The sequence below is a fragment of the Shewanella sp. JNE2 genome (genome assembly GCF_023159115.1).
Lineage (GTDB): Bacteria > Pseudomonadota > Gammaproteobacteria > Enterobacterales > Shewanellaceae > Shewanella > Shewanella putrefaciens.
This window is the reverse complement of the sequence record NZ_CP096169.1, coordinates 4,383,028-4,588,751: the sequence shown is the minus strand read 5'-3', so window position 1 is coordinate 4,588,751 and position 205,724 is coordinate 4,383,028. Positions and strand designations below refer to the sequence as shown.

Annotated in this window: 181 protein-coding genes, 1 tRNA gene, 3 rRNA genes, 1 pseudogene, 1 riboswitch and 1 other annotated feature (1 of these 188 running past the window's edge); of the genes and pseudogenes, 110 read left to right on the top strand and 76 right to left on the bottom strand. The window is 44.7% G+C overall.

The window, feature by feature from the left end; all coding sequences use genetic code 11:
- The first annotated feature begins 443 nt into the window (after window positions 1-443).
- The 5 genes from rpmH to mnmE all read left to right on the top strand — a co-directional run bounded on the left by rpmH (window position 444) and on the right by mnmE (window position 4,272).
- Entirely contained in the window at window positions 444-581 is a 138-nt protein-coding gene (gene rpmH / locus MZ182_RS20345) for a 50S ribosomal protein L34 (protein WP_006083827.1), read from the top strand.
- Window positions 582-596: 15 nt separating this feature from the next.
- Complete coding sequence (gene rnpA, locus MZ182_RS20340) at window positions 597-953, top strand: ribonuclease P protein component (protein ID WP_011791314.1); 357 nt, start codon at window positions 597-599, stop codon at window positions 951-953.
- The gene (yidD, locus tag MZ182_RS20335; protein ID WP_011070421.1) at window positions 920-1,174 is read left to right on the top strand and encodes a membrane protein insertion efficiency factor YidD; all 255 of its coding nucleotides are present in this window, start codon (window positions 920-922) and stop codon (window positions 1,172-1,174) included. Before rnpA ends, yidD begins: the two co-directional genes overlap by 34 nt.
- A gap of 3 nt (window positions 1,175-1,177) precedes the next feature.
- A complete protein-coding gene (yidC, locus tag MZ182_RS20330) occupies window positions 1,178-2,803 on the top strand; it encodes a membrane protein insertase YidC (protein WP_011791313.1) in 1,626 nt (541 codons plus the stop codon).
- 107 nt (window positions 2,804-2,910) lie between these two features.
- A complete protein-coding gene (gene mnmE / locus MZ182_RS20325) occupies window positions 2,911-4,272 on the top strand; it encodes a tRNA uridine-5-carboxymethylaminomethyl(34) synthesis GTPase MnmE (RefSeq protein WP_011791312.1) in 1,362 nt (453 codons plus the stop codon).
- Window positions 4,273-4,659: 387 nt separating this feature from the next.
- Here the strand turns inward: mnmE and MZ182_RS20320 are convergent, their stop codons facing one another.
- From MZ182_RS20320 to MZ182_RS20310, 3 genes are all read right to left on the bottom strand, one after another.
- Window positions 4,660-4,881, bottom strand: a complete 222-nt coding sequence (locus tag MZ182_RS20320; RefSeq protein ID WP_041412276.1) for a hypothetical protein — start codon at window positions 4,879-4,881, stop codon at window positions 4,660-4,662.
- A gap of 342 nt (window positions 4,882-5,223) precedes the next feature.
- On the bottom strand, window positions 5,224-6,318 hold the full coding sequence (locus MZ182_RS20315) for an ATP-binding protein (RefSeq protein WP_248068357.1): 1,095 nt from the start codon (window positions 6,316-6,318) through the stop codon (window positions 5,224-5,226).
- A complete protein-coding gene (locus MZ182_RS20310) occupies window positions 6,315-7,043 on the bottom strand; it encodes a response regulator (RefSeq protein WP_025008546.1) in 729 nt (242 codons plus the stop codon). Before MZ182_RS20310 ends, MZ182_RS20315 begins: the two co-directional genes overlap by 4 nt.
- A 165-nt stretch (window positions 7,044-7,208) precedes the next feature.
- Between MZ182_RS20310 and MZ182_RS20305 the strand changes: the two genes are divergently transcribed.
- The gene (locus tag MZ182_RS20305) at window positions 7,209-8,366 is read left to right on the top strand and encodes an efflux RND transporter periplasmic adaptor subunit (protein WP_248068354.1); all 1,158 of its coding nucleotides are present in this window, start codon (window positions 7,209-7,211) and stop codon (window positions 8,364-8,366) included.
- A 16-nt stretch (window positions 8,367-8,382) separates the two neighbouring features.
- Window positions 8,383-11,514, top strand: a complete 3,132-nt coding sequence (locus tag MZ182_RS20300) for a multidrug efflux RND transporter permease subunit (RefSeq protein WP_248068351.1) — start codon at window positions 8,383-8,385, stop codon at window positions 11,512-11,514.
- Window positions 11,515-11,672: 158 nt separating this feature from the next.
- Here MZ182_RS20300 and MZ182_RS20295 read toward each other — a convergent pair whose 3' ends face one another.
- Window positions 11,673-13,226: a POT family MFS transporter gene (locus MZ182_RS20295; protein WP_011791289.1), complete on the bottom strand. Its 1,554-nt coding sequence runs from the start codon at window positions 13,224-13,226 to the stop codon at window positions 11,673-11,675.
- Window positions 13,227-13,407: 181 nt separating this feature from the next.
- Between MZ182_RS20295 and mioC the strand changes: the two genes are divergently transcribed.
- From mioC to MZ182_RS20180, 23 genes are all read left to right on the top strand, one after another.
- Window positions 13,408-13,848, top strand: coding sequence for an FMN-binding protein MioC (mioC, locus tag MZ182_RS20290; RefSeq protein WP_248068348.1), 441 nt, complete (start codon window positions 13,408-13,410; stop codon window positions 13,846-13,848).
- Window positions 13,849-14,287: 439 nt separating this feature from the next.
- Window positions 14,288-16,177, top strand: a complete 1,890-nt coding sequence (mnmG, locus tag MZ182_RS20285; RefSeq protein WP_014611876.1) for a tRNA uridine-5-carboxymethylaminomethyl(34) synthesis enzyme MnmG — start codon at window positions 14,288-14,290, stop codon at window positions 16,175-16,177.
- A gap of 117 nt (window positions 16,178-16,294) precedes the next feature.
- A complete protein-coding gene (gene rsmG, locus MZ182_RS20280; RefSeq protein ID WP_011791286.1) occupies window positions 16,295-16,915 on the top strand; it encodes a 16S rRNA (guanine(527)-N(7))-methyltransferase RsmG in 621 nt (206 codons plus the stop codon).
- Between the two features lie 74 nt (window positions 16,916-16,989).
- Window positions 16,990-17,778: a ParA family protein gene (locus tag MZ182_RS20275; RefSeq protein ID WP_011791285.1), complete on the top strand. Its 789-nt coding sequence runs from the start codon at window positions 16,990-16,992 to the stop codon at window positions 17,776-17,778.
- Between the two features lie 9 nt (window positions 17,779-17,787).
- Complete coding sequence (locus MZ182_RS20270) at window positions 17,788-18,666, top strand: ParB/RepB/Spo0J family partition protein (protein WP_011791284.1); 879 nt, start codon at window positions 17,788-17,790, stop codon at window positions 18,664-18,666.
- Between the two features lie 225 nt (window positions 18,667-18,891).
- Complete coding sequence (locus MZ182_RS20265; RefSeq protein ID WP_014611875.1) at window positions 18,892-19,275, top strand: ATP synthase subunit I; 384 nt, start codon at window positions 18,892-18,894, stop codon at window positions 19,273-19,275.
- Window positions 19,276-19,287: 12 nt separating this feature from the next.
- Complete coding sequence (atpB, locus tag MZ182_RS20260; protein ID WP_011791282.1) at window positions 19,288-20,109, top strand: F0F1 ATP synthase subunit A; 822 nt, start codon at window positions 19,288-19,290, stop codon at window positions 20,107-20,109.
- 35 nt (window positions 20,110-20,144) lie between these two features.
- The gene (atpE, locus tag MZ182_RS20255) at window positions 20,145-20,399 is read left to right on the top strand and encodes a F0F1 ATP synthase subunit C (RefSeq protein WP_011791281.1); all 255 of its coding nucleotides are present in this window, start codon (window positions 20,145-20,147) and stop codon (window positions 20,397-20,399) included.
- Between the two features lie 27 nt (window positions 20,400-20,426).
- Window positions 20,427-20,897 (top strand): F0F1 ATP synthase subunit B, encoded by a 471-nt coding sequence (atpF, locus tag MZ182_RS20250; protein WP_011791280.1) that lies wholly within the window; start codon window positions 20,427-20,429, stop codon window positions 20,895-20,897.
- Between the two features lie 15 nt (window positions 20,898-20,912).
- A complete protein-coding gene (gene atpH / locus MZ182_RS20245) occupies window positions 20,913-21,446 on the top strand; it encodes a F0F1 ATP synthase subunit delta (RefSeq protein WP_011791279.1) in 534 nt (177 codons plus the stop codon).
- 14 nt (window positions 21,447-21,460) lie between these two features.
- Window positions 21,461-23,002 (top strand): F0F1 ATP synthase subunit alpha, encoded by a 1,542-nt coding sequence (gene atpA / locus MZ182_RS20240; RefSeq protein WP_248068346.1) that lies wholly within the window; start codon window positions 21,461-21,463, stop codon window positions 23,000-23,002.
- 50 nt (window positions 23,003-23,052) lie between these two features.
- A complete protein-coding gene (gene atpG, locus MZ182_RS20235; RefSeq protein WP_011791277.1) occupies window positions 23,053-23,913 on the top strand; it encodes a F0F1 ATP synthase subunit gamma in 861 nt (286 codons plus the stop codon).
- 35 nt (window positions 23,914-23,948) lie between these two features.
- Window positions 23,949-25,340: a F0F1 ATP synthase subunit beta gene (gene atpD, locus MZ182_RS20230; RefSeq protein WP_011791276.1), complete on the top strand. Its 1,392-nt coding sequence runs from the start codon at window positions 23,949-23,951 to the stop codon at window positions 25,338-25,340.
- A 34-nt stretch (window positions 25,341-25,374) separates the two neighbouring features.
- The gene (locus MZ182_RS20225) at window positions 25,375-25,803 is read left to right on the top strand and encodes a F0F1 ATP synthase subunit epsilon (protein WP_011791275.1); all 429 of its coding nucleotides are present in this window, start codon (window positions 25,375-25,377) and stop codon (window positions 25,801-25,803) included.
- A gap of 197 nt (window positions 25,804-26,000) precedes the next feature.
- Window positions 26,001-27,365, top strand: coding sequence for a bifunctional UDP-N-acetylglucosamine diphosphorylase/glucosamine-1-phosphate N-acetyltransferase GlmU (gene glmU / locus MZ182_RS20220; protein WP_248068343.1), 1,365 nt, complete (start codon window positions 26,001-26,003; stop codon window positions 27,363-27,365).
- 276 nt (window positions 27,366-27,641) lie between these two features.
- A complete protein-coding gene (locus tag MZ182_RS20215) occupies window positions 27,642-29,747 on the top strand; it encodes a TonB-dependent receptor (RefSeq protein WP_011791273.1) in 2,106 nt (701 codons plus the stop codon).
- A gap of 202 nt (window positions 29,748-29,949) precedes the next feature.
- Window positions 29,950-30,720, top strand: a complete 771-nt coding sequence (locus MZ182_RS20210) for a DeoR/GlpR family DNA-binding transcription regulator (protein WP_011791272.1) — start codon at window positions 29,950-29,952, stop codon at window positions 30,718-30,720.
- A gap of 44 nt (window positions 30,721-30,764) precedes the next feature.
- A complete protein-coding gene (gene glmS / locus MZ182_RS20205; protein WP_248068340.1) occupies window positions 30,765-32,594 on the top strand; it encodes a glutamine--fructose-6-phosphate transaminase (isomerizing) in 1,830 nt (609 codons plus the stop codon).
- A 371-nt stretch (window positions 32,595-32,965) separates the two neighbouring features.
- Window positions 32,966-33,835, top strand: a complete 870-nt coding sequence (locus MZ182_RS20200) for a hypothetical protein (RefSeq protein WP_248068337.1) — start codon at window positions 32,966-32,968, stop codon at window positions 33,833-33,835.
- A gap of 475 nt (window positions 33,836-34,310) precedes the next feature.
- Window positions 34,311-36,062, top strand: a complete 1,752-nt coding sequence (locus MZ182_RS20195) for a hypothetical protein (protein ID WP_248068334.1) — start codon at window positions 34,311-34,313, stop codon at window positions 36,060-36,062.
- Between the two features lie 275 nt (window positions 36,063-36,337).
- Window positions 36,338-37,165, top strand: coding sequence for a TnsA endonuclease N-terminal domain-containing protein (locus MZ182_RS20190; RefSeq protein WP_248068331.1), 828 nt, complete (start codon window positions 36,338-36,340; stop codon window positions 37,163-37,165).
- Entirely contained in the window at window positions 37,149-39,239 is a 2,091-nt protein-coding gene (locus tag MZ182_RS20185) for a Mu transposase C-terminal domain-containing protein (RefSeq protein WP_248068329.1), read from the top strand. The genes MZ182_RS20190 and MZ182_RS20185 overlap by 17 nt, the downstream gene beginning before the upstream one ends.
- A complete protein-coding gene (locus tag MZ182_RS20180) occupies window positions 39,236-39,802 on the top strand; it encodes an AAA family ATPase (protein ID WP_248068326.1) in 567 nt (188 codons plus the stop codon). Before MZ182_RS20185 ends, MZ182_RS20180 begins: the two co-directional genes overlap by 4 nt.
- A 23-nt stretch (window positions 39,803-39,825) precedes the next feature.
- Here the strand turns inward: MZ182_RS20180 and MZ182_RS20175 are convergent.
- Window positions 39,826-41,042, bottom strand: a protein-coding gene (locus MZ182_RS20175) for an IS3 family transposase (RefSeq protein ID WP_165564867.1) whose coding sequence is annotated in 2 segments (ribosomal slippage) — window positions 39,826-40,760 and window positions 40,760-41,042 — 1,218 coding nt in all. Because the reading frame shifts where the segments join, the coding sequence is not laid out codon by codon here.
- Window positions 40,648-40,764 (bottom strand) — a sequence feature (AL1L pseudoknot). Its footprint overlaps the gene before it by 117 nt.
- Before the next feature lie 64 nt (window positions 41,043-41,106).
- On the opposite strand from MZ182_RS20175, the gene MZ182_RS20170 reads away from it, so the two are divergent.
- Both MZ182_RS20170 and MZ182_RS20165 read left to right on the top strand, forming a co-directional pair.
- Window positions 41,107-41,643 carry a TnsD family Tn7-like transposition protein gene (locus MZ182_RS20170; RefSeq protein WP_262917397.1) on the top strand — a complete coding sequence of 179 codons (537 nt, stop codon included), beginning with the start codon at window positions 41,107-41,109 and terminating at the stop codon, window positions 41,641-41,643.
- Window positions 41,601-43,199: a Tn7-like element transposition protein TnsE gene (locus MZ182_RS20165; protein WP_248069858.1), complete on the top strand. Its 1,599-nt coding sequence runs from the start codon at window positions 41,601-41,603 to the stop codon at window positions 43,197-43,199. The genes MZ182_RS20170 and MZ182_RS20165 overlap by 43 nt, the downstream gene beginning before the upstream one ends.
- Window positions 43,200-43,505: 306 nt before the next feature.
- On the opposite strand, the gene MZ182_RS20160 is transcribed toward MZ182_RS20165, so the two are convergent.
- From MZ182_RS20160 to MZ182_RS20150, 3 genes are all read right to left on the bottom strand, one after another.
- Window positions 43,506-43,709 carry a DUF2061 domain-containing protein gene (locus MZ182_RS20160; protein WP_011791270.1) on the bottom strand — a complete coding sequence of 68 codons (204 nt, stop codon included), beginning with the start codon at window positions 43,707-43,709 and terminating at the stop codon, window positions 43,506-43,508.
- A gap of 183 nt (window positions 43,710-43,892) precedes the next feature.
- Entirely contained in the window at window positions 43,893-44,795 is a 903-nt protein-coding gene (locus tag MZ182_RS20155; RefSeq protein ID WP_248069860.1) for a 1,4-dihydroxy-2-naphthoyl-CoA synthase, read from the bottom strand.
- Window positions 44,796-44,912: 117 nt separating this feature from the next.
- Entirely contained in the window at window positions 44,913-45,263 is a 351-nt protein-coding gene (locus MZ182_RS20150; protein ID WP_011791268.1) for a hypothetical protein, read from the bottom strand.
- Between the two features lie 91 nt (window positions 45,264-45,354).
- Between MZ182_RS20150 and ccoG the strand changes: the two genes are divergently transcribed.
- From ccoG to MZ182_RS20115, 7 genes are all read left to right on the top strand, one after another.
- Window positions 45,355-46,782 carry a cytochrome c oxidase accessory protein CcoG gene (ccoG, locus tag MZ182_RS20145; RefSeq protein ID WP_011791267.1) on the top strand — a complete coding sequence of 476 codons (1,428 nt, stop codon included), beginning with the start codon at window positions 45,355-45,357 and terminating at the stop codon, window positions 46,780-46,782.
- 608 nt (window positions 46,783-47,390) lie between these two features.
- Window positions 47,391-48,933 (top strand): 16S ribosomal RNA (locus tag MZ182_RS20140).
- A 326-nt stretch (window positions 48,934-49,259) separates the two neighbouring features.
- Window positions 49,260-52,152 (top strand): 23S ribosomal RNA (locus MZ182_RS20135).
- 181 nt (window positions 52,153-52,333) lie between these two features.
- A 5S ribosomal RNA gene (gene rrf, locus MZ182_RS20130) occupies window positions 52,334-52,449 on the top strand.
- Together the 16S, 23S and 5S rRNA genes with 1 tRNA gene alongside form the textbook arrangement of a ribosomal RNA operon.
- Window positions 52,450-52,485: 36 nt before the next feature.
- Window positions 52,486-52,562 (top strand) — tRNA-Asp (locus tag MZ182_RS20125).
- Window positions 52,563-52,791: 229 nt separating this feature from the next.
- The gene (locus MZ182_RS20120) at window positions 52,792-53,046 is read left to right on the top strand and encodes a YkgJ family cysteine cluster protein (protein WP_011791266.1); all 255 of its coding nucleotides are present in this window, start codon (window positions 52,792-52,794) and stop codon (window positions 53,044-53,046) included.
- A gap of 22 nt (window positions 53,047-53,068) precedes the next feature.
- Window positions 53,069-53,524, top strand: coding sequence for an Rrf2 family transcriptional regulator (locus MZ182_RS20115; RefSeq protein ID WP_011791265.1), 456 nt, complete (start codon window positions 53,069-53,071; stop codon window positions 53,522-53,524).
- Here the strand turns inward: MZ182_RS20115 and MZ182_RS20110 are convergent.
- From MZ182_RS20110 to gpmM, 4 genes are read right to left on the bottom strand one after another with little or no spacing between them, the layout of a single operon-like run.
- Window positions 53,510-54,253 (bottom strand): divergent polysaccharide deacetylase family protein, encoded by a 744-nt coding sequence (locus tag MZ182_RS20110; RefSeq protein WP_248066846.1) that lies wholly within the window; start codon window positions 54,251-54,253, stop codon window positions 53,510-53,512. The two genes, MZ182_RS20115 and MZ182_RS20110, sit on opposite strands and share 15 nt — an antisense overlap.
- Window positions 54,254-54,262: 9 nt before the next feature.
- On the bottom strand, window positions 54,263-55,471 hold the full coding sequence (locus MZ182_RS20105) for a S41 family peptidase (protein WP_011791263.1): 1,209 nt from the start codon (window positions 55,469-55,471) through the stop codon (window positions 54,263-54,265).
- Between the two features lie 29 nt (window positions 55,472-55,500).
- The gene (locus MZ182_RS20100) at window positions 55,501-56,634 is read right to left on the bottom strand and encodes a murein hydrolase activator EnvC family protein (RefSeq protein ID WP_011791262.1); all 1,134 of its coding nucleotides are present in this window, start codon (window positions 56,632-56,634) and stop codon (window positions 55,501-55,503) included.
- Window positions 56,635-56,644: 10 nt separating this feature from the next.
- Entirely contained in the window at window positions 56,645-58,189 is a 1,545-nt protein-coding gene (gene gpmM / locus MZ182_RS20095; protein WP_248066844.1) for a 2,3-bisphosphoglycerate-independent phosphoglycerate mutase, read from the bottom strand.
- A gap of 266 nt (window positions 58,190-58,455) precedes the next feature.
- On the opposite strand from gpmM, the gene MZ182_RS20090 reads away from it, so the two are divergent.
- The 4 genes from MZ182_RS20090 to MZ182_RS20075 all read left to right on the top strand — a co-directional run bounded on the left by MZ182_RS20090 (window position 58,456) and on the right by MZ182_RS20075 (window position 62,260).
- Window positions 58,456-58,890, top strand: a complete 435-nt coding sequence (locus tag MZ182_RS20090; protein WP_011791260.1) for a rhodanese-like domain-containing protein — start codon at window positions 58,456-58,458, stop codon at window positions 58,888-58,890.
- Window positions 58,891-59,148: 258 nt separating this feature from the next.
- Window positions 59,149-59,634: a protein-export chaperone SecB gene (secB, locus tag MZ182_RS20085; RefSeq protein ID WP_011791259.1), complete on the top strand. Its 486-nt coding sequence runs from the start codon at window positions 59,149-59,151 to the stop codon at window positions 59,632-59,634.
- A 4-nt stretch (window positions 59,635-59,638) separates the two neighbouring features.
- The gene (gene gpsA / locus MZ182_RS20080; RefSeq protein WP_011791258.1) at window positions 59,639-60,655 is read left to right on the top strand and encodes an NAD(P)H-dependent glycerol-3-phosphate dehydrogenase; all 1,017 of its coding nucleotides are present in this window, start codon (window positions 59,639-59,641) and stop codon (window positions 60,653-60,655) included.
- Between the two features lie 420 nt (window positions 60,656-61,075).
- Window positions 61,076-62,260, top strand: coding sequence for an NAD(P)/FAD-dependent oxidoreductase (locus tag MZ182_RS20075; RefSeq protein WP_248066841.1), 1,185 nt, complete (start codon window positions 61,076-61,078; stop codon window positions 62,258-62,260).
- A gap of 414 nt (window positions 62,261-62,674) precedes the next feature.
- Here MZ182_RS20075 and MZ182_RS20070 read toward each other — a convergent pair whose 3' ends face one another.
- The 6 genes from MZ182_RS20070 to MZ182_RS20045 all read right to left on the bottom strand — a co-directional run bounded on the left by MZ182_RS20070 (window position 62,675) and on the right by MZ182_RS20045 (window position 69,719).
- Window positions 62,675-63,511: a hypothetical protein gene (locus MZ182_RS20070; RefSeq protein ID WP_248114734.1), complete on the bottom strand. Its 837-nt coding sequence runs from the start codon at window positions 63,509-63,511 to the stop codon at window positions 62,675-62,677.
- A 1,193-nt stretch (window positions 63,512-64,704) separates the two neighbouring features.
- Complete coding sequence (locus MZ182_RS20065) at window positions 64,705-66,069, bottom strand: TrkH family potassium uptake protein (protein WP_248066836.1); 1,365 nt, start codon at window positions 66,067-66,069, stop codon at window positions 64,705-64,707.
- Window position 66,070: 1 nt separating this feature from the next.
- A complete protein-coding gene (locus tag MZ182_RS20060; RefSeq protein ID WP_011791254.1) occupies window positions 66,071-66,769 on the bottom strand; it encodes a potassium channel family protein in 699 nt (232 codons plus the stop codon).
- A 42-nt stretch (window positions 66,770-66,811) separates the two neighbouring features.
- Window positions 66,812-67,501, bottom strand: a complete 690-nt coding sequence (locus MZ182_RS20055; protein WP_248066833.1) for a response regulator transcription factor — start codon at window positions 67,499-67,501, stop codon at window positions 66,812-66,814.
- Complete coding sequence (locus MZ182_RS20050; protein WP_025007934.1) at window positions 67,502-68,548, bottom strand: ATP-binding protein; 1,047 nt, start codon at window positions 68,546-68,548, stop codon at window positions 67,502-67,504.
- Window positions 68,549-68,795: 247 nt separating this feature from the next.
- Window positions 68,796-69,719: a pirin family protein gene (locus tag MZ182_RS20045; RefSeq protein ID WP_115016705.1), complete on the bottom strand. Its 924-nt coding sequence runs from the start codon at window positions 69,717-69,719 to the stop codon at window positions 68,796-68,798.
- 287 nt (window positions 69,720-70,006) lie between these two features.
- On the opposite strand from MZ182_RS20045, the gene MZ182_RS20040 reads away from it, so the two are divergent.
- From MZ182_RS20040 to mog, 3 genes are all read left to right on the top strand, one after another.
- A complete protein-coding gene (locus tag MZ182_RS20040; RefSeq protein ID WP_248066830.1) occupies window positions 70,007-71,197 on the top strand; it encodes a conjugal transfer protein TraF in 1,191 nt (396 codons plus the stop codon).
- 186 nt (window positions 71,198-71,383) lie between these two features.
- Window positions 71,384-71,848 (top strand): NlpC/P60 family protein, encoded by a 465-nt coding sequence (locus tag MZ182_RS20035; RefSeq protein WP_011791249.1) that lies wholly within the window; start codon window positions 71,384-71,386, stop codon window positions 71,846-71,848.
- A gap of 290 nt (window positions 71,849-72,138) precedes the next feature.
- The gene (mog, locus tag MZ182_RS20030) at window positions 72,139-72,672 is read left to right on the top strand and encodes a molybdopterin adenylyltransferase (protein ID WP_006083754.1); all 534 of its coding nucleotides are present in this window, start codon (window positions 72,139-72,141) and stop codon (window positions 72,670-72,672) included.
- A gap of 72 nt (window positions 72,673-72,744) precedes the next feature.
- Here mog and MZ182_RS20025 read toward each other — a convergent pair whose 3' ends face one another.
- The 4 genes from MZ182_RS20025 to MZ182_RS20010 form a co-directional block, all read right to left on the bottom strand.
- The gene (locus tag MZ182_RS20025) at window positions 72,745-72,993 is read right to left on the bottom strand and encodes a hypothetical protein (protein WP_014611830.1); all 249 of its coding nucleotides are present in this window, start codon (window positions 72,991-72,993) and stop codon (window positions 72,745-72,747) included.
- Between the two features lie 79 nt (window positions 72,994-73,072).
- Window positions 73,073-74,212, bottom strand: a complete 1,140-nt coding sequence (locus tag MZ182_RS20020; RefSeq protein ID WP_011918278.1) for an ABC transporter permease — start codon at window positions 74,210-74,212, stop codon at window positions 73,073-73,075.
- Between the two features lie 82 nt (window positions 74,213-74,294).
- Window positions 74,295-75,029 (bottom strand): ATP-binding cassette domain-containing protein, encoded by a 735-nt coding sequence (locus tag MZ182_RS20015; RefSeq protein ID WP_011791246.1) that lies wholly within the window; start codon window positions 75,027-75,029, stop codon window positions 74,295-74,297.
- Window positions 75,030-75,032: 3 nt separating this feature from the next.
- The gene (locus MZ182_RS20010; protein WP_248066827.1) at window positions 75,033-76,673 is read right to left on the bottom strand and encodes an alpha/beta hydrolase; all 1,641 of its coding nucleotides are present in this window, start codon (window positions 76,671-76,673) and stop codon (window positions 75,033-75,035) included.
- Between the two features lie 93 nt (window positions 76,674-76,766).
- On the opposite strand from MZ182_RS20010, the gene MZ182_RS20005 reads away from it, so the two are divergent.
- From MZ182_RS20005 to MZ182_RS19975, 7 genes and pseudogenes are all read left to right on the top strand, one after another.
- Window positions 76,767-77,138, top strand: coding sequence for a GntR family transcriptional regulator (locus MZ182_RS20005; RefSeq protein ID WP_011791244.1), 372 nt, complete (start codon window positions 76,767-76,769; stop codon window positions 77,136-77,138).
- A 42-nt stretch (window positions 77,139-77,180) separates the two neighbouring features.
- The gene (locus MZ182_RS20000) at window positions 77,181-78,044 is read left to right on the top strand and encodes an ABC transporter ATP-binding protein (protein WP_011791243.1); all 864 of its coding nucleotides are present in this window, start codon (window positions 77,181-77,183) and stop codon (window positions 78,042-78,044) included.
- Entirely contained in the window at window positions 78,041-79,357 is a 1,317-nt protein-coding gene (locus MZ182_RS19995; RefSeq protein ID WP_248066824.1) for an ABC transporter permease, read from the top strand. The genes MZ182_RS20000 and MZ182_RS19995 overlap by 4 nt, the downstream gene beginning before the upstream one ends.
- A 192-nt stretch (window positions 79,358-79,549) precedes the next feature.
- Window positions 79,550-81,346, top strand: coding sequence for an AMP-dependent synthetase/ligase (locus tag MZ182_RS19990; RefSeq protein WP_248066821.1), 1,797 nt, complete (start codon window positions 79,550-79,552; stop codon window positions 81,344-81,346).
- Window positions 81,347-81,489: 143 nt separating this feature from the next.
- Window positions 81,490-83,946: a toxin-antitoxin system YwqK family antitoxin gene (locus tag MZ182_RS19985; protein WP_248066818.1), complete on the top strand. Its 2,457-nt coding sequence runs from the start codon at window positions 81,490-81,492 to the stop codon at window positions 83,944-83,946.
- Window positions 83,947-84,073: 127 nt separating this feature from the next.
- A complete protein-coding gene (locus MZ182_RS19980; RefSeq protein ID WP_014611825.1) occupies window positions 84,074-84,484 on the top strand; it encodes an acyl-CoA thioesterase in 411 nt (136 codons plus the stop codon).
- Window positions 84,485-84,607: 123 nt separating this feature from the next.
- Window positions 84,608-85,145: pseudogene (locus tag MZ182_RS19975) on the top strand (HPP family protein).
- Here the strand turns inward: MZ182_RS19975 and MZ182_RS19970 are convergent.
- Both MZ182_RS19970 and MZ182_RS19965 read right to left on the bottom strand, forming a co-directional pair.
- Window positions 85,142-85,408, bottom strand: a complete 267-nt coding sequence (locus MZ182_RS19970; RefSeq protein ID WP_014611824.1) for a GNAT family N-acetyltransferase — start codon at window positions 85,406-85,408, stop codon at window positions 85,142-85,144. The pseudogene MZ182_RS19975 and the gene MZ182_RS19970 overlap by 4 nt on opposite strands.
- A gap of 69 nt (window positions 85,409-85,477) precedes the next feature.
- Window positions 85,478-85,906 carry an acyl-CoA thioesterase gene (locus tag MZ182_RS19965; protein WP_014611823.1) on the bottom strand — a complete coding sequence of 143 codons (429 nt, stop codon included), beginning with the start codon at window positions 85,904-85,906 and terminating at the stop codon, window positions 85,478-85,480.
- 133 nt (window positions 85,907-86,039) lie between these two features.
- Between MZ182_RS19965 and MZ182_RS19960 the strand changes: the two genes are divergently transcribed.
- Window positions 86,040-86,435, top strand: coding sequence for a GFA family protein (locus MZ182_RS19960; protein ID WP_011918286.1), 396 nt, complete (start codon window positions 86,040-86,042; stop codon window positions 86,433-86,435).
- A 353-nt stretch (window positions 86,436-86,788) separates the two neighbouring features.
- Entirely contained in the window at window positions 86,789-87,895 is a 1,107-nt protein-coding gene (locus MZ182_RS19955; protein WP_317246811.1) for a hypothetical protein, read from the top strand.
- 84 nt (window positions 87,896-87,979) lie between these two features.
- Here the strand turns inward: MZ182_RS19955 and mtnC are convergent, their stop codons facing one another.
- On the bottom strand, window positions 87,980-88,660 hold the full coding sequence (mtnC, locus tag MZ182_RS19950) for an acireductone synthase (protein ID WP_011791234.1): 681 nt from the start codon (window positions 88,658-88,660) through the stop codon (window positions 87,980-87,982).
- Between the two features lie 380 nt (window positions 88,661-89,040).
- Between mtnC and MZ182_RS19945 the strand changes: the two genes are divergently transcribed.
- On the top strand, window positions 89,041-89,469 hold the full coding sequence (locus MZ182_RS19945) for a hypothetical protein (RefSeq protein WP_011791233.1): 429 nt from the start codon (window positions 89,041-89,043) through the stop codon (window positions 89,467-89,469).
- A 1-nt stretch (window position 89,470) separates the two neighbouring features.
- Here the strand turns inward: MZ182_RS19945 and MZ182_RS19940 are convergent, their stop codons facing one another.
- Together MZ182_RS19940 and MZ182_RS19935 are read right to left on the bottom strand one after the other, a co-directional pair.
- Window positions 89,471-90,445, bottom strand: coding sequence for a glycerophosphodiester phosphodiesterase (locus MZ182_RS19940; protein WP_248066813.1), 975 nt, complete (start codon window positions 90,443-90,445; stop codon window positions 89,471-89,473).
- Window positions 90,364-91,293: a glycerophosphoryl diester phosphodiesterase membrane domain-containing protein gene (locus MZ182_RS19935; RefSeq protein WP_248066810.1), complete on the bottom strand. Its 930-nt coding sequence runs from the start codon at window positions 91,291-91,293 to the stop codon at window positions 90,364-90,366. Before MZ182_RS19935 ends, MZ182_RS19940 begins: the two co-directional genes overlap by 82 nt.
- Window positions 91,294-91,518: 225 nt before the next feature.
- On the opposite strand from MZ182_RS19935, the gene MZ182_RS19930 reads away from it, so the two are divergent.
- From MZ182_RS19930 to MZ182_RS19910, 5 genes are all read left to right on the top strand, one after another.
- A complete protein-coding gene (locus MZ182_RS19930; RefSeq protein ID WP_248066808.1) occupies window positions 91,519-91,797 on the top strand; it encodes a hypothetical protein in 279 nt (92 codons plus the stop codon).
- Between the two features lie 230 nt (window positions 91,798-92,027).
- Window positions 92,028-92,564 carry a protein tyrosine phosphatase family protein gene (locus MZ182_RS19925; RefSeq protein ID WP_248066804.1) on the top strand — a complete coding sequence of 179 codons (537 nt, stop codon included), beginning with the start codon at window positions 92,028-92,030 and terminating at the stop codon, window positions 92,562-92,564.
- A gap of 114 nt (window positions 92,565-92,678) precedes the next feature.
- Window positions 92,679-93,035, top strand: a complete 357-nt coding sequence (locus MZ182_RS19920; RefSeq protein WP_011918292.1) for a hypothetical protein — start codon at window positions 92,679-92,681, stop codon at window positions 93,033-93,035.
- A 166-nt stretch (window positions 93,036-93,201) separates the two neighbouring features.
- Window positions 93,202-93,633: a MarR family winged helix-turn-helix transcriptional regulator gene (locus tag MZ182_RS19915; RefSeq protein ID WP_248066802.1), complete on the top strand. Its 432-nt coding sequence runs from the start codon at window positions 93,202-93,204 to the stop codon at window positions 93,631-93,633.
- 95 nt (window positions 93,634-93,728) lie between these two features.
- A complete protein-coding gene (locus MZ182_RS19910) occupies window positions 93,729-94,481 on the top strand; it encodes a siderophore-interacting protein (protein ID WP_248066858.1) in 753 nt (250 codons plus the stop codon).
- Window positions 94,482-94,578: 97 nt separating this feature from the next.
- Here MZ182_RS19910 and hutI read toward each other — a convergent pair whose 3' ends face one another.
- The gene (gene hutI, locus MZ182_RS19905; RefSeq protein ID WP_248066799.1) at window positions 94,579-95,805 is read right to left on the bottom strand and encodes an imidazolonepropionase; all 1,227 of its coding nucleotides are present in this window, start codon (window positions 95,803-95,805) and stop codon (window positions 94,579-94,581) included.
- A gap of 234 nt (window positions 95,806-96,039) precedes the next feature.
- Between hutI and hutC the strand changes: the two genes are divergently transcribed.
- From hutC to hutH, 3 genes are all read left to right on the top strand, one after another.
- Window positions 96,040-96,747 (top strand): histidine utilization repressor, encoded by a 708-nt coding sequence (hutC, locus tag MZ182_RS19900; RefSeq protein WP_011791225.1) that lies wholly within the window; start codon window positions 96,040-96,042, stop codon window positions 96,745-96,747.
- A 155-nt stretch (window positions 96,748-96,902) separates the two neighbouring features.
- Window positions 96,903-98,570 (top strand): urocanate hydratase, encoded by a 1,668-nt coding sequence (gene hutU, locus MZ182_RS19895; RefSeq protein ID WP_061783322.1) that lies wholly within the window; start codon window positions 96,903-96,905, stop codon window positions 98,568-98,570.
- 52 nt (window positions 98,571-98,622) lie between these two features.
- Complete coding sequence (gene hutH, locus MZ182_RS19890; RefSeq protein ID WP_248066797.1) at window positions 98,623-100,164, top strand: histidine ammonia-lyase; 1,542 nt, start codon at window positions 98,623-98,625, stop codon at window positions 100,162-100,164.
- Window positions 100,165-100,297: 133 nt separating this feature from the next.
- On the opposite strand, the gene MZ182_RS19885 is transcribed toward hutH, so the two are convergent.
- The 7 genes from MZ182_RS19885 to MZ182_RS19855 form a co-directional block, all read right to left on the bottom strand.
- Window positions 100,298-101,545, bottom strand: coding sequence for a glutamate-5-semialdehyde dehydrogenase (locus MZ182_RS19885; RefSeq protein ID WP_248066795.1), 1,248 nt, complete (start codon window positions 101,543-101,545; stop codon window positions 100,298-100,300).
- A gap of 32 nt (window positions 101,546-101,577) precedes the next feature.
- Window positions 101,578-102,678 (bottom strand): glutamate 5-kinase, encoded by a 1,101-nt coding sequence (gene proB, locus MZ182_RS19880; RefSeq protein ID WP_025007952.1) that lies wholly within the window; start codon window positions 102,676-102,678, stop codon window positions 101,578-101,580.
- Window positions 102,679-102,686: 8 nt separating this feature from the next.
- Window positions 102,687-104,183, bottom strand: a complete 1,497-nt coding sequence (gene putP / locus MZ182_RS19875; RefSeq protein WP_248066794.1) for a sodium/proline symporter PutP — start codon at window positions 104,181-104,183, stop codon at window positions 102,687-102,689.
- A 3-nt stretch (window positions 104,184-104,186) separates the two neighbouring features.
- Entirely contained in the window at window positions 104,187-104,363 is a 177-nt protein-coding gene (locus MZ182_RS19870) for a hypothetical protein (RefSeq protein WP_164838003.1), read from the bottom strand.
- A gap of 406 nt (window positions 104,364-104,769) precedes the next feature.
- Window positions 104,770-106,125: a glutathione-disulfide reductase gene (gene gorA, locus MZ182_RS19865; protein ID WP_248066792.1), complete on the bottom strand. Its 1,356-nt coding sequence runs from the start codon at window positions 106,123-106,125 to the stop codon at window positions 104,770-104,772.
- Window positions 106,126-106,255: 130 nt separating this feature from the next.
- Window positions 106,256-106,810: a hypothetical protein gene (locus tag MZ182_RS19860; RefSeq protein ID WP_011918301.1), complete on the bottom strand. Its 555-nt coding sequence runs from the start codon at window positions 106,808-106,810 to the stop codon at window positions 106,256-106,258.
- A gap of 126 nt (window positions 106,811-106,936) precedes the next feature.
- Window positions 106,937-107,725, bottom strand: coding sequence for a hypothetical protein (locus MZ182_RS19855; RefSeq protein ID WP_248066790.1), 789 nt, complete (start codon window positions 107,723-107,725; stop codon window positions 106,937-106,939).
- A gap of 309 nt (window positions 107,726-108,034) precedes the next feature.
- Between MZ182_RS19855 and prlC the strand changes: the two genes are divergently transcribed.
- Together prlC and MZ182_RS19845 are read left to right on the top strand one after the other, a co-directional pair.
- Window positions 108,035-110,074, top strand: a complete 2,040-nt coding sequence (gene prlC, locus MZ182_RS19850; protein WP_011791204.1) for an oligopeptidase A — start codon at window positions 108,035-108,037, stop codon at window positions 110,072-110,074.
- Window positions 110,075-110,249: 175 nt separating this feature from the next.
- Window positions 110,250-110,780 carry a thioesterase family protein gene (locus MZ182_RS19845; protein WP_011791203.1) on the top strand — a complete coding sequence of 177 codons (531 nt, stop codon included), beginning with the start codon at window positions 110,250-110,252 and terminating at the stop codon, window positions 110,778-110,780.
- Between the two features lie 25 nt (window positions 110,781-110,805).
- On the opposite strand, the gene MZ182_RS19840 is transcribed toward MZ182_RS19845, so the two are convergent.
- Window positions 110,806-111,453 (bottom strand): glutathione S-transferase family protein, encoded by a 648-nt coding sequence (locus tag MZ182_RS19840; RefSeq protein WP_248066788.1) that lies wholly within the window; start codon window positions 111,451-111,453, stop codon window positions 110,806-110,808.
- A 770-nt stretch (window positions 111,454-112,223) separates the two neighbouring features.
- Here MZ182_RS19840 and MZ182_RS19835 point away from each other — a divergent pair.
- The 4 genes from MZ182_RS19835 (at window position 112,224) to MZ182_RS19820 (ending at window position 117,283) form a co-directional block, all read left to right on the top strand.
- Window positions 112,224-113,369 (top strand): efflux RND transporter periplasmic adaptor subunit, encoded by a 1,146-nt coding sequence (locus tag MZ182_RS19835; protein ID WP_011791201.1) that lies wholly within the window; start codon window positions 112,224-112,226, stop codon window positions 113,367-113,369.
- A 9-nt stretch (window positions 113,370-113,378) separates the two neighbouring features.
- Window positions 113,379-116,513, top strand: coding sequence for an efflux RND transporter permease subunit (locus tag MZ182_RS19830; protein WP_011791200.1), 3,135 nt, complete (start codon window positions 113,379-113,381; stop codon window positions 116,511-116,513).
- Window positions 116,514-116,645: 132 nt separating this feature from the next.
- A complete protein-coding gene (locus tag MZ182_RS19825; RefSeq protein ID WP_014611798.1) occupies window positions 116,646-116,930 on the top strand; it encodes a hypothetical protein in 285 nt (94 codons plus the stop codon).
- 32 nt (window positions 116,931-116,962) lie between these two features.
- Window positions 116,963-117,283: a hypothetical protein gene (locus MZ182_RS19820; RefSeq protein ID WP_011791198.1), complete on the top strand. Its 321-nt coding sequence runs from the start codon at window positions 116,963-116,965 to the stop codon at window positions 117,281-117,283.
- Between the two features lie 80 nt (window positions 117,284-117,363).
- On the opposite strand, the gene MZ182_RS19815 is transcribed toward MZ182_RS19820, so the two are convergent.
- Window positions 117,364-118,920 carry an AbgT family transporter gene (locus MZ182_RS19815; RefSeq protein WP_248066855.1) on the bottom strand — a complete coding sequence of 519 codons (1,557 nt, stop codon included), beginning with the start codon at window positions 118,918-118,920 and terminating at the stop codon, window positions 117,364-117,366.
- A 542-nt stretch (window positions 118,921-119,462) separates the two neighbouring features.
- Here MZ182_RS19815 and MZ182_RS19810 point away from each other — a divergent pair.
- Both MZ182_RS19810 and MZ182_RS19805 read left to right on the top strand, forming a co-directional pair.
- On the top strand, window positions 119,463-120,026 hold the full coding sequence (locus MZ182_RS19810; RefSeq protein ID WP_248066785.1) for a LemA family protein: 564 nt from the start codon (window positions 119,463-119,465) through the stop codon (window positions 120,024-120,026).
- A gap of 106 nt (window positions 120,027-120,132) precedes the next feature.
- Entirely contained in the window at window positions 120,133-120,882 is a 750-nt protein-coding gene (locus MZ182_RS19805; RefSeq protein ID WP_248066783.1) for a lytic transglycosylase domain-containing protein, read from the top strand.
- 325 nt (window positions 120,883-121,207) lie between these two features.
- Here the strand turns inward: MZ182_RS19805 and MZ182_RS19800 are convergent, their stop codons facing one another.
- Together MZ182_RS19800 and MZ182_RS19795 are read right to left on the bottom strand one after the other, a co-directional pair.
- Window positions 121,208-122,053 carry a 23S rRNA (adenine(2030)-N(6))-methyltransferase RlmJ gene (locus tag MZ182_RS19800; RefSeq protein WP_014611793.1) on the bottom strand — a complete coding sequence of 282 codons (846 nt, stop codon included), beginning with the start codon at window positions 122,051-122,053 and terminating at the stop codon, window positions 121,208-121,210.
- 137 nt (window positions 122,054-122,190) lie between these two features.
- Window positions 122,191-124,455 carry a bifunctional diguanylate cyclase/phosphodiesterase gene (locus MZ182_RS19795; RefSeq protein WP_248066780.1) on the bottom strand — a complete coding sequence of 755 codons (2,265 nt, stop codon included), beginning with the start codon at window positions 124,453-124,455 and terminating at the stop codon, window positions 122,191-122,193.
- 220 nt (window positions 124,456-124,675) lie between these two features.
- Here MZ182_RS19795 and MZ182_RS19790 point away from each other — a divergent pair, with 220 nt between their 5' ends.
- From MZ182_RS19790 to MZ182_RS19775, 4 genes are all read left to right on the top strand, one after another.
- Entirely contained in the window at window positions 124,676-125,455 is a 780-nt protein-coding gene (locus tag MZ182_RS19790; RefSeq protein WP_011791192.1) for a class I SAM-dependent methyltransferase, read from the top strand.
- Window positions 125,456-126,052: 597 nt separating this feature from the next.
- Window positions 126,053-126,478 (top strand): N-acetyltransferase, encoded by a 426-nt coding sequence (locus MZ182_RS19785; RefSeq protein WP_014611792.1) that lies wholly within the window; start codon window positions 126,053-126,055, stop codon window positions 126,476-126,478.
- A 218-nt stretch (window positions 126,479-126,696) separates the two neighbouring features.
- A complete protein-coding gene (locus MZ182_RS19780; protein WP_248066777.1) occupies window positions 126,697-127,122 on the top strand; it encodes a hypothetical protein in 426 nt (141 codons plus the stop codon).
- 130 nt (window positions 127,123-127,252) lie between these two features.
- Complete coding sequence (locus tag MZ182_RS19775) at window positions 127,253-127,543, top strand: hypothetical protein (RefSeq protein WP_011918312.1); 291 nt, start codon at window positions 127,253-127,255, stop codon at window positions 127,541-127,543.
- A gap of 265 nt (window positions 127,544-127,808) precedes the next feature.
- On the opposite strand, the gene MZ182_RS19770 is transcribed toward MZ182_RS19775, so the two are convergent.
- Window positions 127,809-129,131, bottom strand: coding sequence for a M48 family metallopeptidase (locus MZ182_RS19770; RefSeq protein WP_248066776.1), 1,323 nt, complete (start codon window positions 129,129-129,131; stop codon window positions 127,809-127,811).
- 336 nt (window positions 129,132-129,467) lie between these two features.
- Between MZ182_RS19770 and MZ182_RS19765 the strand changes: the two genes are divergently transcribed.
- Together MZ182_RS19765 and MZ182_RS19760 are read left to right on the top strand one after the other, a co-directional pair.
- Window positions 129,468-130,106 (top strand): MliC family protein, encoded by a 639-nt coding sequence (locus MZ182_RS19765; protein WP_248066773.1) that lies wholly within the window; start codon window positions 129,468-129,470, stop codon window positions 130,104-130,106.
- Window positions 130,107-130,124: 18 nt separating this feature from the next.
- On the top strand, window positions 130,125-130,556 hold the full coding sequence (locus MZ182_RS19760; protein ID WP_011918318.1) for a VOC family protein: 432 nt from the start codon (window positions 130,125-130,127) through the stop codon (window positions 130,554-130,556).
- Here MZ182_RS19760 and MZ182_RS19755 read toward each other — a convergent pair.
- Window positions 130,553-131,179: a DUF3157 family protein gene (locus MZ182_RS19755; RefSeq protein WP_025007966.1), complete on the bottom strand. Its 627-nt coding sequence runs from the start codon at window positions 131,177-131,179 to the stop codon at window positions 130,553-130,555. The genes MZ182_RS19760 and MZ182_RS19755 overlap by 4 nt on opposite strands.
- A gap of 358 nt (window positions 131,180-131,537) precedes the next feature.
- Complete coding sequence (locus MZ182_RS21495; RefSeq protein WP_248066771.1) at window positions 131,538-131,780, bottom strand: hypothetical protein; 243 nt, start codon at window positions 131,778-131,780, stop codon at window positions 131,538-131,540.
- 283 nt (window positions 131,781-132,063) lie between these two features.
- Between MZ182_RS21495 and MZ182_RS19745 the strand changes: the two genes are divergently transcribed.
- From MZ182_RS19745 to MZ182_RS19725, 5 genes are all read left to right on the top strand, one after another.
- Window positions 132,064-134,175, top strand: a complete 2,112-nt coding sequence (locus tag MZ182_RS19745; RefSeq protein ID WP_248066769.1) for a protein-disulfide reductase DsbD family protein — start codon at window positions 132,064-132,066, stop codon at window positions 134,173-134,175.
- A gap of 121 nt (window positions 134,176-134,296) precedes the next feature.
- Window positions 134,297-135,181 (top strand): DsbA family protein, encoded by an 885-nt coding sequence (locus MZ182_RS19740; RefSeq protein ID WP_248066766.1) that lies wholly within the window; start codon window positions 134,297-134,299, stop codon window positions 135,179-135,181.
- A 25-nt stretch (window positions 135,182-135,206) separates the two neighbouring features.
- The gene (locus MZ182_RS19735; protein ID WP_011791182.1) at window positions 135,207-135,731 is read left to right on the top strand and encodes a protein disulfide oxidoreductase; all 525 of its coding nucleotides are present in this window, start codon (window positions 135,207-135,209) and stop codon (window positions 135,729-135,731) included.
- Between the two features lie 44 nt (window positions 135,732-135,775).
- The gene (locus tag MZ182_RS19730) at window positions 135,776-136,168 is read left to right on the top strand and encodes a DUF1090 domain-containing protein (protein WP_011791181.1); all 393 of its coding nucleotides are present in this window, start codon (window positions 135,776-135,778) and stop codon (window positions 136,166-136,168) included.
- A gap of 148 nt (window positions 136,169-136,316) precedes the next feature.
- Window positions 136,317-137,585: a mechanosensitive ion channel family protein gene (locus MZ182_RS19725; protein ID WP_011791180.1), complete on the top strand. Its 1,269-nt coding sequence runs from the start codon at window positions 136,317-136,319 to the stop codon at window positions 137,583-137,585.
- Here the strand turns inward: MZ182_RS19725 and MZ182_RS19720 are convergent.
- Entirely contained in the window at window positions 137,582-138,205 is a 624-nt protein-coding gene (locus MZ182_RS19720) for a LysE family translocator (RefSeq protein ID WP_011918325.1), read from the bottom strand. The two genes, MZ182_RS19725 and MZ182_RS19720, sit on opposite strands and share 4 nt — an antisense overlap.
- A gap of 20 nt (window positions 138,206-138,225) precedes the next feature.
- Complete coding sequence (locus MZ182_RS19715) at window positions 138,226-138,789, bottom strand: lysophospholipid acyltransferase family protein (protein WP_248066764.1); 564 nt, start codon at window positions 138,787-138,789, stop codon at window positions 138,226-138,228.
- Between the two features lie 122 nt (window positions 138,790-138,911).
- On the opposite strand from MZ182_RS19715, the gene MZ182_RS19710 reads away from it, so the two are divergent.
- Window positions 138,912-139,364 carry a YybH family protein gene (locus MZ182_RS19710; protein ID WP_248066761.1) on the top strand — a complete coding sequence of 151 codons (453 nt, stop codon included), beginning with the start codon at window positions 138,912-138,914 and terminating at the stop codon, window positions 139,362-139,364.
- An 8-nt stretch (window positions 139,365-139,372) separates the two neighbouring features.
- Here MZ182_RS19710 and MZ182_RS19705 read toward each other — a convergent pair whose 3' ends face one another.
- Window positions 139,373-140,155 (bottom strand): NRDE family protein, encoded by a 783-nt coding sequence (locus tag MZ182_RS19705; RefSeq protein ID WP_011791176.1) that lies wholly within the window; start codon window positions 140,153-140,155, stop codon window positions 139,373-139,375.
- A gap of 62 nt (window positions 140,156-140,217) precedes the next feature.
- Window positions 140,218-141,831 (bottom strand): hypothetical protein, encoded by a 1,614-nt coding sequence (locus MZ182_RS19700; RefSeq protein ID WP_014611782.1) that lies wholly within the window; start codon window positions 141,829-141,831, stop codon window positions 140,218-140,220.
- Between the two features lie 405 nt (window positions 141,832-142,236).
- Between MZ182_RS19700 and MZ182_RS19695 the strand changes: the two genes are divergently transcribed.
- Together MZ182_RS19695 and MZ182_RS19690 are read left to right on the top strand one after the other, a co-directional pair.
- Entirely contained in the window at window positions 142,237-142,830 is a 594-nt protein-coding gene (locus MZ182_RS19695) for a YhgN family NAAT transporter (protein WP_011791174.1), read from the top strand.
- 306 nt (window positions 142,831-143,136) lie between these two features.
- The gene (locus MZ182_RS19690) at window positions 143,137-145,728 is read left to right on the top strand and encodes an immune inhibitor A domain-containing protein (protein WP_248066853.1); all 2,592 of its coding nucleotides are present in this window, start codon (window positions 143,137-143,139) and stop codon (window positions 145,726-145,728) included.
- 76 nt (window positions 145,729-145,804) lie between these two features.
- On the opposite strand, the gene MZ182_RS19685 is transcribed toward MZ182_RS19690, so the two are convergent.
- Window positions 145,805-146,365 carry a chorismate--pyruvate lyase family protein gene (locus tag MZ182_RS19685; RefSeq protein ID WP_011791172.1) on the bottom strand — a complete coding sequence of 187 codons (561 nt, stop codon included), beginning with the start codon at window positions 146,363-146,365 and terminating at the stop codon, window positions 145,805-145,807.
- A 114-nt stretch (window positions 146,366-146,479) separates the two neighbouring features.
- On the opposite strand from MZ182_RS19685, the gene MZ182_RS19680 reads away from it, so the two are divergent.
- Both MZ182_RS19680 and rlmF read left to right on the top strand, forming a co-directional pair.
- Complete coding sequence (locus tag MZ182_RS19680; protein WP_011791171.1) at window positions 146,480-146,902, top strand: flagellar basal body-associated protein FliL; 423 nt, start codon at window positions 146,480-146,482, stop codon at window positions 146,900-146,902.
- 56 nt (window positions 146,903-146,958) lie between these two features.
- The gene (gene rlmF / locus MZ182_RS19675) at window positions 146,959-148,032 is read left to right on the top strand and encodes a 23S rRNA (adenine(1618)-N(6))-methyltransferase RlmF (RefSeq protein WP_248066757.1); all 1,074 of its coding nucleotides are present in this window, start codon (window positions 146,959-146,961) and stop codon (window positions 148,030-148,032) included.
- 121 nt (window positions 148,033-148,153) lie between these two features.
- On the opposite strand, the gene MZ182_RS19670 is transcribed toward rlmF, so the two are convergent.
- The 3 genes from MZ182_RS19670 to moeA all read right to left on the bottom strand — a co-directional run bounded on the left by MZ182_RS19670 (window position 148,154) and on the right by moeA (window position 150,908).
- Entirely contained in the window at window positions 148,154-148,816 is a 663-nt protein-coding gene (locus MZ182_RS19670) for a Bax inhibitor-1 family protein (protein ID WP_011791169.1), read from the bottom strand.
- A 67-nt stretch (window positions 148,817-148,883) separates the two neighbouring features.
- Entirely contained in the window at window positions 148,884-149,642 is a 759-nt protein-coding gene (gene moeB / locus MZ182_RS19665; RefSeq protein WP_011791168.1) for a molybdopterin-synthase adenylyltransferase MoeB, read from the bottom strand.
- Between the two features lie 12 nt (window positions 149,643-149,654).
- Window positions 149,655-150,908, bottom strand: a complete 1,254-nt coding sequence (gene moeA / locus MZ182_RS19660; RefSeq protein WP_248066754.1) for a molybdopterin molybdotransferase MoeA — start codon at window positions 150,906-150,908, stop codon at window positions 149,655-149,657.
- A gap of 341 nt (window positions 150,909-151,249) precedes the next feature.
- Between moeA and ftnA the strand changes: the two genes are divergently transcribed.
- Window positions 151,250-151,786, top strand: a complete 537-nt coding sequence (ftnA, locus tag MZ182_RS19655; RefSeq protein ID WP_011791166.1) for a non-heme ferritin — start codon at window positions 151,250-151,252, stop codon at window positions 151,784-151,786.
- A gap of 62 nt (window positions 151,787-151,848) precedes the next feature.
- On the opposite strand, the gene MZ182_RS19650 is transcribed toward ftnA, so the two are convergent.
- Both MZ182_RS19650 and ribB read right to left on the bottom strand, forming a co-directional pair.
- Window positions 151,849-155,082, bottom strand: coding sequence for an EAL domain-containing protein (locus tag MZ182_RS19650; protein ID WP_248066750.1), 3,234 nt, complete (start codon window positions 155,080-155,082; stop codon window positions 151,849-151,851).
- Between the two features lie 490 nt (window positions 155,083-155,572).
- Window positions 155,573-156,226 (bottom strand): 3,4-dihydroxy-2-butanone-4-phosphate synthase, encoded by a 654-nt coding sequence (gene ribB, locus MZ182_RS19645; RefSeq protein ID WP_011791164.1) that lies wholly within the window; start codon window positions 156,224-156,226, stop codon window positions 155,573-155,575.
- A gap of 192 nt (window positions 156,227-156,418) precedes the next feature.
- A riboswitch (FMN riboswitch) is annotated at window positions 156,419-156,646 on the bottom strand.
- 167 nt (window positions 156,647-156,813) lie between these two features.
- Between ribB and MZ182_RS19640 the strand changes: the two genes are divergently transcribed.
- The 5 genes from MZ182_RS19640 (at window position 156,814) to MZ182_RS19620 (ending at window position 161,443) form a co-directional block, all read left to right on the top strand.
- Window positions 156,814-158,949: a S9 family peptidase gene (locus tag MZ182_RS19640; protein ID WP_248066748.1), complete on the top strand. Its 2,136-nt coding sequence runs from the start codon at window positions 156,814-156,816 to the stop codon at window positions 158,947-158,949.
- Window positions 158,950-158,959: 10 nt separating this feature from the next.
- Entirely contained in the window at window positions 158,960-159,343 is a 384-nt protein-coding gene (locus tag MZ182_RS19635) for a GIY-YIG nuclease family protein (RefSeq protein ID WP_248066747.1), read from the top strand.
- 534 nt (window positions 159,344-159,877) lie between these two features.
- On the top strand, window positions 159,878-160,444 hold the full coding sequence (locus MZ182_RS19630) for an SEC-C metal-binding domain-containing protein (protein ID WP_181811409.1): 567 nt from the start codon (window positions 159,878-159,880) through the stop codon (window positions 160,442-160,444).
- A gap of 202 nt (window positions 160,445-160,646) precedes the next feature.
- Complete coding sequence (locus MZ182_RS19625; RefSeq protein WP_011791159.1) at window positions 160,647-160,916, top strand: DUF1778 domain-containing protein; 270 nt, start codon at window positions 160,647-160,649, stop codon at window positions 160,914-160,916.
- Window positions 160,913-161,443 carry a GNAT family N-acetyltransferase gene (locus MZ182_RS19620; RefSeq protein WP_115016818.1) on the top strand — a complete coding sequence of 177 codons (531 nt, stop codon included), beginning with the start codon at window positions 160,913-160,915 and terminating at the stop codon, window positions 161,441-161,443. The genes MZ182_RS19625 and MZ182_RS19620 overlap by 4 nt, the downstream gene beginning before the upstream one ends.
- Window positions 161,444-161,743: 300 nt before the next feature.
- Here the strand turns inward: MZ182_RS19620 and MZ182_RS19615 are convergent, their stop codons facing one another.
- The 3 genes from MZ182_RS19615 to MZ182_RS19605 form a co-directional block, all read right to left on the bottom strand.
- Window positions 161,744-162,436: a hypothetical protein gene (locus tag MZ182_RS19615; RefSeq protein ID WP_248066744.1), complete on the bottom strand. Its 693-nt coding sequence runs from the start codon at window positions 162,434-162,436 to the stop codon at window positions 161,744-161,746.
- Between the two features lie 119 nt (window positions 162,437-162,555).
- Window positions 162,556-163,026: a hypothetical protein gene (locus tag MZ182_RS19610; RefSeq protein WP_248066743.1), complete on the bottom strand. Its 471-nt coding sequence runs from the start codon at window positions 163,024-163,026 to the stop codon at window positions 162,556-162,558.
- Between the two features lie 274 nt (window positions 163,027-163,300).
- The gene (locus MZ182_RS19605) at window positions 163,301-164,074 is read right to left on the bottom strand and encodes a hypothetical protein (protein ID WP_011918337.1); all 774 of its coding nucleotides are present in this window, start codon (window positions 164,072-164,074) and stop codon (window positions 163,301-163,303) included.
- Between the two features lie 274 nt (window positions 164,075-164,348).
- Between MZ182_RS19605 and MZ182_RS19600 the strand changes: the two genes are divergently transcribed.
- Complete coding sequence (locus MZ182_RS19600) at window positions 164,349-165,116, top strand: class I SAM-dependent methyltransferase (RefSeq protein ID WP_011918338.1); 768 nt, start codon at window positions 164,349-164,351, stop codon at window positions 165,114-165,116.
- Window positions 165,117-165,141: 25 nt separating this feature from the next.
- On the opposite strand, the gene MZ182_RS19595 is transcribed toward MZ182_RS19600, so the two are convergent.
- From MZ182_RS19595 to MZ182_RS19575, 5 genes are all read right to left on the bottom strand, one after another.
- The gene (locus MZ182_RS19595) at window positions 165,142-167,121 is read right to left on the bottom strand and encodes a M14 family metallopeptidase (RefSeq protein ID WP_248066741.1); all 1,980 of its coding nucleotides are present in this window, start codon (window positions 167,119-167,121) and stop codon (window positions 165,142-165,144) included.
- 171 nt (window positions 167,122-167,292) lie between these two features.
- On the bottom strand, window positions 167,293-168,408 hold the full coding sequence (locus MZ182_RS19590) for an FUSC family protein (RefSeq protein ID WP_011918340.1): 1,116 nt from the start codon (window positions 168,406-168,408) through the stop codon (window positions 167,293-167,295).
- 252 nt (window positions 168,409-168,660) lie between these two features.
- Window positions 168,661-169,911, bottom strand: a complete 1,251-nt coding sequence (locus MZ182_RS19585) for a dicarboxylate/amino acid:cation symporter (RefSeq protein ID WP_011791151.1) — start codon at window positions 169,909-169,911, stop codon at window positions 168,661-168,663.
- A gap of 454 nt (window positions 169,912-170,365) precedes the next feature.
- Window positions 170,366-170,851 (bottom strand): competence protein ComJ, encoded by a 486-nt coding sequence (gene comJ / locus MZ182_RS19580; RefSeq protein WP_011791150.1) that lies wholly within the window; start codon window positions 170,849-170,851, stop codon window positions 170,366-170,368.
- Window positions 170,852-170,864: 13 nt separating this feature from the next.
- A complete protein-coding gene (locus MZ182_RS19575; protein WP_248066739.1) occupies window positions 170,865-172,424 on the bottom strand; it encodes an AbgT family transporter in 1,560 nt (519 codons plus the stop codon).
- Window positions 172,425-172,746: 322 nt separating this feature from the next.
- Here MZ182_RS19575 and MZ182_RS19570 point away from each other — a divergent pair, with 322 nt between their 5' ends.
- Complete coding sequence (locus MZ182_RS19570; protein ID WP_248066738.1) at window positions 172,747-174,318, top strand: hypothetical protein; 1,572 nt, start codon at window positions 172,747-172,749, stop codon at window positions 174,316-174,318.
- Window positions 174,319-174,412: 94 nt separating this feature from the next.
- Here the strand turns inward: MZ182_RS19570 and MZ182_RS19565 are convergent, their stop codons facing one another.
- From MZ182_RS19565 to MZ182_RS19550, 4 genes are all read right to left on the bottom strand, one after another.
- A complete protein-coding gene (locus MZ182_RS19565) occupies window positions 174,413-177,562 on the bottom strand; it encodes an efflux RND transporter permease subunit (protein WP_248066736.1) in 3,150 nt (1,049 codons plus the stop codon).
- Window positions 177,563-177,571: 9 nt separating this feature from the next.
- A complete protein-coding gene (locus MZ182_RS19560; RefSeq protein WP_248066734.1) occupies window positions 177,572-179,110 on the bottom strand; it encodes an efflux RND transporter periplasmic adaptor subunit in 1,539 nt (512 codons plus the stop codon).
- Between the two features lie 21 nt (window positions 179,111-179,131).
- Window positions 179,132-179,392, bottom strand: a complete 261-nt coding sequence (locus MZ182_RS19555; protein WP_011791145.1) for a heavy metal-binding domain-containing protein — start codon at window positions 179,390-179,392, stop codon at window positions 179,132-179,134.
- A gap of 251 nt (window positions 179,393-179,643) precedes the next feature.
- Window positions 179,644-180,084 (bottom strand): hypothetical protein, encoded by a 441-nt coding sequence (locus MZ182_RS19550; protein ID WP_011791144.1) that lies wholly within the window; start codon window positions 180,082-180,084, stop codon window positions 179,644-179,646.
- A gap of 487 nt (window positions 180,085-180,571) precedes the next feature.
- On the opposite strand from MZ182_RS19550, the gene cymA reads away from it, so the two are divergent.
- Window positions 180,572-181,135 (top strand): NapC/NirT family cytochrome c CymA, encoded by a 564-nt coding sequence (cymA, locus tag MZ182_RS19545; protein ID WP_011791143.1) that lies wholly within the window; start codon window positions 180,572-180,574, stop codon window positions 181,133-181,135.
- Between the two features lie 74 nt (window positions 181,136-181,209).
- On the opposite strand, the gene MZ182_RS19540 is transcribed toward cymA, so the two are convergent.
- Window positions 181,210-181,485 (bottom strand): DUF1145 domain-containing protein, encoded by a 276-nt coding sequence (locus MZ182_RS19540; protein ID WP_248066731.1) that lies wholly within the window; start codon window positions 181,483-181,485, stop codon window positions 181,210-181,212.
- On the bottom strand, window positions 181,469-182,134 hold the full coding sequence (rsmD, locus tag MZ182_RS19535; RefSeq protein WP_248066728.1) for a 16S rRNA (guanine(966)-N(2))-methyltransferase RsmD: 666 nt from the start codon (window positions 182,132-182,134) through the stop codon (window positions 181,469-181,471). The genes MZ182_RS19540 and rsmD overlap by 17 nt, the downstream gene beginning before the upstream one ends.
- A gap of 213 nt (window positions 182,135-182,347) precedes the next feature.
- Here rsmD and ftsY point away from each other — a divergent pair, with 213 nt between their 5' ends.
- From ftsY to rpoH, 4 genes are all read left to right on the top strand, one after another.
- A complete protein-coding gene (gene ftsY, locus MZ182_RS19530) occupies window positions 182,348-183,796 on the top strand; it encodes a signal recognition particle-docking protein FtsY (RefSeq protein WP_248066725.1) in 1,449 nt (482 codons plus the stop codon).
- A 3-nt stretch (window positions 183,797-183,799) separates the two neighbouring features.
- Window positions 183,800-184,516: a cell division ATP-binding protein FtsE gene (gene ftsE, locus MZ182_RS19525; protein ID WP_011791139.1), complete on the top strand. Its 717-nt coding sequence runs from the start codon at window positions 183,800-183,802 to the stop codon at window positions 184,514-184,516.
- The gene (gene ftsX / locus MZ182_RS19520) at window positions 184,513-185,478 is read left to right on the top strand and encodes a permease-like cell division protein FtsX (protein WP_011791138.1); all 966 of its coding nucleotides are present in this window, start codon (window positions 184,513-184,515) and stop codon (window positions 185,476-185,478) included. The genes ftsE and ftsX overlap by 4 nt, the downstream gene beginning before the upstream one ends.
- Window positions 185,479-185,725: 247 nt before the next feature.
- Window positions 185,726-186,583, top strand: coding sequence for an RNA polymerase sigma factor RpoH (gene rpoH, locus MZ182_RS19515; protein WP_248066721.1), 858 nt, complete (start codon window positions 185,726-185,728; stop codon window positions 186,581-186,583).
- 82 nt (window positions 186,584-186,665) lie between these two features.
- Here rpoH and menE read toward each other — a convergent pair whose 3' ends face one another.
- From menE to MZ182_RS19490, 5 genes are all read right to left on the bottom strand, one after another.
- Complete coding sequence (gene menE / locus MZ182_RS19510) at window positions 186,666-188,096, bottom strand: o-succinylbenzoate--CoA ligase (RefSeq protein WP_411028076.1); 1,431 nt, start codon at window positions 188,094-188,096, stop codon at window positions 186,666-186,668.
- Entirely contained in the window at window positions 188,068-189,162 is a 1,095-nt protein-coding gene (gene menC, locus MZ182_RS19505; RefSeq protein ID WP_248066716.1) for an o-succinylbenzoate synthase, read from the bottom strand. Before menC ends, menE begins: the two co-directional genes overlap by 29 nt.
- A 27-nt stretch (window positions 189,163-189,189) precedes the next feature.
- A complete protein-coding gene (gene menH / locus MZ182_RS19500; protein WP_011791126.1) occupies window positions 189,190-189,978 on the bottom strand; it encodes a 2-succinyl-6-hydroxy-2,4-cyclohexadiene-1-carboxylate synthase in 789 nt (262 codons plus the stop codon).
- A complete protein-coding gene (gene menD, locus MZ182_RS19495) occupies window positions 189,978-191,699 on the bottom strand; it encodes a 2-succinyl-5-enolpyruvyl-6-hydroxy-3-cyclohexene-1-carboxylic-acid synthase (protein ID WP_115016844.1) in 1,722 nt (573 codons plus the stop codon). Before menD ends, menH begins: the two co-directional genes overlap by 1 nt.
- 181 nt (window positions 191,700-191,880) lie before the next feature.
- Window positions 191,881-192,849: a LysR family transcriptional regulator gene (locus MZ182_RS19490; RefSeq protein ID WP_011791124.1), complete on the bottom strand. Its 969-nt coding sequence runs from the start codon at window positions 192,847-192,849 to the stop codon at window positions 191,881-191,883.
- Between the two features lie 411 nt (window positions 192,850-193,260).
- Between MZ182_RS19490 and MZ182_RS19485 the strand changes: the two genes are divergently transcribed.
- The 4 genes from MZ182_RS19485 to nrfD all read left to right on the top strand — a co-directional run bounded on the left by MZ182_RS19485 (window position 193,261) and on the right by nrfD (window position 195,908).
- On the top strand, window positions 193,261-193,737 hold the full coding sequence (locus MZ182_RS19485) for a hypothetical protein (RefSeq protein ID WP_011791123.1): 477 nt from the start codon (window positions 193,261-193,263) through the stop codon (window positions 193,735-193,737).
- Between the two features lie 77 nt (window positions 193,738-193,814).
- Window positions 193,815-194,279, top strand: coding sequence for a nitrite reductase (locus MZ182_RS19480; protein ID WP_011791122.1), 465 nt, complete (start codon window positions 193,815-193,817; stop codon window positions 194,277-194,279).
- A 4-nt stretch (window positions 194,280-194,283) separates the two neighbouring features.
- A complete protein-coding gene (locus tag MZ182_RS19475; protein WP_011791121.1) occupies window positions 194,284-194,970 on the top strand; it encodes a 4Fe-4S dicluster domain-containing protein in 687 nt (228 codons plus the stop codon).
- Window positions 194,967-195,908 (top strand): cytochrome c nitrite reductase subunit NrfD, encoded by a 942-nt coding sequence (gene nrfD, locus MZ182_RS19470; protein WP_011791120.1) that lies wholly within the window; start codon window positions 194,967-194,969, stop codon window positions 195,906-195,908. Before MZ182_RS19475 ends, nrfD begins: the two co-directional genes overlap by 4 nt.
- A gap of 278 nt (window positions 195,909-196,186) precedes the next feature.
- On the opposite strand, the gene MZ182_RS19465 is transcribed toward nrfD, so the two are convergent.
- Entirely contained in the window at window positions 196,187-196,618 is a 432-nt protein-coding gene (locus MZ182_RS19465) for an Lrp/AsnC family transcriptional regulator (protein WP_014611747.1), read from the bottom strand.
- 249 nt (window positions 196,619-196,867) lie between these two features.
- Between MZ182_RS19465 and yjeH the strand changes: the two genes are divergently transcribed.
- Window positions 196,868-198,130 carry an L-methionine/branched-chain amino acid transporter gene (yjeH, locus tag MZ182_RS19460; protein WP_011918453.1) on the top strand — a complete coding sequence of 421 codons (1,263 nt, stop codon included), beginning with the start codon at window positions 196,868-196,870 and terminating at the stop codon, window positions 198,128-198,130.
- On the opposite strand, the gene MZ182_RS19455 is transcribed toward yjeH, so the two are convergent.
- Together MZ182_RS19455 and MZ182_RS19450 are read right to left on the bottom strand one after the other, a co-directional pair.
- Window positions 198,113-198,571, bottom strand: coding sequence for a TerB family tellurite resistance protein (locus MZ182_RS19455; protein ID WP_248066713.1), 459 nt, complete (start codon window positions 198,569-198,571; stop codon window positions 198,113-198,115). The two genes, yjeH and MZ182_RS19455, sit on opposite strands and share 18 nt — an antisense overlap.
- Before the next feature lie 97 nt (window positions 198,572-198,668).
- A complete protein-coding gene (locus tag MZ182_RS19450; RefSeq protein ID WP_011791116.1) occupies window positions 198,669-199,199 on the bottom strand; it encodes a DUF2780 domain-containing protein in 531 nt (176 codons plus the stop codon).
- A 189-nt stretch (window positions 199,200-199,388) separates the two neighbouring features.
- Here MZ182_RS19450 and MZ182_RS19445 point away from each other — a divergent pair, with 189 nt between their 5' ends.
- Together MZ182_RS19445 and MZ182_RS19440 are read left to right on the top strand one after the other, a co-directional pair.
- A complete protein-coding gene (locus MZ182_RS19445) occupies window positions 199,389-200,096 on the top strand; it encodes a hypothetical protein (protein WP_011791115.1) in 708 nt (235 codons plus the stop codon).
- Between the two features lie 34 nt (window positions 200,097-200,130).
- Window positions 200,131-201,585 (top strand): DUF4145 domain-containing protein, encoded by a 1,455-nt coding sequence (locus MZ182_RS19440; protein ID WP_011791114.1) that lies wholly within the window; start codon window positions 200,131-200,133, stop codon window positions 201,583-201,585.
- Between the two features lie 9 nt (window positions 201,586-201,594).
- Here the strand turns inward: MZ182_RS19440 and MZ182_RS19435 are convergent, their stop codons facing one another.
- A complete protein-coding gene (locus MZ182_RS19435; protein WP_011791113.1) occupies window positions 201,595-201,924 on the bottom strand; it encodes a hypothetical protein in 330 nt (109 codons plus the stop codon).
- 362 nt (window positions 201,925-202,286) lie between these two features.
- On the opposite strand from MZ182_RS19435, the gene MZ182_RS19430 reads away from it, so the two are divergent.
- Complete coding sequence (locus MZ182_RS19430) at window positions 202,287-204,158, top strand: methyl-accepting chemotaxis protein (protein ID WP_014611743.1); 1,872 nt, start codon at window positions 202,287-202,289, stop codon at window positions 204,156-204,158.
- A gap of 102 nt (window positions 204,159-204,260) precedes the next feature.
- Here MZ182_RS19430 and MZ182_RS19425 read toward each other — a convergent pair whose 3' ends face one another.
- Window positions 204,261-205,232 carry a LysR family transcriptional regulator gene (locus tag MZ182_RS19425; protein WP_011791111.1) on the bottom strand — a complete coding sequence of 324 codons (972 nt, stop codon included), beginning with the start codon at window positions 205,230-205,232 and terminating at the stop codon, window positions 204,261-204,263.
- A gap of 113 nt (window positions 205,233-205,345) precedes the next feature.
- On the opposite strand from MZ182_RS19425, the gene MZ182_RS19420 reads away from it, so the two are divergent.
- On the top strand, window positions 205,346-205,724 hold the beginning of the coding sequence (locus tag MZ182_RS19420; RefSeq protein ID WP_061783363.1) for a multidrug effflux MFS transporter. The gene runs 830 nt beyond the window's last position; only the first 379 of its 1,209 coding nucleotides appear in the window; the start codon lies at window positions 205,346-205,348; the stop codon falls past the right edge of the window.

The window sequence follows — 205,724 nt, the reverse complement described above, 5'->3', positions numbered from 1 at the left end:
TTAGTTATCCCCAAAAGATCATCAAAAAGAGGTGTATTCTATAGCGAGATCTCAAGGATCGCTATCCTTAAAAAATATTTATCCCCAGCAAGATCATTCTATGTGGATATCCTCGATCACCTAAGATCAAAAACGATCCTTTTATTCAACATTTCACGCAAATCCTGCTTTATTAAGCGATCCACATTGATCTATAATGGCGCCCCTTTGATCTCGTTGAAGATCCCCTACACTACTATATGTAGTGTCCATACACAGAGTTATCCACATCTTATGGTGTATAGTGGGGATGGATCTAAAGCTACACTGGCAGAAATAACCCACTTACCGACTTTCGTTGTTGACGGGACCAAGTAAAGTGATTACAATTCGGCCTCTTTTTTGCCCTTACCTCTATACCAGAGATAAGGAATGTTCACTAATAACAAAGACGGATTGCCATCATGAGTAAACGTACTTTTCAACCTAGCAACCTGAAGCGCAAGCGTTCTCACGGCTTCCGCGCTCGTATGGCTACTGTAGGCGGCCGTAAGGTGCTTGCACGTCGTCGTGCGAAAGGTCGCGCTCGTTTATCTGCTTAATAAGTGGATAACTAGTTGACTAGCTATACCTTTACGCGGGAGTTGCGTTTGCTAACTCCCGCGCAATTTAAATCTGTATTCTCCAACCCCATCAAAGCATCTTCTGCTGAAATTACCTTGCTCGCTATTCCTAATTCGGAGCAACATCCGCGTCTGGGCCTTACTGTGGCTAAACGCTACGTAAAGCGTGCTAATCAACGTAATCGCATTAAGCGTATCATCAGAGATAGTTTTCGTTTAAATCAGCACGATATTCCTCATCTTGATATTGTCGTGCTTGTCAGAAATGGCGTGATGGAAATGGAAAACGCAGAGATCAACAAATTGATAGAAAAGCTATGGCGCAAACTCAGTCGCCGCTACAATGGCTAGCGACCACGTTAATTCGTGGCTATCAAATCTTCATTAGCCCTATACTGGGCCCTCGTTGTCGTTTCAATCCCACTTGCTCTCATTACGCCATTGAAGCAATAAAAGTGCACGGAACCGCGAAAGGTTGTTGGTTTGCATTGAAACGCATATTAAAATGTCACCCTTTACATCCCGGCGGTAGCGATCCCGTCCCCCCTAAAAATGACAGGTGTAATAAATAGGCTATGGAATCTCAACGCAATATATTGCTCATAGGACTACTGTTTGTCAGCTTTTTGCTGTGGCAACAGTGGCAAGCAGACAAAGCTCCTAAACCCGTTGCAACAGAATCGTCCTTAGTGGCGAATGTGGCTAGCACTCACAGTGCCGATGTTCCAGAAGCTGATACAGGTGTACCAGCAGCAGTAGCTGCGAGTAAAAATCTTATCACAGTAAAAACTGATCAGCTTGATGTACAAATCAACCCTGTAGGTGGCGACATCGTCTTTGCTGCACTAGTTTCACACAAAATGGAGCAAGGTAAAGAGCAACCTTTTGTATTGCTTGAGCAGACAAAAGATTACACTTATATCGCCCAAAGCGGTTTGATCGGTCGTGATGGTATCGATAGCAGCGCCAACGGTCGTGCAGCATTCACAACCTCTGCAACTGAATTCACATTAGCCGAAGGCCAAGACACCTTAGAAGTGCCATTAACCTACGTGGCCGATAATGGCGTAACTTACACTAAAGTGTTTGTTTTCCATCGTGGTAAGTTCAACGTAGATGTTGACTATAAAATCAACAACACTTCAGCAGCACCGCTGCAAGTTCAGATGTACGGTCAGATTAAACAAACAATCAAGCCATCTGAAAGCAGTATGATGATGCCTACCTACCGTGGTGGTGCGTTCTCAACAAATGATGTGCGCTACGAGAAATACAACTTTGATGACATGGCCAAAAGCAACCTGAACCAAGCCACTTTAGGCGGTTGGGCTGCCATGTTACAGCACTATTTCGTTTCAGCTTGGGTGCCACCCGCAACTGACAGTAACACTATTTTTTCAAGTGTCAGTGCTGGCGGTTTAGCGAATATTGGTTTCCGCGGTGCGGTATACGATATCGCACCTGGTGCTAGCCAAGAAATTAGCTCACAGTTCTATGTTGGTCCTAAAGATCAAGCGGCACTATCCGCCATTTCAGAAACCTTGAACCTTGTCGTTGATTACGGTTTCCTATGGTGGTTAGCGGTACCAATCCACTGGTTATTGATGTTCTATCAATCATTTGTGGGTAACTGGGGTGTAGCAATTATCCTGATCACCTTAACCGTTCGTGGTTTACTGTTCCCGCTAACAAAAGCGCAGTACACCTCAATGGCTAAGATGCGCAATCTGCAACCTAAACTTGCCGACTTAAAAGAACGTTTTGGTGATGACCGTCAGAAGATGGGTCAAGCTATGATGGAACTGTATAAGAAAGAAAAAGTTAACCCCATGGGTGGCTGTTTACCTATTATTTTACAGATGCCAATCTTCATTGCCTTGTACTGGGTATTGCTAGAAAGTTTCGAACTACGTCACGCTCCCTTTATGTTATGGATCCACGATTTATCGGTACAAGATCCTTACTACATACTGCCGTTGCTGATGGGCGTATCTATGTTCATCATGCAGAAAATGCAACCTATCGCACCGACGATGGATCCAATGCAAGTGAAGATGATGCAATGGATGCCAGTAATCTTTACCGTATTCTTCCTGTGGTTCCCATCAGGTCTAGTACTATACTGGTTAGTAGGTAACATTGTTGCCATCATCCAGCAGAAGATTATTTATGCAGGTCTTGAGAAAAAAGGCTTAAAATAAGCCCTACCTTTAGCAAAACATAAAGTGAAAATGACACTAAAGGCGGCTTAATTAGCCGCCTTTTCCTTTACAGGGTATTGGTAAATATTAGTTTGGTGGGTATTTCCGTGACAACTGACACTATCGTGGCTCAAGCCACCGCACCCGGACGTGGCGGCGTTGGCATCATTCGAATTTCAGGTGACAAGGCAACTGATGTTGCCATGGCAGTTTTAGGTCATTTACCTAAAACCCGATATGCCGATTATTGTGATTTTAAAAATGCAACAGGCCAAGTAATAGACCAAGGCATAGCGCTATTTTTTAAGGGGCCAAACTCCTTTACCGGTGAAGACGTATTGGAATTGCAAGGCCACGGTGGCCAAATAGTCCTCGACATGCTGATCAAACGCGTATTGGAAGTTGAAGGTATTCGTATAGCCAAACCCGGTGAATTTAGCGAACAAGCTTTTATGAATGATAAGCTCGACTTAACCCAAGCCGAAGCGATTGCCGATCTTATCGATGCCACCAGCGAGCAGGCCGCCAAAAGCGCGCTACAATCGCTGCAGGGTGAGTTTTCTAAGGAAGTCCACGAGTTGGTGGATCAAGTCACGAACCTGCGTTTATACGTTGAAGCCGCAATTGATTTCCCCGATGAAGAAGTCGACTTTTTAAGTGATGGCAAAATTGCCAATGCACTCTATAAAATCATCGACAAACTCAGCACCGTACAAGCTAGTGCTAAACAAGGTTCTATCATTCGTGAAGGCATGAAAGTGGTGATTGCCGGCCGCCCTAATGCCGGAAAATCCAGTTTATTAAATGCGTTAGCAGGTAAAGAATCGGCTATTGTCACCGAAATAGCCGGTACTACTCGCGATGTACTACGTGAACATATCCATTTAGATGGTATGCCATTGCATATTATCGATACAGCAGGCCTGCGTGATACCACTGATACCGTTGAACAAATTGGTATCGAGCGCGCTTGGAATGAAATCAACAGCGCCGATCGCGTGTTATTTATGGTCGATGGCACCACCACGGATGCTGTCGATCCCCATGATATTTGGCCAGATTTTATCAATCGACTACCCGCTAATTTAGGGGTAACCGTAATCCGCAATAAAGCCGATCTTACCGGTGAAAACCTCGATATGACGGAAGAAAAAGGTTATAGCGTTTACCGGATCTCAGCCAAAACAGGGCTCGGTGTTGATGAGTTAAAACTGCACTTAAAGTCACTTATGGGCTACCAAAGTAACTTAGAAGGTGGATTTATCGCACGCCGCCGTCATCTTGAGGCCTTAGATGTAGCCGCAAGCCACCTTCAATTAGGTAAAGAGCAATTAGAGGTTTACCTCGCAGGAGAGCTATTAGCGGAAGAGCTCAGAATGGCACAAATCGCCCTATCTGAAATCACAGGCCGTTTTACCTCAGACGATCTATTGGGCAAAATTTTTAGCTCATTCTGTATCGGGAAGTAAAAGAGTAAAACGCATCAAACCAAATCAAATCAACATTATGATGTTAAAATAATTTTATTTGGTGGGAAGTGATTTGAAGGGTTTTGTCGATTCTTGCGCCACGTGTGCTCCGAAGATAAATTCTGGAGCACATATGGCGCACAAGATGAGAAAAACCAATGAAAATCAGCATACATAAACGAGATTCAGATAAGAATGGCCTGCGCCCCATCAGGCTGTGTACTATTACGGCTCAAGAGCTCAGAAATGCTCATATGAGACGTTAACCTGTTCCTCTCTAACAAGCCAAAAAACGCAGTTGCGCGCGAACACAACAAAACCACATTACAAAAAGCAAAAGCCATTCGTGCCAAGCGTCTGCTGGAAATGGAATCAACCAAAAATGGTTTAGACGACCGTCAAAATCTTATTAGTCGATACTGGATTAAAGTTCATATTTAACAGGTTATCAGCCACTGCATCTGAGTGTTTTCGCTGTGTCGTCACCTTGTAAGCGCGTCGCTGATAACCTTGCTCTAGCACCATCAAGACGGCTTCATCTTTAAATGCCTGCGGATAACTCTTATGTGATTTTTCAGACTCATATAGACCTCTTAATTTATTGACCATACTGTCTCAAAATTAAGTGTCCGATGGGATTAATGATTACCTCCTGCTTTATAAAGATTCGCATGGAGGCCGTAAAACGCAAGAGGTTTAGTAAATTTATTATTTTAAAATCAATATCTTGCACTAAAAAACAAACTTCAAAATAGTTAATGAACGGAAAAAGAAACTATTTACCCCACTGACTTAATAGATAATGGCCTGTAATATCTGAATTTTCTAGATTCAACAAAGCACATTATCAACTTGAAGGACAGAGCTAGCCTTAAAGAAAGATTATTTAACACAGTTACACAATGTAGCCCTTGCTAACGTGAATCATACGTATAGAAATAACTAAGCACGCTACCTTATTGTAGATTTAATGGCTTTTAAACTTGCCTTAACAGGCCAAGAAAGAACGAATATTGTTCCTCCATGGCCCGATGGCTGGCAAACCACGTGGCCGCCGTGAGCTTCAGCAATTGTCTTAACCACTGCGAGACCGAGTCCACTGCCACCACTTTTTCGAGAGCGAGACGGATCGACTCGGCGAAATGCTTCGAATACGTAGCTTGCAGCTTCATCAGGGATACCGGGGCCTTCATCTTCTACGCTGAGGTAACAGCTTGCCCCCGAGCGGTAGAATCGTACAGTCAAAGTGCCAGGATCAGCATGCTGGCGCGCATTTTCCAGCAGCGCCATCAGCGCCTGACGTATTCGTATAGCATCACAGTAAACTTTAAGTCTTGTATCGAGTTCCTGCTGCAGTATGAGTCCCTTAGCGTCTAACACCGCAGCGAAAGTCTCAATCACCGCACTAAGTTCCTCTGCTAAACAGACCTCATCCCGCTGTAACTCTAGATGACCACTGTCATTAAGGCTCAGCACTCGTAAATCTTCGATCAGGTGATTAAGGCCTTCTACCTGCCGTAACAGTCCCTCGAAGAGCTCACTGCTGGGGCTAAAAACACCTTCCGCTAATCCCTGCAACCGACCACGCAGAATGGTGACAGGGGTACGAAGTTCGTGAGCGATTGCCGCGTTCCAAAACTCCCGCTCGCTAGTCATATACTCTAGGCGCTCGGCCATAGCATTAAAGTCACTCACCAGTTGCGCCGTCTCCCCCATCGCATGTTGGTCCATTCGCGCACGCGCGTTGAGCTTGCCTTGGGCGACTTCGCGTAGGCTATATGCCACAGAGTTCAGTGGTGTAAGAATGCGCCGTGACAGGCGAATGGCAACAAATAACGCTATCCCCAACGCGGCTATGATAGTGCAAACTATCCATAGCATCTCCATCTGAGAAGGCATCCAGGTTTCAGATATACTGCCTGGCAGGTAGGCCACCGCAATGGCATAGAATACATAGGAGCCAAACACTGACAGGAAAATGATGCCTAACGTCATTACCGCTAGGGACTGGATAATTTGCCTGCGCAAACCCGGTGTTTGCCTCATACTTCGCCACCAAAGCGATAGCCAACCCCCCAGACACTGAGCGGCACTCCTTGGATATCGAGGGCTTCAAGCTTTTTACGTAGCTTACTGATATGACTGTCTACCGTTCGTTCCTGAGTATCGCCCTCAGGCAAGCAATTAATTAACAGCTCCTCACGGCTAAAAGCACGTTTCGGTGTACGCATCAAGCAAGCGAGCAGTTTGAACTCGGTCAAGGTCAGATCCAGTGCTTGCTGCTGACCGTTACAGATTACGCTAGCCTCGTGGCTGTCTAAGTCGATTTGGAACTGGCCGACGCGCAACATTTGGGTATTTATAGGTGTGTTAGTGCGGGCGCGTCGCAGTACCGCCTGCACCCTAGCCACCACCTCGGCGGGATTGAATGGTTTAACCACGTAGTCGTCAGCACCGAGGCGTAACCCCATTAATTTATCGATATCTTGATCAAGCGCGGTGAGCATGATCACCGGCGTGTCACCACGGGAGCGAATTTCATTCAGTACATTCCAGCCATCGAGATTCGGCATCTGTACATCGAGCAATAATAGATCGGGCTTAAATGTTTGGTGCATAGCTAGCGCTTGGTGACCATCGATAGCATGTTGAGTTCGCAGCCCACTGCGCTGCAAATAAGCAATAAGGATATCGGCAATCTCTGCTTCATCCTCTGCAATTAATACCAGTGCCGAAGTCATAGAACTTACGGATGCATTGAGATTAGACATGGATTGCCCCAACATTAAAATGGTTGAACTTTATCACCCCCTCCATACATTCTCCACAATGTCTCGAATTATTCGCAATAGTGACTCGTCATAATTCAGCATTAGTTCTCTAGCGTTTGATAAAACGCCATTAATGAGATCGCTGTACATTGAGGAGAGTAGATTATGTACATCAAACAGCGACACTTAAGTTTTGTGTTAGTAGTAGCAATTGCCGTGTTGGGATTGGTTGGTTGTGATTCAGCGGTACAGGATGAAGAGACAACTGCTCCGGTTCAAGTGTCAGTAATGACATTAAAAAATGAAGAACTATTGGTGACTAAAGATCTGCCCGGTCGTGTCGCTGCGGTTCGCAGCGCTGAGATCCGCGCGCAAATTAGCGGCATAGTGCAAGGTCGTCTCTTCGAACAGGGCGCCGAGATAACATCTGGCACTGTGCTGTTCCAAATAAATCCAGCACCATTTAAAGCGGATGTCGATATTGCTGCGGCAGCGTTACTGCGTGCCGAAGCGGTATGGGTTCGGGCTCGTCAAGAAGCCGATCGCTTGGCCTCTTTGATACAAACCGAGGCCGTCAGCCAACAAATGTATGACGATGCTATTTCCCAGCGCGATCAGGCTGCCGCGGATGTAGCCCAAACCAAAGCGACGCTGGCACGGCGTCAGTTAGATCTACAGTTTGCCAGCGTCGAGGCACCAATCTCCGGACGTATAGATGAAGCATTAGTGAGTGAAGGTGCATTGGTCTCACCCACCGATACCACACCCATGGCGAGGATCCAACAAATCGACCAAGTGTACGTTGATGTACGTTTGCCAGCATCAATGTTGAAGGCGATGCGTCAGCAGGCCAACTCTGGAGCCACGGAGTTGGCTGTTGAGATCCTTAGCAGTAGTGGCGAGCCTCTTGGCATGCAGGGGCATATCTTATTTTCCGGCATTCAAGTAGATGCAGGTACTGGCGATGTACTGCTGCGCGTACTGGTAGATAACCCGCAGCATCGTCTGTTACCCGGTCTTTACGTAAAAGCTCGCATTCCACAAACTTACTATCCTACGGCTCTGAACGTGCCTCAGCAGGCTGTGACTCGCAAAGCTGGCCAACCCCAAGTGTGGGTGCTTGATGAGCAGGCTAAGGTGCAGCCTGTGGCAATAAAGGTCGATGAATTGGTGGCAGGTCACTATCACGTAGTATCCGGCCTAAGCACTGGTCAGCAGATAGTTGTTGAAGGCATCGAACGCCTAAGCCCTGCAGCACAAGTGATTGCTCGACCTTGGCAACCCTCTGTCGTTCCTCAGCAACTTAGCGCCATCGTGCGCTAAATTTGGAGAAGTCGCCATGCCCCAGTTTTTCATCAATCGCCCAGTATTTGCTTGGGTGATAGCCTTATTTATCGTACTGATTGGCGTCATAGCCATTCCACAATTACCCATATCCCGCTACCCATCAGTGGCACCCGTGTCGGTGAGCATTTATGCCGCTTATCCAGGAGCCACGCCACAGACACTTAATGACTCTGTAGTAAGCCTAGTCGAGCGCGAATTGTCGGGAGTGAAGAATTTACTGTACTTCGAATCATCAGTTGACAGCTCGGGCAGTGCACAGATCACCGCAACCTTTAAACCGGGCACGAATGCTGAAATGGCCCAAGTGGACGTGCAAAACCGCATTAAGGCTGTCGAACCACGCCTACCTCAAGTTGTACGGCAGAGCGGTCTGCAGGTTGAGTCGGCCGCTTCAAGCTTTTTGATGATGATTGGTATGACCTCACCTAACGGCCAATTCGACGAAATCGCGCTAAACGACTATTTGGCGCGCAATATTGTCGAGGAGCTGCGTCGAATAGACGGTGTTGGTCGCGTGCAATTATTCGGTGCCGAGCAGGCTATGCGCGTCTGGGTCGACCCGAATAAACTCACCGCCTATAGCCTGACAATGAACGACCTTGCTACAGCTATCGAGCAGCAGAACGCACAAATAGCCCCAGGGCGACTCGGTGATGAACCTGTCTTACAGGGACAACGACTGACGGTCCCCCTAACAGTGCAAGGACAACTCAGCATACCCGAGGAGTTCGCTGCTATCGTCCTACGTGCCGGTGCCGATGGCGCAAAATTGGTTCTCTCTGATGTGGCTCGGGTCGAGCTTGGCGCTCAGTCCTATGGATTTTCTAACCGTGAGAATGGTTTGGCGGCAACCAGTGCTGCTATCCAGCTCTCGCCAGGAGCCAACGCTGTACGCACAGCTTCTGCGGTACGTGAACGTCTAGCCGAACTGGCGCCGATGATGCCAGCTGGCATGAACTACTCAGTGCCATTCGATACAGCTCCCTTCGTCAAAGTGTCTATCGAAAAAGTAATCTATACCCTGTTTGAAGCTATGGCGCTGGTATTTATGGTGATGTTCCTGTTCCTGCAGAACCTGCGCTACACACTTATACCAGCTATCGTCGCGCCCATAGCACTACTCGGTACCTTCGCGGTGATGTTACTGGCTGGCTTCTCAATCAACTCGCTGACCATGTTCGGCATGGTGCTGGCCATTGGCATTATTGTTGACGATGCTATTGTGGTGGTGGAAAACGTTGAGCGACTGATGGCTACCCAAGGACTGTCGCCGCGAGAGGCAACCTCACAGGCGATGAAGGAAATTACCGGCGCGGTGATCGGTATCACGCTAGTGCTGACCGCAGTATTCATCCCCATGGCATTCGGCAGCGGCTCGGTGGGAGTGATCTACCAACAATTCACATTGTCGATGGCGGTGTCTATTCTGTTTTCGGCCTTCCTCGCCCTGACCCTAACGCCAGCACTATGCGCCACACTACAGCACCCAGTTAGTGCTAATCACCATCAAAAAGGCGGTTTCTTCGGTGCCTTCAACCGGAGCTTCGAGCGCCTCACCGCAGGTTACAGTGAACGCGTAGCACGATTGGTTGGACGCAGTGGACGTATGATGGCAGCATTTGCCGTACTCTGCGCAGTGCTGATCCTCGCTGCTGGGCAATTGCCGTCGTCCTTTCTACCAGAAGAGGATCAAGGCTATTTCATGACCTCCATCCAATTACCCACAGGCGCTACTAGCGAGCGCACGCTGGATGTGGTCAAAGCCTATGAGGCGCACGTCGCCTCACGCCCTGCGCTGGATGCCAACATGGTAGTCCAGGGCTTTAGCTTTGCAGGCTCCGGCCCCAATGCAGCCATGGCCTTCACTATGCTCAAAGATTGGGATCAACGAAATGGTGCTACGGCTGCCGAAGAAGCGGCACTGGCGCAGCAAGCTATGGCTGATAACGTTGAAGGCACAGTGATGAGCCTGATGCCGCCAGCCATCGACGAGCTGGGCACATCCTCCGGTTTCACTCTGTTCCTGCAGGATAGAGCTAACCGGGGCGAGGCTGCATTGATAGCTGCACAGACACAATTGCTGGCACTGGCTGCGCAGAGCGAGGTGGTCAGCGATGTCTACCCAGATGGCCTACCGCCCGGTGAGAGCATTAGCCTGAATATCAATCGGTCAAAAGCCGAGGCTATGGGTCTGTCTTTCGCCGCGGTCAGCAGCACACTTTCGGCGGCCATGGGATCACTGTATGTCAATGATTTCCCAAATAATGGACGTATGCAGCAGGTCATACTGCAGGCCGACGCTACGGCACGAATGCAATTGGACGACGTGCTCAGCCTGCGCGTGCGTAATTCAAGTGGTGGCATGATGCCTCTACGGGAAGTAGTGACGGCTGAATGGAAAGAGTCACCACAGCAAATGATGCGCTTTCAGGGCTTCCCGGCTATGCGTATTTCCGGCGGCGCGGCAGCAGGCGTTTCCAGCGGCGCAGCGATGGCAGAGATGGAACGCTTAGTGGCGCAGTTGCCACAAGGGTTCGCGATAGCTTGGACGGGGGCATCATTGCAAGAGCGCCAATCGACGGCGCAGGCACCGTTGCTAATGTTGCTGTCCGCTCTAGTTGTATTTCTGGTACTCGCTGCGTTGTACGAAAGCTGGTCGATCCCACTTTCGGTGATGTTGGTCGTGCCGCTGGGTCTGCTGGGCGCGGTAACGGCAGTAATATTGCGTGATATGCCTAACGATGTTTTCTTCAAGGTGGGAATGATCACCATCATCGGTCTATCGGCAAAAAATGCTATCCTCATCGTCGAGTTCGCCCGCCAATTGCATGCCGAGGGCCATACGCTGATAGATGCTGCAGTGACCGCTGCACGCTTGCGTCTGCGTCCAATTTTGATGACGTCACTGGCATTTACTCTCGGAGTGGTACCCTTAATGCTTGCGAGCGGCGCCAGCGCCGAAACTCAGCATGCTATCGGTACTGGCGTATTCGGTGGCATGCTCAGTGGCACTTTGCTGGCAATATTCTTCGTACCGGCGTTTTTTGTCTTTATCATCGGCACACAAGAGCGCTTGAGTGCCTGGCTAGGAAGACGTAATCATTCCAAAATGGCCAAAGGATAAACACCTATACACGTTGAGTGTAGACTCCTACGATCTCCACTGAACAGTAGTAAGCTAGCCCTAACAACGGCTGGCTTACTACTATCATGTAGTGGCGCAACCAAACAATAATAAATATTTTTATATCTAGAACTGAATATTGCCACTTATTAGCTAAATTAAGATTCAACTTGGCGATAGTGATCTTGCATCTGGTAGGATCTGGCATAAAGCGCAAATATCAATGCCGCCAAGATGGCAAAACCTGCGAAGAAAAACATCTGAAAAGCAGTAATGCTGATCCCTGTTTGAGCTATTTGTTCAGTGACCGCCGGACTTTTTACACTAACATTAGCAAGTAATACCCATAAGTTACCGACAGTAACCGACAAAGTCCAAAAACTCATAATAGTACCTTTCATAGCCTTTGGGGCTTGGCTATAGGCAAATTCTAATCCAGTAGCAGAAACTAATACCTCGCCAAATGTTAGAAGAGCATAAGGTAAAATTTGCCAAAAAATAGAGAGCACCGATCCTCCATCCATGACTAATTGAATGCTCCCTACCACAATCCAACTTAAACCAGTGATCGCAATACCCGCCCCCATTTTACGCAGTGCAGTTAACTTTATCCCCATGCGCTCAATAGCTGGATATAGCACAAAATTATTAAATGGGATCAGTAACATGACTAATAATGGATTCAATGCTTGCATCATCGCAGGTTCAAACCATTGAGGTTTAGACATATCATTGGCCTGCAAAATCCAAGTTGAAGCCTTTTGATCAAACAAAGACCAAAATGGCGTAACTAAAGCAAATAGCACTAAAATACGTAACACTGAGCGCACACCATCAACCGCAATATCAGGATGTATCCCTCTGGCACGCTCAAGTTGCAACGAAGCACCAACACCCGTGAATCCCATCAGTAGTACAAGCGCACTACATAAACCTGCAACAATCCCCAGTGTTGGAATATTCACTAAAGCATAGGCAGCAGAAATACACCCAATTAACGCTAAAACTAGCCCAACATTCGCTTGGCCAGCCACTTTAGTCAGTAATGCAGTGCGAATAACAGGTAAGAAACCATGGGGATTTTTAGGTTCGGGTGGCATATGCACATAACGCTTGCGACCTAACCAGAAGAACACTGTAGCGATGAACATCAATATTCCTGGGATCCCAAATGCAACAGCAGCCCCATAGTTTTTTAATAGAAGCGGCATAGATAATGAGGCAAAAAAGGATCCAAAATTAATCGTAAAATAAAACATATCAAATGCTTTTTGCGCTAATGATTTGTTCGTTTGATCAAACTGATCACCCATAAAGGAAGAAACTAAGGGTTTAATACCACCCGACCCTAATGCGATCAAAAATAATCCCGTATAAAACCCTTGAATACTGTGTTCAAAGATGGCCAAAAAAGCATGACCAACACAATAAAGTAAACTCAACCACAGAATCGTGTTGTACTTACCGAAAAAACGATCCGCAATCCAGCCTCCTAGTAGCGGAAAAAAATAGACCCCTATAACAAATGAATGGAATACATCCTTAGCGACTGCCCCACGAAGATCTTCAGGGATAGACAGCAACAGCGCCGTCATCAGGAATGGTGTTAGAATATTTCTCATACCGTAAAAGCTAAAACGCTCGCAAGCTTCACTGGCAATAATGTAAGGGATTTGACGTGGCCACTGTGGCGCATGAACAGGAGTTGTCATCGATTGTCCTATTATAATTGTTATAAAAACTGTCAGGTTATGAATTTAAAGCGAGAATATGCAGCAAAGAATACTAACAGACCAGATGTTAGCTGTGCCAAATTTATCCAAAAAACGGAAAAAATCCTAAGCAAGTACAGTATCAAATACTAGATATTTAATGATCAAGAGAGTTGTAATAATGACAAACATAGCAATATTAGTAGGAACAACATTAGGTGGCAGTGAATATATTGCCGATGAAATGATGTCTCAATTAGAAGCATTAGGGCATCAAGTTAGCCTTTATCTCTCCCCTAATTTGAGTGAATTAGATTCTAAACATCTTTGGATCATCGTTTGTTCGACCCATGGAGCAGGCGATCTACCTGACAATATTCAACCATTTTGCTCTGAAATAATGCTCCACACCCCTGATCTTAGCCATATACAATTTGCTTTATGTGCTATTGGTGACTCAAGTTATGACACATTCTGCCAAGGCCCAGAAAAACTGATCTACGCTATAGAAAGCTTTGGTGGAAAAGCATTTGTGGATAAGATCCAGATCGATGTTCAGCAAGATCCCGTTCCAGAAGACCCAGCCCTCGCATGGTTAAGCCAATGGCAAGATATAATTTAAGATCAAATTTTGATTATATTCAGAATAACACACAGTTTAGATCATATTTATCCACATATTAATCATTTAATGTATAAATATGTGGATAAGCTATTATTTAGATCTGATCAACCTCTGTGCTATTCACAAAGGGATCAGCTTAAAGATCCTCCTTGTGGATAAGTAGTCGATCTATCCCCATGTTATATGAGGTTAGATCGCTAGCAGATCACAGGATCGCGATCTCGTTATATTATGATTTATATAGCTAATTAGGCTTATGCACAGAAAACTGCGATCCTAATAGTAAACATAATAAGAAGATCTATATAAAGATCTTAAGATCTATTAGTCCGGATCAATTCGATCTTTCAACGTAAAATGATCATTCACCTAGCTCAAAGCAAATGCTAAAATACTCGGCTCGTGTTTAGTCTCTTAAGTTATTAAAGGTTGTGTCATGCATTTTCATGAACGGTTTGATGTTATTGTTGTTGGTGGTGGTCATGCCGGAACTGAAGCCGCATTAGCAGCTGCAAGAATGGGCTCAAAAACATTATTGCTAACGCATAATATTGATACGTTAGGACAAATGTCATGTAACCCAGCAATTGGTGGTATCGGTAAAGGTCATTTAGTAAAAGAAATTGATGCTTTAGGCGGTGCAATGGCGATCGCAACCGACTATGCTGGGATCCAATTTCGTACCTTAAACTCAAGCAAAGGCCCCGCCGTTAGAGCGACACGAGCTCAAGCTGACCGTGCTTTATATCGTCAAAAAATCCAAAATATACTGCAAAATCAAGCTAATTTACGGATATTTCAACAAGCTGTAGATGATTTGATTGTAGAAAACGATCGTGTTGTTGGTGTTGTTACTCAAATGGGTTTAGCCTTTGAATCACCAGCAATAGTGTTGACAACTGGTACCTTTTTAAGCGGAAAAATCCACATAGGTCTAGAAAACTACAGTGGAGGTCGTGCTGGCGATCCACCTGCGATAGCCTTAGCAAATCGTTTACGTGAATTACCTATTCGTGTTGGTCGTTTAAAAACCGGCACTCCACCACGTATTGATGCAAATACTATTGATTTTTCGCAAATGGCAGAACAAAAAGGTGATTCTCCATTACCCGTAATGTCATTTATGGGGGATGTAAGCCATCACCCTAAACAAATTTCTTGCTGGATCACCCATACCAATGAAAAAACTCATGAAATTATTCGTGGTGGTTTAGACAGAAGTCCTATGTATTCAGGTGTTATTGAAGGTATTGGCCCACGTTATTGCCCTTCAATTGAAGATAAAATTCATCGTTTTTCAGATAAATCTTCACATCAGATCTTTATCGAACCAGAAGGGCTAAATACGACAGAAATCTACCCTAACGGGATTTCGACCAGCCTCCCCTTTGATGTACAGTTGAATTTAGTTCGCTCAATCAAAGGGATGGAAAATGCAGAAATTGTCCGTCCAGGATATGCAATAGAATATGATTATTTTGATCCACGAGATCTTAAAAACTCATTAGAAACAAAAACGATCAATGGTTTATTTTTCGCTGGTCAAATTAATGGCACAACGGGATATGAAGAAGCCGCTGCTCAAGGCCTATTAGCAGGGATGAACGCTTCATTGCAGGTTCAGGGCAAAGATGCTTGGTGCCCACGCCGTGACGAAGCGTATCTTGGGGTGCTAGTTGATGATCTATCGACTCTAGGGACCAAAGAACCGTACCGCATGTTTACTAGCCGTGCGGAATACCGTTTGTTACTCCGTGAAGATAACGCTGATATTCGCTTAACGGCAAAAGGTCGTGAATTAGGTTTAGTGGATGACACTCGCTGGGCGGCATTTAGTGAAAAATTAGAGTCGATTGAACTTGAGTTACAACGTTTACGTGCTCAATGGGTGCATCCAAATTCACCTTTGATCCATGCATTAAACCCACACTTGAATACGCCGATCTCTCGCGAAGCGTCATTTGAAGAATTACTGCGTCGTCCAGAAATGGATTACAGCAAGTTGATGCAGATCGAAGGTTTTGGTCCAGGACTTGAAGATCCACTGGCCGCTGAACAAGTACAAATCCAAGTAAAATACTCTGGTTATATTCAGCGTCAGCAAGAAGAGATCAATAAAGCCGTACGTAATGAAAACACAGGTTTACCATTACACCTTGATTATAAAGAAGTTCCTGGTTTATCAAATGAAGTTATCGCTAAATTGAATAGCCATAAACCTGAAACGATAGGTCAAGCATCAAGGATCTCTGGAGTCACTCCAGCAGCAATTTCAATTTTACTTGTGCATCTTAAAAAGCGTGGCTTATTACGTAAGAGTGCGTAAAAGCTAGCTTAATCGATAGTTTGGTCGCAGAAGGGAAGCATTCAGGCTTCCCTTCGACGTTTCAGGGCTTCATAATAGCCTTCGAATTTATAATCGTATTTTTGTTGAGGTTGCTTAGTGTTATCAGCCCAGTTAGAGGCTTATTTAGCCGAAATTAATCTGTCCGCTACAGCGGAGCAGAAAAAACAACTAATTGATTTTGTTGGCATGCTCAACAAGTGGAATAAAGCCTACAATCTGACATCTGTGAGAGATCCTGAGGCTATGCTTGTCCGTCATATTATGGATAGCTTAGTCGTATCAAAGCATTTACAGGGGGAACGCTTTATCGATGTTGGTACTGGCCCTGGTTTACCTGGTATTCCTTTAGCGATTATGAATCCAAATAAAACCTTTGTGTTGCTCGATAGCTTAGGAAAACGTATTCGTTTTCAAAAACAAGTGGCCTTTGAATTAGGGATCCGCAATATCAGTTCAGTTGAAAGCCGTGTCGAAGCCTATCAAGCTGAACAACAATTTGATGGTGTACTGAGCCGCGCTTTTGCATCCATTCAAGATATGCTGAGTTGGTGTCATCATTTACCTGCTGAGAATGGGCTGTTTTATGCGTTAAAAGGCCAATTGAACGACGAAGAATTGCAACAAATGCCCAGCGGATTTGTTATTAAAGAAATCATCGAACTTAAAGTACCAAAACTCGATGAACAGCGTCATTTATTAAAGATTATCAAAGAATAACAGGCTTAAAGTTCCTCCTATTGTGTGGATTTTTAAGTAGGCAATAAACCAGAATTTACATACAGGGTGATATTGTGGGTAAAGTAATTGCCGTGGCTAACCAGAAAGGTGGCGTAGGAAAAACAACTACTTGCGTTAACTTGGCTGCTTCATTAGCTGCAACAAAACGCAAAGTGCTACTGATAGATCTCGATCCACAAGGTAATGCCACAATGGGCAGTGGTGTCGATAAGTACGATGTCGAAAATACAGCTTATGAACTCTTGGTTGAAGATAAGCCATTTGATGAGATCGTAGTCAAAAATACCGCGGGTAAATATGATCTTATTGCCAGTAATGGCGATGTGACGGCTGCTGAAATTAAACTAATGGAGTTTTTTGCCCGTGAGATCCGTTTACGTAATGCTTTGGCACCGATAAAAGATCAATATGATTATATCTTCATCGATTGTCCCCCTTCATTGAATATGCTGACTGTTAATGCGATGTCTGCCGCAGATTCAGTGCTAGTACCAATGCAGTGTGAATATTTTGCGCTCGAAGGCTTAACTGCACTTATCGATACCATAACCAAATTAGCCGCTTTTGTTAATCCTGGTTTGGGTATAGAAGGGATTTTGCGCACTATGTACGATCCCCGTAATCGATTATCTAATGATGTGTCAGATCAGCTAAAACAACATTTTGGGGATAAAGTATATCGCACAGTGATCCCTCGTAATGTGAGGCTGGCAGAAGCACCAAGTTTTGGCGCGCCAGCGATGTATTACGATAAATCCAGCGCAGGTGCTAAGGCATATCTTGCACTCGCAGGTGAGATGATCCGCCGCTCAGAACAGAAAAATCAGGCTAAGCAAGCGTAAAGGATAACCATGACGTTAAAGAAAAGAGGGTTAGGTAAAGGGTTAGATGCCCTGCTGAGTAACAGTCATGCTGCCAGTAAAAAGCACACAGATGAAATGGCTGTTATTGATAAAAATGAAGAACTTATACATCTTGATCTCGACCTGTTGCAGCCTGGGAAGTATCAGCCGCGTAAGGATATGTCCCCTGAGGCATTAGAAGAGTTAGCTCATTCCATACGTAATCAAGGTATTATCCAGCCTATTGTTGTACGTCAAGTGAATGATACCCAATATGAGATCATTGCAGGTGAACGCCGCTGGCGCGCATCACAACTTGCTGGTATTGATAAAATTCCTTGTATTGTTAAGCAAGTGCCTGATGAAGCTGCAATTGCTATCGCTCTTATTGAAAATATTCAACGAGAAGATCTTAATGCCATGGAAGAAGCCATTGCATTACAACGTTTAATGCAAGAATTTGAACTGACTCACCAACAGGTTGCCGATGTTGTGGGAAAATCCAGAGCGAGTGTATCTAATTTGTTGCGTTTAAATGGCTTAAATGAGCCAGTAAAGCGTTTACTCGAGTATGGCGATATCGATATGGGTCATGCTCGCGCCTTGTTAGCAATTGAGGGCGAAGAACAAACAAATTTAGCAAGATTAGTTGCAGCTAAGGAATTAACCGTTCGCGAAACTGAACGATTGATTAACCAAACCTTAAATCCGCCTAAACAAGCCGAAACTACGACTAAAGATCAAGATGTTTGTCGTTTAGAGCAGCAGTTAATTGAAAGATTAGGTGCCAAAGTTTCTATTGCTCACAGCAGTAAGGGCAAAGGTAAAATTGTAATTAACTATCAGAATCTGGCTGAATTAGACGGAATTCTTAGCAAAATTCATTAAGGTCTGTAGATTAACAGTTTTTAATGTAAATTTGTGACAAATGTTAATTTTACATTTTGGCTGTTTAGACGCTATATCACGTTAAAAGTGTTGTTTTTCCTTATCTCAAAGTTGCAATGAAGGCGTGAAAAGGTATACTTTCGCAAGCTTTTTGTGCATCGACAAAAATACGGATATTTGTCATCCGGTCATCGAAACAAAAAGTATAAATGCGGAGAGGATGAATTGAGTAAGGTTTTAGCGCGTCGTGGCCAGTGGTCAGCCTATAAATTGGTGTTGATGCAGGCGGCGGTCGCTGGGGGTGCTTCAATTCTCTTTTTCGCTGTGTGGGGAGTTCAGTTTGGCTATTCTGCATTAGCAGGTGGTTCAATCGCTGTACTCCCTAATTTTGTATTCGCAACCTTTGCTTTCTCTCATATGGGGGCAAGTTCATCGGGAAAAGTTGTTAAATCATTTTTCCTGGGGGAAGCGGTAAAGTTGCTGTTAACTATAGTATTGTTTGGACTTGTATTCAGTACGTTAGATGTAGATTTTACATCTTTGTTTGTCTGTTATGCATTAAGCCTCATAGTACCTTTTACAGCCTCTTTATATTTCAAGCAAAATTAAGTGAGATTAATCATGGCGACAACTGGTGAAGCCTTAAATGCTTCTGAGTACATCCAGCATCACCTGACTAATGCGAAAATGTGCTCTACTGATGGTGGAGTTGCTTTTAATCATGCATGTCAAGATGCTGGATTTTGGACTTGGCACATTGACTCACTTTTATTTTCAGTAGGCCTTGGGGTTCTGTTTTTATGGTTGTTTTATAAAACAGGACAAAAAGCAACGGCTGGTGTTCCAGGTAAACTTCAATGTTTTGTTGAAATGTGCGTGGAAGGTGTTGATAAGATAGCAAAAGAATCATTTCATGGTAAAAATGTTGTCATCGCACCATTAGCTCTTACGATTTTCATTTGGGTTTTCCTGATGAATTTCATGGATCTAATACCTGTTGATTTTATTCCCGAAGCTGCAAACAGATTTTTAGGTGTTCCTTATCTAAAAGTTGTGCCAACAACTGACCTCAATGTCACTCTCGGTTTATCTTTGAGTGTATTTGTGTTGATTGTTTTCTACAGCATTAAAGCTAAGGGAATTGGTGGCTTCACTAAGGAGCTAACCTTGCAACCTTTCAATCATTGGTCATTGATTCCTGTAAACTTTATTTTGGAATCAGTAACCTTGATTGCGAAGCCTATTTCTTTAGCGCTTCGTCTGTTTGGTAACCTGTATGCGGGTGAGTTGATCTTTATTCTGATAGCACTAATGCCTTGGTGGGCTCAGTTCGCACTTTCTGTGCCTTGGGCAATTTTCCACATTTTGATCATTGTGTTACAGGCCTTTATTTTCATGATGCTTACGATTGTTTACCTAAGCATGGCGCATGAAGAACATTAATTTTATTAAAAAATTTGATATAAATTGGAGATAACATGGAAACGGTAATTAGTTTTACGGCAATCGCTGTTGCTATCATGATTGGTTTAGCTGCACTAGGTACTGCTATTGGTTTTGCTATCTTAGGTGGTAAATTCTTAGAAGCTTCAGCTCGTCAACCTGAATTGGCTCCAGCTTTACAAATTAAAATGTTTATCGTTGCTGGTCTGCTCGATGCGATTTCTATGATCGCAGTGGGTGTTGCACTATTCTTCGTATTTGCTAACCCATTCTTAGCTCAACTTGGCTAATTTTGCACCCTGTAAGGAGTTGTCGTTATGAGTATTAACGCTACCCTGCTAGGCCAGGCAATTTCTTTTGCGCTGTTCGTGTGGTTCTGCATTAAATTTGTGTGGCCACCGTTGATGAATGCAATCGAAGAGCGCCAGAAGAAAATTGCTGATGGTCTAGCTGATGCTGGTCGTGCAGCAAAAGATCTTGAATTGGCACAAGCGAAAGCAACCGAGCAACTAAAAGAAGCCAAGGTAACTGCTAACGAAATTATTGAGCAAGCGAATAAACGCAAAGCTCAAATAGTCGAAGAAGCAAAAGCTGAAGCCGATGCTGAGCGTGCAAAAATTATCGCTCAGGGTAAAGCTGAAATTGAGAATGAACGTAGTCGCGTAAAAGATGACTTGCGTAAGCAAGTAGCTGCTCTGGCTGTTTTAGGTGCAGAAAGAATTCTTGAGCGTTCGATTGATCAAGCCGCCCACAGTGACATAGTTGATAAACTAGTCGCTGAAATTTGATAAGGGAGTAGAGTCATGGCTGAATTAACTACCATCGCTCGCCCTTACGCAAAAGCAGCTTTTGACTTTGCTATTGAACACAATGCAGTGGATAACTGGGCTGAAATGCTCACGTTTGCCGCGCTGGTAAGTGAAAACGAAACCATGCAGCCCCTGCTTAATGGCGCTTTAGCCAATACAAAACTTGCTGCACTTTTTATTAATGTGTGTGGTGAGCAAATCAATAAGCAAGGTCAAAACTTGATAAAGGTAATGGCTGAAAACGGTCGCTTGAGTGTTCTACCTACGGTATCGAAATTATTTTCAGATTTCCGTAATGAGTGGGCAAAAGAAGTTGAAGCTAATGTGGTTTCGGCAACTGAGCTTAGCTTAGAACAACAGCAGCATATTAGTGTTTCTCTAGAGAAACGTCTCGCACGCAAAGTTAAGCTGAATTGCAGCACGGACACCGCGCTTATCGCCGGTGCAATTATTCAGGTGGGTGATCTGGTCATTGATGGCTCGGTCCGCGGTAAATTATCGCGCCTGTCTGATACGCTGCAGTCGTAATTGGGAGTTTGAGCATGCAACTGAATTCCACTGAAATCAGCGATCTGATTAAGCAGCGGATCGAGCAGTTCGAAGTCGTTAGCGAATCTCGTAACGAAGGTACTATCGTTGCGGTAAGTGACGGCATCATCCGCATCCACGGCCTAGCCGATGTGATGCAAGGTGAAATGATCGAACTGCCTGGTAACCGTTTTGCAATCGCGTTGAACCTTGAACGTGATTCTGTCGGTGCCGTAGTAATGGGTCCTTATGCTGATTTAGCAGAAGGCGTAAAAGTTAAAACGACTGGCCGTATTCTGGAAGTTCCAGTAGGCCGTGGTTTGCTAGGCCGTGTCGTTAACACTCTGGGTGAGCCAATTGACGGTAAAGGACCTATCGATAACGATGGTTTCTCTCCTGTTGAAGTGATTGCACCTGGTGTTATTGAGCGCCAATCAGTATCACAACCTGTTCAAACGGGTTATAAAGCCGTTGACGCTATGATCCCTATCGGTCGTGGTCAACGTGAATTGATCATCGGTGACCGTCAAACTGGTAAAACAGCGATGGCGATCGATGCAATTATCAACCAAAAAGATTCTGGCATTAAGTGTGTGTACGTTGCGATTGGCCAAAAAGCCTCTACTATCGCCAACGTAGTGCGCAAGCTAGAAGAACATGGTGCGTTAGCTAATACTATTGTTGTGGTTGCAACGGCTTCTGAAGCTGCAGCGCTGCAATTCTTAGCACCATATTCTGGTTGTTCTATGGGTGAATACTTCCGTGATCGCGGTGAAGATGCTTTGATCGTATACGATGACCTGTCTAAGCAAGCTGTTGCTTACCGTCAGATCTCGTTACTACTGAAGCGCCCACCTGGTCGTGAAGCTTACCCTGGTGACGTATTCTATCTACACTCTCGTTTACTTGAACGTGCTTCACGTGTAAACGAAATCTATGTAGAAAAGTTCACTAAAGGTGCAATAACGGGCAAAACCGGTTCTTTAACCGCGTTGCCAATTATTGAAACTCAAGCGGGTGACGTATCTGCATTCGTACCGACCAACGTAATTTCTATTACAGACGGTCAGATCTTCCTTGAGACTGATCTGTTTAACTCAGGCCTACGTCCTGCAGTTAACCCAGGTATTTCTGTTTCTCGTGTTGGTGGTGCGGCTCAGACTAAGATCATCAAGAAACTGTCTGGTGGTATTCGTACCGCACTAGCACAGTATCGTGAACTTGCTGCGTTCTCACAGTTTGCATCTGATCTTGACGATGCAACTCGTGCTCAGCTAGAGCATGGTGTGCGTGTTACCGAACTGATGAAGCAAAAGCAATATGCTCCGATGAGCGTAGCCGCTCAGTCTGTGTCTATTTTCGCAGCTGAAAAAGGTTATCTGAAGAGTGTTGAGCTGAAGAAGGTCGGTGATTTCGAAGCCGCTCTGCTCTCGTTCATGAACAGCGAGCATGCTGCTTTAATGAAGCTTATTAACGAAACTGGCGATTATAACGCTGAGATCGAAGCTGAATTAAAAGCTGGCCTCGACAAGTTCGTAGCAACCCAAACCTGGTAACAATGATAGAGGTGTCTTAAGACACCTCAGGTCCAGATTGGAGAGTAGAGATGGCCGGCGCTAAAGAGATTAAAACCAAGATCGCGAGTGTTAAAAACACTCAAAAGATCACGTCCGCCATGGAAATGGTGGCAGCCAGCAAAATGCGCAGAGCGCAGGAACGTATGGCTGCGAGCCGTCCATATGCGGAAAGCATGCGTAAGGTGATCGGTCACGTTGCGCAAGGTTCTCTCGAATACAAACACCCCTATTTAGAGGTGCGAGAGGCTAAGCGGGTTGGTTACATTGTTGTCGCAACCGACCGTGGCCTTTGTGGTGGTCTAAACGTTAACCTATTTAAAAAGGTTCTTTTAGATCTGAAAAACTGGAAAGAGCAAGGTGCAGAAGTTGAATTTTGCCCAATTGGCGCTCGTAGTGTGCAGTTTTTCAAAAGCTTCGGTGGCACTATGCCTGCTCATGCATCAGGTTTAGGTGATGCTCCTAGCATCGCTGATCTGATCGGAACAGTGCGTGTGATGCTTAAAGCTTACAACGAAGGCAAACTGGATCGTCTGTTTATTGTGTTTAATAAATTTGTTAACACTATGACTCAGGCTCCTGTGATCGAGCAGCTGCTACCTTTGCCTAAATCAGAAGAAGTGGCTAATAAACATCCTTGGGATTACATCTACGAACCTGATCCAAAAGTACTTTTGGATACGCTGTTGGTTCGCTATATAGAATCACAAGTATATCAAGGTGTTGTTGAAAACATTGCCTCTGAACAAGCTGCCCGTATGGTGGCGATGAAAGCGGCAACGGACAACGCTGGTGAGCTGATCAACGACTTGCAATTGGTATATAACAAGGCTCGTCAGGCTGCTATTACGCAGGAACTGTCGGAAATTGTTTCAGGTGCCTCTGCGGTTTAGGTTAGGTAACGAATACAAGTTTTAGAGGATTTATCATGAGCACAGGTACTGTTGTCCAAGTAATTGGCGCGGTTGTGGACGTAGAGTTTCCGCAAGATGCCGTACCTCAGGTATATGACGCTCTGAAGATCACAGGTGAAGGCGCCTGTAATGGTTTGGTGCTGGAAGTTCAGCAACAGCTAGGCGGTGGTGTAGTTCGTACTATCGCTATGGGTTCTTCTGATGGTCTGCGTCGTGGTCTTGAGGTTGTTAACTCAGGTTCACCTATTTCTGTTCCTGTTGGTACCGCCACGCTTGGCCGTATCATGAACGTATTAGGTGAGCCTATTGATGAAGCGGGTCCAATCGGTGAAGAAGAGCGTTATGTTATTCACCGTGCAGCACCTTCATATGAAGATCAATCGAACACTACTGAACTGTTAGAGACAGGTATCAAGGTTATTGACCTTGTTTGTCCATTCGCTAAGGGTGGTAAAGTAGGTCTGTTCGGTGGTGCGGGTGTTGGTAAAACAGTTAACATGATGGAACTGATTAACAACATCGCTAAAGCTCACTCGGGTCTTTCGGTGTTCGCCGGTGTGGGTGAACGTACTCGTGAAGGTAACGACTTCTACTACGAGATGAAAGATTCTGGCGTTCTCGACAAAGTGGCCATGGTTTATGGTCAGATGAACGAGCCACCAGGAAACCGTTTACGCGTAGCACTGTCAGGTCTGACAATGGCTGAGAAGTTCCGTGACGAAGGTCGTGACGTATTGTTGTTCGTTGACAACATCTACCGTTATACCTTAGCCGGTACTGAAGTATCTGCACTGTTAGGCCGTATGCCTTCTGCGGTAGGTTATCAACCAACATTGGCTGAAGAAATGGGCGTTCTGCAAGAGCGTATTACTTCAACTAAGACGGGTTCTATTACCTCTGTACAAGCGGTATACGTACCAGCGGATGACTTGACTGACCCATCACCAGCAACAACCTTCGCTCACTTAGATGCGACTGTTGTACTGTCTCGTCAAATTGCTTCTCTGGGTATTTACCCAGCGGTTGACCCATTGGATTCGACTTCACGTCAATTAGATCCATTGGTTGTTGGCCAAGAGCATTATGATGTTGCTAACGGTGTACAAACGGTATTGCAACGTTACAAAGAGCTGAAAGACATTATTGCGATTTTGGGTATGGATGAATTGTCAGATGATGACAAGACCACTGTATTCCGTGCTCGTAAGATTGAGCGTTTCTTGTCTCAGCCTTTCTTCGTAGCAGAAGTCTTTACAGGTTCTCCTGGTAAGTACGTTTCTCTTAAAGACACTATCCGTGGCTTTAAGGGTATTCTGAATGGTGAGTTTGATCATCTGCCAGAACAAGCGTTCTATATGGTTGGTTCTATCGATGAAGTCATCGAAAAAGCCAACAAAAAGAAATAACTAAGTTTTTACTTAGTTTTTTAAGGAGAACCGGATGGCAGCCATGACAGTACATCTTGATATTGTAAGTGCAGAAAACAGCATTTTTAAAGGTCGAGTAGCATGTCTACAAGTGACTGGTGTTGAAGGGGAATTAGGTATTTTACCTGGTCACGCCCCTCTGCTGACCACTATCAAACCTGGCATGGCGCGCATCATCAAGCAAGATGGCAGTGAAGAGGTTATTTATCTTTCAGGCGGTTTTCTGGAAGTGCAACCCAATTCTATTGCCGTTCTCGCGGATGTCGTAATGCGTGCCGATGAAATTGATGAGCAGGCAGCATTAGAAGCAAAACGCCGTGCAGAAGCCCATATGGCCGATGCAGGTGCTGATTTTGATTATGATGCAGCTATGGTTGAGTTAGCGAAAGCAATGGCTCAATTACGTGTTGTTGAAACCATCAAGAAAAACATTGCCAGATAAGGTTATTGTTTATGAAAAAAGGCGACCATAGGGTCGCCTTTTTGTTTCTAAAATCGGGATAGATTGGCATTTTTGTATGTCTTTGATTGATTAGCATCGCTATCCGCTTCGCTTTTCGATGGGCTTTCCGCTAAAATTGCGCCACAAAATCGACGGTAATTTTTTCACCCTCTTGGAATTTGTTCAAGGATATGGCAATGGCATTAAATGTAGTGATCTTAGCGGCAGGTAAAGGAACTCGGATGCGCTCAGATCTTCCTAAAGTATTACATCCTATCGCCCATAAAAGCATGGTACAGCATGTGATTGATACAGCACATAGCATTGGCAGTGATGCGATTCAATTGGTGTACGGCTACGGTGCCGACAAACTACAAGCCAGCTTAGGTGAACAACAACTTAATTGGGTATTACAAGCTGAGCAATTGGGTACAGGTCATGCGGTTGCACAGGCTAGTCCATATATCGCCGACAACGATACTGTACTGATTCTTTACGGTGATGTGCCGTTGATCCAAGCATCGACTCTTGAAGCATTACTCGCCGCTCGTCCTGAAAATGGTGTTGCTATTTTGACAGTTAACCTTGCTAATCCAACAGGTTATGGTCGTATTGTTCGTGAGCAAGGAAAAGTAGTAGGTATTATTGAGCAAAAAGATGCTAACCCAGAGCAGTTGCTGATCAACGAAATAAATACTGGCATCATGGCAGTTCCAGGTAAACAACTTAAAACTTGGTTGAGCCGTTTATCGAACAATAATGCTCAAGGTGAATACTATCTAACGGATATTATTGCTATGGCGCACGCAGATGGCGTTGCTATTGATACTGCTCAGCCACAATCGGCCATTGAAGTGGAAGGCGCCAATAATCGCGTGCAATTAGCGCAACTTGAACGTGCTTACCAAGCTCGTGAAGCCGAAAAACTGATGTTGGCGGGGGCGAACCTTCGCGATCCACATCGCATTGATATCCGCGGTGAAGTCACCGTCGGTATGGATGTGATGATCGATATTAACGTGATATTCGAAGGCAAAGTTATTCTTGGTAATAACGTCACTATTGGCGCTGGTGCAATATTGATTGATTGTGAGATTGCCGATGGCGCCGAGATTAAGCCTTACTCTATTATCGAAGGGGCTAAACTGGGTGTTGCTGCCAGCGCTGGCCCATTTGCCCGTTTACGCCCGGGAGCAGAACTTAAGCAAGATGCCCATATCGGCAACTTTGTTGAAGTCAAAAAAGCGATTATTGGTGTAGGTTCTAAAGCTGGGCACTTAGCCTATTTAGGTGATGCTATTATTGGTGATGGCGTTAATATTGGCGCTGGTACTATTACCTGTAACTATGATGGCGTTAATAAGCATTTAACCGTTATCGAAGATAATGTCTTTGTTGGCAGTGATACTCAGTTGGTGGCACCTGTGACTATCGGTAAAGGTGCTACTTTAGGGGCCGGTTCAACGATTACCCGTGATGTGGGTGAGAATGAGTTAGTGATCACTCGTGTAAAACAAAAGCATCTCTTGGATTGGAAGCGCCCCGTTAAAATAAAAAAGTGAATCTAACTTCGTAACATTAAAAACTAAAAGCGGCTCTGTGCCGCTTTTGTCTTTACATATATTCAAGATTAAGCATTAAAAACCTTTTTATTAAGAAACGCTTAATAATTAAGGTTTAATTAACATTTATATGCTATGTGCAAATTGTTGGTTTTTAAGCTAATTTGATCGGTATCACACTCAATTGTAAATTCACGTAAAGAAGATAAAATAAAAACACTTCTCATTTATATTGCCAGCAATTCTAAGACTAAAGGTTTATTCGAGGTGTTGGCAATGGTATTTAAATATTCAATCGTAGGTCTTGCTGTTGGCGCAGCATTAATGGCTATGCCTGTTTTAGCTGATGATGCAACAGATGCCAATATTGAACGTATTAAAGTCACTGGCCGTACTTTTAACGACTATAAAGTGGGTTCTGCATCGGGTGCTATGCGTGGTGATATCAACTTAATGGATACTCCACAGTCCGTTAATGTTATCCCCGATTTTGTTACAGATGAACAGTTAGCCACTAACCTCGCTGAAGTCTTAGTCAACGACTCAAGCGTAACTGCGGGTACAACGCGTTGGAACCGCCAAGTCTTTAGTATCCGTGGTTTCGAGATTGATTCCGGTAATGGTTATCTTATCAATGGCCATCAGCAGTGGTCTCACTATGTACAACCTATTGAAACCCTACAGCAAGTTGAGGTGTTAAAAGGCCCTTCTAGCATGCTTTATGGTCAGTCTGGTCCTGGTGGTTTAGTGAATATGGTCACTAAAAAGCCTACCTATGACTCCATGTTGGATCTTGGTTTTGATACCGATGGCTACGGCTCAACCCGCGCACAATTAGACGCTGGTGGCAGCTTAAATGATGCTCAAAGTATTCGTTACCGTGGTGTGTTAGTGAAACAAGACACTAAATACTGGCGTGAGTATTCGACCACTGAAGAAAACCAAGAGCGTGACCGTTGGTTAGGTTACCTAAACCTAGAGTTTGATGTCAGCGACGATGTTACTCTGTCGGTTAAATACGATCATACCCAAGATAAAGCGGGTATTGATGCTGGTGGTTGGCTAGATGCTCAAGGTAATGTGATAGGTGGACGTAAAACCGTTTGGGATGCGCCATGGGCCTTTACTGATAATACGATTTCAAATTTAGGTGCCGATATTACTTGGCAAATGACTGACGATTGGAAAGTTAAAGTAGGTTATAACGATCAACAATTTGACCGTCAACGTTTCGATTCTGCGCCTGTTTATACGGCGGATCCTTTCACAAATGGTTATCGGATCAGCCCATTTGATCGTTACGATGATTGGCAACATAAAACGGCTTTTGTGGACTTTACAGGTGAGTTTTCTTTAGCAGGTATGGAGCATCAATTCCTTATTGGTGCTAACTACTTAGACTATTTCTACCAACAGCAAATTAAGCGTGGTACAGCACAAACCGTTATTCCTGGGCAAGTGGTGATTAAGCCAGAGCTTGATTACCATCAAGGAAACTTGAGTATTCCAAGTGAATACAAATATTACGGTTTCTATCTGCAGGATTTAATGACCTTAAATGAACAATGGAAATTGCTTGCTGGTGTGCGTTATGACGAGCAGAAGAAAGATGGTGTAGGCGGCAACAGTTATGCCGTATCGCCTAAGTTTGGGGTGATTTACTCACCAATGAGCAATGGTAGTATTTACGTTAACTATTCAAAAAGCTTCGCACCAAAAGGTTCTGTCACCAGTTCTGAAGATGTTAATGAAGGCGATAACCTTAAGCCTGAGTATGGAACTCAATATGAATTAGGGACTAAGTGGGAGTTATTTAATGATAGCTTACTATTAACTGCTGCTGTGTTTGATATTACGGTTTCAAACGTTGTCATTGAACTTGACAGCCCTATACCGAGTAAAAAAACAATGACAACCCAAGGTGGTGAGCAACATCACCGTGGCTTTGAAATTGGTGCCCAAGGTCAGTTAGGTGATAGCTGGTTTGTGACTTCATCTATGATGTATTTAGATGCGGAATATAATACTGGTGCAGGCAAAATCGGTGGCAAGAGCTTAGATGGTAAAACCCCTATTGATGCTCCTGAGTGGTCAGCCAATATTTGGACTCGCTATGAAGTGACAGACAACTTTGCGATGAACTTTGGTGCTATCTATGTCGGAGAGCGTTTTGCTGATGATGTAAATACTATCACCAAAGATGGCTATGTACGTTTTGATATCGGTGCGGCCTACACTATGGATATCATGGGTAAAGATGTGAGCCTTCGCGCCAACGTCAGAAACCTCTTTGATACTGAGTACCTAGACGGTGGCAGTGATAGAATGGTCACTATCGGCCAAGACCGTAACTTCAGTGTTGCTGTTGAAGCTAAGTTCTAATACTTATTAGGATTTTTAATCTATTTAAAGCAGTTTATCCCTAAAGGATAAACTGCTTTTTTATTGGTTGGTTTTTAAGTTCACAATTTTAAATTAATTAAAATGACTCGTGATCATGCGAAAGAGTGCTTCGTATGACTAGCAAAAAAGTTTCGTTTCACTATAATGCACCTTTCGAATCGAAACTTAACTGAAAGGTTTTATGAATAAACGAAACACACAGCAGCGTCGCCACAGCATAATCACCATATTGAACGAACAGGGTGAAGTGAGCGTTGATGAACTGTCGTTACGTTTTGAAACCTCAGAAGTGACGATTCGTAAGGATCTCGCCGCGCTTGAGAAAACGGGTTTATTATTGCGCCGTTACGGTGGCGCCGTGGCGATTCCAGACGAAGTCACTCAACAGTTCTCTGCCAAGATCGCGCCTAATAAACTTTCTATTGCGAAAACTGCCGCGCAGCTGATTAAAGATCACAATCGCATCATTATCGATAGTGGCACTACGACGTCAGGTTTGATTGAACAGCTGAACGATAAGCGTGGGCTGGTGGTGATGACGAATGCGCTGCACCTTGCCAATGCCATCCATGAACTCGAAAACGAGCCAACTTTATTGATGACCGGTGGGACTTGGGACCCGCATTCTGAATCCTTTCAAGGCCAAGTCGCCGAGCAAGTGCTGCGCTCATATAACTTCGACCAACTGTTTATCGGTGCCGATGGTATCGATCTTGAACGCGGGACCACCACCTTTAACGAGTTAACAGGCCTAAGTAAAGTGATGGCCGAAGTTTCCCGCGAAGTGATCGTTATGGTCGATTCTGACAAAATCGGCAAGCGGATCCCTAACTTAGAGTTACCGTGGGCCAAGGTCAGTGTGTTGGTCACCGACTCACGTATCGACGAGAGTGCGTTAAAACAAATTTCAGATCAGGGCGTGCGAGTTATGTTAGCGCCCTACGCTCAATAGACAAAATAGCTTAACAACTTCATTTTAATTTATAGGTAAAGACTATGTGTGGAATCGTAGGCGCCGTGGCGCAAAGGGATGTGGCTGAAATTCTGGTAGAAGGCTTACGCCGTTTAGAATATCGCGGATATGACTCTGCAGGCGTTGCCGTTATTCACAATGGTGAGCTCAATAGCACCCGTCGTGTTGGCAAAGTACAAGAGCTATCGACTGCGCTTGAAACTAACCCATTAGCGGGCGGAACCGGTATTGCGCACACACGCTGGGCGACCCACGGTGAGCCGAGTGAGCGTAATGCTCATCCGCATTTATCGGAAGGTGATATTGCCGTGGTGCACAACGGCATTATTGAAAACCACAATAAACTGCGCGAAATGCTTAAAGGTTTAGGTTACAGCTTTAGTTCAGATACCGATACCGAAGTGATTTGTCACTTAGTGCACCATGAGCTGAAAACCCATAACACTCTGCTTGGTGCTGTACAAGCCACAGTTAAACAACTCGAAGGCGCCTATGGCACAGTCGTTATTGACCGTCGTGATAGTGAACGTATGGTTGTTGCTCGCTCTGGTAGTCCATTGGTGATTGGTTTTGGTCTAGGTGAAAACTTTGTCGCTTCAGATCAACTCGCCTTATTACCCGTGACTCGCTCATTTGCTTTCCTAGAAGAAGGTGATGTGGCCGAAGTGACCCGTCGCAGCGTGAGTATTTTCGACTTAAACGGTAATGCCGTTGAGCGTGAAGTCAAAGAATCTGAAATTACCCACGATGCTGGTGACAAAGGCGAATATCGCCACTACATGCTTAAAGAAATTTACGAGCAGCCATTGGCACTGACGCGCACAATTGAAGGTCGTATTGCTAATAAGCAAGTGCTAGACACGGCTTTTGGTGACAACGCTGCTGAGTTTTTAAAAGATATCAAACATGTGCAAATCATCGCCTGTGGTACTAGTTACCATGCGGGCATGGCGGCACGTTACTGGTTAGAAGATTGGGCTGGCGTGTCTTGTAACGTCGAAATTGCCTCTGAATTCCGTTATCGCAAGTCGCACTTATTCCCAAATAGCCTGTTGGTGACGATTTCACAATCGGGTGAAACTGCCGATACTTTAGCGGCCATGCGTTTAGCGAAAGAAATGGGTTACAAAGCCACGTTGACGATTTGTAATGCGCCAGGTTCATCACTGGTTCGCGAATCTGACATGGCTTACATGATGAAAGCAGGCGCAGAGATTGGCGTGGCATCGACTAAAGCTTTCACAGTACAGCTTGCTGGCTTGTTAATGTTGACTGCGGTGATCGGTCGTCACAATGGCATGTCTGATCAAATGCAGGCCCAAATTACTCAAAGCCTACAATCTATGCCAGCAAAAGTGGAACAAGCTTTAGGTTTAGATGCTGCGATTGCTGAACTGGCTGAAGATTTTGCCGATAAACACCATGCATTATTCCTTGGCCGTGGCGATCAATATCCGATTGCGATGGAAGGCGCGTTAAAGCTGAAAGAGATTTCTTATATTCATGCTGAAGCTTATGCCTCTGGCGAATTAAAACACGGCCCACTAGCGCTTATCGATGCCGATATGCCAGTGATTGTCGTTGCGCCAAACAATGAATTGCTCGAAAAACTGAAATCGAATGTTGAAGAAGTGCGTGCCCGTGGCGGCTTAATGTATGTGTTTGCCGATGTAGATGCCGAGTTCGAGTCGGATGACACGATGAAAGTGATCCCTGTACCACACTGTGACATCTTTATGGCGCCACTGATCTACACTATTCCTTTACAGCTATTGTCGTACCATGTTGCATTAATCAAAGGTACCGACGTGGATCAACCACGTAACTTGGCAAAATCTGTAACAGTAGAATAAATAGAGATATTTAAATGAAAACCGCTGTGAGAGAGTAATAAAGTCTCATACCAAGTAATAAAGATTCATACTAAGTATTAAAGTATCATACTAAAATGGCAGCGATCGCAATCGATACGCTGCCATTCCTAAATCGAAAATGCCCCATTGTGAGTTTCGAACCTAGCTTAGCATCAGCAGACATTTGTCCATTTGACCAAATTTTAGTAATCCTAAAAACGACTAATCTAAATATGGCGATTCAGACCTCAAGTATTTTAAATTGTGTTAAATCACTCAATTAGAATCTGATAAATATCACAACATAGTAACAGTGAATATTTTATTATATTGTTTTTTGTATATTTTTTTAATTAAGATAGGGATTTTAAATGTCAAAATTTAAATCTATGGGTGTGTTGTCTGTGGGTTTACTTGTGTCCTTTGTGTCAGGATGTGCATCTGTTCCAAAACAAGATAGTGCTATTAAAAATGGAGTTTTTTATGGGAACGCAAAGCTAAGCTTTGGGGGGAATTTAGAATTACTGGCAGGTAATTCAGAAGTAGAGAGTAAAAATGTTGATACACAGATCACTAAGGCTGATGTCCATTTTATCGAATTAGGAGGGGATACAGTTTCTACCCAAATAGGGCAAAATTTAGGCATAAGCAAGGCGTTAGATTTTCTTGCAACATCAAAGCTGTCCTCCTCTGGATTTGCAATAGCAAATGTTCTTAGTAATCCAGCAGACTACCCTGATATTGGCCACATCGTTATTCTTAAGCTTGAAAAAGGTCAAGACCCCTCTTCACAGCAAATGCTTCGCAGAGCATTTAAAGAATTAACAAATTCTGATTCATCACTTGTTAAAGATGCAAAATGTGAAATGAAGGAGAAGGCGTTACATTGCATCAATGCACCTAACGATAGTGATATTGGAGTTATGAGATTCTCAACATTAGTCGATTACAGCTACGTAAAGAAACTAATGCCACACGCCGATTCTGGCGATTATGCTGCTTATGGCTTTGATGACGCTGTGTGGACAACATCACAATTGAGGGCTAAAGACTTTCATCTAGGAAGTCCAAATGTCATACATTTCTTTGCTGGTAAATATTGGTATACCTTAGGGGTCGACGGAACGTTGAAAAATCAATACACCTATCGTGTGACACAGATTGAATCACCAAATTTGATGAGTGTCATCTATATTTATGATGCTGATTATAAAGAGAAAAAAATAGCAACTCTCAGATGATACATGGATAATCCGCGAATAAACATCCTTTGGATGTGATGAATAATTGGTAAGCCGTTCAAAATGTTTATTCGCGCGTACCGTTGTAATTCATGTGCCCCATTGTGAATTGGCATCATAACTTTAGAATTAGTGTGACGCCCACCGATTGACCAACTTTTAATAATGCTACAAAGTTAATACGCAACAACGTAATTAGCGCTGACTAATAATGTCGTTTTCAGTCACTCTTGAAGCATCGGTAGTGTAGGTTGGGCGAGCTTGAACACCCCGCTTCAAGTGAGGAACAAAACGTCCGAATATCGGCTGAATACGGAGAGTTCAGATACAAGGAAGTCAAATAGCCCATCATCATGTGCACTTCTTATGTAATCGATTACTCACAAAACAAGCCACATTAACGGACACCGAAAACCTCGCCGTTACGTTATGAACATCATGCCTAAAAAAAACCACACCAAAGGAGCGTATTGCGATGAGCCGATATCAGGAAATCCAGAACGAGTTAAATGCGGTAAGTCCCACGCCTCTTGACCTGCCTAAGTTGTATTTTCTTGGTGATACTGGAGCTGGGAAGACCACAATAATTAGAAAGCTTCTTGGCACAGAAGAAGACAAATTCCCAACAACTCGTCAAAAACGTACGACGGTTGCACCAACAGAATATGTTATACGCAATGGGGGCATATTAGATATTACAGTTGTACTGAAACCCCTTTCTGAGATTGAAGGTTATATAGATGAAATTCTCAAAGATGCGATTGGCAAGTTTTACAAAGATCGAGATAAAGAAAAAATCGTAAAGAATATCCGGCAAACCAGCGATCAAAGATTTCGTCTCTACTACATTCTCTCATCTGAATTTTCTACAGCAATAGCTTCACGAATAGAGAATTTGCTTCCGGGGTTGGAAGATGGTGTTCGGGCCTATCAACAAGATTTCCCCGAAGACATAAACGAGACCGGAATTTTCGTTGAGTTTGTAATTTCTGAGCTTGGTACTTCTTATTCTGATATTCGCGACGCTGTAGTTTGCGAAATTCAGCGGCTTATTGCCGAATCATGCGATGGGGTAACTTTGGAAAAAGAATGGCGGCTCTATAAATTCGAAACCGAATCGAGGGGGCTTTTTATAAAAAAATGCAAGGATCTACTATCAAGCGAGATCGGCTCTATATCACCTGTTATTGAATACGCTCGGATTCGTGGGAACCTTAAGGCTACTTGGCTACGAGAAAATGTGGAGGCGGTCGTTATTGATGGCGAGGGGATCGGTCATGATACCAAGGAAGCAGGGCAATTAGATTCTAGGCACTACGACTATTTCTATGATTCTGATGCAATTCTATTGATTGAAGAAAGCAAGAAGCCTTTTGTCGCCGGGGGAAAGAGTGCCCTCAAAAGCATTTTTCAGCGTGGCTATGGGGATAAACTGTTTTTGCTTTTTAGCAAGTTAGATGAAGTGGAACCATACGACTCAGAAGATCCCACTGATAAGGATCGTATTGAGGATGTTAGAGATGGTTTATCAAACGTGCTGGCTTCGCTGCGGGATGATGGCCTCGATATTGAACCAGACGAAAATAAAACTTTGTTTCTTGGAAGTCTTCAAAATGAAGGAATGGATGAAGCAGGAGCGCGGCAGATAAATTTTGTCTTCGAGCAAGCGCACAATATGTCGCACTTCCAGCAATCCTTTGTGGCCCCAGTCTACGACTTTGAAATGCTTTCTGCTTTCCTCATAGAGTCAACACGAAAATTCAATGACTTGTATAGCGATATGCTATCTGACCAGCACTGGAAAACGGTTGAAGCTTTCAATCGACGCATGGACATGGGAATTGATGGCTTTAGAATGTTTACCCCGATAACAGATTTTGAAGAGAAATTGAATGAGGAGATGGACAGCTTCATATCAAAGCCAATCAACTGGAAACGAGAGGTCAGTGATACTCTGAAGAAAGAAAGTTTAAATAGTATTCGCAGACAGTTTAATAAGTTGATGATTGATTTCGCTCGTCAAGAAATAATTAAGGTTCCTCACGAAAGTTGGAATACAGCGTATTGCTACAGTGGACCGGGATCGACATCTTTACGACGTGCGGATATTGAGGCAATTTTAAAACGCTCGGTACCTCCGTTTTCAGCATCCGAACGGGTCAAGGATTTCAAGGATAATGTGAAGAGGCTACTTGAGACTGCTATTTCAAACTGTGAGAGGGCATAACAATGCTATTAACTCAGCCCCAAAAAGCTGCGGTGGTTGTACTTCGCCGCAGCTTTTGGATATCAGTTATAGCTGGTGTTACCCCATAGAAATTTTTATCCGAAATTCACCTGATAAAGTCGACGTACTAACACGCTTTTGTCCAAAAGTGCTTGCAATAAGCAACTATATTAATGTCTTGAACTCCAAGCTATTAGTGTCAAAATAAGTAATAAAGTTGCATACTACTGCTGTTGCAATTATGCTTTTGTGACCGTCAGTTTTGAAATCTGATTATGGCAAAAAGCAAATATGCACCCTCTGAAGCCAAGTATAGTCGTTGGATTAAAGAGGGCCGAGGTCAAGGTGAAGGAGCCAATTACCTGCCTTGGCTTACCGTTAGAGATGTGCCTTCTGATGGCCGTTCTCATCGAGTCTTTGGCCATAAATGCCAACGTACTCATCAGTTACTTTCTGATGTTGAGTTAGCTGTTTTCTTGTCTCTTGAGTGGAAGGCGGATGTTGTCGATATTCGGGAGCAGTTTCCGCTTGAACGAGAGGATACACTGATAATTGCCTCTGAGAATGGTATTCGTCATCCATCAGATAGCGGCGTACAGCTATATATGTCGTCAGATTTTTTGGTTGATTCTCTTGACCCTCAATGTCCTAGATATGTCATTCAAGCTAAGCGCTCGGAAGCTTTAAAAGATCCTCGTATTTTCGAAAAGTTAGAAATTGAACGGCGATTCTGGAAAATGAAACAAATACCTTGGTTTCTGGTGACTGAGCATGATGTTTCTCCTACCCTTGTGCAGAATATTAGCTGGATCTATCCCTTAGAACAAGATGACATAGAAGATGAGTTTTTAGTCGATAAAACCGCGTATTACAGTGAAGTGTTTTATCGTAATGAGAGGAAATTCGTAACCGATATTTGTAAGGATATTGACCGTACATATAACCTGCCAGATGGTACTTCTATCTATGAAATTAGGCAGTTACTCGCAAATCGTTGCTTTTATTTTGATATGTCTCAGCCGTTTCACCAACTCAGAGGTAAAGATCTGGTGGCCGAAAATATGGGGAACTTAATCGGAGCTCGTCATGTTTCGAATCAATGATGTACTGGAGCTTGATCAGGAACGTTTTCGAATTTTACGTCGATTGGGTGATGTGTTTGTTTGGATATCAATAGATAGTCCTAGTCATTTTCCTGCGCTAATTGATTTAGATACGTTAACTGAAGCAATTCATAATGGGGCTTTGCGCAGGGTTGATGATCCATATACGGATTTAATACTGTCATCGCCACTTGACGGCAGCGTAGCCCAAGTGAAAAGGGATCAAAATTACGAGCTGATTGGCCCAATCATAGAGAGCGATGATTTTTTCCTTCCTAAGGTCAGAGCCAAAGCCATCGAAGATGTGATGTCTAACAATAAGACAACTAAGCAAACGTTGTATCGGCTTATTCGACAGTATTGGAAAAGAGGCCAGATCCCTAACGCATTACTCCCCGACTATAAAAACTCTGGCGCGAAGGGCAAAAAGAGAATTCCAGGAGAGAAAAAGCTCGGTCGTCCTCGGAAGTATGGACCAGGGGCAGGCGTCAATATTGATGAACTCATCGAGAAGTTGTTCAGGATAGCCATTCAAAAATATCTTCTGACCGATAAGGGATACTCATTTCCTTATGCCCATAGGCGCTTTAAGGATATGTATGAGGCTTACTTTCCTGATATTCCAGAAGAGGAAATTCCGACGAACTGGCAGATGAAGCATTTCTATCAGCGTGAATATTCTCAAGTTGAAAAAATTAAAAGTCGGGTCAATCGAAACAAGTACAACAAAGACATTCGTCCGTTAACAGGCACTGCAAATTTGCATGCTTTAGGTCCCGGCTCTCGTTTTGAAATTGATGCGACCATTGCTGATATTTATGTGGTCTCTGATGCAAACCGAAGCTGGATTGTTGGACGACCAGTTGTATACGTTGTCGTTGATGTTTTCAGCCGACTTATCGTAGGGTTCTACATCGGCTTTGAAAACCCATCTTACGTAGCTGCAATCCAGGCCCTAAAGTCGGCTATGACGGATAAAGTGGAGCTATGTCATCAGTTTGGATTGGACATTGAAGCAGAAGATTGGCCAGCAAGAGGTTTACCGGATTGTATTCTGGCTGATCGGGGAGAACTGCTCGGGTACCAGATAGAAAATCTTGAAAAAAGCTTCTCTATTCGAATTGAAAATACGCCGCCATTTCGTGGTGATGCTAAAGGCATTGTTGAGCAGAACTTTAAAGTCTTACAAGCTGACTTTACCCCCTTTGCCCCAGGCGTTGTGACAGGAAACACCGTAAGAAAACATGGGGGTAAGGACTATCGTCTTGATGCCAAGCTGTCTATATCTGATTTTAAAGAAATCATAATTTCTTCAATTGTTTATCATAATAAATATCATGTGTTGAAAAAATATGATCGGTCTGCTGATATGCCAGTGGATCTTCCCAATGTTCCATTAGAATTATGGAACTGGGGAGTGAAAAATCGTACTGGTCGTTTGCGTTCTGCTTCAGAAGCGTCAATCAGGTTGAGTTTACTCCCGAGAGAAAACGCTACTGTCTCAACCTTAGGAATTTGTGTTTTCGGTGTTTATTACACTTGTCAGGAGATGATTGCAGAAGGTTGGATGCACAGAGCAAAGGAAGTTACTCGACCTGAAAAAGTGGTTGTTGCCTATGATCCTGATTCTGCGTATGAAATTTATTTATTTCCTTATGCCAATAGTGCTGAGTACTGGGTTTGTAAACTTTCAGAGCGTTCTAGAGAGTTTGTAAATTGTTCCTTTTGGGAAGTGTGGCAGCGTCAAGAGCAGTTGAAGGTTACTGCGGCTAACAGTCGCGTTAGAGCTAGCAAGCATAAAAGAGAGCATGAACGTCGAGTCATAGACAAAATTCAACAGGCAGAAAAATTGAGTCCTGATGTATCGGCTCAGACCAAGGCTGAACGAATAGCTGCAATCAGGCCCAATCGCAAAGCAGCACTTCAAGATGAGCGGGAAGCGCGAAAACCTCGTGTTCCTGATAACCCTGAAGAAACGGCAGAGGTCATCCATTTGCCTAATGTTGTTCAGGAAAACTATGATTACCCTAGCTATGTTGATGAGTTATTTGATGACGCGGATGGTAACGAATGAGCCTGCCAAGTGAGTACGTTACTGCAGTCTATCAGGGTACTGGCAACGGCTCCTATAAAGGCAACCCGTTTATCGAGGCTCTTCCTCCAATAATGGAGATCAAACAGCTAAAAGATGGCTTGGAAGGCAAAGTCGATTTTTCATTGGAGTATTTACGGGAAAAACCACGCCAGCGTGCGCATATGGTTGCTTCGTTGCTGGATGATTTTTTTCAGCCACTATCCCAGCACGTTCTATTGGAAGAGCGCATATCCATCATGATCCGCCGAGGATATGTGAGCAGAAATCTTCAGGATGGTTCTCTCAACCAACATCTTCAAAATGGCTATGAGCGTGTGATGTCTGGCTCATTACAGAGCTATAAATTCAGAAATGTGCTAACGACTGCAACCTGCTTATCACTGATTGGTTGTTCGGGGAGTGGCAAAAGCTCTACTCTCGATCGTATTTTGGCCACTTACCCCCAAGTTATTTATCACGAGAAACACAACTTTTTCCAACTGAGTTATCTGAAAATTGAGTGCCCGAATAACGGATCTCAGCAAAGTGAATCGAACCGGTAAATTCGGAGGCGGATTTGTTTGAGTCATGCTGCCGTATCTTGCCTTAATTGTCGATAATAGTTTTCCTCATATTCAGCTGGCGGGATATCGCCAATCGAGCCCAGTAATCTTCTGTTGTTAAACCAGTCAACCCAATCCAGCGTTGCAAGCTCGACCTGCTCCAACCCTCGCCAAGGGCCGTCTTTATAAATGACCTCGGCTTTGTACAGGCCATTTATCGTCTCGGCTAATGCATTGTCATACGAGTCACCAACGCTGCCGACAGACGCGGTAAAGCCTGCTTCTGATAATCGTTCTGAGTATCGTATCGAGACATACTGGCTTCCTCTGTCGCTGTGATGAATAACGCCTTTAGGCTTGCCCCTGGCCCATAAAGCCTGTTCCAGTGCATCCAGAATTAACTGCGTCTGCATCGACTTCATTACCCTCCAGCCCACAACTTTACGGGAGAACACGTCGGTGACGAAGGCGACGTAAACGAAGCCTGACCAAGTGGCCACATAGGTAATATCTGCCACCCAAAGCTGGTTTGGCCGACTTGCCGTAAACTCCCGGTTAACCAGATCCAGCGGCTTAGCAGCACTCTCATCAGGGATCGTTGTGACACAACGACGTCCTCGTCGCACGCCCTGGATCCCAAGAGTGCTCATCAGTCTGGCAACAGTACAGCGGGCTACTGTAAAGTCTTCTCGCTTCAGTTGCTTCCAGACCTTCCTGATGCCATAGCATTGCCGATTGTCCTGCCATACGCGCAGAATCTCTGGCTTTAACGCCTCATCCTGATGATAACGCTGACAGCGCAGCTGTGGCTGGGCTGCAAGTGACTTGCACCGGAAATACGTTGATGGCGCGATTTGCAGCACACGACAAATCGGCTCGACACCATGCAACGCTCGGTGCGAATCAATGAACTGGACTATTTCTTCGGTTTGCGGTCGAGCTCCGCTTGGGCAAAAAACGCAGCAGCTTTTTTCAGGATCTCGTTGGCCTGCTTAAGCTCTTTGTTCTCTCGCTCAAGTTGTTTGATCTTGGCTGCGGCATCGGTGGTAACTCCAGGCCTTTTGCCTGAATCCACCTCAATTCGATTAACCCAAGCCCTTAATGTCTCAGGTGTACAGCCAATTTTTGATGAAATAGACACCAGCGCTGCCCACCTGGAAGGGTGATCATGCTCTGAGGTTAAAACCATACGAACTGCGCGTTCGCGGACTTCTGCGGAATAAGTTGTTCTCTTGTTCATAGACTAATTCTCTCAAGAAAATTAGCCTCCGACAAACCCGGTATGATTCAGGTGGTTTGGACTACTGAAAGAGTTAGGTACTAAACAAGCAAGATTGCATGGTTCTCAGGACTTATATATGTGGTTATATCGGCATGACTATGAATGGTTGATGAAGATCAATAAACGCTATCAAAGAGCAATCACTTATGAAGACAAACGTGTAAATTGGCAGAAAAGGGATCGGACCCTCGTCAGAGAATTATTTCGGCTGCTCCACGGGTTCGATGAGGTGCTTGATGCTCCTCGGCTATCGAGTACCTATCTACTATCCCAATTAGGGCTTGGGACTTTGTCAACGAAGCAATACAGAAAATTGCCTTTAACGGCGGCGTTTTTATCAAAGTACTCAGAATCGATTTATCAGTATCAGATTCGCAGATTGACCCGCCAGTACATAGATTTGTTTCAGCGGCATATCAAAATTGAAAGATGGAAATTACTTCGATGTGCTGGACTTAGTGAAGAGCGTTTACAGCCTTTAACCCAGAGTTTTTTGTCAGGAATATTGGAAGGTAAATGGACGAATACAGATTTAAGCACATCCCCCAAGATGCCTTAGTCTTGGGCATCGGCTCACTTTTTAAGAAGAATAGTAACCAATATTGGGGGGTTAACCTCAGCTTATCAAAGAAGGTCGACCGTCCATCAATCCCATTGTCCGGAGCACCACTAATTAGGCGATTTAAAACCTTAAGCTCTAACCAATCCAACTCTACAAAGGGAAAATTACTTACTTTTGTCGTCGACAACGCACAACTATGGAACAAAAAGCGGTTAAAGGAGTATCCCGCGATCAGCTCAATCGGTCGAGTTCAAAACACAGAACAGTGGTGCTTTGAAATCACAAATTCAGACGGAAAAGTCATCTACTTGCCACAGTTTGAGTTGGCTCGCGTTTTATTCCTTCATGACAACTACATGTCTCGTATCTGTTTAGAACACGATAAATTATCGAGTGATTTTAATATCAGTTATATGGACGATAGCGGTTGGCTCATTGAGGCAATGCCTTCCTCCAGCTACCCGTTAGAGTCGTACAATGACGAGAAATGCAGACGATTTTTGAGTTGGATCTTAATGGACCCTCAGGCTCGTGCTTCTTTTGAAAGCATGCATCAAGTGATGATGAAAGAACACCAAAGTCGTGGGCAATATCGGATGTGGGATTTTTCTTTTTTACCGCCGAGTTTGGAAGGCGTTAAGCTGGAAGTTGCAGGATGGCATGATTGGAATTCTGATAGTTTTTTTGTCTGGGAAATCCGTCGTATTGAAGATTTGCCAGCGGACATGCCCGACGACATTGATTTTTTCCATCCAGATTTCGAGCATTCGATTACCGGAAAAGGCGGTGGATCTTACGCAGTTAAACCTGAACGGTTGGAAGCTCATGAAATTGATCCTGATGAAGATGCTGATCCAAATAAAAAAAGGATTGTGCTAGATACTGACTCGGTAAGCCTGACATTCAAAAAACCTTTCAAAACCAATAGGAAGACTAGTAAGTCTAGAAGGACGCCTCGTGGTGCTCCTGATGACAGTGAGCCTGGTGAATTATCTCCGCAAGTTTCGCCAAACGATGATGCTCCTACTGGATCAATTCCTGGGGCTGACTTCGATGTGTCTAATGATGAAAGTGATGATGCCCATCTATACGCAAACAAGTTTAGTTGTTTCTTTAAGATGATTGAGTGCCTAGAAAAAAATCATGGCTGTCAGGTTCATCGATACCCATTAAGAAAGCTTCCTAAGATTGCAGGTTGTAAGAAGCACATGTTAGCTGACAATGCCAATCCAAGGTGTTTAGCACTGATTGAACTTACTTATCAGGAAAAGCGGTGTTATATCGTAGAGGTTGACACGTCCGACGCAAAAGCTGCTATTTCTACAATGATTTTAAAGTTTAAAAACAGTGGGCATTTGCTTGCTCATCTAGATGAACTGGAACAGCAGTTAGTCAAAAAGTCGATTACTTGGCCTCGAGACTACTTGCAACAAATTTGTGGAGAGGGAAACTTTACCGGAGTGTCGCATCCTTCTTGCAAACATAAGGGATTGATAGACCCTGCTGACATTGATAAGTGGGCTGAGAGATTGATTGTGTGGTTAGAAGAGTAATTGTAGGAAAGAGTGATGCTGCACTCATTGATGCTACAACTATGAGTTGATTGTTAGTATTTCATTATTCAGGATGATACTTTATTACTCCGTGTTTGGATTTTTTTAGCATGATAAAACTATTCAGTATGAAACTATATTTTTACAGTGCTAAATTTTACGACCAAGAAATGGGCTGTAGAGCGCTTCCTAGTATGAAACTTTATTCCTCTCCAACAACCGCCTTTATTGGCGGTTTTTTTATATAGAGTTCACGACAAAATGACGATAACTTACAGTAATAGCAAATGCTGGTGACTTAGCTTGCTATGCTGGAATGGTTTCTAGCTCGTGCTGCTTTTTTGCCTCAATGCGTTTCCACACTTTGTCATGGAAGTAAAATACAACAGTGTTAACCGCGGGTTCTACTAAGGCCACTGCGCCACCGACGAGCACACTGCCAGTTAATAAATAGGTTACGGTAAAAGCGACGCTAAAATGCAGTACGGCAAACGTGAGTGTCTTAGTCATGATCTTGTCCTCTAAATAGGCTCCCAGCGGGAATATTTAGATGATAACAATTCTCATTAAAAATAAAAGCTGTGTTTTCAGATTAGTTTAAACGGTTTTATCTATTTATCCGTTGTAAAAAACATAAAGCCCTCACGATGGAGGGCTTTGAGCATTTAAACGTAAATTAATACGATTCTAAAATTAGTAGTGCCAAGGGAAGGCTGAAAAATCTTGATCGCGTTTTTCGAGGAAGGCATCACGCCCTTCCTGTGCTTCGGCGCTCGCATAGGCTAAACGCGTTGCTTCACCGGCAAATAATTGCTGACCAACCATACCATCATCGGTCATGTTAAAGCCGTATTTAAGCATACGCATAGCCGTAGGTGATTTAGAATTAATCTCTTTCGCCCACATCAATGCTTCGGTTTCTAGCTCGGCATGGGGGACGGACTTATTAACCATCCCCATGGCAAAGGCTTCATCGGCGCTGTAGTTAAAACCGCAGAAGAAGATTTCTCTGGCGCGTTTTTGGCCGATCATCTTGGCGAGATAAGCACTGCCATAACCTGAGTCGAAGCTCGCAACATCGGGATCGGTTTGTTTAAATATTGCGTGTTCTTTCGAGGCTAAGGTTAAGTCGCACACTACGTGTAAACTATGGCCGCCACCGACCGCCCAACCTGGCACAACGGCGATGACCACTTTAGGCATAAAGCGGATAAGGCGTTGCACTTCTAATATATGTAAGCGGCCCATTCTGGCTTGATCGGTTTTACCTTCTTCGGCGCCTTCATATTTATAGCCATCTTTGCCGCGAATACGTTGATCGCCACCGGAAGAAAAGGAATATTGACCTTTAGCTGAGGGACCATTGCCTGTGAGTAATACACAACCTACATCAGACCATTGACGTGCATGGTCGAGTGCAATGTAAAGCTCATCGACGGTTTTGGGCCTAAAGGCATTAAGGCATTCGGGACGATTGATAGCAATACGCACTGTGCCGTGTGCTTTGGCTCTGTGATAGGTAATGTCGTCAAAATGAAATCCACTGACTTCATCCCATAAAGTGGGATCAAAAATGTCTGATACTTGTTGGGTCATGGTACTTGGCCTATGTCTGTCGGGCCTCAAAGGCTAGTGGAATCATATAAGGTCAATCAACTAAGCATAAAGCTTAGTGTTATATGGCAAAATTCCCTTTTAACCCGAGGAAAGTGATTAGAGATGATCGCAAATATAAAGCAGATTGTCTCGGCTGAAAACAGGATGTTCTGGTGCTTTTGTACCACAGTAGGTTTTCTTAAAGTCTGCTATGGCGTCTGGGGTGAAGGGTATTTTGTTAAACTCTTCAAGTTCAGGCGCCGATAAGCGCTCTACGATTTCCTTTCTCGCTTTTGCTAATTGTTGATCGATTTTAATGATTTGTGTCCCAGAGATGGATTGCGCTTTATTCTTCACGTCTTTAATTATCGTTTGTACCTCTGCAATTGGTGCATCTAATTTGTCTGTTTCTGTGTAGAGGTAATATAATGCGCCTGCAAGTAATGCGAGTATGATCCAACCTTTCATCTTTTAGTCCAACATAAGTGAATAACCATTAATTATATGGGTATAATAAGCCCGTTTTCGTCCAATATTAAAGCAGTAAAAGGCTGTCAAGATGAGCACAGAATCTAATAACAAGGACTATTCGAAAACCAATCGAATTAAGATTCACCAGCCAGATGCGAGTAAAGCTGATCGCTTTAACCCTCGCAACCGGATTTATGTCCGAGCCATCGACGGATTGTGGACTTCTTTGCGCCGCCGTATGGGGTGGGTTGCAATGTTATTCTTCCTGATACTCCCGTGGATCCCGTGGGGAAATCGCCAAGCCGTATGGTTTAACTTAGGTGAGCAAAAGTTCCACGTATTCGGCTTAACCATTTGGCCTCAGGATCTTACCTTACTCGCTGCCCTCTTTATGATAGCTGCTTTTGCTCTTTTCTTTGTGACAACTTACCTTGGCCGAGTTTGGTGTGGTTATACATGCCCCCAGACAGTATGGACTTTTATGTTCATTTGGTTTGAGGAAAAACTCGAGGGTGCGCGTAATAAGCGTATAAAGCTCGATCAAATGCCATGGAGTTTCGATAAAATTTGGCGAAAAGTGGCTAAACATACAGCTTGGATACTGCTTTCTTTCGTCACTGCGATGACCTTTGTGTCTTATTTTGTACCGAGCCGGGAGGTTTATCTCGACGTATTTACCCTTAACGCTTCTGGTGGCATCTATTTCTGGGTCGTTTTTTTTACACTTGCCACCTACGGGAATGCTGGCTGGATGCGTGAAATCATGTGTATTCACATGTGTCCATATGCTCGTTTCCAAGCCGCTATGTTTGATAAGAATACATTTATTGTTGGTTACGATACTAAACGTGGTGAAACTCGTGGCCCGCGTTCACGTAAAGCCGATCCGAAAGAAATAGGCTTAGGAGACTGTATTGATTGCGATCTCTGTGTGCAGGTGTGCCCAACAGGAATCGATATTCGTAATGGTTTACAGTATGAATGTATTAACTGTGGTGCTTGTATCGATGCTTGTGATCAAACGATGGAGCGTATGGGTTATCCATTAGGGCTTATTAGTTACACCACGGAAAACAAGCTTGAAGGTATAAAAGAGAAAGTACTAAGGCCCAAGTTAATCGGATACGGTGTTGTGCTGGTGGTTATGATACTGGTATTCATCTATGCCAGTGCAACTATTGCGCCTGTGCGTATGGATATTATCCGTGATCGTAATCAGTTATATAGAGAAAATAACCAAGGGCTGATTGAAAATACATTCACCCTTAAGATCCTCAACAAAACGGAAGAAGCACACGAATACACTATGAGTGTCGAAGGCTTAAACAACTATAAATGGTATGGCCCAAACTCAGTTACCATTGCGGCGGGCGAGGTATTTACATTACCTATTAGCGTTGGAGTCGACCCAGTAGAGTTAGCTCGTTCAGTGACGAATATTGAAATTAAAGTGAAAACGCATATTAACGGTGAAGAAGTAGAAGTTAAGCAAGAATCTCGTTTCTTCAGCCCTTAGTATCCATTGTTCATTCTTGATGTATTAGATAGTTGAGTTTCGTTACATCAGGAAATAAACCTTAAAAAGGGACTTTATAGTCCCTTTTTTATTCGCTTCGTTCGATAAATAGCCGTCTAAACGCCTTGTTGCCATTTTATTTTAAAAAGCACTTGCAGAAAAAGTTTCGCTGCCTATAATGCGCATCCACTGACACGGCAGACAGTGTTAAGCAGCCTGATGTGACAGTTCATTGATGAGTTTACTGATTGATGAGCGAAAAGAAAGTTTGCAAAAACTCCTTGACGCGAAACGGGAAATGCGTAGAATACGCAGCCCTAGCCAACTGGAAGCGTTCGACGCTCAGTGTGGTACTCACCTTCTCTTACGAGGTTGAGTTGCTCTTTAACAAGATAAAACAAGAAATCTGTGTGGACACTCACAGGTGTTGAGTTAATCGAAACTGCTTAACCTTCGGGTTGGCAGTCAAAGAATTAAATCAATGTAACAATGAGTGTTCATAGCAATATGTACAGTTTGTTTCAGTGCTTCTTTTATAAGGAGTGCGAGAAACAAAAAATCAGAATTCATTGAGCCGCTGAAGTCGAAAGACGGAAGCACCAAAACTTTAATTGAAGAGTTTGATCATGGCTCAGATTGAACGCTGGCGGCAGGCCTAACACATGCAAGTCGAGCGGCAGCACAAGGGAGTTTACTCCTGAGGTGGCGAGCGGCGGACGGGTGAGTAATGCCTAGGGATCTGCCCAGTCGAGGGGGATAACAGTTGGAAACGACTGCTAATACCGCATACGCCCTACGGGGGAAAGGAGGGGACCTTCGGGCCTTCCGCGATTGGATGAACCTAGGTGGGATTAGCTAGTTGGTGAGGTAATGGCTCACCAAGGCGACGATCCCTAGCTGTTCTGAGAGGATGATCAGCCACACTGGGACTGAGACACGGCCCAGACTCCTACGGGAGGCAGCAGTGGGGAATATTGCACAATGGGGGAAACCCTGATGCAGCCATGCCGCGTGTGTGAAGAAGGCCTTCGGGTTGTAAAGCACTTTCAGTAGGGAGGAAAGGGTGAGTCTTAATACGGCTCATCTGTGACGTTACCTACAGAAGAAGGACCGGCTAACTCCGTGCCAGCAGCCGCGGTAATACGGAGGGTCCGAGCGTTAATCGGAATTACTGGGCGTAAAGCGTGCGCAGGCGGTTTGTTAAGCGAGATGTGAAAGCCCTGGGCTCAACCTAGGAATAGCATTTCGAACTGGCGAACTAGAGTCTTGTAGAGGGGGGTAGAATTCCAGGTGTAGCGGTGAAATGCGTAGAGATCTGGAGGAATACCGGTGGCGAAGGCGGCCCCCTGGACAAAGACTGACGCTCATGCACGAAAGCGTGGGGAGCAAACAGGATTAGATACCCTGGTAGTCCACGCCGTAAACGATGTCTACTCGGAGTTTGGTGTCTTGAACACTGGGCTCTCAAGCTAACGCATTAAGTAGACCGCCTGGGGAGTACGGCCGCAAGGTTAAAACTCAAATGAATTGACGGGGGCCCGCACAAGCGGTGGAGCATGTGGTTTAATTCGATGCAACGCGAAGAACCTTACCTACTCTTGACATCCACGGAATTGGCTAGAGATAGCTTAGTGCCTTCGGGAACCGTGAGACAGGTGCTGCATGGCTGTCGTCAGCTCGTGTTGTGAAATGTTGGGTTAAGTCCCGCAACGAGCGCAACCCCTATCCTTATTTGCCAGCACGTAATGGTGGGAACTCTAGGGAGACTGCCGGTGATAAACCGGAGGAAGGTGGGGACGACGTCAAGTCATCATGGCCCTTACGAGTAGGGCTACACACGTGCTACAATGGCGAGTACAGAGGGTTGCAAAGCCGCGAGGTGGAGCTAATCTCACAAAGCTCGTCGTAGTCCGGATTGGAGTCTGCAACTCGACTCCATGAAGTCGGAATCGCTAGTAATCGTGGATCAGAATGCCACGGTGAATACGTTCCCGGGCCTTGTACACACCGCCCGTCACACCATGGGAGTGGGCTGCAAAAGAAGTGGGTAGCTTAACCTTCGGGGGAGCGCTCACCACTTTGTGGTTCATGACTGGGGTGAAGTCGTAACAAGGTAGCCCTAGGGGAACCTGGGGCTGGATCACCTCCTTACCTATACGACTAACTTGATGCTTTTGAGTGTTCACACAGATTGCTTGTTTATCCTGTCTTAGGACGGGTAGAGCGAAACATCCCTCTAGCAGGTCGATGTAGTTCTTTAACAATTTGGAAAGCTGATAGTATTAAACACAATGATGTCTGTCGTTGTGTTGATACGAAAAAAGTTTAATGCGAAAGCATTGAACATTGAGTTCTCAAACACTTTATTAAGTGTCTTGAATATTCAAGTCTAAGGCGCGTCCACTTCTTTGGTCAGAAGTGAGACAAGTAAAACCAGCTGGTCGCAACAATTCAAGTGAAACTCATTTGGGTTGTATGGTTAAGCGACTAAGCGTATACGGTGGATGCCTTGGCAGTCAGAGGCGATGAAGGACGTAGTAACTTGCGAAAAGCGTTGGCGAGCTAGTAACAAGCATTTGAGCTAACGATGTCCGAATGGGGGAACCCGGCCGCATAAGCGGTCATCATGTAGTGAATACATAGCTACATGAGGCGAACGAGGGGAACTGAAACATCTAAGTACCCTTAGGAAAAGAAATCAACCGAGATTCCCCTAGTAGCGGCGAGCGAACGGGGATTAGCCCTTAAGTCTATGGGGTGTTAGTGGAATGGTCTGGAAAGTCCAGCGGCACAGGGTGATAGCCCCGTACACGAAAACTAACCGTAGATGAAAACGAGTAAGGCGGGACACGTGACATCCTGTTTGAATATGGGGGGACCATCCTCCAAGGCTAAATACTCCTGACTGACCGATAGTGAACCAGTACCGTGAGGGAAAGGCGAAAAGAACCCCTGTGAGGGGAGTGAAATAGAACCTGAAACCGTATACGTACAAGCAGTGGGAGCGGTCCTTGAGACCGTGACTGCGTACCTTTTGTATAATGGGTCAGCGACTTACATTTTGTAGCGAGGTTAAGCGAATAGCGGAGCCGTAGGGAAACCGAGTGTTAACTGCGCGTTTAGTTGCAAGGTGTAGACCCGAAACCCGGTGATCTAGCCATGGGCAGGTTGAAGGTTGAGTAACATCAACTGGAGGACCGAACCGACTAATGTTGAAAAATTAGCGGATGACTTGTGGCTGGGGGTGAAAGGCCAATCAAACCGGGAGATATCTGGTTCTCCTCGAAAGCTATTTAGGTAGCGCCTCGAGCGAATACCATTGGGGGTAGAGCACTGTTAAGGCTAGGGGGTCATCCCGACTTACCAACCCTTTGCAAACTCCGAATACCAATGAGTACTACTCGGGAGACAGACGGCGGGTGCTAACGTCCGTCGTCAAAAGGGAAACAACCCAGACCGTCAGCTAAGGTCCCAAAGTGTATGTTAAGTGGGAAACGATGTGGGAAGGCTTAGACAGCTAGGATGTTGGCTTAGAAGCAGCCATCATTTAAAGAAAGCGTAATAGCTCACTAGTCGAGTCGGCCTGCGCGGAAGATGTAACGGGGCTAAACATACCACCGAAGCTACGGGTGCAGCCCATTAGGGTTGCGCGGTAGAGGAGCGTTCTGTAAGCCGTTGAAGGTGAAGGGGTAACCCACGCTGGAGGTATCAGAAGTGCGAATGCTGACATGAGTAACGATAAAGGGGGTGAAAAACCCCCTCGCCGAAAGACCAAGGGTTCCTGTCCAACGTTAATCGGGGCAGGGTGAGTCGACCCCTAAGGTGAGGCCGAAAGGCGTAATCGATGGGAAACAGATTAATATTTCTGTACTTCCGCTAACTGCGATGGAGAGACGGAGAAGGCTAGGCTAGCGCGGCGTTGGTAGTCCGCGTTTAAGGTGGTAGGTGGGTGACTTAGGCAAATCCGGGTTGCTATACACTGAGAGCTGATGACGAGGTCCTAAGGGACTGAAGTAGTTGATGCCATGCTTCCAGGAAAATCTTCTAAGCTTCAGGTTAGCGGGAATCGTACCCCAAACCGACACAGGTGGTCGGGTAGAGAATACCAAGGCGCTTGAGAGAACTCGGCTGAAGGAACTAGGCAAAATGGTACCGTAACTTCGGGAGAAGGTACGCTCCTGTTGGTGATGAGACTTGCTCTCTAAGCTGACGGGAGTCGCAGATACCAGGTGGCTGCAACTGTTTATCAAAAACACAGCACTGTGCAAACTCGCAAGAGGAAGTATACGGTGTGACGCCTGCCCGGTGCCGGAAGGTTAATTGATTGGGTTATCGCAAGAGAAGCTCATGATCGAAGCCCCGGTAAACGGCGGCCGTAACTATAACGGTCCTAAGGTAGCGAAATTCCTTGTCGGGTAAGTTCCGACCTGCACGAATGGCGTAATGATGGCCACGCTGTCTCCAGCCGAGACTCAGTGAAGTTGAAATTGCGGTGAAGATGCCGTATACCCGCGGCTAGACGGAAAGACCCCGTGAACCTTTACTATAGCTTGGCACTGAACATTGAACCTACATGTGTAGGATAGGTGGGAGACTATGAAGTTGGGACGCTAGTCCTGATGGAGTCGTCCTTGAAATACCACCCTTGTAGTTTTGATGTTCTAACCTAGACCCCTAATCGGGGTTAGGGACAGTGCCTGGTGGGTAGTTTGACTGGGGCGGTCTCCTCCCAAAGAGTAACGGAGGAGCACGAAGGTTGGCTAAGTACGGTCGGACATCGTACGGTTAGTGCAATGGCATAAGCCAGCTTAACTGCGAGACATACACGTCGAGCAGGTACGAAAGTAGGTCATAGTGATCCGGTGGTTCTGAATGGAAGGGCCATCGCTCAACGGATAAAAGGTACTCCGGGGATAACAGGCTGATACCGCCCAAGAGTTCATATCGACGGCGGTGTTTGGCACCTCGATGTCGGCTCATCACATCCTGGGGCTGAAGTCGGTCCCAAGGGTATGGCTGTTCGCCATTTAAAGTGGTACGCGAGCTGGGTTCAGAACGTCGTGAGACAGTTCGGTCCCTATCTGCCGTGGGCGTTGGATGATTGAGGGGAGTTGCTCCTAGTACGAGAGGACCGGAGTGAACGAACCGCTGGTGTTCGGGTTGTCATGCCAATGGCATTGCCCGGTAGCTACGTTCGGAATCGATAACCGCTGAAAGCATCTAAGCGGGAAGCGAGCCCCAAGATGAGTCATCCCTTGGACTATAAGTCCACTAAAGAGCCGTTCGAGACTAGGACGTTGATAGGCATGGTGTGTAAGCGTTGTGAGGCGTTGAGCTAACATGTACTAATGACTCGAGAGGCTTAACCATACAACCCAGATGGGTTTTACAAAGAAGCCTTAGACAGAATATAAACACTTAATAAAGTGTGGACTCAAAAAGCAATCAGTTTTCCGAATTATTAAATAAGATAAGAGCAGATTTTAGTTCCTAGAACCTAGAATCTAGCAGCACGCAGTGCGCTCTCGAGTCTTGTTTAAAACCGAATATGCTTGGTGACAATAGCATTGTGGAACCACCTGATCCCATCCCGAACTCAGAAGTGAAACGCAATCGCGCCGATGGTAGTGTGGGGTCTCCCCATGTGAGAGTAGGTCATCGCCAAGCGCCTAATTTAGGTTAACGTGCAAACGTTAGACTAAAGGAGCGGTAGTTCAGTTGGTTAGAATACCGGCCTGTCACGCCGGGGGTCGCGGGTTCGAGTCCCGTCCGCTCCGCCAACATTAAGAGATAAGCCTCATCGAAAGATGAGGCTTTTTTCGTTTTGCTAATATGACTCTACAATCTTTTTATCTAGGATTGTCTAGTCAGCCATTTGAGCCAATTATTAACATGGTTTCTTTCACTAATAGAATGGCTCTTGTGCGCGACTTGGCAGTATTGAGTTGTAACACTTATCTCGGACAAATTAAGCGGTATAATCCCTTATGTCTTTCATGAGTAACTAAAATGAATTGTCGTCTTGGTTGTGGTGCTTGCTGTATTGCACCTTCAATTAGCAGTGTTATTCCGGGTATGCCTAATGGCAAAGCTGCAGGAGAGCGCTGTGTTCAACTCAGTGATGATAATTTATGTTTGATTTTCGGCTCGCCAGCTCGTCCCGCCGTTTGTAGTGATTTTGATGCATCTCTGGATGCATGTGGTAATACAAATGAAGAGGCGTTTTGGTTGATCACTAACCTTGAATCTCAGACTTCTCATTAGGTTTATCGCTGACAGGTGAATTATGCAGTTAACACGCTATACCGATTTTGGCGTTCGTACACTTATGTATTTGGCTGTTCAGCCCGATAGGACGACGCTGTTTAGAATTGCTGAAATTACCCAGGTATTTGATTTATCACCTAATCATGTTTCTAAAATTGTGCATCATCTCGGTAAGCTAGGCTATTTAGAAACCATTCGAGGAAAAATGGGTGGCTTTCGTCTCGGCAAGCCAGCTTGCGAGATCAACTTAGGCCAATTAGTGCGAGTTCTTGAAAATTCGTTAGCACCAATTGACTGTAGTAAACCTTACTGCCGGTTTACACCAGCCTGTAAGCTTAAAGGTGTCTTGGCGCATGCGGTTGATGCTTATTTAAATGTGCTCGATCAATATAGTTTGCAAGATATAGTCAGTAATCGTGATGAGCTGTTAGTTTTGCTGCCGGATTTGTCTATTTCTGTTTTACAGTTGGATTAGTCTATTTTCCTGAGCTATATCAATAGGCAATAAATCTGATACGGGTACCAGATCTATTCCTTCTGCTTCAAGTAGTGGTAAATTCGCTTGTAAGAAGCGAATGGTTTCAGGATACGGATGAGCTATTACCACTAGGCTTCCTTGCATGTGTGCATTGCTAATCATGAGATTAAATTGCTTTTCAAGGGCTTTTTTACTGACGTTGTTATCGAGAAAGAGTTGGCGTTTCAAACTTGGGATACCTAATTGATCTGCTTTCTCTCCCGCTTTAGAAAATGGTGTAGTCATACTATCCACAAAATACAGTTGATTCTGCTTTAGGCATTCCATAACCCAAAGCATGTGTGAATCGAGTTGTGTTAATAAACTCCCCATATGGTTATTTGCACCCTTAGCAAAAGGGATATTCGCAATCGCACTCGATACGTTAGCGCGGATCTCTGCTTCATCCATACCCTTGGTTAAGCCTCCGGGACCTAATGCTTTACCGTTAATAGCTTGCATTGGTAAATGCAGCATTATTTCATGCCCTTTACTGTGACCCACTTTTGCGAGATTTTCACCTAGAGGCGTATGAGGTAACACTGAAAGAGTTACTGTGTGAGGCAGTGACAATACTGCTTCATCTGTTTGACGATAGCCTATGTCATCGATGATCAGTGCAATTTTAGTCGCGTAAGATGGCGCAACATATAAGATGAAGACAATAAAGATATAAAATAAACGCACTGTTCCTGCTTATTCGTCATGGTGTTGTATCCAAGCTATAGCAGAGTTGACTATATAGTCATGGGCAACATCGCTTGGAGTTGAGTTGGCGTCGATTATAGCCATATTCTCTTTGTTTGAGCTAGTTTCGGGGTTGACTTTCACATCTGGTACTATGCCAATCTCGTGGATATTTCCACCTTTTGGCGTGTTGTATTGGGCTATTGTCAGTTTTACAGCATTGCCATCGTTTAGTATTGGGATCAAACTTTGGACGGTTCCTTTACCAAAACTGGTTTCACCTAATAGCTTAGCGCGACCATTTTCTTGCAATGCGGCTGCAAGCACTTCGGCTGCAGAGGCTGAACCTTTGTTGATCAACACTAATATTGGCACTTTGTTGAACATTGTTTGAGGTGAAGCGTAGTAGTCTGAATTCGCATCAAAAAATCGCCCAGAAGTTGAGACGATACGGCCCTTAGCGAGGAAGATATCCGCAATTTTTATTGCTTGGTCGAGTAGCCCTCCGGGATTATTACGCAAATCGAGAATAAGCCCTGTCAACTCTGTGCTTTGCCATTGGCTTAGTGAATGCAACACATCTTTGGTGGAGTTTTCTTGAAAGCTACTGAGTCTAATGTAGCCAATATTGCCTTTTAGCAGTGTGCTACTCACAGATTGCATAGTGATCATGCTAGGTCTGAGTGAAACCTTAAACTCTGTACTATCGTTTAGATGTTTTAGTGTTAAATCAATCGGTTGATTACGTAGGCTGTGCTGTTTTATTTCTGCAAGAATATCGGAGAGATTCGCTTCAGTTGATAGAGTATTATTGAGTTTGATAATAGTGTCCCCAGCTCTTATCCCCGCTTTTTCTGCGGGGGAATTAGCGAAGGGCGCTATGATACTGATCTGATTTTTATTGCTGGCGACTTCAAACCCAAAACCAAAGTACTCACCTCGGTTGGCGTCTTTTAAATCGAGGAACTCTTGATGATTTAAAAAGCTAGAGTAAGGATCTAAATGTTCAAAAATTCCCTTGATGGCCGCTTGGACCAATTCTTCCTTTGAAACGGTTTTAACATAATAAGTTTCAACTGTTTCAATAACATCCTGTAGCAATGGATAGTCAAAATTATTTAAAGAAGATTTTGTATTCTCTTTACTGGATAGGCTAATAGACAGGCCTAGTACTAGGCCTAATCCAACACAACCAATGTCGCGGAACACATGTTTCATAGCCGCCCCCTATTGTTAGGGCTGCCATGTTAGCGACAGTATTTCGCTGGATCGACGGCTTGCCCTTTATGCCTAATTTCAAAGTATAGGCCAGGCTCGGTTTGTCCACCCGAACGTCCGACTAAAGCAATTGCGTCGCCACTTTTTACCATGTCACCAGGGCTTTTTAGTAGTGTTTGTGCATGGCCGTAAAGACTCATATAGCCCTTACCGTGGTCGATGACCATCACCATACCAAACCCCTTTAACCAATCGGCATAGATGACTTTTCCTCCTGAAATTGCATGTATATTTTGTCCTTCAGGTGCCGATAGCATAGTGCCTTTCCACACTACTTGCCCTGAACGTGGGCTGCCAAAGCTGGCACTGACTCGGCCTTTGGTCGGCCATTTCAGCTTACCTCCCTGTTTGCCAAAACCTTCCATTGATGGACTGTCTTTCATGGCACGTAGTGCTTGTTCTACCACGCGTTTTAAGCTGGCTTCCTCAATTTGTAGTTGTTCAAGTTCAGCGCCCTTAGTGTTGAGGGTACGTTGCAATTCATTGAGGGTGAGTTGGCGCTGACTTTGTTCCTGGCTTAAGCGCTTAGACTGAACTTGTTGCTCTGCTATCAACTTAGTGAGCTGCTGCTGTTTACTGATCTGTGAAGCCTTGATGTCATCAAGCTCGGTAAGAGTCTGTTTTAATTCGTTTATCGACTTCATTCGAGCTTTGTTCAGGTATTGATAATAAGCCAGCATTCGCTCAATAGTGGCAGGACTTTGTTGATTTAGCATCATCTTGGTGTAATCGTGATTGCCAGCTAAATAGGCGCTAGAAAGCTGTTTTGAAAGTGTTTTTTGCTGGCTAATTTTCAGTGTTTCTAACTCATCTTGGCGTTGTTTTAGCTCTGCGAGTTTATTGTCTATTTGTTTTAAACTATTTTTTGTGTTGTTTACTTTTTTTGCCGCGGCAGCAATGGCTTCTTCATCACTTCGCAGTAATGAAAGTAATTTTTCTCGTTGTTTACTGGTGCTTTTTAGTGCGCTTTGTTGTTGGTTTATTTGCGCTTGGATTGATTTCAACTCGGACTGACGCTTCTGTAAGTCAGAAGCGTTGGCCGAGAAAGATAACATCATAAAGCCAGCAATAATGCTGGCTTTCACAAGGAGTCGAGTACTCACTAGGTAACAATTACTCTTTAATGTGGATTAAGGGTTTGCCCGTCATCTCTGCAGAAATAGTTTCACCAATTAACTGCAAGATGGTCGGTGCGACATCGCTGAGTTTACCACCTTTATCTATAGTCGCATCGCGTCCAACAAAGATAAAAGGCACCAGTTCACTGGTGTGGGCAGTATGGGCTTGACCTGTGGTTTCGTCAGTCATTTGCTCTGCGTTACCGTGGTCGGCGGTAATAATACATTCACCACCCACTTTAGCCAGTGCTTCGACAACGCGGCCAATACAAGTATCAACCGCTTCACAGGCTTTGACTGCGGCATCGAAGTTACCCGTGTGGCCAACCATATCGCCATTGGGGTAGTTACAGATGATCACATCGTATTTTGTTGATTCAATTGCTGCAACTAACTTATCGGTCAGCTCGGTTGAACTCATCTCTGGTTGTAGATCGTAAGTTGCCACTTTAGGTGAATTGATTAGGATGCGATCTTCGCCCTCAAATGGTTCTTCTTTACCGCCGTTGAAGAAGAAAGTGACATGGGCATACTTTTCTGTTTCAGAGATCCGTAGCTGAGTACGACCACGATTTTGCAGTACTTCACCTAAAGTATTCACTAAGTTTTCGGATGGATAAGCGATAGGTGCCGTTATGTCGCCAGCGTACTCAGTGAGGGTGACAAAGTGCATTTTAGGCACAACTGCGCGTTCGAAACCATCGAAGTCTGGGTGAATAAAGCTACGGGTGATTTGGCGGGCGCGGTCAGCGCGGAAGTTCATAAATATTAGTGCGTCGCCATCCTGTAGTGTTGCTACTTTACCATCGACATCGGTAATGGCCGATGAAGACACAAACTCGTCGTTTTCATCACGGGCATATGCGGCTTCTAACGCCGTCACAGCGTTATCGTATTGGAATTTAGCCTTACCTTGGGTGATTAACTCATAGGCTTGGGATACACGATCCCAACGGTTATCACGGTCCATTGCAAAGTAACGGCCTATGATTGATGCGACACGGCCATGGCCTAATGTAGTAAACAGATCATCAAAATGACTCAAGCTAGCTTTAGCGCTACGGGGTGGTGTGTCACGGCCATCTAAGAACGCGTGTAAATAGACCTTGGTTGCACCGCGTGCAACGGCCATGCGGCACATGGCTTCGATATGCTCTTCATGGCTATGTACACCACCGGGAGAAAGTAAGCCCATAATGTGTACTGCGCCGCCAGCATTAATTGCCGAATCAACGGCATCGCACAGGGCTGGGTTTGTCTCAAACTCATGGTCGCTAATCGCTTTACTGATGCGAGTAAGCTCTTGATAGACAATGCGGCCAGAGCCTAAATTGATATGGCCTACTTCAGAGTTGCCCATTTGACCATCGGGCAAACCTACATCTAAGCCTGAGCCAGAAATCAAACCGTGGGGATATTGAGCGTTGAGTCGGTCGAGCACTGGTGTTTTGGCGTGAAAAATCGCGTTCATGTGCGTGTTTTCACGGTAGCCCCAGCCATCGAGGATCAACAGCGCGATCGGACGTTTAGTTGTCGTCATGGTGATACCTTTAAGTTTTGAAGAAGCGGTAGAAATCTGAAATTGGTTAAATATTACTACGTAAGCAGGGTACGAAAAAGCGCTTTACCTAGATTAAGGTCATCGAATCGTTAATTAGGCAGAATATTGGCGAATGGTCGGATAATCGCTTTGCTACAAGGTTCAAACTGTGTTCTCTAACTGTGACTAAACTGCTGCAATCTGCCAAGGCAATGGGTATACTCTGTGCCCTTATTGAATTTTCGCCATTTATACGGGCTGTAATCATGCAAGAATATATCGAATTTTTTAAAGCTCACTCTATGTTAAGTCTTGCTTGGGTGGGATTATTTGTTGTACTCGTGATAAGTGTCATCAAATCGAGCTTTTCGAAAATCAAAAATATTAGTCATCAAGAGTTAACCATTATGGTGAACAGACAGGATGCCAAAGTGGTTGATGTGCGTTCAAGCGATGAGTTCCGTAAGGGCCATATTGTTGATGCACTTAACGTTACGCTCGCGGATATCAAAAATAATCAGACTTCGGCACTTGAAAAGTTTAAAGCCAGTCCCATTATACTTGTATGCAATGCTGGCATGACCTCGTCTCAAGCGGCTCAGCTTTTAAGTAAACAGGGTTTTGAAAATCTGTATAACTTAAAAGGTGGTATGGGTGAATGGCAGGCAGCTAATATGCCTGTTTCAAAAAGCAAAAGATAAGTTGTCGGCGGCAGTTATGATTTGTGCTACAAAGGCCATCTTGCCATGGTAGCAATAGGAGTCATCATTGTTTGGCATACTGATCCTGTGGTCGCTAAGGGCTTAAATTAAGTTTTGAAAGATGCACTTTAGGGTTAAATATTGGGATGGCACTGGGATCTAAGATTGGCCTTAAGTCGCAAAGCCCGAGCTAAATAGACATATAAGCCAGCCTTCAACGAAAAGCTGGCATAACATTGATAGGATAGGTAGGAAATTATGGCTGAAGTAGCAAACAACGAACAACAAGCCCCACAATTCAACATCCAACGTGTTTACACTAAAGATGTGTCTTTTGAAACACCTAACAGCCCTGCGGTATTCCAAAAAGAATGGAATCCAGAAGTGAAGTTAGATTTAGATACACGCAGTGCTAAATTAGCTGATGATGTGTATGAAGTAGTTCTGTCTTTGACTGTAACTGCACAAAATGGCGGCGAAACCGCATTCCTGTGTGAAGTACAACAGGCGGGTATCTTCTCTATTTCTGGTTTAACTGAGCCACAATTGGCGCACTCCTTAGGTGCATACTGCCCTAACATTCTATTCCCATATGCTCGCGAAGCGGTAGGCAGCTTAGTAGGTCGTGGTACTTTCCCACAACTGAACCTTGCACCTGTAAACTTTGATGCTTTGTTCGCGCAATATGTGCAACAACGTCAAGCCGCTGCGACTGCCCCTGCAGCCGAAGAAGCAAACGCTTAATTACATGAAAAACTCTGCCGATATCACGGTATTAGGGGCGGGCTCATATGGCACCGCCCTTGCCATTTCTTTAGCCAGCAATGGTCATAAGACCTTGTTGTGGGGACACGATCCTGTCCACATGCAAACGCTCGCACAAGACAAGTGCAACCAAGCTTTTTTGCCTGATATTGCGTTTCCAGACTGTTTACAGATCGAAGCCGATTTAGCCAAAGCCTTAGCCGCCAGTAACAATGTGTTAGTGGTCGTGCCAAGCCATGTGTTTGGTACTGTGCTTGAGCAAGCGAAACCGTTATTGCGTAGCGATGCGCGTATCGTGTGGGCAACTAAAGGACTTGAGCCTGAAACGGGACGTTTACTGCAAGATGTAGCCCGTGATGTATTGGGCGAACAATATCCGCTAGCGGTATTATCTGGGCCAACCTTTGCTAAAGAACTTGCTATGGGTTTACCTACGGCGATTTCGGTTGCAGGAACCTGTCCACAGTTTACTGAAGATTTAGTGGAATTGCTGCACAGCCCAAAACGCTTGCGGGTTTACGCCAATGATGACTTTACGGGGTTGCAACTTGGCGGCGCGGTAAAGAACGTGATTGCCATTGGTGCAGGTATGTCTGACGGCATTGGTTTTGGTGCTAATGCTAGAACGGCCTTAATCACCCGTGGTCTAGTCGAACTAACGCGCTTAGGCGAAGCCCTAGGCGCCAGCACAGCTACTTTTATGGGCATGGCTGGGTTAGGCGACTTAGTGTTGACCTGTACCGACAACCAATCCCGTAACCGCCGCTTTGGTTTAGCCTTAGGTAAAGGCTGTGATGTGATGACTGCACAGGCTGAGATCGGCCAAGTGGTTGAAGGTTATCGCAATACTAAAGAAGTGTTTACTCTGGCGAAACGCCTTGGTGTTGAAATGCCGATCACTGAGCAGATTTACCAAGTTTTGTATCAAGGTAAATCACCGGTTGATGCCGCAAAAGAACTGCTCGGCAGAGAGAAAAAATCAGAAACGCCAACCCAGTAAGTGTATTTATTACGAGGTAATAGCGGTTCGTCGAAAGGGTGCTAAAATAGCGCCCTTTTTTATGCTCGGACTTCTGGTGTGCAAGATGTATCCCCGGTCGCCAGGGTCCTTGATGTTCCCGACATCAGACGGGCAATTCCTCCATCCTTGGAGGTCAGATGGTGAAAGAGGGGATTTGTACACGGACTTCTGGTGTGCAAGATGTATCCCCGGTCACCAGGGTCCTTGATGTTCCCGACATCAGACGGGCATTTCCTCCATCCTTGGAGGTCAGATGGTGAAAGAGGGGATTTGTGTCTAACGTTTGAGCTTATCTTTGCTCCGTTTAGCTGTTGCATGACTTGCTTGCTAAAGGTTCGCGAGTCATCAAATTGCCCGTTGGCAGCCAATACCAATCAATTTTCTGTGTGGAGTAAGAGCGTGAAACATCATGATGTGATTATTATCGGAGCCGGCGCCGCAGGATTAATGTGTGCTGCAACAGCGGGTTACCGAGGCCGTGATGTACTCGTACTCGATAACGCCAAGCAAGCGGGGCGTAAAATCCTCATTAGCGGTGGCGGCCGTTGTAACTTCACTAACCTTAAAGTTGAGCCCGCTAACTTTATCTGTAGCAATCCGCACTTTGTAAAATCGGCACTTGCGCGTTATCCCTCACAGCAGTTTATCGAACTGGTTGAGCGCCACGGCATTGAATACCACGAGCGCGATCATGGCCAGCTATTCTGTAATGACTCGGCCAAAGAAATTGTCACTATGCTGCTGACTGAATGCGAATGGGCTGGTGTGAGTATAAAGCTGCGCACCGATATTCTGGCCGTTAAAAAGACCGAAGTTGGGCGCTTTGAGCTTAACACTTCTAATGGCGAGTTAAGTTGCGATTCATTGGTGGTTGCTACTGGCGGCTTATCTATGCCCAAACTCGGCGCCACGCCTTATGGTTATCAACTGGCCGAGCAATTTGGCCTCAAAGTATTACCAACCCACGCAGGGCTAGTACCTTTTACCTGGCACAGTGAAGATAAAATTCGTTTCGAGCCCTTATCGGGCATAGCCGTACCTAGCCGCATTACCGCCAAAGACGGCACTAGCTTTAGTGAAGCTCTGCTATTCACCCATCGCGGCTTATCTGGCCCCGCGATTTTGCAGATTTCCAACTATTGGAAAGCGGGCGAAACCATAGAAATCAATCTATTACCCAATATGGATTTGGCGCAGACGCTAGAGCAACAATTGGCTGCACATCCAAAGCAGAGTCTGCGTAATACCTTAAGCCAGTGGTTACCTAAGCGGCTGGTGGAAGTATTATTCGATGAGGCGTTATTAAACAAAGCGTTAAATCAGCTTGTGCATGCAGAGCGCGCTAAGCTGGGCGACGATCTGCACCGCTGGACAGTATTAATGAATGGCACCGAAGGCTACCGCACCGCCGAAGTGACGTTAGGCGGTGTGGATACCCATGAACTCTCCTCCAAAACCATGGAAGCTAGCAAAGTGCCTGGACTCTACTTTATCGGTGAAGTGATGGATGTAAGTGGTTGGTTAGGTGGGTTTAATTTCCAATGGTCTTGGGCATCGGGCGTCGCCGCTGGAAGGGCTGTGTAGCGTCTAGCTTGCATAAGAATAATGAAACTTAGACTGCAGACTACCTGGTTTAATTAAGTAGTTAATAAATACAGTTCAGTAAGTTAGTGTACGATTGGTTATTCAGAATCTAACTAAGGTATTAGGTAAAAGTTTCTCTAGAAAAGAGCAATTTAATCAATATATTAGAATGTTGAATACTTTTAAATAACTTCTGCAACACCAGTTAATTTGAAGCTGAGTGGAAGATTGTTCCGATTATTTGCACTTGTTTGGCATTAATACTTAAGACCTTAACACTTGTTTGCTTTTGGGGCTTTAATTTTTCTCAATATTAAGTTTTTATATTGTATATTTTTACGGGATGCTAAATTATTTATTTTTCTGTTTGTTTTTCAACTGCTCAAGTCTGAGCTAGACCAACTGTTTCTTGTTTTATTTTAGTGGCTTGTTATATGTTTGTACTTCCATCTTAGGCACCGAGTCAACTACTGATTCTTTAGAAAACTCAATAACCTTTGTATAAATTAAAACTGCAATCAGCCCCAGGAAAAATAAAGTCATAACTATTGAAAACATATTCGTAATAATTGAGTTAACCTTTTCTGCATAGTCGCCACATGTTTTACTTACGACCCATTTAGATATTTTACCAATAGAACCAAGTAGTAAAAATCCTACAAGAATTACTCCTCCCCACATTAAAACTTTTGCTACGCTAGCCAGAAGGTTATCTTTAGCTAAATTATCAATATTTTGTATAGCTTCCACACCTTCAATTACACCATCAACATTTGCAATGCTTGATTCAAGTGATGCATAAACGACTTGGATTTTCATCCCATCATTATTTTCTAAAATAGAGAAGCTTGTAGTAACAACATTTTCGCCAGGTTTAAAAGATATTTTTCCTTTAACAATGTCAGGTCTTTTAACTTCAGATATAAAAGCATCAATAATTTCTATTTCGCCATTAAATGTTAAAGTGATTGGTTTTAGTACATTTTCTTTTTTTATAGATTCCTTGCCATTATTCCAAATAGCTACCTCTTGTATATAAAGGTTTTTTAATAGCTCAGTGCCATCACTTGATTTTACAATTTTAAAGTATTTTGAAGATAATCCTTTGGGAGAAGAAAAAAGAGATACATTTTTTGTAATGACAAATGCTGGCTCACGTATCTTTATTGAAATAGTGTAGAAGTAATATGATAAAAGCATTCCTGCTAGACCTAGTCCTAAACTCAAAATGCTTATCCAATTTTTTTTCATATAATCGAACAATTAGACCAACTCCATAGTTAAGGGAAATATAAAAATTTTTTACCCAGATTTACCGTTAAACTCCAGGAAATACACGTGAGTTTGAGGAGTAAATTACTTAATGTATAGTAAGTTATCACCGTTACCGCATTACGTTCAATACATTCTTACGTAAAGAAACGGAGAAGATATTCACCGGGTCAATTTTTGGTGTGGTAAATTATAGAGGCAATAAATAAAACAAGCACTTCCAATTGCGAAAATTGTTCAATAAAAGCAAATCTAGCACTTGCTCATTCTTTTTAGAACGCTTTCACTGAATATCATTTTTACCATAATACTTGCATAAATACAGTAGGTTAGTTGCATTGGAGGTTGTACTTTTTATTGTATAAGTTTGACCGTGGCGATCGAGGATATGTTCAAGAAATCTAAGACTACTCAAACTAAAATTTGATAAAGCTATACAACCAAGTCGCACGCTTAGGGGGCGCTTACCTTTGAGTAAAACTAACTGCTAAAGATTTAGTTCAGATTGTATTGTTGAATCAGTGACTTTCGATGGCATGAAGCCATGGAATAGCCAATCTGGATACTTCTTTTAAAAGCAACGGACGATGTGTTGTAGTGGTGAGTATGCTCATCAAAAGGCGGCACTGACTATTTTGCAGTGCCTGCCGTCTAATAATCTATTTAACCAATCGCTAGTTTGGTTTCTGCGTAGCGTAGTTTTTTCATCCTTGGATTGACTAGGGAATAGGCGAGCATCAGTGGGCCGAGGCTACCCATGAACACATGGATTAAGAAGGTATAGCGATTAAATGGCGATAACAATGCGCAAAGCGACTGATTTTTAAGAATGAGTCAGTGGTTAACAAACTTATCAATGAGTTGAACTACATAGATGTCATGTATAGAAAACTTGAAAAAGATACGTGTTTTCTTCGTCATGTATAATTTTTGAGGAAAATTATACATATTAATCTCTTAAGTATAAAAAGAGCGAAATTTATCTATATAAACTCGTTTGTTTTGCTTACTACTGGCGCCACTAAATATTTAGAGCAACTGGTCGAGTGCGGATTTTTAACGAAACAAAAAGTGGGCACGCTAACTATTACATTAACGCCCCCTTGTGCCAGTTGCTGATCGCCCATAGCTAAACTGATTGTAACTATGGTGTTTTTTGCAGTGCCTGCCGTCTAACCAATCGCCAGTTTGGTTTCTGCGTAGCGCAGTTTCTTGGTCCTTGGGCTGGCGAGGAAGTAGGCGAGTACGAGTGGGCCTAGGCGACCCATGAACATTATAAAAATGATGATGGCTTGGCCTAGAGTAGTTAAGTTGCCTGTCAAACCTCGGGATAAACCGACTGTGCCCAGTGCTGATACTGCCTCAAAGACGATATCAATTAACGGTGCGTTTTCACTTAATACCAGTGCGAAGATGGCTAGCCAAGTGACGCCAATGGAGATCATGGTTAGCGCCAAGGCTTTACTGACGGTATCTTTGGGGATCTCGCGCTTAAATACATAAATGGCTTCATCGCGGCGTAAATAGCCATAAGTTGCCAAGATGAGCACCATAAAGGTGACTACCTTAATCCCGCTGGCGGTACTGAGAGAGCCACCGCCGATAAACATCAATACCAGCATAAGTAGTGTTGAGCCATCTTCGAGCTGGTCAATGGCTAAGGTATTAAAGCCAGCAGTGCGAGGGGTAACGGCTTGAAACCAAGAGGCTAACCATTTACCGAGTTCGCTTAAGGGCGCGAGAGTATTGGGGTTGTTGTACTCAATCAGGTAAATAGCAATCACTGCTACGGCATTGATCAGTATGGTGCCTGTAATCATCATTCGGCTGTAGACGGTCAATTTCGACCAACATTTATTGCGGCGAAGGTCAATCCAGACTGAAAACCCTAAACCGCCAATGATAAATAAACCTGTGATGGTGAGGTTAATTACAGGATCGGCCACATAGGGCATTAAGCTGTCGGCACTGAGGGCAAAACCTGCGTTATTAAAGGCGCTAATCGTATAGAAAAAACCGTGGAATAAGCTGGTTTGCCAACCGAGTTCATTGCTCCAATGCACTGATAAAATCAACATGCCTATGGCTTCTACCAAGAGCGAAAACAGTAATACGGCCTTAGCAGTCGAGACTAATGTTGAAGTATCGGTTTGATTAAAAGCCTCTTTTGCGACGGTTTGCTGTAAAAAGCCAATCTTACCGCCAAGGGCGATAAGGGTAACAATCGCAAAGGTCATCAGCCCCAGCCCGCCGCATTGGATTAAAAGCGCGATGACGATTTGGCCAAATGGCGTAAATACTGTCCCAGTGTCGACAACGACTAGCCCAGTTACTGTGACCGCCGAGGTTGCAGTGAACAGACTTTGTAACCAAGTAATAGGGACTTCGGTTGCTATTGGCAGTTTCAGTAAGCAAGTGCCAAGGATGATCAGTAGTGCAAAGCTCACGCTTAAAATAAAGGGTGGCGCACCGAACAGTTTTCTATCCGACCTTGGATGATGTTCGATTGCCATGATGGAGGGATGCCATTGAACCACCTTACACCAACCTTGGTGCGAGATATTTAAGCTCGCTACGGCTACCACATAGCAACAATGCATCGTTAGCTTGCAACACAAAACTACCATCGATCTTGCTAAATACCGCTAAATCACGTTTAACCATAATGGCTGCAACTTTACCTTTAGGGTTGCGCTTTATATTGGTTAATTCATCACTAAAACCATCTTGAACTGAGCCAAGAAGTTGGGCAACGGTGGTTTTATCTAGGTGGGGTTTAATATGAATTTCAACAATATATAGTCCATCACCAATGGCGAGAAAGTTATTGACCATAGGATAATTGAGCGACTGAGCGACACGTATCCCCATTTCTTCTTCAGGGTGAATGATGCGTGCAACGCCGAGTTTTGACACGATAGTGTGATGCGCTTTAGTGCTAGCCTTGACCCAAATGGTTTGCACACCCAGATTCTTAAGCGCCAAGGTGCATAGTAGGCTGGATTGCATATCCTCACCGATAGCGACAAGTACGGCTTCGCTGTTGTTGAGGTCAAGCTCACGCAGCGATGCCTCATCGGAACAGTCGCAAATCACGGCTTCAGTTAGGTTCTCTACATATTTTTCAACCATTTTAGGGTCACTGTCGACACCTGTGACCGTGTGGCCTAAGTGGATCAATTCAAGGCTGGCTGCAACGCCAAATCGCCCTAAACCAATAACGGTAAAATGCGCCATACAAATATCCTTTTATGTTTGCTTTTGTGATGATGAGAACGCTTACTGCTGATTGATGTCTGTTAAGCGGTAACCTAAACCCGCTTCTGTTTTAATCAGTTGCTGCTCGTTATTGTCATTGAGTTTTTTGCGTAACTGGTTGACTAAAATCCGCAGATAGTGACTGTCTTCTTGATGGGTTTCGCCCCAAATTTTTCGCAGTAATACAGTTTGCTTGACTAACTGACCAGGGTGAGACATTAAGGTCTCCATCAGGGCGAATTCCTTTTTGGTCAAAGCGATTTCTTGCTTATTGATCCAAAGCTGGTGGGTGCTTTTTTGTAGCTTAAGTGTGGCAAAGTGCAGCACATCACTTAAAGATGACTCGTCCACTAAATCGCGGACTAATACTTTGATACGGGCAATTAATTCTCTTATCCCAAAAGGCTTGCTGAGATAGTCATTGGCGCCAGCGTCTAATAGGCGAATTTTCTCTTCCTCTTGATCGCGGGCAGTTAACACCAATACGGGGATTTTGTCGTTTCGCCTTAGGGTTTGTAGTAGCTCAATACCATCACCATCCGGTAATCCAAGGTCGAGTATCAATATGTGTGGTTGCTGTCCCCGATATTGGGCAAGGGCTGTGGTTATTGATGATGCGCCAATATATTCAAAGCCTTCTGCTTCTAAGGATATTCGCATAAATGTGTGGATTTGCGCTTCATCATCCACCACTAACACTTTGTAGGCCATTTATTCACAGTCCTTTTTTATCGGCAAAGCAATACGAATAAGGCTGCCCTTAGTGACAGGTTCGGCGCTGATTTGGCCTTGGTGTGCGGTAATAATTCCTTTCGCAACAGCCAAACCTAGACCAGCACCACCATCCGTTGATGGATGTTGGCGATAAAAAAGTTCAAAAATGGCTTCCATATCTGCGGTGGCTATACCGCAGCCTTGATCTTGGATATCCAATCTCAACATATTTTCATACCGATAAACCTTAACGGTGACTTTTTCATCTTGTGGTGAGTAGCGCAATGCATTGTCCAGTACATTAAAAATAGCTTGCTCAATCAATGAACTGCATATCATCACTGTGGGTAGCTCGGATTCACTCTTGATAACAATGCGTGGTTGTGTGGCCGGAAAACGGGCAATAGCTTGGTGTAACACATGAGTAATAGAGTCTTCATTCAAACTAAACTTGAGTGCGCCATGCTGTAATTTAGTGGCCTGTAATAGATTTTCGATATATTGGTGCAGACGGTGGCTTTCTGCCGCAGCGCTGTCAATTAGCTCATCTTTTTGGGATGGGCTCAGCTTAGGCATATATTCTTTTAGCGTAGTTAAAGTGCCAATAATGGTGGCGAGTGGAGTACGTAAATCGTGGGAGACCGACAGCAAAATACTATTACGTAACTGGGCTTGTTCAAGCGCATCTTGCTGACGCCGATAAAGTTCCGCCAGTTTGCTGGTGGTGAGCGCTACTAAGAGAAATACGGCTAAGTTAAGAATATCCTCAAGATTAAACATCTGTAGCGAATAGCGCGGTGTGGTAAATAAAAAGTTATAACTTGCCGCTTCATACACTGCCGTAAAATAGGCGTAATGGGCATTACATTGTAGGGCGACAACCACCACAGCGAGTTGCAAAATCAGTAACACGGCGATGGTTGAGCCTGAGAGCAAATCAATAAAAAAACTGCTGAAAATGGCGATGACTAACACAACGAAGGTGAATGAAGATGGATGTGAACGCCAGTATTGAGTCATAGGTACGGCTATGGATGAAGTCATAAAAAAGAAAGAAGCATTAAAAATGTTGTCCGTACTCTAACAAAGGCATTTTAAGATAGCGCGTAAAAAATCCGTAAAATTTAGTCGATTGTTAGTGGCTTAGCTTGCGATTAACTCGAGGGGATTGAGCTTACTCATATCAAGCTATAGGCGAATGATAAGGCTTACTGCGTAGACATCTGCTGTAAGCCTCACCCTCGGCGCTGGTTTAATCCGGTTGAATGCTAAAGCGCCATGGACTCCTTGATTACCACGGAATGGGTGGTGGGACTAAGCGCTCACCATTATAGCCGGGAACGACGGCAAAGCGTGGGGAGTGTGCTTCCCACTCGGCTTGAGCTTTCGCAATTTCCTCTTTGCTATGGCCGACAAAATTCCACCAAATGCTGACCGGATCGGCCAGTGGTGCCCCGCCAATCAGCAGTATGCGACAACCTGCTTCGAGTTCAACTGTAATGGTCTCACGTAACATACCGAGATACGCGAGGTCATTATTATCGAAGCTTTCATCCTCGATCTGGAAGCGGCCTTCGAGTGGCATTAGGGCATATTCGAAACTGGGGTCAAGGCGCAGAGTGAGCTTAGTGTTATTCACAGCATAGAGATCCATGGCAACAATGGGTGAAAAGTGCAATGTAGGCGCCTGTTTATGCTGCCAAGTGCCAATCAGTAGGGTGAAATCGACGTCAGCTTCGTGCCAAGTCGGGAGTTCGGGATAGTGATCGAATCTCGGGGTTGTGTCTTTATGCTCAAGCGGCAGGGCAATCCATAACTGCGCTGCGTGCATAGTGCTTTTGCCTTTAACAGATTCCTCCGTGTGTGCGATACCATGTCCTGCCGTCATTAGGTTGACTTGCTTGGGGCGGATCACTTGGGCGCTGCCGAGACTATCTCTGTGCATAATTTCGCCTTCGAGCATCCAAGTAAATGTTTGCAGTCCAATATGTGGATGCTGGCCGACATTCAATAAGGGGCCGTCGGTGACAGGGCCAATATGGTCGAGGAAGCACCAAGGGCCGATAAGACGGCGGTCTTTTTGTGGAATCGCCCGCGCGACGGGAATACCGCCAACATCACTGATTTTTGCGGCGATTCGTTGGACTTGAATCCGACCATTTTCAATGGGACATTCCCTTGGACCACCAAAAAATTGCGCTTGTTGCTCATTCATATTGGTTCCTTACTCTTTTGCTATGGACACTGAGTGAGTGTTTGTCTGAAATGATGACTAGGTTTCAGATTCTATCTTGCATTCGAGCTGAAGGTTTTAGCTTCGGGCATTCTGGGTGATTTTGCAAATTACCGCCCAAATTGACGTTGATCACTTTATTATTTGAACTATCACGCCAATCATTTGCACTTTTACGCCAAACCTGCTTTTCCCCTTGTAACTTCAAATGTTAATGCGTTAAATTGCGCCGCAAATAACCCTAACCATTGGTTAACAAAGGAATCATGATGAAAAAGAGTGTAATAGCATTATCGGTATTGGCTTCTATTTCCAACGCTACTTGGGCAAATAGTTTTGATGCTCGCAAAGATGCGATGGGTGGAGTAGGTGTCGCGAGTGCCCACTATAGTGCCGCCACCCCCGTCAATCCTGCACTAGTCGCTAAATATAATGAGAGTGATGATTTCTCATTCGTATTGCCTTCTATTGGTGCTCAAGGTACGGATAAGGACAAGTTGATCGACAATATAGATAATATCAAAGATGCCTATGATGCATTTCGTATTGGGGCGAATAGTGCCACAGCGAATAAATTAGCCAGTGAATTGGCTGCGGTAGATGGCAAGCTCGCTATGGTGAATGTTGGTGTAAATGTCCAAGTTGCTGTACCTAATAAATTGGTTAGTTTAGGTTTTATGGCAAATGGTTATGCGTCAGCTATGGTTGGTGCTGATGTTGCTCAAAGCGATCTTGACTATCTGCAAGATGTGATTGATGGCACCAGCGCCGCAGATCCTTCCCGTTCATTGGACTCCCAAGCCCTAGGTGTTGTTGCACTGGTTCAGGACTATGGCGTGGCGTTGGCACATCAATTTGAATTCATGGATATGCCCTTATATGTAGGGGTGACGCCTAAAGTGCAAAAAGTTGAAACCTACAACTACAGTGCCACTATCACTGACTATGATGATTCTGACCTCAGTGATGACCAATATCGTTCTAGCGACTCAGGCTTTAATGCTGACCTCGGTTTGGCACTTGATGCTGGCAATATGACCTACGGTTTAGCGGTACGAAATCTGGTGAGCAGGGATGTTGATACAGCAACGGTGAATGGCGTTACATACACTTACCAAATTTCACCTGTGGCAACCCTTGCTGCGGCCTATCGTACGGATTGGTTAACGGCTGCTATTGAGTTAGATGTTAATAAAAGCAAAGCATGGCTTGGGAAGGATGAATCCATGTTCGCTGCTGTAGAAGAATCTCAATTTGCAGCGGTGGGCGTAGAGTTTAATGCCTTTGATTGGGCGCAAATCCGCGCAGGATTCCGCTCTGACATTGCCGGTGAACAACCCGATCTTTTCACCGCAGGTTTTGGATTATCGCCATGGAGTGTATTCCACCTCGATTTAGCAGGACAAGTCGGTTCAGATAAAGCCGTTGGTGCCGCTTTGACTATGAGCTACACCTTCTAATCTAGCGAAAACTTGAAGGCCATCAAAAAGATGGCCTTTATCAAAAAGTCTGCTCTGTGAGTTATTGGATGCTTCAAACTCAGATAGGCTGAGGTTATAGTATTTAAGCCTTTGATATCTAGAATTGACCTGATAAAAACGTCAAATTAGGTTAAGGTAAAACCCGCCTGTAATGAGTAGCGTTTTATGAAGATATTATTGATCGTTATCTTAGCCTTAGGTCTTGGCGCTTGTGCTAGCGCGCCAGAACCTAAGCCTGTGGTAAAGCAAGTTGAGCCTGTTTCTGTTTGGGATGATAGTAATATTGCAGAGCTACACTCCGAGTGGCGCGGTGTTCCCTATCGTTTAGGTGGTGGCACTAAAAAAGGGATTGATTGCTCCGCCTTTGTGTCTGTCGCATACCAAAAAATGTTAGGGATGGTGTTACCACGCACAGTTGAAGAGCAACAAACACTGGGTAGGCCTGTACCTAGGGATCAACTTCGTCGGGGTGACTTAGTTTTTTTCAAAACAGGTTGGAGCACCCATCATGTTGGCATTTATGTGGGGGATGATAATTTCCTCCATGTTTCCACTAGCCAAGGGGTGAAAATTTCCAGCTTACTTAATAGCTATTGGGCCTCTAAATATTGGAATGCGCGGCGGATTTAACCACAATGCTGCCTGTCACTACCATAGTGGCCTTTTTAATGAGATGAATTAAAAGCATTAATTACGCTATTTTTCATCGACTAAGCATATTTACAAGCTCGGTTTTATATAAACTTTTTGCCCAGATACTGCCTGCGCGAGACAAGTCACGTTTTAGCCCCCACTTTTATTGCGCATTTATGCTATTTTAGCTGCGACTTATGGTCTAGAGATTTAGCCTTCAACTGCGCTTAGCTCTAGCGTCTATGCTTTTTCAATCTTGTTTATTTCAACACCATTGGGGATATCCTATGAGTAAAGCAAAAATCGGTATAGTGACGGTAAGCGATCGCGCCAGCGCGGGAATTTATGAGGATATTTCTGGCAAGGCGATTATCGACACGCTTAACGATTACCTGACTAGCGAGTGGGAGCCGATTTATCAAGTGATCCCCGATGAGCAGGATGTGATTGAAGCCACGCTCATCAAGATGGCCGATGAGCAAGATTGCTGTTTGATTGTGACCACGGGTGGCACAGGCCCAGCCAAACGCGACGTTACGCCAGAAGCCACAGAAGCTGTATGCGATCGCATGATGCCAGGCTTTGGCGAGTTGATGCGTGCTGAGTCATTAAAATTTGTGCCCACTGCCATTTTATCCCGCCAAACCGCAGGCTTACGGGGTGATTCTTTGATCGTGAACTTGCCCGGCAAACCCAAATCGATTCGTGAATGTTTAGATGCCGTGTTCCCAGCTATTCCTTACTGCATCGACTTGATGGAAGGCCCGTATTTAGAGTGCAACGAAGCCGTGATCAAGCCGTTCAGGCCTAAGGCTAAGTAATCTTGCTATTGAGCCTGTAAAAACAAAAGCCACCGCATATTGAGTGGCTTTATTGTTTTTGGAGCTTAGGATTTATAACTGACTAATCTGCTGCTTTAGCTCGTATTCAGATTCAGTGACTATTTTTTCCAGTACTTGTACTCGCTCAATAAGCACTTGGTTTTGCAGACTTAACTGAGTCACTTTATCTTCTAGTTGCTTGTCGCCAGCGGGATTGACGCCAAGTTGGCGCGCCTTCAAATAGTGCTTAAACATTTCTGTAGCACTGAAGCCAATAATGAAGGTGACCATAATCACCATTAAGATATATTCTTTTTCCATAATAACCTCCAGTTTTTATTGAGATTTTTAATTTTTGAACGAGAGATAACCCGTTCCAACGTTTATCGAGAAAAGCACCTTACAAACCGAAGATGACCTTTTCACTCTTGAGCGATCTTTCCATACCAAAGGCGAGTAATATCGCAATGGCGAGGGTGCCTAAGGTCGACACCAGTAATTGCAGCATGGGCAAGTCTTTACCTTTGATAAAGTCCATCAATGCTTGTTGCTGGCCAGAGACGGGCAACCATTGCAGCATATCTGGCGCTATGTTGTAGCTGGCGGCCATTGATAATGCTAAGGGTACAAATAGCACTATAGTGAGATAGGACTGGGCTTCTTTAAAGGTTTTTGCCATAAAAGACACGAACAATTGCAGGCATGCGGCCATCAAAGCGACGGGGATGCCGACGATTAACATTAAGGCGATAAATTCGCTGGTGATATTGACGCTAAAGCCTAATTCCTGCCATGGCACAAAGGTGTAGGCGATTTTAGACACCAGCAAGATCAGCACTAAACCGAGCAGGGCAAATAGGCCAACAGCGATGATCTTAGAGAGCACTAATTGGCGTGTGGTCAGTGGATGGCTTAGCAATAGGGCCAAGGAATTACGCTCACGCTCGCCGGCGCTGGTATCTATGGCAAGGTTCATCCCCGAGATAAATACCGAGTAAATCATAGTAAAAATAGCGATACCTAAGATCATCCCGCCTTTAGAATCAGGTGTGGCTTGATCTTGCACATTCACTTTTAGTGGCTGTACCACACGCGGGTCGATACCGCGAGCGATTAAACGTAGGCTACCCATTTCGGCGCTGTAGGCTTGTAATTGTTTCTCTAAGCGGCGAATGGAGTTCTGTAATTTTTCCTCCGAATTATCGGCCACGATAGTAATTTCGGCGGCTTTGCCTTGATTCATTTGCTCGGCATAGTCGGTGCTGATGATAAGCTCTATGGCTTTAAGTTCACTGTCCTTCACTTCACCGCTGCTAATACCTTTATTTGATAAAAAGCGGACTAAATCAGGGGCGTTATCTGGATTGGTGATAGTGATTTTAAGATCATCAGGGCTGGTTAATTGGCCAATTAACACCATAAACAGGCCACACATGATCAGCGGTGTGCCAATGGCGTAATAAAGTCCCGCCATCACAGAACGCTTATCGCGAGCGGCATCGATAAGTTCCTTACGAACCATAGCGATTATTTTATTCATGCTGTTATTCCTTTATCCATGAGCATATCTATCTGAGTTTGTACATCATTGATACTGCTTACATTGTTGTAAGTTTGAGTCATCATGCTGCGATTCCTTCATCCGTGCCGATAAGTTGAATAAAGGCTTCTTCGAGCGAGTCTTTGCCTGTTTGGATGCAAAGTTCAGTTGGGCTGCCAATGGCAACAACTCTACCTTGGGCCATGACGATGACTTGGTCGCATAATGCAGCTACTTCTTGCATCACATGGCTAGAGAACAGCACGCAATGTCCTTGATTTTTTAGGTCAATAAGAATATCGCGCAGTAAGCGAGTGCTCATTACATCTAATCCACGGGTCGGTTCGTCGAGGATAATATTGCTGGGGCAGTGGACAATTGCCTGTGCAAGTGCTGTTTTCATCCTTTGCCCTTGGGAGAAGCCTTTGCAACGGCGATCGCTAATATCTTCGAGGCGTAATTTTGCAATCACTTGGCTGGTGGCCTCTTTAGCTTCGCGGGCTGATAAACCGCTCAACTCGGCAAAATAGCGAATGTATTCCCGTGGTGTTAAGCGCTCATACAGACCAAAAGGATCGGGAAATAACCCGAGCTGTTGTTTCGCGCCGATAGGATCGATGGTGACATCGATGCCTTCAATTTCAGCTTTACCGTTATCGGGTTTCAGCAGGCCAAAGATAGTGCGTAAACAGGTGGTTTTGCCTGCACCATTGGGGCCGAGTAATCCTGTGATTTGGCCATTTTGTGCGACAAAACTTAAGTCATTAAGCGCCTGCACTTCTCCTATGCGCTTGGAAAGATTGGATACTTTAATCATGGCTTACTCCTTGGCCCCAGTGCTGGCGTTATTATTTGTGGTGGTGGTTTTTGTGCTGGTCGCATTAAGCGGCTCGACTGAGCTGGCATTTAAATAAAAGCTGCGGCGCACATCTTTGTTTAAACATTCGCCGTCGAGGTCGTTTATTGAGCTCGTACGAACTAAATCCGCCACCAATCCATTGGCACAGGATTGATAAGCGACACCGTGGGTGGCATAGGGAGCGATAAAGTGTTTGGCGTTAGTGAGTTTTTCCATGGCTAACTCGCCCCAACTAGGCGGTGTGGCGGGGTCGATTTCACCGGATAACAGTAAGGTTGGAATATTGCTGCTAATGGGTTCGCTAAAGCTGTTATCTACCGCGGGGACTTTCCAGATTGCACAGGTTTTTTCCATTGAGTCCAACATGGTTTGACCAACATAAGAGCTTGCTGCTTTTTCTCGCATGGCAGGCGTGATGCGATGGATATCTTCACCGCAAACCACAGAGGTGTGCATGCCCATTGCTATGCCAGCGTTATCAACTGTGAGGGCATATAACCCCAGAAGTGGTTGAAAATGATTGTTTGCAGCTTGATGGATTGCGTGGGGCACAAGGGCGCGCACATTGGTTTGATACAGTGCCATACGGATGGCTCCGTAAAATTTTCCGCGTGTTATGATGAGTTGGTTTTTTTCCCCTGTGACGGGATCGAACACATTTTCTGTGATTGCTCCCTTCGCCAGAGTGTTTGCTACCTGTTCAAATTCGGCCTTAAGTTGTGGAAACTGCTGTTTGCAGGCGGTATTTTCTTGGCAATCTTTAAACAGTAATTCAAAACCACGATCAATTGCCGAGCCTATCTCTAACACGCTTTGCTGCATGGGCACTACACCATCTAAGGTGACTGTGGCTAGCTGCTCTGGATACAAACGCATATAAAGCTGCGCCATGCGAGTACCGTAGGAGATGCCGTAGATATGCAGTTTTTTATAACCTAAGTGCGCTCGCACAGCTTCAAAATCTTTGACTGCGTTAAGGCTGCCATACTGGCTAACATCGGCATCGATTTTATCTAAGCATTTTTGTGTTTCAGCACTAGGATCGATACTGTCATCATCTAAGGAGAGTGGATTAGCGCTTTCATCACAGGTCAATAGATTGGAACGGCCAGTTCCCCGTTGGTCTATCAGTAGAATATCCCGTTGTTGACGGACTTTACTCAGCATGGCATCAAAACCCGCTGCGTTATCTATGGCCGACTGTCCTGGGCCGCCAGCAATGGCTAGTAAGGCTTCTTCATGGTTGGCATTTTTCACCGCGGGCAATACCACGTAATGCACTTGGATCTGTTTGCCATCGGGTTTGTTAGGGTTTTCGGGTACGGTCACAAAGCCGCAATTTAAACGATCGGATACGCCTTCCACATAACAGGTATTGCTCTTGCTCGCCGCTTGTATATCTTGGTTTTTTACCTCATTCGCCCAAGTTGCTGTACTTGTTATTGCCAGCATGAGTGCGCTTATGCTTAAGTGCTTTTGGCTTAAGCTCCATGTGCTTAACATGGCGCTATAGCATGTAGCCTTGGTGCTATGCCATGGTCGCGTTGGCGAAAGGGGCTGAGCTGTTTTGCTTAACTTCCTGTGTGTCATGCTATCTATCATGAGCGCTTTCCTTTTTGCATTTCAGGACGAATGTGTTAATTTAAATACCAGTGTATCGGTGTATCAATGTATTAATACAGTGTGTAAAGGCTAATGTTAGAACTTTTAAATGTCAACCCCAGTAGTGGTGAACCCATCTATAAACAATTACACGAGCAAATCGTGCGCTTAATTGTGGGTGGTCAACTGCAAGTGGAAGACGTATTACCCTCTGTACGCCAAATTGCCGAGCATTTAGCCGTAAATCCCATGACCGTTTCCAGGGCGATTCAACAACTTGTCGATCAAGGTTGGCTCGAACGCCGCCGTGGTCAAGCGACAAAAGTCGCGTTGCGAACAGAAACAATGGCATCGGGTATCAGTCTGCTCGAACCCCAGCTCGATGCCTTGTTATCACAGGCAAAACAGTTAGGCGTCAGCTTGCCTGAGTTGCAGCAACTGCTGAACGAACGCTGGCAAGATTAGAAAGTAACCTATCGATAAATAGAATAAAAAGGATGAAATTCGATGGACCAAGAGCGCACGCCAATTCTTGAATTTAACCAAGTCAATAAAGTCTTTCGCGGTAAAAATGCGAGTGAAAAGTGGGCGCTTAAGGATTTATCATTAACCTTGTCAGCGGGAATGGTGGTGGGGTTACTAGGGCAAAATGGGGCGGGTAAATCGACTCTGATGCGCTGTGCATTGGGTATTTTAACGCCGGATGCTGGCAGCATTACGACCTTAGGTGAAGCACCAAACGATTTAAGCTCACAGGCAAAGGAGCGTATTGGTTATGTACCGCAACAACCCTTTGGTTATGAAGGATTTACCATTGAGCGAGCCCTCGACTTACACCGCAGTTTTTACCCTAATTGGGATATGCAATTAGAGCAAGATTGGTTGGTACGTTTCGAGTTAGATGTGACCCAACAGGTGCAGCGTTTATCGGTTGGGCAAAGGCAATCGCTAGCCTTGATTATGGCGATGGCCTATCGCCCCGAGTTGTTGATCCTCGATGAGCCCGTCGCCAGTCTCGACCCTATAGTTCGGCGCAAGTTTATGGTCGATTTGTTCGATCTCGCCCTCGAATCTGGTTCTGCCGTACTGTTTTCATCCCATATCACCTCAGATATAGAGCGAGTTGCTAGCCATGTGGCGCTGATTAAACAGGGCGAGTTAGTGCTGTTTAAGGAAATCGATGCTCTGCGAGAAGAAGTGCGTTTGTTAACTCTCGCTCCTGAAACTATTTTGCCCGAGCCAATTACCGTGCTGAGCCGTGTAGGTGACTCAGTACTGGTGGATTTAGGTGAGCACTGCGCGCCAATAGCGGGCGTGTTAAAGAATGAAGCCTTAAACCTTGAGCAACTATTTATGGAGCTACACAGATGAGTGCGGCGCACCATAAGCAGATACAAGTCGCGAAGGGCAAAAGAACGAGTCAGCGAATGCATCCTTTTATGGGTATATTGCGCCTTTGGTGCTTTGATATCGGCAGTATTAGTTTTTTGGGAACGGGTTTGCTGAGTCTTGTGTTGGGTGGTGTAGCGGGTTGGTTCGGTCAAAAGGACAGCTTGGAATTATTCCTATCAATGGGAGTTGTGTCAGTCTCCGCGGCAATTGCATGGCAATTTATCCGTTTAATGGCGAGTGAATGCTCACAACTGATACCAAATTACAGGCGGAATATTTTTATCCAAAGTGGGCTGATCCTAAGTAGTGTAATTGGCATCCTCTCGATTTTATGTGTTAGTTTTGGGTTTGTTGCAAGTCTGCCGATCTTAGTGTTGGCGCTGGTCATCAGTTTAGGGTTTATCGGGTTATGTTTATTGGCCGCGCAATGGTTTTATGCCGCATTTTTATTATTCATGTTAATGCCATTTATCTCCTTGATTGAACGTCATATTCCACTATGGCTAAGTTTGAGTGTATTGCTGATTATGGGCATTGTTATTATCTATCAATGTCGCACTTTACCTTGGCGTGGTGATGCGAGGGTCGTGTATCTTAATGGTCTTGAAATGGGCTGGTTTTGGCTACCCAATCTGCAATCCATGCGCATCTTGAGCCGTTTTGAGCGTTATCTGCATCCAACCAATTTTTTTATTGGCCCTATGCTCACCATTCTATTGTTATTATTGCCTATTTTTACCTTAGGGCTTGGGGCGTTATCACTGCAATTACAGTGGGATTTTCCAATATTATTACTTTTGGCGCAGTTTAGTGTGATTAGTTGTTCGCTAGTACATTGGAGCCGCGTGCAACGCTCACGGGCAACAGAGACCCTGTTATTAATGCCGGGATTTAACGGTCGTCAAGGGCTTATCAATGCTTTTTACCATGGGCAGCAGCGGTTACTGAATGTGATTGCAGGTATGATCTTTGTCTGTAGCTTGTTGCTTGGGTGGATTAACGGCGATGTGAGTTTGCTATTGGTCGCTCACCTGACGTTGAGTACTTACTGCGCTTGCGCCTTGATACTCGGTTTTGGCTGTATGTGTCGGCGAGTTTTACATGTCACACTGACAATGATGATAGTGGCGGGGCATTCCCTGTGGGTGTCTATCAGTCTTGCCTCTTTACGGGGTGGTAGTAATCTAACCGATTGGTTGTTATGGGATATACTCTTATCGCTTGTGGCACAAGTGGTGCTGGTTTGGGGTAAGAAAACCCTCTGGAAAAGCGATATTATGGGAGCGAATTGACGTTTATAGATTAAATGTTGTTCGCTCTGATAAGCGAGTGAAACGAGGGGTGGCATACCGTAAAAGGCGATTTACAGCGTGATTTGGGCGACATTTGCATAACATTAGAGCAAAAACTCTTAGTTTTTGGCTTGCCTTCAGGTAGAATGCTGCAAAAGCGGTACACTTGTAAGCTAAAAAGGTGAGTCTCTTATGTCTCTCGAACAATATCATGTAATTCAACTTTTACGGCAGCAAAGCGCGTCCTTAAAGGATGCCATCGCGCTGGAAGGTTTTGAAATGGCTGCTCCTTGGCATCAGGTGAGCTGGCAAGCATTTGATTATATTAGTAGCAAAATTGCACAGGTGTTGATCGAGCTTGGCGTACAAGTGCAAGACCGTTGTGTCATCCTATCGCAAAACTGCCCGCAGTGGACTTGTGCCGATATAGGTACACTTAAGAGTCGCGCCATTGTGGTGCCTATTTATCCTACCAGTACTATAGAGCAAGCGAGTTTTATCGTTAACGATGCCGCTGCCAAAGTAATTTTTGTCGACGACGCTAAGCAATACGCCATGGCGTGTGAGTTGCAGACAATTTGCCCAAGCCTTGAGCATGTGATTGTTTTCGATTCGAGCGTGACACTCGCTGCCGATAAAGGCAATCAACACTGGCATTTAGATACCTTACTCGCTGGCTGCTATACGCAAGAAGCAGAGCTAAACCAGCGTTTAGAGGCTGCAAATCTCGATGATTTACTGACGTTAATTTATACCTCTGGCACCACGGGCGATCCTAAAGGCGTAATGCTGGATTACCGTAATATGGCGTCGACCATACGCCAGCATGATCAAAAACTGGCATTTAGCTCTGGGGATGTGTCTTTGGCCTTTTTGCCATTGAGCCATGTATTTGAGCGCAGTTGGAGCTTCTACGTGTTGTGTCGTGGTGGCCATAACGTCTATCTGCAAAACACGCAAAGAGTAAAAGAGGCAATCAGCGCCGTGCGCCCACATACCTTATGTGTCGTGCCGCGTTTTCTCGAAAAAGTGTACAGTGCAGTGCAAGACAAAGTGGCTAAATCCCCCGAAAGCCGTAAAAAAATGTTTGCTTGGGCGATGCGTGTGGGTGAGCGTCAGTTCGAAGCCGGACAGCGCCGTGCGAAGGGAAGCTTATGGTTATCTCTGCAATGGCAACTGGCAAATAAGCTGGTTTACAGCAAGCTACAGGCTGTACTGGGTGGACGTTTGAAATTTATGCCCTGTGGTGGTGCCGCATTAGATCTCAATGTCGGCTCTTTCTTCCATGCTATTGGTATTCCTGTACTTTGTGGTTACGGCATGACAGAAACCAACGCGACTGTGACCTGTAATACCTTAGATAATCGTGTGCCAGGTTCTAATGGTCAACCACTGCTTGAAACCGAAATCAAGCTAGGTAAGGATGATGAGATTTTAGTTCGCGGTGCCACTGTGATGCGTGGTTATTACAATCGCCCCGAAGACACTGCCGCTGCATTTGAAGATGGTTGGTTAAAAACCGGTGATGCAGGGCGTTTTGATGCGAACGGTAATTTATTTATTACCGATCGTATTAAAGAATTGATGAAAACCTCTAACGGCAAATATATTGCGCCACAAAGAGTGGAAGGTACCGTTGGACGTTGTCCATTTATCGAACAAGTGGCGATTATTGCCGATGCTCGCAACTATGTGACGGCTTTGATTGTACCTGCGTTTGAGTCTTTGGAAGCTTGGGCGAAAGAAAAGGGACTGAAGTACGAATCATCCCTAGAATTGCTACGCCATAGCCATGTGGTTGAGCATTTTGAGCAGCGTCTTAAGCAATTGCAGCATGAATTGGCGGGGTTTGAGCAGATTAAAAAGTTCACTCTGTTGCCTGAAGCATTTTCAATGGAAGCAGGTTTAATCACCCCAACGCTCAAGCTGCGGCGCAAGATGATTTACCATAAATACGCCCATGAAATTAATGCTATGTATAGTAATTGATTGTTAAAACAATGATCTAATAAGGCCGCCTTCGCGGCCTTTTTTATCTCTGCTACTTCCTGAATAACGTATCTTAGCTTAAAATCCGCTCCGTTTACTGGTGCGCATGAGGCGCGAGGCGTCGGGATAAAAGGTGTAGTTAAATGGAACTTTCGATTCGTAGTTTATTCGCTGCAGTGAGTGCGGTGTTGTTATCTCTTTTGACTGTCATTCCTGTGGCTGACGCTGAGGATTACGACAAAATTGTCCATGGTCCAGTCGATTTACCTAACGGGCAATGGCTTAATTTCTATCAAAAAGATCATAAAGTGTGGAGTGAAATGCTCTACGGTGATGCGCCCGGCGTGCGTGTTGATGATTATGGTGCTGCTGAAATCGTAGCGGTTTTTTATCTCGATTTTGATAAAGGCGGCACCAAAGAAGTGGTTGTCATGCTCAGGGATGCCGATGGTCAGCATTTACGGGGCTATGGTTTTGAAGGGGATGAGATCACAAAACTCCCTCGCCTACAGATTGTGCTTGATGAAGTGGCACCAACCTTAACCTCGTTTACCGTGGGTAGCGTTCGTAAAGTGTTAAGCCAAATTCCTCCGCAACAATACCGTATGACCTATGATGTTGAGGCGGTTGAAGATCCCGCCATTAAAGCGATTGTCGATGGTTCTACTAAGCTCAAGCCGACCTTAGTGGGTTATCGTAATTCCGAAGGTTCACCCGTCGATGTGAAGACAGCCGTCGAATATAAATTACGTTATCCACTCACTCGTAAAGATAAAGATGCCCAAGGCAATGAGCGCCAATATAGCTTAGTGACCACCTTTGACCGCAGTGGATATAGTGAAGAAGACGCTAGCTTTGTATTAGTGAGCGTGGCCTTTGAGGCCGATGACTTTGATTGGCTTAAAAGTGGTGGTGCCGTGATCCCTAAAACAGGCCCATCCTACGATTTTATGAGCATGGGCATGGGTAGCACTTGGGCCGGGCTTGCCAGTGAAAGTCATTATGCCCAAGGTGTGCTCGATGGCCCGTATGCAGCCTACGATGGTCGCAATGGTAGCGTGGTTTACTCTGGTAACTACAAACAGGGCAAAAAAGTCGGTAAGTGGATGGAGACAGAGAACCAAGCCATTTATTGGGAAGGTGAATATCTTGACGGTAAAAAGCAAGGTAAATGGATTGCACAGTCGATGTTCGATGAGGCCAATAACTACGGTTTTGCTCACTACAATCAGGATGTGCTCGACGGCCCCTACGAAGTCTATGAACCTGATTATGACTCCAGTACAGAAGGCGATAAGCGGTTAGTGGAAAAAGGCATTTATCTTAATGGCGTAAAAGATGGCGAGTGGCTTGAGGCTGATGGCAGCAAAGGCCAGTATCAAAAGGGGGCCAAACAAGGCGCTTGGGTCGATAAAGTGACGAGCGGACATTTCCGTGATCAAGTAGGTGAAGGCGCCTATCTTGCAGGAAAACGCACTGGCCTTTGGGTATTTAAAGCCGAAGATGGGACTCGTACAGAAGTTAACTATGTCAATGGCTTACGTCAAGGAGAGTCTAAATCATTCGACAAAAATAATCTGATGTTTAATACCCGCCATTATGAACAAGGTCGCCTTAATGGTCAGAGTATTTGGTATTCAAGTCCGAATGTCGTGGTGGATATCGCTAACTACCGCCAAGGAGAGTTTGATGGTCAGCAAATGCGCTTTAATCCCCAGAACGGTGAACTGACTGAACTCACGAGTTATCAATTTAATGCAGCGGTGACGCTTAAGCCTTCGCACGATGAATGTATTATGCGTGAAAATCCCTACTCAGATGATTGTGAAGGGGTGATCAATGGCAAAAATGAAGCCTCTTCATCGATAAAACACGGTGAACAGCGCGAGTATTATAGCAGCGGCACCTTGTATAAATTGGCTTATTACACCAATGGCGCTGTAGATAAAGAATATCAGTTTGATTCCAATGGCCGTTTATTAAATTTAAAAACGTACAAAGCGGGTAAGGAATACGGCCCAAGTATCAGTTATTCCACTGATGGTGGTTACTCACTCTCCCGATATGGTCACCAAGTGAATAACCGTGTCTCTGGCCCCCATTACAGTTTCTATCCCAATGGGCAATTAAGAAGCCTGTGGAACTACTGCCAGCAAGAAGGCGAAATGTGGAACGGTGAACCTTACTACTGGGATAACGCCATTGCGCGCTGCGGTATACAGCGGGAGTACTTTGATAATGGTGCCGTGAGTTGTATTGAAGATCTCGATAGCAATTATGCCGTTGATAAAGTGTGTTACGACATGAATGGCAAGATAGCGAATGAAATGCTGCGTATCGATGAACAGCATGTGATCCACAAGCGCTACATTAACGGTGTCATCTATTCTGAAGAGCCGGGTTTTGCCGATTACTCACATATCACTAAGGGCCGTAAGATTTATCACTTAGAGAACCCAAAAACTCATGGGGTGTATAAGTCTTATAAAAATGGCAAGCTAGAATACGAGAAAATATATGATATGGGTAAGGCTGGATGCCTTAAAAAGTACGATGCTAACGGCAAGCAAACCCCAGAAACGGCGAGTTGTCAGTTTTAGAATTCTAGGTGCTAGGGCTAGTGGCTAGTACCTGTTTGGCTTAGGATAATGGATGAGTTTGGTGGTTGGTTTCATTGCGATAATCACCACGCTCTTCCATTCATAAAATAATAAAAAGGAAGTTTGCATGTCAGCCACAGAATACAGTCTCGAAATCAATCCAAGATTTACAGAAACCGATGGCTTAGGGCATATCAACAATACTGTTATCCCCGTATGGTGCGAAGCGGCGCGCACACCAATCTTTGAGATTTTTAATCCCGAGTTAGATTTACATCAGTGGAATCTTATCGTGGCGGGTTTTACCGTGACCTTTATCGCGCCGACTTACTATGGCAAGAGTGTCACAGTAAAAACCTATGTCAGCCGTATTGGTAATAGCAGCTTCGAGCTGACCCAAACCTGTTGGCAAGCGGGTAACAAGACCGCCGAAGTGAAAACTACCTTAGTGCACTACGATTACAGCAGTGAAAAAAGCCGCCCGATTCCTGAAGATATCCGCGAAATGCTCGCTAATCTGAGTGGTGAAAGCGCTTAGTCTGCTTACTCTTTCGGTCAGCGTAATTGCAATTGCGCTGCTGAAGGGTTAATTTGTCGACCCGCTAACTGTGATGCAGATCACTTATCTGTATTGCTTAATTTTTATCGGTTCGGATTAACCATGAGATTCTATTTTACCCGCATGCGATCGAAGGACATTTGTCCACCAAGACAGCCACTTAAAAAGATTGTGTGGTCATGGGTGGGAGCTTTCTGTGGCATTTACTTGGTCGCGAGTCTCGCAAATTATATGAGCGAAAACCTCGTCGACACTATGTTTGTCATTGGCTCGTTTGGTGCGTCGGCTGTGCTGGTGTACGGTGCACCGCTGGCGGAGTTTTCTCAGCCGCGTAACTTGATTGGTGGCAGTGTGTTATCGGCCTTAATTGTACCAAGTGTGTGGTGATTATGTGGTGCTGGCGAGCGCCTTAGCGGTATCCCTGTCTATCGCATTCATGTACCTGACTCGTACTCTTCATCCACCGGGCGGTGCAACGGCATTGATTGCAGTGATTGGCGGTGAAAACGTGCATCAACTCGGCTTTCTCTACGCGTTAATGCCAGTGTTCCTCGGCTCAGTATTGCTCTTACTGGTCGCGCTGGTGGTCAATAATCTCTCCACCGATCCCAAGCGCCATTACCCTGTTTATTGGATTTAGTTTTTCAAAAATTTTTGTACATACCAGCAGCTGGCTTGGATAGCCAAATCTTGGCTTTTGGCCCACTTTAAGCCGTGGCGCACTAAGCGTTCGGCAAGGCCTTTACCGCGCAGCTCGTTGGGGACAAAGGTGCGGCTAAAATCGATATTCTTGCCAGATAATAGGTATTCCAAGACGGCTTCATAGCCGTCGACAGGGATAATAAAACGCTGTTTATCCTGTTGATGTTCAATGGCTATCTCGATATTTTCGTTATCTGACATACATGCTTCCCTCAAGGTATGGCCTAAAGTGTGCTGGCAATTTATCTATGGGCTCGGATAGCTTAAAGCTTAAGCGACTTCGTGCTGTTTGAGAATTGCCAGCAGTTCTGCTGGTAACTCGGCCTTTTTGCCCGTTTTAAAGTTAAACATTACGGCGACTGAAGTGCCTAACGTCGTTACTGCCTGCTGCTGTTTACTAAAAGCCTGATAATGCATGGTAAATCTATCGCTGTGAATATCGCTAATGCTGACACTTACCAATAAAGTATCGGGGAAAGTCACTGGGCGTTTATAGCGAGCCTGATTTTCGCTGATCACTGGACCAATGCCTGATTTATAAAGGCTATCTAGTGGGAAGAGGCGATTAAAAAAGTCGATACGTGCCGTTTCAAAATAGCGGAAATACACCACATTATTCACGTGTTGCAGGGCATCCATTTCGCCCCAAGCGACGGGGATTTCGGTGACTATAGGATGCTGTGCGAGAAACTTTTCCATTGCATTATCCATTGTAAAAACATTAGTTGAAACGCTCGTTTAAGAAGGCCAGACTAGCAGTATAAGGAGCGAGCGACAAGCCTAAAACTGTGGACATTCGAGCTATAACATTAAGCGAAACAAGGAGTCTGGTGTGATTAAACAAGTCGGAAATACCCTTATTCAGCCAAAACACAGAGCGTCCTGCCATTGTGGAGCCGTGGTATTGGAGTTGTCATTACCTAATGGCATCGAAAATCCACGCCGTTGCGATTGTTCTATCTGCCGCCGTAAAGGTGCAATTGTTGGCTCTGTGCCGCTAGCGGGGATTAAGATCCTCAAAGGTGAGGATGCGCTGAAGCTCTATGAATTCAATACCAAAACCGCTAAGCATTACTTCTGCTCCAACTGCGGTATTTACACCCATCACCAACGGCGTTCTAATCCCCATGAATATGGCTATAACATAGGTTGCCTAGAAGGAGTAAACCCATTTGAATTGGAAAATGTGCCCACTAATGATGGTGTTAACCATCCTGCGGATCGTTAGATTATGAACATAGGTCGGTTTATGCTGGCTTTTCTGCTGCACTTAATGGCATGTTTGTCGCTAAAGCCGTATTTTCCGAGCAGAAGTTAAGTGTCGTATAGTTAATCCTGAGTCAGGTTTATCGATTTGCAAAAGTGACCATAAGGCCGCTTTGATTTCCTCTCTCAAGTTCATTTTAATTGGATTTAAACTGGCGTTTGGGTGTTGCAGGGCTTTCATTCGACTCTAAACAGAACCTTCAACTTTGGCTAGAGATAGCCAAAGTTATCAATGTACCGAGATTGAGTGGTGCCGTTGCCATCACAGTGGCAAATGTTGTCCGTCTTACTATTTCAATGGAATGTAAAATAATAATGAATTTAATTGGTTACATTGGGTCTACTCGCCAATACTTGCGAAAGCTCAGCTTACCATCACTGAGTGAAATCCGTTTAGGTTTGGGAAAGCTATGGCGTCATTTATCCCAAGGGTTGTCTAGGTTATCTTTTGCGCAAAAGTTGTATCTTATTGCTTTGATACTGGCTTTTAGTAGTGATGCAATGGGAGTGGTCGCTGTGATTGCCGTAATCGCTATGGCTATCGAGTTCTGGCCAGTGTTTGAGCGAGTTTGGCACAGCCTAGCGGGTAAGGCGGTTTTGTTGCTGTTTTATGCCATTATTGCCAACTTTGCTTTGGGCTGGTCTGGCGCGATAGTCAACGAAGTGGTCGGGGTATCGGCAAGCGACTTAGATTACACCCATAACTTAGCGATTTTACTCTATATGCCCGCTTGGTTTTTGATGGTGAGCGCTATTGTGCTGTTGGCATTGCAGTTAATTATACCTATCTACCTAGTCTTAATCTTTTTGCTTAAACCTTTAGGTGTCAAATCGTTACAGCTCACCTCGCATACCTCATTCCGTAAAACGACTTTTTTGATCCGTATCGTGTTGGCGTCTGTGGTGCTGTACCACTTGAGTCTGTTAATTGATTTAGAAACCCGTATTGAAACCTCATTTGGTGATTTGGTCACGACAACCCAACAGGCTTCTGAGCATGCACCCTCCGAGCCAAAATCGGTGAGGATTCCGGATGCGACCGATGTGCTGACGGTGCCGATTGCAGAGTTGACTCAAGCGGCCCTTGATACCCAAGACGATAAACAGACCAGCGAACAGATGGCAAGTAACGCCGAAGACCTTAAAGAAGAGGAGGAACGTAAGAAAGCCTATGCGTCGGTGCGCACTCAATATCAGCATTTAGTACGGCAATGGCTAGCGACATTCGCTTTTACACTTGAAGCCAATAGTCGCTCACGTTGTGAAAAGCCTGCCGAGTCGAATGTGATCGAATTAAATGATTACGAAATTTTGCAGATCACACCCGATAAAAGCGCCGACTATGGCTATCGTTTTGAAGTGAAACGGTGTATCTCAGCGGCGTTTCCGCTGGCAGGGAAGGATATTGGTTTAGGCGAATAAAAAGCGACCACAAGGTCGCTTTCATTTTATAGGCTAAATCAGCTTTGGTTGAGTTAGTCGATTATCGTGTTATTAAAAATCGTGTTATTCAATCAGTAGTTCGTCGAAACTACTGATTTTATGGAACTCACCAGTGCGTTGTTTGCTGTCGCGAACCATTTGGCAGGTCATCATTCCCGCAGCGTCGGCAGCTTTTAATTCTTCAATCACATCAGAGACAAACAGTACTTGTTTAGGGCTTAAGCTGATGGTGTTGAGAATATTGCAGTAAGCTTGCTTATCTAGCTTATTGCCTGTACGGGTATCAAAATGACCGTTAAACATCTCGGTTAAATCACCGCCGTCACTGTGGCTAAATAACAACTTTTGGGCGTCGACAGAGCCTGATGAAAAGCTGTAAATACGCAGATTTTGTGCGCTAAAACGCTTCACCGCTTCAATAAAGTCAGGGAAGATATGGCCCTTAAATTCACCGTGGGCATAGCCTTGCTTCCAAATTAACCCTTGTAGGGTTTTAAGCGGTGTGGCTTTACGGTCTTCATTAACCCATTGTTGCAGGATTTCAGTTACACGCGCTAGGTCAGCCTCTGGCTCTAGGGCGATATCTTTAGTGTCACAAATACAGTTTTCAACCAATACATTGTGTTGGTTCTGTTCTAAAAAGTCTGGCAAGGCTTTGACAGAATAGGGGAATAGTACATCTTGGATAAAGTTTAGGTCTGTCGTGGTGCCTGCTGTGTCTACGACTATGGCTCTGATACCCATAATGTTTTGATACTCCACAATATGTTGGCTTGAAAATGCAACCCTGATCCTAAGCGTTATTGGTTAAGTTGGCTAGTCTATTTCGCCCAAATGGGTGGCTAGATTGTGGGTAGTATCACTAATTGATGTGTTGAGAATTTGATTAATCTAGTAATTTTAATTGCTTACTGGTTTACTTCGCTGAAAACACTAGCTTAATGCAGAGTTTGATCTTGTTTTTTCAAGCAAAGTTTGTTGTCAGCATAAGACTATGGTCTTAATAGCTAAGGGAAATTTAGACTGTTATTGTAGCTAGAGTCAGTTTTATCCCCATATCTTCTATGTTGTGATTTTTAGGGGATGTGAGAAGTGTATTTCCCTTGTAAGTAGAGAGATGTTAAATGAAATATTTACCCGCACTTGGCTTTGGCGCGCTATTGGCAGTATTGAGTTTTACGAGTTTTGCTTTAGTGGCCAGTGCTGGTTATATGCTCGATCTTCTTAAGGCGATACCCAATATTACTGATAATAATTTTGCCTACCTTTGGCTTGCGGCGCACGATGCTAGCTTATTGATTTTATTATCAGGTCTTGTGCTTTATTGTTATCATCGGTTTTTTCCTCGACTGCCTTACGATTGGTTTGCTGCCGTATTTATCCAAATGCCACTCGGCTTAGCTGTTTTAGTTTTGGATGGCATTTCCTTAAATCTACTTTCCTTTAAAGGGTTTGCGCTAACGCTGACCACCTTTACTGCCTCCTTTGGAGTATTGATCATTTTTTGGTTGCTTCAGCGTAGTGTTAAGCGCAAGCATACGAATAATGCTTAATTTAGAGAATATAGCGTAGGCGTAGTGCCGTTTGTTCTACAGGAGTGAGTGCTAACCACTGTTCCCGAATGTCCACCGCCTCCTTTGGATAATCGGTGATGAGTACATCCGCTCCCAACGCTAACATACGTAGCATTTGCCGTGGATTATTCACCGTCCAGACATGGATTTGCTTGCCGCCTTTATGTGCACGTGCAATAAATTTTTCATTAGCCATTGCCTGATTTACGGCTAAAAATTGTGTATTTGCCCTGCTAGGATCGCCGATTGATTGGGTGACAATAAGGCCCGTACGGATAGAGGGATCGAGCCGTTGCACTTCTTCTATTGCCCTCGCTTCGAGCGAAGTAATGACCACTTGCTGTGTCATTTGCTCTTGTTGTAACAGGCTAACCACAGCCTGAGCCAAGCTGGGATCCGCTTGGTTATATTTAAGCTCAATATTTAAACCAATTTTATTGCGTGCTTCATTAAGCATCTGCGCCAGTGTCGGAACGAATTCCCCCACAAAGGCAACACTGTGCCAGCGACCGACATCTAACCTTTGCATTTCTGTTACCGTGAGGTTGGCAACTCGCCGAGGATCGCCCGCTATACGCATTAAATCAGCATCATGCAGTACCACTAATGTACCATCAGCCGCAGTTTGCACATCGATTTCAGCATAATCGGCCTTTTCTGCAATGGCTAAACGTAAAGCCGCGAGAGTATTTTCTGGCGCCCTAGCTGCGCCAGCACGGTGGGCCGTAATCAGGATTTCATCCCGTTGTGGCTCAGTGTTGAGAGCATATATCCCCAAGCCAAACATGATTAAAAAAGTGCCGACCAACACCCCGCTTATCGTATAAACCGACAGTTCGGACGTTCTTTTTACCGTTTGTCGCCCAAGGCGTTCTAACCCTGCGGGTTTTCCCCTAGCTGGCGGTACAGCAGTAAAATGATAAAGGCTTCCCCAAACATGCCGAGTAAGGACCATGCCGCACTGAGCATTAGGATTAATGCGGAAACAAAGGCCAAAATGGCTAATTCAGCCGAAAGTGTTAATGAAACCTTGTCGAGTAAGATGTCGGCTCCCCATGAAATAAGCAATATTAAGGGATAAACTAAAGCGCCAATCCTTAGCCACCAACCCGCCGCATGCCACATAATTCTACGTTCATTTCCGGCACTTAATTGCCAACTACGCTTAAGTGCGTTGAGCACGCTAATCGTCTCACTCACAATAATGGTCAGCGAAAAAGCAGTTCTTGCCCATAAATACAGCGCAATAAGGGCATAAATTAATGCCAATACAAGGATACTTGTTAGTGCGAAATACCATTCTATCGGTTTGTAATAAAGGTAGTAGTTGATGTCATGCCCTTGTAAAAATAGGCTAAAAGCCAAATAACCACACCCGATAAAAGGTACACTCAGTAGCAGTAAACAAGCGGCGTAGGAACTCCCGAGACGGATAAAAATAGGTAAACGCCCAGCCGCAAAAATAAGCGCCCGCACAGGGCCGATGGGGATGTCGTATAAGCCTGATGCAGCAAGTATCGTGACGCCCGCCCGTTGAGTGAAAAATACCGAAAAGCTGCTAAAGAGCGTGATGACCATAAATAACAGGCCATAGGGCGACATGGCAAAAGCCATAAGGTCGTAATTGGTGATCGTAACATTGCCTGTTTGGGCGATAAGATGGCGCAATAACCAGCTAAAAGCAGGTACGATAAGCCCCGCCGAAACCAAGGTAAATAGCAGTTCAAATTCAATCAGTTTTCTACCGCGGAGCCGAATCACCGCAAGGGTGTCACGCCAGTAATTGTGCTCGGGATAAAGCATGCAGCTTCCTTATTTGCGCCAGAGAGGAGGGTAATTTAGCAGCGTTTCAGGTTTAAGGTTAGTCATCGAATTTATTACCTTGGGTAAGATGATGATTTATGCCTGTCTGTTACTTTCGGTGGAGTGCTTTGTAAAACAGATAATTACACTCAATAGTGTATGCCATATAGGGGGGCGAACCTTTATAATCCTGATGGATGTAGGGATAACAGGTTGATAGGGACAATGAGTAAGTTTTTTTGGGTACTGATGGCATTTTCATTACTGGCAGTGTTGATTGTGCTGAATTCTACGGGAGTGATAATCCATATCCCAACATCTCGAGTTTTGAATAATATTGCACATATTGTCTCCCCTTTGCTGTTGGTGATTTCTATTGTTGTTGCCAATATTGTGGGTATCGGGATCTTTATCTATTTCAAACATTGGGTATATGTGGTTGTGAGCACGCTGATGGTAATACCTTCTATTTTGTTTTTATGGTTGATTTTTAATATGTTTTAGCTCGTTGCTTTTAAAAAATGTTGAGAGGTAAGTCATCGATATTTGCAACCGATTGCTAAATCTCCCAAGATGAAACGCAACCATCGTTAATTCGGCGCGAAAAATGAGTGCTAGCTCAAAGGTTTGTGCATTCGTGGTGGATTGGGATGATATTTGCTGAACTTCGGTGGTACAGGATTATCAGAGGATTAAGCAAGCCTCTGATTTTTATGTTAGCCAAGGAGTTATTGATGAGAAATGCCGTACTTTCAAGCCTTGTTCTTGCCCTGTTTTTGGGGGCTCCACTGGCGAATGCCAATATAGAATCGATCGAAAATCTTCAGGGTATTCGTGCATTACAACAGCAAGCGCCGCAGTTATTAAGTTCAGGTTTACCAAATGAGCAGCAATTTTCACTGCTTAAACAAGCGGGTGTGGATGTGGTGATCAACTTGATGCCGGATAGCAGTAAAGATGCCTACCCTGATGAAGGTAAACTCGTGACTCAGGCCGGAATGGACTATGTGTATATTCCCGTGGATTGGCAAAATCCAAAGGTCGAAGATGTCGAAGCCTTCTTTGCCGCTATGGATCAGCATAAGGGGAAAGATGTGTTAGTGCATTGTCTCGCTAATTATCGAGCCTCTGCGTTTGCTTATTTATATCAGTTAAAACAAGGCCAAAATCCCAACATGGCACAGACCATGGCGCCATGGAATGATGAGTTAACGATTTACCCTAAATGGCAAGCGCTACTTACGGAAGTGAGTGCTAAATACGGGCATTGATCCTTGGCTACACGCCCTATAATGTGATGGCGCTAATTCGAGGAAGAATGGAATAGCGCCAAAACATAATTTTTTGTCATCTAACAAGCATTGACATTTAAAGGAAAAATATCAGTGGATATAACACCATTTCTTGGTAAGCCTGAACCAGTAAAGAGCTGGATAGATAAATGTATTTCTAATCGAGGTCTCGGATATTGGCTTGTTTATGAGGACACTCCACAGAATGATGATATTCAACTCACGACAACTTTATTACCGATAGTGGGTAATACCAATAACTTTTCGGATCAAGAATTTGATGAGTTTGAAAATAGCCTGTTTAAAAGTGGCTATTGTTACTTCTTGAATATGGATCAAATCGAAGATGTCATTGACAACTACACAATGCAAAAAGCGCAATGGACGGATAGCGAATTACTTGAAGCTATTCTTTTTTATTTTGAGCGAGACGCGTTTATTTGCCTCTAAAGCGTTAATGAGTGATAGGTAAGGTGACGCATGAGTATTACGGAACGGAATAAAGCTCCTATTTATAATGTGGCATCGTCATAATCGTTTAACGCTAGCCGGTATAGTTGACATAATCAACCAATCTCGATATGGTTGACACTATCAACTATGTCGAGAGTTCAATATGTCCTCATCACTCGGTGAAACTTTGCACAGGTTGGTGCATGCCTACAAAAAGCAATTACGGGCGGATATTAATGCACAAGAGATTAATTTACCTGTCACCCATATCCGTGCCTTAAAGGGCATTTGCCGTAATCCTAAATCGACGGCTCAATCTATTGCCCTACGTATGCAGCGGGATAAGGCACAAATTACTCGTGTTCTTAATGAGCTACAGCAGAGTGGGCTGATCACTAAAATCGATAATCCCAAGGATGGTCGTAGCCAGTTGCTTAGGCCAACGACAGAAGGGGAAAAGTTGATGACTCAAATAAATGCTGCAGAACGGCAAACTGTCGCACATATCACTCAAGCACTCAGCCCAGATGACATCAACACATTTATTCGGCTTGCCAACATCATTAGCGATAGTGTCGATAAAGCCGAGTGTTGATGGGGTCAATGCCGTGCCGATTGTAGTGCACAAAGCCAGAGCAACAGGGCTTAATAAAAGGCGCTAGATTGGAAACTCAATTGGATAAAATGATGATGAATAAACCTGCACCACGTGAGCTAGAAGTGATCCGCTCCACTTATATTACTCCGCATATGTTACGCATCACCTTAGGCGGTGCGGGATTGGCAGGATTTCCTGTCGATCAAGAGAGTGCCTATATTAAGTTGTTATTCCCACAAGCGGGTGAGCGTCCATTAATGCGAACTTACACTATCCGTCAGCAACGCGATGATGAAATCGATGTGGATTTTGTGCTGCACGATACCGACGGCCCCGCATCGAGTTGGGCGAAAACGGCGCAGGTGGGCGAACTCATTCAAATTGGCGGACCCGGACTTAAAAAACTGATCAACTTTGAGGCGGATTGGTTTTTACTCGCAGGTGATATGACAGCCTTACCCGCCATTAGCGTGAATCTGGCAAAATTACCAAACAATGCAGTGGGTTACGCTGTGATTGAAGTGCTAAGTGAAGCAGATATTCAACCTTTAGTGCATCCTGAACATGTCGAGCTGCATTGGGTGATCAATCCTGAGGCCGATCCCGAAGGCCGTCCTTTGGTCGAGCGAATTGCCCAATTACCTTGGCTTGCTGGCGAGCCAGCTGTATGGATTGCCTGTGAATTTAATAGCATGCGCGCGTTAAGAAGGCACTTTAAGCAAGCGCATTCATTGCCTAAGAGTCATTTTTATACCTCGAGCTATTGGAAAATAGGTTGTAACGAAGGTGAGCATAAGCTGGTAAAACAAGAAGATGAACAGTTAGAGAATGGGGCCAGTGTTTAAATTCATATAAGGTCGCCAAGTTTGATTTAGCGACCTTATCTAACCTTTCGCTTATGCCGTTTTTGCTGCTGATGCACCTATTATTGATGCACTTATGCTACTGGTGAACTAGCTTGCCATTCTTCACTACATCTTTGCAGGGATTGACGCCATAGCTGTAGGCCAACTGCGCAGGCGTGGCGATATCCCACAGACAAAAATCGGCTTGTTTGCCAACGACTAAACTGCCGACGTTATCTTCAATTCCGAGTGCTTTGGCGGCATTTAAGGTGAGTCCTGTTAGGGCTTCTTCTGGCGTTAAGCGGAACAAGGTGCAGCCCATATTTAGCATCAACAGGGTTGAGCAAATGGGGGATGAACCAGGGTTGAAATCGCTGGCGAGCACAATAGGTACGCCGTATTGGCGCAGTAAATCGATAGGTGGTTTTTGGGTTTCCCGCAAAAAGTAAAACGCGCCCGGCAGCAGTACAGCGCAGGTGCCGCTTTCACTTAAGGCTTTTACACCTGCCTCATCTAAATATTCGATATGATCTACAGACTTAGCACCAAGACGTGCGGCCAGTGCGCTGCCGCCCATATTGGTTAACTGCTCGGCATGGAGCTTAATCTCTAAGCCCGCCGCTTTGGCTGCGCTGAGTACCCGTTCGGTTTGCTCAAGGTTAAAGGCGATATTCTCGCAGAACACATCCACTGCATCGGCAAGATTTTCGGCGATCACGGCGGGTAGCATCTTATTGATAATTAAGTCGACATAGCCGTCGCTATTGTCTTTATATTCTGGCGGAATCGCATGGGCGCCAAGGAATGTGGTCTTTACATCTACATGGTGATGCTTGCCGAGCTCGCGGGAGACACGGAGGATTTTCAATTCAGTTTCAGTATCTAAGCCGTAACCCGATTTGATCTCAACCGTAGTCACCCCTTCTTTGGCTAGCGCGTTTAAACGCTGACGGCCGAGTTCAAATAATTCTGCTTCATCCGCTTCGCGGCAAGCTTTAACGGTTGAAATAATGCCGCCACCTGCACGAGCAATGTCTTCGTAACTGGCGCCCTGTAGGCGTAACTCAAATTCATTGGCGCGATTACCGGCAAAGATTAAGTGAGTGTGGGCGTCAATTAATCCTGGGGTGATCCAACCGCCTTTGCCCCTGTAAACGGGAATTGACAAAACATCGAAGGCGGGCAGTTCGCTGCGGGGGCCAAGCCAAGCAATTTTGCCATCTTTTACTGCGATGGCCGCGTTGGTGATCGCACCATAAGGTGCTGATACGGAAGGGTCCATTGTGGCTAAGTTAACGTCTATCCAAACCTGATCCCAAGACATGTATTCCCCTCGTTGTGCTGGCAGATGTTAACCAAGTGATTAACGGTTTATTAAATTTATGTGAGCTGGCTTGTATTTGCTTGTATATACAAGCTAGGATTGTAGCCGCAATTTTGACCGTTTGAAAGTGGCATGACAGGCCAGTGCTTAGGTTGCCTTAGCAAGAGTCACTTTAACAATAGTCGCTTTCACAATGGCCACTGTAACAAGAAGCTGAATTTAAGAGGAAATGTTTTGGCTACACCTAAGTTTGCAGAAATTAAGCAATACATTATCTCCTCTATCGAGTCGGGTGAGTGGGAAGAGCATGCTCGCGTGCCTTCTGAGAATCAGCTTGCCGATTTGTTTACCTGCAGCCGAATGACGGCGCGACGTGCGCTAACCGAGCTGACGGATAGCGGTGTGCTTGAGCGTTCTCAAGGGCTAGGCACCTTTGTCGCTGGGTGTAAATCCCAGTCGTCTATGTTGGCGATCCGCAATATTGCCGATGAGATAAAAGACCGCGGTCATGGCTATAGCGTGCAGCAATGGGTGTTAGAGCAAGTTGTGGCGAGTACGAGTATCGCTATTTCCCTTGGACTTGAGCACGGTGCGACGGTATTCCATTCGATCTTAGTGCATTGCGAGCAGGGCTTACCGTTGCAAGTCGAAGAGCGTTATGTGAATCCCGAGTTGGTGCCCGATTATTTATTGCAGGATTTTACCCAGCAGACACCCCACGAATATTTGTCCCAAGTGGCACCGCTGACCGAGGCGCATCACACGATTGAAGCGATTATCGCCAGTGAAGAATTACAGCAAAGGCTCGAAATCCCCGCCACTGAGCCCTGTTTACAGATTTTACGCCGCACTTGGTCACGCCAAGGCGTCGTGAGTTTCGCAAAATTAGTTCATCCAGGTAGCCGTTTTAAACTCGGCGGCCACTTAACCTTTAGCAAGTAACGCCAGTGGCGTTATTAACAGATGTAAATCAGTAATTTTAATAGCTGTACCCTTATAAGTTAAAAGATAAAAACACAATAAAAACAATAGTGCTAACCCATATTAGCGGCTTAGCGAATACGAGTTAGCACCACAGGTTGAAAGAGGAAAATTCAATGGATAAGCGCCACGACCCAAGCCGCCGTATTATTGCACCGCATGGCACACAATTAAGCTGTAAGAGTTGGCTCACAGAAGCGCCAATGCGCATGTTAATGAACAACTTACATCCCGATGTGGCCGAGCGCCCAGAAGACTTAGTCGTCTACGGCGGTATTGGCCGCGCCGCCCGCGATTGGGACTGTTACGACAAAATCATCGAAGTCCTACAGCGCCTCGAAGACGACGAAACCTTATTAGTGCAATCGGGCAAACCTGTGGGCGTATTTCGCACCCATGCGGATGCACCGCGCGTATTGATTGCTAACTCAAACCTAGTGCCACATTGGGCGAACTGGGAGCATTTCAACGAGTTAGATAAGCTCGGTTTGGCTATGTACGGCCAGATGACGGCCGGTTCTTGGATCTATATCGGCACTCAAGGCATAGTCCAAGGCACTTACGAGACCTTTGTGTCGGTCGCAAAACAGCACTTTGAGGGTATCTCTAAAGGCAAATGGATCCTCACCGGCGGGTTAGGCGGCATGGGCGGCGCACAAACGCTGGCAGGCACTATGGCTGGCTTCTCGGTGTTAGCCTGTGAAGTCGACGAAACCCGCATTGATTTCCGTTTGCGTACTCGCTATGTCGACAAAAAAGCCACTTCGCTCGATGAAGCATTAGCCATGATTGAAGCAGCGAACCAAGCTGGCAAGCCAGTATCAGTGGGCTTATTAGCTAACGCCGCCGATGTGTTTGCTGAATTAGTTAAACGTGGCGTTACTCCTGATGTGGTGACCGACCAAACCTCTGCCCATGATCCATTAAACGGTTATCTGCCGCAGGGCTGGACTATGGCTGAGGCTGCGGCCATGCGTAAAACCGACGAAGCTGCTGTGATTAAGGCGGCGAAAGCCTCGATGGCGGTGCAAGTACAAGCCATGCTCGATCTGCAAACTGCCGGCGCAGCCACGCTCGATTACGGTAACAACATTCGCCAAATGGCGTTTGAAATGGGCGTTGAAAATGCCTTCGATTTCCCAGGTTTTGTACCTGCTTATATTCGCCCACTGTTCTGTGAAGGCATTGGCCCGTTCCGCTGGGTGGCGTTATCTGGCGATCCCGAAGATATCTACAAAACCGACGCTAAAGTCAAAGAACTGATCCCAGATAATCCACACCTGCACAATTGGTTAGACATGGCGCGCGAGCGTATCGCCTTCCAAGGTCTGCCTGCGCGTATTTGCTGGGTTGGCTTAAAAGATCGCGCTCGCTTGGCGTTAGCTTTCAACGAAATGGTTAAAAACTGTGAGTTGTCGGCGCCCGTGGTAATTGGCCGTGATCACTTAGATTCTGGCTCAGTGGCCAGCCCGAACCGCGAAACCGAATCTATGCTGGACGGCTCAGATGCGGTATCCGATTGGCCATTGCTGAACGCACTACTCAACACCGCTAGCGGTGCAACTTGGGTGTCTTTGCACCACGGCGGCGGCGTTGGCATGGGCTTTAGCCAACATTCTGGTGTGGTGATTGTGTGTGACGGCACAGATGCGGCGGCAAAACGGGTTGGCCGCGTGTTGTGGAATGACCCTGCGACAGGCGTGATGCGTCATGCCGATGCGGGCTACGAGATTGCGAAAAACTGTGCCAAGGAGCAGGGCCTCGATTTACCTATGCAAGACTAGCCGATGCTAACGACTCAATAACAATAATAACTAAAAGCTTGGAGCTAAAAATATGAAATCTGTGAATCACTTAGTGTTAACGCCGGGCAGCTTGAGCCTAGCGCAATTGCGCGAAATCAGCCGTCATAAGTTGACACTGGAACTCGCACCAGAGGCTATTACCGATATCAACACCAGTGCGCAAATCGTGCAAAAAGTGTTGGATGAAGGTCGCACCGTTTACGGCATCAACACGGGCTTTGGCTTGTTGGCCAATACCAAGATAGCGCCCGAAGACTTGCAATTGCTGCAACGCTCAATCGTGTTGTCGCACGCCGCTGGCACGGGGCAATATATGCAAGATGCCACAGTGCGCTTGATGATGGTGTTAAAAATCAATTCATTAAGTCGTGGTTTTTCAGGCATTCGTTTAGAAGTGATTAACTTCTTAATCAATTTAGTGAACGCCGAAGTGTATCCCTGCGTGCCAGAAAAAGGTTCAGTCGGCGCCTCGGGTGACTTAGCGCCACTGGCGCACATGTGTTTGCCTATGCAGGGCGAAGGCGAGATGAGCTATCGAGGAGAGTTAATTTCCGCTGCCGAAGGTTTAGAAATCGCCGGCCTTAAGCCAATCGATTTAGCGGCCAAAGAAGGGCTAGCTTTGCTTAACGGCACTCAAGCGTCGACTGCGCTGGCGCTGGAAGGGTTATTCCACGCCGAAGACTTGTTCGCAGCGAGTTCTGTGATCGGTGCCATGAGCGTCGAAGCGGCGATGGGCAGCCGTAGCCCGTTTGATCCTCGCATCCATGCGGCGCGTGGTCAGAAAGGTCAAATCGATTCGGCCATGGTCTTCCGTCATCTACTGGGTGAAGAGTCTGAGATAAGCTTAAGTCACGCTAACTGTGAAAAGGTGCAAGATCCTTACTCACTGCGCTGTCAGCCACAGGTGCTCGGTGCTTGCTTGACGCAAATTCGCCACGCGGCCGAGGTGTTAGGCACAGAGGCCAATGGCGTAACCGATAATCCACTGGTGTTCCAAGACACTGGCGATATCATTTCGGGCGGTAACTTCCACGCCGAACCCGTGGCTATGGCGGCGGATAATTTGGCGATTGCAATTGCCGAAATGGGCTCTATCGCCGAGCGTCGTATCGCGCTATTGATCGATTCTAGCCTGTCAAAATTGCCCCCTTTCCTGGTGAAAAACGGTGGCGTTAACTCGGGCTTTATGATTGCCCAAGTGACAGCGGCAGCTTTGGCGTCTGAGAACAAAACCTACGCTCATCCGGCATCGGTAGACAGCTTGCCAACATCGGCTAACCAAGAAGACCATGTTTCTATGGCGACCTTTGCTGCGCGCCGCTTGCGCGATATGAGCGAAAATACCCGTGGTGTACTGGCAATTGAATTGTTAGCGGCGGCGCAGGGCTTAGATTTCCGCGCTCCTTTAGCCCCAAGTGTCGCAGTAGCTAAGGCTAAAGCCGAATTACGTGAAGTTGTCGCTTATTACGATAAAGACAGATACTTCGCACCAGATATCGAAGCGGCAACGGACTTGTTATATACCGCCAGCTTTAATGGCTATTTACCGGCTGGCACCTTACCGAGTTTATAGGATCTCAATTCTCGCTGACTAGAGAACGAAAAGGCACAGGTTTATGGCCTGTGCCTTTTTGCTGAACGCTGTATATAAAAATCAACAATAACAGCACAATTTCGGTTGTTCGCTGAGTTTTTAAACTTGTAATTTAGGCTCTTATTTGACCCGTTCCAGAAACTAAGTATTTTTCAGCAGTTAAGGACTCGAGCCCCATAGGGCCATAGGCATGTAATTTTGTGGTAGCTATGCCGATTTCGGCGCCGAGGCCAAGTTCGCTTCCATCTGAGAAGCGGGATGAGGCATTTACCATCACCACTGATGCGTCGATTGAGCGTTGAAATTTGGCAGCGGTGACCTCATTGTTGGTACAAATCACTTCCGTATGGTGGCTACCAAATCGGGCGATATGCTTGGCGGCGGCATCAAAGTCTTCAACCTGCCTAATCGCAATTTCTAAATCCAAATACTCTTGACCAAAATCTTCCTCCGCCATAGCAGTGCATGCCTCAAAATAAGCTGCAGCTTTGGAGCAAGCATTGATTTTTACTTGATGCTCAGCCAGTGCTTTGGCTACTTTGGGTAGAAATTGTGGCGCAATATCTTGATGCACCAGCAAGGCTTCGAGTGCATTGCAAACACCAGTGCGCTGGGTTTTGCCATTGAGTAGCAAATCCAACGCCATAGTTTGATCGGCATCCTTATCGATATATAAGTGACACACGCCTTTAAAGTGTTGAATAACCGGAATACTGCTGTTTTCTGTCACATAGTTAATAAGGCCTTCACCACCGCGGGGGATGATCACATCAATAAATTCGCGCTGCTGCATCAGTTCTAGCATAAGTGCGCGATCGGGATCTGGCACCACGCTAATCAAGGCCTTGGGTAAACCGTATTGGGCTAACACATTTTGCAAAATCGTAGCGATAACCTTGCTAGTGTGCAGGGCTTCCTTTCCGCCACGCAGGATCACGGCATTGCCGGATTTAAAGCAAAGGGCACCCGCATCGGCGGTGACATTAGGGCGTGCCTCGTAAATCATGCAAACTACCCCTAATGGAACGCGCATTTTGCTGATGGATAAGCCATTGGGGCGTTGGCCTATATAACGCTCATTACCGATAGGGTCAGGCAATGCGGCAATGGTTTCAATACCTTGCGCCATAGCCTCGACTCGTGCTGGGTTGAGTGTTAAACGGTCTAGCATGGCAGGGCTGATATTGTCAGTCGAGGCTCTCTGTAGATCGATTAAATTAGCGCTTTGGATTTCATAGGATTTCTCTCTAATCGAGCGTGCCATATCCAGTAATACAGTATTTTTGAGGTGTTCATCGAGCAAGGCGAGTGTAAGTGCTGCTTTGGCGGCATCTTCAGATAAGTTTTTGATTAAAGTCATATTTACTCCAATTATGTTTACTCGGCTTATGTTTATTCGAGAATAGCGATGTTTTTCTCGGAAATGATCGGTCCAGTCTTTTGCTGAAATTCATTGGCAAACTGTCGATCTTCTTGCTCTGTAATAAAATTGAGTAGGCAACTGCTGTAATTGGATTTAGCTTTAGCCAGTTTAGTGCCATCGTCTTTGCGCACTAGAATGGTGTCACCTACTGAGAAATCCCCTTTTACTTCAACCACATCATCACTGGTAAACTGTTCGCTGTGCACATCGAGTGCGACATTAAAATGGTTTTCGACTATGACTTCACCTTGGGCTTGTGAAGTGTGTTTCATCCAATGTAAATGTTCTTGCATGGGTTTTTCGTCAGGGATGAACAAGGTGCCAGGGTTTTGGCCTTTAAGCAGTTGGCTGAAGGAATCCGCAACAAAGCCATTGATAATAAAGGTCTCAATTCCATGGGAAATGGCTTTTTCTGCCGCTTGGATTTTCGTTCGCATGCCACCAGTACCCACGTTACTGCTCGCACCACCCGCCATGGCATAGATGTCGGCATTAATCTCAGTGACCTGTTTAATCAACTCGGCATTGGGATTTTCATGTGGATTTTGAGTATACAGCCCGTTTACATCTGAACAAATAATCAGCGTATCAGCATCGGCCGCTGCGGCAACCATGGCCGAAAGGTTGTCATTATCACCGACTTTGAGTTTGTCCGCGGTAACTGCATCATTTTCGTTAATAATTGGCATCAGCCCATGTTCAAGCAAACAGAAAATCGTTTCTTTAATGCTGATATAGCGCTCGCGATTACGAAGGTCGCCATGGGTGAGTAAGAGTTGTGCGGTGGGGAAGTCAAACAGTTTATTCCATGTGGCCATCATATCGGCTTGACCTGCTGCAGCCATGGCTTTTTTCACTGTGACACTCGGATTCGCTTCAACATTAAAGTGATGCCATCCCGCGGCGACTGAGCCCGAAGAGACCAAGACAACTTGGATCCCTTGGGCACGACAATAGGTAATGAATTGGGCTATGCCGAGTAAGTAGTGGCTGCTACAACCTTGTTTGTGGGGCGCGATTAACGCGCTCCCCACTTTTACAACAATGCGTTTTCGAGGGGAGTTTGTCATCATGCTCCTTATCCTTCTTCGGCTAAAACACGGCCCGCCTTGTGGAACATCTTAGTGGTTTTTGCACTAGGTTCAGTATCAAGAAAGCTCACTAGCCAAATGACCGCGCTACTGACGATAAATCCGGGGATCATTTCATACACTATGCTAGTTAATGCTTTACCATCGGCAAGCACGGGGGCGTAAATCCAAAATAGTACTGTAAGTGCACCTGAAACGATTCCCGCAATGGCCGCTTTATGGGTTAGGTTCGCTTTATATAAACTAAATAACACGAGTGGACCAAAGGCAGCGCCGAATCCTGCCCAAGCATTACTGACCAGCGAAAGAATACTGTTAGAGCGATCAAGCGCTAAAAGTGTTGCCACAATACCCACACCAGCCACGCCGTAACGACCCATTTTCACCATGTCTTTTTCGCTTGACTCTTTTTTCGATACCACTTGATAAATATCTTCTGTCAGCGAACTCGATGACACCAATAACTGCGATGAAATCGTGCTCATAATCGCCGCAAGAATAGCCGCCAGTAGGAAGCCACTGATCAGGGGATGGAATAATAATTCAGAGAACACAATAAAGATGGTTTCGGGATCGTTAAGTTTCATGCCAAATTTATTGGCATAAGCAATGCCGACCAGTCCCGTCGCCAGAGCACCAACAATGGTGACTGTCATCCAACTGATACCTATGCGTCTTGCCATTTTAATATCCGCCACTGAACGTATCGCCATAAAGCGCACGATAATATGTGGTTGGCCGAAATAACCTAACCCCCAGGATAGGCTTGATATAAGCCCTAGGAAGGTGACGTTTTGCATTGCATCGCTAAAATGCGGAATTGACTGATAGGCAAAGTTCATCATCCTATCGGCGCTGGTAAATTCTTGATAAGCAACTACAGGCACTAAGACTAAGGCAACAAACATAATGCAGCCTTGCACAAAGTCGGTCAGGCTTACGGCTAAAAAGCCCCCAAGCAGAGTATAAGAAACCACTACGCTGAGTGTGACGACTAGGCCAATGTTATAATTTAGGCCGAAAGCTGATTCAAATAACTTACCTCCCGCCACTAACCCTGCGGAGGTGTATAAGGTAAAAAAGATCACTATGATCACTGCGGCGATAATACGGATACTACTGTTTGCATTACCAAAGCGTTTCGCAAAAAACTCAGGAATCGTAAGTGCATTATTTGCGACTTCAGTGTAAACCCGCAATTTAGGCGCCACCACCAAATAATTGATTAGAGCACCAATCAATAATCCGAGGGCGATGTAAATGGTTTCAAAACCCACTAGAAACATTGCACCCGGAAGGCCCATAAGCATCCAGCCGCTCATGTCCGATGCGCTAGCCGAGAGTGCAGTGACCTGCGGACTCACTTTACGGCCACCTAAAATATAGCCTGACACATCGCTGGTGGATTTACGGTAGGCAAATAAACCAATAGCGAGCATGGCAATAAAATAAATACCTAAGGACACGTAAGAGAGGGAATTCATCGATTATTTTCCTCCTAACGCTTTGTTATTTTGAATGAAGCTTGGTTTCAAAATGACAAAGAGATAGGTGCTTAAAATGGCGAATAAACACATAAACTGCATTAATTCCTTAAGGTGAGTGCGGGCCGAACCTATGGCCTGTGAGATGGGATTTTCATCCACTGTTTTTGTCGATGACATAATATTTCCTTGGTTTATTGGGATTAAAACAGATGGGGATAGCACTTTATTTTATTAGTGCTCTAACTATATTAACGCATTTTTAGGGTTAAAACTCAACCTAAAATGATATTTTGCTGCTTGAGGTGGCCAAGTCTGGCTTGATTTTACGGTTTAAAAATAATTTGATTACTGATTATTTTGGAAGGGTGAAAGGTAAAATTAAAACGAATATTTGATTATCTATGTCTTAGTATTAAGCGTTAATAAGGCAAAAAAACGGACTAGACAGAGTGTCTAATCCGTTGATATAAAATCGATTATGTTAAGGAACGTAAGCTTTAGGTGCTTAGATTTTATGCACTTGGGTTTGCGTTCGTTCCTAAAACGCTTTGTTACAACATGCAATGACTTTTGACTTACGCATCTAGCGCATAGTAACAAATTCCTCTGCCCCAGTTGGGTGGATAGCAACAACTGCATCAAAATCGGCTTTAGTTGCACCCATTTTGAGTGCTACACCGAAGCCTTGAAGAATTTCATCCATGCCAAAACCGATACCGTGAATACCGACGACTTTTTCATCCTTACCAGCGCAAACTAACTTCATTTTGCAGGCTTGGCGGTGGCTTGTAACTGCCGTATACATTGAGGTAAAGGTCGATGTATATACTTTGACGTTATCATCGCCGTATTGCGTACGCGCTTCGGGTTCAGTCAGGCCCATAGTACCGATTGGCGGGTGGCTGAAAACCACTGTTGGGATAAGACTGTAATCCATTTTGGCATCTGTCATACCGTTAAATAAACGCTCGGATAACAAACGCCCCGCTTTTACCGCAACAGGAGTCAACTCTACGCCGCCAGCCATAATATCGCCGACACAGTAAATTCCTTTGTGGGTGGTATTTTGCTGGGCGTCAGTGATGACATAGCCTTTGCTATCTAATTGCACGTCGGTGTTTTCTAAGCCGATATTTGCCGTGGCTGGCGAGCGGCCAATCGCCCAAATGAGGCAATCTACTGTGATATTTTCATCGTTTTCTAAACTTAATGTCAGGCTGTCATCGGCATTTTTAACGACGGCTTTTGGCACGCTATGGGTATGCAGTGTCGGACCGTCAGTTGCCATGGCATCGACGAGAGCATCGACCAATATAGGATCAAAATTACGTAGCGGCGCATGTTTACGCACTAATAAGTGGGTTTCACTACCCAGAGCGTGTAAAACGCCAGCGACTTCAACAGCGATATAACCCGCACCAATTACGGCAACTCGTTTAGGTTGCTCACGTAGGGCAAAGAAACCATCGGAATCGATACCATATTCCGCGCCGGGAATATTTGGAATGGTCGGTGCGCCGCCAGTGGCGATAAGAATATGATCTGCAGTGTAATATTCACCGTTCACTTCAATGGTGTTGCCATCCACAAAGCGGCCATAGCCATTTAGTAAAGTGACTTTATTGTTCGCAAACCCACGGCCATAAGCATCGTGAATGCGACCGATATAAGCTTCGCGGTTATTAACGAGCGTGTTCCAGTCAAACTTGTTCACTGTAACGTCGAACCCGTAATCTTTAGCGTAGAGGTTCATCGCTTCTGCAATGTGGGCACCATACCACATGACTTTTTTAGGAACACAACCCACGTTGACACAAGTTCCGCCAACTTGCTTCGCTTCAATAAGTAGAACCTTTGCACCGCGCATTGCAGCACGATTTGTTGAGGCGATACCGCCACTACCTGCGCCGAGGCAAATATAGTCAAAATGTTGAGCCATGAGTTTCTCCGTCTTACTTCAAGGATGAGATGCTTTACAGCAGAAGGTCATTGTAGGGTGGTTTGTGATTACAGACTAGTCTATTCACAAGGCTGAGGTATTTGCACAAAGCCCCTAAAGTGCATAAAAGTTAGCGTGTGATGGTTTCTCGGCGATATTGGCAACGTGAATAATCGTTTTGGTTAGGCCCTTCTGCTCCGCACTTGAGACACTGCCATTCCTTTTGGCGAGCAGATAGTTCATCAAGTTGATATTGTGCTGGTTTATTCTGTTTGCTACTGCTTAGTGCTTCGAGTTGTTGCATTCGCTTATCAAGCCAGCGACAGTTTGGATCATTAGCAACCTGTGCTCGGCTGGTGAGCTGTTGCTTGCGATTGAGCTTTTTACTTTTAGTTTTTTTTGACGGGGCGTTCGTTTGGCTTTTTTGCGTTTCAGTGAGCGAGACGGTTGGAGTTGAATACTCTAACGCACTTTGCCGTTGGTTCGGTATATGGATAGGTTGGCCATTATTATCGAGTAAGGTACCTAGCGGTAATTGTGGATTTTTGGGCGGTTGAGATAAAGTCTCTAAAGTTAGCTCTGGTTCACCTGTTTGGCGGGCTTGAACGGGATGGGTTACCACAAATAACATGGCTGAAACTAAAAAAAATATTGAACGAATAATATCGAAATAATGCGCTAACATTCCCTGTTCCTCTGCTTCATCGTGATGATTGACACACGTCGCTCCGTCGACATGTTGAGTTTAGTTAGCAGATACTTTTTTGCCAAGGGATGGGCATCATATTGGGCTATATAGGTTGATAAGAACCTAAAATGTCATTGCCACATGGATACCAGCATAGGTTTGATCCTGTGAGCCAGCATCACCATTTTCCGCCATTTCTTGCTCAATATCGTTCTGGGCTATGCTGTGACTTATATGGCCACTTAGATTGATCTCGGATGTGATTTGATAGCTTGCTTCTAGGCCAAGTTGAAGATGGTTTCTCCCATTATGTTTTTCAGTTCTATATTTAAAATCAAAACCTTGAGTGATATATGGTGTGAGAGTGAATTGGTCTGTGATATTCCAATAACTGTGTAAACTCACTTCAACAAAAGAACCTTCAGCCTCCGTGGAGTAAACATAACTTACCGAAGGTATTAACCAAGGTATCGCGGTATAGGCGAGTTCACCGAAAAGCTCATTATCTTGGCAACGGTTGTCGCTAAACCCTTCAATTCGTTGATAACCCAAATTCGCTTCTAATTGCTCAACCACGTTGAAGGTATATTCAAAGCCAATATTCCACTCGGTATAGGTTTGGCTATCACCACGCCCCACTAAGGCGTAGGTCGTTAGATTATTATATTGGATTGAAGCATTCGCCCAATAAATGCCACCATGTTTTAAATTGTCACGCCCCTGTGAGATATATTTGCTATCCCAGCCTAGATCGAGACTGAGGGCCAAAGGTGTCATATTTTCAGTTGGCAGTGGTTGACTTGAGATACTTTCCGTCTGGATTAGGCTTTCATTTGCCAATACCGTTTGGTTTAAGCAGAGCACCCCTAAAGTGCAAAGTATGTGAGAAAAGATCACCGTGGGTGTTGCCATATACCAGCCAGTTTAAGTTGTAGTTAGATGATAGGAGAATTTTAACGCGTTTGAATTTGAGTGTTAATGAGAATGGATTAGGTTTGCGATCAAGTCGTCAAGTTCACTTAAGTAAATTAGATGTAAATATTAATTGAGAACTAGTTCACTTTTTTTATGTGTAATTACCGCTAGCGCCTTCGTCGAAGGAGGCAATCGATATTCTCGCCTTGATAAATAGGGTATTAGCCCTTATTTATACCCAAATAACCTCAAGATCCTGAAACTGGCATCTTGAAGATACCCTATACAGATTGTTGAGGAGTCAATATGAGCAACCCTTTGCTTAGCGGCGCAAAATTACCACTTTTTTCACAGATAAAACCGGAACATATTCAAGTCGCTGTTGAGCATGCTATTGCTCAGTGCCGCGCTAAGATTGATGAAGTGCTGCAGAATCAAGGTCCTTTTACGTGGGACAACTTGGTCGCACCATTAGAACAGGTTGACGATGAACTAAGCCAAATTTGGTCGCCCGTTTCTCATATGAATTCAGTGACTAGCACAGATGAGTGGCGTGCCGCCCATGATGCTTGTTTACCACTTTTATCGGAATACGGCACTTACGTTGGCCAACACCAAGGTTTGTATCAAGCCTATAAAGCACTGCGAGCCTCCAATGAATTTGCGCAATTGAGCCAAGCGCAGCAGATGGTGATAGAGCACAGCCTACGCGACTTTGAACTATCAGGCATTGGCTTAGATGACACGCAAAAGGTGCGTTACGGCGAAATTGTAAAACGTCTTTCTGAACTCACCAGTGGCTTTTCGAATCAATTACTGGATGCGACGCAAGCTTGGACTAAGTTGATCACAGATGAAGCCGAGCTTGCTGGTTTGCCTGAGTCTGCCAAAGCCGCCGCTAAAGCAATGGCGCAGGCACGTGAGCTAGAAGGTTGGTTATTCACCTTAGATTTCCCTTCTTATTTACCTGTCATGACTTACAGTGAAAATCGCAGTCTTCGGGAAGAATGCTATCGTGCGTTTGTCACTCGCGCTTCGGATCAAGGTCCCAATGCCGGCGAGTTTGATAACAGCCCGCTGATGGACGAAATTCTTGCTTTGCGCCACGAACTCGCATTGTTACTCGGTTTTGACAGTTTTGCTGACAAATCTCTGGCGACGAAAATGGCTGAAACGCCGGCGCAGGTGATGGCATTTTTAAATGAGTTAGCGCTGCGCTCAAAAGATCAAGCCAAGGCCGAATTAGCCGAGTTAAAAGCCTTTGCCGAGGCCGAATATGGCGTGACTGAAATGGCCTCTTGGGACTTAAGCTTCTATGCCGAGAAGTTACAACAGCATAAGTATGAGATTTCACAGGAAATCCTGCGCCCGTATTTCCCCGAGGATAAAGTGCTCTCGGGCTTGTTTTACACTGTATCGCGTTTGTTTGGCCTTAAGATTGTCGAGCAAAAAGATTTTGACCGTTGGCATAACGACGTTCGTTTCTTCGATATTTTCGACGAAACTGACGAACATAGAGGCAGTTTCTATCTCGATTTATATGCCCGCACGGGTAAGCGCGGCGGTGCTTGGATGGATGATTGCCGTGTGCGCCGTCAAACCGCCCATGGATTGCAAAAGCCAGTGGCTTATTTGACCTGTAACTTTAATGGTCCGGTCGATGGTAAACCTGCACTATTCACCCACGATGAAGTGACGACCCTGTTCCACGAATTTGGCCATGGTATCCACCATATGCTGACCAAAATCGATGTTGCAGGTGTGTCGGGTATCAATGGTGTGCCTTGGGATGCGGTCGAATTACCAAGTCAATTTATGGAGAACTGGTGCTGGCAGGAAGAAGCCCTAGCCGAAATTTCTGGTCACTTCGAAACGGGTGAACCATTACCTAAAGCCTTGTTAGATAAGATGCTCGCGGCGAAAAACTTCCAGTCTGGCATGATGATGCTGCGCCAACTCGAGTTCTCATTGTTCGATTTTAGAATGCACCACGAATACGACCCCGCTAAAGGCGCGCGTATTCAAGAAACCTTAGACGAAGTACGTCGTCAGGTGGCCGTATTAACGCCACCGGACTTTAACCGTTTCCAACATGGTTTTGCCCATATTTTTGCGGGCGGTTATGCCGCAGGTTATTACAGCTATAAATGGGCTGAAGTATTATCAGCAGATGCGTTTTCCCGCTTCGAAGAGGAAGGTATTTTTAACCCTGAAACGGGTCGTCGCTTCCTGCACAATATCCTCGAAATGGGAGGTTCTGCCGAACCTATGGATTTGTTCAAACAGTTTATGGGGCGCGAACCGAATATCGATGCCCTGTTAAGACATTCAGGCATTGCTGCATAAGTAATTGTGAGTTTTGATAAATCAGCCCATTTTAATGGGATGATTATCTGAGGGTATTTAGCTTAATCGAACGATAAAAAGACGCCTTAGTGCGTCTTTTTTGTGATCTGATTCACGCTTGCCCTGTGGTATGACCTCTGTTAGCCTGTGGCTCTTATTTCAAGGGCGACTCGTTATGAATTTGTATTTTCGTTTGTTTTGGTTGTTATTTTGGCGTACGCGCCATTGTCGTAAGATCGATTTTCTAGGCACAAGTCGTATCACTTATCGTGCTTTACCGAGCGATTGTGACATCAATTTCCATCTGACTAACTCCCGCTATCCCGCATTTATGGATCTGGCGCGGACCTATATGCTCGCCGAGATGGGTCTACTGAAACGCTTCTTAAAGTTGAAGTGGATGCCGATAGTCAACGCCGCCGAATTTACCTATATTCGCGATATCAAGCCGCTAAAAACCTTTGAAATTGAAACCAAAGTTGTTGGTTGGGATGAAAAGTATTTTTATATCGAACAGCGCTTTGTGAGCGAACGTGGCCTGCATTGTATCGTGCATGTACGCGGCGTGTTTGTGTGCAAAGGTAAGCAGGTGCCGCTCGATGTATTAGTGAAAGAGGCGGGTTATACCGATCCTGCACCTGAGTTGCCGCCAGAAGTGGTGAAGTGGAAAGCGTTTTTGCAGTTAAAAAAAGAACGTAATATGTGATCCGATGGAGGCATGACTTATTTCACTAAGGTATGCCTCTGACTCCTGTTGTTTCCTCCATTTCTGCCTGTAACACTTCTTCCTGTACTAACATCCAAGCGCCGCGCAGTTGTGCCTGCTGCCAGTAGCGAACCACTTCATCTAAATCCAACAAGTTTAAATGTTGGAAGCTATAGCTTAAACAAGGGATTAGGGCGCAATCGGCTAAAGTAAAACTGTCGCCACAGACCCAATGATGTTGTGTGAGTTGCGCGTCTAAGCGTTGAAACTCTGTCAGTAGTTGCTTCTCTAATTGTTTGATTTCGAATTCATTACTGTCTTCTATATGCTTTAACTTTTCTAATTGAAATAATGGGTTGTTAATATCATTGTCTATGATGCGATCGAACAAACGTACCTGTAAGTTGCGTTGTGGTTCTGGTGGCAGAAGTTGGGTACTGTTATTAAAATGCCTATCTAAGTACTCGATAATAATGCTGGATTCAGGGATGAGTTGGCCATCTTGGGTTTTAAGCAATGGTAATTTTGCGGGTGGATAAAATTGATGAAATGCTTTGCGTGATAGTGGATCGCCTAAGTCGGTAATGCGCGGGTAAAAATTAGCTTGTTTTTCATAGAGTGCAATCAACACTTTCTGTGAATAACGAGATAAAGGATGATAAAAAAGCTCCATAGGTTTTCACCCCAACTCCAGTGTTCTACTGACGTTATGATTTAACTTTAGTCGCAATCGAGACTTTTGTTCATTAATTTCCATATAGGGCTAACGAGAAGCCATATCTTAAAACTGGAGCAAATGTTCTAAATGCAAGTGTGTTAACAATTATGGGTTACATTAACGCGTGAAAGTGAGATCAAGATGGAGTTTAAGTGTTTTAAATAGCCAATATGGCCTTGATTTATCTTGAGGTGTGTAAGCAATTGGGGGTTTTATAGAAGCATTATTTGTGGGAATCTGAGTTTCATTTAATGGAGTATAAATAATGATTTCAGATTTGCCCTGAATTAGGGTAAACACTAAAATGGCAGGTCCGAAGGTTGTTGTTTTAGTGAGAGTATCTATTTCTGCTGATCAAACCTCAGATGTTTTCTAATGTCACTGTTAAGCCGCTAGCGAATCTCTGGTTTTAACAGTGCCGTAATGTAGAACAAATTTGCAACATTCTAGATATAGAGTAGGCTGATTAAGTGTTATACCTTGTATATATCTAACAATCTTATCCATAGTTAGCATACATTTTAAATGGAATAACAACTAAGTGAATTTAGTATGGCCGCCAGTGTAAATATTTGCATTAGTTTACACTTTTGTTCGGTTATCTTCCTTGTTGATCCCTATAGGTTATGCGATAAGTAACAGCTTTTATTTTGGTTATAATTACGATCGTGTCAGCACAAATAAGTGTACTGGTGTGTAGGTCGTTAATATTTGAAGGAGTTCTCATGCGGCAGACAATTAAACTTGCCTCAGTTATAAGCGTGGCGTTATGGATGGCAGCTTGCAGCCCTCAAGAAGAGACAGCTCAAACAGGTGCTGGGCCGCAGAGCATGGAAGTGGGAATTCTCAATGTTGTCGCTAAGCCTCAGGTTATCCAAGTGGAGTTACCGGGTCGCAGTAAAGCGTTCCTCGAGGCCGAAGTTCGCCCGCAGGTAAATGGTATTATCACTAAGCGTAGCTTCGTAGAGGGCGGCAATGTGAAGCAGGGCGAGTCTTTATATCAAATAGACTCAGCGACATACAAAGCGGCACTCGTCAGTGCGAATGCAGATTTAGCCAGAGCGAATGCGAGTCTAGCATCGGCGAAAGCTAAAGCGGCTCGTTATCAGCAATTAGTGAAAACGAATGCGATCAGTAAGCAAGATTTCGACGAAGCCGAAGCTGCATACAAAGAGGCATTGGCCAGTGTCACTGTGGCTGAAGCCGCAATCAATACGGCTAAGATTAACCTGCAATATACAGAAGTATTAGCACCAATTTCCGGTCGTATCGGTAAGTCGAGTGTCACAGCAGGGGCGTTGGTGACAGCGAACCAAAGCCAAACCTTAGCAACGATTCAACAGCTTGATCCAATCAATGTGGATATCGCGCAATCGAGTGCACAACTACTGCGCCTTAAAGCTAAGCTAAAACAAGGTAAGTTACAGGCTGCGGATAATGCTGATGTACAGTTGGTATTGGAAGACGGTACAACCTATGGTCATTTAGGTAAGTTGCAATTTGCTGAAGTCAGTGTGGATGAGAACACTGGCTCCGTTATTCTGCGCGCCGAGTTTCCAAACCCTGATGGTATCTTGTTACCCGGTATGTATGTTCGTGCAGTGCTAAATGCTGGTACTGATCCTCAAGCTATTCTAGTTCCACAAAAAGCCATTAGCCGTAACTCTAAAGGTGAAGCTGTGGCTATGGTTGTGAATGATCAAGGTGTTGTTGAAGCAAAAACGGTGACAACAGCAGAGGCTATTGGTCACGAGTGGCGTATTACTGAAGGGCTTTCAGTCGGTGATAAGTTGATTGTGGAAGGCTTACAAAAAATTCGCCCCGGAGCGCCAGTCACTCCCAAAGTTATTTCTGAAACGCAAGCACAATAGGGCATAGCTATGGCACGTTTTTTTATTGATCGCCCCATCTTTGCGTGGGTGATCGCCTTAATTATTATGTTGGCGGGGATCCTATCAATCCGTTCTCTGCCAGTGTCTCAATATCCGAGCATTGCACCTCCAACTGTGGTGATCAGTGCTAACTACCCCGGCGCTTCGGCTAAGATTGTTGAGGACTCAGTCACTCAGGTTATTGAGCAGCGGATGACGGGGATCGACCATCTGCGCTATATCACTTCAACCAGTGATAGTTTTGGTAACGCGTCTATTACCCTAACCTTTAACGCAGAAGCCGATGCCGACATTGCACAGGTTCAGGTTCAAAACAAGTTGCAAGGGGCGATGACGCTGCTGCCACAGGAAGTGCAATCACAGGGCGTTAATGTTAACAAATCCAGCTCTGGCTTCTTATTGGTTTTAGGCTTCGTGTCAACGGATGGTTCACTGGATAAGAGTGATATCGCTGACTATGTAGGTTCTAACGTACAAGATCCTATGAGCCGTGTTTCTGGTGTGGGTGAGATTCAGATATTCGGCGCTCAATACGCGATGCGTATATGGTTAGATCCGCTAAAACTAACCCAATACAATTTGACTAGCTTGGATGTTGTCGCGGCTATTCGCGCTCAAAACGCACAGGTTTCTGCGGGTCAACTGGGTGGTACGCCATCGGTTGCTGGTCAAGAGCTAAATGCGACAGTATCAGCCCAAAGCCGTTTACAAACACCAGAAGAATTCCGCAAGATTATTCTTAAATCTGATACTTCTGGCGCGAACGTTTTCTTGGGTGATGTTGCTAGAGTTGAGTTAGGTTCTGAAAGTTATTCCGTTGTATCCCTATACAATGGTAAGCCTGCAACAGGTCTAGCGATTAAACTCGCGACGGGGGCAAATGCTCTCGATACCGCAGAAGCTGTCCGAGCTAAAATCGCTGAGATGAAACCTTTCTTCCCACAAGGGTTGGAAGTCGTTTATCCCTATGACACTACACCTTTTGTTGAAAAATCCATTGAAGGCGTTGTACACACATTGTTAGAAGCCGTTGTACTGGTGTTTCTCATCATGTACCTCTTCTTGCAAAATTTCCGTGCAACTTTGATCCCAACGATTGCTGTTCCTGTGGTATTGCTGGGTACCTTCGCTATATTGTCGGCAACGGGGTTCTCGATCAATACGCTCACTATGTTTGCTATGGTGCTGGCGATCGGTTTGCTGGTAGACGACGCGATTGTGGTGGTGGAGAACGTCGAGCGGGTGATGTCGGAAGAGGGACTCAGTCCGCTTGAGGCGACTCGTAAATCGATGGATCAAATCACCGGCGCCTTGGTTGGTATCGGTTTGACGCTATCTGCGGTATTTGTCCCTATGGCATTTATGTCTGGCTCAACAGGGGTGATTTATCGTCAGTTCTCAATCACTATCGTGTCGGCGATGGCGTTGTCTGTATTGGTGGCTTTGATTTTAACGCCAGCACTTTGTGCGACCATGCTCAAGCCACTCAAGAAGGGTCACGGCCATATTGAAACGGGATTCTTCGGTTGGTTTAACCGTGGTTTTGATCGATTAACCAACCGTTATGAGTCGAGTGTGGCGGGTATCATCAAGCGTGGCTTTAGGGTCATGATGATTTACGTTGCACTGGTTGTTGCCGTCGGTTGGATCTTCATGCGTATGCCAACCGCTTTCTTGCCAGATGAAGACCAAGGTATTTTGTTTACGCAGGCCATTTTACCGACAAACTCAACTCAAGAAAGTACCTTAAAAGTCTTAGAGAAAGTGTCTGATCACTTTATGGCTGAAGAGGGTGTGAGATCAGTATTTAGCGTGGCGGGCTTTAGTTTTGCGGGTCAAGGGCAAAATATGGGTATCGCTTTCGTGGGGCTGAAGGATTGGTCTGAGCGTACGGCTCCTGGTGCTGATGTTCAATCCATTGCGGGTCGTGCTATGGGCGTATTCAGTCAAATGAAGGACGCGTTTGTCTTCGCCTTCGTACCGCCTGCGGTGATTGAGTTAGGTACGGCTAACGGTTTTGATATGTTCTTACAGGATAAGAATGGTCAAGGCCATGAAAAGTTACTGGCTGCACGAAATCAGCTATTAGGTATGGCGGCACAGAATCCTAATCTAGTGGGCGTACGTCCTAATGGTCAGGAAGATGCGCCAATTTACCAATTGCATATAGATCACGCTAAGTTAAGCGCGCTCGGCATTGAAATCGCTAATGTTAACAGTGTGCTTGCAACGGCTTGGGGTGGTTCATATGTGAACGACTTTATTGACCGTGGCCGTGTTAAAAAGGTTTATGTACAAGGTGATGCTCAGTACCGTATGCAACCGGGTGATTTAGACACTTGGTATGTACGCAATAATAAAGGTGATATGGTGCCATTCTCTGCCTTCGCTATGGGTACGTGGGAGTATGGCTCTCCACGCCTAGAACGCTTTAATGGTTTGCCAGCGATGAATATTCAAGGAGCTACAGTTCCAGGATTTAGTACTGGTGCTGCCATGGATATTATGGAAGATCTGGTCAAGCAGTTGCCTCCTGGCTTTGGCATTGAGTGGAACGGTTTATCCTACGAAGAGCGTTTGTCGGGTAACCAAGCACCTGCGTTATATGCACTGTCAATCTTAGTGGTATTCCTCGTACTTGCTGCTCTTTATGAAAGCTGGTCGGTACCCTTTGCCGTTGTGCTGGTGGTGCCGTTGGGGATTATTGGTGCATTGTTAGCGATGAATGGTCGTGGTTTACCAAACGACGTATTCTTCCAAGTAGGTCTACTTACAACGGTTGGCTTAGCGACTAAGAACGCAATCTTGATTGTGGAGTTTGCTAAAGAGTACTACGAAAAAGGCGCTGGTTTAGTGGAGGCGACGCTTCATGCGGTTCGCGTTCGTCTGCGTCCGATTTTGATGACGTCCTTAGCCTTTGGTTTGGGTGTTGTGCCATTAGCGATCAGTACTGGCGTCGGTTCTGGTAGCCAAAACGCCATCGGTACTGGTGTTCTTGGTGGTATGATGAGCTCGACCTTCTTAGGTATCTTCTTCGTGCCCTTATTCTTCGTTATTGTTGAGCGTATCTTCAGTAAGCGAGAGAGAAAAGCGAAAGACGAAAAGCCGACATCGGCGGAGTAATCTAACGTCTGACTTAATCAAGGCCCTGTATTCGCAGGGCTTTTTTTTTGGGGATAAGAAAGGTTATCGTTGCAAGAGTGGATAGCCGCCTTGAATTAATTTGGGCATATTGGACGAGTAAAGGAGCATACGATGTCTGAAGTGGATAACGTAAAGCCGGATAAATTAGCCAAATTAGAGGCTTCTCTCGCGAGGGGGAAGTGGTATTTCATCTTGGTGATTGGTGTGCTGTATTGGGGGAGTGTGACGTCACTTTTAGTGGCGGGGTTTCAATACTTCACCTCAGAGATTTCATTTTGGCAGACACTAAAAGTCGCGCTGTATATTTATCCCGTGAGTGGTGTGCTATTTGGCTGGACGCTATGGATGCAGTTAAATCACAGAAGAGATAAACTGCGCGGCAAATCTCGTCCATAATCAATGCACATCGTTGGTTTAGGAGTCAAATCGTGTCATCGGTTAGCAGCCTTATCACTAAGCAATTTGTCGTAGCCATCATTTGCCATGGTATCGCTATTGGTATTTTGGCCTATGGAGCATATGAGTTTTATCTTGAGCAGCTTGTCGTCCCCGAACTTACCCGTAGTCTCGCCGTGGCGGTATTTTTTATCGGCATGGGGCTCGAACCCAATGTGTTTTTTACTCCGTTAAGTCAGGTCATGATCCAAGTCGACGATAAATCGCCTAAGGCGAAATTACAGGCGCTGGTGTTCAACCTTGGGGTTTTCTTGCTGATTTGTAGCTTTTTAATGGAATGGTTGTACGACTAACTCATTAAATCCGCCCATTAAAAGGGGCGTCGAGACCTGTTGCGACGCCCTAATAAACCTATCGAAAGTTAAACCCGCCTTTAAGGCGTGTAGTAAGTTGCCGCGCCAGGTCCTACAGGCAGACCAAAACCAAATACCCACAGGAAGAAAAACGCCGTCCAGCCCACGAAAAACACTAAAGTGTAAGGCAGCATAGTGGCAATTAGCGTACCTATGCCTAAGTTCTTTTGATAACGACAGGCTACCGCAAGGATTAATCCAAAGTAACTCATCATAGGCGTGACTAAGTTTGTGACCGAATCGCCAATACGATATGCCGCTTGGATCGTTTCTGGCGCATAACCGACCAGCATTAACATAGGCACAAAAATTGGGGCGGTAATAGCCCACTGCGCCGAGGCGCTGCCAAGCATCAAGTTGATAAATCCACACAGCATAATAAAGAACAGGAATAGGATTGGGCCTGTTAGTCCAATGGATTGCAGTGCATCGGCACCTAATACTGCGAGTACAGCACCTAAATTACTCCAGTTAAAGAAGGCGACAAATTGCGCCGCAAAAAAGACAAGGACGATATAGAGGCCCATAGTGCTCATGCTGTGAGACATGGCATTGATCACATCCCGATCATTGTTAATGCTACCGACGACTTTACCGTAGACAAAACCCGGAATGGCAAAGCAGATAAAGATAAAGGCAACGATCCCCTTGAGAAAGGGTGAGCCTGAAACTAAACCCGTGTCAGGATGGCGCAGTGGCGCCCCCTCTGGCACAACTAAAAGTGCCAACATTATTGCCAATATCAGCACCGATAGTCCTGCCCATTTTAGGCCACGCTTCTCAATGGTACTCACCGATTCCATCGATTGCAGAACCGTTTCATCTGCATCATCATCTTGGTATTTTCCTAGCTTAGGCTCGACGATTTTTTCGGTGACGAAGGCGCCAAGGAAGGTAATCACAAACGTCGAAACAAACATAAAATACCAATTGACCTCGGGGCCAACGCTATAGTCTGGATCAATCATACGCGCTGCGGCTTCTGTTATACCTGATAGTAAAGGGTCAACGGTTCCGAGTAATAAATTAGCGCTGTAACCTCCAGAAACCCCCGCAAAGGCAGCGGCTAAACCTGCAAGGGGATGGCGCCCCAATGAATGAAAAATCATCGCGGCCATAGGGATGAGCACCACATAGCCCAGCTCGGCTGCCGTGTTAGACATAATTCCTGCAAATACGATAGTGACAGTCACCAGTCGCTTTGATGCCCCCATGACTAAGGCGCGCATTGCCGCGGATAATAAGCCTGAGTGTTCCGCAATCCCTACGCCCAGTAATGCGACAAGTACCGTGCCGAGCGGCGTAAAACCGGTGAAGTTTGTGACTAAATTCGACACTATCATACGCAAGCCTTCTGCATTCATTAGGCTTACTACATGGATCAGACCATCAGCACTGCGGCCATGGGATCCCACAGGTCTTGGGTCGGCAACCGTGAGTTCAAAGTAACCTGCAATCCCAGAAATAAGAATCACGGCAACACAGAAAAGGGCAAACAGGGTAATAGGATGGGGCAGTAAATTACCTAATCGCTCGACAATATTGAGGAAACGCACAAACCACCCGCTATGGCTAATGTCACTATTGGGTAGAGGGTTTTTGGGAGTCTTTGGGGTGAATTTATCGTCGGCGCTCAAACTATCGTCCTTCCTTTATATGAACCTTTGCCAATCGTATTCTCGTTAGCGCAAAAACAGGCCTTAAGCGCAGATAACTGAATGACATAGCTAAAATGAATATGATTGTGTATGAAAGCTAAGGCAAAAGTTAAAAAATGGTTGGGAAGTATGATTGTTAAGTTTTAATTGAAACTTAAATGGTGTAGCGAGGGTAACAGGGAAAACTCAGGATAAAAAAATGGACTCTCGAGGAGTCCAGTATTCACGAGCAAAATGGTTGCTCTAACGTTGTGCATTTTTACTATAGACCATTTTTGCTGTATTGGAGCTGAATCGTTAGTCTCTGGTGTTTATGGTTGATTTTGGGTCTTTTGAGGAAAAGTTGAACATTGAATTTGGCATATTACGATTTTTAAGACCTAACACTGTGCTTTAGATGAAATTCTTATTCATTTGTGATTAGCTGTACCCATTAGAATAAAAAAGACTAAGGATGGAAGATGGATAAATTTCTTTTAGGGTTATCGCTCGTTTTTATCGTGGCTTACCTTTGGTATGTTAGCCTAGTCAAAAAACGGAATACTGCACTTGAAGCTCTGTCGGGTATCGATGCACAGCTTATCAGCCGCAATGAATTTATATACAGGGTCCTTGAAATTGCGGACCAACATAAACATGATGAGCTGTTATTTAAAGAAATTAATGAGTTACTGACAACCTCTGCTTCCGCTTATCGCATGTTTGATCCTCAAGAAGTGAAAGTACATTTTATTAATGCAGAGCAGTTGAATCATAAAATGGCTAAGTTAGTCGCCAATATTGATGATTATCCCGATCTGAAATCCGATAATACTATGCTGGAGGCGATACAAAACTATAGCGAAGCTGAGTCTGATATCGCGAATGCCAGCCGTTTTTACAACTTAGCAGTATCTGAATTGAATACAGCGGTTGAAATCTTCCCCGGTTCGATTATTGCCTCAATGGCGAGTATTAAGGTTATGCCTCTCTTTGAACTGATTGAGGTTCCCAAGGTTCCTATGGATGCTGTTGATTATCTATAAGGCTTTAAAGGGATGCTCAAATCGAAGCCATGTTTATACTAAAATTTGCAGTGTAAACCTTCAGAACCATAATGCTTTGCTATTATTGAGTAACTGATTCTTAAGAATGTATAGGCTCTTGATGCACCGTACTGATATACAGTTATCGGCATTGTTTAAATGGCCTAGCAACTTATGGTTGTTAGGAATATGCCTGTTGCTGCTTTCGAATGCAGTGATGGCGAACAATGCACAGGATGCCCATTCAAAACCTCGAATCGTGGCACGTTATTCTGAGACGGGAATCCTCAGCCGCGAAGGGCAAGAGAAGTTTAAAGTATATCAATATCAACAAGCTAATGGTGTTACTGTATTTTCCGATAAGGCACCCAGTAATAACCAATACCAAATTTTATTGTACGAGTGTTTTGCCTGCCGCCCGGACTCGAACATTGATTGGAATGCCATTCGTTTATTTAGCGCAAATTATGATGCATTAATCGCTCAAGCCGCCCATAAACATCAGTTAGAACCTGCGTTAATTCGCGCCGTGATCCATGCTGAATCGGCTTTTAATTCCCGCGCTGTATCACGTAGTGGCGCTATGGGATTAATGCAATTAATGCCAGAAACAGCGAAAGAAATGGGCGTTATAAATGCATTTTTGCCTGAAGAAAATATTTTGGGTGGCAGTAAATATTTAGCACAAATGCTAAAGCAATTTAATGGCGATATTGCCTTAGCCTGTGCAGCCTATAATGCGGGACCAACAACTGTGACACAGTATAATGGCATTCCGCCCTATCCTGAGACTCAAGCCTATGTTGAGCGGGTACAAATTTTATTGAAGCGCTATCGTGAACAAAACCGAGCCTAGGAATATGACTGTGCATTTATACCAATCGTATTAAATATCTGTTCATTCAGCGGGAGTTCAACGCGCTTTAGACAAGGCGAAGGCTTGAAGGCATAGTGGTGCTCTGTCGAAAGCCTTGAACGCAGTATAAAGCGCGTTGCAACCCGCCCTTCGGGAGCCACACAGGCATCCCACTCCCGTGTTGCATTGACTTAAAAGGGAATGACCATTTCTGCGTCAATGCGCCTTGGATTGAGATGCCTGTGAGGCTCTGAACTGATTAGATATTTAATGTGATTGGTATTATTGCTGGCAGCGGACTAACGACCATCGCTGCCATCGACTTTTACTCGCCCACTTCCCATTTTACGGTGACATTCCCGCCCGCTTGTCCGAGCGTTTTACCCAAGTAATCCATTAATTCAGTTGCAATTTCATCTAATTGCCAAGGTGGATTAATGATCCATAATCCTGCGGCTGTCATGCCAAACTCATTCGAATCGGGTTTAATTGCTTGCTCTATTCTCAGTTGGCGCTTAATGCCGCTGTTGGCGAGGCGCGATAACATACCTTCGGTTTGAGCACGATTCACAACTGGATACCACAACATAAAAACTCCCGTAGCAAAGCGTTTGTGGGCTTTGATCAGCGTTTCAGCGACATCTTGGTAGTCGGTTTTCATCTCATAACTTGGGTCGATTAATACCAGTGCACGGCGCTCTAGGGGAGGAACAGCGGCAATAAGCCCTTTTAGTCCATCATCCTTAATGACTTTGACTTGCCTATCTTCACAGAAATAATCATCCAGTAAAACATAGTCCGTACTGTGTAACTCATGCAGTACCATGCGATCTTTTGGGCCAAGTGCCATATCGATAATGGCAGGTGAGCCGGGGTAAAAGTTGAGTTCTTCCGGGTTGTCTTCATTAAAGTGGCGTACAGCCTCAACATAATCTTGTAAGGCTTTAGGTAAATCGCTTTTATCCCAGAGTTTGGCTACGCCGTCGAGATATTCACCAGTTTTCTGTGCAAACTCATCACTTAAAGCATAGCCACCCGCGCCTGCATGGGTATCGATATATACGAGTGGCTTGTCTTTCTTGTGCATCAACTGTAAGGTTTGCAGCAAGATAGCGTGCTTTAGCACATCGGCATAATTGCCTGCATGATAACCATGGCGGTAACTTAACATGGGGGGGATCCTAGTAATTTGCAAATGTAGCAAAGAGAGGCAAACGGCAGTGACCAATTATACCTGCGATGATCATAACCTCAAGATTTTGACATTCTTATCTTGGTATTACTTGGCTCTAGAGAGAATTTAAGGCTTTAGTTGGCACTTTTTTTATCAGGGAACCAGTGCATGGGAGTTTGCATTTGAAAGGTTTTCAGCCAAAGATTGGCTGGGGCGGGTTTTCCAAATAAATAACCTTGAAATTGCTTACAGCCTAAAGCGGTGAGTTGCGACAGTTGGGCCTCTGTTTCAATTCCCTCGGCAATGACGTTCAATTTTAAACTCTTTGCTAATAGGATAGCCGCATTCACAATTTGGGTATGGCGCTCGCTAATCCCAAGTTGGCTGATAAAGTAGCGATCGATTTTAATCGTATCTGCGCTGATATCGATAAGTTGGCTCAATGACGCATGCCCAGTACCAAAATCATCAATTGCGATAGATACACCCATTCGTGCAAGGGTGTTAAGACGGCGCCCAGTTTCTTTATAGGTTGAAAACATAGATGTTTCGGTGATTTCAATTTCTAATAATGGGATAAGCTCAGGGTGATTCATATAGGTCTGTATCAGCACCTTAAAGAATCGATCCGACAGAATATCCTGTCCTGATAGGTTGAAAGCAATCTTCACCGGCGGCACATTTTTAGGCCAAGAACGGATCAACTGTAGTAATTGTCGGAACACTTTTATGGCAAAGATAGCTTGTAGTTGGGATGACTCAATAATGGGGATAAATGTATGGGGCATTATCATTGTGCCATCTTCGTCGAACATTCTGGCAAGAGCTTCAAAACTTATAATATGGCCGTTAGCCATCACCTGAGGTTGTAGCCACATTTCGAGGCGATTGTATTTTAGGGCGTCACGGATCCTTGCTTTTTGTGATGATGCTTCGAGTAAATTATTGATAAGGCCAATGTAATACACCATCACAGGGCTTGCTTGAGTCGTTTGTTTTATAGCAATTAAGCATTGTTCTGCAGCTTGCTGTGGTGAGGCTTTTGTGCCTGAACTGCAACCAACACGACATTCGAGATGGTATTCAACTTGTTGTTCTTGTTTAAGTTGTAAGTTGGTCGGAATACGTTCACGCAATTGTTGAGCGAGATTTTCAGGGGAAATGAGCGGCAAACTGGTAAATTCAAGCGCGAAGGAGGCTCCCCTAAAGCGGTATATTTTTGCATGTTGGCCAAAACGATGTTTTAGCTCATTTGCAAAGGTTTTGAGCAGGGCATCTCCTATTTGAATGCCGAACGCGGCATTAATTTGGCTAAGGTTATCAATTTTGACAATCGCAACAGTCATTTTTTGATGGATAACACTCGGCGCAGGGTTATACCAATGATTCTCGTTTGGCAGACTGGTGACTAAGTCATAAAAATGTGTGCTGATATGGTGTTTTTTAAGTCGGCTTAATTCAATTGCATGATTTGCCTGTTCGGTAACATCATGGCAGTGAAACAGTAAAGTATCGTGATGCTGTAATGAGGCTTTTTGTAGTAAGTATTTGGCTTTAGGGTTGTTTTTTAAATGTGTAGGGAAAGATGCTGCAAACAAATTGATGGGCGTGTCTTCCGCCAGTTCAAAAATATCAGATAGTCGAGTCTGGTTTACCCTGACATCGTTGGCGATATTTTTTGCTGCATCATTTAGGTTGAGAATCAGCCCATCTTCATTACAAAAGAAAGAGGCCGTGCCATTATTTTCAAATATTTCAGTGTATTGCTCTAGTGTGTGTTGCAGTGCCTCATGGTGCTTAATCATCTGCTGCGAATGAATTTTTTGAGTTTTTAATAGCCGCATTGCCGACAAAGGAATACAGATATTAAAAAACGTAAACAGCAAGCCATTTAGGTAGGCATGGGTTGCAGGCATACTGATATCAATATCGATAATCGTCGGGAGGTTACGATTTTGCAGTAGCAGTAAAAAGGGTAATACATTGAAAAACATCATTATGATGGCAGCTTTTGCCCCAAAGAGAAAAAGTGCCATCAGAGGTAGGGTATATAAAAAAATAATGCCTGCTTGCGACAAATTAAAATCAGGAACAAACAACAAGATGCATATGCAGGCTGCGACAACCATAGCCAACAGGCTGATTGAACTGAGCATCAAATATCGGCGGGTGAACCACAAAGCAGAGATCAGCACACTCAAAAAGCTGACGGTGATAATAATGACAAAGCTAAGATTTAGCTGATAGGCCATTAAAGAACTGTGCAGCACAATGCTGGTGGTTAAGATGGCACCACTGAGCAAAATAATCCGTAGTAAGCTGGTTTTTAATAATTCTCTATCAGGATTTAAGAAATCTTGCTCCCTGATAAATAAAAAACCTTTAAGCCATTGAAACAAAAAATATCCTTATCCCATACGGAAATCACACCAGCTAGTGGGAAATAACATATAACATAAATCATGGTATTGTTATACAAATAGATTTATATCTTTGTAAATTAAAGTGTTACATATTAATGCTTGTTTGAGTTTGATGTTTTAATTCCTGACTCAAATCGCAAATAACGAGGAAGTGTCCTACTCGCCCAAGTGTTCATCAATCAAATTATTAGGCATAATGACGGCCATTTTATTGGTTAGAAGACAGCCTGTGACTCCGATTTTTTTTAATCAGCAATACCCAACACTGGTGGACATATGTGCGCGCTGGCAACTGATTTATGATGCCAATGCACCCTTCGAATTACGTTTTGAATCGGACAGCTTAACGCTACATAAGCGCGATGAGCCTAAACTCGATGGCATATTAGTCGATTTTGTCACTGGCGCCGTTGCTCATCGTCGCAAATTTGGTGGTGGCCGCGGACAATCTATCGCTAAGGCGGTTGGCTTAAAGCAAGGGGTAACACCAAGTGTGGTTGATGGTACAGCGGGTTTAGGGCGCGATGCATTCGTACTTGCCAGCTTAGGTTGTACTGTGACTATGGTCGAGCGTCATCCTGTCGTGGCTGCCTTGTTAGAGGACGGGTTACGGCGCGCCTATCAAGACGCTGAAATCGGCGATTGGATGCATGAGCGGATGCAGCTATTTCATGGTTCAAGCCTTGAAGCCTTATCAAAACTGGAACAAGAGGTGGATGTGGTTTACCTCGATCCTATGTATCCCCACCGTGATAAGTCGGCACTCGTTAAAAAGGAAATGCGGGTATTTCAATCTTTAGTGGGCGCCGATTTAGATGCCGATGGTTTGCTCGCTCCCGCTTTAGCATTAGCAACTAAACGTGTCGTCGTTAAGCGCCCTGATTATGCCGAAGATTTGGATGGGGTGAAGCCTAGTATGGTTATCGACACGAAAAAAAATCGCTTCGATGTTTATGTAAAAGCCGCAATGAAATAGATAAAAAGCTATTGCCCCAAAGTCGTGGGGCTTCATCCTCCACCCGACCAAGGAGGACTGTTTGTCCTATCAAAAACGTCCATGTTAAATAGCCAGTTCGATATCCCTATCTCGCGCTCAAAACGGCCGCAGGCCCTTCGCCCTTGGATGTTCCAAGACGCCCCTATGAAGTTGAAAGCTCCTTGTGCTCATTGACAAATTTTCTATCGCTTCCGAACTCACGCAATTTGTCTATTCGTCATTAAAAGTCTTTAAAAAGGTGCGTTCTATCCACCCATTTATCCTTCAACGTAATAGATACCAATCAAAACATAGGACTAAAATTCTGCAAATTCAGGTCAATAATCAGTCGAAAGTGAGCTTAAAAGAATGAGAAAGCTAAAACGATATCAAGTGATTACCCCTCAAACTGTATAAAAAACCGCTACCGCAAAAAAGCAAACTCCTATAGCATTATTTATACCCACTTACATGGATGTGGCAGCGGCCATATTTAAGATTGAGTCAACAAGCGATTTATGCCCCGCAAACAGCGCAGCGCATAAATAGTAAGACGTTATGTTGCCCCTGATAAATTTGACTACTTAGAGTCTGAAAATGATAAGAAAGTATAACGAAAATGACTTGGATTCAGTTCTTGAAATCTGGTTGACTGCGTCAGTTAGCTCTCACGATTTTATCTCGGCTGAGTTTTGGGAATCTCAAGTCGAGAACATGCGTAATATTTATATCCCAGCTTCCGAGGTCTACGTTTACGAAATGGACTCGAAAGTTGTTGGATTTTATGCTCTGTATGAAAGTCATTTAGCGGCCATATTTGTAACTCCCAAGCTGCAAGGTAAAGGTATTGGTAAGCAATTGCTGCATCACGCAAAAAATCAAAGAACGATTCTGACTCTTTCGGTATATAAAGAAAATCAGGCCAGTTACCAGTTCTACTTGTCCCAAGGTTTTAACGTGGTCAGCGAGCAGTTAGATAAACATACAGGGCATCCAGAGTACACAATGAGTACGGGCACATAACAAACGCCTCAAAGGGACTGTCAACGCGTGGCATTTTCAGTTCCAATGAACAGCGGTGGTTACGGCTGTTGTGTTTGAGTTTAGTATTATGTGTTGCCAGCCCTTTAGGCGGGCGTTAACCCATAGAAATTTTAATCCGAAACTGACGAGTTAGAGCAAAGGGTCTATCACGCTTCTGTCCAATTATTTGCTACTAAATAGTCAATTAGAGAAAGCCAATGAAATTATCCGACTCGCAAGACGAACTTAAAAAAAGACTGGGACAGTCAATTGATATCATCACACCGCGCCGAGCGTTGGAGGTGATGTTGGCGTTTTATGGCGAACAGCGTTTTGATGATGTGGAGATTGATGAAGATGGTGACATGTTGTTGTACGAGTGGGGTATTTGCAACTCTCGTCAATTTTCGCTAAGTGTCACAAGACAATTTATCATCACCGATGAAGATGAGCCTTATCAGTTACACCTTAGACAGTACTTTCCCTTAACCGATGCACTGCGACAGCTTAACGGCGGTAATGAATGGTGCCATTCGCCAGATGAGTTGCCCGTATTCAGGCAATCGATTGAGTCTTCAGCCCCCTTCAGGGCACTTATCGATGATCAGCCGTTAAAGGTGGAATTGTACTTCGAGCAGTGTTGATCCTTGTGTTGTGAACATCACTCGAATGACCGTTTTTAGCCGGTTGAAAGGGCATATATATATTTTAAGTATGTGCGTTTCAGTTGGTATAAAAGTGAGTGCATAATAAAAACTGATATGAGATCCATATATGCAACAAGCAGCGCTGTATTCAATGCTCAATGCGTCCGGTTTTTCGGTTCAGGTCTTTGAAGATTACCCATCGTTCTTCGGTAATTGGCGCATCATATTAAAGCGCGGGCAACACACCTATGAAGTGGTGAGTGATAACCGAGAAGGCTGGTTATCACTATGGCGATTATTAAGCGACCAAGGGCAAAAGTTGTTTGAAATTGAATCAACACGGCTTACGCAAGAGCAGCAGCTAACTCAGATTGCTCAATGGTTGGAAGCGGTTAACCATATAGATCTCAATATGTAATCGGAGGGAGATATTTCCTATCTTCTATATAGGTTTAGCAAGAGTTAGTCAGGATACCTATCCACTCCTTTTAGTAAGTCAGCTTTGTGGCGTTTCTTTGAGAGAAGATGAAAAATATTCCTCCTATTATCTCATTCCGCATTTAGAAAGTTACGTCAGAAAAGGAGCAGAATGAGATGCGGAATATTTACATTCAATAATCAACCATATTGTTTAAATTTGCTTATGGATAATAAAAGCGCTGCAATTGCAGCGCTTTTCAATCTTAACCTCGGCAATCTACTGGCAGATATTCATCGGGAATACCGTTACTGCTGCAGAGCCAAGTGATATTGTTTTGTTCATCGACTTGAGGTGAGAGGTATACCTCATAATCTTGGTAATCCCCGAGCGCTTCGCCCCCAACAAAACCCACTATGCCATCTGTGTATAGGTTAAATGTTTCCAGTTGTTCGTCCGTTAACCCAAGCACTTCTAATTCCGTTGGCCAAGCTTTATTGGTTTGATAATAGCGGGTTAAGGTGTCAGTGATGGGGATTAATGATTGATGTCTTTGCTCTATATGCGCCATTGCTAATGATGCATCGGGAACGGTGAGCATCAATGTTGGTGTATCGTTTGGCGTATCGTAGCTTATGCTCGCCTCCATTTTTTCTTGATAGTCTTTATAGGCCGGAACGGCAATCGCCGCCGCAACGCCAATAATCGCAGCCAAGATAATCAATCCACCACCCGTTGTACCTAAGCGTGGCATAAAGATGCTAAATACATAAGCCCATGCACTGCGAGAAGGCGCCACATAATCTTTGCCCTGCGCCTTGGCTTGGACTCTTGCCATACGTTTAGTTAACCAAGGATAGCTGCCATTAAGCTCGTGTAATGACATCCAAAAACCGCTCGATTCTTGGGTTTGGCGAATATATTGCTCTACATTCATACGCTTCCATTGCTCGACGCCTGCGGCTAATACAGCAACCGCATTGGTGGCAGAACGTAAGCTGTTGCAGCAACGTAACCCGTGGAGATCGCAGGTATATTCACAGGCACGAGAATAAGCCGCGCCGACTAACGGTAACCAAGTGGCGAAGAGTAAAAAAGGCGCTTTACCTATATGATTGCGGCGAATATGGCCTAGCTCGTGGCCGATATAGAAGTTGAGCGCATCTTTATCGGACTCAAGTGCATCTACAATCGATGAAAATAGCACTATATAGTTGCGGCCGAGAAAGCGAGTCGCCAACGCATTGAGCATGCCGTCGGCGGCGAGTAGGTAGGCCTTTGGTGGTTTTTTTATTTCTAAGCGTTCGCAGCAGGCTAAATATTGTTTATGTAAATCAGGGAATTGCTCTGCGTTGATCTCAACAGCGGTGCCTTTTAAGTAGCTGATAAAGGCGGAATGGCTAAAGAGATAGATAATGAAAAACGCCAATACATAAAGCAGCGCGGCACCTAGAGTGCCTATGATCAATCCTGCCCAGGCGAGTCCTGAAATAATGGCTAATATGGTGAACAGTGATTTTTCCTTCGAGTAAACAGTATCGGCCATTTGGATGGGATTATCGTTCCCTGTGGTCATAACGTGTTCCATGTTGATCCTTTTCCTAGTGAAGTGACAAGCGGCGTGAAAATAGTCAATTTCACTAGGAAATTCAACCACTATCGCGCGCAAAGCAAAAAATTAACCGTTTTGTCATTCAGTTTAATCAATCATGCATAAATTATAGTAGGTCAATTTCGTCAGGATTTTGTGGCTTTTTAGCGCTAAAGTGTCCGATTATGCAGGCGGACATCGGTTGGTAAGTGGCTCTTAGTCCTGGGCATTTTCCTCGCCGCGCACTAGAATTAGGTGTTTCCGCAACAGATCGGCTGTTGGAGTAGCTATGGCAAGCGTTGAAACAAGCCACAGAAATACAAAGGAATTGATATGGCCAAGTTAACAAATAAGATGATAAGTAATCGATTGGGTTTCAAATGGTACTGTGCCGCAGGCGTGATGGTTAGCGTGTTAAGTGCAGGAGCAATGGCGGCTAACGCGCCTTCTTTTGACTGCACGAAAGTGAATGCTGGCAGTATTGAAGACATGGTCTGTAAGGATGCGGGGCTGAACCAACTCGATAATCAGTTAGCTAAGGTTTATAGCCAAGCACTTGAAAAAGCAAAGAATGAACAGCCTCCTACTTTAAAAGCGATGCAACGTGGTTGGGGGAAAGGGCGTAATGAATGCTGGAAGAGCGACGATAAACACGCGTGTATTCAATCTAGCTATCAAACGCGCATTGCCGAGCTACAGGCACAATATCGTTTAGTTGAAATGACGGGACCTGTGTCTTATGCCTGTGACGGCAGTCCTGCTAATGAATTGGTCGTGACTTATTTTAAAACCGAGCCAGCTACCCTGATTGCCGAACGCGGCGATCAAACCTCGCTGATGTTTGTACAACCCAGTGGTAGTGGTGCTAAATATCAGGGCAGAAATGAGAGCTTATGGGAGCATCAAGGTGAGGCAAAAGTAGTTTGGGGCTACGACACGCCGGAAATGACCTGTAAACTGGTAACCAAATAGCGTTAATTGAAGGTTGGCATGAAACAAGCTCTAGTGCATATCGCCTTAGTCGTCAGAGATTACGATGAGGCAATTGATTTTTACGTGAATAAATTAAAATTTGAACTGGTGGAAGACAGTTATCAGGCCGAGCAGGATAAGCGCTGGGTGGTGGTAGCGCCGCCAGGCTCTAAGGGCGCATCTATCTTGCTCGCGCGAGCGTCTAAACCTGAGCAGTTCGATTTTATCGGTAACCAAGCGGGAGGTCGGGTATTTTTATTTTTAAATACCGATGATTTTTGGCGTGACTATCAACGTATGGTTGCCGATGGGATTCATTTTATCCGCGAGCCGCAGGAACAGGATTACGGTACGGTAGCTGTGTTTGAAGATCTCTACGGGAATCTTTGGGATTTGCTGCAACTTAATGTGCAGCATCCCATGGCGCAAAGACTCGCCTATCAGAGTTAACGTGAGTTGATTTCGGTTATTTTGAGATCGATTAACTGCTTTTGCCACAGGGCTTTATCTATACCCTTAACCCAGATAATACTGCTCTTACGCTGTTCACCTTTACGAAGATAGGTTTCTGGCATGCGGAAAATGGCTTCCCATACTTCGAGTTTATCGGTTTTGAGCAAAGTACCATTATCAGCAAAGAAACGAGCTTCGACCTCGACTAAAGTAACGTGTTCATTGCTAGTACTGGCCAGTTCGAAGGTGAGTCCAAGTTTATCACCTTTCCATTGGCTGTCAGTAAAGCTGACTTTAATACCGTCTTTAGCGGTTGTGCCTAGCAGTTCTGGTTTAGCCATTGCAGTCGCGGTCAGTGTTGTGACTGGCACGGATACCGCTGACGTTGTCGTTAGGCTCGTGGCGCTGTTAATGGTAGTCGATGCGTTGACAACGGTTTCAGTCGCCAAAACATTCGGTGCAGTTTGAGTTTCTGTGAGTACATATTCCCAAGTAAAATCATCTTTTAGTCTGACTTGAGCGCCATTTTCAAGGGTAACTCTTGCTACATCGGCCGCAATTACTGATGAGGAGAGCAGTAGCCATGAACTAAGGGCGCTAAAGCGAAGTAAAGTGTGCATTGGTTTCTGGTTCCGATATCCGTTTGAGTCAATATTGTGGACTAACATAGTTTATTTACCCTGCATCAGTCACTGACTAAGTTGTGTTTTGCTGAAGAAAATTGACTTTGCTAAGTGCTTAATGATGAAAAATCTAATGGCTTTTTAGTTTAGTCCGCCTGAACATTTTAAGTATTGATGAACTATTTTTACGATTCGCCGGTCTTATCTTCAGGTCATTGGCGAGTGATCTCAGCTTTTATTTTAATTATCAAATAATAAGGTGAAAAACAATCCGGTTTTTTAAGTTATCGACTAGGCAAACAGGCAACCTATGGGGCGTGATGGTGTTTACCATTTTGACCTTGTTCTGTTTGACTCAAAACAGTGGAATACTTAATTTGCTGCTCAAGGAGTCGAGCGTGCAGGCGATGTCGGCTACGTCTTTTTCGAGTGTAGCTGCAAGCGCCAACTCAGCCGTTAACACTGGCTCAACTTCAAGCAGTATGGCTAGCAATGCTGATGCCCAATTGCTAGGTGCTGAGTTGGTCAAAAGTAAGCCTAAAAAATGTGAATTGTCTGAGAAATCGATCCGGATCTGTATCGATGCTCCAAGTGCCATTCCATTACTTATCCTGTTGTTCCTACTTCCGTTACTTCCCCGCGCCTCCCGCGTGATAACTCTGCTACCTATACCCAGTTATCAAGCGAAGCCTAGGCGAATACATCTCACATTCTGCCGTTTTCAAGAATAGAAATAGCGTATTTATCCACTCTTGAATTAAGCCTGCTATCACGCTGATGTTTCTTAAGCCGTTACTCTATTTGTCACTAGAGCATGGTTAAGAAGCAAAGTAAGCCTTTACACGGCATAACAAACAGTTAATGCCTATTTTGGGAACAAAATGAGTATATTAAAATCCATATTTACCAAATTCTGGATACTCGCCTTGATAGTGACGAGTCCGTCGCTAATGGCCGCATCGACGGGCTGGCTGGTTAATGATAATCACCCGCCAGCCAAAGTACGTTTTATGCTGACGGGCGAAGTTGATCCCGCAACGAATACTTTGTCCGCTGTGCTTGAAGTACAACTTGAGGGCGATTGGAAAACCTATTGGCGTAGCCCTGGGGAAGGCGGTATCGCGCCGAGTATCAAGTGGGATGGCTCACACAATCTACAGCAAGTGGATTGGAGATGGCCAGCGCCAGAGGAATTCTCATTATTGGGGTTACAAACCTTTGGTTACAAAGGCAATACCACCTTACCCTTAACTCTAAAAGTCGATGATATCGCTGCCCCAACTCAGTTGCGTGGCAAAGTGACCTTGTCCACTTGTACCACTATCTGTGTTCTGACGGATTATCAGATGAGTCTCGACTTCACGCCCAATGCGTTGCAAGCGGATACCGATGCCATGTTGGCTTACAACAAAGCCGTGTCGCTTGTACCGCAAAAAGTGTTGACGAAAGAGGGCCAAAATCCTGCGATGACCATGGGTTGGGATACCGCCAAAGGTCAACTTGAAGTCAGACTTAATGATGCCAACTGGCAAAGTCCAAGCGTGATTATCGATGGTGAGCCAGATACCACATTTAAGCTAGTGAGCTTAAAACCGAGTGAAAGTGATGTTAACGGCAAACAATTGATTGGTATTTTTAGCGGTAAAAGTTGGCTTGGAGAGCCAGAAGTCTTAGGTAAATCGCTGAATGTCACAATAGTCGATAGCGAGCGAGCATTGGAATACCGCGCCGAAGTGAAGCCTGTGGTGATTACCCAGGAAAGTACCTCAATATTCGGCATGATTTTGTTAGCGCTTATTGGTGGTTTGATCTTAAACGTCATGCCCTGCGTGCTACCTGTGCTGGGTATGAAGCTGAGCTCAGTGGTTGCCGCGCCTGATCTGAAGCGTAATCAAATTCGCCAACAGTTCATCGCATCGGCTTTGGGAATATTGGCCTCATTCTGGTTATTGGCTGGCTTTATCTTAATGCTTAAGCTCACGGGTCAAGCGATAGGCTGGGGAGTACAGTTCCAAAACCCTTGGTTTATCGGCTTTATGGCGCTGGTGACCACAGTGTTTGCCTTCAATATGTTAGGTGTATTTGAGATTAACTTACCCTCTAACGTGCAAACCAAGTTAGCGACAACGGGCGGTAATAATAACAGCGGTCATTTTTTACAGGGTATGTTTGCGACGCTGCTGGCGACACCGTGCAGTGCACCATTTTTGGGTACTGCGGTCGCCTTCGCTTTGGGCGCCGATGTACTGAGCTTGTTTGCCGTCTTCACCGCGCTGGCCGTAGGTATGGCGTTCCCTTGGTTAATAGTGGCGGCATTTCCGCAGGTGGCGAGTTGTTTCCCTAAACCCGGCCGCTGGATGAACACAGTGAAAGTGTTTTTCTCTGGCATGTTGCTCCTCACCAGTTTATGGCTCATTAGCTTGTTGGCCAGCTTTATCGATATGCTGTACCTGTGGCCATTAGCGGCTGTCATTACACTGATATTTATGGTGTTTATGGCTAAAAAATATGGTGCGATTGCCATTGTGAGCTGCTTAGGTATCGGTATTTTACTGTCGGCGGTTATTACCTTTATGACGCTGAATCAGTGGGCTAAACCTTTACCTGCGGATCTTGCTTGGACGCCATTGGATCAAGCATTGATTAATCAGCAGGTCGCCCAGGGCAGGACAGTATTTGTCGATGTGACTGCCGATTGGTGTATCACTTGTAAGGCCAATAAAGTTGGTGTGATCTTGCAAGACCCTGTTTATAGCCTGTTGCAACAGCCGCATATTGTGCCGATGAAGGGCGATTGGACTACGCCTTCTGAGCCTATTACTCACTACCTGCAAAGCCATAATCGTTTCGGGGTGCCATTCAACGTGGTTTATGGCCCGGGTGCACCGCAGGGGATTGAGCTGCCGGAAATTCTATCGACTGACCTTGTGCTTGCTGCGATTGAGCAGGCATCAGCATCCCCTGAAAAGTCATCCGTAGTGGCAGGGAAATAACGCGAACAAACAGCCATTCACTCGGTAATATCACTGGCGAGTCTCATTTAATAGCAAGTCGAGTGGCACTCTACAAATACTCAGGTCAGGGATAACCCTGACCTAAAAATGGAAACGTATTATGAAACAGATGATTACAGTAAAAAAAGAAACGGAATCAATGCAGGGCAATCAAATTATTGGCACCACACTTATGTCGAAATTTAGCCTTTTATTCAAACATCTTCAGTTGCAGATGTTTGCCATATCGGGAGTGGCCATGGCAATGCTGGTGGTTTCCTTGCCTTCGCTGACGACCTCTGCCCATGCCAAGGACAGCAGTTTATCGGCGGCGCAGCAGCAAGAAGTGCGAGCCATCATTAAAGATGCCTTGATTAATGATCCGGACCTAATGAGAGAAGCGATTCTTGCGTGGCAAGCTAGGGAGCAACAGGGCGCAGATGCCGCAATGCAGGCTAGCTTAGCGAGTCATCATCAAGCCATGTATGAAACCAAAAGTGACCCATGGAAGGGGGCTGCAACGCCTGAGATATCTATGGTGTATTTCACCGATTTTAACTGTCCATACTGTAAGAAAATCGAACCTTCGCTGAACAAGTTGATTGAGGAGTTTCCGCAGTTGAAGATCATAATCAAAATGGTGCCGCTGCAGGGCGAAGGCTCCCAAATGGCGGTCGATTTTGCCCAAACGGTTTGGTTAAACGAGCCAGAAAAGTATCTCAAGGTGAAGGATATGTTGATGTCGAGTCCGCGTGGACTCGATGCCGCCGCCATCGCTAAGGTCGCTAAGCTGACGGACACCGAGCGTTGGGTGGGCAATATAGATGAACGCGTTGCTAAAATGGTCGATGACAATATTAATTTAATGAATGATTTAGGTATAGGTGGCACCCCAAGTATGATAGTGGCCGATACGCTTATTCCTGGATTAGTGCCTTACGAAGAGTTAAAAGCACAGCTTGAAGCCGCGATTGCCGCCAAAGATAAGACGCAGAAAATCCGTTAAGATGCAGCCAAAGGAAACTGAAAATATGAACGCCGAACAGGTTTCAATATCTTTACCTAAACGCATATTGGGCTGGATTAAACAGCTGGCACTTTGGCTGTTAATCGTCCTTGTATTGACCAGCGTGATGGACATCTGGCGCGGCAAAGATATCCCGCGGGATAATTTGCCGCCTTTACAAGGAATGACTTTGACCGGGGTTGAGGTTGATATCGCAAAACTTAGTCAAGATCAGGCAGTATTAGTGTACTTTTGGGGCACTTGGTGCCCTGTGTGTAATTATGTCAGCCCAGCGGTGAGTCAAATGTCGGCCTATTACCCTGTGGTCACGGTTGCCATGAGTTCGGGTGAGGATGATAAACTGAGAAAATATCTTCAACATCAGGGTTATGGCTTTGACACTATTAATGATAGTGACAGTAAGATTGCCCGTGATTGGTCATTACAGGCAACGCCAACCATTATGATCGTTAAAGAAGGTGAGTTAAAACACTACACGACAGGCTTTACTAGCCTGCCCGGTATGTGGTGGCGAATGCTCCTTGCTTAAACGGAACCAGCAAACATATCGCATTGAGTGAAAGGGGATTAAGTATGCAAATTAAGCCAGTGATTTTGGGATTAGTGACAGGTGTAGCATTCAGCTTACCAGTCTTTGCTGATGATGTACCCCAACGCGGCTGTGCCGCCAAGTTAGAGGCCATTAGCCAGCAAATTGAGCATGCTAAAACGGCGGGTAATACATATAAAGTAGCAGGGCTTGAAAAAGCCTATAAAGAAGTCATGACCCATTGTAATGACGATAAGCTATATGCTGAGCGATTGGCAAAAATACAGGCGTTGGAAGCGAAGTTAGTCGAACGTCAAAATGAACTGACTCAAACGGTAAAAGAAGGCCGGCCGATGGATAAAGTCAGTAAAAAACAGGCTAAGGTTGCTGAAGTTGAGGCTGAGCTTGCCAAGGCTAGGGAAGAATTGGAACGCTAAGTTTCTATCGCTGTGAGAGCGAAATTATTCTAAATAATGTGTTGTTAATTTTTTAAAGAGTAATGTGCTTTCACTAAGGTATTAATCGAACTGAGCTTGGAGATACCTTAGTAACGGCTATTGTGTTAACCCAGTTAGGAGTGAAACTGTGGATCAAGAAATAAGGCTCGAAATTTCTAAGTGGCTAGCGGGCTTTGGAATTGATAGCCAACCCTCTGATGGAATGTCTACCACCATCATCATTTTTGCTTGTTTACTCTTGGCGGGAATCGCCTATTTCATTGTTCGGCGTGTCGTTATTCGAGCCGTTAATATGGTGATCCAACGTTCTAAGGTGACTTGGGATGATGTTTTTATGCGTCATAAAGTGCTTGAAAAGCTGGCGATGGTAGTGCCTGCCATAGTGCTTAATTTATTGATCCCTATTGCCTTAACGGAACATCCATTATTAAGTGGTCTGGTTGACCGATTATTGAGTATTTGGCTAGTGGTACTGATGATCCGCGCCATTTATGCTGCTTTAGATGCGGTTGATGAAATATCAGATGTGAACCTAGTTGGACGACGTCTCCCTGTTAAAAGTTTTGTGCAGTTAACTAAGCTGTTTTTGTTCTTTGTTGGGATTATCGTTTCTATCTCAATCTTGGCTGATCAGTCACCTGTGTACTTCCTCAGCGGCTTAGGTGTGGCAACGGGTTTTGTGATGCTGGTGTTTCGCGACACTATTCTAGGTTTTGTGGCGGGCATTCAGTTGGCGGCAAACCGAATGGTGAGCAAGGGCGACTGGATCCAGATGGACAAGTACGGTGCCGATGGCGCAGTCGAAGAGGTCTCGTTAACCACTGTCAAAGTGCGCAACTGGGACAAAACCATCACTATGATCCCCGCATACGCGTTAGTCTCGGATGCGTTTCGTAACTGGCGTGGTATGTCTGAGTCGGGTGGCCGTAGGATTAAGCGTGCGGTAAATATCGATATCAATAGTATTAAGTTTTTGACTGAGGATGATCGGAATCGCCTCAGTAAAATCAACTGCTTGAAAGAATATTTTCCTGCAAAAATTAATGAAATCCGCGAGTCAAATGCTAAGGTTTCTGACCTTGATATGATAGTGAATGGACGGCATTTAACAAATGTCGGGACTTTCCGTGCTTATTTACAGGAATATTTGCAACGTCACGATAAAGTGCATAAGGATATGACCTTGATGGTGCGCCAGTTAGCGCCGACGACCGAGGGATTGCCTATTGAGATTTATATCTTTACTAACGATACCCGCTGGGCATTTTATGAGGCAATCCAAGCCGACATATTTGACCATATTTTTGCGGTATTGCCTGAGTTTGGTTTGCAGGCCTTCCAAGCGCCGACAGGCAATGATATCCGCAGTCTAAAATCGGTTAAGGTCGAGGGTTAGTCTCGACTGATCAGAATCACGGCGAGGGTTAAAAATACTCCGCCGCTGGTTCTGTCAAACCAATGGAGTTTGTTACTTGCCCTAAGCGTTGGTGCAAGTACGTTTGCCATACTGGCGTAAATCATCACAAATCCAAAATCCACTACGGCCCATGTAAGTGCTAATAGGGTCAGTTGTGGCACTTGCGGCGCAGAGATATCAATAAATTGCGGAAACAATGCGGCAAAAAACAGTAAATCTTTTGGATTGCTTATTCCCACAAGAAAAGCCTGTTTGTAGAGTTGTTTAGGTGTCCCTTTACCTTTTAATTGGCTGACTTCAATGGGGGCCGCATGGCTTTTCGTCAGTAGCAGTTTAATACCTAAAAATACTAAATAGGCAGCACCACACCATTTGAGTAAGGTAAAGCCATAGTCTGAAGCGCTGATAACGGCACCTAATCCTGCAGCAGAGGCCATCATCAAAATTAAAGCCGCACTCACACTGCCAAGACCTGTAGCTATACTGCGTATTTTACCGAAATGGATCCCATGTGACATAGACAACATAGCGATAGGTCCGGGCGAAATGCCAATCAATACAATGGCAAAAAGATAGAGTAACCAAGTGTCGGGGTGCATATATGTCGCTCTAAATTGAATTAATGTTTATCGCTCGCCACAAAATCAGGGATCACCTTAGGATGGCGACCTTTAATGGTGCGGTAGAAGCTCAAAATATCCTGCATATCGGTTGTGATAACGCCACAGGGCTGCAATGGCGTCCGTATAATGACAGTGCGGCGACTAAAGTCTAGCCCTACAGGAGTAATAGGTACCCCAGCTTTGCTGGCAATATGGTAGAAACCGCACTTCCAACGCGTTACGGGGCTGCGGGTACCTTCGGGGGCGAGTGCCAGTTTGTAATCGGCTTTAGATTCAAAAAGTTGTACGGCAGTATCGACTAAATTATTATTTTTACGCCTATCTACTGGGCTGCCGCCTATGGCACGAAAGAACCAGCCCCAAGGTGGGATAAAGAGTTGATGTTTACCGAGAAAGTGAATTCGAGTTCCTAAGGCGCCACGGGCTAAAACCCCCACTATAAAATCCCAGTTACTGGTGTGTGGCGCAACGATGACGATGTATTTAGCACAGTCAGGGAGTTGCCCTTCTATTTGCCAACCTGAAATGTTGAGTAGCCAGCGGCAAAGTATGGTAAACATAGTGAGATACTCAGAGTAGAAAAATTAATAATATCATCAGCATTTTAGCTTATGGTATGAGCGAGGCAAGATAGTCTAGACTAATTTGGCTATAGTACTTGACTGTGGGGGGGGACGATACGATGTTGAAAAAAGGGCGATTAAACAAGCTTGTGTTGCAGCGTGTTTTGGCGGCGCTTTTACTCTTAGTGACTTGCCATGTAAATGCGGTACCAACGGATGACATCACCCAAATGCTCAAAGGCCAAGAAGATGCGTGGAATCGTGGTGATCTTAACGCCTATATGCAAGGCTATTGGAAAAATGAGCAATTACGTTTTGTTTCAAATGGAAAATTTAGCTATGGCTGGGAGGCAACCCTTGCTGCTTATAAAAAGAATTATCCCAATAAAGAAGCGTTGGGCGAGCTTAAGTTCACCATCAAAGAAATCAAAATGTTAAGTAATTATGCTGCCATGGTTGTGGGACGTTGGGATCTACGCCGTACAAAGGATGCCCCTTCAGGCGTATTTACCTTGTTGGTTGAAAAAATAGAGGATCGCTGGGTGATTACCATGGATCACAGCTCAGACTAAGTTCTGCTCTAACTGCCTGTATTCGTTGTGGCGGGTAACATGAAGTGAAAATCCTGCTGCCCAAGTTGCCTACCTTTGCCATCGTATCTCACTTCGGTGAAATGCATGCTGCCTTGAACATCTTCTAGTAAAACGCTGGTGGAGCGTGTTCCATAATCGGGATGGCGAATATAAATTGCCGCTAAACGTCGCTCCCATTCGAGCCCAATTCCTGTGTTGGGTAATTCGTTATCCAATGGTTGGGAATCATCTTTCATCAGTTGGAGTAGAGCGGGTATCTCTATACTTTGCGATTGATTGATCAATGCCTCTAATGCCTGCTGTCCCTTTGCCATTTTGGGCCAAATATCATCGAGTGCTCCATTGCTAATGGCATGAAATCCATCGGATAGTTTTATAGTTTGCTTATTTAGGCTGTTAAAACAATACAGATGTACACCTTGCCCAAAAACCAAGTTGAAGGGCTGATAATTATCACTATGCTCGGCAAGCCAATTAGGACAAATCAGTGAACCAGAGCTGAGTGCCTTAGTAATCAGTTCTCCACGACTACGCATCGCTTCAGGACTCTTTTGTGGCACTCGTAAATTAGTGACTCCAGCAACTTGTCCTTGTTTATTGACGCCAAACCAAGTGCCGCCAGCCTGCATATCTTTACCTGCCAGAATATTATGGTCTGGTGACCAATAATGGGCGGGGGCCGTTGGCCTATGGTGAAACTCATCACGGTTAGCGCAGATGATGAGGGGGTACTGAGGATGGGCGTTGATAGCCACAAATAGTATGCACATAACAGGCTAAATTAATCTCAATGTTGGATTAACTTAGCCTGTCTACTCACAAATGAACAGTATTAGTGGTGGTGTGAGTCTTTATCCGCCTTGCTATGCCCGTGTGAATGGGTATGAGATTGATTTTTTACTGGCGGGTGTCCATGGCTGTGCTCGTTATGTGCATGCCCATGTTGATGTGATTCTGCTTTACCCAACATAAGACGACGTAAAAACTGGCGAGGGCCTAAACGTAATAAACTCGCAGCAAAAAGCGCGGAGAGTATCAGCAGTGCCAATATGTTGATTATTTCCGGTAGCGTGACAAGCGAAAACCACACAGGTAAACGCATCGAGGCAATTAAGGCTATCGCAATAAGAGATAGTAATACGCCTCTTTGCTGCCAAGTCATCAATTTAAGCTGAGCAATATTAAGCACCGGCGCCGCAATGAGTGGCAGAATAATCGCCAGCGGACTCCAGCCACTGTAAGCAAGCGCCAAGGCTAATACGGCAGCACCTAAGTTACAGAAACGCATAGGTAAAAAAACCAATAACAGCACTATGAGTTGTAGTACAGGGTGGTTTAAGGGGACTGATGGATGACCGATAAGATTCACTAACACTAAGCTCAGTAGGATCCATGGCGCGCTACGATCGACTAAGTGCGCAAAACCAAAATGCAGCGCACGATGGGGTAATTGAGAGTGTGGATCGGTTATTTGAACCTGAGCATAGCTTAAATACACGCTCAGAATCAAAGTGACAACTAATTGAAATAAAGCAAACCAAGGTCCGAGTAGTAGGAAAGTAATTACCAAGGCTTCAGGCCCCGCTAAGCGTTGGAACCAGCGTCGAGTTAAGCTGTTATCCTGAGGCGTTAGGCCAAATTTAAATCGAACTGCTGCCGCTGTATAACTCAGTAGAAGTATGGGGGCAAGTATTAGCAACCAAGGTATTAGCTGCTCTGTGCTGTGATCATGGTGGGCATGTTGATGGCCACCAGTATCCATCAACAGCAATGCCATTAATAAAGCTATCCCTAATAAGCTGCCAATACCTGCTTGGTATTCATATTTGCCTTGTTTATCGGTTTCATGCTGACCATGGGGTTGATGTAATACAACATGTAAAATTGAGCCTGTTACAAATGCTTGTAAATAAACAGTTTTATCTATGCTTGTGTGTGATAAAAGCTGTTCGCTGGCAAAATAGCCTATGCCAGTGAATACCATAATGGCGGCAAAGATAACGAGCGTCCAACGGATACCAAGATGGGGTTTAAGTATCCACCAAACGGCAAAACCCACAGGGAGCCGATGGAGTATAACGCCCAGCGCTAGCAGAATGGAGTTACCTTCCTGCTGTGCCAACACCATTGCACTACCATCAGTCATGGTATGTAGCAATAAGCCGCTAATACCAAGGAAAAGGGCGAAATTATGGGTGATTTCAGAGTAACGATGAAATAATCGTTCACTGGCTGTTGGCCCCCAAAGCCCGAGGATAACAAAGACGATCGCGAGAATGCCACCATGCTCAAGTAGTTCTGGCAAGATATGGATGAGCACCAACCCGCCCAAAGAGACAAATATAAAGCCATCGAGTCCCTTCTGTAGACCGCTACCCGATGAAAAATAGCGATAAAACAGTGGCCCGATTAAGAGTGCAAGACAACTAGCGAGAAGATAGAGCATGGAGTCCACAATATTTATTGAAAAAACGCCGTAGTATAGCAGTTGTTATGTAAATGAGCAGTGACTTGTTGGTAATTTACCAAACTGACGTACCAATGATATTTGTGTCAATGTCGTGGAGATTTTACTCGGTTTACCCATCTATAAATATCCAGGACTCTGCGGGAGTTTAAAGCGTTTTACCCTGTGGTTAAGCGCGGCGCCGGGACGGAGCATATAGCGCACCCCTTGCATCAACTCAAGAGGTGGCAGCATTCAGCCATTGATGTGTGCTGAATTGAAGTACCTAGGCGCGCTGAAACGCGTATCTTGGGATTGTTGGGTATAGGGCATAAATTTTCATACCCGTGTCGAGAAAAGGTTATACAATATGGGCTTATGTTGGCTTGGGCATTGATAAGTTAAATGGATATATTTTCTGCTGCGGTAATGTTATTTCTGATTATGGACCCTCTCGGGAATTTGCCGATTTTCGCCTCGATTCTACGTCATATCGAGCCTAAAAAACGTCGTAAAGTATTGATCCGCGAGCTACTCTTCGCTTTAGTTATCATGCTCGCCTTCCTCTATGCAGGCGAAGCTATCTTAAGTTTCCTCAATTTACGCTCCGAGTCCGTGAGTATTGCTGGCGGGATTATTTTGTTCCTGATTGCAATTAAAATGATTTTCCCTCAACCCGGTGGTGTTGTGGGGTTAGCGGCAGGTGAAGAGCCTTTTATTGTGCCAATGGCGATCCCCTTGATGGCGGGGCCATCTATCTTAGCCGCACTTATTTTACTCGCCCATACCGATGGCTCTCGTATGGGGGATTGGACGATTGCCTTAGTGTCGGCTTGGGCTGCAAGTGCGGTTATCTTGATGTTTTATAAGCTCTTCACCCGTATGTTGGGGGAGAAGGGTTTAACTGCCGTCGAGCGTCTTATGGGTATGGTGCTCGTGATGATATCGGTGCAAATGTTCCTCGATGGTGTTTCAAATTATATGAAAACGACGGGATAAATAGCATTCAAGTTATCTAAAATGAATAAAGCCGTATTAGCTTAAGGTTAATGCGGCTTTTTTCTTACCGAATATAGGCATTAGCTGAATATCTGCTGACAAAACAAAAAATGCTGCATACAGACAAATGTATCAAAGTTGTTACTCTTGCGGTGTCCTGATAATGTCAATCTTTCTGTATACAAACCATAACGCACCAGAATTTATACTAGATTATAAAGAGGGATGTATTTGCCATCGGATCGGTGTTTTTGTGTTAGCAAGCAGTGTGACAAGGGGCCGGTTTTTATGAGAGGTAAATTAAAAATGCGAAGCATAAAAGACATCACAGCATTTGTGCTGATGCTGGCATTGATGAGCGGCGCCAGTATTGCTGCACCAAATCATACCCCTGCTGATGCAGGGGTGATTAATAAGGAGCGAATCTTATATTGGCTAATTGAGCGCGGTGAGGTTTCTGTTGACGCGAGTGAAAGTGTCAAACAGGCTGCGGTTGAGGCTTATATTCATCGTGCTACCCTAGCTCAACCTAAGGCCCCTCGTATTGAGGTTGAAGCCGAGCATGCTCGTTTACAACAGTCCAAATCATCCAAGTTGATGCGTTCCCCTGCGCAGCGTTTAGTCGCCGATGCTGATGTCACAAAAACGGTGAAAGTATTAGCCGTTCTGATTGATTTTCCAAACCTAAAATATAATAACAATGGCTTAAAAACGGGTGATACAGAGATGTTCTACCCTAGTTATCCTGTCTCTCACTATAAGGATTTGCTCTTTTCTACCTCGGGATTTAAAGGTCCACAGGGGCAGACTTTTGATTCGGGGTACCAGTATTATCAAGCGGTTTCAGGTAAAACCTTCTTCTTCACTGGCGATGTAAAAGGTTGGTATACCGCGAGTCAAAATGCGGAATATTATGGTGCTAATGATGCACAAACCGACAGTGATGCCAATGTAACTGACCTCATTAAGGAGGCTGTATCCCAAGCGGTTGCGGATATGTCGGCGGCTGAATTAGCCAGTTATGATGTTGAAGATCCTTACGATTTAAATAATAACGGCAACTTAGATGAACCTGATGGCATTATCGATCATGTGATGATTTTTCACTCCAGCATTGGTGAAGAAGCTGGCGGAGGAAAGCTGGGGGCCAATGCTATCTGGTCCCACCGATATTTTGTTGACCAAAGGACTCGCGGTTATGCCATTCCGAATTCAACGAAGAAATTGTTTGGCTACACTATTCAGCCAATTGATGCGGGAACTGGAGTGTGTACCCACGAGTTTGGCCATGATTTAGGTTTACCCGATGAATACGATACTTCGTCAAATACCAATAAAGATGGCTCGCCTGTAGGCTTATGGTCTTTGATGTCGGGTGGCAGTTGGGCTGGCAGTATTGCGGGTGCCCAACCGAGTGGTTTTAGCCCTTATGCTCGCTCTTACCTACAGGAAAAATACAAAGGAAAGTGGTTAAATGAGCGTGAAATAACCCTAGCGAGTATTCCTAAGTCGGGGATGGAGTTGATCTTAAATGAGGCGGTTAACCATCAAGCCGTGAATCAAATTTCTATTCCACTTCCTGCTGCGCCTATTCCTTTTAAGGCTCCCTATCAAGGCCGTTACCAGTATTATTCTGGCCAAGGAAATATGTTAAATAACAGTATGAGCTTTGCTGTTAATTTACCTACAGTAACAAGCGATAAACTCACTTTAACGATGAAAGCGAGTTGGAGCATGGAACCTGATTATGACTATATGCAGGTAAAAGTAAGAGGTACAGCAATTCCGGGTAATTATACAAAGTCGGTTAACGCGATGAATAGCGCTCGCCATATCATTACGGGCGAATCGTCAGCAATTCCTCAGGCGGAGGGTAACGATGCTTGGGTTACCTTAGAATATGATTTATCCGGCTTTTCTGGTACAGCAGTTCCTATTGAAATCAACTATGTGACCGATGAGTATGCCTCAGAGTCGGGGGTGACTATCGATAATATCAGCATTAAGCAGAACACCACTGAATTCTATGCTGATAACGCTGAAGTTGCGGGTAAAGTGACATTAAACGGTTATAGTCGTATCCAAGATGCGCGTCCTGGCGCACCATCGCGTTATCTTATGCAATTACGTAGCCATAATGGGGTCGATGCAGGCTTGAGAGTGGCGGGCTTTGATCCAGGCGTATTGTTATGGTTAGAGAATTTAAGCTATTACGACAATAATGTGTCTGCTCATCCTGGGTATAGTTTGATTGGTGTTATTGATGCCGACCAAAATATGATCGGTACTCGTTCTACCGATGAGCAAATCCGCGATGCAGCTTTTAGCACTGTGAGACAAACAGCGTTTGCGGGGGATAGCCATCTTAATGCCGTAAGCCTATTCGATGACAGTTTAGATTACAGTGCGCCGCTGCAACCTCAGTCAGGTATGGTGTTGCAGAAACTAGGCCTAACGATGGAGGTTTTATCCCAAGCCAGCAATAACAGTACTGCGGTTGTTCGCTTAGCCAATGCGAACTCCGCTGTGATAGTGCCATTAACGGTCAGTTTTACTAAAACAGTGAATCAGTTAGCCGTCAACTTTGTCAGTAATACTCAAGGTGCTGTAGGTGCAGTAACCTACGCTTGGGATTTTGGCGATGGCACCACAAGTACAGCGGCAGCGCCAACCCACACCTATACGGCGGCTGGGACTTACACAGTGACACTCACAGTAACAGATACACAAAATACAACAGCCAGTAGCAGTTCAACGGTAACAGTTACCGCGTCTGTCACGCCGCCAGTAACACCTCCGAGTAATGAAGGTTCTGGTGGAGGTGGTGGTAGTTTAGGTTGGTTAAGTCTTGCTTTCCTTGGTTTATTTGCTTGGCGTCGTCAGTTACATGCTTACTAAGAACCAGATGAAAAATGCCTCTATTTAGAGGCATTTTTCTGCATTGTGATTAAGAATTAACGCAAGATAAAAGTGATCACTGGCAAATTGCTCGCTCGGCCGCAGGTAAAAATATTTCACTGACGATCATCTCATCCTGGCCGTGGTGAAAATAGCGACGGCGTCCCCACAGGAGATGTTCAACCCTTTGATCTAAACTTGCAGCTAAGTGTGCAAGACGACTACCTGTATCAAAGCTGGCGACTTCTATTCTGCCGGGGATAAAGTTATCTTGGCTAAAGAGTAATTCGCCAAGGGGACGAGAACCCAAACCGAGAAAATCCGCTTCTCGTTCAGACAGCAAAGAGAGTGGGATTAAGGTTCTGGCAAACACCCAAGGGACATTATCAAGGCATAGCAATACTTCACGAACCCAAACAGAGCCTTGCTGAGGATATTCATCTTTGAAGGGGGCGAGTTGGCCTTCACCGAGGACTTTGACTTCAAACTGATTGCAGCAGGTTTTGAGTTTTTTTGTTAGGCTGCCTGGGGCGAGTAACCACTCTTTTAGCGGTGACGGGGGAAGTTTATCGGTACGATCAGCACAAAACCATTGAATAGATTCACCATAGGGGAAGCTTAAGCTAGTCACATTCATTAAATACTCGTTACAATATAGGCAAACGTCGGCAGTCTACCATGTCGCGGCGCGAGCAGATAGATTGGGAAGTTTCTTCCATTGACCACACTTGTTAGGGAGCTATAAACCACGATGAAAAAATTACTAACAGCCTGCCTGATGGTGTTTGGTGTTGTTTTCAGTGTCTATGCCGCTGATGAGAAAGAAACGCCTCCCGCAACGCCGCCTGTGGCTAACTATGCTTACTATGGTTTTGATCCCGAGATTGTGACCAATTATATTTCCAATCGTAAAAAGCTCGGTTTTGTGAAGATCAGTGTTGAGTTAATGGTTAAAAATCCGGAAGACTTACTGATCCTTCAGCGCCATGATCCATTACTGCGCGCTGCGCTTGTCGAGATACTGGGAAATCAATCGGAAGAGAAAGTTAAATCCTTAATCGGTCGAGAAGAGATCCGCCGTGAGTGCTTTGATATGTTGAATAATCTCATTATTAAAGAATCGGGTAAGTCTATTATTTTAAACTTGTTATTTACTTCTTATCTCTACGATTAATCTCGTCATATTAGCGTAAGGGCCGAGTCAGTATCGGCCCTATGTATTGAGTTGTTATGCCAAAATCTCCTCGTTCTACTCAGATACTATCCTGTAATGCGCCTAACGGTAAGCCTAAAACTCAACATCCGAGTGCTCGAGCTAAGGTGAAAAGGACTCCCGTTAACACACGTTCAATCGCTGAGATAAAAAAAGCGCTACATCCACGCAATGTCCATATTAATGGCTATGATTTTAACGCTCTGATCAAAGCATTTCCTCGACTTAATGCCTTTGTGCGACCAACATCATTTGGTGGATTATCCATAGATTTTGCGGATCCAGAGGCGGTTAAAACCCTGAATACTGCGCTACTTAAACATCATTATGGGATTGATTTTTGGGATATCCCTAAAGGCGCGCTGTGTCCTCCTATTCCCGGTAGAGTGGATTATCTACACTATTTGGCAGATCTTTTAGCTGAAGGAGATCACCACTTAGTTATGGATCGTGTTTCTGTACTCGATATTGGTACTGGCGCGAATGGTATTTACCCTATTTTGGGCTGCCAAGTTTATGGTTGGCATTTTGTGGCATCGGATATCAATTCGATTTCTTTAGCGAATGTCCAAGGGATCATTGCACAAAATCCTGCATTACACGGCCGTTTAAATTTAAGATTGCAGGGCGATGAAAGCGCGATATTTAAGGGCGTTATTCAGCCTCAAGAACGCTTCGAGTTAACCCTCTGTAATCCACCTTTTCACGCTTCTTTAGCCGAAGCGGCAGAAGGAAGCCTGCGTAAAGTCCGTAATCTGCAACTTAATCGCGGTCGTACAGCCAAGCCTGTGGCTAAACTGAATTTTGGGGGACAGGGGGCAGAACTCTGGTGCCAAGGCGGTGAACAGCAGTTTTTAGCCACAATGATCGATGAGAGCCAAGCATTTGCCGATCAATGTTTGTGGTTTACGAGTCTGGTCTCTAAGAAGGAAAATTTGAAACCATGCTATCAAGCATTAGCGAAATTGGCCGTAGATACAGTCAAAACCATCGAAATGCAGCAAGGCAATAAAATGACGCGGATTTTAGCATGGAGCTTTCAGTCGGCAGCTAAACGTAAAATCTGGCGCAATGCGCATTTATCAGATTAATTGAATATACCAAGGTAGGCGCCATTGACGCCTACCTTGGTATTAAGCTATTGGTTTTCTTCTTTATGATCGCGGCGAAATAATGCCCATTCTTCAATAGTGTCACCGATAGGTAAGGTGCTTATTTACGACCTAATATGCGTAAAATTCGTAAGAATAGGTTGATGATATCCATATATAAAGCCGCGGCACTATCAATGGCATTATCTATGGTCTTGGGGATTTGATTCGCCCGTCCCCAGTCGTAACCGATATAACCGCAGAAAATAAGCACGACTATCCAATCTAAAATACCGTGGTGAGTATTAAAGATAAATATTTCAATCAGTTCAACCACGATAACGAGCAGTAGCGCTATGGTGAGTGCGCCAGCAATTTTTTGGAAAAAGGCGGGGAAAAGTGTACCTAAGCACATCATCGCTACGGTCACTAGCCCCGTTATTCTGATGGCTTCCGTGACTAACTCTGGGTCATATTGACTCACTACCATATTGATAATTAAGCCAAAGGGGACGACTACAAAGTTATAGCCAATAAAGCTTACGACGGGGTTACTCGATTTTTGAAACAGGTAAATCCCAAAGAAACAGGAGGCAAAATAGCCGATAAAGAAAATCCAAGGGTTAATACTTGCAATCGTGTTGGGATCAATATTAGTGACCATCCAATAGTTAACTGCAAATCCCCAAACGAGCGTTAGGCCTATCACTAGGTTATAAAGCCCCGCGCCTATGATAGTGTCATTTGTCGTGCTACGGTCAAAAACGCTATTTTGTGAATCCATATGATCCTTTATATCCTTATAATTTATCGCTGTATAAAGCGAAGTTAATCTAAAACTACTACGGCTGTTATTGGCAAATCTTACAATGGGGTTGTTTGGGCAGTTTCATTTCGCGAAATTCCATGGTCATTGCATCGATCATTAAAATACGCCCTGCCAGTGTCTTACCCATTCCGGTTATGACTTTAATGGCTTCAACCGCTTGTAAGCAACCGATCATCCCCACTACAGGGGCGAGAATTCCTGATTCAACACAGCTTAATTGCTGCTCGCCAAATAGGGCGCTAAAACAATGATAACAAGGGGTTTCAACCTGATAATCAAACACAGTTACCATGCCTTCCATACGGATAGCCGCGGCAGAAATTAAGGGCACTTTATGCTTAAAACAACAGAGATTAAGCTGCTCACGAACGCTAACATTATCGGTACAATCGAGCACTATATTGTGGTCGGCGATAAGCGCATCAAATTCGTGGTCATCTAACACAGCATTGATAGTGTTGATTGCTACATGGGGATTTAACTGGCTTAGCGTTTGTTTTGCTGAAGCCACTTTGGGCTGACCAATATTAGCGTCTTGATGTAACACTTGGCGTTGTAGGTTGGAGAGTTCAACCGTATCAAAATCCACAAGTGTGAGTTCGCCAATGCCCGCAACTGTCAGGTATTGGCTGGCGGCGCAGCCCAAGCCACCCGCGCCTATCATAAGTACTTTGGCCTGTTTTAAGCGTTCTTGACCGTCGATATCCATCGCTTTGATGGAGATCTGACGGCTATATCTTAAAAGTTCGCTGTCGCTGAGGATATCGACTTGATCATTCATATTACGCTAATCCTAGCAAAGCACTGTGTTAAAAGGTTCTACTGTTACTTTAGAACCTGCGGGAGTATCACCTTGGGATTGCTCTAATATTACAAAACAGTTTGCAAGGCTCATGGAGGTCAACATGCCAGAACCTTGGCTGCCCGTAATGGCGACTTCAAGCTCTCCTTGGGGGTTACGGCTTAGCACTCCCCGCTGATATTCAACTCGGCCGGGATGTTTACGTATTAGCGTTGTCAGTATGGCGTCTAACATTAGGGGCGCTACTGGAGTTAACCCTTGCATTTTGTTTAGTATTGGCCAAACCAACTTATAGAAAGTCACCATTGAAGAAACGGGATTACCCGGCAAACCACAGAATACGGCCTTACCTATACGCCCCATCGCAAAGGGTTTACCCGGTTTAATCGCGAGTTTCCAAAAGGTAATTTTACCTTCTTCATCGAGAATTTGTTTCGTGAAGTCGGCTTCGCCTACGGATACGCCACCCGAGGTCAGTACCATATCGGCTTGGCTGGCGGCGGTACGAAACGCTTGGCGAATCGCTTCAGGATCATCGGCTATCACGCCTAAATCAATCCATGCCACATTTGCCCTGCTGAGCAAACCTTGAATAGAGTAACGGTTAGAGTCGTAAATTTGACCGGGAGCAAGCTCACTGCCGACGGGACGTAGTTCATCTCCCGTTGAGAAAAAGGCAACCTTTAACTGGCGATAAACCCGCACTTGGCTCACGCCAATCGTGGCTAATACGCCTAACTCTGCCGCCCCAATTTGAGTTCCTGCGGTGAGTACTTTGGTGCCTTGGGTGAGTTCTTCACCTTTGCAGCGTACATTTGCCCCTTTGCCTTTGGGGTGATTAATGAGGACGAGTTCACCTTGAACTTCGGTCTCTTCTTGCATCTGTACTGTGTCATAACCGGCAGGCACTGGTGCACCTGTCATAATACGCACACAAGTGTTTGCTTTGGCTTTGCCTTCAAAACCATGGCCCGCAAACGCGCTACCTATGAGTCGCAATGAGGTGCGATTGGTTTGTGTATTTAAGTCGGCAAAACAAAAGGCATAACCGTCCATCGAGGAGTTATCGAAGGGGGGTAAGTCAATACAAGAGGCCAGATCTTCGGCCAATACTCTACCAAGTGCGTGGGGCAATGGTACGACTTCGGTGTCTGACACAGGACTCACTTGTTCGAGCAAAAGAGGAATGGCCTGATCGGGATGCATAAGGCTAGGTTGCGAACAAGGATCGGCTTTTACGGACATCGGGTCTTCCTTAAATGCAATGGTTGTCTAGGACAACGCGAAATGAGTTTTCACCTGAGTAGGGTTGTCTATTATGCCATGGTGATCTGCGATGGCTGTGATCTGTATACCTGTTTCTGTGATAGGACTGTCAGTTTTTACTGCCGATTTAAAGGTAAATCGCAGCTTATTTGAATACCAAACCATAGGGCTGAACACGAGTCTATGAACAAATGAAAATCATTTTTATCAAAGAATCATTAACTTAGATAAGTATGAAAGGTAAATTTTGTTGCTTTTATTGGCCCCCTTAATGACAATGTGACCCTATGATTCAGTTCGAGCGCAAAAGAGGGTTTACTATGCTGTCAGCAGCCATGATCGACAAGTTGAATGAACAAATTAATATGGAGTTCTTTTCCTCAAACTTATACCTGCAAATGAGTGCATGGTGTGAGGATCAAGGGTTTGAAGGTGCAGCTAAGTTTATGCGTGAGCATGCCGATGAAGAAATGGGCCATATGCGTCGTCTGTTCACCTATGTGAGTGAAACCGGTGGTTTGCCTTTATTAGGGGCTATCGAAGCGCCACAGTCGCAATTTTCATCTTTGCTAGCCTTGTTCGAGTTGACCTATGAACATGAACAGTTGATCACTCGCCAAATCAATGCATTAGCCCATGCAGCATTTGCTAACCAAGATTACTCAACCTTTAACTTCCTACAATGGTATGTCGCTGAGCAGCACGAAGAAGAGAAACTGTTCAAGTCGATTGTCGATAAAATCCGTTTAGTAGGCGAAGATGGTAAAGCGTTGTTCTTTATTGATAAAGACTTAGCAAAGCTTGCCTCAAAGGGCGGTGAAAGCATTATGAATGGTCAGAGCCAACCACAGGCTTAACATTCTATGTAAAAAACAAAAAAGCAGCCTCGGCTGCTTTTTTGTTTTTAGGCGTTTTACGCTTAGAAATTACTGCATTCAGCTTCACCACCGGAATCGAGTCGTATTTGGTACTTTTGTTTGAGTAATGGTGTGACGTCATCGAAAGGCAGTGGCTTAGAAATTAAATAGCCTTGGGCGAAATCGCAGCCTAAGTCTTTTAGGAAATTCCATTGTGCTGGGGTTTCTATCCCTTCGGCGACGAGTTTCATTTCAAGACTTTGGCCCATCATCACAATCGCTTTGACTAAGTTGGCATTTGAAGTGCTTTCGAGGGCATGTTCTACAAAACTGCGGTCAATTTTTATGACAGAAATAGGATATTTCTTCAAATAACTGAGGGATGAATAGCCTGTACCAAAATCATCGATATAAATCTGTGAGCCTAGCTGACGAATAGCATTGAGGGTACTGAGGCAGTGGCTGGCATCGCCCATCAGCATACTTTCAGTGATCTCAATATGAACATTTCTCGGATTAATATGGTGGCGATTGAAGCATTCTTGCAGCACCTGATCAAAGCTCATTCCGCGCGTATTGATGCATTGCCGGCCAGAAACATTGATGGCAACATTGATATTTAAGCCGCTTTTCTGCCATTGCCTAAGATCACTCATGGCTTGATTGAGCACCCATTCCCCCATAGGTTCAATGAGTCCTGTTTCTTCGGCAATCCCGATAAAATGATCTGGCGGTATTAATCCCAAATCGGGATCTTGCCAACGGATAAGTGCCTCAACACTGCAGACTTGGCCTGTTTTCATATCCACAATCGGTTGATAATGCAAGGCAAACTCATTTTGTGCCACTGCGCGGCGAAGGCGTTGTTCCAGTTCCATGCGGGCAAACATGGCTTGGTTCATTCCCGAGGTAAAATATTTAAAGTTATTTCGCCCTGCGTCTTTGGCTTGATACATTGCCATTTCGGTATTGCGGGTGAGGGAGCTCACATCAAGGCCATCCTCTGGGTAGACCCCAATACCAAAGCTGGCGGAGATTTGGATCTCTCGCTCGTTCAGACTAAAAGGCGTGGCTAAGGTTTCGATAATGCGCGTAGCCATATGCTCAATGGCAAGTTCATTAGTGAGGCGTGGCAGAATAAGCACAAACTCATCGCCGCCGATCCGCGCAATAAAATCGTTTTGGCCACCGATGCTTTCTAAGCGTCTGGCGACATCCTGAAGCAGCAAATCTCCCGTGGCATGACCCTGCACATCGTTGATGTATTTGAACTGATCTAAGTCAATTAGTAGGATGGCCAGTTTGCGTGAATCGTGTTGAGCCAGTTGGATTTCGTGCTGTAGTCGTTCGTTAAACAGTTTGCGATTGGGTAGGCCTGTTAAGCTATCAAAGTTGGCTTGATACCAGAGGTCCTGCTCATATTGCTTACGCTTGCTGATATCCATAAATAAACCAATATGCTGGATGATCTCTCCTTGTTCATTCTTGACAACTGTGATGGCAAGATACTCGGGATACACCTCTCCATCTTTACGCTTATTCCAGATTTCACCTTCCCATTTCCCTTCTTTTTGAAGCGATTGCCACATAGCGGTATAAAAATGTGGCTGATGGCGTTTAGCGCTTAGTATTGATGGGTTGTGGCCTTTAATTTCATTTAAGGTATAACCCGTTATCTGGGTGAAGGCGGGATTAATCAGTTCAATATGGTTTTCAGCATCTGTGACCACTATGCCTTCGGCGGAATAATTAAACACGGCTGCGGCTCGGCTTAGCGCATGGCTTGCCTTTTGACGTTCGCTAATCATGCGGTTCATGGCGCGGGCCATTCGGGCGAGTTCATCTGAACCTGAAATATTGATATTAATATTGAGTGTGGGATCCGCCGCCATTTGCTGCATCCCATTGGCAATTCTGGTTATTTTTTCCATAAAATTGCTAATGATTTTGCGGCCAAGCCAGAGCGTTATTGTCGCGGTTAAAAATGCCGAGAATAAATAAAGTCCGAGTAAGGTCAAGGCTTTCGTTTTTAAGTACTCACTCTGTAGCGCCATAGATTGAGTCATTTCTTTGCTGATGGCGTGTAATTTGTTGATGCGATCCGTTGTCAGTTTCCACCAGAGTTGACTTGTGACTGGATGAGGCGGCATTAACAGTTTACCCATTGCTTCGTTTAGCTGTGCTTTTTTGATATTCATAAGCCCGTTGATATCTTCAAGAGAGCGTTGCTGCTGTTTAAGCTCGTGCAACTTATCCATATAAAATGCGTATTGTTCTATCGTGTTTTCAACCACATTTACTGGGGTAGCTAATTCGGGTAGATGACGAATTTCATGGTTCAATTCAGCTAAATTGAGTCGGATGATGGATAGCGCGGCATTAAATTTTTGTTGTGCAGCATCTGTACCTGTAAGTCGGTAATCTTGAAAGCTATCGATTAAACCACCATAACCTAAATGAGCATTGATCGTTTTCGCTAGGGTACTAATGCGTAGCTGTTGCTCAATCTGTTGGCTGATTTTTAAGATTTGCAGGCTTTCTGGAGAGGTTTGAACCTGATGAATAAGGGACTGTTTGGTTGATATGGATGCATTACTGGCGTGTAAAATTGCTTGGCCGTATTCATAGATAACAGTACTTATTGTACGGTAATCAGTGATATTGAGTTCTTTTGATAACAGCATTTGATTGATCACATTGCGCTCTTTTACCGCCAATTCCTGCACAGTGATCAGATTCAATAAATCAGTGTAAGCACGAGATTGATTAATATCGTTAGTTTGCAACTGTAACAGTTGGAGTAGTTGCAATAATTGCTTATTAAGTTGGAAATAGAGCTCAGTCAACGCTTGTGGTTGTTTATCTGACACACCTTGACGAGCCGATGCTAAGTTATGACTTGAAAGTGCAATAGCGTCTCGTTGTGCTTGTAATTGCTCTGATGCTGGTTGAGCACCCGTGAGTGCATCAATTAAGGTCGCGAATGATGTGCTAGTGAGAAGATGAGTTAAAGCCTTCTTGGTGTTAGTTTGCTGTTGCTGCAGTTCCGTTTCATCGGAGGGTGTTGCCGCTTGGCTGCCATTGACGCTAAGACTATATTCGTTTTGCAATTGATATAGTAAATCAGTTACTTGTGCCGTTGTTTGTATTGCTAGATGACTATGATCCGCGGCGCGGTATTCTTTAGCCAGAACGTACATTCGGGTTAATACGAAAAAGCCCATCATCAATAGGGGAAGCAAAGAAAACAGAATCAGTTTTTGCTTCAAACTGAGATGATGTAGCGTTGATGGCATACAAGCTTACTCCTACCCATTTGCCTAGTTGGAGATATAAAAAATCAAGGCAATTGCCTTGATACTGAGTTAAATGGTGAAAAAAATGAGCCTAGGCACAGGGTGACGATTTTTAACATAGACCCGAACAGCCCGCGACCTTTAGTTTATGGATATCTAATCTAGGTCACGAAATTAAGCAAATTGTTATATATTGGTCTAAGCAATTATTTTTATTGACGTATTTCACCTATCAAACAATTGGATTGTTTGTCTGTGATATTGAGCAGTATTTGAGCGTTAGCGATGTTAGCTGACTCACTAGGCGGTAAAGCCGAATATCAATTGCATACTTATCGTGGTGGTCAGTGACGATGTTGACCTTATGGGTAATGCTATGATCTCAAGTTTGTGGATACCTTATCTAGCGTATAGAAAGAAAAAGGACGCCCTTGAAAAAGGCGTCCTTAATATACGGTGACGGCTGCTTAATGTGTTACTAAAATTTGATTTAGCCTACATTTGCGAGCAGCGATTTACGGTAAAGAACAATATCTTCAATCGTTAGCACAGGTATATTGTGCTGGGCACCAAAGGCAATAATTTCAGGTAAACGTGCCATTGTGCCGTCTGGATTAGTGACTTCACATAATACGCCAGCGGGCTTTAAACCTGCGAGTTGCATTAAATCAATCGTGCCTTCTGTGTGACCACGGCGAGTCAACACACCACCGGGCTGGGCGCGCAGTGGATACACATGGCCAGGCCGCGCCAAATCACTTGGCTTAGCGCCATCGGCAATCGCCGCTTTGATGGTGGTCACGCGGTCAGCAGCAGAAACGCCAGTCGTTACACCGACTTTTGCCTCAATGCTCACAGTAAACGCAGTACCATATTGGCTTGAGTTGTTTTCCACCATAGGCGGTAACTCAAGGGCTTTGACTTTTTCGTCCGGTAAACACAAACACACGATGCCACTGCATTCACGAATAAGCATGGCCATTTGGGCATTGGTCAGCGTCTGGGCTGCGAAAATTAAGTCGCCTTCGTTTTCTCTATCTTCATCATCGACAACTAACACACCTTGGCCTTGACGCAAGGCATTAAGACCGGCTTCAACACGTTCGATAGCAGTACCAAAAGGAGCAAGTAAAGACTGATTCATGGTTAATATCCTTTAAAAAATACGACATTGGAATATCCAGAATCAGGGCGTGCAGGAATACAACTTAACCAAACCTAATGGTTCGATTTTGCTGTAGCAATATCACTTCACTGGGTGAAGCTATTGCAAAACATGAGGCTAACACTGTGCGATACTGAGCATGTTTATACACGGGTGCCGCAAAGTGCCGTCTTACATTCTCTTCCATCCGGACTTAGCACTGTTGCCATTAAGGTCACAGTCCATTACCGTCGGCTCTGGAATATCAGATTTGCACTCGGCAAACACTGAGGCACCAGATCTGCTGACCCCGAACATGATTTCGGGCGCTCGCGGGCTTTGAGCCACACTAAGTCACCATCACTTAGCCGTTACTCATTTACCGCCGGTGGGGAGTTTCACCCCGCCCTGAGAATTTGCTTTTAAGCCGTTTAGGCTAAAAAACGCAGTTATGTTGCTCTTATTTAACCCGAATGGCAACTTCTGGCGTTCAATGTTTGCGCTAGTGCACACCTCACCACTATCATACTAATTTATTTGCCGTCGCACTCATCGACGGTCGTTATGGACGTCACAAGGACGTATAAATGCGATCTCTGCTACTCACTTTAGGTATTACCATGTTGCTATCTGGTTGTTCGACTCAAAAAGGGCAAATTCCTGCCCCGATTGCTGAAAAAATTCCCCATGTGATGACCTTGCATGGTGTTACGCGTACAGATGATTACTATTGGCTACGTGACGATGAACGCAAAGATCCTAAAGTGTTAGCCTATCTCAACGCTGAGAATCGCTATACCGCGGCTTATTTCAAACCCTTAAAGCCACTGCAAGATGGCCTTTATAAAGAGTTAACCGAGCGTTTAGTGGCCGATGAGTCGAGCGTGCCGTACCAATGGCACCAGCATAGCTATTACCGTCGATATCAAGAGGGCAGCGAATATCCGCTGATCAGCCGTAAGGGTGCCGATGGTGTAGAACAAGTGATGCTCGATGTTAACGAGCGAGCTAAGGGCCATGAGTTTTATGGTTTAGGTGGCGCGAGTGTCAGCCCAGATGAAACCATGCTGGCCTTTGGTGAAGATGTGCTCAGTCGCCGCGTGTACCACATTTATTTTAAAGATTTAGCCTCGGGCGATATGATCACCGATGTGCTTGAAAATACAGAAGGTCGAGTGGTTTGGGGTAACGATAATCGGCATGTGTTCTATATCGCGAAAGATCTTAAGACCTTACTCGGCTATCAAGTTTATCGCCATGAATTAGGCACGCCACAATCACGGGATATTTTGGTTTATGAAGAGCAAGACGATTCATATTACCTTTCTCTCGGTAAAACCTTAGATGAGTCGCAGATTGTACTGTTCCATGAAAATACCACTACCAGTGAAGTCTCTGTGCTGGATGCCAATGATCCTTTAGGGTTATTTAAGCCTGTACTACCAAGGGAAGAAGGCCATGAATATAGCGTGTCTAAGTTGGGGGATACCTATTACATTCTCACCAACTGGCAGGCGACTAACTTTCGTTTAATGAAAGTTGCCATCAAAGATGCGGCAGATAAATCCAAGTGGCAAGAAGTGGTAGCCCATAACCCTAATGCACGGATTGAAGATGACTTAGTGCTTAAGGATTACTTGATTATTCAAACCCGTGAAAATGGCCTAACACGCATCAAAGTGATGCCATTCAATGGTCAAAAGCCCTTTGAACTGAGTTTTGATGAACCCGCCTATGTGCTTGGGTTAGATGTTAACGCTCAGCAAGATAGCGACAAGTTACGTGTTTTCTACTCCAGCCTTACCACGCCAGAGGCGATTTATGAGTACCATTTAACCAATCCAGATAGACGCGATCTGCTCAAGCAGGAACAAGTGCTTGGTGGTTTTGATGCCAGCCAATACCGCGCCGAACGCTTGTTTGTGACCGCCCGTGATGGTGCCAAGGTGCCCGTTTCTCTCGTTTATCGTAAGGATAAGTTTAAGAAAGACGGTACTAACCCTCTGTATCAATATGGTTATGGATCTTATGGTTACACCGTTGAACCTGATTTTTCTTCATCGGTTATTAGTCTGCTCGACCGCGGCTTTGTGTATGCCATCGCCCATGTGCGTGGCTCTGAAATGCTTGGTCGCCCTTGGTACGATGCAGGTAAATTGCTGAATAAAAAGAATACCTTTAATGATTTTATTGACGTAACAACGGCGTTAACCGAGCAAGGCTATGGCGATAAAAATAAGGTTGTCGCCTCTGGCGGTAGTGCAGGTGGTTTATTGATGGGCGCAATTGCCAATATGGCACCGGAAAAGTACTTCGCCATTGCAGCGCATGTGCCTTTTGTGGATGTGGTAACGACCATGCTCGATGAGTCGATTCCGCTCACCACTAATGAGTACGACGAGTGGGGTAATCCCAACGAGAAAACTTATTTTGACTATATGCTCAGCTACTCGCCCTATGACAACGTGGCCGACCATGAGTATCCCCATCTGCTAGTCACAACGGGTTTGCATGACTCACAAGTGCAATATTTTGAACCCGCTAAGTGGGTCGCTAAGCTGCGTGATGTGCAAAATAAATGGTACAAGTTTGACGATAAGGTGTTGTTATTGGATGTGAATATGGAAGCTGGTCACGGCGGTAAGAGTGGCCGTTATCGCCAATACCAAGACACAGCCCAAGAATTTGCCTTCTTCTTAAACCTGCTGGGCATAACTAAGTAGGCGCCAACAGGTGACTGATTTAGCCATTGAGACAGCAAATCCAGATCACTTGGCTAGCTCTGAGCAAAGGGCTAGCCAAGCTCAAGCTGTTACTTCAGACCAAGGTGCGACGTCAGAGATAGTGCAAGTATCGATGTGGTATCTGTATCTGATCCGCTGCGCCAATGGACACTTGTACACCGGCATTACCACCGATGTCGTACGGCGCTTTAAGGAACATCAATCCAATGGCCCCAAGGCCGCAAAATACCTACGCAGCAAAGGGCCATTAACCCTGATATATCAAGAACAAGTCGGCACCCACAGCGATGCCCTAAAGCGTGAAATCGCGGTTAAAAAACTGAGTCGTGCTCAGAAATTGGCGTTGATTGAAAGTGGGCGTGAAACTGCTTAACAGTCTGTTTTTTCATCATTCCTGAAATGTTCTGTTTTTGTCATTCCCGCAATGCAGTTGAGCGGGAATCCAGATCTTTATATATGTCGATGAAATGGTTAAGCAGAGTCATTCCAGTGACTCGCCGTCTTTTCGTTTAACAAGAAGTGTCTTTATAGGCTCGACGACTGTATCTGCTGCATATGGAAGTGCGAATGCCGCGATCACATGGATGTGAAAGAGCGGCCATGCCGCCAACGGTCACTTCCATATCAGTGCTTAATCCCGTTAACCACTTAGTATTCTGTTAGCCCGAACATGCTCAGTTCTGCCGTTTCGCTGCAAAATTTAACAATGGGTGTCTCGGTAAATTTTATCCAGTAACTACCGCTTGAAGGTAGGTCAAAAGCACAATATGTTATTGTTTTATTTTGAGTGTCTTGATTCGATTTGATACCAAGCGCTTGGGAGTTTCAGTTTAATATTTGAGACGGCTCTATAGTTTAATTGGCTAGAAGCCTTTACTTCTAATTAAAAATTGTCATGGGCAGATTGATGCACTTTTATATTCCAAAGAATATTCCAGAAGACTTCCTTAAAAAACTTGGCTACCAGCCCGTGGAAAGTGTTCCAGTTGAACCGCTTGAAGGAGGCTCTGCAATGCATTGTTTTGATAATGTTAGACAGTATTTGAGTTGTAATGAAGGTGAACCACAATTTGGATGGATTTTTTCTATGCTGGGGAAATTTATACTTAAACTTCATGCACATGTAGTTGTGTGTCTTCCAGATCAAAAGTTGCTTTGTGTTACTCCTCCAGAGAAGCCATTGCGACATGTTAATTTCATCAAAGATAGTTCGGTTTCTTCTGCTATTATTAACAATCGGCTTCCTACTAAGAGTTTTGCTTTAGTAAATGCAGCAATAATTAAGCAGTTTGTACAACTTGAGAATGATGAGGACACTGCTCGTCTTTTAGGTGATCACAGGTCTTTCTCAAATGTTAATTCAAAAAAAACTATTTTAAAAAATGATTTCATCGAGTATGTGCGAGCGAATACGGGGCGCAACGATGTTTGTTTTTGTGGTTCAGAAAAGAAATATAAAAATTGTTGTAGATAATAGTTAAAAAATTTAGAGGGTTTATCGAGACACATCTTTTGGCTAGCTCGGTTTCACATCCTTCGGTGCGAAGAATAACGCGCTGCTTATTCCAACAAATCTAAACATCGAATCCGTACAGTGTCCGTACAAGTTGCGCTGTGGTTGTTTAAACTTTATACTCCAATCCATTACGGATTTGTTCCGTACGATAGGAGGTTTTATGGCGACTGCAAGACTTGATATCCGTTTGGATGAAGAAATCAAAGCTAAGGCTGAGAAAGCATCCGCTTTGCTCGGGTTAAAAAGCTTAACTGAATACGTTGTTCGCTTAATGGACGAAGATGCAACTCAGGTGATAGCTGAGCATGAAAGCGTTACGGTTAAAGCAGATGTATTCGACCAATTCATAATGGCTTGTGATGAGGCTAAGGTTCCGAATAAGGCATTGCGTGAAGCGGCTGCATTTACTAAAAATGGTGAGTTTAAGTGAGTTATTCCAAAATTTTCAAAGAATTGGATAAATCACTACACGATAGAGCATCATTTGACTGTGGCGAAGCAGAGTTAAACGATTTTATCCAAACTCAAGCAGCAAAACATATGCAAGCAGGTATTAGCCGTACAATGGTTTTACCTGCTGCTATGCCATTGCCCAATCAAAAATATCCAATTTGCTCATTTTATACTATCGCACCAAGTTCAATTTGCCGTGATACCTTGCCGCAAGCTATTGGCAAAAAGTTACCACGCTATCCCATTCCGGTCTTTCTGCTTGCTCAACTTGCGGTTCATAAAGAGTTTCATGGCAGTGGGTTAGGTAAAGCTAGCTTAATTAAAGCACTAGAATATCTGTGGGAAATTAACGCTCACATGAGAGCTTATGCCATTGTTGTCGATTGCTTAACTGACCAAGCTGAATCATTCTACGCAAAATATGGTTTCGAGGTTCTTTGTGAAATCAACGGTCGTGTCAGAATGTTTATTCCAATGAAAACGGTCGGTCAGTTATTCACTTAGCTACAAGCTCCCACCTTGCCTGTTGTGCAAAAGTTTAATAAGACCCATTGTTAAATTTTGCTGCGCTAAGCTATTGATCGTGCCTAACTTGCTTAAAGAGATATACCTGCTGAGATAGTTAGCTCGGCATTGGCATTGCACTTGGGCGTAGTTTCACGCTAACAGAATACGGTTTAGCTTTAGTTGTCACCGAAGACTGGTCTGCATTGGGGTTAGAGACGTAAGAATCGAGAGTTAAAAAATGCTACTTACACAGATCTTTTCGCGCTTTCGAACTACATGTCCGGTCTTTTTCTATGCTTAATTTACAATCCCTGGTAGAGCTTCTCTCAAAAGTTCCAACTCCTTTTTGTTTGCTTTAATCCAAATTTTTTTCAGGTTTGACATCGAAGTCAAAATATCGATAGTTTCTTTAGTCTTAATGACATTTGTTTCAACTAGATATAACGCAAAAATATTTTTATTTCCACGCAATGCGTCAATACTGGATAACTGTGGATTCCCGCTAAGGTCTAAAATTTTTACGCTATCAAGCGTTGAAATGATAGAGAAAAAATCTAACTTTTGACATTTATTTAATGATAAGTAACTTAAGTTCTGGGTGTTTCCGGTAATTTCAGAGAGTTTGCTTGCATGGGACACACTTAATGATTCCACTGAATCTGAGCATAAATTAATTGACTCTAATGAACGAACTATGGAGCAGTTTAATGAAATTGCGACATCAACTTTTAGATTAATAACGTTGGAGTTGAATATATTTACATGCTTAATTCCGTCAATCAACTCTGATGATTTATTTTGCTCAAAATAACCTTTTCGAATGAATGCCATTATGGCTTTCCAATCATCTCGCTGCCACTCAGCGTTATATACATAATCCAATATCGGTAATATAGAATCGAAGGTAGGTAATGAATTTTCCCACTTCTGCCATTCTGAAACATTTTCTGGTGCTAACTTTATATATTTCTTAAAAGATGAAATGTCCATATTATCACTTAATTAAAATTGAGTTGTTGAATTCAGATGTTGATATCTTCTTGTATATTTTGCATTTCTTTTAAGAAACCGATCTAAATTCTGATGATTTATTCTGTCACGCTATCCCTTTACTCACGCTTATTTGAGCTGACTAAAGCTTTAAAGCGAAGGTCACTCTTGCTCAGCGGCGCGAGTGCTTCGGCTTTGGTGAGGTAGTGCATTGTGATGTGTATAGCGTCTTGATGGTGACTAAACTCCCTAAAAATGCGTTTTGCAATCAGCAGATTCAATTGATGTGCAGCTAATGAAGCATGCTCATGCTGTATTTGTAAAATAGTCTCTTCTAGGGAGATAGTGGGAATTTCTCCCAAGTTGATAAGAAAGGCTTTTGCGACAGTTCTGGCGTGTGAAAAATAGTCTGAGTGCGCATCTAAGGCGTAAATATGCTTGAAAATTTGTGTGGCTAGGGCTTTATTGCCATTGTGATAAAAAGATTCGCCATCAAAACAAATATCCCCAAGTTGTTCCATTATCTGTCTGGGATTATCCGATAGGGAAAGCAATTCAATTGCTTTTTGGTATTCCGAAAACTGATCCATATTCTCGACCTTATTGGCAATACTGTGTGACTTTTCGACTGTAGAGGTGGAAAGGCTGACTATCTTAGCAAATCCGAAGGATTAAAGGCTAATCATCTCAAACTTCAGCTTAATTGCAGCATAAAAAAATGCCGCTACCAGGGAGTCGCGGCAAAATTGCATTAACTGCAAAGGGTGGGTAGAAGACTGACATCTTGGTTGGGAACCGTTGCAACATCAGCCTCTACGCCGGGAAGAGGGTAAAAGCTTTGGGAGTAGAAGGCTAAACTGCGCTCTATTTCATGCTTACTGGGCCATCGATTTTGTCGAAGTTAACATTGCCAGAGCCTGCGGCTAAGATAGTTAAGCCTTTAGTGTTAACGACATTAATATCACCTGAGCCATCAGTGATGGTCACCGCGCCTAGCACATTTGCAACGGCTATGCTTCCTGAACCATCATCGATAACAATATTGCCTTGAATATCAGTAACCTTAATGGCGCCAGAACCATCGACAATAGCGAGGTTGCCGCTCATTTGGCTGACGTCAATATCACCTGATCCATCATCAATACTGACATTGTGACCACCGTTGATAATGAGTTCGCCTGAACCGTCTTTCACATTAATATCGGCGGTTATTTTGCTGATCAATATGGCGCCTGAGCCGTCATCAATATCCAGTGTTAAATGTGCTGGCACTTGCAGTTTTATATCCATATAAGATGAGTTGTTAGTAAAACTGCTTTGCTCAAAAGTCGCTTTGAGCCTGGCTTTATTGGCCTTTTTCTCAAGGGTGAGAATGATTTTGCTGTCATCATTGGTATAAATATCGGCGATGAGTTTAATTTGGCTAAGGCCTTCTACACCGATGATCTCTAAGTTACCCGCGCCAGTTTCAGCAATCAGCCCTTGCAAGCCTTGGCTATCAAGCGTGAGTTCGCGTTGCTGGTGGTCTAAATCGGGCATGCCCGCGGCGTTGACATTAATAATGCAGCCAGTGAGTGATACACCTGCGGTAAAAACCAATATAAAGGCGAGGATGAATATAAATGGACGTAGCGGCATGTTAGCTTCCTTGTTTATCGGGCTCTCTATTTTCGGCAGAGAGTGACCTATCTTGTGATAGACAACGCATTGCATAGCCTATGCCAATATTTATATTTACTTATAATCAATGGCTTGAGTGTAAAGTGTCCGATGTTCGCTGTGCGGACATGTCCGCCACATGAGCGAATTACTCATAGATTAGTGAAATTGCTCATTTATTAAGTTAGTTTGAGTGCTAACCTCATGCTGAGCAAAAATGCAAAAGAACATCGACATACGAGAAGGGATACAAATGGATTATTTAACGACAAATAAGACCGCTTGGGATGCGCGCACTCGGGTACATTTAACCTCTGATTTTTATGATGTTGAAGGCTTTTTGAGCGGCAACACATCATTAAGGGAAATCGAGCTTAATGAGCTTGCGGTTGCAGGCAAAAGTTTGCTGCATCTGCAATGTCATTTTGGCTTAGATACCCTATCGTGGGCGCGAATGGGCGCTAAGGTTACAGGCGTTGATTTATCAGAGGTCGCGATTGTTGAAGCGCAAAAGTTGGCACAACGGACACAGTTGGCCGCCGAGTTTATTTGTAGCGATGTCTACAGTGTGGCGAGCAAGGTTGAGCCTCACGATATTGTGTTTACCTCCTATGGCGCGATTGTGTGGCTACCGGATTTAACGCTTTGGGCACAGACCATTGCACGCTGCTTAAAACCTGGCGGACAGTTTTATATGGCCGAGTTTCATCCTGCGCAGCAGTTGTTTGATGGTTATAGCTATTTTAATCGGGGTGAGCCAGATATTGAGCAAGAAGGCACCTATACCGAAAATGCTGGTGACGATCAGCAAACCTTAATGTGCTGGTCACACAGTTTATCCGAAGTGATCAATGCATTATTGCAGGCGGGCTTGGAGTTAGCGTTTTTCCACGAATTTGATTTTAGTCCCTATAACTGTTTCGCTGGATTAGAAGCACAAACCGATGGCCGTTATGTGTTAACACACCAAGGGCAGAATGTGCCCTTGGTGTATAGCATCAGTGCGCGTAAACCTGCTTAATCCTTAGCATTATTGATGGCTAAGATTAACGGCTGCGGTAAACTGGATACTTAAGGTATTGGTTATCGTAGTAGGGGCTGCGCTCATAGAACCAGCGCAGGCGTGCGTCGGGATCGGCGGCAAATTCTGGATTGGTCAGTGCTTTGTCGAACTCTGCCTGCAACTTAGGATCTTCTTTCAGCATTTTTGCTGCCAATGGCTCTACCGCATAATCTTCAATATATTCAGTGCGGGTAAAGATAGGATTAAAAAAGCCCCATTGCAGTAATGAGTCAGGTGATTGAGGTTCAAGCAATAACACCGCTAAATCACCTAAAGGTTGATCTGTGCTGACTTTAATGGTGCCTTCGGGCAAAACCGTGGTGAGTTTAGTTAACTCCGACACCACTTTTACCGTTTGACGACCTTCAAAATCCTTAGCACTAAACACTGGATGACTCAGTTGGTATTGCTGTAATTTCAACTCAGTGGGCTTTTTGAGTGCCGTCATGCGAATGCCATGTAGGTTCAGTCGATCAATGACCTGTGTCCACTGGGCAGGGATATAGTAAGCACTCGGGCGGGTGACCTTAAGATCGGGCACGGTTTCAGCCATCACAGGTAAGTTAGGGTAGAGTTTAGGTTCACCCGTCCAGCGCACGACATCGGCGCCACTAATAGGGCTTTTCTCAAGCTTGTAGTCTATGCCTTTAAAATCCCAACCTTTTTCTAATGGTGCTGATTTCCATGTGAGGGTGATCAGCGGTGAAGCGCGATATTTATCTTCCTGAATCGCGCTTTTCAGTTTAGTCGCTTGTTCACCCACGGTTTTTAGGGTTTGTTCTAGCATCACATAAGTGCCTAACACCCGTTGCTTAAAGGGTTTTAGGCTATGGTTTTCAACCAGAATGGTGGGTAAATGGCGTGCATCACCATAACCATTTGAAAAGCGTGGGCTTGGATTCCACAGCGACATACCTTTAGTGATATCGGCATTATCCACAGCAAAAATTAGCTGCCCAGGAATATGCCCTTGCTCGGTTAATGCCGCTTCAATGGCTGGTCTGTAGCTGTTTTCGAGCCAGCGGTAGCTGGCGGGGCTTAAGCCTTGGGCAAGGTTATAACCAAAAGTGACATCGTACTGATAGTCGATGCCATCGGTAACATGCACGTCGATATACAAATCAGGCTGCCAGACATTGATTGCGCGCAGCATATGTTGCATTTCTAAGGTATCGGCCTTGGCATAATCGCGGTTAAGGTTGAGATTATTCGCCGTAGTTCGCCAGCCCATATTCACTGGGCCACGTTGATTTACGCGATTAAATTCACCGCTGCGCTCATGGGCATCAACACTAAATATTGGCACAAACAGCAGGTTGGCTTTTTCGAGCAGGTCGCTTTTGTTGCCTTTGACTATATCCCGCAGCAACATCATACCCGCATCTTTACCATCGATTTCTCCCGCATGAATACCGGCTTGTACAAGAATCGTTGGCTTAGTATTTTGCTTAAGGCTTGCTGATTCACTTATCCCTTCACTGCTGGCGATATACATCCAAATATCGCGCCCTTGAGGGCTTTTACCTAAGCTTACTTTTTGTAAACTAGTGGTTTCAGCCGCCAATCTGTCGAGCCAAAGGATAGTGTCATCGTAACTTGGGCTTTCAATACCATTGCTTTGTTCAAATGGGGTAGCCCATTCGTTATCAATGCTTAGCATCAGGGCTTCGCTGGCACCATGCCATGTGATATTCGGCGGTAAAATAGCATCATTGACAAAGGTCTTGGCGCGCTCAGGGATAGGTGCTGGCTGAGTTCCTTCGGTGGCTCGGGCAGTATTTGCGGCCACATTTTCCTGAGTTTCTATTGTTTGTGTATTCTCAATGGCCTTTAAAGGGACGACTTCTTGGGGAGCCGAAGTGACAACGGTTTCAGGAGTGACAGTGTTAACCTCATTGGCAAAGCTGACATGATTGGCAGATAGGCAGGCAATGGCGATAACGGAGAGGGAAAATAAGCGCATGAAAAAGCCCATAAATCGAATTTTTATTAGGACGGTATCTTTTCATTAAACCCCCAGTGAATGCAAGGCCAACCAAGGGTTTATCTAAGGTTTAGCGCATTAGGAGAGTCATGCGCTAAGACCGATCCAATTTGGATTCTAATATTTAATTGTTAATTGCGCAGGTTGACTCTAATTGCTTTTAGCGGGCGGCTTGTTGTAGGCGCTATCGATAATACTGATATCTTCATATAGCGCTTCTACCGCGATGGCGAGTTGGTAAATAAGCCAGCTATAACCTGTAAGTGCAAATCCTTGTGGCGCTTGGTGTGATAAAGGCGTGATATCGGGAGAAGCCATTCCACTTGCCATCGGCAATGTCAGTTGTAACCTCTGTTGTAGTTGCAACTCTAGGTGTTCAGGTAATGTGGGTAACTGCGGTGTGTTACCTGCAATAAACTCAGCTAATTGTTGTAGGTAGAGCGCGAGCTCTGCGGCAATGCTATTGATTTGGTGGTAAGCGTCTTTATCTTCTTCCTGCCAGCGGGTTAAGGGCAAGAGTTCAAGTAAAGTGATTAAACGCACTTGTTTGTTGACTAATTGCGCCAATAACACCTTGTGTTTTTTGAGGGTTTTACTTTCCCATTCTAAGGAGAAAAATAACTTCTTTTGGGTGAGCACGGCTTTCATTGCGGCTTCGAGTTCGGTGCGAAAATCTAAGCTATGGTTGGCGGGAGCCTTTAAATGTTTGGTCAACACATTTGCCATATTCTCAATGGCATGAGTGAGTTGCGATCGCCAATCTTGCTTGGCTTGTATAGGGAAAATAAACAGAGAGACTAAAATAGCAATGACACAGCCAGAGAGAATATTGGCGGTGCGCCATAGGGCTTCGGAAGTATCATGGTTGGCATCACCCACAACAATAATGATGGTAAATCCTGCCACTAAATAGGCATAGCTATAACGTCCTGCTGAGATAAAACAGATAAGACTCACCGCCAAGATAAGTAGACTCATCATTAGCCAATAGCTATCAACTGTTGCAACTAACATCACTCCATAAGCTGAGCCTAAACAGGTTCCAATAGCCCGCTGTAAGGATTTTTCTATTGCGCCGCCGACCTGCGGTAAGCTCATCATAATGATCACTATCGTGACCATACTCCAAATAAAATGCGGTGGCGCCCAAATGGCATTAATGGTGACAGCAATCAGCAGTGCTAAGCCCAGTTTGAGGGCGTGGATAGAGCGAAAATGGCGATAGATAAAGTCGGCAAAGGGTGTGGCTGGGGCAAATACAGACATAATACAAAACTCCTTTGTCACTTTAATTTGGGCCTAGTATCGCAGAAAAGTATGGTCAACAGCGGTTATGTGGCGATAAGAAATGTAAATTGCGAGATTTAGCAGCTTGAGTTTAGTCGTGGTGATGTGAGGGATCACATTGAGGCTGAGATATTTGAATTAAGTCGTTTTGACTCGCGCCTGTTTAACCAGTATAAGAGCTTGAATAAGCACTGCTTATTCAAGCCCGTATTCTATGTCAGCTAAAGCACGTTAGCTAAAGCTGCGTCCGTTATCTGCTTCAACTTCGCCCTCAGTATATTTATCCATGACTAAGGCACATGCCGCGTCACCTGTGATATTGAGCGCGGTGCGGATCATGTCAAACACTCTGTCTAAGGCAAATAGCAAAGGTAAGCCATCGATAGGAATGCCGGCGGCTAATAGCACTGCCACCACTAAGAAGGATGGGCCAGGCACACCTGCTTGACCTATTGCGCCTAAAGTGGAGGTAAAAATAATAGCAGCATAGGCGGTTATCGACAGGTCGACGTTATACATTTGGGCGAAAAACATGGCCACTAAACCATAATAAATCGCATTACCGCTCATATTAATGGTGGCACCTAAGGGCAGTACAAAGGCTGTTGTTGCCTTAGAGACTTTAAGATCTACCTCGCAGGTTTCCATATTCACAGGCAGAGTTGCCATTGAGGAGGCGGTTGATAATGCCATTACCTGAGGTTTTTTCATGGCCGAAATAAACTGTAATGCAGACACTCTTGAGAAGAGTTGCACGACTAACGGGAAGAAGATAAAACCGTAGATCAAAATTGCTGCCACAAACACAGCGAATAACTTAAATACCACTTCTAGCGCATCGAAACCGAAGGTGCCTACAGAGTCAGCCATCAAACCAAATACACCAATAGGCGCAATGATCATCACGCAGTTAATCATCCATACAAAGGCATCAACAACTGTGTTTAGCGCGGCCAAAATCGGTTTAGCTCCATCACCTTTAACCTTAGTGAGCGCAATACCGAAGAAGATACTAAAGACTAGGATTTGTAAGATGTTACCGCCGTTCAGCGACTCAAACACATTGGTTGGGATCATGCCGATAAAGGTATCCATTACCCCTGGTAATGCGCCTTGCTCCTTAGTGACTTCCATCAAACCTGTGCTGCTGTGGGCAGTAAAATCAACCCCAGCACCGGGCTTAAATAGATTACCCATCACGAGAGCAAGCACCACAGCAAAGCCTGAAGTCACAATAAAGAAACCGAATGTGCCAACGCCAATCTTACCCGCCGATGGGCTATCGCCTAAACTGGCGGCGCCGCTAATGATAGAAACTAACACCAATGGGATGACGAGCATTTTGACTAAGTGGATAAAAATGGTACCCAGTGGTGCAAACACGCTCGCACTGTCGCCCATGATAAAACCCACTAGTGCGCCTAACATCATGGCAATAACCACTTGCACACCAATATTGCCCAATAAACTCTTGTTTTTCACTATGGCTAAACTCCGCTGTTGCCGTGATTTTTTGTGTCATACCCAGACGGTTGAACTTGATGATTCAACCTTAGCGATAAAGGCGCATTCTGTGTTAAAGGTTCGCTTTGTATTAAAGGCAAACCTCCCGACACTCTTTTTTTGTACGACTAAAGTACCATAACTGGAACGTTTCGGTTTGTGAAACATTACCTGTGTTGGTTTTAAAATAACCAACATTTACATCAAACCAGCCTTAAATAAATAATGTGCAATTTTTGGCGGTTAAAAATTGCAATAGTTTATTTTGAGCTAATATTTTAGCGGGTGGATTACAGAATGCGAATTTTGCAGTGTTTTAAACTGCTACCTTTTAATCTTAATCAGAAACACCATAAATGGCTTCTTACTTGGTGAGCAACACCTGGTAGAGTGAAGGTCAATTGCATTAACTCGCCTTAGCTTATTGAATATATTACTCTGCAAAACCAGCAATGATTTTCTTTCCTTTTTCCCCACCCCAATGATCCGCTAGAAGGTATTGGGGCGTTACGACATGAGTGGAGGGGATAAAGGTCAATTTATAAAATACCTCCTCCCCCTCACAAACTTCGTAATATACCGAATAGAGTTCATCATTAAGTGGTAAATAAATCTTAAATTTTTCAGCGGCTGATGCGACTTCCAGTTGATCTTTGTCAACGACATAAAAAGGGGCAAGGATGCAGCGTTGGCAAGCTGGGTCCATCTTGAACTCATGGCATATAGACAAAATAACATTTGCCCCAAATGCGCCCTCCACAATAGGATCAAATAATAAATAATCTCTATGCAGAAGTGCGCCTTGGGTAATATTGCCACGCCCCCATTGACTCAAATCTTCATTAAACTCCCTAGAGCGCACAATAATCTGACTATGCGAGATTAAGAGATCCACTGTCTGGGTACTATCCACTTGCATAATGAACCTCAAATTATGGTAAAGCAGGGAAAGTGAGTGAACTGCCAATACCTAACGGTAAGCCTAATGCCCAATATCCCAGCAAGAAACCGCTCCATAGCAATAGAAAACTGATTGAAAACGGTAACATGAGCGCCACTAGGGTACCTATGCCCGATTCCTTAACGTATTTTTGGCAGAACACCACAATCAATGGAAAGTAAGGCATTAGCGGTGTGATGATATTGGTTGATGAATCGCCCACTCGATAAGCGGCTTGAGTCAAATCGGGTGATACGCCTAGTTCCATTAACATTGGCACCATAATGGCACCAATAAGCGCCCATTTCGCCGATGCGGAGCCCACTAATAGATTGACTAACGCGGTGAGAAATACAATGCCGACTAGCGTAACCCCCATAGGAAGGGCTAACTCTTTTAATGCCAATGCGCCTTTAATCGCCATTAACGCCCCTAAATTGGATTGGCCGAAAGCATAAATAAATTGCGCACAGAAAAAGGCCATAACGATGTAATAACCCATGCCACTCATGGATTTGCTCATACCTTGAATAATGGCTCTGTGATTATTAGCCGTACCTGCGGCATAGCCATACACTATGCCGGGGATGAGGAAGAACACAAAAATAATCGCCACAATTGACCGCATTAAAGGCGCTGAAGCACTGGTGAGTGCCCCGTCTTCACCACGCCAAGCGGAGTGATCTCCGTAGGCGGTTAATACTAGGGCTAAAGCACAAAACAACATGGAAGCCATGGCAAATCTCAGCCCGCGGCGCTCATGGGGCTGAAGTTCATCTAGGGTTGGGAGTGTCGTTGGATCGCCATTCACTGTGGTGTTTTTCAGGCGTGGTTCGATGATTTTATCGGTAATGAACCAGCCAACTAAGATAATTAAGAGGGCTGACGCTGAGGTAAAGAAGATGTTATTCAGTGGGTTAATGGTGAGATCTGCGGCAGCGGGATCGGCCGATAATCTTGCAGCCGCTTGCGTTAACCCCGCTAACATAGGATCAAGACTCGATGGCACTCCAACCGTTGCCGAAAAACCACCAGATACGCCCGCAAACGCCGCGGCAATCCCCGCCAAGGGATGACGGCCTGCGGCATAAAAAATCACCGCACCGAGCGGGATAACGAGCACATAACCTGCATCCACTGCAACATGGCTCAGAATTCCCACGGCGATCAGTACCGGAGTCAGCAACATTTTTGGGGTAACAGATAAAATGGAACGCAGCCCAGCATTAATAAAGCCCGTATGCTCAGCAACACCAAGGCCGAGCATAGCAACCAGCACAACACCTAGCGGCGGGAAGGTCACAAAGGTCGACACCATCGTTGATGTAAAAGCGGTTAATGCCGCGCCATCTAACATATTGACAATTTGAATGGGGTTGCCACTACGGGGATCGATCTCATCAAAACTGACGCCAGATAACCACCAAGAGATCAGCCAGACCAAGCCTAAAAACATGGCAAATAATACGGCGGGATCGGGAAGTTTATTTCCTACAGTTTCTACCGTATTGAGAAATCGCTGGAATCCGGTGGCAGATTTATGATTAACCATATGGGCGCCTTATTGCTCTAAATAATGATGGTTGATATTCGTTCTAAATAAGAAACCGTGATTAGTTACTTTAGGTTTTAGGTTTCGTTAATAGTATTAATGCTTAAAGTTTAGAGTGTTACAGCATTAATGCTATTGCTAATTTAGTGCGGCTACATTATCACGATTGTATCTTCAGGGTCTATGGTGGTTAGGATTGGCAATTAAGTAGGTAAATTATCTTAGAAGTTTATTTTATTGTTAGCGAATACGGCTGTCATTACCGTGTCATCCGTTCGACTTATATTCTGGCTTCGATTTGATGAATATAAAGAGGTTATTCGTGCGTAAAGTGATCAAGCTTAATATGGTTTTATTGTCTTCTCTAATGGTGTTATCTGGTTGTAATTCAGACTCAGAAGACACTCACCCGACACCTATTGAACCCACGGGGCGTTGGTTAAAGGGTGACTTGCATGTGCATACCGCTGTTTCGCAGGATGCCCGCGAAACCCAGTCTGATATTTTGAAGTGGGCGTTTGATGACTTCAATTTAGACTATGTCGCATTATCCAATCACATGCGCGATAACAGCCAAGATAATGATGATAATGATTTGGGTGGGTTACTTTTTTACGATGCACTTGTTCAGTATGAAAATCCTGGCCTTAAGGCCTCTATGTCTAAATACGCCGGCAAACTGGCCTACTCGAGTTTCGAGTGGGATATGCCTACCCATGAGCATTTTAATATCGGTATTCTCGGCGATGAGTCTGAAGTTCTTGCGGCGATTAAGACGTTCGAATATCGATTTAGTAGTAAAAATAGTATTGAAGACTTTAATGCTAAAGATGTTGCCGCTTGGGAGGCTGCGGGTGACACCCGTCAAAATCAGACTCACCAAGATGCCATCGCTGCCTTGACGTGGCTAGAGACTCACTATCCTGATAGTAGCTATGGCATGTTAAATCATCCTCGTCGCTATTTAACCAGCTATACCATTAAAGATGTCAGGGAGTTGAATGATGCAGCACCCAATGTGTTCTTTTTAGTTGAAGGTTTGGTTGGTGGACAATTTAGCGGTAATCGGGGTGATTATGCTGAGCGCAGTAGCGGTGTCTATGGCGGAGTCGATCCTGTGGTAGCGCAAGTCGGCGGTTGGTGGGATGCGTTGTTAGGTGAAGGTCGCCAGATATGGAATATGGGTAATTCTGATATCCACTTTAAAACGCGCCCACCTTATGCAAGCAGCTATTATCCCGGTGAATATGCTAAAAGTTACACTTGGGTCGATGGTAATGATACTAAAGCCCTCTTGGACGGTTTGCGTTCTGGGAATAGCTTTTCAGTATTTGGTGATCTGATCGATGCCTTGGATTTTAGGCTTGAAAGTAGTCATCATAGCGCCACTATGGGGCAAACTTTGGTGGCGAAAGCGGGAGATAAGTTAACTCTGACTATTCGCTTTAAAAGCCCCACAATGAATAATAAAGAATCAGATATCGGTAATGAAATTTATGCGGGAGTTAACCCTGGTGTGCATCATATCGACTTGATTGCGGGTAATGTGGGGCCGCGTGCTGAAGCGGGGACAACGGCATATGAAAAGGAAACTAACGATTCAACCTTAGTGGTTAAGACTTTTACCAGTGCTGATTGGCAAAAAGATGCCGATGGATACTACAGCATGAGTTACAGCTTTATTGCTGATAAGCATCAATATTTCCGTTTACGTGGTACTAATCTAGATTACAACCAAGTTAATCTCACGGAAAAAGGCAATCCCTTAAAGTCTGCTGTAATTAATAAAGAAGATGATGAATCTGTTCAGGCTTGGTATAACAAAATTAATGATCGTAACTATGATGATCTGTGGTTTTATTCCAATCCTGTGTTTGTCAATACGGGCAAATAAGCCTCTTTAACGGTGATTAAATAACCTGAGTGGGATCATAAAAATCCCCCAAGCGATAATCACTTGGGGGATTTTTATTAGCGAGATACCGTTATTAACTTATTGGTGCAGCTTCTTTCTTTAACTGACGAGAGTAAATTAATAGATAAAGTGCGGGCAGCACAAAGAGCGACAGGATTGGTGCTGTGACCATACCACCGACCATAGGTGCGGCGATTTTTTGCATCACATCGTTACCCGAACCCGCGCCCCACATAATGGGCAGTAGGCCAAAAAAGATAGTGGCGACTGTCATCGCTTTGGGGCGAATACGCATAACAGCACCTTCAATTAAAGCTTCTTTGAGATCGGTAACTGTATGGTAGTTATTCTTCTCTTGCCTGTGCTTAATGGCATTATTAAGGTAAATCAGCATGATTACCCCAAACTCAGCGGCAACGCCCGCCAACGCAATCATACCGACTGCGACGGCGACTGAGATGTTGTAATCCAGTAGATACAATAGCCAAGTGCTGCCGACCAGCGCGAATGGGAGGCTGAGCATGATAATACTCGCCTGCAAAGTAGAGCCAAATGTCATCATCAACAGGATGAATATCACACCTAAGGCCATAGGGATCACTTGCTTCAGTTTTGCATCTACCCGTTGCATATATTCATACTGGCCTGCGAAGGTATAGCTGTAGCGCGGGGGCACTTTAAGTTCGGCAGTTAATGCTTGCTTGGCAGTAGTAATATATTCGCCGATAGACGTGCCTTCAATATCGATAAACACCCAAGAGATTAAGCGACCATTTTCACTGGTGAGCATAGGTGCGCCATCGGTGATTTCGATATCCGCTAAATTTCGCAGTGGCAGGTAATTTCCCGATTTAGTGATCACAGGGAGTTCACGTAGCTTCTCAATATTATCGCGTAGCTCACGGGGATAACGTAGGTTGATGGGATAACGCTCAGCCCCTTGTATCGATTCACCAATATCCATACCGCCAATGGCGTAACGTACTACATCTTGAATATCCTGCAATGACATACCGTAACGTGCAGCCACATCGAGTTTTGGGGTGATATCGATATAACGCCCGCCGCCACTGCGTTCGGCATAGGCCGACTTAGTGTGTGGCACTCTACTGAGAATGGCCTCTATTTCTGCTCCTAGGCTTTGTAGTTCGTTCACATCGGCGCCGGTGATCTTAATGCCAACGGGGGTTTTTATCCCAGTCGAGAGCATATCGATACGGGTTTTGATGGGTTGAACCCAAGCATTCGTGATACCCGGCACTTTCACCGTTTGTTGCAGTTGAGCGATGATGCCATCTAAGGTCATACCCTCGCGCCATTCTTCATGGGGTTTAAGCATGATGGTGGTTTCGAGCATAGTTAACGGCGCGGGATCGGTCGCAGTCTCGGCGCGGCCCACCTTACCAAATACGCGGGCGACTTCGGGGACGGTTTTAATCAAACGATCGGTTTGCTGTAACACTTCGGCGGCTTTGCCCGCACTGAGTCCTGGTAACGTGGTTGGCATATAGAGTAAATCGCCTTCTTCTAACTCGGGCATAAACTCACTGCCCATGCGCGTCATCGGATACCAAGCGCTGACTAAGGCAATCAACGCTAATGCTAAGGTGATTTTAGGAAACCTAAGTACCAGATTAAGCGATGGCTTATATAAAGCGATCAGCACGCGACTGATGGGATTTTTATGCTCACTCGGAATTTTTCCCCGAATAAAATAGCCCATTAAGACTGGCACTAATGTGATTGCTAATAATGCGGAAGCGGCCATAGCAAAGGATTTGGTATAGGCCAGCGGCGCAAATAAACGGCCTTCCTGTGCTTCGAGTGCAAACACAGGCACAAAACTTAAGGTAATAATAATTAAAGAGAAAAATAGTGCAGGGCCAACCTCAATCGAGGCTTCGGTGACGATCCGCCAGTGTTCTTTGGTATCGGGTTCTCGGTTGTGTTCTGTGTGAAACTGCTCCAAATGTTTGTGCAGGTTTTCAATCATCACAATTGCGCCGTCCACCACCGCGCCAATGGCAATCGCGATACCCCCAAGACTCATAATGTTGGCATTGACCCCCATCTTATTCATTACGATAAAGGCAATCAGGATTGAAAGCGGCAGGGTAATGATGGCGACTAAGGTTGAGCGTGCATGCAGTAAAAACAGCAGACAGACCAGCCCTACGACCAGCATCTCTTCGACAACTTTGCTGAACAGGTTATCAACGGATTTTAGAATGAGTTGCGATCTGTCGTAGGTGGGGATGATTTCAACCCCATCGGGTAAACCAGCTTTCAGTTCTTCAAGCTTAGCTTTTACGGCATCAATCGTGGATAAAGCATTTTCGCCGTAACGCATCACAATAATGCCGCCTACGACTTCACCTTCACCATCGAGTTCGGCTATACCGCGGCGTGAGGCCGGGCCTTTGCGCACGGTGGCGACATCCTTGAGTAATAGACCCGTGCCAGAAGGACTGGTGATGCCTAATGGAATTTCGCGGAAATCCTCAAGGGTTTGACGATAGCCTTTGGCGCGCACCATATACTCGGCTTCAGCCATCTCAATGACCGAGCCACCCGCTTCGCTATTAGATTTTTCTATCGCATCTTTAATGCTGGCGATATCCAGTTTATAGATCGCCATTTTGTCGGGTTCGAGCACAATCTGATAGGTCTGCTCCATGCCACCGACGGTTGCGACTTCAGACACGCCAGCCACGCTTTGTAGCTCTAATTTAAGATACCAGTCCTGCAGGCTTTTGAGCTGTGATAAATCTAAACTGCCGGAGCGATCGACCAACGCATATTCAAACACCCAACCCACACCTGAGGCATCGGGGCCAAGGGACGGTTGTACGCCTTGGGGTAAACGGCTACTGATCTGACTTAAGTATTCTAATACCCGTGAGCGCGCCCAGTAGATATCTGTGCCATCTTCGAAAATCACATAGACATAGGAGTCGCCGAACATGGAATAGCCACGTACCGTTTTGGCGCCGGGTACAGCTAACATGGCGGTAGATAAAGGATAAGTGACTTGTTCTTCTACCAATTTAGGCGCTTGCCCAGGATAGGACGTTTTAATAATCACTTGCACATCCGACAGATCGGGCAATGCATCGAGTGGCGTTTTACGCAACTCTTGTACGCCCCAAACAGTGATCATGATGGCAATGATCAACACCATAAGTCGTTGTCTGATGGAGGCTTCGATAATGTACTTTAACATGATGCGCTCCTAGTGCTGATGACCGCTGCTTAAACGCATTAAGCTGCCCTTGAGGCTGGCTTCGGAGTCGAGTAAAAATTGCCCTGAGATCACCACGCGCTCGCCCTCGGTTAAGCCCGAGACAATCTCAGCTTTACCTTGACTCATCATGCCGACGGTCACGACTTTAGCGGCAAAACTATTGTCGTCTTGTTTGACTATCACGCGATTCTCTTTACCCGTTTGAATTAAGGCTTCCTGTGGGATCACTAGCGTATCTTTATTGGGGCCGCCAAAAAGCGAGACCTTAGCGAGGGTTTTAGGTCTAAGGGAAACATGGGTGTTATTGAGCACAACACGCACTCGCAAGCTACGCGTGACAGGATCAAGTTCCGGATAGATATAATCTATAGTGCCTTTTATCCCGCTTAAGTTCATGGCGGGCACCGCCACTTCGGCCTGTTGTCCTTTGATTATCCAGCTTTGCTCGTTTTCAAACACATCGGCAATCACCCAAACCTTAGAGAGGTCAACTAACGACATCACCTCGGTGGATGGCTCAATATACATACCATCGCGGATAGACAGTGTTTCGACTACACCATCCTGTTGTGCATAAAAGGGTACCCGATATTGGGTTTGGCGCGAATTAGCTAATTGCTTGATTTGTTGCTCGTTAAATCCAAGGAATGACAGCCTTAAACCTGCTCTACGAACAAGATCTTGATATCTTTGGTTGCCCGACGTTTTGGCGGTATCTAAGGCAAGCAGATAATCATCCTGAGCATTGACTAAATCGGGTGAATAGATTTCATAGAGTAGCTGCCCTTTTTTGACTGTGTCTCCCATGGACTTTACCATCAGTTTTTCAACCCAACCCGTTACTCGAGCATGGATATGCGTTATTTGGCTTTCATCGTAATCCACTTGTCCAACGGTTTCGACAAATTTCCACAGTGTGTCGCGTTCAACCTTGGCGACTTTGAGTGCCAGCGCTTGCTGCATACTGCCGGAAACATTGATATTGATTTCTTGGGTATTGCCGCCCGTTTCGACTTTTTCTAAATTCATACCGCAGATAGGGCACGTACCGGGCACATCGCTGATGATGTGGGCATGCATAGGGCAAATGTATTTAGTTGTTGTTTCTTCGCTGGTTTTTTTAACGAGATTGTTAGCCTTAGAGGTTGGTGTGTCGAACACTTGACTTGCCGCTTTCGTGGTCGAGGTGTGCGCATGGTCTGTCGCTAAGTGATCTGTATGTTGATGTTCAGCATGTGGATCTGCTGAATTAGTATCGGTGCCTTCCTTTTCAACTAAAAACATATTGCACTTAGGGCAGCGGCCGGGTTCATGGCTGAGCACTTCCGGATGCATTGGACAAGTGTAAGTTTTTACTTGGTTTAGTTCGGTACTTTTCGGTGAATGATCTGTGGTCCCAGCTGTACCCGATGCGAAAACCTTTTCACTCGATAGTTGAGCATGGCTTAACGGTAATCCCAGCAGTAAGCTGCTTAGGATTAGTACGGCATTGGGTGCCTGCTTTTTTACGGTTTTAAATGGATTCATATGCCTCATCTCCAGCAAAGCTTAGTGGTGTTTGTGGGCGTTTTTCACCGCACCTTCAGCTGGTTTTGCTTCTGCTGCCTTTGGTTCTAAGTTCATACCACATTGAGGGCAAGTGTCCTCTTTGCCGCCTGTCACGTCAGGGTGCATAGGGCAAACATGGGTATGGGCTTGTTCCTGTGGATTGGCATTGCCGTGATGATGTTCGTGCGGCGTGGTCGTCGCAAATGAGTTTGTGCTCATTACCAATAATGCAATTAAGACAAGATTAGTTAATATTTTCATATAGTTCACTCCATCGGATTTACGGCCGAATATAAGCGCATCACATGATAGTGAACGTCAGCATTCTTGGTGGTTAACATGCCAAGATTGATGATTGCTCAGTTATACAAGTTGCAGTGCTTGGATGCCTAGGTTGACGATAAGGCACCACAATAAACGGCGAAATTGGGTGTTAGCTGTGGGCTAACCGAATTCTCGTTTTAGCTTAACTTTTACTCAGGGCTGATCAGCCCATTTAGGGCAAAGTAGGGCTAGGCTATCGGTGGTTTAAAGGCCGAAGACAAAGAGATAGAGTGGAAATGAGGCATAGGAGTGGCCATTGCAGTATCGCTTATGCTCACACTTGGCCAGAGGTGTGGGCTGAATAGAGTGCCAGCAACTGAAATCGTCAAACAATGACCACAATCATTTGAGCATGATGTGGTGCCATCACAGCAATGCTGTTGTTCGCCGGGAAGCGTTTCATCGTTACAGCAATCCGCGTTGGCGATTGAATGGGCGTCAGAAGTGTTCTCTGTGTTCATTTGCATCATTGCAGCATGATCCATTCCGTGGCTTGGCATCTTATGGTTCATCGCACTCATATCCATAGTGTGTGGCACCATGGCGTGACCATTAGACACGACACTTTGCCCGACGAGTGCGAGTAAAGTGAAGATGACAAATAGATAACGACTAAGAGTTTGATGCATAAGTATTCCAAATAATGAACGGCTCGATTCTAGCACAGAGGGATTCTGCTGCAATGCGTTAACTCACATTTCAGGGAATGACAAGACCTCATATTTATCTCAATGAGATACCCATTGGCTATCAATGGAGAACAGTTTTGCCAACATTAATATTGGTTTATGTCATATCAGGGAATTAACAAAGTGTGCTATCGATCACAATTTCACATTATGAAAATAACTTTGTAAAAAGGTAGGTTTGTTTTTGCAAATATTCGATAACTTGCGATTGTTTGATGATTGCATTAGCTTTAGTTGAAGTGCATAAATGCTCTGCTATAGGTCTGTTTTGACCAATTATTGTCCTGATAGTTAGAGCTATGTCTCATTTTGCGCTTTTAAGTTTAATTTAATCGATAGATTTAGGCTTAGAATCAAATTTCTAATAAGTGAAATAGCATAAACTAGACTTATAAAAACTAATTTTGGCAATTTTGGAGATAGAGTAATGAACTGGCGTGCACTATTTAAACCTAGCGCAAAATATTCAATTCTGGCGCTGATGGTCGTCGGTATTGTTATCGGCGTAGTGGGTTATTTCGCAACCCAACAAACCTTACATGCGACAAGTACGGATCAGTTCTGTATGTCCTGTCACAGCAACCATTCACTTAAGGATGAAGTTCTTGCATCTGCCCATGGTGGTGGTCGTGCGGGTGTGACCGTTCAATGTCAAGACTGTCACTTACCACATGGCCCTGTAGATTATTTGATCAAAAAAATCATTGTATCTAAAGACTTATATGGTTTCTTAACGATTGATGGCTTTAACACTCAAGCTTGGTTAGATGAAAACCGTAAAGAGCAAGCCGATCTAGCACTTAAGTATTTCCGCAGTAATGACTCCGCTAACTGTCAACACTGCCATACTCGCATTTATGAAAACCAGCCAGAAACTATGAAGCCTATGGCTGTCAGAATGCACACTAATAACTTTAAGAAAGATCCAGAAGCCAGAAAAACCTGTGTTGACTGCCATAAAGGTGTAGCTCACCCATATCCAAAAGGATAATAGGTTTTTAGCGATTCATTCTTGAACTAAAAAGCCCTCTTTTGAGGGCTTTTTGCTGTCTGGAGCTAATTGAGTTAACTCGCTTGAGTCATCACTCGCTGACGATAAACTAACAGGCTAAAAATCCCGAAGATAAAGACTTGCAGATAGTCTGTTTTACGAAGTGGCAGTAAGTTCTTAAACAGCATATGGAAGATGGCCACTTGAAAGCAGTGCATCATGCAGGTAATGCCAAAAATAATATTTAAAACAATGGCGACATTACCGTCAAATGGCATGATGAGGTTATAGAACATCATCAGCCAAGCCACTAATGTAATCGTTTTGCCTAAGTTAATCAGCAAGGACATGGTTTTCCTCTTTTATCTCAGCAGTGTCTGCTTGTTGGTATTGATATAAACGGTAGCTCACTTGCCCTGCATTCTTTTCTTTTAAGGCATGCCAGCGGGAAGGGATGGCGAGTTGCGTTAATTCAGACTCGATCTCGACATAAATCAAGGCACCATCATTGAGCCAACCTTGAGTATCTAGCAATTGAATCGTCTTTTCTGCCAATCCCTTACGAAAGGGGGGATCGATAAACACGACATCGAAACCTTGCTCACAGCTCCTTTGCAACACCACTAGAGTGTCGGCATTGAGCACTTCGGCATTATCGCATTTAAGGGTTTGGAGATTTTCTCTCAATTGTATGGCAGCGCCGCGTTGTAACTCGATAATTTGGGCAAAACTGGCATAGCGAGATAAGGCTTCAAGGGCTAAGGCGCCGCTGCCGCCGAAACAATCGAGTACACGTGCATTGACTATGTCATTGGCCAGCCAGTTAAAGAGTGTTTCGCGAACTCTGTCAGTCGTTGGGCGTAAACCTTCGAGATCTTGGATAGGTAGACGACGCGAGCGCCATTGGCCTGCAATGATCCGCACTTGTCCACTGCCGGGTTTATTTTTGGCGGTTTGACCCTTGGTCACATTATTTTTGACCGTTCGATGATTAACCAAAGTGCCCCCGTGATTTTGCCTGAAGAAAGAAAGTGGTAGACTGTGCCACCTTAATAAAGGCCGCTATTTTATATCAAAGTCTCACTAAAAGGTGAGAAGGCTAAGTGAGCTTAGCTAATTGCCGACTTTTTGGGCGTAATTGCTAAGGCAATCTGGTATAACATCAGGGTCTTATTCAAAATTCAATATTGCAGTAGAGCGTTGGAATCACACATGGCAAAGAAAGGTTTTTTCTCTTGGTTTCGTAAAGATAAGTCACAAGATGAGGTCGTCGCAGAAACGCCAGTTGTTACTCCAACACAAGATACTGCTGATGCAACAGAGCGTTTAGCACAGCAGGAACAAGCTGAGGTGCAACTGGCTATAGAGGTCGAAGCTCACGCTCATGCTGAAAAACAGGCCGCGGAACAATTAACTGCCGAACAAGCACAGGCAAAAGCCGAAGCAGAGCAGTTTGCCGTAGAGCACGCTCGAATTGAAGCGCTGGACTTCGCTAAACAGCAAGCCGAAGCAACACGTTTGGCCACAGAACAACTCAGGGCCGAAAAACATGCAGCTGAGGCCTTAGCCGTCGCACAGTTAGCAGCAGAGCAACGCATCGTAGAACAATTGGCAGCACAGCAGTTAGCGGCCGAGAAAGCCGCTGCAGAGCAACTAGCTCAAGCTGAAACTGCACAAGCTATTGAGCCCGCGGTCGAATTACAACCAGAGCCGCAGGAAAGACCCGTTAAGGAAGGATTATTTGCTCGCCTGAAACGCGGCTTGATGCGTACCAGCGAGAATATTGGCAGTGGTTTTATCGGCCTATTTCGCGGCAAGAAAATTGACGATGATCTGTTTGAAGAACTCGAAGAACAATTATTAATCGCCGACGTTGGCGTCGAAACTACCACGCGATTAATCAATAAGTTGACTGAACATGCCTCACGTAAGCAGCTTAAAGATGCTGAGGCACTATATGATTTACTGCGTGATGAGTTGCAAAAAACACTCGATCCCGTCGCTATTCCGTTAGTGCCCAATAATGCCAATGGCCCATTTGTTATCTTAATGGTTGGCGTCAATGGTGTGGGTAAAACTACTACTATCGGTAAGTTGGCTAAACAATATCAAAGCCAAGGTAAGTCTGTGATGTTAGCCGCCGGTGATACCTTCCGCGCGGCAGCTGTCGAGCAATTACAGGTTTGGGGACAACGCAACGATATTACCGTCGTCGCCCAGCATACAGGTGCAGACAGTGCCTCTGTATTGTTCGATGCACTGCAAGCCGCTAAAGCGCGTAAAGTCGATGTGTTGATTGCTGACACAGCGGGTCGCTTACAAAATAAAGCCCATTTGATGGAAGAACTAAAGAAAGTGGTTCGGGTGATGAAGAAGCTCGACCCAGAAGCGCCGCACGAGGTCATGCTAACATTGGATGCGAGTACAGGCCAAAATGCGATAAGCCAAGCACAGTTATTCCAAGAAGCCGTAGGTGTTACAGGGCTTACTATCAGTAAGTTAGATGGAACCGCAAAGGGTGGTGTGGTATTTGCGATTGCCGACAAGTTTAATATTCCGATCCGTTACATAGGTGTCGGTGAGCAAATTGATGATTTGCGGACTTTTAATTCAAAAGAATTTATCGATGCCTTGTTCACTCAAGAAAAAGCGGATAACTAATTTATGATTGATTTTCAGCAGGTCAGTAAGATTTATCCTGGCGGCCAGATGGCGCTGGAAGATGTGAATTTTCATCTACAACAAGGTGAAATGGCATTTTTAACCGGCCATTCTGGTGCAGGCAAAAGTACGCTGTTGAAATTGATCACTGTTATCGAGAGGGCGACAACGGGGCGCGTGGCGATTAACGGCCATGATATTGCCAAAATTAGTGCGAAGCATGTGCCTTATTTACGTCGCAATATCGGGATGATTTTTCAAAGCCATCATCTGTTGATGGACCGTAGTGTGTTCGACAACGTAGCCTTACCGCTGGTGATAGAAGGTTTCTCCCATGGCGAAATTCGTAAGCGGGTGGCTGGTGCACTCGACATGGTCGGTTTATATGGTAAAGAGCGGCATAACCCGATTATGTTGTCCGGCGGTGAACAGCAACGTGTAGGTATCGCCCGTGCGATTGTAAACAAGCCACCATTGCTACTTGCCGATGAACCTACAGGCAACTTAGATCCTAAATTATCGATGGATATTCTCCGTCTATTTGAAACCTTCAATGACGCGGGCACGAGTGTGTTAATCGCTACCCATGATCTGGGACTGATTGCACGAATGAAGTACCGCACTTTCACCCTAAAACAAGGTCGAATGTTAGGCTCACAGGAACTTCACCACAGCGTACATACTCGCAGTAAACCGACTGTTAAAGGTGATGGCCAATGAGCAATACAGCTAAATTAACGCGCAGTAAGTTACCGCTTTCTGGTCGGATAGTGATGTTTTTTATTCGCCATGTGCAGCAGGCAATGGCGAGTATGGGCGAACTGTGGCGTAATCCTGTATCTTCGGTAATGACCATGGCGGTGCTGGGCGTAAGCTTAAGTTTGCCCGCCGCGCTGCAAGTCTTAGTCAAGAATGCTGAAACGATTACAAGTTCATGGAACAGTGCCGCGGAGATATCATTATTTATTGATGAAAACCGCAGTGACCAAACGATTCAAAGTTTGCTGACACGTATTCGTCTTTATTCTGAGGTGGACAAAGTCCAGTACATCGATCGCAACCAAGCGTTGGAGGAGTTTCAGCGTCTATCAGGCTTTGGTGAAGCGCTGGCCTATCTTGATAAAAACCCTCTGCCAGCCGTGATAACGGTAACCCCCACACCGAGATACTCCACGCCTATAGGTGCACGTGAGCTATTAACTAAGTTAGAGCGTGAACCTGAAATTAGCTTTGGACGTTTAGATATTGAATGGCTTGAGCGTTTACAGGCGGTAGTGCGCTTGCTTGAGCGCACTGTGATGGCGATTGCGGCTTTACTGGTATTGGCTGTTGTGCTGGTCATAGGCAACACAATTCGTCTAGCGATTATGAACCGCCGTACCGAAATAGAAGTGATGAAATTAGTGGGGGCAACCGAGTCTTTTATCCAAAGACCCTTCCTTTATACTGGTATTTGGTATGGGGTGATTGGTGGAATATTAGCTTGGATTATCATTAATTTACTTGTTTTGTATCTTGACTCCGCCCTTGCTGAGTTATTGGGTTTGTACGGTAGTCAACTTGAAATGAAATCACTCACTTTATTAGAGTTACTACAATTGGTGGGGTTAGCATCCTTCCTAGGCTGGTTGGGTTCGTATTTATCCGTCCGACAACACCTACGGGCAATAGAACCCTCTTAGTTCATTAGCATTAAAGTGAATAGGTAAAACCTTTACGATGAACTTTTGTTCACTTGCAATGTCTATTCAACGGGGTTAAAAGTAACGCCTTAGATGAGCAGAAGTAACCCCCAAGACGAGCCAAGGTTGACATACTCTGTCAATTAGCCGATAGTTCGTCAGCCTATTCTTGAGGTGTTTTGCTATAATCCAAGATGGCAATCGACTTATATTTGATAAGTATTTAGTAAGAAAAGTAGGAGCGCGAATGACCTTTCAAACGCAATCAATGGCACTGACAGTCCCACAGGGCAGTAGTAGTCTAGAGGCTTATATCCATTCAGTGACTAGCATCAGTATGCTGGACGCTGAGGCTGAGTATGAGTTAGCCAAGCGTTTGCAGGAAACGGGTGATCTGCAAGCAGCGAAGCAACTGATTATGTCGCATTTACGCTTTGTTGTGCATGTTGCAAAAGGCTATTCAGGTTACGGTCTGCCACAGGCGGATTTGATCCAAGAAGGCAATATCGGTCTAATGAAAGCAGTAAAACGCTTCGATCCCGATGTTGGCGTACGTCTGGTGTCCTTTGCTGTGCACTGGATCAAAGCAGAAATTCATGAATATGTGCTGAAAAACTGGCGCATTGTTAAAGTCGCCACCACGAAAGCACAACGTAAGTTGTTCTTTAACATCCGTAAAGCGAAAAAACGCTTAGGTTGGTTTAGCGATGAAGAAGTCACTATGGTGGCTGAAAATTTAGGTGTATCTAAAGCTGATGTGACCGAAATGGAATCACGTATGGCAGCCCAAGATCCCGCGTTTGATTTGACCAGTGATAATGATGATGAACAGGATTTTTCCCCAGTTCATTATCTTGAAGATCATTCGTCAGATTTAGCCGAAAACATCGAAAACGACAACTGGGAATCCAATGCCCAAGGTCGTTTATTATCGGCCATCAAAACCTTAGACGAACGTAGCCAGCATATTCTGCGCGCCCGTTGGTTAGATGACGATAAAACCACACTGCAGGAATTGGCCGAAACCTATCAAGTCTCGGCTGAGCGTATTCGCCAGTTAGAGAAAAACGCCATGAACAAGCTTAAGGCCTGTATGGAAGCCTAACTAGGCTGCAATTTATGTCGATGTTAGAAACAAAAAACCTGCTTCGGCAGGTTTTTTTGTGGCAGAAATTCGTATCTATAGATTATTGAACAAAGTGAGCGATCAGGGCTTTTCTATTCACTTTTAGCCCCATTTGTTCGCTATCTTCAGGCCATGGGTAATAGTGGCGTGGGCGTTTGAAGCGGGCAATTTTGTCGACGAGAAAGGGTTCGAGTTCAGTTGCGATTGTGGTCATATCTTCGGTGATTTTTCCGCGTACAATCGCGGCGGGGAGATGGCCAAATTGTGCGTCAGGCTCAGCAAAGACGATAGCATCGTCAATGAGAGGATGTTGTTTTAGTGCCGCTTCAATTTCTTCTGGCTGAATGTTCTCACCGCCACAGATAAACATATTATCGACGCGGCCAAGGATATGCAGATTACCATTGGCATCCCACTCGCCCCTGTCTTTGGTATAAAACCAACCGTCGGTATCGAGTGGTTTTTCGATTCCCTTATCCGTGAGATAACCCATAAATAAGCATTCGCCCCTAACCCAAATCACACCGTCTGCTATTTTAAGCTCACGTTTGGGGAGTAGTTTGCCACTGCTGCCGTCACTTAAGGCCGAGCCTGTGGTGATCTGCGAGCCCATTTCTGTCATGCCGTAACTGGTAAAACTCGCAATATTGCGTAATTTAAGCTGGTTAAGTAAATCTGTAGAAATAGCGCCGCCGCCGAGTAGCAATGCTTTGATACTTTCAAGCTTCCCATTTTCGTCGCTCAGTAGCTTGATAAGTTGTGCGGGCACTAAAGAAACATGGGTGAGTTTATCACGCGTTATCTGCTGATTTAGGCTGATAACGGGATCTGGCATGGCTACACTGGCACCAACTAAGGCACAGCGATTCAGGATGGCAAGGCCACCGATATGAAATAACGGTAGAGAGAGTAACCAAGCGTCTCCCTTTTCTAAAGGGATGACACAGCGCGCACCTTCGGCATTGGCAATATGATTGGCTAAGCAATGCACCGCCGCTTTAGGAAAACCACTTGAGCCAGAGGTTAAAATCACATTGCTTGGGCGCGTAAAATCTATTGATTTTGCGGACTGAGTACTCAGAAGATTAAACTGCAGTTCTAAGGGGCTGCAATGTCGCAATGCGGAGTCAGGTGTTGGGCTCCAATAATAGCCCACTTGATGGGTATCAATGAGAGCTTGTACTTGCGTGGTGGGGAAGCGTGGCGAAATTGGGAAAAATATCGCACCAATATCGATACAGGCCCAATATAGGCAGATCATTTCAAGGTTATTAATAGAAATACAGGCAACGGGATTGCCTTCCTTTATACCCAATGCCGTTAATTGCTCACCAAGGGCGATAACCTGTTGGCTTAGCGTCTGATAATTGATGCTTTTTCCAGCTAGCGTGATGGCTGTTTGTTGTGGAAAATCCCTTGCAGCTTGGTGTAAGGGGGATATGGCGGTAGGGGTAAAAGACACGCTACTCCCCCTTCGCTTCTGCCAATTCATTATCGGTATTGGTTTTTGCGTGGGTAGTATGCTGCGCGATAAGTTCAAGCTGTGAGAGTGTTAGGCATTGGGTTTTACCCGATGACACAATTAAATCTTGGCTAAAGGCGTTTAAGGTATCCAGACCCGGGGTTTCATCGGGTGTGAGGATTGTCGCTAAATGTGCTAAATCACGGATACCTAAACTGCTTTCAAGGCTGGAGCTTAAAATGCAACGCACGCCATGGTTTTGTGCGATATCGATTAACTGAGATAGTTTTTCGAGGCTACCGAGTAACATTGGCTTAATAATGATTGCCGCGAGTCCCTTATGCATCTCAAATTGATATTCAGGATCATTTAGCGATTCATCCAAGGCAAAGGGCAGCCCTATGGCTTGATAAAATGCAGGGTTATCCCGTGGGTTATGGCAAGGTTCTTCGATATATTCGATAGCCTCTAATGGCAAGCAGGCGGCAAATGTGATGGCTTGTTCCAAGCTAAAACCGCGGTTTGCATCCAAACGTAATTTGATGTCCGGCCGTGTACTTAAAATACCATAAATTAAACTTAGCTCATCTTCGATAGAGGTCTGTGCGACTTTGACTTTTACGGAGCGAACATCCTTGCCCAGATGGGCAATTTTGTTCGCAAGCAGAGCCTTACTGGCATCGGTTGGATGATAAATCAAAGGCACAGTGCTGTTTTGCGGCCTTACCGTCGCGAGTTTTCCCATTAATTTAGCATGCAGCAGACTTAAGCCGAATGCTAATGAGGGATAAGGCGTTTGCTCGGAAAAGTCGATAAGTTTATCGATGTGTTGCCCACTAAGCTGAGGTAATAACGCTGTTAATGCACTTCGTACTTGGGCGAGGTTTTCGCGGCTAAATCCTAAAATATCGTGCTGCTCAATATCAATACCTGAGAGCGGGGCAATGTCCACTTCAACCTGTGTATCTCTATCGTTAGCACTGGCAAAGGCTTGCAAGACTAACCCTGCTCTGTGATCGATTCGTTGCTTACCAACGGGGAGTAATACCTCAAGTGGCAGTCGATATTGATACAAGCTAAGCGAAGTTAAGATCATAGGTTTCCTACATTTTTATTCGGTAAATTACCCTAGCAAGGCCACGATTTTTGAGATTAATGCAGCGGGTGCCATTTGGTGTATGTTGTGTCCTGCGCCGTGAATGCTATGGAGGAGAATAGGCGCTTGCTGTTGCCATTTTTCGGCAATGGCCGAAAATTTACTATCTTCAGTGCCCGCAAAAAAATGGCATTCGCAGGTTAATTGTGAAGGGACATTCCACAGGGATGCTTGCTTGGCAAGTGAAGTCGCAAGATAGATCTGTTGTAGTTTTTGTTTGGGGTGTTGATCTAATGCTTTTGTGCGTAAATCAATCAGACTTTGGCGTTTGGTTGTGCTCATATCGGCGAAAACCGCCTGTTGGTACCACAAGGCCAGAAACTCTTTGCTACTTAACCTCATTAAACGATCTGCCCACAGTGCATCATTACTGGCTCTGGTGGTTTTTTCTTCCAGATCATCTAGCCCTGGATGACAGGATTCGAGGGTTAAGCTCAGTAACCTTTGTGGGTAAGTATTGGCAAGGTGAAGAGCAATACGGCCACCGAGAGAATAGCCATAAAGGTGGAATTGACCTATGTGGAGCCCATCAAGGTGTGCGATCACATTTTCCACACATTGGCTAAATCCCTCCAACTCGGTTGGCGCTAACTCGTCTTGATTATCACCATGGCCTGGCAGATCCACACAAATGCAATGAAAGTGCTGACTTAGCACTGGCATTAACGGCAACCAGTCGGCCTTAGTACCTAAAAAACCGTGTAGTAATACTAAGACCGGTAGTGATGTTTCACCGTAACGGGCCATGGTTGGCATCAGCTTTGTTTCACCCACAGGTTGAGCTCAGCAATTTGGTCACTGGCTTGCGTTTGGCTAACATTGACTTCAATGATCGAAGCCCCTTGAAAATCCAGCGCTTCATTATAGCTATCTTGAAAATCGGCTAAATTATCTACTTGATTATAGGGCAGATTAAACATGGCTGCGGCGTAACCAAATTCTAAGCCGTGGCTGAGTCGATAGTAGTCATTGCGCACTTGTTCATTAGGAACAGGCAGCAGATTGAAGATATTGCCGCCATCATTATTGAGGATCACAATCACTAATGGGCTAGCTAAGCTTTTGGCAATAGCCAGCGAGTTAAGGTCATGCAATTGGGATAAATCACCAATAATCAAACTTGTAGGCTTACCTTCATGGGCTGCAAGGCCACAAGCCGTTGCCAGTAAACCGTCAATGCCCGAGGCGCCGCGGTTAGTATAAGTGGTGGCAGTGCAGCAACTGACTGGGGCATACATGTCGTATAAGCGAACGGGCAGACTATTGCCGATAAACAGTTGTTGTTCTAGTGGACGAGTATTTGCAATAGCGCGTACAACCTGCGCTTCGCCAAATTCCCCGTGATCGATATTGCGAACAAATAAGTTATGTAGTTCATCATTATAGGTAATGAGGGTATTGGCCCAGTTCGCGGAGGAAGACCGATACCAATTTAATGCTGCAAATTGTGCGGCATTGGCATGCCAAACATGCTTGGCATTATGGCTAGGGTCGAGTCGGTTTTGCTCTGGCAACACTTGCCAGTAACTGTGCCAGTGCTGCTCTGCTAAATAACTTATTAAGCGTTTTGATAATAAACGGCCACCAAATACGAGTACACGATCCGCTTCTTGTAATAGATTACGCGCCTTTGGATGTTGTAATAGTTGGTCAATATTTCCGATGGCAGCGGGGTGCTGGCGCAATTGTGATTGGGCATCCGTGAGTAGAGGCCAACCAATTTTTTGCGATAGGGCAATGAGCTGTTGTGGATCTTGTTCAGGGGTTAATGTGCCAGCAACAATGACCCCCTTTCCATGGACGAAACGCATTATTGCATCGTCACTAGGGTTGCTTACCTGCTTATATTTACCGTATTGAGTATAAGGCCGCGACAATTGCAGCCAAGTTTGCAAGGGTTTGAGGTAGGGCGATTCGGTATCGAGAATAGGGGCGCCTAGCTCACTTGGGTACAAAGGTTCACGGTACATGCAGTTGATATGCACAGGACGAGTCTGATTTGCCACCGCTTCATCAATGGTGGTGAGTAATGCCTGTGGTGCAATGTGTGCATCGGGTGTTGGCAAGTTAATTTGCTTGGCGTAATGAGCAAAAATACCGGGCTGAACTATGGCTTGGTTTGCGCCACAGTCGAGCAATTCTGGCGGGCGATCACCACTCAAGACGATTAAAGGTACATGGGTGAGCCAAGCTTCAACGATTGCAGGATATAAGTTGGCGACAGCAGTACCTGAGGTGGTGATAATAGCGACGGGAGCTCGGCTTGCTTTAGCAAGACCTAAGGCCATAAAACCTAATCCACGTTCATCAAAATGCAGGTGGCGTTTCAGCTTTGTTTGTTGGGCAGCAGCAAGGGTTAAAGGAGTTGAACGTGAGCCCGGCGCCATACACACATGTTGCACCCCAATGCGTGCAAGTTCCTCAAGAATAAGTGCGCCCCAAATAAGATTGAGTGTGGCTGTATTTTCGGTCCGCATAACTGAATCTATTAGGATAAAGATGGGCTTAGTGTAACGCGTTTACGCCGCAAGATGTATGCTTGGTTTAACAAATCTTGGGCGCATAAATGGTGGAGGTGTGCGAAAAGCTTAGGCATAGGTAACCCTATCACCTTTGATGTCGGTGGTTTCCAATTGACAGTGTTTCATTATCGCTAGGCTAAATAATACGATCGACGATTTTTTGAATTTCTCCACTTAACCATTTTAGATCCTCATTGATGGCGTTGGGCTGATTTTTTTGCACTAAAAAAATCGTTGGTGCTTCGGTATCTGCATAGAGACGTTCAGCTTCGTATTGCGATAGTTGGCAAGTATGCAGTTCAGGAATATCGCTCACCATTTCGTAGACTATCCGATAGGGCAATAAAGATACGGCATTACTTTCACCTAGATACTCAAACAAACTTGAAATACTGGTAATGGTAATTTCAGTATTGAGTTTTATACCATTAGTAATGCAAAACTCTTGGTATGGACTCAATTTGGTGCTGGGATTGCCAAGATCGGTATTGACATAGGGATATTCAGCAATGGTTTCTAAGGTGATTTCCCTTTTAAAAATAGGATGATGCCTGCTAGCAATTAGGTAGAGTTTATCCATGCGGTGCAATTCAGTCGTTAGCAGTTTATCGCCGAAGGCAGCGACATCGGCTGCGCTTTTATTGCAACAAATACCTAGTGTGATATCACCATTAATAATGTCCTGAGTGGTATGCATAGACCAAGGGTTAATATTAATGTGCATAGGTTTTTGCTCTTCTTTAATCGCCTGCATTAAGGCTTTAGGAAAGGCATAGGCAATTAATCCTGGCGCAGCAATTTCAACATGCGTTTTTACTTGGCGAGTATTTGCCATTCTGGCTTTTTGAAACTTATCGGTACACTCAATAGCTTCTTTTGCAATTGGATATAAATGAGTAGCAAACTCATTTGGAAATAAGCCGTATTTACGCCGAATAAAGAGTTCGTCACCAAAAATTTCCCGTAGATTTTTAAGGCTACGACTGATTTTAGGCGCTGGAATATCAAGAGCCTTCGATACATAGGTTGCTGACTTGTTCTCATATAACGAAACAAGTATTTTTAAACTCAGAATATCGAGGCCATCCATGTTACTAATATGCATTTTTTATATTCCTTAATATTGAGTAAATACTTAAAGTGCAGACTAATTATGCTGTTAATTAATAAATTTAATGTGAAACTAATCCCAAGTTTAGGATCTAGAGTTTATCTATGTGTGTCAAAGGCTTTTTATTTTGTTTTTTATATTTAAAAGGCGATTTTTAATGAAATTTGAAATTTCAAAAAATGATATTCACGCAATCAAAATCTAATAATTGAATTATCAAATACCAATATCTGCATTTAAGATTTGCATAATTTTGCAATGTGATCGGTTGTGTAAATCATTGTTTATATTTAAATTGTTATTTGCAAGTGTGATGCTGGTCAATAAAAGTTAAGTGTTTTCAAATAATACTGAAGTTGCTTTAAATGAGACAACAAAAATATAAATTAGTTTTTGGAGGCGTGTATGAATACTTCAGTCATTCTCAGCTATGCGTTTATGTACTTCGTACTATTCGTAGCAGTACCATTCGTGTTTGTGATGTTTGTCATGACTTGCATTAAGTTTTTTAGAGCAGATCCTGATGAAGCCGCACACCATGAAATGAAACTTAAACCAGTGCTGTTTGATAAACAAAGCTTCAATTTTTTTAAATCATTAAAAACTGTTGTTGAAGGTAAATACGATGTTTGTTGTAACGTACCATTAGACACAGTATTTGAGATGGATCACCATGATGCGGAATTAAATCATGAATGCCGACTCGATTATGTATTAATTGACCATGATTCATCTGAAGTGAAAATGGTGATCAGTGATTTTGGTAAAGAGACCAACTCACCACTGAAAAAATTGTTTAGCAAGTTCAATATCAATTTCATTGAAATGAACCCGCATAAACAGTGGGATACTCAGAGTCTTAAGCAAGCCTTAGCTGTGTGATCTTGACCGTCGGGTTCGGATCTATCCGAACCCTGACTCCTTCTTTACCTTCCTACGGATAAATGTGAGGACTTCCTATGTCAAAAAGACAATGGCTGTGGTCGTTACGCTTAGGTGCTGCGACATTGCTTTTAAGCTTTTCTGCAATGAGTGCTGAGCCAGCCAATCAAATTAACAGTGATGCTTGCATGAAGTGTCACAAGCGTAACGGTCAAATGTTAGGGCATCATGGCCAAGATGCGATGAAAATGACCTGTTCTTCCTGCCACGGCGAAAAGGGCGACCACCCTAAAAAACCAAATGATTTGGTGGTCTTCGGTATGCAAGACGCGTCGGATATGACGGTTCAACTTGGTGCGTGTCAGAAGTGCCATACCAAGAAAAAGCTCGGTGAAGCAGATTGGACACATAACGTGCACGCGAAAAAAGTGCCTTGTGCTGCCTGCCATAAATTACATAGTCCAACGGATCCAATGGCGCAGATGACGCTAAAGGTTCGCAGTGAGCTATGTAGCAGTTGCCACACTGGCAAGCAGGAGTAAAGTTATGGAAAATTCAAAAAGAAGATTTCTTAAAGGTACCTGTGCTTTATTAGCGGGTGCATCTGGCGCCTCACTTCTCGCCACTGTGAATGCATCAGGCAGTGTTAAAGCTGAAGCTGATGTGAAATATGCACTTATCCATGATGAAACTAAGTGCATTGGCTGCCAAGCATGTGAAGTGGCCTGCCGTGAAGTGAATAATGTGCCTGAAGGTGTTTCTAGGATTGAAATAAAAAGAGAAGGTCCTTTTGGCGAATACCCTAATCAGTTTTATCACTTTAGCCGCAAGTCTTGTCAACATTGTGAAGATGCACCCTGTGTGAATGTTTGCCCAACGGGAGCAGCGTTTATTGATAAAGAAACGGGCATTGTTTCTGTTGATGCTTGGAAGTGCGTAGGTTGCCAATATTGTATTGCGGCTTGTCCTTATCAAGTGCGTTTTATCCATCCTGTCACCCGTGCTGCGGATAAGTGTGATTTCTGCCGTGAAACGAACTTGGCTCAAGGTAAACAGCCTGCTTGTGTTGCTGCTTGTCCAACAAAAGCACTCGTGTTCGGTAATTTAAAAGACCCGACGTCAGAGGTTGTTCAAGTGCTGCGGTCTAATCCAACCCAACGCGCTAAGGTTGATCTCGGAACGAGACCTAAACTGTTCCGTATCGTTGCAAAATCAGGGGAGGTGACATTATGAGCGCACTGCATTTTGATACCTTAGTCTGGCATTGGCCGATTGCGATTTACTTGTTTTTAGCCGGTGTTTCAGCGGGTGCTATGTTCTTCGCTGTACTGTTAAAACATTTTGTACTTAAACATAACGCCTATCAGTCAGGTTTTGTGCAAGCAGCCTGTATTGTGGCTCCCGTTGCTGTCATGGCCGGGTTAGGTATTTTGGTCATTGATTTAACTAAACCGCTCGATTTTTGGAAGATTTTAGTGTTTTACAACCCTAAATCTGTCATGTCGATGGGTGTGCTTATTCTACTGATTTATCAAGTTTTTATGTTTATGTGGATAGGTATTACCTTCCGTAAGCCAGTGGATGCTTGGTGTGAAAAGCGTTTCCCGATAGTGCTTAAGTTGACGGCACTCTTAGCACGCTATGAGGCGACAATTACTGGCTTGTTAGTGATTTTCTCCTTGGCACTCGGGGCTTATACAGGATTTTTACTATCGGCCTTGCCTGGTTATCCAATGCTTAAAAATCCAGTGTTACCTTTGCTGTTTTTGGCATCGGGACTGTCTTCTGGTGCGGCATCTTCTTTACTGGGTGGTGTATTGCTCAATGGTAGTCCTAATGGTAAGGAAGTGCATTTTATCCATAAAGTTGAAATTCCACTGATTTTAGTCGAAATCGTGCTGATTTTTACCTTCTTTATGGGCTTAGTGTTAACGGGTGGACAGAGTAAAATTGCGGCCTTTAACGCCATTGGTTATGGCTTCTGGGGATGGATTTTCTGGCTCGGTATCATTGGTCTTGGTTTATCTGGCCCATTAGCAATGAATCTGTTTATGACGGCAACCTCTAAGCGCAAGTGGGCTTATGTGGCGGGTACAGCATGTATTAGTTTGATAGGAGTGCTGTTACTGCGAAACTTTATCCTTTACACCGGGCAAATGACCATTGCCTAACAGGGCAGAATACGTTGTTAGCAAGTATATCAATATCAGTGTTAAGGGATTCGACGGATTGCGAAAAACAGTGTCTAAGGAAAACACTGTGAGGTAACACCTCCAATAGCTATGACTGAACTATTGGGGATTGGTATCTCGCGCAATCCGTTGTCACAGGGAGGTTGCTGGGAAAGGAATCCATATTTTGTACTTAGGTATTTTGCCCTGCCTCCACAAGGGCTTCGCCACCTTTATTCCTTAGGGGTGGCGCTTCTTGCTAGGGGGCAAAACTCAATTTACTCGCCTAAATTATTGATCCATTCACTCATCACTATATGGGTTTTAATCTTGGTTATATCGGAATGAGCATCAATATATTCACGGATCTCATGTAAACGACGCATTGATGGCGTTTGGACATAAACCAGTAAATCCATATCCCCAGAAATACCACGGCATGTAATGACTTCAGGGATGGCTTGAAAGACATGCACGACGTCTGCGCAGCGTGAGCATTGGTGTTGGATCTCAAAATAGGCCGACACACCTTCTTTTTGCGATTCGCTCAAAAGGACTTGATAACCGCGGATCACTCCAGATTGTTCTAATTTCTTAATTCGCTCTGCAATGGCGCTGCGGGAAAGGCTTACTTGTTCAGCAATATGTGACACGCTCTGGCGTGCATTTTGACGTAAACAGTTAATGATTGCAGTATCGAACTTATCCAAATTGGGCTCCAGTGCAAATAGTGATATTGAATCAGTGCGCTATTTTCCATTGGTTTTAGTCACAATGGAATGGGCAGAGTATTAGGCGCACTATTTTACCGAATATTAAGTCGGCCGTCATTTTGATGGGAATAATCCCATTTTCCGTGATTTTGCTTGTGTAGGGCGTGGATAACACAGAAATTCACGGCAGATTGTGGCGTAAAATCTCATTATACTGTCGACTCAAAAATCATTGAATATTAACTGATGAATGCACATAGCGGAACAATAGGTCGTTGGCAAGGGGCTGGCTTAATGGCGACCACTTTACTGGGTACTGGGGTATTTATTTTGCCACAGATCACCATCGAAAAAGCCCATTCTGGCGCACTTGTGGCTTGGTTGTTATTGACCTTAGCCATTATTCCCGTTGCTTTAGTGTTTGGCCGTTTGGCGAGTGTATTTCCCCATGCTGCAGGTCCTGCCTATTTTGTTGAAAAAGCCTTTGGTCGTACAACGGGACGTACTATTGGTCTGATTTTTTTGCTGGTGGTTCCCATTGGTGCCCCCGCCGCGATCTTGATGACTTTTCAATTTGTGAATGCACTTATTCCATTAGAGGGTTGGCCTAAGGTTGGTTGCGAAATTTTGGTGATATTGGGACTATTTTTACTCAATTTACGGGGCATTCAAGTGTCGGCCAAACTGCAATTTGGTTTAACCCTATGCATAGTTGCTGTGGTGGTGATGTTATTTGGTGCAAGTAGCTTACAGCCTGGGCAGCTGACTTCACTTGCTAGCCACGGAATGCCGCAAATGTCAGCCGTAATGGTTGCTGCGGGTATCGCTTTTTGGAGCTTTTTAGGTATTGAAGCTATGACTCATCTTGCCGATGATTTTCGTCGGCCACAGCAGGATATGATCCCGGCGATGATGATGGGGACTATGCTGGTGGGCGTTATTTATGTTGCTTGTACATTTTTACTGCTGCTCGTGCCTACGGATGAAAGTGTTGCCATGATAGGTGTCTTTGATCAATTGCTTGGTGGGTATGGCGCTCAAGTTATCGGGGTTTTAGGCATTGCCAGTGGCCTTGCAACGGTAAATGTTTATGCGGCGAGTGCGGCTCGTTTGATCTGGAGTTTTAGTTGCGATGGCATTTTACCGCGTTTTTTTGCGGTCAAAAATAATCACGGTGTTCCTATTCGCGCATTGGCGGCATTACTCTCGGTTATGGCAAGCGTGATGGTGTTAACCTATTTGACTGGGCAGGAATTAGAGCATCTGATTGCGTGGAGCAATGGCGTTTTTGTGGTGATTTATCTGATGGCGATGTTAGCTGCGGCTAAATTATTACCAAAGCAAAACTTGCCCTTAGTCATATTAGGGTGTGTTTTCTGTTTGGCGTTAGGAATTGCGCTGGGTGCTAGTATGGCCTATGTGTTGGTATTGGTCATAGTCGTTGCGCCTTTTCTTTGGTGGCAAAAGACGCATATAAGCCGCAAACAAAGCTTAGTTATCCCTGACTGAATTCATTGCAAGGTTCCGCATCTGGATAAGTTCACTGTGCTTGAGATACAACAAGTCAGCGGTACGGCGAATAATTTGGTCTTCGTATTGGGATAATTGTCCATCGGCATAAGCGAGTTGCCACATTGCCAATAACAGTTGTTGCTTTTGCTCTAGGTTAAATTCGGCATTGATAGCGCTCGTAAATTCAAAGAGTGATGTTGCATTACCTTGTACTTGTTTAGCATCATCGATAAGAGCGTTGGCATCGTCATCTGTCATCGACAGGGTATCGGTAAGGAGCTTAGGCAACAGTGCCATTTCTTCAGCGGCCAATGTTTCATCGGCAAAAACGACTTCTAATAACATGCTGGCTGCGGCTAATTTAAGCTGATGCGCCTTATCTTCAGGGGAGACGGCTTGGGTGTGTGATTGAATAAATCGCTTTAGTTTCGCAATCATAGAAAGGCTTTTCTCATGCTAAAGAGGATATTAGGTAGAGTGATTTAAGGTGTAAAAGTTCACCCTAAACAACTATGGTTTAGGGTGGCTACGGCCATTAGAGTAAGGAATTTAGGCCTTTCATCAGTAGATCCGATGTGCCCTCTGTGCCATTGGTTTCAAGGTATGACTTCGCAATATTGATCATTGGCATAGCGAGTTCTTGTGAGATCCCCAGTTTTTCGAAAGCATCTAATACCATAGCACCACCTTGGAGCGATGAACCGAGATTGCCAGCTTTAGATAACAAGCCCGATACGCCTGAGTTTGCATCAAGTTTAGGGGCTGCGGCCAACAGACTCTCGGCATTAGGAATGCTGGCAGCCAATGTTGAATAATCGCTCGAACCAAGGCTAGATTGTGCAAGCCCTAATAAACTGCCTAATCCACCTTCTGCTTGGGTTTGGTTTAAGCCCAGTTGAGACATCACATTACCCACCAGTTCATTGGATTGGGTTGCATTAACAGTTGCGACTGTCTGTTCGGTTTTGGCTTGAGTACCCGCTAGATTATCTAACCAACCAGCATGAACGGGTGTGGCCATAATAGAGGTGCCAAGGAGAAGAGATAGCGTGATGACGTGTTTCATATGAGGTGTCCTTTAAGGTGTTGCGCGCAATTAAAGGAGACAGTTTAGCGGCTTTGATGTCGTTGTTGCAGTAGTTTTCTGTGATTTCCTGTTCACACTGGTGATTTCTGCTGTGCATTGGTCCGGGATTTTCGGTATCCTAGCGGCAATTCTCTGTGTTAATTTATTTCAATTATTTTGGAAAGTCGCATGTCACTATCCGCAATTTTAACCGAAGCCTATAACTTTTTCCGTAATCATCTCGTGCAACTTGCCATGTTGACAGTGCCATTGCTGTTAATTCAAGTGGGTATTCAGCTATGGCTTGGGGCTGAGATGAGTAAAGCCGATCTTGAAAATCCTCAGTTTGGCGCGCCACATATGCTTGCGATGATGCTGTTACTCCTTACTTTCTCGGTATTGATCGCAGCCTTAACATTGTTTTTAGAACTCCGTTCTCAGGGGCATCATCCTTCTGCTGGTATGGTGTTGAAAGCCAGCTTACCTTTTGTGCCGCCGTTATTACTCGCAGGGGTATTCTCTGGTCTAGCGATTTTGGCGCCAGTGATGTTATTTGCTGCTTTTGGCCCAATGTGGTTGATAGGACTCGTGATCAGTTTTTATCTCTTTGCCCGTTTAGCCTATGTGAACTTTATGGTGGTGGTCGAACGCTTAACGCCACTGGAAGCCATAAAAGGAAGCTTCAGTTTTAGTGGCCCAATCGTATTAAAAACAATCGCATTATTAATGCTTTATTTGCCATTGGCAGTGATCAGTAGTCAGTTAGCGAGTATTGCAGCTATGGGCGGTTTACCTTTGCAAATGCTGGTAGATACTTTTATGTCCTTTATTGGTTTATTCGTTAATTTGGCCCTATTTCGTTTGTATATGGTATCTAAAAAACCGACAGTCGAATAAGGTAAGCGAGTACTCCCTATAGAGGTAAGCATCGATGGCGACTAAGGTTGTGATAAAGGATAGTGATTTTATCCAAGGTTTTTCCGCCAATCTTGTCGATGATTACCTCTGTGCAAAAAATTATGTTAAGGACGTACCGACTCAGTCATTACTGCATATTCGCAGTTTTACACATAAGCTGACCGAGTTGTTGGGGCAAGATAAGCGGATTGAGTTCTCAAGCCCCAATTTGTATGACCGTATCGAGCAGTTAAACCAAAAACGCCTGATTGATGTTAAAACAACCCGTGCCTTACACCGCTTACGTGCCGACGGTAACCGTGGCGCCCATCCAGAAAAATATCATCTTACCCAAGAGCAATTACTCGCTTTAGCCCAAAAAACGATTAAAGATGTACTGACATTAGTTGAGCACTTATATCCTAAGGTGGCAGGATGTGTTGCTCCTAGGTATCAATACAAAGCGAGTGATTCAGTAACGGTTAAAGACCTCTGCTATCGCGCTGTGATGGAAGATGATCCTAATGCTCAATATTTGGTAGGTATTTCGCTAAAAACAAAGGCTTTTATGCTTAAGGATCAAGCGCTTTCTTGGGCTGATCAAGCCGATGATGTTTTGGCCACGCATGCGGAGTTAACTAATAATGTGAGTGCCCAAGCGGCGGATACTTTTGCGAAGGCGGCTTATTGGTTTTCCCTTGCGGCACCCAAAAATATGGACGCTTTGTACGAGCATGGCGTTGCACTGATCCACGGTTATCAAGGCGTGCCAGATATTGCTAAGGGAGAACAAGCTATTGCTGTTGCGGCAGAGGCCGGTGTTGTTAATGCGATGGCACTTTTAGGGTATTTTTATCTAGTGGGCAGTGAGTCATTGGCTCAGGATTTAGAGCTAGCGCAGCAATATTTACAGCGTGCAGCCGATGGTGAACAAGCGGAGGCCATGGCAAACCTTGGCGTATTACATTATCAGCGTGAAGATTTGACTCAAGCCTATCACTTTATTCATAAAGCGGCGCAGGCTGGCTATCCCCATGCCCAGTATCATCTGGCATTAATGCTCGCTAATGGCGAGGGTTGTTCTCGAGATCCTATCGCTAGCGAATATTGGATGGCTGAAGCCGCAGAGCAAGGACAGTTAGATGCCATGTTTATGCGGGCACAACATATGCTCAACGATGACAATGCATTCGGTAGCGATTTAACCCAAGCTGAGCATTATTTGCGTGAAGTGATCAAATATGGTCATAGCGTTCCTGCAATGATAGAGCTGAGTATGGCATTAGCCGATGGGATGTTGGGCAGAATTGATGTGGTTGGTGCAGCGGCATTACTGAATTTAGCTCGGCGTTATGCCAATGAAAAGGAGGCTGAGATTATCGAACCTCTTTGGCTTTCATTGGCATTACAAGTAGATAAGGTACTCGAAATGACAGTCGATCCCGCAGAGATCCACAGCCTTAAGCGCGCGCAGACTTTACTTGCCTAAATCCGTCAATTAACGCTCATCCTCTTGATGCTCAAAAGTGCGTCCTTGATGATGAGTCGCGTGTGGCTCACGAACAATATGGGGAGATGAATAACCCGTTGACTCAGTAGTATGAGTTGTCTGCGTGTGCGCTCGATTAAATTTTGCCAATTGGCGCGCGACATAAATACGGCTAAATAATACTAAGCACCCTAGTGTAATTGCGCCGAATAACAGCACAAAAGGAAGTAAAAACAGTGATAAGCAGATAAGGCTTACACTGAGCGCCATGGCTAACCAAGCCCGTGGGCCAGAAATTCGGGTCTGCATTGGGCTCTGTTGGAACTGTTGATAAATCATAAGAACTCCTAAATAGGCAGTGGACGTTTAGTGTGCAATAAAAAAAAGCGAGGGGTCACGTTAAACTTGGTTAATTTACGTTCTTTTACGTCCACAGAGATCCTGTTGTTGTTACTTTTTATGAAATGTAACTATTGAGCATGGAATGTGTGTTTATTTTGATTTCATTGGTTGATTTCATGTTTTATATGAATGGTAGATCATGATACTAAAAGTGATTTCTTTGTTTGTTATACAAAATATGCGAAAATTCTGGTCAATTTCTGATAGGTTTTCTGCCACCTATGTAACTTTATTACCATGGTTCAGCAATACCGATTAGTTTGCCCAGCTATCCCTTGTCACTAATAATAGACGCCAATATGAACTCATACTCGCTCAAACAGAAAATCCTCATTTCGGTGGTAATCGCCCTTTCGCTCGTGATTGGTTTATTGTCATGGCAAAGCTATTCCAGTCAAAAATCCCTACTGTTACAGAACAGCCTCGAGCAGGTTCAGCGGCTAGGCGATCAACAGGCTGAGCGTATTCAAGAATGGCTATCTGGGCGTCAAGATATTGTTGGAGCACTTGCAAGCAAGGTTGAAGGTGACACTTTAAACACATTGCAACAAGCTCAAGCATCGGGTCGGTTTCAGTTGACCTATTTTGGTGCTCAAACAGGGCAAATGTTGGATTCTGATCCCAGTATTGATCGTACAGGTTATGACCCTCGTAGCCGCGCTTGGTATCAGCAAGCGGTTAAAGAGCGTGGCCTTATTCTGACTAAACCCTATATGGATGTCGCCTATAACATCTTGGTTGTGACTATGGCGCAGGCAATTCCTACTGGTGTTGTTGGTGGGGATTTATCGATTGCCAGTCTGGTGGACAGTGTGAATCGGATGAAATTACCCGCAAATGGTTATGCCATCATGATACATAAGGATGGGACTGTTATTGCTTATAAAGATCCCACCAAGGCGATGCAACCCATCAGCAATATTGACAGTAACCTAAACCATAATCTGCCTGAACAAAGCCGTAAAGTTGGCGAGCTGCTCTCTATGCATTTTGAGCATGAAGGCAGAGATAAGTTAGTTTGGGCTGTCGATATCCCTAATACTGATTGGGAGCTAGTATTAGTGCTTGATAAGGAGACCTTAGAAGCACCGCTCACTCGTTTGCTATTGGTGCAGCTTGGATTATCGGCATTAGTTTTGTTATTGAGTGTATTAGCGATTTCGTGGCTTGTTAATGTGCTTTTAGGTCCTTTGAGTCGAGTATCTCAAGCCTTAGCTCGCATCGCTGATGGTAATGGTGATTTAACCCAGCGTATCGAAGTCGACACTCAAGATGAAGTGGGTGTACTTGCTGACAGCTTTAATCGTTTTGTGGGGAGTCAACATCAGCTTATCAGCCATATTCGCCACTTAGCTAACGAATTAGATGCGGATGCTGAACGTAGTCTAACCACTACGCAAACTTCCGTTTCTGAGTTACAACGTCAGCAGCAGGAGGTCGCTATGGTTGCCACAGCGGTGACTGAAATGGCAAGTGCCACTAATGAGATTGCAGCTAATGCAGAGAATACTGCGACTGCGGCGCAGCAATCGGCGGCGAGTAGTTTACAGGGTAAGGACTTAGTGCATAAAACCCGTAACTCGATTAACTCACTTGCTAATGAGGTTTCTCAAGCAACCGATGTGATTGGTGATTTGAGCCGTCACGCTCAGTCTATTTCGAGCATTCTGGGCACAATTCAAGGGATTGCAGAGCAAACTAACTTACTGGCGCTTAATGCCGCAATTGAAGCGGCTCGTGCGGGTGAGCAGGGACGAGGTTTTGCCGTTGTTGCGGATGAAGTGCGAGTCTTATCGCGCCGCACGCAAGATTCGACCCAAGAAGTGCATACCACAATTGAAACACTGCAACGCACTACTGCTAGGGCTGTCACTCTGATGGAAAGTAGTCAAGCCCTTGCGGGTAACAGTGTCGAGGATGCTAACGCAGCGGCGAAAGCCTTGGAAGAAATTACCCAAGCTGTGAATGTGATTTCAGATATGGCTGGGCAGATTGCCACCGCTGCGGAAGAGCAAACTCAAGTCACGGGTGAAATTACTCAAAATACCGTAGCGATTAAGGATGTAACCGATGAGATCACGGCCTCTGCTATGGCTGACTTAGCTCAGGCTAAGGCACTTAAAGCGCGCGCAAATGATCTGAATGCCCAAGTTGCAACGTTTATCCTTTAAACACGATGATTAATTGTTAGCTTGATATTAAGCCCGATAATGCTTTTGCTTTATCGGGCTTAGTTTTTGTCACCTTGAAATAACAGGAGATAATTGGAGTTGTTAGGTGATATCAAGCGGATTGAATAATGTAGCAACACTCTGACAAATCGTTTCTCTAATCCATTTATGCCCTTGATCTTCATCATTTCTTTGATGCCATAAGAGTACATAGGCCATAGGCATAAATTCAAAGGGGAGGGGAATTTGTTTTAACGGATAAAGTTGGCAAGCATGGCGAGCAAAACTTGAGGGTAGTGTAAAGATTAAATCACTGTGGGCGCAGACGCTGGCTGCACCATAAAAATCTGGCACAGTAGTGCTGATTTTTCGCCTATGTCCGAGATCTGCAAGAAAGTAATCCAAAGCCCACCAATCGCTCCCTTCACAGCGTACTTGTACATGGGCCATATCGAGATAAAGTGATAAATTCCATTGCGCTGACATAAGGGCAGCCATTGATGGATGATCTTCTCGAATAAGACACACTTGCTCATCGGTAAACAATGTTTGGCAGGCAATGCCTTCGGGTAACCGGTCTATTTGTGGATCGGAAAGCGGGTGTAAGTCGCGACCAGAAATCCCAAAATCAATTTGCCCTTGCTGTAGATCATGCATGGATTTTTCAGTCCAGACATAGGAGTCTAGCTTGATATTGGGTGCGGTATTCAGCAAAGGGCCGATAAAATAAGGAATTAAGGTTTCGTAGGCACTTTCGACCATGGCGAAGGAAAATTGTCTGTTGCTGCTTGCTGGATTAAAAGTCGGTGGTTGAGTTAGTTGATACAAGTCCTGCAAAATATTCGGGAGTTTTTGCCCAAGATTCAGGGCATGCGCCGTCGGTTTTAGGCCGTGTGCGGTACGTTGGAATAGCGGATCGTCTAAGGTTTCTCGCAGTCTATTCAAACTCTTACTTAGAGCCGATTGACTGATATGTAGTCGGCTAGCAGCTCTTGTCACACTCTGTTCCTCGAGGAGAACTTTGAGTATGACCAACAGATTAAGATCGATTCTGGCTAAGTTATCTAAGTTCATAGATATTCCTAAAAGGAAATTCACTTTGGAAATTATACCATTTCTGTTCATACCTTGATTTATTTAAAATAGCGCCCACTGAAATACCTTTACCTGATCAACTGAGATTATTTATGCGGCGCAATCTATTACCTATCCTCATGTCTATGGTGCTGCTTAGCCCATTGGCCATTGATATTTATTTACCTTCAATGCCAACTATGGCAGCAGAATTCGCCGTATCCGCCAGTGAAGTTCAATCGACTCTGGTATTGTTTTTATTTGCCATGGGGTTAGGGCAAGTGCTTATTGGCCCATTGGCGGACCGCTATGGTCGTCGGCCTGTGGCATTATTTGGTGTGTTACTTTACGGCGCAAGCAGCCTTTTAGCCGCAGCGGCTATCGAGTTTCATTGGTTGCAAATTGCTCGCGTATTACAGGGATTGGCCGCCTGTTCGACGTCAATTGTGGTGTTTAGTGCGGTCCGTGATTGTTACACGCAAAAAGAAGGCG

Coding starts and splice junctions, on each gene's coding strand:
- rpmH (WP_006083827.1), top strand. CDS start 444: ATGAGTAAACGTACTTTTCAACCTAGCAACCTGAAGCGCAAGCGTTCT.
- yidD (WP_011070421.1), top strand. CDS start 920: ATGGCGCAAACTCAGTCGCCGCTACAATGGCTAGCGACCACGTTAATT.
- yidC (WP_011791313.1), top strand. CDS start 1,178: ATGGAATCTCAACGCAATATATTGCTCATAGGACTACTGTTTGTCAGC.
- MZ182_RS20320 (WP_041412276.1), bottom strand. CDS start 4,881: ATGGTCAATAAATTAAGAGGTCTATATGAGTCTGAAAAATCACATAAG.
- MZ182_RS20315 (WP_248068357.1), bottom strand. CDS start 6,318: ATGAGGCAAACACCGGGTTTGCGCAGGCAAATTATCCAGTCCCTAGCG.
- MZ182_RS20310 (WP_025008546.1), bottom strand. CDS start 7,043: ATGTCTAATCTCAATGCATCCGTAAGTTCTATGACTTCGGCACTGGTA.
- MZ182_RS20305 (WP_248068354.1), top strand. CDS start 7,209: ATGTACATCAAACAGCGACACTTAAGTTTTGTGTTAGTAGTAGCAATT.
- MZ182_RS20300 (WP_248068351.1), top strand. CDS start 8,383: ATGCCCCAGTTTTTCATCAATCGCCCAGTATTTGCTTGGGTGATAGCC.
- MZ182_RS20295 (WP_011791289.1), bottom strand. CDS start 13,226: ATGACAACTCCTGTTCATGCGCCACAGTGGCCACGTCAAATCCCTTAC.
- mioC (WP_248068348.1), top strand. CDS start 13,408: ATGACAAACATAGCAATATTAGTAGGAACAACATTAGGTGGCAGTGAA.
- mnmG (WP_014611876.1), top strand. CDS start 14,288: ATGCATTTTCATGAACGGTTTGATGTTATTGTTGTTGGTGGTGGTCAT.
- MZ182_RS20270 (WP_011791284.1), top strand. CDS start 17,788: ATGACGTTAAAGAAAAGAGGGTTAGGTAAAGGGTTAGATGCCCTGCTG.
- atpB (WP_011791282.1), top strand. CDS start 19,288: ATGGCGACAACTGGTGAAGCCTTAAATGCTTCTGAGTACATCCAGCAT.
- atpE (WP_011791281.1), top strand. CDS start 20,145: ATGGAAACGGTAATTAGTTTTACGGCAATCGCTGTTGCTATCATGATT.
- atpF (WP_011791280.1), top strand. CDS start 20,427: ATGAGTATTAACGCTACCCTGCTAGGCCAGGCAATTTCTTTTGCGCTG.
- atpH (WP_011791279.1), top strand. CDS start 20,913: ATGGCTGAATTAACTACCATCGCTCGCCCTTACGCAAAAGCAGCTTTT.
- atpA (WP_248068346.1), top strand. CDS start 21,461: ATGCAACTGAATTCCACTGAAATCAGCGATCTGATTAAGCAGCGGATC.
- atpG (WP_011791277.1), top strand. CDS start 23,053: ATGGCCGGCGCTAAAGAGATTAAAACCAAGATCGCGAGTGTTAAAAAC.
- atpD (WP_011791276.1), top strand. CDS start 23,949: ATGAGCACAGGTACTGTTGTCCAAGTAATTGGCGCGGTTGTGGACGTA.
- MZ182_RS20225 (WP_011791275.1), top strand. CDS start 25,375: ATGGCAGCCATGACAGTACATCTTGATATTGTAAGTGCAGAAAACAGC.
- glmU (WP_248068343.1), top strand. CDS start 26,001: ATGGCATTAAATGTAGTGATCTTAGCGGCAGGTAAAGGAACTCGGATG.
- MZ182_RS20215 (WP_011791273.1), top strand. CDS start 27,642: ATGGTATTTAAATATTCAATCGTAGGTCTTGCTGTTGGCGCAGCATTA.
- MZ182_RS20210 (WP_011791272.1), top strand. CDS start 29,950: ATGAATAAACGAAACACACAGCAGCGTCGCCACAGCATAATCACCATA.
- glmS (WP_248068340.1), top strand. CDS start 30,765: ATGTGTGGAATCGTAGGCGCCGTGGCGCAAAGGGATGTGGCTGAAATT.
- MZ182_RS20200 (WP_248068337.1), top strand. CDS start 32,966: ATGTCAAAATTTAAATCTATGGGTGTGTTGTCTGTGGGTTTACTTGTG.
- MZ182_RS20195 (WP_248068334.1), top strand. CDS start 34,311: ATGAGCCGATATCAGGAAATCCAGAACGAGTTAAATGCGGTAAGTCCC.
- MZ182_RS20190 (WP_248068331.1), top strand. CDS start 36,338: ATGGCAAAAAGCAAATATGCACCCTCTGAAGCCAAGTATAGTCGTTGG.
- MZ182_RS20185 (WP_248068329.1), top strand. CDS start 37,149: ATGTTTCGAATCAATGATGTACTGGAGCTTGATCAGGAACGTTTTCGA.
- MZ182_RS20180 (WP_248068326.1), top strand. CDS start 39,236: ATGAGCCTGCCAAGTGAGTACGTTACTGCAGTCTATCAGGGTACTGGC.
- MZ182_RS20165 (WP_248069858.1), top strand. CDS start 41,601: ATGGACGAATACAGATTTAAGCACATCCCCCAAGATGCCTTAGTCTTG.
- MZ182_RS20160 (WP_011791270.1), bottom strand. CDS start 43,709: ATGACTAAGACACTCACGTTTGCCGTACTGCATTTTAGCGTCGCTTTT.
- MZ182_RS20155 (WP_248069860.1), bottom strand. CDS start 44,795: ATGACCCAACAAGTATCAGACATTTTTGATCCCACTTTATGGGATGAA.
- MZ182_RS20150 (WP_011791268.1), bottom strand. CDS start 45,263: ATGAAAGGTTGGATCATACTCGCATTACTTGCAGGCGCATTATATTAC.
- ccoG (WP_011791267.1), top strand. CDS start 45,355: ATGAGCACAGAATCTAATAACAAGGACTATTCGAAAACCAATCGAATT.
- MZ182_RS20120 (WP_011791266.1), top strand. CDS start 52,792: ATGAATTGTCGTCTTGGTTGTGGTGCTTGCTGTATTGCACCTTCAATT.
- MZ182_RS20115 (WP_011791265.1), top strand. CDS start 53,069: ATGCAGTTAACACGCTATACCGATTTTGGCGTTCGTACACTTATGTAT.
- MZ182_RS20105 (WP_011791263.1), bottom strand. CDS start 55,471: ATGAAACATGTGTTCCGCGACATTGGTTGTGTTGGATTAGGCCTAGTA.
- gpmM (WP_248066844.1), bottom strand. CDS start 58,189: ATGACGACAACTAAACGTCCGATCGCGCTGTTGATCCTCGATGGCTGG.
- MZ182_RS20090 (WP_011791260.1), top strand. CDS start 58,456: ATGCAAGAATATATCGAATTTTTTAAAGCTCACTCTATGTTAAGTCTT.
- secB (WP_011791259.1), top strand. CDS start 59,149: ATGGCTGAAGTAGCAAACAACGAACAACAAGCCCCACAATTCAACATC.
- gpsA (WP_011791258.1), top strand. CDS start 59,639: ATGAAAAACTCTGCCGATATCACGGTATTAGGGGCGGGCTCATATGGC.
- MZ182_RS20070 (WP_248114734.1), bottom strand. CDS start 63,511: ATGAAAAAAAATTGGATAAGCATTTTGAGTTTAGGACTAGGTCTAGCA.
- MZ182_RS20060 (WP_011791254.1), bottom strand. CDS start 66,769: ATGGCGCATTTTACCGTTATTGGTTTAGGGCGATTTGGCGTTGCAGCC.
- MZ182_RS20055 (WP_248066833.1), bottom strand. CDS start 67,501: ATGGCCTACAAAGTGTTAGTGGTGGATGATGAAGCGCAAATCCACACA.
- MZ182_RS20050 (WP_025007934.1), bottom strand. CDS start 68,548: ATGACTTCATCCATAGCCGTACCTATGACTCAATACTGGCGTTCACAT.
- MZ182_RS20045 (WP_115016705.1), bottom strand. CDS start 69,719: ATGAATGAGCAACAAGCGCAATTTTTTGGTGGTCCAAGGGAATGTCCC.
- MZ182_RS20040 (WP_248066830.1), top strand. CDS start 70,007: ATGAAAAAGAGTGTAATAGCATTATCGGTATTGGCTTCTATTTCCAAC.
- MZ182_RS20035 (WP_011791249.1), top strand. CDS start 71,384: ATGAAGATATTATTGATCGTTATCTTAGCCTTAGGTCTTGGCGCTTGT.
- mog (WP_006083754.1), top strand. CDS start 72,139: ATGAGTAAAGCAAAAATCGGTATAGTGACGGTAAGCGATCGCGCCAGC.
- MZ182_RS20025 (WP_014611830.1), bottom strand. CDS start 72,993: ATGGAAAAAGAATATATCTTAATGGTGATTATGGTCACCTTCATTATT.
- MZ182_RS20020 (WP_011918278.1), bottom strand. CDS start 74,212: ATGAATAAAATAATCGCTATGGTTCGTAAGGAACTTATCGATGCCGCT.
- MZ182_RS20015 (WP_011791246.1), bottom strand. CDS start 75,029: ATGATTAAAGTATCCAATCTTTCCAAGCGCATAGGAGAAGTGCAGGCG.
- MZ182_RS20010 (WP_248066827.1), bottom strand. CDS start 76,673: ATGATAGATAGCATGACACACAGGAAGTTAAGCAAAACAGCTCAGCCC.
- MZ182_RS20005 (WP_011791244.1), top strand. CDS start 76,767: ATGTTAGAACTTTTAAATGTCAACCCCAGTAGTGGTGAACCCATCTAT.
- MZ182_RS20000 (WP_011791243.1), top strand. CDS start 77,181: ATGGACCAAGAGCGCACGCCAATTCTTGAATTTAACCAAGTCAATAAA.
- MZ182_RS19995 (WP_248066824.1), top strand. CDS start 78,041: ATGAGTGCGGCGCACCATAAGCAGATACAAGTCGCGAAGGGCAAAAGA.
- MZ182_RS19990 (WP_248066821.1), top strand. CDS start 79,550: ATGTCTCTCGAACAATATCATGTAATTCAACTTTTACGGCAGCAAAGC.
- MZ182_RS19985 (WP_248066818.1), top strand. CDS start 81,490: ATGGAACTTTCGATTCGTAGTTTATTCGCTGCAGTGAGTGCGGTGTTG.
- MZ182_RS19980 (WP_014611825.1), top strand. CDS start 84,074: ATGTCAGCCACAGAATACAGTCTCGAAATCAATCCAAGATTTACAGAA.
- MZ182_RS19970 (WP_014611824.1), bottom strand. CDS start 85,408: ATGTCAGATAACGAAAATATCGAGATAGCCATTGAACATCAACAGGAT.
- MZ182_RS19965 (WP_014611823.1), bottom strand. CDS start 85,906: ATGGAAAAGTTTCTCGCACAGCATCCTATAGTCACCGAAATCCCCGTC.
- MZ182_RS19955 (WP_317246811.1), top strand. CDS start 86,789: ATGAATTTAATTGGTTACATTGGGTCTACTCGCCAATACTTGCGAAAG.
- mtnC (WP_011791234.1), bottom strand. CDS start 88,660: ATGGGTATCAGAGCCATAGTCGTAGACACAGCAGGCACCACGACAGAC.
- MZ182_RS19945 (WP_011791233.1), top strand. CDS start 89,041: ATGAAATATTTACCCGCACTTGGCTTTGGCGCGCTATTGGCAGTATTG.
- MZ182_RS19940 (WP_248066813.1), bottom strand. CDS start 90,445: ATGGTCCTTACTCGGCATGTTTGGGGAAGCCTTTATCATTTTACTGCT.
- MZ182_RS19935 (WP_248066810.1), bottom strand. CDS start 91,293: ATGCTTTATCCCGAGCACAATTACTGGCGTGACACCCTTGCGGTGATT.
- MZ182_RS19930 (WP_248066808.1), top strand. CDS start 91,519: ATGAGTAAGTTTTTTTGGGTACTGATGGCATTTTCATTACTGGCAGTG.
- MZ182_RS19925 (WP_248066804.1), top strand. CDS start 92,028: ATGAGAAATGCCGTACTTTCAAGCCTTGTTCTTGCCCTGTTTTTGGGG.
- MZ182_RS19915 (WP_248066802.1), top strand. CDS start 93,202: ATGTCCTCATCACTCGGTGAAACTTTGCACAGGTTGGTGCATGCCTAC.
- MZ182_RS19910 (WP_248066858.1), top strand. CDS start 93,729: ATGAATAAACCTGCACCACGTGAGCTAGAAGTGATCCGCTCCACTTAT.
- hutI (WP_248066799.1), bottom strand. CDS start 95,805: ATGTCTTGGGATCAGGTTTGGATAGACGTTAACTTAGCCACAATGGAC.
- hutU (WP_061783322.1), top strand. CDS start 96,903: ATGGATAAGCGCCACGACCCAAGCCGCCGTATTATTGCACCGCATGGC.
- hutH (WP_248066797.1), top strand. CDS start 98,623: ATGAAATCTGTGAATCACTTAGTGTTAACGCCGGGCAGCTTGAGCCTA.
- MZ182_RS19885 (WP_248066795.1), bottom strand. CDS start 101,545: ATGACTTTAATCAAAAACTTATCTGAAGATGCCGCCAAAGCAGCACTT.
- proB (WP_025007952.1), bottom strand. CDS start 102,678: ATGACAAACTCCCCTCGAAAACGCATTGTTGTAAAAGTGGGGAGCGCG.
- putP (WP_248066794.1), bottom strand. CDS start 104,183: ATGAATTCCCTCTCTTACGTGTCCTTAGGTATTTATTTTATTGCCATG.
- MZ182_RS19870 (WP_164838003.1), bottom strand. CDS start 104,363: ATGTCATCGACAAAAACAGTGGATGAAAATCCCATCTCACAGGCCATA.
- gorA (WP_248066792.1), bottom strand. CDS start 106,125: ATGGCTCAACATTTTGACTATATTTGCCTCGGCGCAGGTAGTGGCGGT.
- MZ182_RS19860 (WP_011918301.1), bottom strand. CDS start 106,810: ATGTTAGCGCATTATTTCGATATTATTCGTTCAATATTTTTTTTAGTT.
- MZ182_RS19855 (WP_248066790.1), bottom strand. CDS start 107,725: ATGGCAACACCCACGGTGATCTTTTCTCACATACTTTGCACTTTAGGG.
- prlC (WP_011791204.1), top strand. CDS start 108,035: ATGAGCAACCCTTTGCTTAGCGGCGCAAAATTACCACTTTTTTCACAG.
- MZ182_RS19845 (WP_011791203.1), top strand. CDS start 110,250: ATGAATTTGTATTTTCGTTTGTTTTGGTTGTTATTTTGGCGTACGCGC.
- MZ182_RS19840 (WP_248066788.1), bottom strand. CDS start 111,453: ATGGAGCTTTTTTATCATCCTTTATCTCGTTATTCACAGAAAGTGTTG.
- MZ182_RS19835 (WP_011791201.1), top strand. CDS start 112,224: ATGCGGCAGACAATTAAACTTGCCTCAGTTATAAGCGTGGCGTTATGG.
- MZ182_RS19830 (WP_011791200.1), top strand. CDS start 113,379: ATGGCACGTTTTTTTATTGATCGCCCCATCTTTGCGTGGGTGATCGCC.
- MZ182_RS19825 (WP_014611798.1), top strand. CDS start 116,646: ATGTCTGAAGTGGATAACGTAAAGCCGGATAAATTAGCCAAATTAGAG.
- MZ182_RS19810 (WP_248066785.1), top strand. CDS start 119,463: ATGGATAAATTTCTTTTAGGGTTATCGCTCGTTTTTATCGTGGCTTAC.
- MZ182_RS19805 (WP_248066783.1), top strand. CDS start 120,133: ATGTATAGGCTCTTGATGCACCGTACTGATATACAGTTATCGGCATTG.
- MZ182_RS19800 (WP_014611793.1), bottom strand. CDS start 122,053: ATGTTAAGTTACCGCCATGGTTATCATGCAGGCAATTATGCCGATGTG.
- MZ182_RS19790 (WP_011791192.1), top strand. CDS start 124,676: ATGACGGCCATTTTATTGGTTAGAAGACAGCCTGTGACTCCGATTTTT.
- MZ182_RS19785 (WP_014611792.1), top strand. CDS start 126,053: ATGATAAGAAAGTATAACGAAAATGACTTGGATTCAGTTCTTGAAATC.
- MZ182_RS19780 (WP_248066777.1), top strand. CDS start 126,697: ATGAAATTATCCGACTCGCAAGACGAACTTAAAAAAAGACTGGGACAG.
- MZ182_RS19775 (WP_011918312.1), top strand. CDS start 127,253: ATGCAACAAGCAGCGCTGTATTCAATGCTCAATGCGTCCGGTTTTTCG.
- MZ182_RS19770 (WP_248066776.1), bottom strand. CDS start 129,131: ATGGAACACGTTATGACCACAGGGAACGATAATCCCATCCAAATGGCC.
- MZ182_RS19765 (WP_248066773.1), top strand. CDS start 129,468: ATGGCCAAGTTAACAAATAAGATGATAAGTAATCGATTGGGTTTCAAA.
- MZ182_RS19760 (WP_011918318.1), top strand. CDS start 130,125: ATGAAACAAGCTCTAGTGCATATCGCCTTAGTCGTCAGAGATTACGAT.
- MZ182_RS19755 (WP_025007966.1), bottom strand. CDS start 131,179: ATGCACACTTTACTTCGCTTTAGCGCCCTTAGTTCATGGCTACTGCTC.
- MZ182_RS21495 (WP_248066771.1), bottom strand. CDS start 131,780: ATGGCACTTGGAGCATCGATACAGATCCGGATCGATTTCTCAGACAAT.
- MZ182_RS19745 (WP_248066769.1), top strand. CDS start 132,064: ATGAGTATATTAAAATCCATATTTACCAAATTCTGGATACTCGCCTTG.
- MZ182_RS19740 (WP_248066766.1), top strand. CDS start 134,297: ATGAAACAGATGATTACAGTAAAAAAAGAAACGGAATCAATGCAGGGC.
- MZ182_RS19735 (WP_011791182.1), top strand. CDS start 135,207: ATGAACGCCGAACAGGTTTCAATATCTTTACCTAAACGCATATTGGGC.
- MZ182_RS19730 (WP_011791181.1), top strand. CDS start 135,776: ATGCAAATTAAGCCAGTGATTTTGGGATTAGTGACAGGTGTAGCATTC.
- MZ182_RS19720 (WP_011918325.1), bottom strand. CDS start 138,205: ATGCACCCCGACACTTGGTTACTCTATCTTTTTGCCATTGTATTGATT.
- MZ182_RS19715 (WP_248066764.1), bottom strand. CDS start 138,789: ATGTTTACCATACTTTGCCGCTGGCTACTCAACATTTCAGGTTGGCAA.
- MZ182_RS19710 (WP_248066761.1), top strand. CDS start 138,912: ATGTTGAAAAAAGGGCGATTAAACAAGCTTGTGTTGCAGCGTGTTTTG.
- MZ182_RS19705 (WP_011791176.1), bottom strand. CDS start 140,155: ATGTGCATACTATTTGTGGCTATCAACGCCCATCCTCAGTACCCCCTC.
- MZ182_RS19700 (WP_014611782.1), bottom strand. CDS start 141,831: ATGCTCTATCTTCTCGCTAGTTGTCTTGCACTCTTAATCGGGCCACTG.
- MZ182_RS19695 (WP_011791174.1), top strand. CDS start 142,237: ATGGATATATTTTCTGCTGCGGTAATGTTATTTCTGATTATGGACCCT.
- MZ182_RS19690 (WP_248066853.1), top strand. CDS start 143,137: ATGCGAAGCATAAAAGACATCACAGCATTTGTGCTGATGCTGGCATTG.
- MZ182_RS19685 (WP_011791172.1), bottom strand. CDS start 146,365: ATGAATGTGACTAGCTTAAGCTTCCCCTATGGTGAATCTATTCAATGG.
- MZ182_RS19680 (WP_011791171.1), top strand. CDS start 146,480: ATGAAAAAATTACTAACAGCCTGCCTGATGGTGTTTGGTGTTGTTTTC.
- rlmF (WP_248066757.1), top strand. CDS start 146,959: ATGCCAAAATCTCCTCGTTCTACTCAGATACTATCCTGTAATGCGCCT.
- MZ182_RS19670 (WP_011791169.1), bottom strand. CDS start 148,816: ATGGATTCACAAAATAGCGTTTTTGACCGTAGCACGACAAATGACACT.
- moeB (WP_011791168.1), bottom strand. CDS start 149,642: ATGAATGATCAAGTCGATATCCTCAGCGACAGCGAACTTTTAAGATAT.
- moeA (WP_248066754.1), bottom strand. CDS start 150,908: ATGTCCGTAAAAGCCGATCCTTGTTCGCAACCTAGCCTTATGCATCCC.
- ftnA (WP_011791166.1), top strand. CDS start 151,250: ATGCTGTCAGCAGCCATGATCGACAAGTTGAATGAACAAATTAATATG.
- MZ182_RS19650 (WP_248066750.1), bottom strand. CDS start 155,082: ATGCCATCAACGCTACATCATCTCAGTTTGAAGCAAAAACTGATTCTG.
- ribB (WP_011791164.1), bottom strand. CDS start 156,226: ATGAATCAGTCTTTACTTGCTCCTTTTGGTACTGCTATCGAACGTGTT.
- MZ182_RS19640 (WP_248066748.1), top strand. CDS start 156,814: ATGCGATCTCTGCTACTCACTTTAGGTATTACCATGTTGCTATCTGGT.
- MZ182_RS19630 (WP_181811409.1), top strand. CDS start 159,878: ATGCACTTTTATATTCCAAAGAATATTCCAGAAGACTTCCTTAAAAAA.
- MZ182_RS19625 (WP_011791159.1), top strand. CDS start 160,647: ATGGCGACTGCAAGACTTGATATCCGTTTGGATGAAGAAATCAAAGCT.
- MZ182_RS19615 (WP_248066744.1), bottom strand. CDS start 162,436: ATGGACATTTCATCTTTTAAGAAATATATAAAGTTAGCACCAGAAAAT.
- MZ182_RS19610 (WP_248066743.1), bottom strand. CDS start 163,026: ATGGATCAGTTTTCGGAATACCAAAAAGCAATTGAATTGCTTTCCCTA.
- MZ182_RS19605 (WP_011918337.1), bottom strand. CDS start 164,074: ATGCCGCTACGTCCATTTATATTCATCCTCGCCTTTATATTGGTTTTT.
- MZ182_RS19600 (WP_011918338.1), top strand. CDS start 164,349: ATGGATTATTTAACGACAAATAAGACCGCTTGGGATGCGCGCACTCGG.
- MZ182_RS19595 (WP_248066741.1), bottom strand. CDS start 167,121: ATGCGCTTATTTTCCCTCTCCGTTATCGCCATTGCCTGCCTATCTGCC.
- MZ182_RS19590 (WP_011918340.1), bottom strand. CDS start 168,408: ATGTCTGTATTTGCCCCAGCCACACCCTTTGCCGACTTTATCTATCGC.
- comJ (WP_011791150.1), bottom strand. CDS start 170,851: ATGCAAGTGGATAGTACCCAGACAGTGGATCTCTTAATCTCGCATAGT.
- MZ182_RS19575 (WP_248066739.1), bottom strand. CDS start 172,424: ATGGTTAATCATAAATCTGCCACCGGATTCCAGCGATTTCTCAATACG.
- MZ182_RS19565 (WP_248066736.1), bottom strand. CDS start 177,562: ATGTTAAAGTACATTATCGAAGCCTCCATCAGACAACGACTTATGGTG.
- MZ182_RS19560 (WP_248066734.1), bottom strand. CDS start 179,110: ATGAATCCATTTAAAACCGTAAAAAAGCAGGCACCCAATGCCGTACTA.
- MZ182_RS19555 (WP_011791145.1), bottom strand. CDS start 179,392: ATGAAAATATTAACTAATCTTGTCTTAATTGCATTATTGGTAATGAGC.
- MZ182_RS19550 (WP_011791144.1), bottom strand. CDS start 180,084: ATGCATCAAACTCTTAGTCGTTATCTATTTGTCATCTTCACTTTACTC.
- cymA (WP_011791143.1), top strand. CDS start 180,572: ATGAACTGGCGTGCACTATTTAAACCTAGCGCAAAATATTCAATTCTG.
- MZ182_RS19540 (WP_248066731.1), bottom strand. CDS start 181,485: ATGTCCTTGCTGATTAACTTAGGCAAAACGATTACATTAGTGGCTTGG.
- ftsY (WP_248066725.1), top strand. CDS start 182,348: ATGGCAAAGAAAGGTTTTTTCTCTTGGTTTCGTAAAGATAAGTCACAA.
- ftsE (WP_011791139.1), top strand. CDS start 183,800: ATGATTGATTTTCAGCAGGTCAGTAAGATTTATCCTGGCGGCCAGATG.
- ftsX (WP_011791138.1), top strand. CDS start 184,513: ATGAGCAATACAGCTAAATTAACGCGCAGTAAGTTACCGCTTTCTGGT.
- rpoH (WP_248066721.1), top strand. CDS start 185,726: ATGACCTTTCAAACGCAATCAATGGCACTGACAGTCCCACAGGGCAGT.
- menE (WP_411028076.1), bottom strand. CDS start 188,096: ATGAATTGGCAGAAGCGAAGGGGGAGTAGCGTGTCTTTTACCCCTACC.
- menC (WP_248066716.1), bottom strand. CDS start 189,162: ATGATCTTAACTTCGCTTAGCTTGTATCAATATCGACTGCCACTTGAG.
- menH (WP_011791126.1), bottom strand. CDS start 189,978: ATGCCAACCATGGCCCGTTACGGTGAAACATCACTACCGGTCTTAGTA.
- menD (WP_115016844.1), bottom strand. CDS start 191,699: ATGCGGACCGAAAATACAGCCACACTCAATCTTATTTGGGGCGCACTT.
- MZ182_RS19490 (WP_011791124.1), bottom strand. CDS start 192,849: ATGCATATTAGTAACATGGATGGCCTCGATATTCTGAGTTTAAAAATA.
- MZ182_RS19485 (WP_011791123.1), top strand. CDS start 193,261: ATGAATACTTCAGTCATTCTCAGCTATGCGTTTATGTACTTCGTACTA.
- MZ182_RS19480 (WP_011791122.1), top strand. CDS start 193,815: ATGTCAAAAAGACAATGGCTGTGGTCGTTACGCTTAGGTGCTGCGACA.
- MZ182_RS19475 (WP_011791121.1), top strand. CDS start 194,284: ATGGAAAATTCAAAAAGAAGATTTCTTAAAGGTACCTGTGCTTTATTA.
- nrfD (WP_011791120.1), top strand. CDS start 194,967: ATGAGCGCACTGCATTTTGATACCTTAGTCTGGCATTGGCCGATTGCG.
- yjeH (WP_011918453.1), top strand. CDS start 196,868: ATGAATGCACATAGCGGAACAATAGGTCGTTGGCAAGGGGCTGGCTTA.
- MZ182_RS19455 (WP_248066713.1), bottom strand. CDS start 198,571: ATGATTGCGAAACTAAAGCGATTTATTCAATCACACACCCAAGCCGTC.
- MZ182_RS19450 (WP_011791116.1), bottom strand. CDS start 199,199: ATGAAACACGTCATCACGCTATCTCTTCTCCTTGGCACCTCTATTATG.
- MZ182_RS19445 (WP_011791115.1), top strand. CDS start 199,389: ATGTCACTATCCGCAATTTTAACCGAAGCCTATAACTTTTTCCGTAAT.
- MZ182_RS19440 (WP_011791114.1), top strand. CDS start 200,131: ATGGCGACTAAGGTTGTGATAAAGGATAGTGATTTTATCCAAGGTTTT.
- MZ182_RS19435 (WP_011791113.1), bottom strand. CDS start 201,924: ATGATTTATCAACAGTTCCAACAGAGCCCAATGCAGACCCGAATTTCT.
- MZ182_RS19430 (WP_014611743.1), top strand. CDS start 202,287: ATGAACTCATACTCGCTCAAACAGAAAATCCTCATTTCGGTGGTAATC.
- MZ182_RS19425 (WP_011791111.1), bottom strand. CDS start 205,232: ATGAACTTAGATAACTTAGCCAGAATCGATCTTAATCTGTTGGTCATA.